Annotated in this window: 216 protein-coding genes, 2 pseudogenes and 1 riboswitch (1 of these 219 running past the window's edge); of the genes and pseudogenes, 141 read left to right on the forward strand and 77 right to left on the reverse strand. The window is 70.8% G+C overall.

All coding sequences use genetic code 11. The annotated features are described in order from the left end of the window. The first annotated feature begins 7 nt into the window (after nt 1–7). The 6 genes from mutM (at nt 8) to OG943_RS46710 (ending at nt 4924) form a co-directional block, all read left to right on the forward strand. Nucleotides 8–871, forward strand: coding sequence for a bifunctional DNA-formamidopyrimidine glycosylase/DNA-(apurinic or apyrimidinic site) lyase (mutM, locus tag OG943_RS46685; RefSeq protein WP_328607284.1), 864 nt, complete (start codon nt 8–10; stop codon nt 869–871). 53 nt (nt 872–924) lie between these two features. Continuing rightward, nucleotides 925–1362: a helix-turn-helix domain-containing protein gene (locus OG943_RS46690; RefSeq protein ID WP_177231612.1), complete on the forward strand. Its 438-nt coding sequence runs from the start codon at nt 925–927 to the stop codon at nt 1360–1362. A gap of 3 nt (nt 1363–1365) precedes the next feature. Beyond that, nucleotides 1366–1935: a hypothetical protein gene (locus OG943_RS46695; RefSeq protein ID WP_328607285.1), complete on the forward strand. Its 570-nt coding sequence runs from the start codon at nt 1366–1368 to the stop codon at nt 1933–1935. After that, a complete protein-coding gene (locus OG943_RS46700; RefSeq protein WP_328607286.1) occupies nt 1932–3125 on the forward strand; it encodes an MAB_1171c family putative transporter in 1194 nt (397 codons plus the stop codon). The genes OG943_RS46695 and OG943_RS46700 overlap by 4 nt, the downstream gene beginning before the upstream one ends. Nucleotides 3126–3228: 103 nt before the next feature. After that, nucleotides 3229–3552 (forward strand): PadR family transcriptional regulator, encoded by a 324-nt coding sequence (locus tag OG943_RS46705; RefSeq protein WP_328607287.1) that lies wholly within the window; start codon nt 3229–3231, stop codon nt 3550–3552. Nucleotides 3553–3634: 82 nt separating this feature from the next. Further along, on the forward strand, nt 3635–4924 hold the full coding sequence (locus tag OG943_RS46710) for a DUF1700 domain-containing protein (RefSeq protein ID WP_328607288.1): 1290 nt from the start codon (nt 3635–3637) through the stop codon (nt 4922–4924). Nucleotides 4925–5579: 655 nt separating this feature from the next. On the opposite strand, the gene OG943_RS46715 is transcribed toward OG943_RS46710, so the two are convergent. Then, nucleotides 5580–6101 (reverse strand): general stress protein, encoded by a 522-nt coding sequence (locus OG943_RS46715; RefSeq protein WP_328607289.1) that lies wholly within the window; start codon nt 6099–6101, stop codon nt 5580–5582. A 212-nt stretch (nt 6102–6313) separates the two neighbouring features. Here OG943_RS46715 and OG943_RS46720 point away from each other — a divergent pair, with 212 nt between their 5' ends. The 11 genes from OG943_RS46720 to OG943_RS46770 all read left to right on the forward strand — a co-directional run bounded on the left by OG943_RS46720 (nt 6314) and on the right by OG943_RS46770 (nt 19273). Next, entirely contained in the window at nt 6314–7678 is a 1365-nt protein-coding gene (locus tag OG943_RS46720; protein WP_328607290.1) for a glutamine synthetase family protein, read from the forward strand. Then, nucleotides 7659–8405: a gamma-glutamyl-gamma-aminobutyrate hydrolase family protein gene (locus OG943_RS46725; protein ID WP_328607291.1), complete on the forward strand. Its 747-nt coding sequence runs from the start codon at nt 7659–7661 to the stop codon at nt 8403–8405. The genes OG943_RS46720 and OG943_RS46725 overlap by 20 nt, the downstream gene beginning before the upstream one ends. After that, complete coding sequence (locus OG943_RS46730; RefSeq protein ID WP_328607292.1) at nt 8402–9763, forward strand: aldehyde dehydrogenase family protein; 1362 nt, start codon at nt 8402–8404, stop codon at nt 9761–9763. The genes OG943_RS46725 and OG943_RS46730 overlap by 4 nt, the downstream gene beginning before the upstream one ends. A gap of 25 nt (nt 9764–9788) precedes the next feature. Beyond that, entirely contained in the window at nt 9789–10556 is a 768-nt protein-coding gene (locus tag OG943_RS46735; RefSeq protein ID WP_328607293.1) for a 3-oxoacyl-ACP reductase, read from the forward strand. A 49-nt stretch (nt 10557–10605) separates the two neighbouring features. Beyond that, nucleotides 10606–10944, forward strand: coding sequence for a hypothetical protein (locus OG943_RS46740; protein WP_328607294.1), 339 nt, complete (start codon nt 10606–10608; stop codon nt 10942–10944). A 121-nt stretch (nt 10945–11065) separates the two neighbouring features. Then, a riboswitch (glycine riboswitch) is annotated at nt 11066–11158 on the forward strand. 140 nt (nt 11159–11298) lie between these two features. Beyond that, entirely contained in the window at nt 11299–14130 is a 2832-nt protein-coding gene (gene gcvP / locus OG943_RS46745) for an aminomethyl-transferring glycine dehydrogenase (protein ID WP_442874853.1), read from the forward strand. Between the two features lie 3 nt (nt 14131–14133). Beyond that, entirely contained in the window at nt 14134–15225 is a 1092-nt protein-coding gene (gcvT, locus tag OG943_RS46750; protein ID WP_328607296.1) for a glycine cleavage system aminomethyltransferase GcvT, read from the forward strand. Nucleotides 15226–15237: 12 nt separating this feature from the next. Beyond that, nucleotides 15238–15615, forward strand: a complete 378-nt coding sequence (gene gcvH / locus OG943_RS46755) for a glycine cleavage system protein GcvH (RefSeq protein WP_328607297.1) — start codon at nt 15238–15240, stop codon at nt 15613–15615. Continuing rightward, a complete protein-coding gene (glyA, locus tag OG943_RS46760) occupies nt 15615–16889 on the forward strand; it encodes a serine hydroxymethyltransferase (RefSeq protein WP_328607298.1) in 1275 nt (424 codons plus the stop codon). Before gcvH ends, glyA begins: the two co-directional genes overlap by 1 nt. Continuing rightward, nucleotides 16886–17887 (forward strand): lipoyl synthase, encoded by a 1002-nt coding sequence (gene lipA / locus OG943_RS46765; RefSeq protein ID WP_328607299.1) that lies wholly within the window; start codon nt 16886–16888, stop codon nt 17885–17887. Before glyA ends, lipA begins: the two co-directional genes overlap by 4 nt. A 12-nt stretch (nt 17888–17899) precedes the next feature. After that, a complete protein-coding gene (locus OG943_RS46770; RefSeq protein WP_328607300.1) occupies nt 17900–19273 on the forward strand; it encodes an L-serine ammonia-lyase in 1374 nt (457 codons plus the stop codon). Between the two features lie 21 nt (nt 19274–19294). Here the strand turns inward: OG943_RS46770 and OG943_RS46775 are convergent, their stop codons facing one another. Together OG943_RS46775 and OG943_RS46780 are read right to left on the reverse strand one after the other, a co-directional pair. Then, a complete protein-coding gene (locus OG943_RS46775) occupies nt 19295–19483 on the reverse strand; it encodes a hypothetical protein (protein ID WP_328607301.1) in 189 nt (62 codons plus the stop codon). 23 nt (nt 19484–19506) lie between these two features. After that, complete coding sequence (locus OG943_RS46780; protein WP_328607302.1) at nt 19507–20094, reverse strand: helix-turn-helix domain-containing protein; 588 nt, start codon at nt 20092–20094, stop codon at nt 19507–19509. Nucleotides 20095–20202: 108 nt separating this feature from the next. On the opposite strand from OG943_RS46780, the gene OG943_RS46785 reads away from it, so the two are divergent. Continuing rightward, entirely contained in the window at nt 20203–20925 is a 723-nt protein-coding gene (locus OG943_RS46785; protein WP_328607303.1) for a FadR/GntR family transcriptional regulator, read from the forward strand. A 91-nt stretch (nt 20926–21016) separates the two neighbouring features. Beyond that, the gene (locus OG943_RS46790) at nt 21017–22969 is read left to right on the forward strand and encodes a transglycosylase domain-containing protein (RefSeq protein WP_328612355.1); all 1953 of its coding nucleotides are present in this window, start codon (nt 21017–21019) and stop codon (nt 22967–22969) included. Between the two features lie 88 nt (nt 22970–23057). On the opposite strand, the gene OG943_RS46795 is transcribed toward OG943_RS46790, so the two are convergent. Beyond that, entirely contained in the window at nt 23058–23714 is a 657-nt protein-coding gene (locus tag OG943_RS46795) for an O-methyltransferase (RefSeq protein WP_328607304.1), read from the reverse strand. A 48-nt stretch (nt 23715–23762) separates the two neighbouring features. Next, nucleotides 23763–24590 carry an ABC transporter ATP-binding protein gene (locus OG943_RS46800; RefSeq protein WP_328607305.1) on the reverse strand — a complete coding sequence of 276 codons (828 nt, stop codon included), beginning with the start codon at nt 24588–24590 and terminating at the stop codon, nt 23763–23765. A 118-nt stretch (nt 24591–24708) separates the two neighbouring features. Between OG943_RS46800 and OG943_RS46805 the strand changes: the two genes are divergently transcribed. Beyond that, nucleotides 24709–26046: an aminotransferase-like domain-containing protein gene (locus OG943_RS46805; protein WP_328607306.1), complete on the forward strand. Its 1338-nt coding sequence runs from the start codon at nt 24709–24711 to the stop codon at nt 26044–26046. Nucleotides 26047–26087: 41 nt separating this feature from the next. Here the strand turns inward: OG943_RS46805 and OG943_RS46810 are convergent, their stop codons facing one another. Further along, the gene (locus tag OG943_RS46810; RefSeq protein ID WP_328607307.1) at nt 26088–27875 is read right to left on the reverse strand and encodes a hypothetical protein; all 1788 of its coding nucleotides are present in this window, start codon (nt 27873–27875) and stop codon (nt 26088–26090) included. 869 nt (nt 27876–28744) lie between these two features. Between OG943_RS46810 and OG943_RS46815 the strand changes: the two genes are divergently transcribed. The 5 genes from OG943_RS46815 to OG943_RS46835 all read left to right on the forward strand — a co-directional run bounded on the left by OG943_RS46815 (nt 28745) and on the right by OG943_RS46835 (nt 33961). Then, a complete protein-coding gene (locus OG943_RS46815; RefSeq protein ID WP_328607308.1) occupies nt 28745–29116 on the forward strand; it encodes a hypothetical protein in 372 nt (123 codons plus the stop codon). Beyond that, nucleotides 29113–30027 carry a hypothetical protein gene (locus tag OG943_RS46820; RefSeq protein WP_328607309.1) on the forward strand — a complete coding sequence of 305 codons (915 nt, stop codon included), beginning with the start codon at nt 29113–29115 and terminating at the stop codon, nt 30025–30027. Before OG943_RS46815 ends, OG943_RS46820 begins: the two co-directional genes overlap by 4 nt. A gap of 14 nt (nt 30028–30041) precedes the next feature. After that, on the forward strand, nt 30042–30536 hold the full coding sequence (locus OG943_RS46825) for a hypothetical protein (RefSeq protein WP_328607310.1): 495 nt from the start codon (nt 30042–30044) through the stop codon (nt 30534–30536). Continuing rightward, nucleotides 30533–31381 carry a hypothetical protein gene (locus OG943_RS46830; protein ID WP_328607311.1) on the forward strand — a complete coding sequence of 283 codons (849 nt, stop codon included), beginning with the start codon at nt 30533–30535 and terminating at the stop codon, nt 31379–31381. The genes OG943_RS46825 and OG943_RS46830 overlap by 4 nt, the downstream gene beginning before the upstream one ends. A gap of 288 nt (nt 31382–31669) precedes the next feature. Further along, nucleotides 31670–33961, forward strand: coding sequence for an NB-ARC domain-containing protein (locus tag OG943_RS46835; RefSeq protein WP_328607312.1), 2292 nt, complete (start codon nt 31670–31672; stop codon nt 33959–33961). Nucleotide 33962: 1 nt separating this feature from the next. Here OG943_RS46835 and OG943_RS46840 read toward each other — a convergent pair whose 3' ends face one another. Together OG943_RS46840 and OG943_RS46845 are read right to left on the reverse strand one after the other, a co-directional pair. Next, the gene (locus OG943_RS46840) at nt 33963–35921 is read right to left on the reverse strand and encodes an SDR family oxidoreductase (RefSeq protein ID WP_328607313.1); all 1959 of its coding nucleotides are present in this window, start codon (nt 35919–35921) and stop codon (nt 33963–33965) included. Nucleotides 35922–35984: 63 nt separating this feature from the next. Continuing rightward, entirely contained in the window at nt 35985–36188 is a 204-nt protein-coding gene (locus OG943_RS46845; protein WP_091623393.1) for a hypothetical protein, read from the reverse strand. A 228-nt stretch (nt 36189–36416) separates the two neighbouring features. Between OG943_RS46845 and OG943_RS46850 the strand changes: the two genes are divergently transcribed. The 3 genes from OG943_RS46850 to OG943_RS46860 are packed head-to-tail and all read left to right on the forward strand — an operon-like array spanning nt 36417 to nt 38754. Next, the gene (locus OG943_RS46850; protein WP_328607314.1) at nt 36417–36899 is read left to right on the forward strand and encodes a hypothetical protein; all 483 of its coding nucleotides are present in this window, start codon (nt 36417–36419) and stop codon (nt 36897–36899) included. A gap of 11 nt (nt 36900–36910) precedes the next feature. Further along, nucleotides 36911–37630 (forward strand): glycoside hydrolase domain-containing protein, encoded by a 720-nt coding sequence (locus OG943_RS46855; RefSeq protein WP_328607315.1) that lies wholly within the window; start codon nt 36911–36913, stop codon nt 37628–37630. Then, nucleotides 37528–38754, forward strand: coding sequence for an NAD(P)/FAD-dependent oxidoreductase (locus OG943_RS46860; RefSeq protein ID WP_328607316.1), 1227 nt, complete (start codon nt 37528–37530; stop codon nt 38752–38754). The genes OG943_RS46855 and OG943_RS46860 overlap by 103 nt, the downstream gene beginning before the upstream one ends. 39 nt (nt 38755–38793) lie before the next feature. Here the strand turns inward: OG943_RS46860 and OG943_RS46865 are convergent, their stop codons facing one another. Then, nucleotides 38794–39834, reverse strand: a complete 1041-nt coding sequence (locus tag OG943_RS46865) for a DUF2235 domain-containing protein (RefSeq protein ID WP_328607317.1) — start codon at nt 39832–39834, stop codon at nt 38794–38796. Between the two features lie 53 nt (nt 39835–39887). Next, a complete protein-coding gene (locus OG943_RS46870; RefSeq protein WP_328607318.1) occupies nt 39888–41153 on the reverse strand; it encodes a Bcr/CflA family multidrug efflux MFS transporter in 1266 nt (421 codons plus the stop codon). 284 nt (nt 41154–41437) lie between these two features. On the opposite strand from OG943_RS46870, the gene OG943_RS46875 reads away from it, so the two are divergent. Genes OG943_RS46875 through OG943_RS46900 form a run of 6 tightly spaced genes read left to right on the forward strand, consistent with a single transcriptional unit; the run spans nt 41438 to nt 47961 of the window. Next, the gene (locus tag OG943_RS46875; protein WP_328607319.1) at nt 41438–42298 is read left to right on the forward strand and encodes a fumarylacetoacetate hydrolase family protein; all 861 of its coding nucleotides are present in this window, start codon (nt 41438–41440) and stop codon (nt 42296–42298) included. A gap of 1 nt (nt 42299) precedes the next feature. Continuing rightward, nucleotides 42300–43604, forward strand: a complete 1305-nt coding sequence (locus OG943_RS46880) for an enolase C-terminal domain-like protein (protein WP_328607320.1) — start codon at nt 42300–42302, stop codon at nt 43602–43604. Then, on the forward strand, nt 43597–44355 hold the full coding sequence (locus tag OG943_RS46885; protein ID WP_328607321.1) for an SDR family NAD(P)-dependent oxidoreductase: 759 nt from the start codon (nt 43597–43599) through the stop codon (nt 44353–44355). The genes OG943_RS46880 and OG943_RS46885 overlap by 8 nt, the downstream gene beginning before the upstream one ends. A 30-nt stretch (nt 44356–44385) precedes the next feature. Beyond that, nucleotides 44386–45432 (forward strand): sugar ABC transporter substrate-binding protein, encoded by a 1047-nt coding sequence (locus OG943_RS46890; protein WP_442874668.1) that lies wholly within the window; start codon nt 44386–44388, stop codon nt 45430–45432. After that, complete coding sequence (locus tag OG943_RS46895) at nt 45429–46952, forward strand: sugar ABC transporter ATP-binding protein (protein WP_328607322.1); 1524 nt, start codon at nt 45429–45431, stop codon at nt 46950–46952. Before OG943_RS46890 ends, OG943_RS46895 begins: the two co-directional genes overlap by 4 nt. Beyond that, on the forward strand, nt 46945–47961 hold the full coding sequence (locus OG943_RS46900; protein ID WP_328607323.1) for an ABC transporter permease: 1017 nt from the start codon (nt 46945–46947) through the stop codon (nt 47959–47961). The genes OG943_RS46895 and OG943_RS46900 overlap by 8 nt, the downstream gene beginning before the upstream one ends. A 93-nt stretch (nt 47962–48054) precedes the next feature. Here the strand turns inward: OG943_RS46900 and OG943_RS46905 are convergent, their stop codons facing one another. After that, entirely contained in the window at nt 48055–48795 is a 741-nt protein-coding gene (locus OG943_RS46905) for a FadR/GntR family transcriptional regulator (RefSeq protein ID WP_328607324.1), read from the reverse strand. 80 nt (nt 48796–48875) lie between these two features. Between OG943_RS46905 and OG943_RS46910 the strand changes: the two genes are divergently transcribed. Genes OG943_RS46910 through OG943_RS46920 form a run of 3 tightly spaced genes read left to right on the forward strand, consistent with a single transcriptional unit; the run spans nt 48876 to nt 51135 of the window. Then, nucleotides 48876–49277 carry an L-rhamnose mutarotase gene (locus OG943_RS46910; RefSeq protein ID WP_328607325.1) on the forward strand — a complete coding sequence of 134 codons (402 nt, stop codon included), beginning with the start codon at nt 48876–48878 and terminating at the stop codon, nt 49275–49277. A gap of 47 nt (nt 49278–49324) precedes the next feature. Next, nucleotides 49325–50308: an aldo/keto reductase gene (locus tag OG943_RS46915; RefSeq protein ID WP_328607326.1), complete on the forward strand. Its 984-nt coding sequence runs from the start codon at nt 49325–49327 to the stop codon at nt 50306–50308. Continuing rightward, nucleotides 50305–51135: an amidohydrolase family protein gene (locus OG943_RS46920; RefSeq protein WP_328607327.1), complete on the forward strand. Its 831-nt coding sequence runs from the start codon at nt 50305–50307 to the stop codon at nt 51133–51135. The genes OG943_RS46915 and OG943_RS46920 overlap by 4 nt, the downstream gene beginning before the upstream one ends. Before the next feature lie 35 nt (nt 51136–51170). Here OG943_RS46920 and shbA read toward each other — a convergent pair whose 3' ends face one another. Both shbA and OG943_RS46930 read right to left on the reverse strand, forming a co-directional pair. Beyond that, on the reverse strand, nt 51171–51824 hold the full coding sequence (gene shbA / locus OG943_RS46925) for an RNA polymerase sigma factor ShbA (protein ID WP_442874669.1): 654 nt from the start codon (nt 51822–51824) through the stop codon (nt 51171–51173). A 388-nt stretch (nt 51825–52212) separates the two neighbouring features. Further along, nucleotides 52213–52686, reverse strand: coding sequence for a GtrA family protein (locus tag OG943_RS46930; protein WP_328607328.1), 474 nt, complete (start codon nt 52684–52686; stop codon nt 52213–52215). Between OG943_RS46930 and OG943_RS46935 the strand changes: the two genes are divergently transcribed. Together OG943_RS46935 and OG943_RS46940 are read left to right on the forward strand one after the other, a co-directional pair. After that, nucleotides 52685–52972 carry a hypothetical protein gene (locus OG943_RS46935; RefSeq protein WP_328607329.1) on the forward strand — a complete coding sequence of 96 codons (288 nt, stop codon included), beginning with the start codon at nt 52685–52687 and terminating at the stop codon, nt 52970–52972. The genes OG943_RS46930 and OG943_RS46935 overlap by 2 nt on opposite strands. 151 nt (nt 52973–53123) lie before the next feature. Beyond that, nucleotides 53124–53420 (forward strand): iron-sulfur cluster biosynthesis protein, encoded by a 297-nt coding sequence (locus OG943_RS46940; RefSeq protein ID WP_328607330.1) that lies wholly within the window; start codon nt 53124–53126, stop codon nt 53418–53420. Between the two features lie 123 nt (nt 53421–53543). Here the strand turns inward: OG943_RS46940 and OG943_RS46945 are convergent, their stop codons facing one another. The 4 genes from OG943_RS46945 to OG943_RS46960 all read right to left on the reverse strand — a co-directional run bounded on the left by OG943_RS46945 (nt 53544) and on the right by OG943_RS46960 (nt 58786). Then, nucleotides 53544–54401, reverse strand: coding sequence for an alpha/beta fold hydrolase (locus tag OG943_RS46945; protein ID WP_328607331.1), 858 nt, complete (start codon nt 54399–54401; stop codon nt 53544–53546). A 175-nt stretch (nt 54402–54576) separates the two neighbouring features. Continuing rightward, a complete protein-coding gene (locus OG943_RS46950) occupies nt 54577–55704 on the reverse strand; it encodes a glycerate kinase (protein ID WP_328607332.1) in 1128 nt (375 codons plus the stop codon). Next, a complete protein-coding gene (locus tag OG943_RS46955; protein WP_328607333.1) occupies nt 55701–56657 on the reverse strand; it encodes a 2-hydroxyacid dehydrogenase in 957 nt (318 codons plus the stop codon). The genes OG943_RS46950 and OG943_RS46955 overlap by 4 nt, the downstream gene beginning before the upstream one ends. Nucleotides 56658–56680: 23 nt before the next feature. Beyond that, a complete protein-coding gene (locus OG943_RS46960) occupies nt 56681–58786 on the reverse strand; it encodes an alpha-galactosidase (protein WP_328607334.1) in 2106 nt (701 codons plus the stop codon). Nucleotides 58787–58862: 76 nt separating this feature from the next. Between OG943_RS46960 and OG943_RS46965 the strand changes: the two genes are divergently transcribed. The 22 genes from OG943_RS46965 (at nt 58863) to OG943_RS47070 (ending at nt 82284) form a co-directional block, all read left to right on the forward strand. After that, nucleotides 58863–60062: an ROK family protein gene (locus OG943_RS46965; RefSeq protein ID WP_328607335.1), complete on the forward strand. Its 1200-nt coding sequence runs from the start codon at nt 58863–58865 to the stop codon at nt 60060–60062. A gap of 11 nt (nt 60063–60073) precedes the next feature. Then, nucleotides 60074–61360 (forward strand): ABC transporter substrate-binding protein, encoded by a 1287-nt coding sequence (locus tag OG943_RS46970; protein ID WP_328607336.1) that lies wholly within the window; start codon nt 60074–60076, stop codon nt 61358–61360. A 1-nt stretch (nt 61361) separates the two neighbouring features. Then, nucleotides 61362–62336 carry a carbohydrate ABC transporter permease gene (locus tag OG943_RS46975; protein WP_328607337.1) on the forward strand — a complete coding sequence of 325 codons (975 nt, stop codon included), beginning with the start codon at nt 61362–61364 and terminating at the stop codon, nt 62334–62336. A gap of 1 nt (nt 62337) precedes the next feature. Continuing rightward, entirely contained in the window at nt 62338–63219 is an 882-nt protein-coding gene (locus tag OG943_RS46980) for a carbohydrate ABC transporter permease (RefSeq protein ID WP_328607338.1), read from the forward strand. 194 nt (nt 63220–63413) lie between these two features. Next, entirely contained in the window at nt 63414–64223 is an 810-nt protein-coding gene (locus OG943_RS46985) for a CoA transferase subunit A (RefSeq protein WP_328607339.1), read from the forward strand. Then, nucleotides 64220–64975, forward strand: a complete 756-nt coding sequence (locus OG943_RS46990) for a CoA-transferase subunit beta (protein ID WP_328607340.1) — start codon at nt 64220–64222, stop codon at nt 64973–64975. Before OG943_RS46985 ends, OG943_RS46990 begins: the two co-directional genes overlap by 4 nt. Further along, nucleotides 64972–66153, forward strand: a complete 1182-nt coding sequence (locus OG943_RS46995; protein WP_328607341.1) for a thiolase family protein — start codon at nt 64972–64974, stop codon at nt 66151–66153. The genes OG943_RS46990 and OG943_RS46995 overlap by 4 nt, the downstream gene beginning before the upstream one ends. 18 nt (nt 66154–66171) lie before the next feature. Continuing rightward, on the forward strand, nt 66172–66906 hold the full coding sequence (gene pcaH / locus OG943_RS47000) for a protocatechuate 3,4-dioxygenase subunit beta (RefSeq protein ID WP_328607342.1): 735 nt from the start codon (nt 66172–66174) through the stop codon (nt 66904–66906). After that, complete coding sequence (pcaG, locus tag OG943_RS47005) at nt 66906–67460, forward strand: protocatechuate 3,4-dioxygenase subunit alpha (RefSeq protein WP_328607343.1); 555 nt, start codon at nt 66906–66908, stop codon at nt 67458–67460. Before pcaH ends, pcaG begins: the two co-directional genes overlap by 1 nt. Before the next feature lie 23 nt (nt 67461–67483). After that, nucleotides 67484–68263, forward strand: coding sequence for a 3-oxoadipate enol-lactonase (pcaD, locus tag OG943_RS47010; RefSeq protein WP_328607344.1), 780 nt, complete (start codon nt 67484–67486; stop codon nt 68261–68263). After that, nucleotides 68260–68664, forward strand: coding sequence for a 4-carboxymuconolactone decarboxylase (pcaC, locus tag OG943_RS47015; RefSeq protein ID WP_328607345.1), 405 nt, complete (start codon nt 68260–68262; stop codon nt 68662–68664). The genes pcaD and pcaC overlap by 4 nt, the downstream gene beginning before the upstream one ends. Nucleotides 68665–68674: 10 nt before the next feature. After that, nucleotides 68675–69481: an IclR family transcriptional regulator domain-containing protein gene (locus OG943_RS47020; RefSeq protein ID WP_328607346.1), complete on the forward strand. Its 807-nt coding sequence runs from the start codon at nt 68675–68677 to the stop codon at nt 69479–69481. A gap of 296 nt (nt 69482–69777) precedes the next feature. Then, complete coding sequence (locus tag OG943_RS47025; protein WP_328607347.1) at nt 69778–70389, forward strand: nucleotidyltransferase family protein; 612 nt, start codon at nt 69778–69780, stop codon at nt 70387–70389. Between the two features lie 266 nt (nt 70390–70655). Further along, the gene (locus OG943_RS47030; protein WP_328607348.1) at nt 70656–71567 is read left to right on the forward strand and encodes an AAA family ATPase; all 912 of its coding nucleotides are present in this window, start codon (nt 70656–70658) and stop codon (nt 71565–71567) included. A gap of 377 nt (nt 71568–71944) precedes the next feature. Beyond that, nucleotides 71945–73060, forward strand: coding sequence for a vWA domain-containing protein (locus OG943_RS47035; protein WP_328607349.1), 1116 nt, complete (start codon nt 71945–71947; stop codon nt 73058–73060). Next, on the forward strand, nt 73053–74165 hold the full coding sequence (locus OG943_RS47040; protein WP_328607350.1) for an XdhC/CoxI family protein: 1113 nt from the start codon (nt 73053–73055) through the stop codon (nt 74163–74165). The genes OG943_RS47035 and OG943_RS47040 overlap by 8 nt, the downstream gene beginning before the upstream one ends. A 368-nt stretch (nt 74166–74533) precedes the next feature. After that, the gene (locus tag OG943_RS47045) at nt 74534–75052 is read left to right on the forward strand and encodes a (2Fe-2S)-binding protein (RefSeq protein ID WP_328607351.1); all 519 of its coding nucleotides are present in this window, start codon (nt 74534–74536) and stop codon (nt 75050–75052) included. Continuing rightward, entirely contained in the window at nt 75049–77487 is a 2439-nt protein-coding gene (locus OG943_RS47050) for a xanthine dehydrogenase family protein molybdopterin-binding subunit (RefSeq protein ID WP_328607352.1), read from the forward strand. Before OG943_RS47045 ends, OG943_RS47050 begins: the two co-directional genes overlap by 4 nt. Next, nucleotides 77484–78338, forward strand: a complete 855-nt coding sequence (locus OG943_RS47055) for an FAD binding domain-containing protein (RefSeq protein WP_328607353.1) — start codon at nt 77484–77486, stop codon at nt 78336–78338. The genes OG943_RS47050 and OG943_RS47055 overlap by 4 nt, the downstream gene beginning before the upstream one ends. Nucleotides 78339–78637: 299 nt before the next feature. Beyond that, nucleotides 78638–79522 (forward strand): SRPBCC family protein, encoded by an 885-nt coding sequence (locus tag OG943_RS47060; protein ID WP_328607354.1) that lies wholly within the window; start codon nt 78638–78640, stop codon nt 79520–79522. 444 nt (nt 79523–79966) lie between these two features. Continuing rightward, the gene (locus OG943_RS47065; RefSeq protein WP_328612358.1) at nt 79967–81181 is read left to right on the forward strand and encodes a GGDEF domain-containing protein; all 1215 of its coding nucleotides are present in this window, start codon (nt 79967–79969) and stop codon (nt 81179–81181) included. A gap of 44 nt (nt 81182–81225) precedes the next feature. Then, on the forward strand, nt 81226–82284 hold the full coding sequence (locus OG943_RS47070; protein WP_328607355.1) for an NAD(P)-binding domain-containing protein: 1059 nt from the start codon (nt 81226–81228) through the stop codon (nt 82282–82284). Here the strand turns inward: OG943_RS47070 and OG943_RS47075 are convergent. Beyond that, nucleotides 82281–83499, reverse strand: a pseudogene (locus OG943_RS47075) (MFS transporter). The gene OG943_RS47070 and the pseudogene OG943_RS47075 overlap by 4 nt on opposite strands. Before the next feature lie 13 nt (nt 83500–83512). Between OG943_RS47075 and OG943_RS47080 the strand changes: the two are divergent. Next, nucleotides 83513–83677 carry a hypothetical protein gene (locus OG943_RS47080; RefSeq protein ID WP_328612376.1) on the forward strand — a complete coding sequence of 55 codons (165 nt, stop codon included), beginning with the start codon at nt 83513–83515 and terminating at the stop codon, nt 83675–83677. On the opposite strand, the gene OG943_RS47085 is transcribed toward OG943_RS47080, so the two are convergent. Further along, nucleotides 83657–84253 (reverse strand): cysteine hydrolase family protein, encoded by a 597-nt coding sequence (locus OG943_RS47085; RefSeq protein WP_328607356.1) that lies wholly within the window; start codon nt 84251–84253, stop codon nt 83657–83659. The two genes, OG943_RS47080 and OG943_RS47085, sit on opposite strands and share 21 nt — an antisense overlap. A gap of 97 nt (nt 84254–84350) precedes the next feature. On the opposite strand from OG943_RS47085, the gene OG943_RS47090 reads away from it, so the two are divergent. Both OG943_RS47090 and OG943_RS47095 read left to right on the forward strand, forming a co-directional pair. Then, nucleotides 84351–84788, forward strand: coding sequence for a MarR family winged helix-turn-helix transcriptional regulator (locus OG943_RS47090; RefSeq protein ID WP_328607357.1), 438 nt, complete (start codon nt 84351–84353; stop codon nt 84786–84788). Between the two features lie 252 nt (nt 84789–85040). Then, a complete protein-coding gene (locus OG943_RS47095; protein ID WP_328607358.1) occupies nt 85041–85889 on the forward strand; it encodes an alpha/beta fold hydrolase in 849 nt (282 codons plus the stop codon). 31 nt (nt 85890–85920) lie between these two features. Here the strand turns inward: OG943_RS47095 and iolD are convergent, their stop codons facing one another. The 8 genes from iolD to OG943_RS47135 are packed head-to-tail and all read right to left on the reverse strand — an operon-like array spanning nt 85921 to nt 94381. Continuing rightward, the gene (gene iolD, locus OG943_RS47100) at nt 85921–87798 is read right to left on the reverse strand and encodes a 3D-(3,5/4)-trihydroxycyclohexane-1,2-dione acylhydrolase (decyclizing) (protein ID WP_328607359.1); all 1878 of its coding nucleotides are present in this window, start codon (nt 87796–87798) and stop codon (nt 85921–85923) included. Then, nucleotides 87795–88685, reverse strand: coding sequence for a 5-deoxy-glucuronate isomerase (gene iolB, locus OG943_RS47105; RefSeq protein ID WP_328607360.1), 891 nt, complete (start codon nt 88683–88685; stop codon nt 87795–87797). The genes iolD and iolB overlap by 4 nt, the downstream gene beginning before the upstream one ends. Next, entirely contained in the window at nt 88682–89578 is an 897-nt protein-coding gene (locus OG943_RS47110) for a Cgl0159 family (beta/alpha)8-fold protein (RefSeq protein WP_328607361.1), read from the reverse strand. The genes iolB and OG943_RS47110 overlap by 4 nt, the downstream gene beginning before the upstream one ends. Then, a complete protein-coding gene (gene iolC, locus OG943_RS47115; protein WP_442874854.1) occupies nt 89575–90558 on the reverse strand; it encodes a 5-dehydro-2-deoxygluconokinase in 984 nt (327 codons plus the stop codon). The genes OG943_RS47110 and iolC overlap by 4 nt, the downstream gene beginning before the upstream one ends. Nucleotides 90559–90589: 31 nt before the next feature. Next, complete coding sequence (locus OG943_RS47120; RefSeq protein WP_328607362.1) at nt 90590–91375, reverse strand: ATP-binding cassette domain-containing protein; 786 nt, start codon at nt 91373–91375, stop codon at nt 90590–90592. Next, nucleotides 91372–92406 (reverse strand): ABC transporter permease, encoded by a 1035-nt coding sequence (locus OG943_RS47125; protein WP_328607363.1) that lies wholly within the window; start codon nt 92404–92406, stop codon nt 91372–91374. The genes OG943_RS47120 and OG943_RS47125 overlap by 4 nt, the downstream gene beginning before the upstream one ends. Then, nucleotides 92403–93458, reverse strand: coding sequence for a substrate-binding domain-containing protein (locus tag OG943_RS47130; protein WP_442874670.1), 1056 nt, complete (start codon nt 93456–93458; stop codon nt 92403–92405). Before OG943_RS47130 ends, OG943_RS47125 begins: the two co-directional genes overlap by 4 nt. Nucleotides 93459–93493: 35 nt before the next feature. Next, entirely contained in the window at nt 93494–94381 is an 888-nt protein-coding gene (locus tag OG943_RS47135; RefSeq protein WP_328607364.1) for a sugar phosphate isomerase/epimerase family protein, read from the reverse strand. A gap of 149 nt (nt 94382–94530) precedes the next feature. On the opposite strand from OG943_RS47135, the gene OG943_RS47140 reads away from it, so the two are divergent. The 6 genes from OG943_RS47140 (at nt 94531) to OG943_RS47165 (ending at nt 99442) form a co-directional block, all read left to right on the forward strand. Further along, the gene (locus OG943_RS47140; protein ID WP_328607365.1) at nt 94531–95541 is read left to right on the forward strand and encodes a LacI family DNA-binding transcriptional regulator; all 1011 of its coding nucleotides are present in this window, start codon (nt 94531–94533) and stop codon (nt 95539–95541) included. Next, the gene (locus OG943_RS47145; RefSeq protein ID WP_328607366.1) at nt 95538–97031 is read left to right on the forward strand and encodes a CoA-acylating methylmalonate-semialdehyde dehydrogenase; all 1494 of its coding nucleotides are present in this window, start codon (nt 95538–95540) and stop codon (nt 97029–97031) included. Before OG943_RS47140 ends, OG943_RS47145 begins: the two co-directional genes overlap by 4 nt. A 40-nt stretch (nt 97032–97071) precedes the next feature. Then, the gene (locus tag OG943_RS47150; protein WP_328607367.1) at nt 97072–98073 is read left to right on the forward strand and encodes a Gfo/Idh/MocA family protein; all 1002 of its coding nucleotides are present in this window, start codon (nt 97072–97074) and stop codon (nt 98071–98073) included. Between the two features lie 87 nt (nt 98074–98160). Next, nucleotides 98161–98532, forward strand: coding sequence for a hypothetical protein (locus OG943_RS47155; protein WP_328607368.1), 372 nt, complete (start codon nt 98161–98163; stop codon nt 98530–98532). Between the two features lie 29 nt (nt 98533–98561). After that, nucleotides 98562–98798: a hypothetical protein gene (locus OG943_RS47160; RefSeq protein ID WP_328607369.1), complete on the forward strand. Its 237-nt coding sequence runs from the start codon at nt 98562–98564 to the stop codon at nt 98796–98798. 140 nt (nt 98799–98938) lie between these two features. After that, nucleotides 98939–99442, forward strand: a complete 504-nt coding sequence (locus OG943_RS47165; protein WP_328607370.1) for a GNAT family N-acetyltransferase — start codon at nt 98939–98941, stop codon at nt 99440–99442. A gap of 169 nt (nt 99443–99611) precedes the next feature. Here the strand turns inward: OG943_RS47165 and asnB are convergent, their stop codons facing one another. Beyond that, nucleotides 99612–101453, reverse strand: a complete 1842-nt coding sequence (gene asnB / locus OG943_RS47170) for an asparagine synthase (glutamine-hydrolyzing) (protein WP_328607371.1) — start codon at nt 101451–101453, stop codon at nt 99612–99614. A gap of 422 nt (nt 101454–101875) precedes the next feature. On the opposite strand from asnB, the gene kdpF reads away from it, so the two are divergent. The 6 genes from kdpF to OG943_RS47200 all read left to right on the forward strand — a co-directional run bounded on the left by kdpF (nt 101876) and on the right by OG943_RS47200 (nt 109837). After that, nucleotides 101876–101977, forward strand: a complete 102-nt coding sequence (gene kdpF / locus OG943_RS47175) for a K(+)-transporting ATPase subunit F (RefSeq protein ID WP_328607372.1) — start codon at nt 101876–101878, stop codon at nt 101975–101977. 39 nt (nt 101978–102016) lie between these two features. After that, nucleotides 102017–103678, forward strand: a complete 1662-nt coding sequence (gene kdpA / locus OG943_RS47180; RefSeq protein WP_328607373.1) for a potassium-transporting ATPase subunit KdpA — start codon at nt 102017–102019, stop codon at nt 103676–103678. Beyond that, nucleotides 103675–105768: a potassium-transporting ATPase subunit KdpB gene (gene kdpB / locus OG943_RS47185; protein ID WP_328607374.1), complete on the forward strand. Its 2094-nt coding sequence runs from the start codon at nt 103675–103677 to the stop codon at nt 105766–105768. The genes kdpA and kdpB overlap by 4 nt, the downstream gene beginning before the upstream one ends. A 5-nt stretch (nt 105769–105773) precedes the next feature. Further along, complete coding sequence (locus OG943_RS47190; protein ID WP_328607375.1) at nt 105774–106385, forward strand: potassium-transporting ATPase subunit C; 612 nt, start codon at nt 105774–105776, stop codon at nt 106383–106385. Nucleotides 106386–106389: 4 nt separating this feature from the next. After that, nucleotides 106390–108990: a sensor histidine kinase KdpD gene (locus OG943_RS47195; RefSeq protein WP_328607376.1), complete on the forward strand. Its 2601-nt coding sequence runs from the start codon at nt 106390–106392 to the stop codon at nt 108988–108990. A 148-nt stretch (nt 108991–109138) separates the two neighbouring features. Continuing rightward, nucleotides 109139–109837 carry a response regulator gene (locus OG943_RS47200; protein ID WP_091623547.1) on the forward strand — a complete coding sequence of 233 codons (699 nt, stop codon included), beginning with the start codon at nt 109139–109141 and terminating at the stop codon, nt 109835–109837. An 80-nt stretch (nt 109838–109917) separates the two neighbouring features. Here OG943_RS47200 and OG943_RS47205 read toward each other — a convergent pair whose 3' ends face one another. Beyond that, nucleotides 109918–110562 (reverse strand): hypothetical protein, encoded by a 645-nt coding sequence (locus tag OG943_RS47205; RefSeq protein WP_328607377.1) that lies wholly within the window; start codon nt 110560–110562, stop codon nt 109918–109920. 207 nt (nt 110563–110769) lie between these two features. Between OG943_RS47205 and OG943_RS47210 the strand changes: the two genes are divergently transcribed. The 3 genes from OG943_RS47210 (at nt 110770) to OG943_RS47220 (ending at nt 115867) form a co-directional block, all read left to right on the forward strand. Next, nucleotides 110770–111060 (forward strand): acylphosphatase, encoded by a 291-nt coding sequence (locus OG943_RS47210; protein ID WP_328607378.1) that lies wholly within the window; start codon nt 110770–110772, stop codon nt 111058–111060. A gap of 176 nt (nt 111061–111236) precedes the next feature. Further along, entirely contained in the window at nt 111237–114839 is a 3603-nt protein-coding gene (gene smc, locus OG943_RS47215; RefSeq protein WP_328607379.1) for a chromosome segregation protein SMC, read from the forward strand. Between the two features lie 314 nt (nt 114840–115153). Then, entirely contained in the window at nt 115154–115867 is a 714-nt protein-coding gene (locus OG943_RS47220; protein WP_328607380.1) for an ESX secretion-associated protein EspG, read from the forward strand. Nucleotides 115868–115916: 49 nt separating this feature from the next. On the opposite strand, the gene OG943_RS47225 is transcribed toward OG943_RS47220, so the two are convergent. Genes OG943_RS47225 through OG943_RS47235 form a run of 3 tightly spaced genes read right to left on the reverse strand, consistent with a single transcriptional unit; the run spans nt 115917 to nt 118217 of the window. After that, nucleotides 115917–117152 (reverse strand): hypothetical protein, encoded by a 1236-nt coding sequence (locus OG943_RS47225; RefSeq protein WP_328607381.1) that lies wholly within the window; start codon nt 117150–117152, stop codon nt 115917–115919. Nucleotide 117153: 1 nt separating this feature from the next. Continuing rightward, a complete protein-coding gene (locus tag OG943_RS47230) occupies nt 117154–117780 on the reverse strand; it encodes a DUF3558 domain-containing protein (protein WP_328607382.1) in 627 nt (208 codons plus the stop codon). Then, nucleotides 117777–118217, reverse strand: a complete 441-nt coding sequence (locus tag OG943_RS47235) for a hypothetical protein (RefSeq protein ID WP_328607383.1) — start codon at nt 118215–118217, stop codon at nt 117777–117779. Before OG943_RS47235 ends, OG943_RS47230 begins: the two co-directional genes overlap by 4 nt. Nucleotides 118218–118754: 537 nt before the next feature. Between OG943_RS47235 and OG943_RS47240 the strand changes: the two genes are divergently transcribed. Both OG943_RS47240 and OG943_RS47245 read left to right on the forward strand, forming a co-directional pair. After that, nucleotides 118755–119294 carry a hypothetical protein gene (locus OG943_RS47240; RefSeq protein WP_328607384.1) on the forward strand — a complete coding sequence of 180 codons (540 nt, stop codon included), beginning with the start codon at nt 118755–118757 and terminating at the stop codon, nt 119292–119294. A 182-nt stretch (nt 119295–119476) separates the two neighbouring features. Continuing rightward, nucleotides 119477–119818: a beta/gamma crystallin domain-containing protein gene (locus tag OG943_RS47245; protein ID WP_328607385.1), complete on the forward strand. Its 342-nt coding sequence runs from the start codon at nt 119477–119479 to the stop codon at nt 119816–119818. Nucleotides 119819–119868: 50 nt separating this feature from the next. On the opposite strand, the gene OG943_RS47250 is transcribed toward OG943_RS47245, so the two are convergent. Beyond that, nucleotides 119869–121437, reverse strand: coding sequence for a sodium:solute symporter (locus OG943_RS47250; RefSeq protein WP_328607386.1), 1569 nt, complete (start codon nt 121435–121437; stop codon nt 119869–119871). Nucleotides 121438–121446: 9 nt separating this feature from the next. Further along, the gene (locus OG943_RS47255) at nt 121447–122685 is read right to left on the reverse strand and encodes an anhydro-N-acetylmuramic acid kinase (protein WP_328607387.1); all 1239 of its coding nucleotides are present in this window, start codon (nt 122683–122685) and stop codon (nt 121447–121449) included. A gap of 151 nt (nt 122686–122836) precedes the next feature. Here OG943_RS47255 and ftsY point away from each other — a divergent pair, with 151 nt between their 5' ends. Together ftsY and OG943_RS47265 are read left to right on the forward strand one after the other, a co-directional pair. Further along, nucleotides 122837–124150, forward strand: coding sequence for a signal recognition particle-docking protein FtsY (gene ftsY, locus OG943_RS47260; protein WP_328607388.1), 1314 nt, complete (start codon nt 122837–122839; stop codon nt 124148–124150). A gap of 153 nt (nt 124151–124303) precedes the next feature. Beyond that, complete coding sequence (locus OG943_RS47265; RefSeq protein ID WP_442874855.1) at nt 124304–124816, forward strand: GNAT family N-acetyltransferase; 513 nt, start codon at nt 124304–124306, stop codon at nt 124814–124816. Nucleotides 124817–124827: 11 nt separating this feature from the next. On the opposite strand, the gene OG943_RS47270 is transcribed toward OG943_RS47265, so the two are convergent. Then, nucleotides 124828–125592 (reverse strand): IclR family transcriptional regulator, encoded by a 765-nt coding sequence (locus OG943_RS47270; protein ID WP_328607390.1) that lies wholly within the window; start codon nt 125590–125592, stop codon nt 124828–124830. A gap of 117 nt (nt 125593–125709) precedes the next feature. Here OG943_RS47270 and aceB point away from each other — a divergent pair, with 117 nt between their 5' ends. Genes aceB through htpG form a run of 3 tightly spaced genes read left to right on the forward strand, consistent with a single transcriptional unit; the run spans nt 125710 to nt 130453 of the window. Continuing rightward, nucleotides 125710–127284, forward strand: a complete 1575-nt coding sequence (gene aceB / locus OG943_RS47275) for a malate synthase A (RefSeq protein WP_328607391.1) — start codon at nt 125710–125712, stop codon at nt 127282–127284. A gap of 13 nt (nt 127285–127297) precedes the next feature. Continuing rightward, nucleotides 127298–128497 carry a DUF6986 family protein gene (locus tag OG943_RS47280; RefSeq protein WP_328607392.1) on the forward strand — a complete coding sequence of 400 codons (1200 nt, stop codon included), beginning with the start codon at nt 127298–127300 and terminating at the stop codon, nt 128495–128497. A 51-nt stretch (nt 128498–128548) separates the two neighbouring features. Beyond that, complete coding sequence (gene htpG / locus OG943_RS47285; protein ID WP_328607393.1) at nt 128549–130453, forward strand: molecular chaperone HtpG; 1905 nt, start codon at nt 128549–128551, stop codon at nt 130451–130453. 43 nt (nt 130454–130496) lie between these two features. On the opposite strand, the gene OG943_RS47290 is transcribed toward htpG, so the two are convergent. Then, nucleotides 130497–131897, reverse strand: coding sequence for a helix-turn-helix domain-containing protein (locus tag OG943_RS47290; protein WP_328607394.1), 1401 nt, complete (start codon nt 131895–131897; stop codon nt 130497–130499). 124 nt (nt 131898–132021) lie between these two features. Between OG943_RS47290 and OG943_RS47295 the strand changes: the two genes are divergently transcribed. The 5 genes from OG943_RS47295 to OG943_RS47315 are packed head-to-tail and all read left to right on the forward strand — an operon-like array spanning nt 132022 to nt 138667. Beyond that, nucleotides 132022–132891: an FAD binding domain-containing protein gene (locus tag OG943_RS47295; protein WP_328607395.1), complete on the forward strand. Its 870-nt coding sequence runs from the start codon at nt 132022–132024 to the stop codon at nt 132889–132891. After that, complete coding sequence (locus OG943_RS47300) at nt 132882–133370, forward strand: (2Fe-2S)-binding protein (protein WP_328607396.1); 489 nt, start codon at nt 132882–132884, stop codon at nt 133368–133370. Before OG943_RS47295 ends, OG943_RS47300 begins: the two co-directional genes overlap by 10 nt. Continuing rightward, nucleotides 133367–134713: an 8-oxoguanine deaminase gene (locus tag OG943_RS47305; protein ID WP_328607397.1), complete on the forward strand. Its 1347-nt coding sequence runs from the start codon at nt 133367–133369 to the stop codon at nt 134711–134713. The genes OG943_RS47300 and OG943_RS47305 overlap by 4 nt, the downstream gene beginning before the upstream one ends. Beyond that, a complete protein-coding gene (pucD, locus tag OG943_RS47310) occupies nt 134710–136977 on the forward strand; it encodes a xanthine dehydrogenase subunit D (RefSeq protein WP_328607398.1) in 2268 nt (755 codons plus the stop codon). The genes OG943_RS47305 and pucD overlap by 4 nt, the downstream gene beginning before the upstream one ends. 31 nt (nt 136978–137008) lie before the next feature. Then, nucleotides 137009–138667 carry an NAD-dependent malic enzyme gene (locus tag OG943_RS47315; protein ID WP_328607399.1) on the forward strand — a complete coding sequence of 553 codons (1659 nt, stop codon included), beginning with the start codon at nt 137009–137011 and terminating at the stop codon, nt 138665–138667. A gap of 15 nt (nt 138668–138682) precedes the next feature. Here the strand turns inward: OG943_RS47315 and OG943_RS47320 are convergent, their stop codons facing one another. The 6 genes from OG943_RS47320 to OG943_RS47345 form a co-directional block, all read right to left on the reverse strand. Further along, nucleotides 138683–139264: a TetR/AcrR family transcriptional regulator gene (locus OG943_RS47320; RefSeq protein ID WP_328607400.1), complete on the reverse strand. Its 582-nt coding sequence runs from the start codon at nt 139262–139264 to the stop codon at nt 138683–138685. Next, on the reverse strand, nt 139261–140622 hold the full coding sequence (locus OG943_RS47325) for a nucleobase:cation symporter-2 family protein (protein ID WP_328607401.1): 1362 nt from the start codon (nt 140620–140622) through the stop codon (nt 139261–139263). The genes OG943_RS47320 and OG943_RS47325 overlap by 4 nt, the downstream gene beginning before the upstream one ends. A 121-nt stretch (nt 140623–140743) precedes the next feature. Further along, a complete protein-coding gene (gene pucL, locus OG943_RS47330) occupies nt 140744–141640 on the reverse strand; it encodes a factor-independent urate hydroxylase (protein WP_328607402.1) in 897 nt (298 codons plus the stop codon). Nucleotide 141641: 1 nt separating this feature from the next. Next, nucleotides 141642–141959 carry a hydroxyisourate hydrolase gene (uraH, locus tag OG943_RS47335; RefSeq protein WP_328607403.1) on the reverse strand — a complete coding sequence of 106 codons (318 nt, stop codon included), beginning with the start codon at nt 141957–141959 and terminating at the stop codon, nt 141642–141644. Then, the gene (gene uraD / locus OG943_RS47340; RefSeq protein WP_328607404.1) at nt 141956–142441 is read right to left on the reverse strand and encodes a 2-oxo-4-hydroxy-4-carboxy-5-ureidoimidazoline decarboxylase; all 486 of its coding nucleotides are present in this window, start codon (nt 142439–142441) and stop codon (nt 141956–141958) included. The genes uraH and uraD overlap by 4 nt, the downstream gene beginning before the upstream one ends. 86 nt (nt 142442–142527) lie before the next feature. After that, nucleotides 142528–143004, reverse strand: coding sequence for a helix-turn-helix domain-containing protein (locus tag OG943_RS47345; protein WP_328607405.1), 477 nt, complete (start codon nt 143002–143004; stop codon nt 142528–142530). 134 nt (nt 143005–143138) lie between these two features. Here OG943_RS47345 and allB point away from each other — a divergent pair, with 134 nt between their 5' ends. Both allB and alc read left to right on the forward strand, forming a co-directional pair. Then, nucleotides 143139–144497, forward strand: coding sequence for an allantoinase AllB (allB, locus tag OG943_RS47350; RefSeq protein WP_328607406.1), 1359 nt, complete (start codon nt 143139–143141; stop codon nt 144495–144497). A 1-nt stretch (nt 144498) separates the two neighbouring features. Further along, nucleotides 144499–145518 carry an allantoicase gene (alc, locus tag OG943_RS47355; RefSeq protein ID WP_328607407.1) on the forward strand — a complete coding sequence of 340 codons (1020 nt, stop codon included), beginning with the start codon at nt 144499–144501 and terminating at the stop codon, nt 145516–145518. 46 nt (nt 145519–145564) lie between these two features. On the opposite strand, the gene OG943_RS47360 is transcribed toward alc, so the two are convergent. From OG943_RS47360 to OG943_RS47370, 3 genes are all read right to left on the reverse strand, one after another. After that, complete coding sequence (locus OG943_RS47360; RefSeq protein WP_328607408.1) at nt 145565–145741, reverse strand: hypothetical protein; 177 nt, start codon at nt 145739–145741, stop codon at nt 145565–145567. A gap of 133 nt (nt 145742–145874) precedes the next feature. Further along, nucleotides 145875–146366: a CoA-binding protein gene (locus tag OG943_RS47365; protein ID WP_328607409.1), complete on the reverse strand. Its 492-nt coding sequence runs from the start codon at nt 146364–146366 to the stop codon at nt 145875–145877. Next, nucleotides 146363–147649 (reverse strand): O-acetylhomoserine aminocarboxypropyltransferase/cysteine synthase family protein, encoded by a 1287-nt coding sequence (locus OG943_RS47370; protein WP_328607410.1) that lies wholly within the window; start codon nt 147647–147649, stop codon nt 146363–146365. The genes OG943_RS47365 and OG943_RS47370 overlap by 4 nt, the downstream gene beginning before the upstream one ends. Before the next feature lie 80 nt (nt 147650–147729). Here OG943_RS47370 and OG943_RS47375 point away from each other — a divergent pair, with 80 nt between their 5' ends. Then, on the forward strand, nt 147730–148203 hold the full coding sequence (locus OG943_RS47375) for an SRPBCC family protein (protein ID WP_328607411.1): 474 nt from the start codon (nt 147730–147732) through the stop codon (nt 148201–148203). Between the two features lie 19 nt (nt 148204–148222). Here OG943_RS47375 and OG943_RS47380 read toward each other — a convergent pair whose 3' ends face one another. Both OG943_RS47380 and OG943_RS47385 read right to left on the reverse strand, forming a co-directional pair. Then, nucleotides 148223–148816: a (2Fe-2S)-binding protein gene (locus tag OG943_RS47380; protein ID WP_328607412.1), complete on the reverse strand. Its 594-nt coding sequence runs from the start codon at nt 148814–148816 to the stop codon at nt 148223–148225. Beyond that, nucleotides 148813–149667, reverse strand: a complete 855-nt coding sequence (locus OG943_RS47385; RefSeq protein WP_328607413.1) for a putative RNA methyltransferase — start codon at nt 149665–149667, stop codon at nt 148813–148815. The genes OG943_RS47380 and OG943_RS47385 overlap by 4 nt, the downstream gene beginning before the upstream one ends. A gap of 173 nt (nt 149668–149840) precedes the next feature. Between OG943_RS47385 and OG943_RS47390 the strand changes: the two genes are divergently transcribed. The 3 genes from OG943_RS47390 to OG943_RS47400 are packed head-to-tail and all read left to right on the forward strand — an operon-like array spanning nt 149841 to nt 153887. Then, nucleotides 149841–151226: an ammonium transporter gene (locus tag OG943_RS47390; protein WP_328607414.1), complete on the forward strand. Its 1386-nt coding sequence runs from the start codon at nt 149841–149843 to the stop codon at nt 151224–151226. Next, a complete protein-coding gene (locus OG943_RS47395) occupies nt 151223–151561 on the forward strand; it encodes a P-II family nitrogen regulator (protein WP_328607415.1) in 339 nt (112 codons plus the stop codon). The genes OG943_RS47390 and OG943_RS47395 overlap by 4 nt, the downstream gene beginning before the upstream one ends. A 10-nt stretch (nt 151562–151571) precedes the next feature. Next, nucleotides 151572–153887, forward strand: a complete 2316-nt coding sequence (locus OG943_RS47400) for a [protein-PII] uridylyltransferase (protein WP_328607416.1) — start codon at nt 151572–151574, stop codon at nt 153885–153887. 116 nt (nt 153888–154003) lie between these two features. On the opposite strand, the gene OG943_RS47405 is transcribed toward OG943_RS47400, so the two are convergent. The 3 genes from OG943_RS47405 to OG943_RS47415 are packed head-to-tail and all read right to left on the reverse strand — an operon-like array spanning nt 154004 to nt 155944. Next, nucleotides 154004–154948: a WXG100 family type VII secretion target gene (locus OG943_RS47405; RefSeq protein WP_328607417.1), complete on the reverse strand. Its 945-nt coding sequence runs from the start codon at nt 154946–154948 to the stop codon at nt 154004–154006. Further along, nucleotides 154948–155319, reverse strand: coding sequence for a type VII secretion target (locus OG943_RS47410; RefSeq protein WP_328607418.1), 372 nt, complete (start codon nt 155317–155319; stop codon nt 154948–154950). Before OG943_RS47410 ends, OG943_RS47405 begins: the two co-directional genes overlap by 1 nt. Continuing rightward, nucleotides 155312–155944 carry a YbaB/EbfC family nucleoid-associated protein gene (locus OG943_RS47415; protein WP_328607419.1) on the reverse strand — a complete coding sequence of 211 codons (633 nt, stop codon included), beginning with the start codon at nt 155942–155944 and terminating at the stop codon, nt 155312–155314. The genes OG943_RS47410 and OG943_RS47415 overlap by 8 nt, the downstream gene beginning before the upstream one ends. A 94-nt stretch (nt 155945–156038) precedes the next feature. Between OG943_RS47415 and OG943_RS47420 the strand changes: the two genes are divergently transcribed. Further along, nucleotides 156039–156962, forward strand: a complete 924-nt coding sequence (locus tag OG943_RS47420; protein ID WP_328607420.1) for an ArsR/SmtB family transcription factor — start codon at nt 156039–156041, stop codon at nt 156960–156962. 668 nt (nt 156963–157630) lie between these two features. On the opposite strand, the gene OG943_RS47425 is transcribed toward OG943_RS47420, so the two are convergent. The 5 genes from OG943_RS47425 to OG943_RS47445 all read right to left on the reverse strand — a co-directional run bounded on the left by OG943_RS47425 (nt 157631) and on the right by OG943_RS47445 (nt 160854). Further along, entirely contained in the window at nt 157631–158839 is a 1209-nt protein-coding gene (locus OG943_RS47425) for a pentapeptide repeat-containing protein (protein ID WP_328607421.1), read from the reverse strand. Nucleotides 158840–158972: 133 nt separating this feature from the next. Further along, nucleotides 158973–159233, reverse strand: a complete 261-nt coding sequence (locus OG943_RS47430; RefSeq protein ID WP_328607422.1) for a helix-turn-helix transcriptional regulator — start codon at nt 159231–159233, stop codon at nt 158973–158975. Nucleotides 159234–159681: 448 nt separating this feature from the next. Continuing rightward, entirely contained in the window at nt 159682–159822 is a 141-nt protein-coding gene (locus OG943_RS47435; protein ID WP_328607423.1) for a hypothetical protein, read from the reverse strand. Between the two features lie 511 nt (nt 159823–160333). Then, entirely contained in the window at nt 160334–160564 is a 231-nt protein-coding gene (locus tag OG943_RS47440) for a hypothetical protein (RefSeq protein WP_328607424.1), read from the reverse strand. Then, on the reverse strand, nt 160564–160854 hold the full coding sequence (locus OG943_RS47445; RefSeq protein ID WP_328607425.1) for a hypothetical protein: 291 nt from the start codon (nt 160852–160854) through the stop codon (nt 160564–160566). Before OG943_RS47445 ends, OG943_RS47440 begins: the two co-directional genes overlap by 1 nt. Before the next feature lie 112 nt (nt 160855–160966). On the opposite strand from OG943_RS47445, the gene OG943_RS47450 reads away from it, so the two are divergent. Beyond that, the gene (locus OG943_RS47450) at nt 160967–162163 is read left to right on the forward strand and encodes a helix-turn-helix domain-containing protein (RefSeq protein WP_328607426.1); all 1197 of its coding nucleotides are present in this window, start codon (nt 160967–160969) and stop codon (nt 162161–162163) included. 20 nt (nt 162164–162183) lie between these two features. Here the strand turns inward: OG943_RS47450 and OG943_RS47455 are convergent, their stop codons facing one another. Beyond that, nucleotides 162184–162672 carry a hypothetical protein gene (locus tag OG943_RS47455; RefSeq protein WP_328607427.1) on the reverse strand — a complete coding sequence of 163 codons (489 nt, stop codon included), beginning with the start codon at nt 162670–162672 and terminating at the stop codon, nt 162184–162186. 435 nt (nt 162673–163107) lie between these two features. Here OG943_RS47455 and OG943_RS47460 point away from each other — a divergent pair, with 435 nt between their 5' ends. Both OG943_RS47460 and ku read left to right on the forward strand, forming a co-directional pair. Beyond that, nucleotides 163108–163488: a hypothetical protein gene (locus OG943_RS47460; RefSeq protein ID WP_328607428.1), complete on the forward strand. Its 381-nt coding sequence runs from the start codon at nt 163108–163110 to the stop codon at nt 163486–163488. A 52-nt stretch (nt 163489–163540) separates the two neighbouring features. Further along, nucleotides 163541–164404, forward strand: a complete 864-nt coding sequence (gene ku / locus OG943_RS47465; protein WP_328607429.1) for a non-homologous end joining protein Ku — start codon at nt 163541–163543, stop codon at nt 164402–164404. A gap of 455 nt (nt 164405–164859) precedes the next feature. Here the strand turns inward: ku and OG943_RS47470 are convergent, their stop codons facing one another. Beyond that, nucleotides 164860–165312: a MarR family winged helix-turn-helix transcriptional regulator gene (locus OG943_RS47470; RefSeq protein WP_328607430.1), complete on the reverse strand. Its 453-nt coding sequence runs from the start codon at nt 165310–165312 to the stop codon at nt 164860–164862. A 9-nt stretch (nt 165313–165321) separates the two neighbouring features. Beyond that, the gene (locus OG943_RS47475; RefSeq protein ID WP_328607431.1) at nt 165322–167115 is read right to left on the reverse strand and encodes an ABC transporter ATP-binding protein; all 1794 of its coding nucleotides are present in this window, start codon (nt 167113–167115) and stop codon (nt 165322–165324) included. A gap of 219 nt (nt 167116–167334) precedes the next feature. Here OG943_RS47475 and ffh point away from each other — a divergent pair, with 219 nt between their 5' ends. The 18 genes from ffh (at nt 167335) to OG943_RS47565 (ending at nt 183203) form a co-directional block, all read left to right on the forward strand. Continuing rightward, the gene (gene ffh / locus OG943_RS47480) at nt 167335–168891 is read left to right on the forward strand and encodes a signal recognition particle protein (protein ID WP_328607432.1); all 1557 of its coding nucleotides are present in this window, start codon (nt 167335–167337) and stop codon (nt 168889–168891) included. A gap of 1 nt (nt 168892) precedes the next feature. Beyond that, complete coding sequence (locus OG943_RS47485; protein WP_328607433.1) at nt 168893–169966, forward strand: amidohydrolase family protein; 1074 nt, start codon at nt 168893–168895, stop codon at nt 169964–169966. 56 nt (nt 169967–170022) lie between these two features. Beyond that, nucleotides 170023–170745 (forward strand): CPBP family intramembrane glutamic endopeptidase, encoded by a 723-nt coding sequence (locus OG943_RS47490; RefSeq protein ID WP_328607434.1) that lies wholly within the window; start codon nt 170023–170025, stop codon nt 170743–170745. Nucleotides 170746–170833: 88 nt separating this feature from the next. After that, nucleotides 170834–171628, forward strand: a complete 795-nt coding sequence (locus tag OG943_RS47495; RefSeq protein ID WP_328607435.1) for a CPBP family intramembrane glutamic endopeptidase — start codon at nt 170834–170836, stop codon at nt 171626–171628. Between the two features lie 182 nt (nt 171629–171810). Beyond that, nucleotides 171811–172254, forward strand: coding sequence for a 30S ribosomal protein S16 (rpsP, locus tag OG943_RS47500; RefSeq protein ID WP_091623675.1), 444 nt, complete (start codon nt 171811–171813; stop codon nt 172252–172254). Continuing rightward, entirely contained in the window at nt 172251–172490 is a 240-nt protein-coding gene (locus OG943_RS47505; protein WP_003103110.1) for an RNA-binding protein, read from the forward strand. Before rpsP ends, OG943_RS47505 begins: the two co-directional genes overlap by 4 nt. Before the next feature lie 14 nt (nt 172491–172504). Beyond that, nucleotides 172505–173020 (forward strand): ribosome maturation factor RimM, encoded by a 516-nt coding sequence (gene rimM / locus OG943_RS47510; protein WP_328607436.1) that lies wholly within the window; start codon nt 172505–172507, stop codon nt 173018–173020. 1 nt (nt 173021) lies between these two features. Then, nucleotides 173022–173744, forward strand: a complete 723-nt coding sequence (locus OG943_RS47515; protein WP_328607437.1) for a hypothetical protein — start codon at nt 173022–173024, stop codon at nt 173742–173744. 4 nt (nt 173745–173748) lie between these two features. After that, entirely contained in the window at nt 173749–174495 is a 747-nt protein-coding gene (trmD, locus tag OG943_RS47520; RefSeq protein ID WP_328607438.1) for a tRNA (guanosine(37)-N1)-methyltransferase TrmD, read from the forward strand. A 170-nt stretch (nt 174496–174665) separates the two neighbouring features. After that, on the forward strand, nt 174666–175034 hold the full coding sequence (gene rplS / locus OG943_RS47525) for a 50S ribosomal protein L19 (protein WP_328607439.1): 369 nt from the start codon (nt 174666–174668) through the stop codon (nt 175032–175034). 31 nt (nt 175035–175065) lie between these two features. Next, nucleotides 175066–176001, forward strand: a complete 936-nt coding sequence (gene lepB, locus OG943_RS47530; RefSeq protein ID WP_328607440.1) for a signal peptidase I — start codon at nt 175066–175068, stop codon at nt 175999–176001. A gap of 42 nt (nt 176002–176043) precedes the next feature. After that, nucleotides 176044–176877 carry a ribonuclease HII gene (locus OG943_RS47535; RefSeq protein WP_328607441.1) on the forward strand — a complete coding sequence of 278 codons (834 nt, stop codon included), beginning with the start codon at nt 176044–176046 and terminating at the stop codon, nt 176875–176877. Next, nucleotides 176874–177197 carry a DUF2469 domain-containing protein gene (locus OG943_RS47540; protein ID WP_003096226.1) on the forward strand — a complete coding sequence of 108 codons (324 nt, stop codon included), beginning with the start codon at nt 176874–176876 and terminating at the stop codon, nt 177195–177197. The genes OG943_RS47535 and OG943_RS47540 overlap by 4 nt, the downstream gene beginning before the upstream one ends. 246 nt (nt 177198–177443) lie before the next feature. Then, a complete protein-coding gene (locus tag OG943_RS47545; protein ID WP_328607442.1) occupies nt 177444–177824 on the forward strand; it encodes a YraN family protein in 381 nt (126 codons plus the stop codon). Then, nucleotides 177824–179335: a YifB family Mg chelatase-like AAA ATPase gene (locus OG943_RS47550; protein ID WP_328607443.1), complete on the forward strand. Its 1512-nt coding sequence runs from the start codon at nt 177824–177826 to the stop codon at nt 179333–179335. The genes OG943_RS47545 and OG943_RS47550 overlap by 1 nt, the downstream gene beginning before the upstream one ends. Nucleotides 179336–179977: 642 nt before the next feature. Continuing rightward, nucleotides 179978–181165, forward strand: coding sequence for a DNA-processing protein DprA (dprA, locus tag OG943_RS47555; RefSeq protein ID WP_328607444.1), 1188 nt, complete (start codon nt 179978–179980; stop codon nt 181163–181165). 60 nt (nt 181166–181225) lie between these two features. Next, nucleotides 181226–182245 carry a tyrosine recombinase XerC gene (locus OG943_RS47560; protein ID WP_442874671.1) on the forward strand — a complete coding sequence of 340 codons (1020 nt, stop codon included), beginning with the start codon at nt 181226–181228 and terminating at the stop codon, nt 182243–182245. Between the two features lie 109 nt (nt 182246–182354). After that, entirely contained in the window at nt 182355–183203 is an 849-nt protein-coding gene (locus OG943_RS47565; protein ID WP_328607445.1) for a FliA/WhiG family RNA polymerase sigma factor, read from the forward strand. Between the two features lie 361 nt (nt 183204–183564). On the opposite strand, the gene OG943_RS47570 is transcribed toward OG943_RS47565, so the two are convergent. Further along, entirely contained in the window at nt 183565–184095 is a 531-nt protein-coding gene (locus tag OG943_RS47570) for a murein hydrolase activator EnvC family protein (RefSeq protein ID WP_328607446.1), read from the reverse strand. A 1194-nt stretch (nt 184096–185289) separates the two neighbouring features. Between OG943_RS47570 and rpsB the strand changes: the two genes are divergently transcribed. The 5 genes from rpsB (at nt 185290) to OG943_RS47595 (ending at nt 189538) form a co-directional block, all read left to right on the forward strand. Then, nucleotides 185290–186225 carry a 30S ribosomal protein S2 gene (gene rpsB / locus OG943_RS47575; protein ID WP_328607447.1) on the forward strand — a complete coding sequence of 312 codons (936 nt, stop codon included), beginning with the start codon at nt 185290–185292 and terminating at the stop codon, nt 186223–186225. Between the two features lie 91 nt (nt 186226–186316). After that, nucleotides 186317–187132, forward strand: coding sequence for a translation elongation factor Ts (gene tsf, locus OG943_RS47580; protein WP_328607448.1), 816 nt, complete (start codon nt 186317–186319; stop codon nt 187130–187132). 139 nt (nt 187133–187271) lie between these two features. Next, a complete protein-coding gene (pyrH, locus tag OG943_RS47585) occupies nt 187272–188015 on the forward strand; it encodes a UMP kinase (RefSeq protein WP_328607449.1) in 744 nt (247 codons plus the stop codon). Nucleotides 188016–188066: 51 nt separating this feature from the next. Next, nucleotides 188067–188624 (forward strand): ribosome recycling factor, encoded by a 558-nt coding sequence (gene frr / locus OG943_RS47590; protein WP_091629530.1) that lies wholly within the window; start codon nt 188067–188069, stop codon nt 188622–188624. Further along, a complete protein-coding gene (locus tag OG943_RS47595; RefSeq protein WP_328607450.1) occupies nt 188624–189538 on the forward strand; it encodes a phosphatidate cytidylyltransferase in 915 nt (304 codons plus the stop codon). Before frr ends, OG943_RS47595 begins: the two co-directional genes overlap by 1 nt. A gap of 52 nt (nt 189539–189590) precedes the next feature. Here OG943_RS47595 and OG943_RS47600 read toward each other — a convergent pair whose 3' ends face one another. Continuing rightward, on the reverse strand, nt 189591–190433 hold the full coding sequence (locus OG943_RS47600; RefSeq protein WP_328607451.1) for a VOC family protein: 843 nt from the start codon (nt 190431–190433) through the stop codon (nt 189591–189593). Nucleotides 190434–190550: 117 nt separating this feature from the next. Between OG943_RS47600 and OG943_RS47605 the strand changes: the two genes are divergently transcribed. Continuing rightward, nucleotides 190551–191387: a class I SAM-dependent methyltransferase gene (locus OG943_RS47605; RefSeq protein ID WP_328607452.1), complete on the forward strand. Its 837-nt coding sequence runs from the start codon at nt 190551–190553 to the stop codon at nt 191385–191387. Here the strand turns inward: OG943_RS47605 and OG943_RS47610 are convergent. The 11 genes from OG943_RS47610 to OG943_RS47660 form a co-directional block, all read right to left on the reverse strand. After that, nucleotides 191303–191971: a PadR family transcriptional regulator gene (locus tag OG943_RS47610; protein ID WP_328607453.1), complete on the reverse strand. Its 669-nt coding sequence runs from the start codon at nt 191969–191971 to the stop codon at nt 191303–191305. The two genes, OG943_RS47605 and OG943_RS47610, sit on opposite strands and share 85 nt — an antisense overlap. A gap of 159 nt (nt 191972–192130) precedes the next feature. Next, nucleotides 192131–192934, reverse strand: a complete 804-nt coding sequence (locus tag OG943_RS47615; RefSeq protein ID WP_328607454.1) for a glycoside hydrolase family 16 protein — start codon at nt 192932–192934, stop codon at nt 192131–192133. Between the two features lie 38 nt (nt 192935–192972). Next, nucleotides 192973–193164 carry a hypothetical protein gene (locus OG943_RS47620; RefSeq protein WP_328607455.1) on the reverse strand — a complete coding sequence of 64 codons (192 nt, stop codon included), beginning with the start codon at nt 193162–193164 and terminating at the stop codon, nt 192973–192975. Beyond that, nucleotides 193161–193709 (reverse strand): acyltransferase, encoded by a 549-nt coding sequence (locus OG943_RS47625; protein ID WP_328607456.1) that lies wholly within the window; start codon nt 193707–193709, stop codon nt 193161–193163. Before OG943_RS47625 ends, OG943_RS47620 begins: the two co-directional genes overlap by 4 nt. Continuing rightward, nucleotides 193706–194764, reverse strand: coding sequence for a polysaccharide pyruvyl transferase family protein (locus tag OG943_RS47630; protein ID WP_328607457.1), 1059 nt, complete (start codon nt 194762–194764; stop codon nt 193706–193708). The genes OG943_RS47625 and OG943_RS47630 overlap by 4 nt, the downstream gene beginning before the upstream one ends. Further along, nucleotides 194761–196467, reverse strand: a complete 1707-nt coding sequence (locus OG943_RS47635; RefSeq protein WP_328607458.1) for a hypothetical protein — start codon at nt 196465–196467, stop codon at nt 194761–194763. The genes OG943_RS47630 and OG943_RS47635 overlap by 4 nt, the downstream gene beginning before the upstream one ends. Continuing rightward, nucleotides 196464–197717, reverse strand: coding sequence for a hypothetical protein (locus OG943_RS47640; protein WP_328607459.1), 1254 nt, complete (start codon nt 197715–197717; stop codon nt 196464–196466). Before OG943_RS47640 ends, OG943_RS47635 begins: the two co-directional genes overlap by 4 nt. Continuing rightward, nucleotides 197714–198067, reverse strand: a complete 354-nt coding sequence (locus tag OG943_RS47645; protein ID WP_328607460.1) for a hypothetical protein — start codon at nt 198065–198067, stop codon at nt 197714–197716. The genes OG943_RS47640 and OG943_RS47645 overlap by 4 nt, the downstream gene beginning before the upstream one ends. Continuing rightward, nucleotides 198064–200085, reverse strand: coding sequence for a glycosyltransferase family 2 protein (locus tag OG943_RS47650; RefSeq protein WP_328607461.1), 2022 nt, complete (start codon nt 200083–200085; stop codon nt 198064–198066). Before OG943_RS47650 ends, OG943_RS47645 begins: the two co-directional genes overlap by 4 nt. Further along, nucleotides 200082–200861: a glycosyltransferase family 2 protein gene (locus tag OG943_RS47655; RefSeq protein ID WP_328607462.1), complete on the reverse strand. Its 780-nt coding sequence runs from the start codon at nt 200859–200861 to the stop codon at nt 200082–200084. The genes OG943_RS47650 and OG943_RS47655 overlap by 4 nt, the downstream gene beginning before the upstream one ends. A gap of 883 nt (nt 200862–201744) precedes the next feature. Then, nucleotides 201745–203289, reverse strand: a complete 1545-nt coding sequence (locus OG943_RS47660) for an MFS transporter (protein WP_328607463.1) — start codon at nt 203287–203289, stop codon at nt 201745–201747. 145 nt (nt 203290–203434) lie between these two features. Between OG943_RS47660 and OG943_RS47665 the strand changes: the two genes are divergently transcribed. The 4 genes from OG943_RS47665 (at nt 203435) to OG943_RS47680 (ending at nt 206786) form a co-directional block, all read left to right on the forward strand. Beyond that, nucleotides 203435–203794: a winged helix-turn-helix transcriptional regulator gene (locus OG943_RS47665; protein WP_328607464.1), complete on the forward strand. Its 360-nt coding sequence runs from the start codon at nt 203435–203437 to the stop codon at nt 203792–203794. Between the two features lie 124 nt (nt 203795–203918). Further along, nucleotides 203919–205025: a 23S rRNA (adenine(2503)-C(2))-methyltransferase RlmN gene (gene rlmN / locus OG943_RS47670; protein WP_328607465.1), complete on the forward strand. Its 1107-nt coding sequence runs from the start codon at nt 203919–203921 to the stop codon at nt 205023–205025. Between the two features lie 29 nt (nt 205026–205054). Continuing rightward, nucleotides 205055–205327 (forward strand): hypothetical protein, encoded by a 273-nt coding sequence (locus tag OG943_RS47675; RefSeq protein WP_328607466.1) that lies wholly within the window; start codon nt 205055–205057, stop codon nt 205325–205327. 673 nt (nt 205328–206000) lie between these two features. Further along, nucleotides 206001–206786 (forward strand): hypothetical protein, encoded by a 786-nt coding sequence (locus OG943_RS47680; RefSeq protein WP_328607467.1) that lies wholly within the window; start codon nt 206001–206003, stop codon nt 206784–206786. 212 nt (nt 206787–206998) lie between these two features. Here OG943_RS47680 and OG943_RS47685 read toward each other — a convergent pair whose 3' ends face one another. Then, nucleotides 206999–207808, reverse strand: a complete 810-nt coding sequence (locus OG943_RS47685; RefSeq protein WP_328607468.1) for an SHOCT domain-containing protein — start codon at nt 207806–207808, stop codon at nt 206999–207001. Nucleotides 207809–208419: 611 nt separating this feature from the next. Here OG943_RS47685 and OG943_RS47690 point away from each other — a divergent pair. The 5 genes from OG943_RS47690 (at nt 208420) to OG943_RS47710 (ending at nt 213225) form a co-directional block, all read left to right on the forward strand. Beyond that, the gene (locus OG943_RS47690) at nt 208420–208644 is read left to right on the forward strand and encodes a hypothetical protein (RefSeq protein WP_328607469.1); all 225 of its coding nucleotides are present in this window, start codon (nt 208420–208422) and stop codon (nt 208642–208644) included. Nucleotides 208645–208664: 20 nt separating this feature from the next. Continuing rightward, on the forward strand, nt 208665–210551 hold the full coding sequence (locus tag OG943_RS47695; RefSeq protein ID WP_328607470.1) for a RiPP maturation radical SAM C-methyltransferase: 1887 nt from the start codon (nt 208665–208667) through the stop codon (nt 210549–210551). 11 nt (nt 210552–210562) lie between these two features. Continuing rightward, a complete protein-coding gene (locus tag OG943_RS47700; protein ID WP_328607471.1) occupies nt 210563–211195 on the forward strand; it encodes a DUF5825 family protein in 633 nt (210 codons plus the stop codon). Then, nucleotides 211192–212445: an MFS transporter gene (locus tag OG943_RS47705; RefSeq protein ID WP_328607472.1), complete on the forward strand. Its 1254-nt coding sequence runs from the start codon at nt 211192–211194 to the stop codon at nt 212443–212445. Before OG943_RS47700 ends, OG943_RS47705 begins: the two co-directional genes overlap by 4 nt. Before the next feature lie 165 nt (nt 212446–212610). Beyond that, a complete protein-coding gene (locus OG943_RS47710; RefSeq protein ID WP_328607473.1) occupies nt 212611–213225 on the forward strand; it encodes a TetR family transcriptional regulator in 615 nt (204 codons plus the stop codon). 22 nt (nt 213226–213247) lie between these two features. On the opposite strand, the gene OG943_RS47715 is transcribed toward OG943_RS47710, so the two are convergent. Beyond that, complete coding sequence (locus OG943_RS47715) at nt 213248–213835, reverse strand: TetR/AcrR family transcriptional regulator (protein WP_328607474.1); 588 nt, start codon at nt 213833–213835, stop codon at nt 213248–213250. A gap of 90 nt (nt 213836–213925) precedes the next feature. On the opposite strand from OG943_RS47715, the gene OG943_RS47720 reads away from it, so the two are divergent. Beyond that, nucleotides 213926–214387 (forward strand): hypothetical protein, encoded by a 462-nt coding sequence (locus OG943_RS47720; RefSeq protein ID WP_328607475.1) that lies wholly within the window; start codon nt 213926–213928, stop codon nt 214385–214387. 56 nt (nt 214388–214443) lie between these two features. Further along, nucleotides 214444–215148, forward strand: coding sequence for a CPBP family intramembrane glutamic endopeptidase (locus tag OG943_RS47725; RefSeq protein WP_328607476.1), 705 nt, complete (start codon nt 214444–214446; stop codon nt 215146–215148). Between the two features lie 8 nt (nt 215149–215156). Here OG943_RS47725 and OG943_RS47730 read toward each other — a convergent pair whose 3' ends face one another. After that, complete coding sequence (locus tag OG943_RS47730) at nt 215157–215828, reverse strand: VOC family protein (RefSeq protein ID WP_328607477.1); 672 nt, start codon at nt 215826–215828, stop codon at nt 215157–215159. Nucleotides 215829–215945: 117 nt separating this feature from the next. Here OG943_RS47730 and OG943_RS47735 point away from each other — a divergent pair. Both OG943_RS47735 and OG943_RS47740 read left to right on the forward strand, forming a co-directional pair. Beyond that, nucleotides 215946–216204: pseudogene (locus OG943_RS47735) on the forward strand (LLM class flavin-dependent oxidoreductase); the annotation flags it as partial. Nucleotides 216205–216499: 295 nt separating this feature from the next. Then, nucleotides 216500–217543, forward strand: coding sequence for a cupin domain-containing protein (locus OG943_RS47740; protein WP_328607478.1), 1044 nt, complete (start codon nt 216500–216502; stop codon nt 217541–217543). 10 nt (nt 217544–217553) lie between these two features. On the opposite strand, the gene OG943_RS47745 is transcribed toward OG943_RS47740, so the two are convergent. The 3 genes from OG943_RS47745 to OG943_RS47755 are packed head-to-tail and all read right to left on the reverse strand — an operon-like array spanning nt 217554 to nt 220614. Then, nucleotides 217554–218771: a glycosyltransferase gene (locus tag OG943_RS47745; protein WP_328607479.1), complete on the reverse strand. Its 1218-nt coding sequence runs from the start codon at nt 218769–218771 to the stop codon at nt 217554–217556. Next, the gene (locus tag OG943_RS47750) at nt 218768–219601 is read right to left on the reverse strand and encodes an SDR family NAD(P)-dependent oxidoreductase (RefSeq protein WP_328607480.1); all 834 of its coding nucleotides are present in this window, start codon (nt 219599–219601) and stop codon (nt 218768–218770) included. The genes OG943_RS47745 and OG943_RS47750 overlap by 4 nt, the downstream gene beginning before the upstream one ends. Further along, nucleotides 219598–220614 (reverse strand): alpha/beta hydrolase, encoded by a 1017-nt coding sequence (locus tag OG943_RS47755; RefSeq protein ID WP_328607481.1) that lies wholly within the window; start codon nt 220612–220614, stop codon nt 219598–219600. The genes OG943_RS47750 and OG943_RS47755 overlap by 4 nt, the downstream gene beginning before the upstream one ends. 668 nt (nt 220615–221282) lie before the next feature. Here OG943_RS47755 and OG943_RS47760 point away from each other — a divergent pair. The 3 genes in view from OG943_RS47760 to OG943_RS47770 are tightly spaced (at most 29 nt apart) and all read left to right on the forward strand, a layout consistent with a single transcriptional unit that may run on beyond the window. Further along, the gene (locus OG943_RS47760) at nt 221283–221729 is read left to right on the forward strand and encodes a hypothetical protein (RefSeq protein ID WP_328607482.1); all 447 of its coding nucleotides are present in this window, start codon (nt 221283–221285) and stop codon (nt 221727–221729) included. 26 nt (nt 221730–221755) lie between these two features. After that, nucleotides 221756–223501, forward strand: coding sequence for a fatty acyl-AMP ligase (locus OG943_RS47765; RefSeq protein ID WP_328607483.1), 1746 nt, complete (start codon nt 221756–221758; stop codon nt 223499–223501). Between the two features lie 29 nt (nt 223502–223530). Continuing rightward, nucleotides 223531–227878, forward strand: partial view of a type I polyketide synthase gene (locus OG943_RS47770; protein WP_328607484.1) — the 5' portion only. 89 nt of this gene lie beyond the right edge of the window; 4348 of the gene's 4437 nt are visible here — the first part of the coding sequence; its start codon is at nt 223531–223533; its stop codon lies beyond the right edge, outside the window.

A 227878-nucleotide genomic window follows, 5' to 3' on the forward strand; every position in this document is an offset into this window, starting at 1 on the left:
TGGAACCATGCCCGAACTACCCGAGGTGGAGGTCGTCCGCGCCGGCCTCCAAGCCCACGTCGCCGGCCGCACCGTGAGCAAGGTCGAAGTCCTGCACCCGCGCGCCATCCGGCGGCACGTGCTGGGGGCCGAGGACTTCACCGGCCGGCTCGCCGGGGTGCGGATCGACGCTGCCCGCCGTCGCGGGAAATACCTGTGGCTGGAGCTTTCCGGCGGCGAGGCGGTGCTCGCGCACCTCGGCATGAGCGGCCAGATGCTGGTGCAGCCCGAGGGCGCGCCGGACGAGAAGCACCTGCGCGTGCGCGTCCGGTTCGCCGACGACGGGCCGGAGCTGAGGTTCGTCGACCAGCGCACGTTCGGCGGCCTGGCGCTCGACGAGCTGGTGACGTCCGACGGCGAGCGGCTGCCCGGCACCATCGCGCACATCGCGCGTGACCCGATGGACCCGAGGTTCGACGCGGAGGCGGCCGCCCGGGCGCTGCGCTCGCGGCGCACGGAGGTCAAGCGCGCGCTGCTGGACCAGACCCTGGTGTCCGGCGTCGGCAACATCTACGCCGATGAGGCGCTGTGGCGCTCGAAGCTGCACTGGGCCCGGCCGGCCGAGAAGCTCACCGCCGCGCAGGGCCGCACGCTGGTCGCGGCGGCCACCGAGGTGATGGACTCCTCGCTGCAGGCCGGTGGCACGTCGTTCGATGCGTTGTACGTCAACGTGAACGGGCAATCGGGCTACTTCGCGCGCTCCCTCGACGCGTACGGCCAGGAAGGGCTGCCGTGTAGCCGTTGCGGGACGGCGATCCGGCGGGAGCCGTTCATGAACCGGTCGTCCTACTCCTGCCCGCGCTGCCAGCCGCGGCCACGCAGCTCGCGTTGATGCATCCCTGAATGGCATCAACTAGGATGAAAAGCAGCTGAAGGGGGCGTTGCATGGTGGCCACGGAGTCCGGCAAGACTTCACTTTCCGGCAAGATCGACCAGCTGTTCCACGTGGTGCGCCGGCCCGACCGTGAGCAGTACAGCCACGAGGAGGTCGCCCGCGCCTGCCGCGAGGCGACGGGGGAGAGCTTCTCCACCACGTACCTCTGGCAGCTGCGCACGGGGCGTCGCGACAACCCCACGAAGCGTCATCTCGAGGCTCTCGCTCAGTTCTTCGGTGTTCCTCCGGCATACTTCTTCGACGACGAGCAGAGTGTGAAGATCGCCGAGGAGCTGGCCCTCCTGGGCGCGCTGCGCGACGCCGGGGTCCGTGACGTGGCCCTGCGCGCGGTCACCCTCTCGTCCGATGGGCTCGACACGATCAGCGACATGATCGACGCGATCGCGCGGAGGGAGGCCGGCCGCGGCGGTGCGCAGAAGGAGGGCTGAGCCGTGCCGGACCGGCAGCGTGAACAGCTGTGGCGACGGTGCCGCCGGCTGGCCGCGACCGCGGCGCTGCCCGAGCCGTTCGACTCGGAGCGCTTCGTGGCGGGCATCGCCGCCGACCGGGGCCGGCCCATCGAGCTGATGCCGGTGAACACCCCGTCCGGCGGGCCCTGCGGCCTGCTGATGAGCACCGAGCGCGCCGACTACATCCTCTATCCGACGAACACCACGGCGCTGCACCGCCGGCACATCCTGCTGCACGAGGTCGGGCACCTGCTGTGCGGCCACGTCGGCTCCGACGCGGGCGCGGACGGCGCGGCCATCGACTCCGCCGCGAGCCGTCAGCTGATGCCCAGCCTCTCGGCCGAGCTCGTCCGCCGGGTCCTCGGCCGGACCACGTACACGGCCGTCGAGGAGCAGGAGGCCGAGCTGGTCGCGTCGCTCATCGCGCAGCGCGTGGCCCGCGGCTCGGGCACCCGGCCGGCGGTCGATGCCGACGAAAGCAGCGGCTTCGCCGGCGGGATGGCCCGGATGGACAACCTGTTCGGCGGCAAGCCGCGCCGCCGGAACCCGTGAGCGAGACGCTCGCGTACCTGGCCTGCGTGCTGGGGTTCGCCGGCTTCAGCGCCAAGCTGCTGGAGGCGGGACGCGACCAGCCGGTGAAGCGGCTCTGGTACCTGTCCGGCTTCGGCATCTGCATCGCGCTGGGCATCACCGTGGGCACGGCCGCGCTGGACGCGATGATGGGGCAAGCGCCGTGGTACGCGCAGTTCGCGACGTTCGCCGGTGACGCGTTCAAGATCGGCGCCATCGGTTTCGTGGTGGCGTTCGCGCGGTCGATGCGCCTGGGCGACGGCGCGAAGCTCGGCTGGCACGCGGTGGTGACGTGGCTGGCGCTGCTGGCGGAGGCCGTGCTGTTCGTCCTCGCCTCGCCGGTCCGGTCCGGCGAGTACACGGTGGCGACTGCGGCCGGGCGGCCGTACTACTTCCTGTACGAGCTGGTGTTCATCGTCTACGGCGTGCCGAGCCTGATCCTTTTGGCCGTGGTCTTCGCGCGCTTCGCCGCGCGCGCCAGGGGCGGGCCGCTACGGCTGGGGCTGTGGCTGATCGTCGCGGGTGTGGTCGCGGCGGTGGCGTGGACGCTGTGGGACCTCGACGATCTCCGGATGGTCGCGCAGACCGGCCGGGTCGACGCGACGGACGACCTGCCGTCGGCGGCGCTGGGCGCGACGTGTGTGGTGCTGGCGGTGGCGGGCGCGACGCTGTCGGCGTGGGGGCCATCGCTCGCCGCGCCGGTGCGCTGGCTGCGCGCGTACCGGGGCTACCGCCGGATCGAGCCACTGTGGACAGTCCTGCGCGACGCCGTGCCGGGCATCGCCCTCGACCCGGCCCGTGGGCTCGGCGGGGTGGAGTTCGCGTTGTACCGCCGCGTGATCGAGATCCGCGACGGGCACCTCGCGCTGCGCCCGTACTTCGACCCGGACCTGCCGGCGCGGGTGGAGGCGCTCGCGCGCCGCGCGGGGGTGCCGGACGGGGACGTGGTGGCGACCACCGAAGCGGCGGCGCTGGCCGCGGCCCTCGTCGCGAGCGAAGCGGGCCACCGTTACCAGCCCGACGACGCCGACGGCCCGGCCGGCGAGCCCGTCGACGCGGACGTCCTGGCCGAGGCGGCGTGGCTGGTGCGGGTCGCCCGGGCGTGGCGGCACTCGGCTGTGGTGCACCAGATCCGCGGCGAGGCGCAGCGGGAGCTGGGCGTTTCGGCCTGAGCCTTAGCACCGTCCACGGATTCGATGGACCGAACAGCCCTCCGCCGTGCGCACTACTGTGCTATGCGTGGTACCGTTCCAAACGTAAGACTGGAGGGTGCCCGTGGAGATCAGTCAGCTACTCAAGGGAGTGCTGGATCTGGCTGTACTGGCGGTGCTGCGCGACGACGACGGGTACGGCTATGACGTGCTTCGAAGACTTCGCGTGGCCGGCCTGGAGGAAGTGGGGGACGCGTCGGTATACGGGACGTTGCGGCGGCTGTACAAGGCCGGGCTGCTGACGTCGTACGTGGTGCCGAGCGAGGAAGGCCCGCACCGCAAGTACTACAGCTTGAACGAGCCGGGGCGGTCGCGGCTCGCCGAGTCGGGGAAGACGTGGCAGAGCTTCGCGTCGACCATGAACGATCTGTTGGGGGAGGCGGCATGAGCGCGGAAAGTCCTTACACGGCAACGCGAATCCGTGCCGCCGCCGGCTGGGGGCCGGTGGCCCGCGTGACACAGGAGGCAGCATGAGTACGGAGAAGCCCACCGCCGTGCGGGTGTACCTGGCGAGGGTCCGCACCGCACTCGCCGACCTGCCCGCGGGGGAGGTCGAAGAGATCCTGGAGGACGTCCGGCCGCACCTGGCCGAGATCGAGGCGGAGCTGGGGCAGTCCGCGCGGGTCGAGGCGCTGATCGAGCGGCTGGGCACGCCGGAGAGCTACGCCGCCGAACTCCGGTCGTCCGGTGGTTACCCGCTGCCGCCCGCGGACGGGGCCGGCGAGACGGCGACCGCCGTGCTCAAGACCGCCAAGGGGCAGAGCCTGTTCGGGGCTCGATTCGCCTTGTGGGGCATGGTGTTCTGTGCCGCGGGGCTGGCGCTGTTCGCGTTCGGCGCGGGAGTGTCGGTCAACGCGGGCGCGCTGATGGGCCTGCTGCTCCTGGCGCCGGTGTTCGCGCTGAGCCTGTGGTTCCTCCACCGCCGGGGCATCGCGGCGGTGCTCGCGCTGCCCGAGGCGGTCCGGGTCCGCGACACGATCCGCAAGTTCCGCGAGGACCGCAAGGGCGACCGGACGCTCGCCTACCTCGGCACGCTCAAGCCCGCCTGGTGGGTGGCCTGCGCGGCGGTGCTGGTGGCGTTCGGGCTGTTCCTGATGCTGAGGCACTCGTACGCGCTGCTGTTGCTGCCGTTCCTGATCGCGGCCGCGGTCGCGGTGGTGTGGGCCGGCCCGCGCGCGCCCGGCGACCGGCGGCTGCTGTGGATCGTGGTGCCGGTGTCGGCGTTCGTGGTCGGCGGCGGGCTGGGCGGGGTCGGCGCGATGATCGACCGGGTCGGTCATTACTCGTACAACTCGGGTACACCGTCGTACGTCACGTCGTACGCCTCCGACGACCAGTACGGCAACCAGCAGCTGCGCTACGGCAACGAAGAGCTGAAGAACGTCTACGCGTTCGACGCCGACGGCAAGCCGCTCACCGACGTCTACCTCTACGACGAGCAGGGCCGCCCGATCACCATCACCCGCTACGGCTGCGAGCAGGACACGGGCACGGAGGCCAAGCGCGGCGTGGACAACCGCTTCCCGCGGCCGCAGCTGGTGCAGGGCACGCAGGACGCCAACGGCAACCTCGACGGCTACAACGGCTACCGCGGCTACTGCCACGAGGTAACCGGCGTCCCGTTCGCGGCGGCGATCCCGAAGCCGGTCCCCGCGCCGGCGACCGCTCCGACGGGCAAGCCGTCCGGCCCGCCGGAAAGCCCTAAGCCGAGCGGTTCGGCCCCGGTTACGCCGACGAGTCCTGCTCCGCCCACGCGGTAGGGATGGGCTGGCCCTGCTTGCGGGGTTGGGGTGCAGGGACTTGCTCCACTCACGAGGTAGCGCGGCGGGGGTCGCGCTGCCGGAGGGGTAGAGCAGCGCAGGGGCGGGGGAGCGGAGGTCGGGGCCGCTCCCCCGTTTCTATATCCCGGGGGCTTGGGTGCGTCCGGTCAGCGCCTGACGCAGTCGCCGAGTCCGAGGGGTTCCCATCCGGGCGGGCACGGCGGTGTGCCGTATTCGACCGAGAGGTACACGGTCAGTCCCACGAGTAAGGCCAACGCGGGAATGCCGTACCGGCGCCACCACCGCCACAGGCATGGGCGCTGGCCGCAGAGCGGCATCTCGCCTTCCCAGAAGACCGACCTGTGCGAGCAGGTCGGCTCGAACCAGCGGGTGCGCGGGCGGCGGGCGTTGTCCTCGGGTGGGCTGCCGTGGGTTTGACGGTGGGCCGGGCTCATCAGCGGTGGCAGGACGATCGCCAGTCCAGGCCGTGCACGTTGTCCGCCTTCCCGGTGAAGCGGCGCGCGATGATGGGCGCCGTGGCGGCAGCGTCAGCGTTGGCATCGGGAGACGAAAGTCGCCCGACCAGGGCGCGGCAGAAAAAAGCCCGGGCGCCCAGGTCTCGAGGACCCGGACGCCCGGACTGGGGGGACGAACGTCAGTGAAGCAGACCCGAGCGAGCTGACAGGTCCGCGAGCAAGGCGCGGCCCTTCTCGGCGTTACGGGGCTGCGACAGCACGTCGTAGCGCTGCGCGACCAGCTGGCTCTGCGAGGTGAAACCGCGCTTGTTGCGGTTCGCCGCGTAGCCCAGTGCGCCGAACAGCAGGTTGAAGCCGACGCCGGCGACCAGGCCCAGCAGGATCGGGATCAGGCCCGCGCCCGGGTTCATCAGGCTCAGCACCAGGCCGAGGAACAGGCCGAACACCGCACCGGACATGGCCGCGCTGCTGAGCAGCTTGCCCCAGGTCATCCGGCCCGCGATGCGCTCGACGAGCATCGGCTGGACGCCCACGATCGTCACGTCGGTGACCGGGAAGTCCGTGCTCGCGAGGTGGTCGACCGCGCGCTGTGCCTGCTCGTAGGACTCGTAGGAGCCGATCGGCCAGCCCGTCGGCATGGTCGGGAGCTGCGGCCGTGCCTGAGCCCGGCCCGCCGTGGTCTGCGTGAATGCTTCAGTCATCCCTCTCACCTCTCTTGACCCGTACAACGCACGCGACGGCGAGTTTGGTCCCATTCCACCACGATTCACAGATTCTTCTCAGCCGGGCAACCCGGACATACACGACGTCCGGGCAATGGATCTGAAAAATACCTTTGATTGGATTGACCTCACCGGGTCGGCCCGGTAGGAAGAACCCGCAAAGGATCGGATCCAAACCTTTGGACGGTGCGATGGTAAGCAGGCGCGGCTTCCTCACCCTCGAGGCGCTCCGGGCGCAGGTCGAGGCGGGCACGATCGACACCGTGCTGGTGGCCATCACCGACATGCAGGGCCGGCTCCAGGGCAAGCGCTGCTCGGCCGAGTACTTCCTCGAAGAGGTGGTCGGCCACGCCACCGAGGCGTGCAACTACCTGCTCGCGGTGGACGTCGACATGAACACCGTCGACGGGTACGCGATCTCGTCGTGGGAGAGCGGCTACGGCGACTTCGTGCTCCGGCCCGACTTCGCCACGCTGCGCCGGGTGCCGTGGCAAGAGGGCACGGCGATGGTGCTCGCCGACGTCGAGCGCGTCCAGGGCGGCCCGGTCGCCGTCTCGCCGCGGCAGGTCCTGCGCCGCCAGCTCGACCGGCTCGCCGAGCGGGGGCTGGCCGCGTTCGTGGGCACCGAGCTGGAGTTCATCGTCTTCGACGACAGCTACGAGGCCGCGTGGGACAAGCGTTACCACGACCTCAAGCCCGCCAATCAGTACAACGTGGACTACTCGATGCTCGGCACCGCGCGCCTCGAGCCGCTGCTGCGCCGCATCCGCAACGACATGGCGGGCGCCGGGCTGTACCCGGAGTCGGCGAAGGGCGAGTGCAACCTCGGCCAGCAGGAGATCGCGTTCCGCTTCGCCGACGCGCTCACCACGTGCGACAACCACAGCGTCTACAAGAACGGCGCCAAGGAGATCGCCGCGCTGGAGGGCAAGAGCCTCACCTTCATGGCGAAGTACAACGAGCGCGAGGGCAACTCCTGCCACATCCACATCAGCCTGCGCTCGACCGAGGGCAACGCCGTGCTGGCGGGCGGCGGCGACCACGGCTTCGCGCCCCTGATGGAGCACTTCCTCGCCGGGCAGCTGGCCGCGCTGCGCGAGCTGACCTACTTCCTCGCCCCGAACATCAACTCCTACAAGCGGTTCGTGCCCGGCAGCTTCGCGCCGACGGCCGTCGCGTGGGGCACCGACAACCGCACGTGCGCGCTGCGCGTGGTGGGTCACGGCGAGTCGCTGCGGGTGGAGAACCGGGTACCGGGCGGGGACGTGAACCCGTACCTGGCAGTGGCCGCGCTGATCGCCGCCGGGCTGCACGGCATCGAGAACGAGCTGCCGCTGGAGCCGGAGTTCACCGGCAACGCCTACTCCTCGGCCAAGCCGACCGTGCCGACCACGCTGGGCGAGGCCGCCGGCCTGCTCGCGACCAGCGAGATCGCGCGCGCCGCGTTCGGCGACGACGTGGTGGAGCACTACCTGAACGCCGCCAGGATCGAACGGGAGGCGTTCGAGAAGGCCGTCACCGACTGGGAGCGGGTCCGTGGTTTCGAACGGCTCTGACGGCGCCGGCGCCCCGGTCATCGGCCTCACCTCGTACCTGGAGCGGGCGAAGTTCCTGGCCTGGGACACCGAGGCCGCGCTGCTGCACCAGGTGTACCTCGACTGCGTGGTGGCCGCGGGCGGCATTCCCGTGCTGCTGCCGCCGGTGAGCGACGCGTACGACCGGCTGGTATCCACTGTGGACGGTCTGGTGCTCACCGGCGGCGCCGACGTGGACCCGGCCCGGTACGGCCAGGCTCCACACGAGAAGACGTACACCCGGCCGGGCCGCGACGCCTTCGAGTTCGGCCTGCTCGCGGCCGCGCGCCGCGCGCACGTGCCGGTGCTCGGGGTGTGCCGCGGCCTGCAGGTGATCAGCGTCGCGCTCGGCGGGACGCTGGCCCAGCACCTGCCGGAGACCCTCGGGGACACGGCGCACCAGCCCGCGCCCGCGGTCTTCGGCCCCGGCACCGTCTCGCTCACCGAAGGCAGCCGTACGGCCGCGATCCTCGGGCCGGAGACGAAAACGCTGTGTTACCACCACCAGGCGATCGACCGGCTCGGTGACGGGCTGATCGCGACCGGGCACTCGGCCGACGGCACCATCGAGGCCGCCGAGTCGCCGGGCGAAGACTTCCTGCTCGGGGTCCAATGGCACCCGGAACAGGACACCGGCGACGTCCGGCTGTTCAAGGCACTGGTCGAGGCAGCAGCAGTAGCAGCAGCAGAAGAAGAGGAGAACGAATGAGCACGTTCGACGTGATCAACCCCGCCACCGAGCAGGTGGTGCGGTCGGTCGCGCTGACGAGCGCCGAGGAGACCGACGCGGCGATCGCCAGGGCCCAGGCGGCCTTCCCGGCCTGGCGTGACGTCGCCCCCGGGGACCGGGCGCGGCTGCTGCGGCGGTTCGCCGACGCCGTCGAGGGCGACATCGAGAACCTCGCGCAGCTTGAGGTCACCAACTCCGGGCACACCATCGGCAACGCGCGGTGGGAGGCGGGCAACGTCCGCGACGTGCTGAACTACTACTCGGCCACGCCGGAACGCCTGATCGGGCAGCAGATCCCGGTGCCGGGCGGGGTGAACGTCACCTTCCACGAGCCGCTGGGCGTGGTCGGCGTGATCGTGCCGTGGAACTTCCCGATGCCGATCGCGGGCTGGGGTTTCGCGCCCGCGCTCGCCGCGGGCAACACCGTGGTGCTCAAGCCCGCCGAGCTGACCCCGCTGACGGCGATGCGGCTGGCCGAGCTGGCCCGCGAGGCCGGTATCCCCGAGGACGTCTTCCAGGTGCTGCCCGGCAAGGGCTCCGTGGTGGGACAGCGATTCGTCGAGCACCCGGGCGTGCGCAAGGTCGTGTTCACCGGCTCCACCGAGGTCGGCAAGCAGATCATGGCGGGCTGCTCGGCGCAGGTGAAACGGGTGACGCTGGAGCTGGGCGGGAAGAACGCGAACGTCGTGTTCGCCGACGCCGACCTGGAGAAGGCCGCCGCGACCGCGCCGTACGGGGTGTTCGACAACGCCGGCCAGGACTGCTGCGCCCGCTCCCTGATCCTCGTCCAGGCGACCGTGTACGACCGGTTCATGGAGCTGCTCGAACCCGCGGTGCGCGGCGTGGTCGTCGGCGATCCGGGCGACGAGAAGACCGAGATGGGCCCGCTGATCTCGGCCGGGCACCACGCGAAGGTCTCCTCCTACGTCACCGGCAGCACCCCGGTCGCCTTCCGCGGCAGCGCGCCGGACGGGCCGGGGTTCTGGTTCGCGCCGACCGTCGTCACCCCGCAGGACCTGGCCGACCCGCTGGCCGCGGACGAGATCTTCGGCCCGGTGGTCGCCGTGGTCCCGTTCACCGACGAGGCCGACGCCGTCCGGATGGCGAACCACACCGAGTACGGCCTGTCCGGCTCGATCTGGACCCGCGACGTCGGGCGCGCGTTCCGCGTCGCGCGCGGGGTCGAGGCCGGGAACCTGTCGGTGAACTCGCACTCGTCGGTGCGGTACTGGACGCCGTTCGGCGGGTTCAAGCAGTCCGGCCTCGGCCGTGAGCTGGGCCCGGACGCCGCGGCCGCGTTCACCGAGACCAAGAACGTTTTCCTGAACACGCTTTAGCTAGCACAGAGGAGTAGAGCAAGAGATGGTGCAGCGTTTCGAAGGCCGCGTCGCGGTGATCACCGGCGGCGCGAGCGGCATCGGCCTCGCCTCGGCCCGGCGGCTGGCGAGCGAGGGCGCGAAGATCGTGATCGGCGACCTCACGCCGGAGCAGGGCAAGGCGGCGGCGGACGAGGTCGGCGGCCTGTTCGTGCCGACCGACGTCACCGACGCCGAGCAGGTCGAGGCCCTGTTCGCCACGACCGTCGAGCAGTTCGGCTCGGTCGACGTCGCGTTCAACAACGCCGGCATCTCGCCGCCGGAGGACGACTCGATCCTCACCACCGGCATCGAGGCCTGGGAGCGGGTCCAGCGGGTCAACCTGACCTCGGTGTACCTGTGCTGCAAGGCCGCGCTGCCCCATATGCGGCGCCAGGGCAAGGGGTCGATCATCAACACCGCGTCGTTCGTCGCCGTGATGGGCGCCGCGACCTCGCAGATCTCCTACACCGCCTCCAAGGGCGGGGTGCTCGCGATGAGCCGTGAGCTGGGAGTCCAGTTCGCGCGGGAGAACATCCGCGTCAACGCGCTGTGCCCCGGCCCGGTGAACACCCCGCTGCTCAAGGAGCTGTTCGCGAAGGACCCGGAGCGCGCGGCCCGTCGCCTGGTGCACGTGCCCGTCGGCCGGTTCGCCGAGCCCGAGGAGATCGCGGCCGCCGTGGCCTTCCTGGCCAGCGACGACGCCAGCTTCATCACCGCTTCGCAGTTCCTGGTGGACGGCGGGATCTCGGGCGCCTACGTCACGCCGCTGTAATACCTGAAACCGGCGCATGGGGGCCGGTCCCGGTGAGATGCTGACCGCCATGAACCTTCGGCAGAGCCTGGACCGGCTACCGTCCGGCAACCTCACGCAGCGCGTCTTCGGCGAGCCGTTCGAGCTGCCGGACGGTGCCGTGGTCATCCCGGTCGTCCGGATCGCCGGCGTGCGCGGCGATGTGCCCAAGCCGGTCGGGGTGTTCGTGATCCACGACGGCAAGACCTCGTGGGAGCCCGCCGTCGACGCGAACCGGATAGCGCTGATGGGTACGGTGGTCGGCTTGGCCGCGGCGGTCATCTCGACCCTCGCGGTGCTTCGCCGTCCGCCGTGGCCCGACTTGTCGGTCGAAGGGCTGGCCGAGTTGGCCAAGCGTGAGAAGGGGTAGGCCCGCCGTCATGGCTCGGGGTGTGTCGTAGGCCGGGAGAGGTAGACTCGCGCGTAAAGCGGCAGGTACGGTGGCCGCACCGCAGCACCCAGCAGCGCAGACAACTGAAAATCGGGCCGTTCGAGCCGGAGCGGGAGAGCCCCATGTACGCGGTGGGGCACCGAAGGAGCAAACTCCCCGGAATCTCTCAGGTACCCACTACCGCTTCGCGCGAGGCCACTCTGGAAAGCAGGCGCACCCGCGCCTCACCCAAGGTGAAAGCCGTGCTGCGCACGGTGAAACTCTCAGGTGCCCATGACAGAGGGGGAGTTCCCAGTGCACCGCTGCGCCCGGTGCCCGTCCCGAGGAGCTCCCATCACCTCCACCCCCTTCGACGCCCGCCACATCGGCCCCGCCGAGGCCGAGCGGGCCAAGATGCTCGCCGAAACCGGGCACGGAAGCCTGGACGCCCTCGTCGAGGCGGCGGTGCCGTCGGCCATCCGCGCCACCCGTGACCTGGACCTGCCCGCGGCCGCCACCGAGGAAGAGGCCACCGCGGAGCTGCGCGCGCTGGCGGCGCTCAACCGCCCGATGACGCAGATGATCGGCCTCGGCTACTCCGACACCGTCACCCCGGGCGTGATCCGCCGCAACGTGCTGGAGAACCCGGCCTGGTACACCGCGTACACGCCGTACCAGCCGGAGATCTCGCAGGGACGGCTCGAAGCGCTGCTGAACTTCCAGACCATGGTCGCCGACCTCACCGGCCTGGCCACCGCGAACGCGTCGCTGCTGGACGAGTCGACCGCCGTCGCCGAGGCCATGACGTTGATGCGCCGGGCTTCGAAGGCCAAGTCGAACGTCGTCGTGCTCGACGCCGAGTGCCTGCCGCAGACGATCGCGGTGGTGCGCACGCGCGCCGCGGCGCTGGGCATCGACGTGCAGGTGCGCGACCTGCTGACCGGGCTGCCGGAGGAGTTCTTCGGGGTCGTCGTGCAGTACCCGGGCGCGTCCGGTGTGCTGCGGGGACGCGGTTTCTACCACGCCGTTTCCGAGGCCGCGAAGGCCGCGGGCGCGTTGTACACAGTGGCCGCGGACCTGCTGGCGCTCACCCTCATCACGTCGCCGGGCGAGTTCGGCGCCGACGTCGCGGCCGGCTCGACGCAGCGGTTCGGCGTGCCGCTCGGCTACGGCGGCCCGCACGCCGGGTACATGGCCGTCCGCGCCGGGCTGGAGCGCTCGCTGCCCGGCCGCCTCGTGGGCGTCTCGGTGGACGCCGACGGAAACTCCGCGTACCGGCTCGCGCTGCAGACGCGTGAGCAGCACATCCGTCGTGAGAAGGCGACGTCCAACATCTGTACCGCGCAGGTGCTGCCGGCGGTGCTCGCCGCGATGTACGCGGTTTACCACGGCCCGGACGGCTTGCAGGCCATCGCGAACCGCGTGCACGGACTGGCCGCCGGCTTCGCGGACGCGCTGCGCGCCGGCGGGGTCGAGGTCGTGCACGAATCGTTCTTCGACACGGTCGTGGCGCACGTCCCGGGCCGCGCCGCGGAGGTCCACGCCGCCGCGCGCGAGGCCGGGATCAACCTCGGCCACGTCGACGCCGACCACGTGCGCGTCGCCTGCGATGAGCTGACTCGCCCGGACACACTCGCGAAGGTGCTCCGCGCGTTCGGCGTGGACAGCGAGTGGGCCGCGGCCACCGCGCTGCCGAACGGCATCGTGCGCGAGAGCGGCTTCATGGGCCACGAGGTGTTCAGCACCCACCGCTCCGAGACGGCGATGCTGCGTTACCTGCGCCGGCTGTCCGATCAGGACTACGCGCTCGACCGCGGCATGATCCCGCTCGGCTCGTGCACGATGAAGCTCAACGCCACCGCGGAGATGGAGCCGATCAGCTGGCCCGAGTTCGCGGGCATCCACCCGTTCGCGCCCGCCGAGGACGCCGGGGGCTACCACGTGCTCGTCGAGCAGCTTTCGACCTGGCTCGCCGAGGTGACCGGCTACGACAAGGTGTCGCTGCAGCCGAACGCGGGCAGCCAGGGTGAGCTGGCGGGCCTGCTCGCCATCCGCGGTTACCACCACGCGAACGGCCAGCCCGAGCGCGAGGTCTGCCTGATCCCGTCGTCCGCGCACGGCACGAACGCCGCTTCGGCGGTGCTCGCGGGCATGCGCGTGGTCGTGGTCAAGTGCACCGACGAGGGCAACGTGGACCTGACCGACCTGCAGGCCAAGGTGGACGCCCACCGCGAAACGCTCGCGGCGATCATGGTCACCTACCCGTCCACGCACGGCGTTTACGAGCACGGCATCGAGCGGCTCGCGAAGATCGTGCACGACGGCGGCGGCCAGGTCTACGTCGACGGCGCCAACCTGAACGCGTTGCTGGGCCTGGCGAAGCCGGGTGAGTTCGGCGGCGACGTCTCGCACCTGAACCTGCACAAGACGTTCTGCATCCCGCACGGCGGCGGCGGCCCCGGCGTCGGCCCGGTCGCGGTGCGCGCGCACCTCGCGCCGTACCTGCCGAACCACCCGCTGCTGGACCAGGCGGGCCCGGCCACCGGCGTCGGCCCGATCAGCGGCGCGCCCTACGGCTCGGCGTCGATCCTGCCGATCTCCTGGGCCTACGTCCGGATGATGGGCGGCCCCGGCCTGACCACGGCCACCAAGGTCGCGGTGCTCGCCGCGAACTACGTCGCCTCGCGCCTCTCGCCGCACTTCCCGGTGCTCTACACCGGACAGGACGGCCTGGTCGCGCACGAGTGCATCCTCGACCTGCGCGGCATCACCAAGGAGACCGGCGTGACGGTCGACGACGTCGCGAAGCGGCTCATCGACTACGGCTTCCACGCGCCGACCATGTCGTTCCCGGTCGCCGGCACGCTGATGGTCGAGCCCACCGAGAGCGAGGACCTCGGCGAGATCGACCGGTTCTGCGCGGCGATGATCGCCATCCGCGGCGAGATCGACCAGGTCGCCGCCGGCCGGTGGACCGCCGAGACCAGCCCGCTGCGCGGCGCCCCGCACACCGCGGAGGCGCTGGTCGGCGAGTGGGACGCGGACTACGACCGCGAGCTGGCGGTGTACCCGGCCGGGGTGTCGCGCAAGAACAAGTACTGGCCGCCGGTCCGCCGCATCGACGGCGCGCGCGGCGACCGCAACCTCGTCTGCTCCTGCCCGCCCCTCAACGCTTACGAAGGCTGAGCCGTGTCGAAAGAGACTTCCCTGCACGGGGTCCACAAGGGACTCGGTGCCCTGTTCACCGACTTCGCGGGCTGGTCGATGCCCGTGCGTTACAGCAGCGAACTGGCCGAGCACAAGGCCGTCCGTGAGGCGGCGGGCCTGTTCGACCTGTCGCACATGGCCGAGATCCACGTCCGCGGCAAGCAGGCCGCGGACGTGCTCGACTTCGCGCTGGTCGGAAACCTGTCCGGGGTCAAGCCGGGCCGGGCGCGGTACACGATGATCTGCGACGCCGACGGTGGTGTGCTGGACGACCTGGTCGTCTACCGGCTGGCGGACGAGGAGTACCTGGTGGTCGCCAACGCCGGCAACGCCGACGTGGTCGCGGCGGCGCTGGCCGAGCGCGTGGCCGGGTTCGACGCCGTGGTGGACAACCGTTCCGAGGACACCGCGCTGCTCGCCGTCCAGGGCCCGAAGGCCGTGGAGATCCTCGGCGCGGTGACGGACGCGGACCTGGGCGCGCTGAAGTACTACGCCAGCGTCCCGGCCGTGGTGAAGGGGCACAACGTGCTCCTGGCCCGCACCGGCTACACCGGCGAGGACGGCTTCGAGCTGTACGTGCCGGCCGCCGAGGCGCCGTCGGTGTGGCGGATCCTGACCGAGGCGGGGGAGCCGCACGGGCTGGTCCCGGCCGGGCTGGCCTGCCGCGACACCCTGCGTCTCGAAGCCGGAATGCCGTTGTACGGCAACGAACTCAGCCTCCAGCTGAGCCCGTTCGAGGCCGGCCTCGGCCGCGTGGTGAAGTTCGAGAAGCCGGGTGACTTCGTCGGCCGCGCCGCGTTGGAGGAGCTGGCCAAGGCGGACGTGCCGCGCGTGCGTGTCGGACTGCGTGGTGCCGGGCGGCGCGCGCCTCGCCACGGTTACCGTTTGCTGGACGGTGACACCGAGATTGGCGAGGTGACCAGTGGCGCGCTGTCGCCGACGCTGGGGTACCCGATCGCCATGGCGTACGTCGATCGGGCGTACACCGAGCCTGGCACGAAGCTTTCCGTCGACATCAGGGGCAGGATCGAGCCCGTCGAGGTCGTAGCCCTGCCCTTCTACTCCCGAGCCTGAGAGCGAAGAACCGTGAGCATCCCCCAGAACCTGTCCTACACCAAGGAACACGAGTGGCTGTCGGTCGTCGACGGCGTGGCCACCGTGGGCATCACCGCCTTCGCGGCGGAGTCGCTCGGCGACATCGTGTTCGTGCAGCTGCCGGCCGCGGGCGCCACGATCACCGCGGGCGAGGTGTTCGGCGAGGTCGAGTCGACCAAGTCGGTCAGTGAGCTGTACTCGCCGGTGAGCGGCGAGGTCGTCGAGGTGAACGAGACCACATCGGACACCCCCGAGGTGATCAACTCCGACCCTTACACCGAAGGATGGCTCCTGAAGGTCCGGCTGACCGGGGACACGCCCGAGCTGCTCGACGCCGCCGCCTACGCCGCGCTCACCCAGGAGAACTGATGACGACGTTCGACGCCCCCCTGTCCGTCGTGGACCCGGAGGTCGCCGCTGCCGTGGCGGCCGAGCTGGACCGCCAGCAATCCACGCTGGAGATGATCGCGTCCGAGAACTTCGCGCCGGTGGGCGTGCTCGAGGCGCAGGGCTCGGTGCTGACCAACAAGTACGCCGAGGGTTACCCCGGCCGTCGGTACTACGGCGGCTGCGAGCACGTCGACGTCGTCGAGCAGCTGGCGATCGACCGGGCCAAGGCGCTGTTCGGCGCCGAGCACGCGAACGTGCAGCCGCACTCGGGCGCGCAGGCCAACGCGGCGGCGATGGTCTCCGTGCTGAAGCCGGGGGACACGATCCTCGGCCTCGACCTCGCGCACGGCGGGCACCTCACGCATGGGATGAAGATCAACTTCTCCGGCAAGCTTTACAACGTGGTCGCCTACCACGTCGACAAGGAGACGGGGATCGTCGACCTCGCCGAGATCGAGCGGCTGGCGGTCGAGCACAAGCCGAAGCTGATCATCGCCGGCTGGTCGGCCTACCCGCGTCAGCTGGACTTCGCCGAGTTCCGCCGGATCGCCGACCTGGTCGACGCGCGCCTGATGGTGGACATGGCGCACTTCGCCGGCCTGGTGGCCGCGGGGCTGCACCCGTCGCCGGTGCCGCACGCCGACATCGTCACCACCACCACGCACAAGACCCTCGGCGGCCCGCGCGGCGGCCTGATCCTGTGCCGCGAGGAGCTGGCGAAGAAGATCAACTCGGCGGTGTTCCCCGGCCAGCAGGGCGGGCCGCTGGAGCACGTGATCGCGGCGAAGGCCGTGGCACTGAAGATCGCGGCGACCGACGAGTTCCGCGAGCGGCAGGAGCGGACCCTGACGGGTTCGCGGATCCTGGCCGACCGGCTTTCGCGCTCGGACTGCGCCGAGGCGGGCGTGCGCGTGCTCACCGGCGGCACCGACGTGCACCTGGTGCTGGTCGACCTGGTCAACTCCGAGCTGAACGGCCAGGAGGCCGAGGACCGGCTGCACTCCGTGGGCATCACGGTCAACCGCAACGCGGTGCCGTTCGACCCGCGCCCGCCGATGATCACCTCCGGCCTGCGCATCGGCACCCCGGCGCTGGCCACCCGCGGCTTCGACGCCGACGACTTCACCGAGGTCGCCGACGTCATCGCCCAGGCGCTCAAACCCGACTTCGACGAATCCGTGCGGCAAACGCTGAGCGGCCGCGTCGAGCTGCTGGCCAAGAAGCACCCGCTGTACGCGGACCTGGCCCGATGAGCGCGGCGCCCGAGGGGCGGAAGTTGTTGCGGTTGGAGGTCCGTAACAGTGAGACGCCGATTGAGAAGAAGCCGTCGTGGATCAAGACGCGGGTGCGGATGGGGCCTGAGTTCACCGAGCTGAAGGGTTTGGTGCGCCGGGAGGGTCTGCACACGGTTTGTGAGGAGGCGGGTTGTCCCAACATTTACGAGTGCTGGGAGGACCGGGAGGCCACGTTCTTGATCGGTGGTGACCAGTGCACTCGCCGGTGTGACTTCTGTCAGATCGACACCGGCAAACCTGCCGACCTGGACCGCACCGAGCCCCGCAAGGTCGCCGAATCCGTCCAGGCCATGGGCTTGCGCTACTCGACGATCACCGGCGTCGCCCGTGACGACCTCGACGACGGTGGCGCCTGGCTGTACGCGGAGACTGTCCGTCAGATCCACGAGTTGAACCCGGGTACGGGTGTCGAGTTGTTGATCCCGGACTTCAATGCCGACCCGGAGCAGCTGGCCGAGGTGTTCGGTTCGCGTCCGGAGGTGTTGGCGCACAACGTGGAGACGGTGCCGCGGATCTTCAAGCGGATCCGTCCCGGTTTCCGTTACGCACGATCGTTGGAGGTCATCACCCGTGCCCGTGAGGCGGGTTTGGTGACGAAGTCGAACTTGATCCTCGGCATGGGTGAGACCCCTGACGAGGTGGGTGCGGCGATGCAGGACCTGGTCGACGCGGGTTGCGAGATCCTGACGATCACCCAGTACCTGCGTCCTTCCCCGCGGCATCATCCGGTGGACCGGTGGGTGAAGCCGGAGGAGTTCGTGGAGCACTCGAAGGCGGCGGAGTCGATGGGTTTCGCGGGTGTGATGGCGGGCCCGCTGGTCCGTTCCTCGTACCGTGCGGGCCGGTTGTATGCGCAGACGAAGGCCCATCGCGGCGAAGACCTCCCGGACAACCTCTCCCACCTCGCAGAGCAGGGTCCGGCCGCACAAGAGGCCAGCTCCCTGCTCACCAGATAAGGGGCACGATCAATGGCGATCAGCGTCTTCGACCTGTTTTCCGTCGGCATCGGGCCGTCCAGCTCGCACACCGTCGGCCCGATGCGCGCCGCCCGGACCTTTGTGGACGGTCTCGCCGAGGACGGCACCCTGGGCAGCGTGGCCCGGGTGCAGGCGGAGCTGTTCGGCTCGCTCGGCGCGACCGGCTTCGGCCACGGCAGTGACAAGGCCGTGCTGCTCGGGCTGTCCGGTGAACGGCCGGAGGAGATCAACACCGACACGGTGCCGGCGAAGGTCGCCGCGATCCGCGAGTCCGGCCGGCTGTCCGTGCGCGGCGAGCACGAGGTCGTGTTCGTCGAGGACACCGACCTGACCATGCACCGGCGCAAGTCGCTGCCGGCGCACCCCAACGGGATGGTGTTCCGCGCCTTCGACGCCGAGGGCGGGCTGCTGCGCGAGCGCACGTACTACTCGGTCGGCGGCGGGTTCGTCCGCGACGAGTCCTACGAGACGGACGCGGTGTTCATCGAGGACTCGACCCCGGTGCCGTTCCCCTTCCGCACGGGCGCGGACCTGCTGAAGCACTGCGCCGACACGGGTCTGCCGGCCAGCGAGATCATGATGCGCAACGAGCTGTCGTGGCGTTCTCGCGAAGAGGTGCGGTCCGGGCTGCTGGCGATCTGGGCCGTGATGGTCGAGTGCGTGGACAACGGCATCGCCCACGAGGGTGTGCTGCCCGGCGGGCTGAAGGTGCCCCGGCGCGCGAAAGCGTTGCACGACAAGCTGATCGCCGAAGACGGTGTGGGCGACCCGCTGTACGCGATGGACTGGGTGAGCCTCTACGCGCTGGCCGTCAACGAGGAGAACGCCGCCGGCGGCCGCGTGGTGACCGCGCCGACGAACGGCGCCGCCGGCATCATCCCCGCCGTGCTGCACTACTACCAGCGCTTCATCCGCGGCTCGTCCGACGACGGCATCGTGACGTTCCTGCTCACCGCGGGCGCGATCGGCTCGATCCTCAAGCAGACCGGGTCGATCTCGGGTGCCGAGGTCGGCTGCCAGGGTGAGGTCGGCTCGGCCTCGGCCATGGCGGCGGCCGCGCTGACCGAGGTGCTGGGCGGCTCGCCGGCGCAGGTGGAGAACGCCGCCGAGATCGGCGTCGAGCACCACCTGGGCCTGACCTGCGACCCGGTCGGCGGCCTGGTGCAGATCCCGTGCATCGAGCGCAACGCGGTCGGCGCGTCCAAGGCGATCCACGCCGCCCGCATGGCCATGCGCGGCGACGGCAGCCACGTGGTCACCCTGGACAAGGCGATCAAGACGATGCGCGAGACCGGCGCGGACATGAGCGTGAAGTACAAGGAGACGGCGCGCGGCGGCCTGGCCGTCAACGTGATCGAGTGCTGATTTCCTTGCGCTGAAAGGGTTTCAGCGGGCCGGGCTGGGGGCGGTGAGCCGCAGCCCGGTCTCCACCAGGAACCAGCCGAAGCGCTCCTTCGGAGTGCGGGTGCGTGGTTTGTGTTCCTGTGGTGAGCGAACGCGGCGTCTCGCGGCCGCGGCCCGGAGGTCGGCTTGCCGGGAGTGGATGAACTGCTCGGTGAAGATATGATGGGTCATGGCGGTTTCCCCCGTTTTTCCTGTCACTGTTCGGTTTCCGGACGGGCGGTGCGCGGGAACGCCGCCCAGTGCGCGATCACGGAGTCGTCGCCGGGCCGCGCGTCGCGGCGGTACTTCTCGATCAGCGCGGACGCCTCCCGGCTCATCTCCTGTGCCTCGTCGGGGGTGAGGGAGAGCCGGACGTTGTTGAACATCGCCTTGTCGGCCCAGGTGCCGCCCCGCTGGGGCAGCTCGGCGATGAACTGGACCTCCTCCCGGTAGCGCTGCTCGATGACCTGGTGCAGGTAGGTCGTGACCGGTCCGGCCAGCTCCGGGTCGTGGAGGAAGTCCGCCGAGTTCAACTGGGTCGAGTTCTGGGCCGGCTTCCACCAGCGCTCCCGCTTGGAGCCGCGTTCGGTGTCCTCCACGACCAGGCCCGCGTCGGCGAGCTGGCGCAGGTGCCACGACGTGGTCCCGGAACTCTCCCCGACGCGTTTGCCGAGGCCGGTCGCCGTGGCCGGGCCGTCCTCCTCCAGCAGGTCGAGCAGCCGGATCCGCAGCGGGTGGGCCAGCGCGCGCAGCGACTTCGCGTCGAGGACGCGGTTCTTGCGGCCGGGGCTCTCCGAGGTCATGCCAACGACGATAGACCACAGAGGACCCTTTGCAAAGAGATCTCTGCGAAGGGTCCTCTGCGGTTGATGGTACGGAGCCCCGCCGGGTGTCCGGCCTAGACTCGGGGCGTGGAGGCGACGTCGGTGGTGAGCGCGGGTGAGGCCCTGTTCCGGCCCGTGCGCGCCGGCAATGCCTTCGAGGAGACCGTCGAACGCCTGCTGCAGGCGATCCGGCTCGGGGTGGTCGGGGCGGGGGAGCGGCTGCCGTCCGAGCGGGAGCTGGCCGAGCGGCTCGGCGTCAGCCGGGTGACGCTGCGGGAGGCGATCCGCGCGCTCGCTGACGCCGGGTACGTCGAGTCGAGGCGCGGGCGGTACGGCGGCACGTTTGTCAACCAGAGCCTGCCGGAGCCCGTCGAGGGCAGCCCCGGGGAGGTCGACGCCGCGGCGCTGGAGGACGCGCTCTGCCTGCGTCACGTGCTGGAGACCGGGGCCGCCGAGGCCGCCGCCGCGCGCACGCTCAGCCCGGCCGACCGCCGTCACCTCACCGGCACGCTCGGCGAGGCCGCGACCGCCGGCTTGGCCGACTACCGGCGCAAGGACTCCCGGCTGCACCTCGCGATCGCCGAGGTCACCGCGTCCGGCTCGCTCACCACCGCGATGGCCGACGCCCGGACGCGCGTGAACCAGCTGCTCGACCGGATCCCGCTGCTCGAGCCCAACCTGGAGCACTCGAACGCCCAGCACGCGGCGATCGTCGACGCGATACTGGCGGGCGACCCGGTGGCCGCGCGACGGGCGATGGCCGAGCACATCGAGGGCACCGCGTCGTTGCTGCGCGCCTTCCTCGCGTGAATTTTTCACCGGACCCGCAGAACCTTTTCCCCCGTCCAGACGTCGTCCATTCGTGGAAGCCGAGACGGATGGTGCTACCGACAGTGGTCCGATCGATCCAGCGGATGACCCCCGCGCGCCACGTCGTCGTAAATGGCGCAAGATCCGCCGGATCACCTACTGCGTCTTCGGTGTCGCCGTCGGCGTGCCGCTGATCGCGTTCTGGGTCGCCTACCTGCTGCTGGACGTCCGCAGCCCGCAGGATGTGCTCTCCTCACTGAACAAAACGGTGGTGCTGAAGTACGCCGACGGCACCGAACTGCTCAAGGTTCCACCGGCCGAAGGCGATCGCTTGTTCGTGCCGTATGCGAAGGTGCCCTCGAAGCTGCGCGACGCGATCATCGCGACCGAGGACCCGACGTTCTGGGACAACGCCGGCTTCGACCCCACCGGCATCGGCCGCGCGTTCCTCACCGGCGTCGGCGGCGGCTCCGGCATCACGCAGCAGTACATCAAGAAGTCCACCGGCGACGACGACGCGACGATCGGGCGCAAGCTCGAGGAGCTGGTGCTCGCCACGAAGATCACGCAGCAGCAGAGCAAAGAGCAGATCTTCGAGAGCTACGTCAACATCATCTCGTTCGGCCGCGGCACGTTCGGCCCGGCGGCGGCGATGAACGCGTACTTCGGCCGGAACCTCGACGACAGCATGACCTGGAGCGAGGCCGCCTTCCTGGCCGGGATGATCCAGTCGCCCTCGGTGCACGACCCCGCGGTGTCCGGCGACGCGCACGCGGCGAAGCGCTGGGACTACGTGCGCGACAAGGTCGTGGAGCGCGGTTACGTCAAGGGCGCGGACGCCGCGGCGATGACGTACCCGGGCGCGGAGATCCAGGCGCCCTCGGAGACGCGTGCCAGCCGGCTGAGCTACGACGAGTACCACGTCAAACAGCAGGTGCTCGCCGAGCTGGAGCAGGACGGGTTCCCGCTTTCCCGGCTGCAGCTGGGAAACCTGACCGTGCAGACCACGCTGGACCGCGGGGCGCAGGCCGCCGCGCGCACGGCGCTGGCCGACCGGCTGAAGGGCGAGCCCAAGGAGTTCCGCGGCGGCCTGGTGTCCGTCGACCCGTCGACCGGCGCGGTGCGCGCGTACGACGGGGGCAACGACGGCGTCCGCGACAACGCCGGCACGGCGCACGCGCCGGGCTCCGCGTTCTACCCGTTCACCCTCGCCGCCGGGCTGCGTAAGGGGATCTCGCCCGACGCCCCGGTGGCGTCGCCGGGCCGGGTCCGCTTCCTCGGGGAGGACTTCATCTATCCCGACCGCTGTGGCAAACCCTGCACCCTGCGCAGCGCCATGGCCTCGGGCGCGGACACCCCGTTCATCGGGCTGGCCGGCAAGGTCGGGCCGGACGCGCTGAGCTCGACGGCGCGGGACGCCGGCATCCCGGAGACCATCGACGGCGCGCCGACGATGCGGGAAAAGGACGGCTACCTGATCGGCTCGGGCATCGCCGTCGGCCGGTATCCGTTGCGGCCACTGGACTTGGCCGGCGCGTACGCGAGCTTCGCCGACGGCGGCCTGCGCACCACGCCGCACCTGGTGGAGAAGGTCCTCGACGAGGACGGCGCCGTCGTGTGGCAGCACGACGACACGGCCAAGCCCGCCTTCGACGCCGACCCGGACGCGAGCAAGCGCATCGCCGACGGGGTGACCGGCGTGCTGCAGACGGCCCTGCCCGACGGCCGCCCCGCCGCGCTGCGCACGGGCGAGTTCCAGCACGGCAACACCGCCGACAACCAGGACGGCTGGGCGATCGGCTACACCCCGCAGCTCGCCACGGCGGTGTGGATCGGCTCCGACGACGACCGCCGCCTGTTCGACGCCGAGGGCGCCAAGCTGGTCGGCGCGACCGTGCCCGCCGACATCTGGCGGGCCTTCATGACGCAGACGCACAAGTCGCTGCCGGTCCGCTGGGACGCCTCGTCCCTGCCGCCGGTGTGGACCAAACCCGGCCTGCCTATCCCACCTGGCATGCCCGTCCAGCAGGGCCCTGGCTCGTGAGGTCCCTGAAGGCCACCTTGAGGGACGTATGGTCCCTCAAGGTGGCCTTCAGGGACCTTCTCGCTCGGTCGGACGCTCGGCCGCGGGGTCAGCGGACGCGGGCGAGCACGAACCCGTCGTAACCCTTGTCGCCGACGGTCTGCACGGCCGTGGCGTCGATGCGGTCGTCGCCCGTCATCGCCTCGAGCATCCGCCGCACGCCCTGCACGGAGGGGTCGGAGCTGGCTTCGTCGACCACGGCGCCGTGGCGGACGACGTTGTCGACGACGATCGTCGTGCCGGGCCGGGAGAGTTCGAGCGCGGCGGCGAGGTACCCGGGCAGGTTGACCTTGTCGGCGTCGATGAAGACGAAGTCGAACGGCCCGGTCAGCCCGGGCAGCGTCTCCAGCGCGGGGCCGACGCGGATGTCCACCACGTCCTCGCCGAAGCCCGCGCGGTCGAGGTTCGCGCGCGCGACCTTGGCGTGCTTCGGCTCGTATTCACAGGTCACGAGTTTGCCGCCGGCCGGAAGCGCGCGGGCGAGCCAGATCGTGCTGTACCCGCCGAGCGTGCCGATCTCCAGGATCGACCGCGCGCCGGCCGTCACGGCCAGCAGGTGCAGCAGCTTGCCCTGGTTGGGCGCGACGGCGATGGCCGGCAGCCCGGCCGCCGTCGAGTCGGCCAGTGCGGCGTCGAGCACGGGGTCGGCGGGGATCAGCGCGTCGGACAGGTAAGCGTCGACTTCGGTCCAGAGTTCGCGGTTCATGGCACCTCCGTCGCCAATCTAGGGCAATAAGGCGGCGCGGGGAGAACGTCATTCGCCGCGGCGCGTCGCCTTCGGGATCACCAGCGGGGTGCCGGTCTCCGGGCAGGGCATCACGCGGCAGGGGAGTTCGAAGATCTTCTCGACGTTCTCCTCGGTGACGACCTCGGCCGGGGCGCCGGTCGCCAGCACCTGCCCGTCGCGCATCGCGATCATGTGCGTGGCGTAGCGGGCGGCGTGGTTGAGGTCGTGCAGCACGGCCACGAGCGTGCGGCCCTGCTCGGCGTGCAGCTGCGCGCACAGGTCGAGGATGTCCATCTGGTGCGCGATGTCCAGGTACGTCGTGGGCTCGTCGAGCAGCAGCAGGTCGGTCTGCTGCGCCAGCGCCATCGCCATCCAGACGCGCTGGCGCTGGCCGCCGGACAGCTCGTCCACCAGCCGCTCGGCCAGGTCGTCGACCCCGGTGGCGCGCATGGACTCCGCGACCACGGCGGCGTCGTCGCGGGACCACTGGCGCAGCAGGCGCTGGTGCGGGTACCGGCCGCGCGCGACGAGGTCGGCCACCGTGATGCCGTCCGGCGCGACGGAGCTCTGCGGCAGCAGCCCCAGCCTGCGCGCGACCTCCTTCGCGCCGTAGCTGGAGATCACCTCGCCGTCGAGGTACACCGAGCCCTGGCGCGGTTTGAGCATGCGCGCCAGCGCCCGCAGGAGGGTGGTCTTGCCGCAGGCGTTCGGGCCGACGATGACCGTGAACGACTTGTCGGGGATGACCACGCCGAGCTGCTCGGCGACGGTGCGCCCGTCGTAGGCGAGGGTCAGTGCCTCGGCGTGCAGGCGCGACTCGGTCCGGGGCGGCGCTTCGGCGATCGTCTGTTCCACAAAGGCTAGGCTAACCTAGTGACCCTCATTCGGGGAGTTCCGTGGGTCGCATTCGCCGAACGTGACCACCCGGTGCCATCATGCGATCGGCAAACCCCTGGTGTGAGCGAAGGTGGCGATGGACGACTACCGGGTCGTCGCGGACGAGCTCGCCGCCGAAATCGAGGCCGGGCGCCTGCGTCCCGGCGACCGTCTGCCGCCGCAGCGCCGCTTCGCGCGTGACCGCGGGATCGCCGGCTCCACCGCCGCCCGGGTGTACAGCGAGCTGATCCGCCGAGGGCTCGCCATCGGCGAAGTCGGCAGGGGGACTTTCGTGCGCGCCGCGCGTCCGGCGCCCGAGCCCGCGCTGGCCGAGCCGGGTGACGCGCGCGTGGACCTGGAGCTCAACTTCGCCGTGCTGCCAAGCCAGTCCGCGAAGCTCGCGTACGCGCTGGAGCCGCTGCTCCGCGCCGACGTCTTCACGGACTCGCTGTACCCGGTGGGCGCGGCGGGCACGAAGGCCGTCCGCGAAGCCGCCGCCGGACTGCTCGCTCGCGGCGGCTGGACGCCCGACCCGGGCACGGTGCTGATCACCGGCAACGGCCGTCAAGGCATCGCGGCGGCCGTCTCGGCGTTCGTGCCGATGGGGGAGCGGCTGGCTGTCGAGGCGCTGACGTATCCCGTGGTCAAGGCGATGGCGACGCGGCTGGGCGTTGAGCTGGTGCCGATCGAGACCGACGCCGACGGCCTGGTCCCCGCCGCGCTCGCGGCCGCCCACGCGGCGGCGCCGGTGCGCGCGCTCTACGTCCAGCCGACGCTGCACAACCCGCTCGGCCCGACCATGCCCGCGGCCCGGCGCGCCGAGCTGGCGGACACCGTGCGGAGGCTGGACCTGCCCGTGGTCGAGGACGGCATCTACACGTTCCTGCGCCCGGACACCGCGCCGCTCGCCGCGCTGGCGCCGGAGCGGACGGTGTTCGTCGACAGCTTGTCCAAGCGCGTCGCTCCCGGGCTCACGGCGGGTTTCCTGGTGACGCCCGCGCAGTGGACTTCGCGGCTGGCCGCGGCCGTGCGCTCGGGCGGCTGGGCGGCGTCGCGCTTCGCCATGGAGGCGGCGACGCGCTGGATCGCCAGCGGCGTGTTGGCGGAGGTCGAAGACGCGAAGCGCGCCGACGCAGCGAAGCGCGCGAAGATCGTGGACGACCGGCTCGCCGGCTTCCGCGTGCTCGGCGACCCGGCCGCTTACCACCGTTGGTGGGAGCTGCCGGAACAGTGGCGCGCGGAGACGTTCGTGGCGGCGGCCGCGCGGCGGGGCATCGCGCTCTCGCCCGCGGCCGCGTTCGCCGTGCTGCCGGGACACGCGCCGAACGCCGTGCGCATCGCCGTTTCCGCGCCACCGGAGGAAACCCTGGCCGCGGCGCTCGACGCGCTGGCCGGGCTGGCGGCCGGGTCACCGGAGGACACCCTCGTTGATTAGGGCTCGTGAGTGTTTATGACGGTTCTAACCGTCATAAACACTCACGAGCCTTGGCGCGGGGCCCACTTGCCGACGAAGCTGCCGCACACCACCGGTTGCCCGGTGAGCTTCGCGCGGATCGTGTTCTCCAGCCCCAGGTAGTCGACGTTCGGGGTGTCCGCCGGCACCGACGAGGGCACCGGGCCGCCGTCGGCGAGGGTCTGGTTCGGCACCGTCTCGAAGATCACCAGGTAGTCGCCCTCGTGGTTGAGGCGGTCGGCCGTGGCGAGCATGCGCTCGGGCGCGTCGCCGACGATCTCCGGCGGCAGCGGCCACTCCAGCGGGAACGGGTTGCGCAGGCCGAAAGCGGGGTAGGCGAACGGGTTGTCCGGCAGCACGGCGGTGCGGCCGGCCGGGTAGTGGTTCAGGCAGTCCCGGATCTGGGTGACGTAGGCGAACGTGGCGGGGTTCGTGCGGATGCCCCGCATGGCCGGGCTGACCGAGCCCAGGTCGGCGGTGAGCTTGTCGTGCGAGAGGTCGCGGTAGGCCGCCTCGTCGTGGTACGCGACGACCACCCAGCCGCACAGCGCGACGGTGGCGAGGCCGGCCGTTGTCGTCACCCATGGGCGGGCGAACCGGCGCCGCACCAGCGCGCGTTCCGGCAGGATCCCGGCGACCAGGAGCAACGCGGTGAGCGCGAGGGTGCCGGTGAGCAGCGTCGGGGTGTCGTTGCCCCAGGAAAGGCTGGTCATGAAGCCGGTCGCGAGCACCAGCAGCCCCGCCCACGGCAGCCGCTTGCGCACGGTCGCGTTCACCACCACGGCCATCGCGAGGATCCACCACAGCACGTCTGCCCAGCGCGACGAGCCCGTGAACCGGCCGTCGGCCACGGTCCAGACCACCGCGGCCGCGCCGCCCAGCGCCAGCAGCCACGAAGCCGCGCGCCCGGCCACGCCGAGCCGGTCGCCGGTGAGGCGCACCAGCACGAGGACGATGGCGATCGCGGCGAAGAACGTCAGCTCGCGCACCGGCGGGAGCATCAGCGTCCCGGGGTCGTCCAGCCACAGGCCGAGCAGGCGTTCGCCGTACGCGGGGACGGCGCCGGTCAGCTGGGTGACCATCTCGCCGAAGCCGCCGCCGGCCGTCACCCAGGCGACGTAGCCGAGGCCGAACGCGCCGAGCGCCAGGACGTCGGGGATCAGGCGGCGCTTGCGGTCCGGGTAACTGAGGGTCCAGGCCAGGCCGATCAGGGCGGCGGGCACGAAGCTCTGCTTCATGAACACGGCCGAGCCGAGCAGCAAGAGCCCGCCCAGCCGGGGCAGTGTTTTCCCGCTGCGCAGGCCGGCGTCCAGTGCCCACGCGCCGCACGCGGTGAGCGTGATGCCGTCGACGGTGTGCCAAGCCATGAGCGGGAAACCGTTGAGGTTGACCAGCGCGGTGGCGGCGACCAGCGCCGTGCGCCCGGCTCCCCACGTGAGCACCGGCCGCCGCATGACGAGCACGGCGAACGCGATCGTGGCGAGGATGATCTCGACCATCGCGAAGAAGCTGGAGGCGAAGAACAACGGTCCCGGGAGCGCGAAGTCGATCACGTGGAGGACGGCCGACCCGAGCGGCCGCGCGGAGATGATGTCGGCGTGCGGCACTTCGCCCTGCAGCACCCGCCAGGCCTGCGCCAGGATGAACCCCTGGTCGGTCGGGTGGAACCCGAACCGTCCGACGCGCAGCTCCGTCGCGAGCGCGAGCCCCGCCACCCACGTGGCGTGCACGGCCCACCGCACCACCGCCCGCCTCCGCCGCGCCGGAACCCCTCCGGCGACCGACGGCAGCGCCGGACTGGCGACGTCCACGCTGGCCTCTTCCTTCCCTTTCCGCACTGCCTTCCCGCCCTGCCGGGCTGGACAGCGATGGTAGCGGCCGCGCCCCACCTCACCGGCCGCGCCTTGTTCGCACCCACGGTAGTTGCCCAGAGATCCCATGCACCCGTTCCTCTCGGGGACTGGTTGATTTTGTGGTTGAGAACCATGGGCCTGGGTACGCGATCCTTTGCTGTGCGGTAGATACCGAATCGACCTGAAATCAAGCAGTTCGTGCAGGCCTGTCGCCTCTCCCGGTCGATCTACTTCAGGTCTTTTGTATGCCTGGGCGCGCGACCAGTCGCGGAGACACGCGGCGGAGTCGCGCCGTCCCGATGCTGGAGGTTCTGCCGTTTGTGGGACACAGGGTCGCGGGTTGGCTACGATCAGTTCGTTAGTGGAGTTACGGGCCGTGGGGGTTATAGGGGGAGGACGCAGTGGGGAACGACCGGCAACCGGCAGACAGCGGAGGAAGCCGGCCTCCATCGCACGAACCGCCGGATCGGGCTGGGTACCTCACGCCGGAAGAGCAGGCGCAGCGGAAAGCCCAGGACGACCGCTACAACGAGGCCATGAATTCTACTGGCACCAAGATCTATCAGCAACGTCAGCAGGAGGACTCCGCAGCCAACGCCGCTGCTGAACGACGCCGACCACGGCCGGTACTTGTTCTCTTTCACCGAAAAACCCGGCTGCGAACGCTGCATCCACGTCGCACACGACCTTGCTGACACGATGATCAGCAAAACCAACGACCTCCTGGGACAGCTGCCTTGGGGCTGATGGGCGTAGGCCGCCGAGCGCGGAGCTGATCAAGCGGTATCCGCCAGAATGGGAACGGATCAGGATCGAGGGGTGGGAACGTGGTTCATCAAGGTAAAGAGTTCGGCGTTGACCTGTACGAACTGGAGAAAGTGGCGAAGGTCGATTTCCCGGTAGTCTCGGCTGACTACGGTGATGCGATTGGTAGCTGCGACCGCGTCCGAGGTGACATAGCCCAAGCGATGCAGCGCCCGGAGCAGTTCGGTGGCGACGGGCTCGGCCCGGTGTACCAAGCCTATCTCGATCTCCACGATGCCGTGACAGGATTCCTCAAGGAAACTAAAAACAACCTGGATGACACAGCTACGGCGCTGGACAAGGCAGCCCGATATTACGCGGGGACCGATCACGCGGCGAGTGACGAGCTGAACCGCCGGGCGCGCCTTGACTCGGAACTGAACGGCAAGATATGACCTTCGATCAGCTCATGCAGCATGCGAAGGACATTACGGACAAGGCTGTTGATTTGACAGCGATGGAGCTGGCGCAGAAAAACGCGACGAAGTCCGGGGCGAACCCCGATCGTAACGCGATCAGGCAGTCCTACGTATTCATCGAGTCAATGTTCGAGCCGTTCTCGCGGTTGCCCGATCCGGCAAGGTATGATCCGCTGATCGCTGATCTGAACGCCGCCATGGGGAAACTGACCACCGGGTCCGTCCGCACTACTGAACTCAGCAACGACGTGAGCTTGGCGAACCCGCATCTGGACAAAATGACGACTGATGGCGGTTATCTGCAAGGCTGGACCGGCGACGCAGCAATGGAATTCAAAGCCAACTTCATCGACACCTTCAAAACGGTCTCCGGAAATCAGTTTACCGTGTTGTCCACCCTCAAAGGTGTCCTCCAGGCCCACCGGGAGATGTGGCTCAGGGCGCGCGATGACATCGACAAGATCGCAGAAAACACGAAGAACGCACTCGACAACGCCGGTGGTTGCGGTAAAAATCAGTGGAGTTTCGGCTTCTCGGTGCTCTCTGCGGTCGTTGCGGTCGGTGGGGTGGTTGTTGCTGTCGCGACTGGTGGTGTTGTGCCACTTGTGGCGATCGGAGCAGCCGCGTCTGTGGGCAGTGCGGGCGTGGCCAGTCTAACGGCATCAGGGGACTCGGCTGACACGATCATCAACTCGATGAAGCAGGCGGTCGACGACCTCACCAGACACATTCAGGAGGTCGAGACGCAGGAAATCGCGCAGAAGGTGCGGGCGCTGACTGATGCCGTGCACGGGAACAAAGACAAACTTGTCAGCGCCCGGCCGAGCCTGGCCGGGATGAACGACCGCGATCTCACCGGCGACGGCGGCTTGGGCAAGTCGGACTAGGACCAGGAGGTGGGGTGACCGTGGTGGACCTGGCTGAGAGGCTGGACGGTATCCGGGTACGTGTGCGTGCGCCGGGGACGGAGATCGAGGCGGAGCTGCGTCAGCGTACCGGTATCACGTTGTCGTTCGGCGAAAGTGTCTATGAATTCATCGATGAATTGGCACTGGAGAGAGCACTCGCCGGCATAGCGCGACTGCTGTGGGCTGGATGGCAGCGGCGGTATCGGGCGGCGATAGAGGAGACAAACCTCAACATCGATGCCGATGACATGCGGGATTGGAATTTCTTCACCGACCGGGCCAAAGTTGAGGCTGCCGGCGAGTCGAGCGACGAGCGGATCACCATCACCGCGGTAGGCATGGAGGACTTCTCGGTTCACATCGAACCCGGCACCGTGCGCGAGATTTCTGAAGATCAGTTCAGTGCGGGCGCCGCCGAAGCGGCCACGAAGCTGATCCAGGACTTCCAGGTCAAGGTGGATGAGCTGAAGAAGCGGTACTACGAATGACGAAACGTAAACTGCTGCTGCTGGTAATTGTTGTCGTGGTGCTCGCGGCCGCCGGGATCACGGCGGTGGTGCTGTCCACCGGAAGTGATGATTCGGCGTCAAAGCCGTGCGATATCCCGGATTCGGTTCGAGAGCAACCGGCGTCGGCGAAGACCGCGCCGGGTGGTGGCGGGATCGAAGTCGCGGAGAAAGGGGTTTCATCGTCGGGTTTGGCGAGCATGGGGGCTGTGCTGCACAACACCAGCGACCTTGTCGCCTATCGGACCAGGGTGACGCTCAAAGTGGTCGTCTCCGTCGACGGCCTACCGCCGGGACCCATCCAGGGCCCGTCGATGACCATGGAGATCCCGGTGATGCTGCCAGGCCAACGAGTAGGCGTTGGCCGGCCACTCATCAACGTCAGTGCGACGAACAAGGTGACCTCAGCCGACGTCGACCTGCAAACAACCACCTGGTTGCCCAACGGTGCCCTCGGTGGATTCGCTCCTACGGCGGACACCTACGATTCCACCAGCCGAGTCCACTCGTCTCCGCCGGCCGATGCTGTCCGATACACGGAAAAATCGACCAATTGTCGAGCACTGTCCAGTCGCCGCACCGCCGTGGTCTTCCGCGACGCGACCGGAAAGATCGTCGGCGGCGACCTCGTCCCACCCGACGGCAAGGGCAATCCGGCCGGCAGTACACAACAGCCTCCAGCGAGCCCATCATGCTCAACAGGCGAGCGCAGTACATGGATCGTGCCGTTGCAGAATATCCCGCAGAACGCGGATGACAAGCGAACCGAACTGTACTCGTACTGCGATCTCAATGCCCCGAAACCCGATGTGAACGATGTGTACTGACGGTTCACCGCATTTTCCGGCTTCAGCGCAAAGTTTCAGGCAGGTCCTGCGGGTTGCTGATCATCCATCGGGGTGGTGATCCAACAAGGTTCGCGTGAGGTGCTGTGCGGACAGTCGACTGTGGCTAGTCTCCTGTTAACGCTCGACAAGCGCACCTCGGCGTGGGGCGCGGGCGGGCCACCTCCATCGGGGTGGCCGGCACCGATGTCCTGATTGTCGAGTGTGCATGTGTTGTCTGGGGAGTGGGGCTACATGGCCGGGTGGTTTCAGCGGCGGCGGGCGAATCTCATGGCTGTCGCCGCGGTGGTGATCACCGTGATCGTGGGCTTGCTGACCAATCAGTTGACGTCCCATTGGGGATGGGGGCTGGGGATCGGGCTCCTCGTGTCGACGGGGCTTCTCGGACTAGTGGCTTGGGGTGACAGGTCGGTCCAGCAGAACCGCACCAGTGCCGCGACCACAAGCAGGAAAAGCGGCACTCCCGGTCCAGGGGATGTCCGCAACAGCATGAGCGGTTCCGCAAGAGACGTCGTGCAGATCGGCCGTGCCGATGCTGTCTACCTCAACGAGCGTCGATCGAAGGATGCACCGCCGGCCCGGATGCTGCCACGGGCAACCGAGAATTTCACCAACCAGGTCGTCGCGCTGGGCAAGGCGTCCGACGGGGTCGTACACGACGGTGATCGCGACGGCCCGAAGATAGTGGTGATCCAGGGTCCCCCGGGGATCGGGACAACCCAGGCGGCGCTGGTGCTCGCGCATCGACGCAAAACCGACTATCCGGATGGGCAGTTCTACGCGGATCTAGGCAGCCGGACCGGGGAACCTGGTGCACTGCACACCATCCTCGGTGACTTCCTGATCAGACGGGGCTTCGCCAAAGATGATCTGCCGGACAGCACGGAAGCGCGCGCAGGGTGGTTTCGCAGCAGCACCGAGGATCATGCGGTTCTGGTGGTGATCGACGGCGCAGTCTCGGCCGAGCAGGTCCAGATGCTGCTGCCAGGTCCCGGCAGGTCCATGGTCGTGGTGACCGAGCGGGCACCGTTGAGCGATCTGAGCGTCACCGAGGCGGTGACGTTCGTCGAACTGCATCCGCTGGAGGACGACGCGGCCGAGTTGCTGTTGACCCGCATCATCGGCTCGGCTCGGGCGGAGGCCGAACCTGACGCGGTACGTGAGGTCGTTCGCCGCTGCGCGGGGCTGCCCGTCGCTTTGGGCGCGGCCGGATCGTTGGTGCGACGGTTCGGGGAGCGGCCCATCGCCCGCCTGGTGGAGGCGTTACGCGATGAGCAGCGTCGGTTGTCGGTGCTGTCACCGGGGACGGGGATCTCGGTCGCGGCGGTGTTCAACGCCGCGTACCGACGCCTGAAGCCGGTGGAACGACGTGTATACGGCTTGTTGGGCCTGGAACCGAGTACCGGTCAAGTCAGCCTCGACCTGCTCAAGCACCTAACCGGTCTCCCTGTGGACGAGGTGCGGGCCGCGATGGACGAACTGATCGCCAGTAAGCTCGCCGAGGAACCTTTCGCCGACCGATACCTGGTGCGGGAGTGGATCAGGAAACACACACCCACCACTCTCGAGACGCCGGAGCGCGAGCTGCTTTCGACGAAAAGCTTCCAGTTCCATCGTGAGGTCCTCCTTGCCGCGGAGGATGTCGTGGCAGGCCGGCGGGGCTGGCGGCAGCTGTTCTTCCCGGAAGTGACAGTCCGGCCGGACCATCTCGCCGCGGACAGGGATGCGGCCTGGCGGTGGTTGGAGGCTGAACGGGCCAACTTGCTGGCCTGCATCGAGTTCGCCGCGAAGAAGAAGTGGCACAACGAGGTGCTGCTGATGAATCTGCTGCTGTTTCCGCTGTACGAGAAGGGTAAACACGACAACGACCTCCTTCTCGCGAGCGATTTCGGCATCGACGCCGCGGTCGCTACCGGCAATCAAGGGGTGCACAGTGTCATCCGCAGCCAACGTGGTTACGCCTACCGGGACCGCTGGGAGCTGGACAAAGCTGCGGCAGAGTTCACCGAGGCCGTCGATCTTGCTCGCCTGGTGAACCTCGACATCGCCGAAGGCACCGCGCTGGAAGGCGGGGGGCTCACCTTGTTCGACCAGGGTGACACGCCGGGCGCGCAGGACGCGTTGCGACGTAACCATGTCATCGCTACGGCCAGCGGTGATGATCGCCGTCTCGCGATCGCGGACATGCTCCTGGCGCGAGTCGAACATCCTGAGCGGGCGTTCCCGTTGCTCGACGAAGCTGCAAGGCTGTTCGCGGGCATGCAACAGGACGAATCTGTCAATCTCGCGAAGGTAGCAACCTGTCGAGGCATGAAGCTCATCGAAGCAGGGCGGTACGGCGATGCCGCCGAGCCGTTGAACTACGCGCTGCTGGTGATGGAAGAGCGCAACCGGTGGTTCGATCGTGCCGTCGCCCTGGAAGCACTCGGCGACCTCGCCCGTGCCCAAGGCGCCCCAGACCGTGCCCGGGAGTCGTATCGGGAAGCCCTGAGGATCTACGAGACTCGGCGGTTCGATGTCCAGGCCGACCACCTGCGGCGCAAGCTGGACGACCAGGACTAGGTCAGGCCCGCCGACGCCAGAGCAGCCGCGTCAGTGTCCGGGCCACCGACACCACCGCCGGGTCACGCGGGAGGTGCTTGGCCTCCGGCGCGGATTCCGGCATGACCCGGTACGCCAGGTGGACCACGAAACGCGTCAGGTTCGGGGCGGCCAGCGCGGCCAGTTCGGCGGCGCGGCCCTCCGGCAGGCTCAGGACCTGCGGCCGTTCTTCCAGCGCCTTGACCACCAGGGCCGCCGCGCGCTCGGGGGAACTGGAGGGCAGGCCGCGGTAGCCGGAAGGGGCGATCATGGGCGTGCGGACCAGGGGCATGCGGACGGAGCTGAAGGTGATGCCGTCCGTCAGCGTCTCGCGGCCGGCCGTCAGCCCGAACTCCTCCAGCGCCGCTTTCGAAGCCAGGTAAGCCGAAAACCGCGGGGTGTCGGTCTGCAGGCCCATCGTGGTCACGTTCACCACGTGCCCGAAGCCGCGTTCCGCCATCGACGGCAGCAGGCCCAGGGTCAGCCGCACCGGGCCGAAGTAGTTGACGGCCATCGTGCGCTCGTAGTCGTGGAACCGTTCCGTCGACAGCTGCACCGAGCGGCGGATCGAGCGGCCCGCGTTGTTCACCAGCATGTCGACGGCGCCGTGGTCGGCGAGGACGGCCTTCACCAGCGCGTCGACAGCGTCACCGTCGGTCAGGTCGCACGGGTACGCCGCGGCCTGACCGCCCGCGGCCGTGATCTCCGTGCGCACCTCTTCCAGCTCGTCCGCGCGCCGCGCCACGAGAAGGACTTTCGCGCCCCGACGCGCGACGGCGAGCGCCGAAGAGCGGCCGATGCCCGACGACGCCCCGGTGATCAGCACGACGCGTCCCTTAAGCCCCGGCTTCCGCGCGCGGTCGGGGTCGAGGTGCGCGCGCCAGTAGCGGTACAACGGCCCGGCGTAGTCCCGTAGCTCGGCCAGCGTGATGCCGCTGCCGTACAGCTCCGAAGTCGTCCGCGCGGTGTCGAACTCGACAGCCATGCTCAGGTGCGGCAGGACTTCCAGCGGGACGCCCAGCTCGCTCAGCACGGCGGCGCGAGTGGCGCGCCCGCCCGGGATCAGGTCGACGCCCGAGGCCAGTCGCGAAGCCACCGCGCGCAGCGGGCCCGACGGCAGGGTCGCCGCGATCCGCGGCCCGCCCGCCGCCCGCGCGAACGCGTTGTAGACCTCGCCCAGCTTCTGCGGCCGCGGCGACGCGAGGTGGTACGTGCTCCCCGAGGGCGCTTCGCGGTGCATCAGGTACTCCATCGCCTCGACGACGTAGTCCACCGGCACCAGGTTCGTCGCGCCCAGCTCAGGCGCGGGCATCGGCAGCCGCCGCGGCAGCGCGGCGAGGCGTGAGATGGCGGGGAGGAAGTAGTACGGGCCGTCGATCTTGTCCATCTCGCCGGTGCTCGAATCGCCGACCACGGCGCTGGGCCGGTAGACGCGGAACGGCACGTCGCCCTGCGCGCGGACCAGCTTCTCGGCCTCGAACTTCGTTGCGTGGTAAGGCGAGCTGAACGTCTGGCCGAGGTCGAAGTCGGCTTCGGTGAAGCGTCCGGCGTGGTTGCCGGCCACGGCGATCGACGACACGTGGTGCAGCAGTCCCGCTCGCGCGGCGGCGGCGAAGGCGAGCACGTTGCGGGTGCCGTCGACGTTCGCGGCGCGGTTGGCCTCGTCGCTCGCGGTCAGGTCGTAGACGGCGCCGAGGTGCACCACGTGGTCGATGCCGCCGAACGCCTCCGGGTCGAGGCCCAGCAACGGCTCGGTGAGGTCGCCGACCGCGGGCGCCAGCTTCTCGGCGCCCGCCCAGCTGTGCGCCAGTTCCGCCAGGCGGTCGCGGGAGGTGTTCCGGACGAGGACGTGCACGGTGGTGGTGTCCTGCCGCCGCAGCAGCCGGGCGACCAGGCGCTTCCCCAGGAAGCCCGTCGCGCCCGTCACGAAGTAGGTCGTCATGGCCGCACCTTCTGTTCGGAGTCTGCGACGACTCTACCTACTCGCGAGTAGGAACGGTAGTTGTCACTCGGGATGCTGCGCGACGACCACCACGGCGTCCCGCAGGGCGGCCCGCAGGCGGCCGACGTCCAGCGGTCCCAGCACCGCCGCCTCCCCCGGTGGTGCCACGAGCACGATCTTGTCGTCGCTGCTCACGAACACCGTCACGTCCCTCCGCCTGCCCGCCAGATCCCGACAGCCGACCGACCACTCGTCCCGACCCGACACGGTCCTCGCCCTCCGATTCACCTCGTGGTGGCGCTTCGTGCGGAGGTGTGACCAGGGCCTCCGGCGCTGCTTACGCCGGTTCACCCGAATTGCCTACTGGCGGGTTTTCCGGGACAGCGGCGGGACAGAAAAAGCCACACATCCGATGTCTGGGTTGACCATCCCGGACGGGCTCCCGTTAGGTGTGGGTGCACCACCGCCGACTGGCGCTCCTGGAGGAAAACGGTTATGGACGCTCCTGACGGCTCCGGAACTTCCCTTTCCCGGCGCGGTTTCCTGGCCGCTACGGGCGGGGTGCTCGCGGCGGCGGCCCTGCCCGCCACGGCGTCGCCAGCTTCGGCGGCGCCGGTCGTCGCGGGAGCGGCACCGGTGGACCTGATCGACCCATTCATCGGAGCGGTGACCACTTCCGCCGACACAGCGTGCGGAAAGACGTATCCCGGCGCCGTGCTGCCGTTCGGGATGGTGCAGCTGAGCCCGGACACCGTCTCCGGCGGCGACAACGGCAGCGGCTACTCGGCCGAGATGACCACGATCGAGGGATTCAGCTTCCTGCACATGTCGGGCGTCGGCTGTTACGGCGACCTCGGCAACCTGCAGGTGCTGCCGCAGACCGGCCCGCTCGTGCTGGGCCGGGACGCGGCGAAGAGCCCGTACCGCAAGGAAACTGAGGCCGTGCACGCTGGCTCACACGCCGTTTATTGGTTGTAGTTTTTGACCCGGTGGAGCTGGACCGGTACCGCGTCCGCGCGGAGCTGACCGCGGCGACGCGGGCGGGCCGGCTGCGCTTCACCTTCCACGACGCGGGCACCGGCCGGCTGAAGGTCGACCTCACGCGCCGGATCGGCGGCGACGGCTCGCACTCCATCGCGCAGTCCGTGCGCCAGGTCGACGCCACCACCGTCGAAGGCTGGATGCGCTGCGACCACGCGGGCGGCGGCTGGATCTGCGGCGCGCAGATGTCGGCCTGGTACTTGCTCGCGGCGGCGGGCTTCTACCCCGTGTCACCGGCGAGCGGCGTGTACGTCCTGGGCAGTCCGGTGTTCGACCGCGTCCGCTTCACCACCGGCCGCGGCACGACGTTCACCGTGCGGGCCGACGGGAACTCCGAGGAGAACGTGTACGTGCGTTCGGCGCGGCTGAACGGCCGTCCGCTGCGACGGGCGTGGCTGACCCACGAGGAGGTCGTCCGCGGCGGCGAGCTGCGGCTGACGATGGGCTCGACGCCGGACACCTCGTGGGGCGCCGACCCGCGGCTGACCTCGTCCGACGGGATGTGGCGGGCGGGCATCGGGAGTAGCGTCCGGGCGGCAGGTCGCGGTCGGCGTTGGAGGTCGTGGTGTCGGAAGCCCGGAAGATCGTCATCATCGGAGCGGGGCTGGCCGGTGCGTCGGCCGCCACTGCCTTGCGGGAGCGGGGCTACGGGGGTGACGTGCTGCTGATGGGCACCGACCCGCACCGGCCGTACGAGCTGCCGCCGCTGTCGAAGGGCGTGCTGCTCGGCAACAGCGACGAACCGGACTGGGTCCACGACGAGGGCTACTACGCCGAGCACGACATCCGGCTCGCCTCGGGCGTCACGGCGACGCGGCTGGAGCTGGGCGCGCGGCTCGTGCTCGACGACGCCGGCGGCGAGCACCTGTACGACCGGCTCGTGCTGGCCACCGGCTCACGGCCGCGCCCGCTGCCCGTGCCCGGCGGTGACCTCCCGGGCCTGTACACACTGAGGACGCTGGACGACTCGCTGCGGCTGCGTTCGGCGTTCGCGGACGCCGAACGGGTGGTGGTGGTCGGCGCGGGCTGGATCGGCACCGAGGCCGCGGCGGCCGCGCGCCACCACGGCGCCGACGTCACGGTGGTGGCGCCGGAACGGCTGCCGCTCGGGCACGTGCTCGGGGACGAGGTCGCGGGCGTTTTCCGTGACCTGCACACGGAACACGGCGTGCACTGGCGGCTGGGCGAGCAGGTCGCGGAGGTCCTCGGCGATCCGGGCGGCGTGCGCGGCGTGCGGCTCGCGAGCGGCGACGAGCTCGCCGCGGACGTCGTGCTGGTGTCCGTCGGCGCGGCGCCGCGAGTGGAGCTGGCCCACGCGGCCGGCCTGGAACTTTCTGACGACGGCGGTGTCAGCGTCGACGCGGGCCTGCGCACGGCCGCCCCGGACGTCTACGCCATCGGCGACATCGCGGCGCACTTCCACCCGCGCTACGGCCGCCGCGTCCGCGTCGAGCACTGGGCGACGGCGCGCACACAGGGCGCCCACGTGGCGCCGAACCTGCTCGGCGAGAACGAGCCGTACCTGGACCTGCCGTATTTCTTCACCGATCAGTACGACCTGGGCTGCGAGTACCGCGGCCTGGCCGACCTGGACACCGACCGCCTCGTGGTGCGCGGCGACCTCGCGGGCCGCGAGTTCACCGCGTTCTGGGTCGCTCCTACCGGCGAGGTCAGCGCCGCGATGAACGTCAACATGTGGGACGACGGCGACGCGCTGCAGGCCCTCGTCGACAGTCGCGCGAAGGTCAGCGCCGAAGACCTGAAGTCGGGAGACCTCGCCAAGCTGGCCTGATCCCCGCAACAGCCTGATCCCATTGCCCCGCAACGAACCTCACTCGTCGACAGGCTGCACCCGGCCCCCGCCAGCCAGATAGGCGCGCAGGTTCGGCGGGTCGTAACCCAGCACTTCCTTGCGTTCGACGACGCTGGAGGCGACGGACTCGTGCGCCGGGTCCGTCGCGCCGATCGCCCGGGTCACCGGGGGCATCAGGCGGTAGAAACCCTTGCGGGACTGGTACATCGGTCCCAGCGGGTCGGGGATGACGGCCGGGTCGCGGGTCAGGGTGAGGCCGCACGAGCGGGCCCGGTCGGCCATCCAGCGCATCGGCACGTCGGACAGGCCGTGGACCGTCTTGCCGCCCCCGCCGACGTCGGAGTGGTAGCCCGCGAACCAGACCTGCTCCACGCGCTGCTTGCTCCCCGTGGCCAGCGGCTGCCAGATCGACGGCACGAACGGCTTGCGGTGCTCGTCGATCGACAGGGCCTGGAACGCCGCGTTCACCTGCGAGCTGAGCGTCGTGTCGTGGAACTCGAAGCGGCGGTTGAACAAGTCGGCCGGCCACAGCCCGCTGAGCGGGATGCCCAGCGAGCCCACGGTGTCCCACACGCCGATGAAATGGATCCGCGGCTCGCACGAGTACGTGCGGCGGAACAGCGTCGCCTCGGTTTCGCGCGGGTGGCTTTCGTCGCGGCGGTCGCGGTACAGCGAGTACGCGCGTGGCACGAGGTCCACGTGCTCCGGCCGCAGGAGCCCGGAGTTGCGGATGAGCCCGGCGATGCTGCGCACTGTGTACGCGCCCCGGCTGAAGCCGACGAAGAAGATCTCGTCGCCATCCTCGTACGTCCGCACGAGGAACCGGTACGCCTCGCAGACATCGTCCGACAGCCCGAGCCCGAACGCGCCGCCCAGCAGCTTCCAGCGGGTCGTGCCGATCCCGGACTGGTAGTAGACGCGCTGGGGGATGCCGTCCTCGCCGGTCGGGGCCACGGACAGGGCGAGCCGCGTGACGTTGCTCGGCGCGGCCACCGCCCCGTCGGCCAGGTCGGCCGTGTCCCACGTGCCGTCGCAGCAGATCACGATCCGCTTGGGCATCCGCACCTCACTCCCGGGAAAAGGTCCCGGCTATCAAGGCACGAACGGCCCCGTCATTTCAACGGTTTGGCCAAACTCGCCGCGAGCCGCGGCGCCGGACGGGTCAGGGTGAGGAACGCCAGCAGCGCGAGCACGCCGAAACCGGCCATCGTCGCGCCCATCGGCACCGCCGTGCCCGGCCCGCCGAGGCCGACCAGCGGCGTCGCGACCCCGCCGATCACGAACTGCAGCACCCCGAGCAGCGCCGACGCGGCACCGGCCGACCGCGCGTGCTCGGCCAGCGCGAGCGAGCTCGCGTTCGGCATCACCAGGCCGATGCTGGAAACGACCACCAGCAGCGGGATCACCAGGCCGATCAGGCCCAGCCCGGCCGTCACCGCGACCAGCACGCCGAGGCCGCCGACCGCCGCCACGATCAGTCCCGCGGCCAGCAGCGTCCGCTCGGAGTACCGGCCCACCAGGCGCCCGTTGAGCTGGCCGGCGAGCACGATGCCGACGCCGTTGAGGCCGAACACCAGGCTGAACTGCTGCGGGCTGAGGCCGTACACCCCCTGCAGCGCGAACGAGGAGCCCGAGATATAGGCGAACAGCCCGGCGAACATCAGCCCGGACGCCAGCGCGTAGCCGAGGAAGGAACGGTCCGCGAGCAATCCCGCGTACGTGCGCAGCACCCCGCCCAGCCGCGCGGGCGTGCGGTTCTCGACGGCCAGCGGCTCCGGCATCGCGACCGCGACGACCACCAGCAGCAGCACGCCGAACCCGGTCAGCACCCAGAACACCCCGCGCCACGTGGTGAAGTTCAGCAGCTGCCCGCCGAGCACCGGCGCGATGATCGGGGCGAGGCCGTTGACCAGCATCAGCATGGAGAAGAACTTCGTCATCGCCTTGCCGGAGAACAGGTCGCGCACGGTCGCGCGGGAGATCACCAGCCCGGCGGCGGCGCCCAGCGCCTGCACCGCGCGGGCGACGATCAGCAAAGTGATGTCCGGGCTGACGGCAGCCGCCACCGAACCCACGACGTACAGCGCCAGCCCGATCAGCAGCGGCACGCGCCGGCCGTACGCGTCCGACAGCGGCCCGGCCACTACCTGGCCGACGGCGAGCCCGACGATGAACGCGGTCAGCGTGAGCTGGACCGTCGAATCACTCGCGCCGAGGTCAACGGCCAGGCGGGGCAGCGCAGGCAGGTACATGTCGATGGACAGCGGCCCGAACGCGGAGAGCCCGCCGAGGATCAAGAGGAAGCGAAGGGTCCCTTCGCGCCTCGGGGTTTTCTGCTCGGCTCTGGTGGTGCGCCCGGTCTCGGCGGTAGTACTCATGCGTGGTCCCCATCCCCAAGTCGGAGGCACGCGCGCGGCGCGTGACCTTCCCTCAAACTCACGGGCGGCTGTCCGCTATTCCGGTTGTGGCCTGGACCACCCCGGATGCCCGGATCCGGGCTGCGCGCCCCGGCTGGTGGGAGCACGATCGTCACGGAGCGGCGGACAACTCCCACCTGGGTGATCCGATCAATTTTCGGCCAAATCCGCCTACCCTCTGGATCCGCGAGGCCGTGTGCGCTATACATCGGATGTCTTGATGGAGTGGTGAGAGGGGAACGTCCGTGCAGTTAGTGCGTCTCGGAGCAGCGGGAGATGAGCGTCCGTTCGTCCGTGCCGGTGACGGTGCGCTGTACGACCTCTCCGGACTGACCGCCGACATCAACGGCGCCTGGCTCGCGGGCGACGGACCGGCCCGCGCGGCCGCGGCGCTCGACGCCGGTGAGCTGCCCGCCGCGGGGCCCGAGGCGGCCGGACTGCGGGTCGGCCCGCCGATCGCCGCGCCCGGCAAGATCGTCTGCATCGGCATGAACTACCGGCGCCACGCCGAGGAAACCGGCGCGACCGTGCCGTCCGAGCCGGTGCTGTTCATGAAGGCCCCCGACGTGATCGTCGGGCCGGACGACGACGTGCTCATCCCGCGCAAGTCCACCAGCACCGACTGGGAGGTGGAACTCGGCGTCGTGATCGGCAAGCAGGCGCGTTACCTCGACAGTGTCGACGACGCGCTGGCCCACGTCGCCGGATACGTGCTGTCGAACGACGTCTCCGAGCGCGAGTTCCAGATCCACCGCGGCGGCCAGTGGGACAAGGGCAAGAACTGCGAGACGTTCAACCCGCTCGGCCCCGTGCTGGTGACCGCCGACGAGGTGGCCGACCCGCAGGCCCTCGGCCTGCGCACCTGGGTCAACGGCAAGAAGGTCCAGGATTCGAAGACCGCCGACATGGTCTTCTCCGTGGCCGAGATCGTGCACTACCTCAGCCAGTTCATGGTGCTGCGCCCCGGCGACCTGATCAACACCGGCACCCCCGAGGGCGTCGCGCTCGGGCAGCCCGAGCCCAAGCCGTACCTGCGCGACGGCGACGTCGTCGAGCTGGAGATCGACGGCCTCGGCCGCCAGCGCCAGACGCTGAGGCAGGCCTGAGATGGCCACGATCGTCGGCATGGAGGTACTCGACGTCCGGTTCCCGACCTCCCGGGAGCTGGACGGCTCGGACGCGATGAACCCCGACCCCGACTACTCGGCCGCGTACGTCGTGCTGCACACCGACGGCGGGCCGGACGGCTACGGGCTCGCGTTCACCATCGGCCGCGGCAACGACGTGCAGGCCGCCGCGATCCGCGCGCTCGCCCCGCATGTGATCGGCCGAGCCGTGCCGGAAGACGCGCAGGGACTCGGCGACCTCTCCCGCGACCTGATCGGCGATTCGCAGTTCCGCTGGCTGGGCCCGGAAAAGGGCGTCGCGCACATGGCGATCGGCGCCGTGGTCAACGCGGCGTGGGACCTCGCCGCGCGCCGCGCCGACCTGCCGCTGTGGAAGTTCGCCGCGAGCATGACGCCCGAAGAGCTGGTTTCGCTCGTCGACTTCCGCTACCTGTCCGACGCGTTGACCGAACAAGAAGCGCTCGAGATCCTGCGCGCCGCCGAGCCCGGCCGGGCCGAGCGGATCGCGAAGCTGGAGGCCGAGGGCTACCGCGCGTACAGCACGTCGCCCGGTTGGCTCGGCTACTCCGACGCGAAGCTGGTGCGGCTGGCCGAGCAGGCCGTGGCGGACGGCTTCGAGATGATCAAGCTGAAGGTCGGTGGCGACGTCGCCGACGACGTCCGGCGGCTGAAGCTGGCCCGCGAGACGGTGGGCCCGGACATCCGCGTCGCCGTCGACGCCAACCAGCGCTGGGACGTCGACACGGCCATCGCGTGGATGACCGAGCTGGCGCCGTTCGACCCGTACTGGATCGAGGAGCCGACCTCGCCCGACGACGTGCTCGGGCACGCCGCCATCGCGAAGGCGCTCGCGCCGATCAAGGTCGCCACCGGCGAGCACGTGCAGAACCGCGTGATGTTCAAGCAGCTGCTGCAGGCCGGCGGCCTCTCGGTGCTCCAGCTCGACGCCGCACGGGTCGGCGGGGTCAACGAGAACCTCGCGATCCTGTTGCTGGCGGCCAAGTTCGGCGTGCCGGTGTGCCCGCACGCCGGTGGTGTCGGGCTCTGCGAGCTGGTGCGGCACCTGTCGATGTTCGACTTCGTGGCCGTGTCCGGCGCCGACGAGGACCGCACCATCGAGTGGGTGGACCACCTGCACGAGCACTTCACCGACCCGGCCGTCGTGCGCGACGGCCGCTACCTCGCCCCGACCGCCCCCGGGTTCTCCGCGCGCATGCACGACGCGACGCTGCGCCGCTTCCGGTTCCCGGACGGTCCAGAGTGGACGGAGACGCCCAGTGAGTGAATTCGAGGGCCTGGTGGCCGCGGTCACCGGAGGTGCCTCGGGGATCGGCCTCGCCACGGCGCAGCTGCTCGCCGCGAAAGGCGCCCGCGTGGCCGTGCTCGACCTCAAGCCCGACGACGTGCCCGAGCCGCTCACCGGCTTCCGCTGCGACGTCGCCTCCGACGCCGAGGTGACGTCCGCGATCGACGCCGTGGCCGAGCGTTTCGGCCGGCTCGACGTGCTGGTGAACAACGCCGGCATCGGCGCGCAGGGCGACGTCACGGCCAACAGCGACGACGAGTGGCACCGCGTGTTCGACGTGAACGTGGTGGGCATGGTCCGCCTGACGCGCGCGGCGCTGCCGCACCTGAAGGCCTCGCCCTCGGCGGTCGTCGTGAACACCTGCTCCATCGCCGCGTGGGCCGGTCTGCCTTCGCGGGCGCTGTACTCGGCGACGAAGGGCGCGGTGCTGTCGCTGACCCTGGCGATGGCGACGGACCACCTGCCGGACCGGGTCCGGGTGAACTGCGTGTGCCCCGGCACCGCGGACACCCCCTGGGTCGGCCGGCTGCTGGACACCGCGTCGGACCCGGCGGCCGAGCGCAGCGCACTCGCCGCGCGTCAGCCGATGGGCCGGCTCGTGACCGCCGGCGAGGTGGCGAACGCGATCGCCTACCTCGCCAGCCCGCTTTCCAGCTCCACCACCGGCACCGCGCTCGCGGTGGACGGCGGCATGTACGGCCTGCGCCCGCGCGGACCCGTGCAGAACTGATCTGCCCACGCTGTCATCAAGGAGGATGCGGTGCGTACGAAGGTGATCCGGCTGGCTGCCGCGGTGGCTGCCTGTGGTTTGGTGCTCGGAGCGTGCGGGTCCACCAAGGACAAACCGGCCGCGCCCGCCGGTGGCGGCGGCGACACGGGCGGCAAGATCGGCGCGACACTGCCGTTGCTGACCTCGCCGTTCTGGCAGGCCTACAACAACTATGTGCCGCAGATGGCGAAACAGCAGGGCCTCGACGTGCTGCCGACGGTGAACGCCGACAGCGACCCGGCCAAGCTGATCACCGACATCGGCACACTGCTCAACCAGGGCGTCAAGGGCCTGATGGTGACGCCGCTCGACTCGGCCGCGATCGTGGCCGGGCTCAAGCAGGCCGAGAACAAGAACGTGCCGGTGGTGGCGGTCGACGTCGCGCCCGAGGGCGGCAAGGTCGCCATGGTGGTGCGCGCGGACAACAAGGCCTACGGCACCAAGGCGTGCGACGAGATCGGCAAGCGCGTCAAGAGCGGCAAGGTCGTGCAGGTGATGGGCGACCTCGCCTCGGTCAACGGCCGTGACCGCTCGGCGGCGTTCCGCGACTGCATGAAGCAGAAGTACCCGGGCGTGCAGGTGCTGGAGATCGCGGCCGAGTGGAAGGCGGACAAGGCGTCTTCCGGCCTCGACAGCCTGCTCACCGCGAACCCGGACATCAAGGGCGTCTACATGCAGGCGGGCGGGGTCTACCTCGCGCCGACCGAGCAGGCGCTCAAGCGCAAGAACCTGTTCTTCCCGGTCGGCGACCCGCGGCACGTGGTGCTGGTCAGCAACGACGGCATCCCGCAGGAGCTGACCGCGATCCGCAACGGCGAGCTCGACGCCACCGTTTCGCAGCCGGCCGACTCCTACGCCAAGTACGGCCTGTACTGGCTGAAGAAGGCGATGGCGGGCGAGACCTTCAAGCCCGGCCCGACCGACCACGACAGCACGATCGTCGAGGTCAGCCCCGGCATCCTGGAGGACCAGCTGCCGGCCCCGGTCGTCACCAAGGACAACGTGGACGACAAGGCGCTGTGGGGCAACAACCTGTGAGCGCGCCCGCTTCGGAGCCGGCCGCGCCGGTAGTGCACGCCGAGGGCGTCGGGAAGCGTTACGGGCCCACCGTGGCGTTGCAGGACGTCAGCCTCACCGTGCACCCCGGCGAGTCCCACGCGCTGGTCGGGCGCAACGGGGCGGGCAAGTCCACGCTCGTTTCGATCCTCACCGGACTGTCCAGGACGGACACCGGCAGCGTCTCGTTCGGCGGCGAGCCGGCGCCCCCACTGTCCAAACAGGACGACTGGAAGGCGCGCGTGGCGTGCGTCTACCAGCACGCCATGGTGGTGCCGCAGCTGACCGTGGCCGAGAACCTGTTCCTCAACCGGCAGGCCAGGGGCGGGTTCGCCATCGGCTGGTCGAAGCTGCGCCGTCAGGCGCGGGAGCTGCTCGACTCGTGGGGGGTCGGCGTGGACGTCGACACCCCCACGGGCGAGCTGTCCGTGGAGGACCGGCAGTTCGTCGAGATCGCGCGGGCGCTGAGCTACGGCGCCCGCTTCATCGTGCTCGACGAGCCGACCGCGCAGCTGGACAGCCAGGCGATCGAGCGGCTGTTCGAGCGCATGCGGCAGATGCAGCGCAGCGGCGTGACGTTCCTGTTCATCTCCCACCACCTGCACGAGGTGTACGAGGTGTGCCAGGCCGTCACGGTGCTGCGCGACGCGAAGCACGTGCTGACCGCGCCGGTCACCGAGGTCACCCGGCCGCAGCTGGTCGACGCCATGACCGGCGACCAGGGCGGCCTGTCCGTCCGCGACGCGGCGACGCGCGACCCGCTCGCCGTGGACGCCGCCGAGGTGCTCACGGTGGAATCGCTGTCCGGTGACGGTTTCCACGACGTCTCGCTCCACCTGCACCGCGGCGAGGTCGTCGGACTGGCCGGCAGCAACGCGAGCGGCAAGCACCAGGTGGCCGAGACCGTCTACGGGCTTCGCGTGCCTTCCGCCGGCACGGTCGCGGTGGACGGCCGGAAGCTGCCGCCCGGTGACATCCCGGCCGCACTGCACGCCGGGATCGGTTGTGTGCCAAGGGATCGCCACCACGAGGGGCTGGTGCTGGAGCACTCCATCATGGACAACACCACGCTGTCCGTGCTGGACCGGCTGGGCCGGGCGGGGTTCGCCTCGCCGCGGGCCCGCCACGCGCTCGGCGCCCGCGCGCTGGGCGACTACGACATCGTGGCGGCCGGGCCGGAGCAGCCGGTTTCGGACCTGTCCGGCGGCAACCAGCAGAAGGTCGTCCTGGCCCGCGCGCTCGCGGGCGACCCGCGGGTGGTCGTGCTGATCAACCCGACTGCGGGTGTGGACGTGAAGTCGAAGGAGGCCCTGCTCGCGGTCGTCGACCGGGTGCGGGCCGAAGGAAAAGCGGTGCTGATCGTCAGCGACGAGCTGGACGACCTGCGCCTGGCGGACCGGGTGCTGGTGCTGCGCGCCGGCGCCGTCGTCGCCGAACACCCGGCCGGCTGGTCCGATGGAGACCTGGTGGCCGACATCGAAGGAGTCGGGATCCATGACTGACCTGATGAGCGATCCCCAGACGGCGCTGCCCCCGCCGCCGGCGAAACGCCGGAAGGCGCTGTGGCTGCGCGAGCTGGCGCTGCTGCCCGCGCTGGTGGTCGTGTTCGTCATCGGCGGGCTGATCAGCGACACGTTCCTCACGTTCGACAACGTGATCAGCATCCTCTCGGCCGCCGCGGCGCTGTCGCTGGTGGTGCTGGGCGAGTCGCTGGTGCTGCTGACCGGCAAGTTCGACCTCTCGCTCGAATCCACCATGGGCATCGCGCCGGCGATCGGCGCGATGCTGGTGATCCCGGCAGCGTCGGCCGGCTTCGGCACGGAGTGGCCCGCCGCGCTCGGCCTGCTCGCGATCCCGGTGGTCGGCGCGCTGATCGGCTTCATCAACGGGTTCCTGATCGTGAAGCTCAAGCTCAACGCGTTCATCGTCACGCTGGCGATGCTCACGGTGCTGCGCGGCACGCAGATCGGCTCCACCAACGGCAAGACGCTGTTCGACCAGCTCGACCCGTTCACGGCGCTGGCCACCACGACGTTCGGCGGGCTGCCGATGTCGGTCTGGCTGGCCGCGCTGCTGTTCCTGCTGTTCGGGCTCGGCCTGCGCTACCACCGCGTCGGGCGCTCGCTGTACGCCATCGGCGGCAACCGCGAGGCCGCGCGCGCCGCGGGCATCCGGGTGGACCGGATCTCGTGGGCGGTGTTCATCGTGGCCGGCGTGCTGGCCGCGATCGGCGGGCTCGCCTACACCGGCTACGTCGGGGCGCTCGGCGCCGACCAGGGTGACGGCCTGATCCTGCAGGTCTTCGCCGCGGCGGTGATCGGCGGCGTCTCGCTCGACGGCGGCAAGGGCACGCTGGTCGGCGCGCTCACCGGCGTCCTGCTGCTGCAGTCGGTGGACAGCCTGCTGCGCATCGCCCAGGTCCCCGCGGAGTGGCTCAAGGCGATCTACGGCGGCATCATCCTGGTCGCGCTGATCATCAGCCGCTACGCCGGCGGCAAGCCGCAGACCTGACCGGCCGTGATCATCCGACCTTCGCCTCGCGCCCTGAAGGCCACCATGAGGGCATCCAGGTCCCTCATGGTGGCCTTCAGGGACAACGGGCGGTCAGGAGGCCGCGGCGGCGGGCTCTTCGGGCTCGGGCTCGGCCGCGTTGTTCTCGGCGGTGTCGCTGGGGGCGAGCGTGCTGCGCAGCCACTGCTCGACCCCCGCGATGTGCACCGTCGCCCAGGACCGCGCCAGCTCCGGCTCGCGCGCGGCGATGGCCTCGTAGATCGCGGAGTGCTGCTCGCGCGTGCGCGCGACGGCGCCCTCCTGCGTCAGCCCGCGCCAGATCCGCGCCCGCGCAGTGGGGCCGGACAGGCTGTCGAGCAGCGAGCACAGCACCGGGTTGCCGGAGCCGTCGGCGATCTTGCGGTGGAACTGGAGGTCGTTGGCGACCAGCGCCTCCACCGTCGGCGAGTCGGCCAGCTCGTCCAGCAGCGCGCCCAGCTCGGCGATGTCCTCCTCGCCCATGTGCAGCGCGGCCAGCGCCGTGGCCGCGGGCTCGAGGATCCGGCGCACGGCGAGGAAGTCGAGCACGGTGTCGTCGCGGTGGAAGTCGACCACGAACGTCATCGCGTCGAGCAACAGGTTCGGCTCCAGGCTGGTCACGTACGTGCCGTCGCCCTGGCGCACGTCGAGCACTCTGATCAGGCACAACGCCTTCACAGCCTCGCGCAGGGAGCTGCGCGAGAGCCCCAGCCGCTGGGCGAGCTCCGCCTCTTTGGGCAGCCGGTCGCCCGGCGCGAGCTCCCCCGAGATGATCATGTCCTTGATCTTGTCGATCGCGACATCGGTGACGGGCATCCAGACCGCCCTCCCTGCAGAGACCTCGGATGTTTCGGTGTGCTGAGCACAGCGTGCCACGTAACTCCCCAGGAGGATCGATGACCCACTCCTCGCCCCCGCACAGCGCCCCCAAAAGAGTGGCCCTGCACACGCGCTTGAAGCCGGGCAGAGAAGCCGAGTACGAGTCGGTGCACGCCGTCATCCCGGACGATCTCGACGCCGCGCTGCGCCGCGCCGGGGTGCGCACGTGGCGGATCTGGCGCGACGGGCTCGACCTGTTCCACTTCGTCGAGGTGGACGATTTCGACGCCATGCGCGCCGCTCTCGCCGACGATCCGGCCGACATCACCTGGCAGGCCCGGATCAACCTGCTGCTGGACGCGGCCGACGGCGGCGCCGACACTTCGTCGGGGCTGCACCAGGTCTGGGAACTGCCGGTTACTGGGCCGTTCGTTGCTAATCCGACGGCAGCCACGGCGGAAACAGGTTCCTCCGAGTAGGTCGGCTGCGGACCGTGTCCGCCTACTTTCGGTCGGATTAGCAAGGAGTGAACGTGAAGCTCTCCCCACTGGGGCTCGGCTGCGCGCAGCTGGGCAACCTCTACCACGCCATCACCGACGAGACGGCCGCCGCGACCGTGAACCGGGCCTGGGCCGAAGGCATCCGCTACTTCGACACCGCGCCGCACTACGGGCTCGGGCTCTCGGAACGGCGGCTCGGCGCGGCGCTCGCGTCGTACCCGCGTGACGAGTACGTGCTGTCCACCAAGGTCGGCCGGGTGCTGGAGCCGACTGCCGCCGCGCCCGGCGAGCGTGACGACCAGGGCTTCGACGTGCCCGCCACCTACCGCCGCCGCTGGGACTTCAGCCGCGACGGGATCCTGCGCTCGATCGAGGACAGCCTGACCCGGCTCGGCCTCGACCGCGTCGACATCGCCTACGTGCACGACCCGGACGAGCATTTCGACGAGGCCGTCGACGGCGCCTTCCCGGCGTTGCTGGAACTGCGGGAGCAGGGCGTGGTCCGGGCGATCGGCGCGGGCATGAACCAGGCGCCGATGCTGGCCGAGTTCGTCCGCCGCTTCGACCTCGACCACGTGCTGATGGCCGGCCGCTACACGCTGCTGAACCAGCCGGCGCTCGACGAGCTGCTGCCGCTGTGCCTCGACCGCGGGATCGGCGTGGTGGCGGGCGGCGTGTTCAACGGCGGCATCCTCGCCACCGCGGAGCCCGGGGAGATCTACGACTACACGACGGCGCCCGCGGAGCTGGTCGAGAAAGCGCGCCGGATCGCGGAGGTCTGCGCGCGCCACGGCGTCGAGCTGCCGCAGGCCGCGCTCGCCCTGCCCGCCGCGCACCCCGCCGTGGTCTCGGTGGTGGTCGGCGCGCACGGTCCCGAGCAGGTCGCGCTCAACGTCCGGCGGGCGTCCGCGCCGGTTCCGGCCGTACTGTGGACCGACCTCGCCGACGCCGGCCTGCTGCGGCCCGAAGCCGTCGCCGGCCACCCCGTCACCTCCGGAGGACCGCAGTGATCGACGCGCACCACCACCTCTGGGACCCGGCGCGGCGCGACTACCCGTGGCTGGCGGGCGCGGCGCTGGACCCGATCCGCCATCCGTACACAGTGGACGATCTTCGTACGGTGACGCGCGCCGCGGGCGTGCACGCGACGGTGCTCGTCCAGACCCTGTCGGACCAGGGGGAGACCGAGGAGTTCCTCGCCACCGCGGCGGCGGAGCCGGTGATCGCGGGGGTCGTCGGCTGGGTGGACCTCACCGCGCCCGACGTCGCCGACCAGCTGGCGCGCTTGGCCTCGCTGGGCCCACTCGTCGGCATCCGGCACCAGGTCGAGAACGAGGCGGACCCGGACTGGCTGCTGCGCGAGGACGTGCTGCGCGGGCTCGCGGCGGTCGGCGCCGCCGGGCTGGTCTACGACCTGCTCGTGGCGCCGGCACAGGTGGCCGCCGCGGTGAAGGTGGCGGAGCGGCTGCCGGAGCTGAAGCTGGTGCTGGACCACGCCGCGAAGCCGCCGATCGCGGCGGGGGAGTGGCAGCCGTGGGCCGACGGGATCGCGGCGCTCGGCGAGCGGGAGAACGCGCACTGCAAGCTGTCCGGGCTCGTCACCGAGGCGGACTGGGCGCAGTGGCAGGTCGGGCACCTGCGCCGGTACGCGGACCACGTGTTCGGGTCCTTCGGCGCGCGGCGGGTGATGTTCGGGTCCGACTGGCCGGTGTGCGAACTGGCGGCGGCCTACGAGGTGGTGCTCGACGCGGCGGTGTCGCTCACGGGATCGCTGACGGACCCGGAGCGGCTGGAAGTCTTCGAGCACACGGCGAAACGGGTCTACGCACTGTCCTGAACGGGGGCCGCCCGGGTCGCGGGCGGCCACCACCGTCAGAGGTCTTGGCCCTGGGCCATCTCGCGCAGCTTGCTCAGCGCGCGGTGCTGGGTGACGCGGACGTTGCCGGGGGAGATGCCGAGGGTCTCGGCGGTTTCGGCGGCGCTGAGGCCGACGATGATCCGCAGCGTGAGGATTTCCTGCTGGACCGGCGCGAGCCGGGTGACCAGCTCGCTGAGGCGGGCGCCGAGGTCGAGGTTCAGCGCGTGGGACTCGGGCTCGTTGCCGACCAGCGGCCGTTCGGGCAGCTCGGGTACGGGGTCGGAGCGGTCGCGGGCGACGGCGCGGTAGGCGTCGGCGACCTTGTTGGCCGCGATCGCGTGCACCAGGTAGAGGAAGGAGCCGCCGCGGTCCTGGTAGTCGGGCAGGGCCTTGAGCACGGCCATGCAGACGTCCTGGGCCACGTCGTCGGCGGAGAGGTAGGACAGGTCGCGCCCGCCCATTCGCGCCCGGCAGTACCGGGCGACGGTGGGACGGAGCACGTGCAGCAGGTCGTCGATCGCGCGCTGGTCGCCGCGGCCCGCGGCGCGGACCATCGGGTCGAGGTCTTCTTTCGAGAGCCGTCCGCTGGCTCGCGGTAGCGTCTCGGGGCTCGTATAACCCGGTACATCAGGCTCCGCGGTGCGAGCCATCTTCGGCGGTGCTGTCATGGTCGTCTCCCCGGCGACCTCACGACCACCGAGGCCGGAAGGTCAACACTCCGTGATGTTGTGATTGCGGCTTACTCCGTATGGTGAAAGGAAGCCACGCCCGTTGCGACGCTCTGTAACCCTAGGCGGCAGCGGGGGCGACAGTCCAGATTTCAACTACGAATACCCCGTTAGCAGGAGTGGTCTTGATGTAAACGAGACCAGGCCCACGCGCGGTGGTTGTTTTGCGCCGTGAAATGTGCGGATCCAGGGGGTGTTGTGTCACTGCGCGTGAGGTCGGTGTAGCACAACAGAGCGTGGCCGCCGCTGATCTAGGCCAAATGGGGAACCGCTGACCGGCCCAGGGGAGGTCTGCGCTCCGGGGCGTCGGCGTTCGGTCCCGCGGTGTTCAGTCCTGCTGGGCGGTGGCCGGCTCGCGGCGGGCGAAGACCCACCAGCGGAGCAGGGCGAACCGGGCGATGCCGCCGACGAAGCTGGCGGCCAGCAGGGTGCCGGTCTCTTCCCAGGCCGTCGGGTCGCTCACCAGCGAGTCGACGAGGGCCAGCACGATCGAGCCGTACCCGGCGTAGAAGGCGAACGTCAGCAGGTCCTGCAGGTGCCGTTTGCCGGCGTTGCTCTGACGGCCAGCGAAGGTGACGCGGCGGTGGAACTCGGTGTTGCCGACCGTGGTCAGCGCGATCGCGGCCAGATTCGCCCACTGGGAGCCGAATTCGGGGCGCAGCACCAGGAAGAGGACGGCCTGCAGCCCGGTCGTGATGCCGCCGGCGAGGAGGTACCACGCCGCGTGCCCGCCGAGTTCGTGGTGGCGGTGCGGGGCGCCTTCGACAATGTGGTGCCCGGGCGTCCACCTGGTGGTGGTCATGATGAAAACGCTACCTCCGTTTCACAAACTTGTGAACCTGATGAACCTGATGAAGATTTGTGATCCCGGCGACAGCCCTACGCACGAGCAGCACCTCGCCGAGGAGCAGCCCGACGTCCAGCTTTCGCCGGTGCCGGCCCGGCCCGTCGCCGCGACCCCGGCGGAAGAGCTGGACGGCTCGATCGAAGACGCGCCCGCCGATGTCGCGGGCGGTGCCGTCGCCGACGCGATCCGTGACACTCGCTTGACCCGCGAGACCTTTGGCTTGACCCGCGAGACCCCTTGACCGGAGCCCTGGTTTTCAAACGTCTTTGTGACCCGGTCAACGCGGATTTCCGGGCTGCTGCGCCGGATGGCCGCTCACGCTGCGCCGCCGGACGGCCGCCTTTAGCGTGATATTCCATCGCATCCGACCGCGACGAAGGGAAGGCCGAAAGATGCTGACCGTGACCGAAGCCGCCGCCGAGGCGATCACCGCGCTGACGGCACAACAGGGCGCCGAAGAGAGCGGGCTGCGGTTCGCCCTCCAGAGCATGGAGAACGAAGGCGCGCAGCTGGCCCTCTCCGTGGCCCCCGCGCCCGAAGACGGCGACCGCGTGGTGGGCACCGACAACGGTGCCAAGGTGTTCCTGGAACCCCAGGCCGCCGCGCTCCTGGACGACAAGGTCCTGGACGTGCAGCAGGACGAGACGGGCGACGTCGCGTTCGCGGTGCTGCCGCAGCAGTCCCTTTAGCGGACTACTGGGGGATATTTCCCGGGATGGTTGTCCACAGCTCTGTTCGGCAGCACTGTTCGGCAGCACTGTTCAGTTGTGGACAACGCCTCCGGTCGTTCCAGCGTCGTCCTGAGCGGATCCTTACGCCCTCGTTGAGCAGACCTTCGCCGCCTCGGCGATCACTTCGGCGAGCGCGGCGGGCTGGGACAGGAAGGGCGAGTGCGAGGACTCGAGTTCGGTCACGACGGTCGGGGAAGCCGAAACGGCGTCGATCTCCTTGATCAGACGGTGTTGCACCGCCAGTGGGATGGCGTTGTCCCGGGTGCAGGTCACGTATGAGTGCGGGATGCTGCCGTAGCGCTCCGCGGTGACGGTCAGCTGCTCGGCCGGGACCCCGATCGGGCCGTCCGGGCTGAGCAGGGCGATCGCGGCGTCCGCGGTGCGGTCGTCGACGTCGGCGTAGAAGGCGTTCTTGATCTCGTCGCGCCGGGCCGGGTCGCCGAAGTCGATGCGGACCGCGCCGACCACCGCCGGGTCGGCGACGATCAGCTTGGCCAGTTTGTCGCTGTCGTTCTCCGGGCACGTGGCGTAGTAGCCGCCCGGCCCGCCGCCCGCCGGCACGATCGCGGCCACGTAGACCAGCCCGGCCACGAGTTCCGGGGCGAGCTCCGCCATCGCCGTCGCGATCACCCCGCCGTTGCTGTGCGCGACCACGAGACACGGCCGGCCGCCGCCGATCGTGCGTACCTGGTCGGCGAGGAGAGCTGCCGCGGACGAGGCGGTGACGTCCGCGACCGGTGACGGTTCGGTGGCGAACGCCGCCGCGTCGAACGGCCGCGCCGTGCTGGCGCGCGGTGCGGGACCGCGCAGCCCGTGCCCTTCGCAATCGACCGCGACCGACTGGATCCCCCGGCCGGCCAGGTGCTCGGCCACCAGGCTCCAGCACCAGCTGCCGTGCCAGAAACCGTGCACCAGCACGACGGGCGGGGAGTCGCTCATTCTTTTCCTCACGCAGCTGGTCCGGCGCCGGGCACCTGTTCACCGGCAGGTTATCGCCGGTGCGGCCGACCTTCGCCAGATCAGGGACAAACGGGCAGACCCCGCCCCGGCATCAGCGCATCGGCATCAAACAGAGCGGCACCAGCACATCGCTACCAGCACAGCTGCTGGAGATTCAGCGGCGGCCGGCCCACTCGCGGACCAGCTCGCCGGCGCGGGCGCGCAACAGCTCGGCCGCGTGCGAGCGGGCGTGGTCGAGCGACGGCGCGTGGTCGATGAGGGCGCTGCTGCCCACCACGCCCAGCCCGGACAGCCGGTCGGCGTCCAGCTGGATGCGCCCGGCCAGCACCATCAGCGGCACGGCCGCGCGGCGGGCCCTGGCCGCGATCCCCGCGGGGGCCTTGCCGGCCAGGCTCTGCTCGTCCAGCGAGCCCTCGCCGGTGATCACCAGGTCCGCGCCGATCAGCGCGGTGTCCACGCCGGTCAGCTCGGCGATCAGGTCGAAGCCCGACTCCACGGACCCGCCCAGCCCCGCGATGGCGCCCGCCGCGATGCCACCGCCGGCGCCCGCGCCCGGCAGGTTCGAGACGTCGGGCGCGCCCGCGTTCGCCAGTGCTTCCGCCCAGCGTCCGAGCGCGGCGTCCAGCGCGGCGACCTCACCAGGTCCGGCGCCCTTCTGCGGCCCGAACACCGCCGCGGCCCCGTCCGGGCCGAGCAGCGGGTTCGTCACGTCCGTGGCGACGGACACCGGCACCGTCCCCAGCCGTTCGAGCGCCGGGCCCAGCTCCGCCTTCGCGACGCGGGAAAGCGTCCCGCCGCCCAGCCCGATGGGGGAGTCGAACGCGTCCAGGACCCCCGCGCCGAGCGCCGCCAGCATGCCCGCGCCGCCGTCGGTGCTCGCGGTGCCGCCGACGGTCAGCACGAGCCGTCGGGCACCGTGCACCAGCGCGTCGGCCAGCAGTTCGCCGACGCCCCAGGTGTGCGCGGCGAGCGCGGTTTCCGGCGTCGGCGTCACGAATTCGATGCCGCACGCGCGCGCCGACTCGACGTACGCCGTGCCGTCGAGCACGACGTAACGAGCGTCGACAGGCTCCTCCAACGGCCCCCGCACGGACAGCCGCACGATCCGGCCGCCCGCGTTCTCCAGCACCTCGAGCGTGCCCTCGCCGCCGTCGGCGACCGGGCAGGCGGCGATGTCGGCGTCCGGCAACGCGTCGCGCACACCCAGCGCGATGGCGTCGGCCGCCTCGACCGCGGTCAGGCTGCCCTTGAACTTGTCCGGCGCGATGACAACACGGGTCAAGGCCGTACCTCCGTCAGCGGGTCGTCCCCGGCGAGCACCGAGGTCACGTTCCGCGCGGCCAGCACGGCCATCGCGGTCCTGGTCTCCACGGTCGCCGACCCCAGGTGCGGGGTCAGCACCACGTCCTCACGGCCGGGCAGCCGCGGCTCGACGTCCGGCTCGGCCTCGAACACGTCGAGCGCCGCGCCCGCGATCTCGCCCGCTTCCAGCGCGTCGGCCAGCGCGGACTCGTCGACGACCGGGCCGCGCGTGGTGTTCACCAGGTAGGCGCCGGGTTTCATCGCGCGCAGCGCGCGGGCGTCGATCAGGTGGCGCGTCTCCGGCGTCAGCGGGCAGTGCAGCGAGACGAAGTCCGACCGTCGCAGCAGCTCGTCGAACGACACGAACTCGCCGTCGAAGTCCGGCTTCGCCGACCGTCCCGAGTAGACGGTCCGCAGTCCGAACGCCGCCGCCCGCTGCGCCACCGCGCGGCCGATCTGCCCGAGCCCGACGATGCCGAGCGTCTTGCCCTGCAGCCCCGAGCCGAGCAGGAAACCGAGGTGGAACGACCACGGCGTGCGCGCGCGGACCAGCCGCTCGCCTTCACCGAGCCGCCGCGTGACGGCCAGCAGCAGGCCGAACGCCAGGTCCGCCGTCGCGTCGGTGAGCACACCCGGGGTGTTGGTGACGGTGACGCCGCGGGCGGCCAGCGCGGCCACGTCGACGTTGTCATAACCCACCGCGACGTTCGCGACGACCTTCAGCCCCGGCCCCGCGGCTTCGGCCACTGACCCGTCGATCCGGTCGTGCAGCATCGAAACCACCGCCGAAGCGCCCGCCACGAACTCCCGCAGCTCTTCGGGCGTCAGCGGCCGGTCGGCGTCGGACAGCTTCACGTCGCCCGCTTCGGCGAGCACCTTAAGCGCCTCGTCCGGGATCCAGCGGGTGACGGCGATGGTCGGGCGAGCGGGCATGGGGGCAGCCTAGTGGGCGGTCCTCACCGGGAGCGAGGTTCGCGGCGCAGCCGGATCAGCCGGCTCGCGTAGCCGCTGCCGGTGAAGCCCAGGCCCAGGCCGTGGTTCAGCAGTACCGCGCCGTCGTGGACCTCGCCGGTATCCACATCGCGGAACCGCGCGTCCGGGTCGAGCCCGGTGAGCACCGGCGTGACGACCGGGCGCCCGTAATCGTGCGGCCGGCGCAGGAACAGCACCACGACGTCGTCACCCAGCACGTACTGCACGCCGATGAGCGGCGACGCCGCCGGATCCGCCAGCCGGTACGCGTCACCGTGCTGCACGACGGGCCGGATCTCCTTGTACAGAGCCACGAACTCGGTCGCCGTCTGCAGTTCGCCGGCGCTCCACCGGGTCAGGTCACCGCCGAGGCCGAGCACCCCGGCCATCGCGACGTGGAACCGGAACTCCAGCGGCGCCTCCCGTCCGGTGAGCGGGTTCGGGCTGTCGGTCACCCAGGCCGCCATCGTGCCCGCGGGCAGCAGCTGGCTGTAGCCGTGCTGGATGGTGACGCGGTCGGCGGCGTCGGTGTTGTCCGACGCCCAGACCTCGTCGGTGCGCGCGAGGATGCCCAGGTCCGCCCGCCCGCCGCCGCCCGAACAGGCCTGGATCCGCAACGCCGGATGCTCGGCGCGCAGCCGGTCGAGCACGTTGTAGACGGCGCGGACGTGGTCCACCCACAGCCGTCCCGGATCGTCGTCGCCGGGCCGTCCGGCCTCGGTGAACGCGCGGTTCATGTCCCACTTCAGGTAGTCGACGCCGTGCTCGCCGACCAGCCGGTGCAGCCACTGGTAGGCCCACTCGGCCACCTCCGGCCGGCCGAAGTCGAGCACCAGCTGGTTGCGCAGCGTCGTGCGTTCGCGGTGCGCCATGTTCAGCACCCAGTCCGGGTGCTCGCGGTAGAGGTCGCTGTCCGGGTTGACCATCTCGGGCTCGACCCACAGGCCGAACCCCAGGCCCAAGCGGTGCACCTCGGCCGCGAGCGGGCCGAGCCCGTCCGGGAAGCGCTGCCGGTTCACCGTCCAGTCGCCGAGTCCCGCGCTGTCGCCGGTGCGCGCGCCGAACCAGCCGTCGTCCATCACGAACAGCTCCGCGCCGACCTCCGCGGCGACCGCGGCGAGCTTCAGCTGGCCCGCTTCGTCGACGTCCCAGCCCGTCGCCTCCCAGGAGTTGTAGACGATCGGGCGCAGCTCGCCGGCCTGCGGCTGGACGTGCGCGCGGACGTAGGAGTGCCAGCGGCGGCTGGTCCCGCCGAAGCCGTCGGCGGCGTAGAGCCCGGCGAACACCGGCGTTTCCCAGGTCTCGCCCGGGTTCAGCCGCCACTGCACGCCTTCGTGGCCGAAGCCGCCGGTCCACGTGACGCGCCCGGTGTGCGAGCGCTCGACGGTGATCCGCCAGCTGCCGCTCCACGCGAGCGCGGTGCTCCAGACCTCGCCGCTCGCTTCCGTGGCGGTGCCGTCGTCGAGCATCAGCCACGGGCTCGCCTGGTGACTGGAAACCCCGCGTCGGCTGGTCAGCGTGGTCTCCCCGACGGGTAGGTTTTCCCGCAGCAGCCCCGATTCCGCGCTCCACGAGCCGGTCGTGTGCGAGAGCCGGGCCCCGGCGCGGTGCGGCATCGTCCACGCCGCCGAGTCCGTGCGCAGCAAGGTGATCGGATCGTCGTTTCCGGTGTGGCGCAAGCGAAGCCGGCGTTCGATGACGTCCTCGTGCCCGCGGTACCGCAGCTCGGCTTCCAGCGGGTAGTGCCGGTCGCGCAGCCGGACGGCCAGCTCGCCGTCCTCGACGTCGTGACCCGCGTACGTCCACTCCAGCGCCTGCGTGCCGTCGGCGAAGCGCACGCTCAGGCCCGCGACGCCGAAGAACGCGCCGCCGTCCGCGGGCAGCTCCAGCCGCTCGTCGCCGGGCTCGTCGAAACTCGAGTCCGTCGGGCTGGGCCGCGGCGGGATCCCGGCGGCCTGCTCCAGCGTCAGCGGCGGGCCCCAGTGCACGTGCCTCGGCCGGTCGGCCTCGTCGAGGCGGAACGCGTACGCGCTGTTCGGGGTGCGGAGCAGCCACAGCCGGTGACCGGCATCGAATTCCACGGACGACATGCCGGTGAGCGTAGGGATGATCAGCTGAAAAATAAATTCTTGACGAAGTTAATTTATCCCCCGTACGGTTCCGCGCATGCCACGCAGTGCACCGGCAAGGGCGCCGATCACGAGTCCCGCCGCGGCCACCGTCTTCACCACGGTGCTGACGCAGGGCCCGGTCAGCCGGGTCGACGTCGCCCGCCGCACGGGTCTCTCCTCGGCCGCGGTCACCAAGGCCGCGCGGCCGTTCATCGAGGCCGGCTACCTGGAGGAGCTGGCCTCGGCCGGCCGCACGGCGCCAGGCGCGGGCCGTCCCGCCAGCCCGCTGGCCATCCGCCCGGACCGCGAGTACTTCATCGGCGTCAAGATCACCGGCGACGACCTGATCGGCGTGGTCACCGACCTGCGGGCGCAGATCCGCGTCGCCCGGCACCACGCGCTGACCGGCCACGACGTGCCGCACGTCGTCCGCGCGCTCACCGACCTGGTCGACGAGCTGCTCGCCAGCCGCGCGCCGGACGGCGCCACGAACTTCCGCGACCGGGCCTACTGCCTCGGCGTCGCCGTCTCCGGCGACGTCGACCGCGACTCGGGCCTGGTCCGCTACTCACCCTTCCTGGGCTGGCACGACGTGCCGCTGGCCGAGCTGCTCGAGGACGCCACCGGCCTCGCCACCACGCTGGAGAACGACGTCAAGGCGCTCACCGTGGCCGAGCAGTGGTTCGGCGAAGGCGTCGGCGCCTCGTCGTTCGCGCTCGTCACCGTCGGCACCGGGATCGGCAGCGCGCTGGTCCTCGACGGCCGGCTCGTCGGCGGCGCGCACGGGGTGGCCGGCGAGATCGGGCACGTGCCGGTCTCCGCCATGGGACCGGACAGCCCGCCGTGCCATTGCGGCGGCACGGGCTGTGTGGAAGCGATCGCCTCCACCGAGGCGATCGTCGCGAGCGCGCGCCGGGCCGCCGGCGACCCGGCGCTGACCATGGACGAGGCCGTCGCGCGGGCGCGGGCCGGGGACGAGCCGTTGCGCCGCGTCTTCGCCACTGCGGGCCACGCCATCGGCCTCGGCCTCGGCGCGCTGGCCAACCTTTTCGGCCCCGAGCGGATCGTCGTCTCGGGGGAGGGCGTGGCCGCTTACGACCTGTTCGAGGACCAGATCCGCCGCACGTTCGCGGAGCAGGCCTTCGGCAGTGCCGCGCGGTGCGGCCTGGTCATCCGGCCACTGCCGTTCGAGGAATGGGCACGGGGCGCCGCCGCTGTCGCCGTTCAGAGTCTTTTCGTGTCCGACCGCTTGTGAGGAGAAGTGACATGGCCCCATCCCCATCACTGTCCCGCCGGAACTTTCTCGTCGGCTCGGTGCTGTTCGCCGGGGGAGCCGCTCTGGCGGCCTGCACCTCCGACCCGCTGAACAAGAACGCCGGTGCCGCGGGCGGGGCCAAGGTCACCCTCAACCAGTGGTACCACGCGTACGGCGAATCGGGCACGCAGCAGGCGGTGCAGCGCTACGCGCAGGAGTTCACCAAGGCCAACCCGGACATCGCGATCAAGGTCAGCTGGATCGCCGGTGACTACGAGACCAAGCTCAACTCCGCCATGCTCACCGCGGACGCGCCCGACCTGTTCGAGATCGGCGACTTCCGCTACCAGAACGTGAAGAACGGGCTCCTCGCGCCGCTCGACGACATCGTCGACCCGGTGAAGGGCGACTTCTCGAAGGCCGCGCTGGACACCGCGACCGTCGAGGGAAAGATCTACGGCGTCAAGACGATCGACGACGTGATGATGCTGTACTACCGCAAGAGCGTGCTTCAGGCCGCGGGGGTGCAGCCGCCCCGGACGTTCGCCGAGCTGCTCGACGTGACGAGGAAGCTGACCCAGGGCAACCAGAAGGGGCTCTACGTCGGCACGGACGGCGTCGGCGAGGCCGCCACGCTGCTGCTGTGGTCCTCCGGCGCCGACTTCTTCGACAGCACCGGCAAAAAGGTCACCTTCGCCAGCCCCGCGGGCGTCGCCGCGATCGCCGGGCTCAAGCAGCTGCACGACACCGGCGGCCTGCTGCAGGGCTATCCGACGGACTGGTCCGACCCGGGTGCCTTCTCCGACAAGGCGACCGCGATGCAGTGGGGCGGCCTGTGGTCGTTGCCGGACATCAAGAAGGCGGTCGGGGACGACTTCGGCGTGGTCCCGTGGCCGAAGTTCGGCGACGCCGGCCGCCAGGTCGCGCGCGTCGGCGGCTGGTACCAGCTGGTCAACGCGAAGAGCAAGAACGTCGACGCCGCCAAGAAGTTCGTGAACTGGCTGTGGATCCAGCAGGCCGACCTGCAGAAGGACTGGTCCGTCAAGTACGGCTTCCACATCCCTGCGCGCAAGGAGGTCGCGGCCCAGACCACGGAGTTCTCCAGCGGCCCGGCCAAGGACGCCGTCACGATCTCCCAGCAGAACGGCCTGTCCTACGCGGGCCTGTGGAACAAGGCGTCCGCGACGCTGTTCCTGCAGGCCGCCACGAAGATCGCCAACGGCCAGGCCGACCCCGCCGCCGAACTCGGCGACGCGCAGCAGAAGGCTCAGGCCGAAGTCGACAAGCAGCTGGCCTGACATGGCCGTCTCGTCTCCGCCGGCGACGGTGCCGCCCCGGCCCCGCGCGTCGGCGGCACCGGTGAAACGGCGTCGCCGCAAGGTGGACTGGCGCGCGGTCGGCGCGTTCACGGTGCTCACGGCGCCGGTGGTGATCGGGCTCGGCGTGTTCAAGTACGTGGCGATCGCGTGGAGCTTCCTGCTGTCGTTCAACGACGCGCGCGGCACGATCTCGATCGGCCACTGGATCGGCTTCGACAACTACGCGTTCCTGCTCGGCGACTCCGCCTTCCGCGACTCGCTGGTGGTCATCGCGCTGTTCACGGTGTTCATCGTGCCGGTCACGTTCGTCGCGTCGCTCGGGCTGGCGATGCTCGTCAACGGCATCCGCCGCGGCCGGGCGTTCTTCCGCACGGTGTTCCTGATCCCGGGCGCGGTGTCGTACGTGGTCGCCGCGCTGGTGTGGAAGATGGCGCTGTTCAACGGCCTCCCGTCGGGCGTCGCGAACGTGATCGGCGGGCTGTTCGGCGCGGACCCGGTGCCGTGGCTGTCGGAGACGAGCCCGCCGGTGTACTGGATCGCGGTGGTGACGCTGCGGCTGTGGCTGCAGGTCGGGCTGTACATGATCCTGTTCCTCGCGGGGCTGCAGGCGATTTCGCCGTCGCTGTACGAGGCGGGTGAGCTGGACGGCACCACGAAGTGGCAGGCCTTCCGCTACATCACGCTGCCGCAGCTGCGGAACACGTCCGTGGCCGTGCTGCTGCTCATCCTGATCGGCGCGTTCCAGGCGTTCGACGAGTTCTACAACCTGTTCGGCACCGGGCTTTCGGGCACGGCGACGGCACCGGTGAAGCCGCCGCTGGTGTACCTCTACGACTCGGCACTGGGCGACCAGAACTACGGCGTCGGCTCCGCGGGCGCGTTCCTGCTGACCGTGATCATCGTGGTGATCACGTTGCTGCAAGGGAAGTTCGTGGGCTTCGGGAAGAAGGACTGACATGGCCGTGCTCACCCCCGAAGCGCCCCCGGCTCCCGCCCGGCCCGTTCGTCCCGGCCGGCGGGGCTGGGGCCGGGCGCCGAAGTACGCGCTGGCCGGCCTGCTGGTGCTGGTCTTCCTGATGCCGTTCTACATCATGGTGCGCAACGCGCTGATGACCCGCCCGCAGGTGTCGTCGCCGGACTGGTCGTGGCTGCCGGACCCGCTGTCCTGGGTCAACTTCCACGACCTGTTCGCGGACCCGTCCGTGCCGATGGGCCACGCGCTGCTGAACTCGCTGGTGATCGCCGTGATCACCGCCCCGGTCGGCACGATGTTCGGCTCGATGGCGGGCTACGCGCTGGCGCGGATCGACGTGCCCGGCCGCCGCGCGGTGTTCACGTACGTGCTGGTGACGCTGATGATCCCGCAGTCGGTGACGTTCGTGCCGACGTTCGTCGTGGTCGGCGCCATGGGCGGGGTGAACACGACCTGGGGCATCATCGCGCCGAACCTGTTCAGCGCGTTCACGGTGATCCTGTTCCGCAACTTCTACCTGCGCTTCCCGGCGGAGATCGAGGAGGCGGGCCGGCTGGACGGCCTGGGTTACCTCGGCGTCTACCGCAGGCTGGTGCTGCCCAACTCGGGCAGCATGCTCGCTTCGCTGGGCGCGCTGATGTTCATCGAGAGCTGGAACTCGTTCCTGTGGCCGCTGGTGATCGGGCAGGACCCGTCGTCGTGGACGGCCCAGATCGCGCTGTCCACCTTCCTCACCGCCCAGACGATCAACCTGCCCGCCCTGTTCGCCGGCGCGCTGGTGACGATCGCGCCGTTGGTCGCGATGTTCCTGGTGGCGCAACGGTTCATCGTCCGCGGGATCGCGGCCAGCGGCCTGAAGGAGTAGCCCCCGGCCGGTGACGGCCACCGCTTCTGTTCCACTGTTCCGAGGCTTCTGTTTCACGCGGCTCCCTCCTGCTCTCCACTCGATCGGACACTCGCCTGTCCCGGTCTTGTCGTGCTATGTTCTCATCAAGAACGGATGTGCGCAATGCGAACAACATTGCGAACGTTCGGCCACGGCAAGGATGAGGGGACTCGATGGCAAGGGTGCTGTCGCTCGGCGAGGCGGTCGCCGAGCTGGTGCACGACGGGGACACCGTCGCGCTCGAGGGCTTCACGCACCTCATCCCGGTCGCGGCCGGGCACGAGATCATCCGGCAGGGCCGCCGGGGGCTGACCCTCGTGCGGATGACCCCGGACATCGTCTACGACCAGCTGATCGGCGCCGGCTGCGCGAGCAAGCTGATCTTCTCCTGGGGCGGCAACCCCGGAGTCGGCTCGCTGCACCGGTTCCGCGATGCCGTGCAGCACTCCTGGCCGGTGCCGCTGGAGATCGAGGAGCACAGCCACGCGGGCATGGCCAACCGTTACGTCGCGGGCGCGTCCGGGCTGCCGTTCGCCGTGCTGCGCGGGTACACCGGCACCGACCTGGCCGCGCAGACGGACACGATCAAGCCGATCACCTGCCCGTTCACCGGTGAGCAGCTGACCGCTGTGCCCGCGCTGAACCCGGACGTCACGATCGTCCACGCGCAGCGCGCCGACCGAGCCGGAAACGTCCAGCTGTGGGGGATCGCGGGCGTCCAGAAGGAGGCGGTGCTGGCGGCGAAGCGCTCGCTGGTCACCGTCGAGGAGGTCGTCGACGAGCTGGCGCCCCGGCCGGGCGCGGTGGTGCTGCCCACCTGGGCCGTCACCGCCGTCGCCGAGGTGCCCGGCGGCGCGAAGCCCTCGTACGCCGCGGGCTACTACGAGCGGGACAACGCCGCTTACCAGGCCTGGGACGAGATCGGCCGTGACCGCGAGGAGTTCACGAAGTGGCTGAGCGACCTGAGGGGGGTCAAGGCGTGAGTGACTACACCGCCGACGAGATGATGAGCGTCGCCGCCGCGCGGGCGCTCGGCGAGGGCATGTCGTGCTTCGTGGGCATCGGCCTGCCCAGCACCGCGGCCAACCTCGCGCGCCGCACGCACGCGCCGAACCTCACGCTGATCTACGAGTCCGGCTGCCTCGGCGCCAAGCCCTCGCGGCTGCCGCTGTCGATCGGTGACGGCGAGCTGGCCGACACGGCCGACGCGGTGGTAAGCGTGCCCGAGGTGTTCAACTACTGGCTGCAGCCGGGCCGGATCGACGTCGGCTTCCTCAGCGCCGCGCAGCTGGACAAGTTCGGCAACATCAACACCACGGTGATCGGCTCCGACTACCACGACCCGAAGGTCCGCCTGCCCGGCGCGGGCGGCGCGCCGGAGATCGCGGCGTCCTGCCGGGAGGTGTTCGTGGTGCTGCGGCAGAACCCCCGCGCGTTCGTGGAGAAGGTCGACTTCGTGACGTCCTTCGGGCACGGCAGCGGCAAAGGCGACCGCGAGCGGCTCGGCCTGCGCGGCGCGGGCCCCACCCTGGTCGTCACCGACCTGGGCCTGTTGCGGCCCGATCCGGAGACCGCCGAGCTGACCCTCACCGAGCTGCACCCGGGGGTGCGGCTCGAGCAGGCCGTCTCCTCGACCGGGTGGACACTGAAGGTGGCCGCGGACCTCAAGACCACCCCCGCGCCCACCGAGCACGAACTGACCCTGCTCCGCGAACTGAAGAAGGCCGGCGAATGAGCGACGCATACGTACTCGACGCGATCCGCACCCCCTTCGGGCGCTACGGCGGCGCCCTGTCCGGAGTGCGTCCCGACGACCTCGCCGCGGGCGTGCTGCGCGCGCTGGGCGAGCGCAACGGGCTCGACCCGTCCACTGTGGACGAAGTGGTGCTCGGCGACGCCAACGGCGCCGGCGAGGACAACCGCAACGTGGCCCGCATGGCCGCCCTGCTCGCGGGCTGGCCGACGTCGGTCCCCGGCGCCACGGTGAACCGGCTGTGCGGCTCCGGGGTCGAGGCGACCATGCAGGCGAGCCGGGCGATCCAGGTCGGTGACGCGTCGCTGGTCGTCGCGGGCGGGGTCGAGTCGATGAGCCGCTCGCCGCTGGTGATGCCCAAGCCGGACAAGGCTTTCCCGGCCGGCAACCAGACGTTGTACAACACCGCGCTCGGCTGGCGGATGGTCAACCCGGCGATGCCGTCGCAGTGGACCGTCTCCCTCGGCGAGTCCACCGAGCTGCTCGCCGAGCGCTACGGCATCAGCCGCGAGGAGCAGGACGCCTTCGCCGCGCGCAGCCACGCGAACGCGGTGCGCGCGTGGGACGAGGGCTTCTACGACGACCACGTGGTGCCTGTGGCCGGGGTCGAGCTGACCCGGGACGAGGGCATCCGGCCCGATTCCACCGTGGCGAAGCTCGCGAAGCTGAAGACGGTGTTCCGTAAGGAAAACGGCACCGTCACGGCGGGCAACGCGTCGCCGCTCAACGACGGCGCGTCGGCGTTGCTGCTCGGTGACGAGGCCACGGCTGAGCGGCTCGGCCGGGCGCCACTGGCACGGATCGCCGGGCGTGGGGCCGCGGGCGTCGACCCGGACGTGTTCGGCATCGGCCCGGTGCGGGCCGCCGAGATCGCTTTGGCCCGAGCCGGCATCGACTGGGGCGACCTCGCCGCGGTGGAGCTGAACGAGGCGTTCGCCGCGCAGTCGCTGGCCTGCCTCAAGGAGTGGTCAAAGCTCGACCCGGAGATCGTGAACGTCAACGGCGGCGCCATCGCGATCGGTCACCCGCTCGGCGCGTCGGGCGGCCGGATCATCGGCACGCTCGCGCACCAGCTCCGCCGCACCGGCGGCCGGTGGGGCCTGGCCGCGATCTGCATCGGCGTGGGCCAGGGCCTCGCCGTAGTCCTCGAGCGCCAGTAGACCGACCAGGGAGGAAACGTGGCCACACCGACCGGGCTCCGCCTGCCGCGCTACCGGCAGGACCCCGAGGACACGCACGCGCCGATGGACTTCGCGGGCTACCGCTCCACCAAGCTGCGCCACCCGAAGCAGCCGCTGGTGCTGCTGCCGCAGATGCTCACCGAGGTGACCGGCCCGCTGCTCGGCCCCGGCCGTCTCGGCGAGCACGACAACGACCTCACCCGCCAGCACTCCGGCGAGCCGCAGGGACAGCGGATCATCGTCACCGGCCGGCTGCTCGACGGCGGCGGCCGGCCGATCCGCGACTCGCTCGTCGAGATCTGGCAGGCCAACGCGGGCGGGCGCTACCGGCACACCGGCGACCGCTGGCCGTCACCGCTCGACCCGAACTTCGACGGGCTCGGCCGCGCGCTGACCGACGGCGACGGGCGGTACGAGTTCACCACCATCAAACCGGGCGCGTACCCGTGGAAGAACCACGACAACGCGTGGCGGCCCGCGCACATCCACTTCTCGGTGTTCGGCGCCGCGTTCACGCAGCGGCTGGTCACCCAGATGTACTTCCCGGACGACCCGCTGTTCGGCCAGGACCCGATCTTCAACTCCATCCCGGACGAGAAGGCCCGGCAGCGCATGATCTCGCGCTTCGACCTCGAGCGCACCGAGGAGCAGTGGGCGCTGGCCTTCCAGTTCGACATCGTGGTCCGCGGGCGCGAGCAGTCGGTGTTCGAGGACGAGGAGGACGAGGACTAATGGGCCGGTTGGGGACCACACCGTCGCAGACCGTCGGGCCGTACCTGACGATCGGGCTGCCGTGGGAGGACGGGCCGTTGGTCGTGCCGGAGGGCACGGCAGGCGCGGTGTGGATCCGCGGCACCGTGTTCGACGGTGAGGGCGCACCGGTGCCGGACGCGCTGATCGAGACCTGGCAGGCCGATCCGGAAGGCCGGTTCGACCATCCGGACGACCCGCGCGGTCGCGGCGGGTCCGGGTTCCGCGGCTTCGGCCGCTGCCCGACCGACGAGCACGGCGAGTACCGGATCTTCACGCTGCTGCCGGGAATCCTGCCGTCCGGGCACGGTGGTGACCAGGCGCGGCACATCGACGTCTCGGTGTTCGCGCGCGGCATGCTGAACCGTGTGGTCACGCGTATCTACTTCGAGGACCAGGACAACTCGGGCGACGCGGTGCTGGCGAGCGTGCCGGCGGAGCGGCGTGCCACGCTGGTCGCGGCCAAGACCGAAGCCGGCTACCGGTTCGACGTGCGGCTGCAGGGCGAAGGCGAGACAGTCTTTTTCGCGGTTTGAGTGTCCACAATGGAGGTTATGACGTGTCTGCGGTCCGGGTGCACCGGGTGCTCGAAGGCCCCGTCGACGGTCCGGTGGTGGTGTTCGGCAACTCCGTCGGCAGCGACTACCGGGTGTGGGCGCCGCAGGTGGCTCCCCTTGTGGCGCGGGGATTCCGGGTGGTCCGGTACGACACACGCGGCCACGGTGCGTCGCCGGTACCGCCGGGGCCGTACGAACTGGACGACCTGGGCGCGGACCTGCTGGCGTTGCTGGACGACGTCGGCGCGGAGCGCGCGCACGTGGTCGGCCTCTCGCTCGGCGGGATGACCGGCATGTGGGCGGGTATCCACGCGCCGGAGCGGGTCGCGAGCCTGACGTTGTGCTGCACGTCGGCGAAGCTGGGGCCGCCCGAGATGTGGGTGGACCGGGCGGCGAAGGTCCGTGCGGAGGGCACCGGCTCCATCGCCGAGGCGGCCGTCGGGCGGTGGCTCACGCCCGCGTACGCGCAGGCGCACCCGGACGAAGCCGAGTTCCTGCGCGGCATGATCGCGGCCACCCCGAGCGAGGGTTACGCGGCCTGCTGCGGCGTCATCGAGCGGATGGACCTGCTCGCCGGGCTGCCGAAGATCAGCGCGCCGACGCTGGTCGTCTCCGGGGCCGAAGACCCCGCGACCCCGCCGGAGCCGCACGGCCGGCTCATCGCCGAGGGGGTGCCGGGCGCGCGGTTCGAGGTGGTCGCGTCGGCGGCGCACCTGGGCAGTTACGAGCAGCCTGCGGAGTTCACCCGGCTGATCCTGGAGCACATCACGGAGGCCAAGTGACCGGCGAGCGTTACGAGGCGGGCATGAAGGTGCGCCGCGAAGTGCTGGGCGACGAGCACGTCGACTGGGCCGTCGCGCGCACCACGGAGTTCAGCCGCCCGTTCCAGGAGTACATCACCGAGGCCGCGTGGGGCTCGGCGTGGACGCGCGAAGGCCTGGACCGGCGCACGCGCAGCTGCATCACGCTGGCGGCGCTCACCGCGCTGCACTGCCACGACGAGCTGGCGATGCACGTCCGCGCGGCCGTCCGCAACGGACTGACCGCGGACGAGATCGGCGAGGTGCTGCTGCACACCGGCGTTTACGCGGGTGTGCCGGCGGCGAACACGGCCATCGCGATCGCCCAGCGCACCCTGGCCGAACTGGGTGAGCCGACGGCCCAGCCACCGGCCGGCGGATAGGGTTCCCGCCATGGACGAGGGCGAACCGGCCGAGCGCGGCGCACACCACGTGCAGTCGCTGGAGCGCGGGCTGGCGGTGATCAGGGCCTTCAGCGCGGAGGCGCCGCACCCCACGCTCAGCGAGGTCGCGCGGGTCACGGGCCTGACCCGGGCAGCCGCGCGGCGGTTCCTGCTCACCCTCGTCGACCTCGGCTACGTCCGCACGGACGGCAAGTACTTCACGCTCACCGCGCGGGTGCTGGAGCTGGGTTACGCGTACCTGTCGAGCATGTCGTTGTCGGAAGTGGCGCAGCCGCACCTGGAGCGGCTTTCGGCGGAGGTGCGGGAGTCCAGTTCGGTGTCGGTGCTGGAAGTCCCGGACATCGTGTACATCGCGCGCGTCGCGGTGTCGCGGATCATGACCGTGAGCATCAACGTGGGCACGCGTTTCCCGGCGTACGCCACATCGATGGGGCACGTGCTGCTCGCGGACATGAGCCGGGCGGAGCTGGAGGCCTACTTCATCGTCGCGGACCTAGACCGTCTGACCGACCACACCCTGACCGACCGCGGCCTGCTGAAGGCCGAGCTGGCGCGCGTCTCCGAGCAGGGCTGGGCGATGGTGGACCAGGAACTGGAGGAGGGCCTCCGCTCAGTAGCCGCCCCCATCCACGGCGGCGACGGCCGGGTCGTAGCCGCGGTGAACCTGTCCACCCACGCCAGCCGCACCACAGCGGAGGCCGTCCGCACCGAACTGGTCCCCCCACTACTGGCAACGGCGGCAGCCATTTCGAACGACCTCGCCGCCGCGAGCCCGACCAAGGCCGCCCGTGGCTGACGGTGCCGCCGCCGCGCCTGCGCCCGGGCCTGGGCCGCGGGTCGCTGGGGTCGCCGCGCCGGGGCCGCGAGTCGCTGGAGTCGCTGCGGCTGAGCCGCAAGTCGCCGGGTCCGCCACAGCAGGGCCGCTAGTCCCTGGTGTCACCGGGCCTGGGCCGCGAGTCGCTGGAGTCGCTGCGTCTGAACCGCGAGTCACCGGGCTCGGCGCGCCTGGGCCGCGAGTCCCTCGTGCCACCGTGTCCGGGTCGCGGGTCATCGGGGCCGCCGGGGCCTGGGCCGCAAGTCGCTGGGGCCACTGTGGCTGAACCGCAAATCGCCGGGCTCGGCGTGCCGGGGCCGCGAGTCGCCGGTCTGCTGCTGGCGGCGGGGGCCGGACGGCGGTTCGGTGGGCCGAAGGCGCTGGCCGAGCTGGACGGTGAGCCGTTGGTCCGCCGGGCGCTGCGCACGCTTATCGAGGCGGGGTGTGGGCCGGTTCGGGTGGTCGTCGGTGCGGCGGCCGGGGAAGTCCGGGCGTTGCTGCCTGATCCCGAGCTCGCCGTCTACGCCGAGGGCTGGGAGAGCGGCATGGGCGCCTCGCTGCGGGCTGGCCTCACCGCGCTCGCCGACGTCGACGGGCCCGAAGCCGCCCTGGTGCACCTGGTCGACCTCCCGTGGGTGGGCGCCGACGTGATCGCGCGGGTGGCCGCCGGCGCGACCGAGGACGTTGTCGCGCGCGCCGCCTACGACGGGGTCCCCGGCCACCCGGTCCTGCTGGGCCGCCGGTGGTGGGCCGAGATCGCCGGTTCCGCCAGCGGGGACCGCGGCGCCCGCGACTGGCTGGCCACCCGCGCCGACCTGCGCCTCGTCGAGTGCGCCGACCTGGGCAGCGGCCGGGATGTCGACCATCGCGCCGACCTGGGCGACGGCTAGGAGATCGACCATCGCTCCGACTTGAGCGGCGGCCCGCCCGTCGACCCCCGCCGAGGCCCGCAGAGAGCCGACCACCGTCGAGGCCACGGAAAGCTGACTGCCGTCGAGGCCCGCGGAGAGCTGACCGCCGTCGAGACCCACCCGGCCACCTACCCATCTACCCACCCAGCCACCCCCGGCCACCCGACCGACCACCCACCCACCCACCCGGCCGACCGGCCGACCGACCGACCACCCACCCACCCACCCGACCGACCGACCGACCGATGATCAGCGCATCCAAGCCCCAGCGCCCTACCATCGGCACTGTGACGGAGTCCCCGGAAGACCTCGCGGTGGCGCTCGACGCCGTCGGCTACCTCGCCGACGAGGGGCTGGCGACGGCTGGGTTCCTGGCGATGCGGCTGCACCGGCCGTTGTTCTGCGAGGGCGAGCCGGGCACCGGCAAGACGTCGCTGGCGTTGGCGCTGGCGAGCGCGCTCGACCTGCCGCTGGTGCGCCTGCAGTGCCATGAAGGCATCGACGCCGCGCAGGCGTTGTATGAGTGGGACTTTCCGCGCCAGCTGCTGCACCTGCGCGCGCTGGAAGCCGCCGAAGGGGGCCGGCTCGATGCCGAGACGGCCGAGCGCTCGCTCTACACCGAGCGGTTCCTGCTGGCCCGGCCCCTGCTGCGGGCCCTGACCGCCGCCCCGTGCGTCCTGCTGATCGACGAGATCGACCGCGCCGACGACGAGTTCGAGGCCTTCCTCCTCCAGCTCCTCGACGAGTACACCGTCACGATCCCGGAGTACGGCGAGATCCGCGCCGAGGTGCCGCCCCTGGTCGTCCTGACGTCCAACCGCACTCGCGAGGTGCACGACGCCCTCAAGCGCCGCTGCCTCTACCACTGGCTGGAGCACCCGGACCTGCCCCGCGAGGTGCGGATCCTGCGCCGTCGGATCCCCGGCGTCAGCGAGGCCATGGCCCAGCAGGTCGCCGAGGCGGTGCACCGGCTCCGGGCGATGGAGTTGTTGAAACCACCGGGAACGGCGGAATCGCTCGACTGGGCGAGGGCCCTGCTCGCCTTGGGGCGCGACGAGCTGGACGCGGCGACGGCGGCGCGCACGCTCGGCGCCGTCCTGAAGTACAGCGAAGACCTCGACCGCGTCCGCGCGAAGCTGGACGCTTTGTTCGCCTGACCGAGCCACGCGCATCCTCGCAAAACCGTTGCGCGCCAAGGACTTTCCGGCGCCACCGGGAGTCCGGAGTTAATTGCGTTGACCCACCGAGCACGGCCGGTCATGCTTGGTCCTGTCACAGTGAGAAATCCGCTCGAGAGGAGGAAGACCGTGTCCACGAACCCCGATCGCCGGGAGCGCGCGGTCTTCCCGGCTGACCGCTGATCTGACCGCGTTTCCCCTTACGATCACCAGGTTCTTTTTCCCGCAGGCTCGACGCGCCCACCCCCCGCTACCTTGGGTCGGTCGCTGCGTTGAGCCGCGGTCCGCGCCGTCGTCCCGGGGGAGGGGGCGGCGGCGCGGACCGTTTCAGCCCGGATCCGGCGCACAATGGGCAGATGGACACCGAAACCGCCGACCCGCTCGTGGGTTTCACCGGGTTCGCGGCGGCCCTGCGCGAAGCCGGGGTGGCCTGCGACGCACGGCGGGTGCAGGCGTACCTCGCGGCCGTCGCCGAGGTGGACATCGCCGCGCCGACCCAGCTGTACTGGGCCGGGCGGCTGACACTGTGCTCCGATCCCGACGACCTGCCGCGTTACGAGGAGGCCTTCGCCCGCTGGTTCGAGGTGGAGCCGACGCCGCGGGGCCGGGCCGCGAACCAGGCGGAGAGACGCGCGCGTATCGCGCCCCTCATCGCGTCGAGCGGCGGCGAAACCGAGGGTGGCGAGAGCGCCGACAGCCTGCGCGTCGCCGCCAGCGACCACGAGGTTCTGCGCCACCGCGACCTCGCCGAGCTGACCACGGCCGAGCGCGAGCACCTGCGCGAACTGCTCGCCACTCTGCATCCCGTGCTGCCGCAACGGAAATCGGCCCGGCGCACGCCGGCGCACCACGGGCGGCTCGATCCGTCACGCACGTTGCGCGCGATGCTCGCCGCCGGCGGTGAGCCTGTCCGGCTGGTCCGCGGCCGCCGGGGAACACGGGCGCGCCGGGTGGTGTTACTCATCGACGTGTCCGGTTCGATGAGCCCCTACGCCGACGCGTTGCTGCGCTTCGCGCACGTGCTCACGCGCGCGAACCCGGCCGGCGTCGAGGTGTTCACGCTCGGCACGCGGATGACGCGCGTGTCCCGGCAGCTGCGTCAGCGCGACCCGGAACGAGCCATGCTCGCGGCGGGCACGGCGGTGCCGGACTTCGCCGGCGGCACCCGCCTCGGCGAGACGCTGCGCGTGTTCCTCGACCGCTGGGGCCAGCGCGGATTCGCCCGCCGCGCCGTGGTCACGGTGTTCTCCGACGGGTGGGAGCGCGGCGACCCGAGCCTGCTCGGGGACCAGCTCGCGAGGCTGCGCCGGCTCGCGCACGCCGTATTCTGGGTGAATCCGCACGCGGGGCGGGAGGGGTACGCTCCGGTCCAGTCCGGCATCGTGGCCGCCTTGCCCCACATCGACCGGTTACTGGCCGGGCACAGCCTGGCGACCTTGGAACGACTGCTCGGGGAGATAGCCGATGCGTGACGTACTGGACGACGTGTACCGCCGCTGGTCGGCGGGGGAGACGGTCGGGCTCGGCACGGTGGTGGCCACGTTCTCGTCCGCGCCGCGTGAGCCCGGTGCGGCGATGGTGGTGGCCGCCGACGGGACGGTGGCGGGCAGCGTGTCCGGCGGCTGCGTCGAGGGTGCGGTGTACGAGCTGGCCCAGGAGGTCGTCGCCGAGCGGAAGCCGGTGCTGCAGCGTTACGGCGTGAGCGACAACGACGCGTTCGCGGTGGGCCTGACCTGCGGCGGGATCATCGACATCTACGTGGAGCACGTGGACCGCGACTCGATGCCGGAGCTGCCCGAGGTCGTGGCGTCGGTGCGATCCGGGGAGCCGGTCGCCGTCGTCACGGTCATCGAGCACGAGCGCCACGGCCTGGTGGGCGAGCGCATGATCGTGTGGCCGGACCGCGTGGCCGGCACGCTCGGCTCGTCGCGCATGGACGACGCCGTGGCCGACGACGCGCGCGGCCTGCTCGCCACCGGCCGCACCGCGACCCTGCACTACGGCCCGGACGGCCAGCGCCGCGGCGAGGGCATGGCCGTGTTCGTCAACTCGTTCGAGCCGCCGCCCCGCCTGCTCGTCTTCGGCGCGATCGACTTCGCCGCGGCGATGGCGCGCATGGGCGCCTACCTGGGCTACCAGGTCACGGTGTGCGACGCGCGGCCGGTGTTCGCCACGAGCAGCCGTTTCCCGGACGCGCACGAGGTTGTCGTCGACTGGCCGCACCGCTACCTCAAGACGGAGGCCGAGGCCGGGCGCATCGACGCCCGCACGGCCATCACGGTCCTCACGCACGACCCCAAGTTCGACGTGCCGCTGCTGGAGGTCGCGCTGGGCCTGGACGTCGGTTACGTCGGCGCCATGGGCTCCCGCAAGACCCACGACGACCGCTTCGCGCGCCTTCGCGAAGCGGGCATCAGCGAGGTGTCGCTGGAGCGCCTGTCCTCGCCGATCGGCCTCGACCTCGGCGCCCGGACCCCGGAGGAGACTGCGGTTTCCATCGCGGCGGAGATCATCGCGCTGCGCTGGAGCGGCACCGGACGCCGTCTGGCCGCCTTGTCGGGACGCATCCACAACTGAGCCGCCACCACTGATCCTCACCTGCAACTGATCACGCCGTCAAGGCCTCCTTACCCGCGTCCAACGCGGTGAAGGAGTCCTTAACGGCGTGCCCATCTCGGGAAGGTCTGTCCACCCGGGAGGGAACCGGGTTTTTTTGCCGCTGGGCGGAAAAATCATCCGGACGCTAAGTCCGCACCTACGGCGGCCCGTCCGGATTTCCCGTGCAGATGCGGAACTGTCCCGCGAACGGGCGACCTCGGGGCTTGTTCGCGGGCGAAGGGAGTAGCAAGGTCGGCTGTGAGGCCGATCACGTCGCGCCTTGGCCGTTCCCGAACCGGCCCGCCGCCCGGCCGGGCCAGGCGGGCATCCGCTCTTGGAGGCCTTTGATGCGCATCACCGTCACCGTCGACGGCACCGAGTACACCGATGACGTGGAGCCGCGCACCCTGCTCGTGCACCACCTGCGGGAGCGGGTCGGGAAAGTGGGCACCGTCGTCGGCTGCGACACCAGCAACTGCGGCGCCTGCACCGTCCACCTCGACGGGCACAGCGTGAAGTCCTGCTCCGTGCTCGCCGTCCAGGCCGACGGGCGCGAGGTCACCACCGTCGAAGGGCTGTCCCGCGACGGCCGGCTCCACCCCGTGCAGCAGGCGTTCCACGACAACCACGCGCTGCAGTGCGGGTTCTGCACCCCCGGCATGATCATGCAGTCCATCGACCTGCTGGCCGACAATCCCGATCCGGACGAGAAAGCCGTGCGCGAAGGACTCGAGGGCAACCTCTGCCGCTGCACCGGCTACCAGAACATCGTGCGCGCCGTGCAAGACGCCGCGCGGCAGATGGCCCCGGGCGCCGGGCCCGAGGCCGAGCGGATCGACCAGGTCGGCGTGGGTGGTGAAGGATGACCGCCACGATCGAGCCCGAGATCGGAAAGTCCCGTCTCCGCAAGGAAGACGAGCGGCTGATCACCGGCCGCACCCGCTGGACGGACAACATCGTGCTGCCCGGGATGCTCCACCTCGCCGTGCTCCGGAGTCCGCTGGCGCACGCGAAGATCGTCTCCATCGACACGGCCGCGGCCAAGGGCGAGCCGGGTGTCATCGCCGTTTACACCGGCCGCGACCTCGACCCCGAGAGCGCCATCGGCATGCCTTGCGCGTGGCCGATCACGCCGGACATGAAGGCCCCGCGCCGTCCCGTGCTCGCCGCCGACCAGGTGAACTTCGCCGGTGAGGGCGTCGCCGTGGTTGTCGCGCGCACCTCGGCGGAGGCGCACGACGCGCTCGAGAAGATCGATGTCGAGTACGACGAACTGCCCGTGATCCTCGATATGGAGGCCGCGCTCGCCGAGGGTTCGCCGCTCGTGCACGAGGAGCTGGGCACCAACAAGAACGCGCTCTGGGTCTTCGACTCCGCCGAGGCCGGCACCGGCACGGGCGTGGAGGAAGCGCTGGCCTCGTCCGAGATCGTGCTCAAGCGCCGGTTCCGCCAGCAGCGGCTGGTGCCGGCGTTCATGGAGCCACGCGCGTGTGTGGTCGACCCGACCACCGCGCAGATCACCATGTGGGCCGCCACGCAGGTGCCGCACATCCTGCGGGTGATGTCGGCCCTGACGCTGGGCATCCCGGAGCACAAGCTGCGCGTGATCGCCCCCGACGTCGGCGGCGGCTTCGGCGGCAAGATCGGTGTGCTGCCCGAGGAGATGATGACGCTGATCATCGCCCGGAAGCTCGGGAAACCGGTGAAGTGGAACGAATCCCGGTCCGAGACGATGGTCGCCGCGCACCACGGCCGGGACCAGATCCAGGACATCACCATCGCCGCGAACGCCGACGGCACCGTCACCGGGCTGAAGGTCGAGCTGCTCGCCGGCCTCGGCGCGTACAACGGCCTGGTCGGGCCGGGGGTGCCGATCCTCGGCGCGTTCATGTTCAACGCCATCTACAAGATCCCGGCGTACCACTTCGCCTGCACCAACGTGTTCACCACGACCACGCTCACCGACGCCTACCGCGGCGCCGGGCGGCCGGAGGCGACGTTCGCGATCGAGCGGATCATGGACGAACTCGCCGACGAGCTGGGCCTGGACCCGCTGGAGCTGCGCGAGAAGAACTGGATCAAGCACGAGGAATTCCCTTACACCACGGTGGCGGGCCTGACCTACGACTCGGGCAACTACGAGGCCGCCACGGCCAAAGCCAAGGAACTGTTCGATTACGACGGACTGCGCCGCGAGCAGGCTTCGCGGCGCGAAACGAACGACCCGGTCCAGCTGGGCATCGGCATCTCGACGTTCACCGAAATGTGCGGCCTGGCGCCGTCGAGGGTGCTCGGCGCGCTGGACTACGCGGCGGGAGGCTGGGAGTACGCGTCGATGCGGGTGCTGCCCACCGGCAAGATCGAGGTGACCACCGGCGCTTCGGCGCACGGCCAGGGGCACGAGACGGCGTGGAGCCAGATCGTCGCCGACCAGCTGGGCGTGCCGTTCGAGGACGTCGAGGTGCTGCACGGCGACACGCAGTCCTCGCACAAGGGCATGGACACCTACGGCTCGCGTTCGCTGGTGGTCGGCGGCATCGCCGTGGTCAAGGCCGCGGAGAAGGTGGTCGCCAAGGCCAAGCCGATCGCCGCGCACATGCTGGAATGCTCGGAGGACGACCTCGAGTTCGCCGGCGGCAAGTTCACCGTGAAGGGCACGGGCTCGTCGACGACCATCCAGGACGTCGCGTTCTCCGTGTTCTCCGCGCACGACCTGCCCGACGGGGTCGAGCCCTCGCTGGACTCCGACGCCACGTTCGACCCGGAGAACTTCTCCTACCCGCACGGCACGCACCTGTGCGCGGCCGAGGTGGACACCGAGACCGGCCGGGTCAAGCTGCGCTCGTACGTCTGCGTGGACGACGTCGGCGTGGTGGTGAACCCGCTGATCGTGGAGGGGCAGGTGCACGGCGGGCTCGCGCAGGGCATCGCGCAGGCGTTGTTCGAGGAGGCCGTGCACGACGAGAGCGGCACGCTCACCACCGGCACCTTCGCCGACTACCTGCTGCCCTCGGCCGCCGACCTGCCGTCGTTCACCACCGCCCGCACCGAAACGCCGTCGACCACGAACCCGTTGGGCGCCAAGGGAGTCGGCGAGGCCGGCACGATCGCCTCGACGCCGGCGGTGGTGAACGCCGTGATCGACGCGGTGCGCCACCTCGGCGTCGACGAGATCGAGATGCCCCTGACCCCGATGCGCGTGTGGCACGCGATCCAGCACGGGACGACCGACGCCGGCGGCACCGGCAATCAGGCCGGCGGCGGCCTCGGTTCGATCGACGCCTCCGGAGGTGCCCAGTGATCCCCGCCCCGTTCGAGTACGTGGCTCCGTCCACAGTGGATGAAGCGGTGCGGGCGCTCGCGGACGCGGGCGAGGACGCCAAGGTGCTGGCCGGCGGGCAGAGCCTGCTGCCGGTGCTGCGGATGCGGCTGGCCTCGCCGACCACGCTCGTCGACCTCGGGAAGGTGGCGGAGCTGCGCGGCGTCCGCGAGGACGGCGACGCGCTCGCGATCGGCGCGATGACCACGCACTACGACGTGCAGCGAGACGCGCTGGTCGCCGAGCACGCCGCGCTGATCAAGGCGGCCACCGACACCGTCGCCGATCCGCAGGTACGCCACCGCGGCACCTTCGGCGGCGCCATCGCGCACGCCGACCCGGCGGGGGACCTGCTCGCACCGGTGCTCGCGCTGGACTGCGAGCTGGTGCTCGCGGGCCCGGGCGGGCGGCGGACCGTCGGCGCGGCGGAGTTCTTCCAGGACTACTTCACCACCGCGCTCGCGCCGGACGAGCTGCTCGTGGCGGTCCGCGTGCCGAAGCACACCGGCTGGCGGGCGCACTACGAGAAGTTCAACCGGGTGGCGCAGGCGTGGTCGATGGTCGCGGTCGCGGCCACCGTCCGCACCGAGGGCGGGGTGATCGAGGAGGCCAGGGTCGCGCTGACGAACATGGGCTCGACCCCGGTGCGCGCGAGTGGCGTCGAGCGGGCCCTGCTCGGCGCCGCCGCCACCGCCGACACCATCCGAGCCGCGGCGGCCCACGCCGCGGACGGCACCAACCCGGCCGCGGACGGCAACTCCGACGTCGAGTACCGGCAGCACCTCGCCCGGGTGCTGACGGGACGGGCGCTGACTGCCGCGGTGGGTGGTTGAGCGGTGGGTGGTTGAGGGGCGGGTGGTGAGCGTGGTGCTGGGGTGGTGGCTGAAGGGCCGGGCTCTGGCTGCCGCTGGTGGCGGCTGAGGGCCGGGTGCCGGCCGTGGTGGTTGATGCGCCGGTGTTGGCCGTGGCCGTGGGCGGGTGATTGATGGGTCGGGTTGTTGACCGTCGCTGGTGACGGCTGACGTATCCGCCCTGGTGAGGGCGTTTGGCGCGGTCTCGTTCCCCTTCTGGTGGTGGTGCCGGTGCGTAAGGTGGCTTCATTGGCCAGTTGATCCAGAGAGGAGGTCGGCCCGTGCGGCTCGACCACGAATTCACCGTCCCGGCCTCGATCGGGGAGGTCTGGCAGGCGGTCATCGACCCGGAGCGCGTCGCGCCGTGTCTGCCGGGGGCGGCCCTCACCAAGGTCGAGGGTGACTCGTTCACGGGCACGGTGAAGGTCAAGCTGGGGCCGATCTCCTTGCTGTACAAGGGAAGTGGCGAGTTCCTGGAGAAGGACGAGGCGGCTCGCAAGGTGGTCATCAAGGCCTCCGGCAAGGACGCCCGCGGCGGCGGCACCGCGGCCGCGTCGGTGACCCTCACCCTGACCGAGACCGACGGCGGCACCCACGGCGCCGTCGCCAGCGACCTGGCCATCACGGGCCGCCCGGCCCAGTTCGGCCGCGGCCTGATCTCCGAGGTGAGCGGCAAAATCCTGGACACCTTCGCTGCCAACCTGGCGAGTTCGCTGGGTACTGCGGATACCCCGGCGGCTGCCGCTGCCGCAGCGGACGGGAAAACCCCGGCGGATGCGAAAGCCCCGGTCGACCCGGCGGAGGCGGCCAAAGCCTCGGCGAGCCCGGCGGCTGCGGCTGAAGCGGCCGTCGCCGCGGCGGCCGGTGACGCGGCCGAGCGCGCGGCCGCGGAAATCGCCGAGAAGGCCGCCAGGGAGCACCCGGACCAGCCCACTCCCGCGGCGACTACGCCCGCGAAGCCGTCGACCTCGGCGCCGGTCACCCCGGCCGGGCCCAAGCCCCACCTCCGCAGCGTCCCGGCCGGTGGCGCGACCGGCGAGGCGGAGGCCATCGACCTCATGGACTACGCGGGCCGGTCGGTCGCCAAGCGCCTCATCCCCGTCGCCGTGGTCGCCGCGGTCCTGATCGGCGCCATCGCACTCATCCGGGCCCTGCGCCGCCGCTGACCTGTTCACGGCGGACCGGCACCGGTCCACGTACGGCTGACCTGCACTGTCCGGGCACGGCAGTCTGCCCGCGCGCCCGCGGGGGGCCACTGCGCAGGATCCGCCACTACCTCCGCCGACAGCCCAGCAAGCGGCACCCCCAAGCCCAGTTGCCCACAGGGTGACAAGCCTGTGGACAACCCGCTCCCCGTCCCCACCCGCCTGCGCCACGAAATGCCCCGAACGTCACCCGAACAGGCCGGATTTGCCCCTCGGCTCTACCGCGAGCAGGGTCAGCCGGGCAGATTGACCCCGAAATCGCCCGGGTCGGCGGCGCGGCGCGGGGGCGACGGATACTCTGGGCAACCTCGCCGGCCGACTTTTCGCAGTGGGGGCGTCACGATGCAGGGAGCCGTCTCCCGGGGCACGCTTTCGGCGTGGCCCGGCTGGCCGTCCCGCTGGACTATGTGGTCCGTCGCCCGGAAACGCTGGATCGTGTACGCGGTCGGGTGCGAGCTGGTGACCACAGTGGCCGTCATCGGCGGGCTGGCGGGCGAGTTCGGCGGCCCGGTGCAGCCAGTCGCGTTCGCGGTGCTCGTCGGGCTCGGCATCGCGCAGGCGGAGATGGCGCGGCGGATCGAGCGGGCGCGCCGGTGGATGAGCGGCCAGACGCACATCAACGTCACGTCCGTCTGGTACCTCGCCGGCGCCTTCCTGCTGCCGCCCGCGTGGGTCGCGTTGCTCGCGCTCGTGCTGTACCTGCATCTGTGGCTGCGCGTCTGGCGAGGGGTGCGTACGAGGCCCGCGCATCGCTTCGCGGCCAGTACGGCGTGGGCCATGCTCTCCTGCTTCGCGGCTTCTGCCGTGCTTACGGTCGACGGCCTCGACCAGGCAGGCCTCGAAACCTGGCGCGGCGTGTTCGCGCTGGTGCTGGCGGCGGCCGTGTTCGAGCTGGTGAACGTCGCGCTCGTCGCCCTCGGGATTTACCTCTATACGGCGAGCCGCGCGGCCGCGGACCTGATCGGCACCTGGGAGGACAACGCCTTCGAGCTCGCCACCCTGTGCCTCGGCGGGCTGGCCGCGCTCGCGCTCGTCGCGCAGCCGGTGCTGGTCGTCTTCGTCGTCGCGCCTTTGTTGCTGCTGCACCGTTATCTGCTGCTCAAACAACAGCTGCAGGTCGCCGCCGTGACCGACGAGAAGACCGGCCTGCTGAACACCGCCGGCTGGCACGATCTCGCGACGCGCGAGTACGCCCGCGCGCGCCGCCGCGGCCCGGGCAGCGAGTTCGCCGTGCTGATGATCGACCTCGACCACTTCAAGCGCATCAACGACACCTACGGCCACCTGACCGGTGACGAGGTGCTGGCCGCCGTCGCGGTGGCGATCGAGGATTCGGTGCGCACCAGCGACACCGTCGGCCGGTTCGGCGGCGAGGAGTTCGTGGTGCTGCTTCCGGCCACCGGCGCCACCCACGTGCTGGGCATCGCCGAATGCGTCCGCGTCGCGGTGGGGGAGCTGACCGTGATCGTCTCCGGTTCCACCCGGGTCGACGGGCTGTCCGTCTCCGTCGGAGTCGCGTGTTACCCGGCGGCCGGCGGCACGCTCGACCAGGTGCTGCGCTCCGCCGACGCCGCGCTCTACCGGGCCAAGGACGCCGGGCGCAACCGCGTCGCCGTGTGAGTCAGGGCTCGAAATACCGGCCCGCCGACGTTGTTGAACGTTGTATGAGTGCGGATCACGAGCCGGACGTGGTGGTCATCGGGGCCGGTCAGGCCGGCCTTTCGGCCGCCTACCACCTGCGTCGCGCGGGTTTCGCCGACGATTCGGGCTTTGTCGTGCTGGACCACGGGAAACGCCCAGGCGGCGCCTGGCAGTACCGCTGGCCGTCGCTGGTACTGGGCAAGGTGCACGGCATCTACGACCTGCCCGGCATGGCGTTCGGCACGCCGGACGTGACGCGGCCGGCCAGCGAGGTCGTGTCCGAGTACTTCGGCCGGTTCGAAAAGACGTTCTCCCTGCCCGTACGCCGGCCCGTTGACGTCACGGCCGTCCGCCGCGAGGGCGACCGGCTGCTCGTCGAGAGCCCGGCCGAAACGTGGGCCGCGCGCGCCGTGGTGAGCGCGACGGGCACGTGGGACCGGCCGTTCTGGCCGCACTACCCGGGCCAGGAGACGTTCGCCGGACGGCAGCTGCACACCGCCGACTACACCGGCGCGGAGCCGTTCCGCGGCCGCCGCGTGGTGGTCGTCGGCGGAGGCGCGTCGGCCGTGCAGCTGCTGATGGAGATCGGCCCGGTCGCCCGCTCGACGACGTGGGTCACGCGCCGTCCGCCGGTGTGGCACGAGGAGCCGTTCGGTGAGGACTGGGGCCGTGACGCCGTCACGAAGGTCGAGCAGCGCGTGCGCGCGGGCCTGCCGCCGGAGAGCGTGGTCAGCGTGACCGACCTGGCGGTGACGCCCGAGGTGCGCGCCGCCCGCGAGGCCGGTTTCCTCAACCGGCGCCCCATGTTCGAGCGGCTGGTGCCCGACGGCGTCGTCTGGGCGGACGGCACCTTCGAGCCCGCCGACCTGATCCTCTGGGCGACCGGCTTCCGCGCCGCCCTCGACCACCTCGCGCCGCTGCACCTGCGCACGCCGGGCGGCGGCATCCGGATGGACGGCACCCGCGTGGTCGACGAGCCGCGCCTGCACCTGGTCGGCTACGGGCCGTCGGCCAGCACCGTCGGCGCCAACCGCGCGGGCCGCGCCGCTGTGCACGAGATCCGGCGGCTGCTCGGGCGTTAGGCGCCGGCCCGTGCTTTCGGGGTTTTGAGGGTGCGGTCGAAGAGCGTCAGCGCCAGGACCACGATGCTGACGACGGCCAGCGTTCCGGCGATCAGGTGCAGCCCGGAATCGGTGACGTTGTGGCGGAAGACGATGCCGGTGACGGTGGACGAGGCGATGGACCCGAGGTAGCTGAAGGTCCGGAACAGCCCGGCGGCGGTGCCGACCTGGTCGGCGGGCGCCTGCGTGTAGAGGGCGGTCTGGTTGCTGACGGTCGTCGCGCCCAGCGTGATCGCGAACAGCAGCGTGACGCCGACGATGACCACCACCGGAGTCGCCGAGGTGAACAGCAGGACGGCGGCCGAGGCCAGGATCATGCTGACCGCGCCGATGATGAGCGGGCCGCGGACGAGGTTGCGGGCCGAGATCGGCTGCGACACGATCGCGGCGACGATGCCCATCGGCAGCAGCACGAGCCCGGCTTCCTGGGGCGGCAGGCCGTGGGCAGCCTCCAGCCACTGGGTGAGGCCGTAGAGCACGGTGTAGAACGCCAACAGCGTGAGCGCGCCGCGCAGGTACGTGCGGGTCAGCGCGAGATTCGACACGAGCAGCCGCATGTCGATGAACGGCGTGGCCGCCCGCAGTTCCCACCCCACCAGCAGGGCGCCCAGCCCGGCGGCGATCCCGAGGGGAATCCAGTTCGGCTCGGGCAGCGACAGCAGGAACACCAGCAGAGCGCTCATCGTGCCGCCGAACAGCACGATGCCGCTGACGTCGACGCGGCCGGCCAGCTCCCGCAGTGGACGGCGCTCCAGCGGTTCGTCCCGGGGAACCCACAGCACCGCCAGGATCAGGGCGATCACGGTGACGGGGAGGTTGACCAGAAAGGCCGAGCGCCAGCCGAACGCGGCGACCAGCACCCCGCCGATGGGCGGGCCGACCGCCACCGTGACCGTGCCGGCGATGGATGAGCACCATCGCCGCCGGGTACCCGGCCGAAGTGCCGATTCCGATCAGGACCCGCGCGACGGTCAGCGTCGCCATGCCGTGGGCGGCCCCGCCGACGATGCCGCCCACGAGCACCAGCACGATGCCGACGAGGAACACCCGGCGCGGGCCGAGCTGTTCGGCGAGCTTGCCCGCGGTGGGCTGGGCGACCGAGCTCGCCAGGTAGAGCGCCGACACCAGGACCGCGGTCGCCCCGACGGACACGCCCATCGCCAGCGCGATCGGCACCAGCGCGGTCGCGATGAGCGAGCTGTTGATCGGGTTGAGCGCCGAGCTGATGTACAGCGGCGTGACGAACCGCCACGAGAACGCCCCGCGTTTCCGGTCGTCACCGGCCTCGCCCGCGACGGCCGGCCCGGTGGTGTCGGACGAGGTCATCGGCCGGTCAGTCTTCGCGGACCAGTGACTTCAGGTCGGACGTCGTGATCACGTCCGCCTGGTGCGAAAGGACCTTCTCGAGGACGACCCGGTGGACCTCCGGGTCCGGGTCGGCGGTGGCGTCGGCGAGCACGAAGATGCGGTAGTCCTGGTCGGAGGCGTCGCGGACCGTGGACAACACCACTCCGGCGGTCGAGATGCCGCCCACCACGAGGGTGTCGATCGACTCGTCGCCGAGGAGGGCGTGCAGATCGGTGGTGCTGAAGGCGCCGAAGCGGGTCTTGCGGACGACGATGTCGCCGTCACGCACTTCCAGCGCGGGATCGATGTCCAGCGCCGGGTCGCCGTCGGCGAACAGGCGGCCCTGCTTGACGGCACTGAACGCCTTGTGGTGAGCCGGGATCGCGTCGTAGTCCTCCGGCGCGAACGCCACTCGCACGAACACTGCCTTGACGCCGTGCTCGCGCGCCCAGTCCAGCGCGGTCATGGCGTTCTCCAGCACGGCGCCCGGCTGGGGGAGGTGCCCCAGGATTTCGGGCTGGAAGTCCATCAGCAACAGCGCGGTCCGCCGCGCGACGATGGCCGGGTCAGGGGTTGTGGTCACGGAAGTCTTGCTCCTTCACAGGGAAACTGAACAGGTTGCCTGTCTAAATATACAGGCTTCCTGCCGATGGTGGAGTGCCGGGATAGAGTGCGGACCCATGACGGCGCCACTGCCCCGCGACATCGCTCGCGAGCTTCCGCACGCGATGATCCGGCTGCGGGCGCGGCTGCGGGCCGAGTCCGCGCCCGCCGACCGGCGCTGGACGTGGTCGCAGGTCACCACGCTCAGCCGGATCGGCGACGAAGGGCCCACGACGGTCAGCGCCCTCGCCGCCGCGGAACACGTCCGTCCTCAGTCGATGGCCGAGACGGTCGCCGCGCTCCTCCGGGAGGGTCTGATCGCCCGCGGGCCGGACCCCACGGACGGGCGCAAGACGCTCATCTCGATGACCGCGGCGGGCCGCAAGCTCCTCTCGGCCATTCCCGCGATCCGTGAAGCCTGGCTCGAAGAGGTCATCGAGCAGCACCTCTCGCCCGTCGAACGCCGGACACTGGCGAAAGCGGCGGAGATCATGGAGCGCCTCGCGGACTGCTGATCCGCGCCTGAACGCCGACGGTGGTGTTGATGACGACTTCGCCGCTTTCACGATGATCGACGCCTTCGACTCGGGTGGCATCGGATACGTCGGATACTCGGGATCCGGCCGCACTTCGTACAACTTCTGCAACGGCTCGAGCGCTTCGGCGGCGCTGGGTCGTTCCCCTGTCGCTGGGTGGCTCGACCGCGCCCGGTCGCCCTGCTATCCTCTCCGAGGTAACACTTTACGGCATAAAGAGATAGGTGGGGCATGGTCGAAACCACAGCGAACGCCAAGTTGGAAGACGGCAGTGTGCTCGAGATCGAGGTCCACGGCGAGGGCCCGGCGGTGCTGCTCCCGGTGAACCCGCGGCCGATCGAAGGCGAGCAGGCCGAGTCGATGCGGCAGTGGGGTGCCGACCCGGCGCTCGGCCGGTCGCTGATCAGCGGGCTGGCCGGGTTCCGCGTTGTCGCCTTTGACTACGAGGGGCACGTCATGGCGCATCCACGGCCGGACAGCCTGACGCCGGCCGCCGTCGCCGCTGATTTCCTCGCCGTCGCGGACACGGTGGGGGCGCGGCGGTTCGCGTATTACGGCTATTCGTGGCTCGCGCTGGCCGGGCTGCAGCTGGCCCTGCGCACCGACCGTCTTGACGGGCTGGCCATGGGCGGCTTCCCGCCGCTCGACGGGCCATACGCCGAAATGCTGGCGGTCACGCGGGCCACCCACGAGATGGCCGTCGCCGGGCCAGCCGAGACGCCGACCGCTGGGTCCTCCGAGAGCCAGCCGGGCGACTGGGATTCCGTCGAGGTCACTATGTCGACGGGACAGACGCGGCAGTTCGTCACGCTGTACGAGGCCCTGCAGGACTTCGACGACCACGCGGCCCGGCTGGCCTGCCCTCGACTGTGCTTCGCGGGCTCAGCCGACCGGATCGAGTACGGCGAACGCTGGGGCGGCGTCACGGTCGACATCGCGGGACCCTTCGAGACCCGCCGCGCCGAGCTGGCCGAGCGTGGCTGGACCGTCGAAGTCCTCGACGGGCTCGACCACATGACCGCCATGCAGGCCACCGCGGTCCTGCCGGTGCTGCGGCCCTGGCTGACCGGCCTCCGATGAGTCAGCCGGTGATGATTCAGCCGGCCAGCCGCTACTGACGCAGGTAGCGCACCTGCCCGGGCTTCGCGGCGTCGAAGTCCGGGCGGCCGGCGAGGTGCTCCGGAACGCCGACCTCCCACCACGCCCCGGCTTCCGTCCAAGCTGAAGGCTGGGTCCGCACCACGACAACCGCGGGACGGCTCTCCGCGACGGCGGCGGCGCGGGCCTTCGCGTACGCGCCACGGACGTCGTCCAGCGACGTCGCGGTGAAGACCGCGCAGCCCAGCGACTCGGCGTGACGCGCGAAGTCCACGCGTGGCGGCGAAGCGTGCGAAGTGCGGCAGTCGGCGTAGAAGTTGTTGAACGGCTTCCCGCCCTGCCCCTGCTGAAGCCGCGCGATGACCGCGTAGCCGTCGTTGTCGCAGACGACCGCGACGAGCGGGTGACCCGCGAAGGCGGCCGAGAACAGGTCCGAGTTCAGCATCAGGTACGAGCCGTCGCCGAGGAGCGTGGTCACCAGGCCTTCGGTGTGCGCGATGGCCGCGCCCCACGCCCCGGACAGCTCGTAACCCATGCAGGAGAAGCCGTACTCGACGTCCATGCTCACTTCGCCGGAGCCGCGCCAGCCGCCGATCAGCTCACCAGGCAGGCCGCCCGACGCGGTCATCACGTAGTCGTGCGGTTCCGACAGGTCGTTCACCACTCCGACGACCTGCGCGTACGACGGCACCGGAGCCGGGGCCGACCGCAGCGAGTCGATGTGGGCATCCCAGCGTGCGCGCTCCTCCGCGGCCCGCGCCGTCCACTGTGGATCGACGCGCCAGCTCTCCAGCTGCGCCCCGAGGTCGGCCAGCCCCGCGTCCGCGTCGCCCACCACGGCGAGCGCGCCGTGCTTGACGGCGTCGAACCGGGCCGCGTTCAAAGTGACCAGCCGGACGTCGGGGGAGAACACCGTCCACGACGCCGTGGTGAAGTCCTGCAGCCGCGTCCCGACCGCCAGCACCACGTCGGCCGCGCCGGCCAGCACGTTCGCCGACGTCGAGCCGGTGATGCCCAGCGGCCCGGCGTGCAGCTCGTGCGTGTGCGGCACCAGCGTCCGGCCCGCCGTGGTCTCCGTGACGGGAATCCCGTGCCGCTGCGCGAATTCCAGCGCGCGGCGCCCGGCGCCCGAATACCGGACGCCGCCGCCCAGCACCAGCAGCGGGCGGCGGGCCGAGCGCAACGCGGCGGCCGCCTCGGTCAGCGACCGGCGGTCCGGGCGCGGGCGCGGCAGCCGGTGCGTGACCGGCTCGAACAGCGCCTCGGGGAAGTCGTAGGTCTCGGCCTGGACGTCCTGCGGCAGCGCCAGCGTGACCGGCCCGGCGTCCGCCGGATCGGTGAGCACCCGCGCGACCTGCGGCAACGTCGCCAGCAGCTGCTCGGGCCGGGTGATCCGGTCGAAGTAGCGGCTGACCGCGCGGAAGGCGTCGTTGACCGTCGCCGTGCCGTCGTGGAAGGGCTCCACCTGCTGCAGCACCGGATCGGGCGCGCGGCTGACGAACGTGTCGCCCGGCAGCAGCAGCACCGGCAGCCGGTTCGCGTGCGCGACCCCCGCCGCGGTCACCATGTTCAGCGCGCCCGGCCCGATCGACGAGGTCACCACGCCGACCTGCCGCCGCTGCGTCGCCTTCGCGTAGCCGACGGCCGCGAGCGCCATGCCCTGCTCGGTGTGCCCACGCCAGACCGGCAACGCCGGCATGCTCTTTCCCGTGGCGGGGTCAGTCCACACCGCGGCACGGTGCTCTTCGAGCGCGGTGCCGAGGCCGAGCACGTTGCCGTGCCCGAAGATCGCGAACACCCCGGGGAACAGCGGGACCTCGCGCCCGTCCAGGGTTTCCGAGCGCTGCGCGAGCAGCCAGCGCACCAGCGCCTGTGCCGTGGTCAGCTTCATAAGACGCGCCCCTCGTGACTGGTGGCCGGGCACCGCGGGTCCAGCTCCTGCGAAGCCCAGGTGTCGCGGACCCAGCCGTGCGCCGGGTCGTCGCAGAACGCCATGGACCGCTCCTCGGCCGGGCCGGCCAGCACGTTCAGGTAATACATCGGGTAACCCGGCGCCGAGACGCACGGGCCGTGGTAGCCGCGCGGGATCAGGAAGACGTCGCCGTCGCGCACCGCCACGTCCTCGTCCAGCTCACCATCCGCCGTGTACGTGCGGTGCAGGCCGAAGCCCTCGCGCGAAGGCGTGACGCCGTCACGCCCGGCGATGCGGAAGTAATAGACCTCTTCGTTGACGACCTCGCAGTCCGAGGCCTCGTCGTGTTTGTGCGGCGGGTACGAGGACCAGTTGCCGCCCGGGGTGATCAGCTCGCACGCGTTCAGCTTGTCCGCGTGGTCCCACACCCCCGGCACGCCGAAGTTGGTCACCTGGCGGGTCGCCTGGCCGGCGCCGCGCACCTCGACCGGCACCTCCTCGGCCGGGCCGTACTTCGGCTCCAGGCGGCGGGTGCACCGCGCCATCGGCAGCGCGACCTCGGCACCGGTGGTGGAAGTCAGCATGACCTCGGCGTCGCGGGGCACGTAGAGGAAGTCCGTGACGCGGGTGAACACCGAATCGCGGCCGTCCAGCTCGAACTCCTCGCCGTCGACGACGACCGAGAGCGAGCCGGACAGCGGGAGCACAAACGCCTCGAACTCACCGGTCTCCACCACCCGCGGGAGCCGGGTGCCGACCTTGAGCACCTGCAACCCGGTGTAGGCCCAGCCGGCCGATTCCGGGGTCAGCCGGACCGGGTCGGCGCCGTCGGACAGTGTCCCGAGTGGACGGTGCAGCTCGCTCACTTCGCGGCCTCCAAGGTCTTCGCGGCGGCTTCCACCGCGGCGCCGACGTCACCGTCGGGCGGGTACAGCAGGCTCCGGCCCACGACGAGCCCGCGCACCACCTCGTGGCGCAGCGTGCGGCCCCACGACACCAGGTCGGCGGCGGGGTCGCCGGTCGGCACGCCGCCCAGCACCACCACCGGCAGCGTCGTGGCGCCGAGCACGGCGGCGTCCTCGGTGGACGGCAGCTTCAGCCAGGTGTGCGCGGACGTGACACCGATGCCGGACGCCACGGTGACGGCCCGCGACAGCGAAGTCGCGTCCTTCTGCAGCACCAGCCGCCCGTCTTCGCGGGTGTAGGGCAGCGGCTCGACCATCGCCATCAGGCCGTACGCCGCCAGCTCGGTGACGGCGTCCGCGCAGGCCTGCAGGGTCGGCACGGTGCCCGCGTCGGAGTCGACCAGGCGCAGCAGCATCTTGCCGCCGTCGAGCCGGGCGTCGACGAGCGCGGTCGCGTGGTAGCCGGTGAACCGGTCGTCGATCTCCCAGTCGGCGCCCGCCAGGCCGCCGCGGTTCATCGAGCCGATCACGACCTTGTCGTGCAACGCGTCGAGCAGCAGCAGCTCTTCGACGACGTCGGGGGTGCCGAGCAGCCCGTCCACGGCCGGGTTCGCCAGCGCCACCAGCAGCCGCTCCAGCAGCGAGCGGCGGTCGGCCATCGCCAGCGGGTCGCCGCCGACGCCGAGCGCGCCTCGCGCCGGGTGGTCGGCTGCCACGAGGAACAGCGTTCCCTTGTCCGACAACAGGTTCTCGCGCCGTCGCCGTGAGGCGTACGCCCGGCGCACGGCACCGGGGTCGGTCGCTCGCGTGCGCAGCAGCCGGCTCCAGCGCTCGTCGGTCAGCAGGGCTGTCACAGCATCTCCTCGATTTCGCCGGCGGTCGGCATGGCGTCGGCGCAGGCCAGCCGCGACGCGACGATGGCGCCCGCCGCGTTCGCGTACTCCGCGATGCGCACCGGGTCCCAGCCGGACAGCAGCCCGTGCACCAGCGCGCCGCCGAAGCCGTCGCCGGCCCCGAGCCCGCAGACCACCTCGACCCGCCGCGGCGGCACGGTCCAGCGGCCTTCGGGGGTGGCGACCAGCACGCCGTCGGCCCCCTTCTTGATCAGCGCGAGCCGCACGCCCTGCGCCAGCATCCGGTCGGCCGCCTCGTCGGGGTCGGCCGTGCCCACCGCGACCTCGGCCTCGGCGCGGTTGCCGACCGCGACCGTGGCGTGGCCGAGCATCCAGCCGATCTCTTCCCGCGCCGTGGCCGCGTCCGGCCAGAACATCGGCCGGTAGTCGAGGTCCACCACGGTGTGTTCGCGCCGCCCGCGGACCTCCAGCATTTTCCGCTGGGTGGCCCGCGCGGGCTCGGTCGAGACGCCGGTGCCGGTCACCCACAGCAGCGGCACCTCGCGCACGACGTCCCACGGCACGTCCGCCTCGGTCAGCGTGAGGTCGGGCGCGATGGGGGAGCGGTAGAACAGCAGCGGCGGGTCGGCGGGCGGGTTCAGCTCGCAGAACACCACCGGTGTCTGCAGATCCGGCGAGGTGCCGACGTGATCGGGCGTGACGCCGAACCCCGTCAGCGCCTGCCGGACGTAGTCGCCGAAACCGTCCGGGCCGACTTTCGTCAGCACGCCGGTGCGGCGGCCGAGCCGTGCGGCGGCGACCGCGACGTTGGTCGCGGTCCCGCCGAGCGACTTGGCGAAGGTGGCCACCTCGGCCAGCGGCACGCCGCTCTGCTCGGGGTAGAGGTCCACCCCGACCCGGCCGACGGTCAGTGCTTCGATCGTCGTGTCTTTGGTCGTCGTCTCGTCGATCGTCGCCGCTTTGATCGTCGCCTCTTTAATTGTCACAGCCACCTCCGCGTGGGTACGTGTGTCAAGGCGTCTCCACGGCCCGCAGCTCGTGTTCGAGTGCTTCCAGTTCCGCGCCGCCCGCCATCTGCCGGGTCAGCTCGCCGATGTCGATCTCGGACTTCTCGTACGTGCCGAGCGGCGCGCCCCGCTTCAGCAGCAGGAACCGGTCCGCGACCGGGTACGCGTGGTGCGGGTTGTGCGTGATCAGCACGACGCCGAGCCCGCGGTCACGGGCCTGTGCGACGTACTTGAGCACCACCCCGGCCTGCTTCACACCGAGCGCGGCGGTCGGCTCGTCGAGGATCAGCACCTTGGCGCCGAAGTGGACCGCCCGCGCGATGGCGACGCACTGACGCTCGCCGCCGGAGAGCGTGCCCACCGGCTGTTCGACGTCACGCAGGTCGATGCCCATGTCGGCCAGCGCCTTCTTGGTCGTCTCCCGGCCCTTCTTCCGGTCCAGCGCGCGGAACGGGCCGAAGCCGACCGTGGGCTCGGAGCCGAGGAAGAAGTTGCGCCACACGCTCATCAGCGGCACCACGGCGAGGTCCTGGTAGACCGTGGCGATGCCGCGGTCCAGCGCCTCGCGCGGCGAGGCGAACCGCACCGGGACGCCCTCGACCAGGAACTCGCCGCGGTCGTGGGTGTGCACCCCGGCCAGGATCTTGATCAGCGTGGACTTCCCGGCGCCGTTGTCGCCGAGCACGCAGGTGACCTCGCCCGCGTTGACCACTGTGGACACATCGTGCAGCGCCACGACGCTGCCGTACATCTTGCCGATGTCCTTGACTTCGATCAGCGGGGCGTTCATCGCCGGACCCTTTCCGCGCGTCGCCGGAAGGCGTTGTTGACCAGGACCGCGGCCAGCAGCATGATGCCGAGGAACAGCATGAACCAGTCGCTGTCCCAGCCGGCGAACACGATGCCCTGGCGCGCCATGCCGAAGATCAGGGCGCCGATCGCCGCGCCGACGGCCGAGCCGAAGCCGCCGGTGAGCAGGCAGCCGCCGATCACCGCCGCGATGATGTACTGGAACTCCAGCCCGATGCCCTGGTTCGCCTGCACGGTCGCGAACCGCAGGATGTTGATCGAGCCGACCAGCCACGCCGCGAGCGCCGTGCCCATGAACAGCAGGATCTTCGTGCGCACCACCGGCACGCCGACCGCGCGGGAGCTGGGCGCGGAGCCGCCGACCGCGAAGATCCAGTTGCCGAAGCGGGTCCGCACCAGCAGCCACGAGGCCACCGCGGCGACGCCGATCCACCACACGATGGAGATCTGGAACGGCGTGCCCCCGATGTTCACCGTGGAGGCGAACACGAACCCGGCCGAGGCGTAGCCGTCGGTCGAGCGCATGCCGGACACCTGCACGGTGCCGGTCACCAGCCGCGTGACGCCCAGGTTCAGGCCCTGCAGCGCGAGGAACGTGCCGAGCGTGACGATGAAGCTCGGCAAGCCGGTTTTCATCACCAGCCAGCCGTTGAACGCGCCGACCGCCAGCGCGAACACCAGCGAGACCAGTAGCGCGAGCCAGACGTTCCAGCCCGCCGCGGTCGAGAGGATCGCGGTGACCAGCGAGGTCGACGCCGTCATCACGCCCGCGGACAGGTCGAACTCACCGCCGACCATCAGCAGCGAGACGGCGACGGCCATGATGCCGAGCGTCGCCGCGTCGTCGAGCCAGGTCGCGGCGCCGCTGGCACTGAAGAACTTGTCCGTGACGATGGTGAAGAACAGGAAGACGACAACGGCGCCGAGCAGCGCGCCGATCTCCGGCCGGACCACCAGCCGGTCCCGCAGCCGCGGCTTCACGAACCGCTCGTCGAGCGTGGTGGTGGTCATCGGGTGCCCCTTTGCACGTACTGGCCGACCTTGTCCACTGTGGATTTGTCGACCAGGTCGGGTCCGGTGAGCACCGGCTTGCCGCCGCCGACGACGTTCGCGTTGTCCCGGTAGAGCTTGAGGAACATCACCGGCAGGTAGCCCTGCTCGTACTGCTGCTGGTCGACGGCGAAGAGCACGTCGCCGGCCTTGATCGCGGACACCACGTCGGAGTTCAGGTCGAACGTGCCGACCTGCGCCTTCGAGCCCGCGGTCTTGATCGCGCTCACCGCGCGGGCCGCGACCTGCGAGTTCAGCGTGAGCACCGCGTCGATCGACGAGTCGGTCTGCACCGCGCCGCGGATGCGCGACTCGGCGTCGGTCGGGTTGGTGATGTCCACCTGCAGTGTCTGGACGGCGCCGCCGAACCCGGTCTTCGCGCCGTCGCAGCGCTGCGCCTGGCCGACGTTGCCGGCCTCGTGGATCACGCAGAGCAGCTTCTTCTTGCCGAGGTCCTTGAACTTCTTCCCGGCCTCCTCGCCGGCGATCGACTCGTTCTGGCCCACGTGGGTCAGCGCGCCGAACGCGGCGCTCTTGTCCTCGCCGGAGTTGATGGTGATCACCGGGATGCCCGCGTGCACCGCGGCCTCGATCGAGGGCTGCAGCGCCTCCGGGTTCGCCATCGACACCACCAGACCGCCGATTCCCTGGGCGACGGCATTGTCGATCAGCTTGGCCTGGGCCCCCGGGTCGCCGTCGGAGTTGTACTCGACCTGGACGCCCAGGTCCTTGCCGGCCTGCTCGGCGCCGTTCTTCACCACGTTCCAGAACGCGTCGCCCGCCGTGCCGTGCGTGATCACCGCGACCTTGAGCGGGCCCTTGTCCACCGGCGCGGACGGCGGGGCGGTGGTCTTCACCTCGGCCGCCGGCCCGGTGCACGCCGACAGCAGCAGCAACCCGGCCACGGCCACCAGCCCGGCCCTGACCCGGCCGGTACTGACCCGGCCGATCCCGGCCCGGCCGGCCCTGATCCCGCGCGGCCGCAGCTTGCCGCGCTTCAAGCGATGGGACATCGTCGTCTCTCCTCGCTTCTTCCTTCGATATCGCCTCAGCCGAACCGGCTGACGATTGCGCCGAGGTGGGCGAGGCTGGCGGCCACGTCCCGTTTCGGCAGGTCCACCGGGCTGCGCTCGTCCAGCGCGGTGTCCTGCTCGAGGACGTACCAGCCGTCGTAGCCCGCTTCGTGCACGAAGCGAACCATGGCTTCGATGTCCACGTCACCCTTTCCGAGCGGGACGTACAGGCCTTGGCCCACGGCCTCGGCGTACGGCAGCTCCCCGGCGCGGACGGCCTCGGCCAGGTCGCCGCGCACGTCCTTCAAATGCAGGTGCCCGACGCGGTCGGGGTACTTCTTCGCCAGCTCCACCGGGTCGGTGCCGCCGATCAGCAGGTGGCCGGTGTCCAGACACAGTGGCAGGTCGGAGTCGGCGAGGAACCGCTCGACCTCGGCTTGAGTCTCGGCGTGGGTGCCGACGTGCGGGTGCAGCACGGTCTTCAGCCCGTGCGCCGCCGCCACGTCGCGGATCTTCGCGGCGGTGCCGATCAAAGTGGACCATTCGGCCTCGCTGAGCGCGGGCCGTTCGTCGTAGCCCTCGAGCCCGGTCGCGGCCGCGAGCACCAGCACCTCGGCCCCGCACGCGGCGAACAGCGCGGCGGAGTCCTCGGCCTCGGCGAGCGCGGCTTCGGGATTTTCGTGCAGCACCACGGCGAGGAAGCCGCCGATGAGACGGAGGCCGTGACCGCCCAGCAGTTCCTTCAGTGCCGCGGGGTCGCGCGGCAGGTACCCGGGCGGGCCCAGCTCGGTGGCGGTGAGGCCCAGCTCGGCCATCTCGCCCAGCACGGTCGGCGCGTCGAGCATCCGGCCCCAGCCGGGCACTTCGCACACCCCCCAGGAGATCGGCGCGGCGGCGACGCGGATGGTCGGCTTCGCTGTCATGGATCCCTCTCCGTCTGTCCACCCGTTGGCCACCGCGGCCGGCCGGCGTTGGAGCGCTCTATTGATTAGAGCGCTCTAATCATGTAACGTCCGACACAGCAAAGTCAAGGCCGGATCTCGGGTCCGGCCCAGTGCCGGGAGGCCCGCGAATGGTGAAGCCCACCATGGAGGACGTCGCCGCGCGTGCGGGCGTCTCCCGCGCGCTGGTGTCCCTTGTAATGCGCAATTCGCCGAAGGTTTCGTCGATCCGCCGTCAGGCCGTGCTCACCGCGGCCGACGAGCTGGGCTACTCGCCGCACGTGATGGCCCGCTCGCTGGCCAGCCGTACGTCCACTGTGCTCGGCGTGATGGTGAACGATCTGCGCAACGCGTTTTTCGCCGACGTGGTGGAGGGGCTCGACGCGGCCGCGCAGGCGGCCGGGTTCGATCTCATCCTCAACACCGGCGGGCGGATCCCCTCGCGGGAGAGCGCGGCGTTGCGCAGCCTGCTTTCCTTCCGCCCGGCCGGGCTCGTGCTGCTCTCGCCGGTGGTGCCGACGGCCGCGATCGAGGCGGCCGCGCTCCAGTGCCCGACAGTGCTCGTGTCCCGGACCTCGCGGGTGGCCGGTGTCGACACGGTCAACGACGACGGCGAGGCCGGCTCCACGCTGGCCGTCGACCACCTCGTGGGCCTCGGTCATCGCCGCATCGCGCACCTCGACGGCGGGATGGCGGCCGGTGCCGCCGCGCGCCGGCGCGGGTTCCTGGCCGCGATGCGCGCGCACGGGCTGGACCCGGTCGTGGTGCGCAGCGAGCACACCGACACCGCGGGGGAGAAGGCCGTGCGGGAGCTGCTGACCACCTACGACCGGGCGGACCTGCCGACCGGGCTGGTGGCGGGCAACGACTTCAACGCCGTCGGCGCGATCTCGGCGCTGGAAGAGAACGGCCTGCGGGTGCCGGACGACGTTTCCGTGGTCGGCTACGACAACACGTCGCTGGCCAGCCTCCGGCACGTCTCACTGACCACTGTGGACCAGCCGCGCACCGAAATGGGCCGGTTGGCGCTCGAAGCCCTGCTGGAGCGGGTGCGCGGCGAACGCGCCAAGCCGGTCCGGCACCTGCTGAACCCCTCCCTGGTGGTCCGCTCGACCACCGCGAGAGAACGGAAGAGCCCGTGACCGAACCCGTCCAGCACTGGATCGACGGCGCCCGCACCCCGGGCGTCTCGAGCCGCCGCGGCGACGTCTTCCAGCCCGCCACCGGCGAGGTGGCCCGTCAGGTGGTGCTCGCCGGACAGTCCGATGTGGACGCCGCGGTCGCGTCGGCCGTGAAGGCCTCGCGGGACTGGGCCGACAGCTCACTGTCCGCGCGCACCCGGATCCTGTTCGCGTTCCGCCAGCTCGTGGACGAGCACCGGGACGAGCTGGCGGAGCTGATCACCGCCGAGCACGGCAAGGTGCTGGCCGACGCCGCCGGCGAGGTCCAGCGCGGCCTCGAGGTGGTGGAGTTCGCGTGCGGCATCGCGCAGGTGCTGAAGGGCGAGCGCTCCGAGCAGGTCTCCCGCGGCATCGACGCGTATTCGCTGCGGCAGCCGCTCGGCGTGGTCGCCGGCATCACGCCGTTCAACTTCCCGGTGATGGTGCCGATGTGGATGTTCCCGGTCGCCATCGCGTGCGGGAACACGTTTGTGCTCAAGCCGTCCGACCGCGACCCGTCGGCCTCGGTGCGGCTCGCGGAGCTGTTCGCCGAGGCGGGCCTGCCGCCGGGTGTGCTCAACGTGGTCCAGGGCGACGCCGAGGCGGTGAACGCGCTGCTCGCGCACCCGGACGTCGCGGGCGTCTCGTTTGTCGGCTCCACCCCGATCGCGCGGCACGTCTATGAGACGGCGACGGCCGCGGGCAAGCGCGTGCAGGCGCTCGGCGGCGCGAAGAACCACATGGTCGTACTGCCCGACGCCGATCTCGACGGCGCAGCCGACGCCGCCGTGTCCGCCGGCTACGGCAGCGCGGGCGAGCGCTGCATGGCCATCTCCGTGGTCGTCGCGGTGGGCGACACCGGTGACGCGCTGGTCGAGGCCATCGCCGAGCGGACCCGTCAGCTGAAGACCGGCCCGGGCACCGACGAGGCCTCGCAGATGGGCCCGGTTGTCACCGCGGCCGCGCGGGACCGCGTCGTGTCCTATGTGGACGCCGGTCAGGAAGCAGGCGCGAAGCTGGTCGTCGACGGCCGTGGTTGCGCGCCCGAGGGCCACGACGGCGGTTTCTGGGTCGGCCCCACGTTGTTCGACCACGTGACGCCCGAGATGAGCGTGTACACCGACGAGATCTTCGGCCCGGTGCTCGCCGTGGTGCGGGCGGACTCGTTCGAAGCCGCGCTGGAACTGGTCAACGCCAACCCGTACGGCAACGGCACCGCCATCTTCACCGCCGACGGGCTGGCGGCGCGCGAGTTCGAGCGCCGCGTGACCGTCGGCATGGTCGGCATCAACGTGCCCATCCCGGTCCCGATGGCCTACTACTCCTTCGGCGGCTGGAAGGACTCGCTCTTCGGCGACACCCACGTGCACGGGGCCGAGGGCGTCCGCTTCTACACCCGGGCCAAGGCCGTGACGTCGCGCTGGCCACGCCAGGCCCACGGCGTCGACCTGGGTTTCCCGACCCACGGCTAGCTCGTTCCCTCACACACGCACCAGCAGGAGGAGTTCAACGATGAGGTTGGGACTGGCGGGGACCGGCCGGATCGGCACCGCGCACGCCGAGACGCTCAAGGGCTTCGAAGACGTCTCCTCGGTGATCGTCGCCGACGTCGACACCGCGCGGGCGCAGGCCACGGCGGCGAAGCTCGGCGTCGAGGCCGCGAGCGACATCGAGGCGCTGTTCGGGGCCGGGCTCGACGCCCTGGTGGTCACCGCGGCCACGGACGCGCATCCGGCGCTGATCCTCAGGGCCGTGGACGCGGGCATCCCGGTCTTCTGCGAAAAGCCGGTGGCCGCGGACATCCCGGGCACGCTCGCCGTGATCGACCGGATCGAGGGCTCGGACGTGCCCGTGCAGATCGGTTTCCAGCGCCGTTTCGACGCCGGTTACCAGGCGGCGCGCGCGGCAGTGGCGGGCGGCGAACTCGGCTGGCTGCACACGGTGCGGGCCACGACGTTCGACCCGGCGCCGCCGCCCGCGGAGTACGTGGGCCATTCCGGCGGGCTGTTCCGCGACTGCGGTGTGCACGACTTCGACATCATCCGCTGGGTCACCGGCCGCGAGGTCGAAGAGGTCTACGCGCTGGGCGCCAACCGCGGCGAGGCCTTCTTCGCCGAGGCGGGCGACGTCGACACCGCGGCCGTCATCCTGACGTTGGACGACGGCACCCTCGCCACTGTCTCGCTCACCCGCTACAACGGCGCGGGTTACGACGTGCGCTTCGAGGCCCTCGGCTCGACCGCGAACGTGGTGGTGGGGCTGGACGATCGTGCTCCGTTGCGCTCGGTCGAGCCCGGCGTCGTGCCGCTGCCCGGGCCGCCGTATCCCGGCTTCATGGAGCGGTTCCGTCCCGCGTACGTCGCGGAGCTGAAGGTGTTCCTGGACGTCGCCGCCGGCCGCGTGTCGAACCCGGCCGGCGCGCGGGACGCGCTGGAAGCGTTTTACATCGCCGAAGCCTGCGAGCTCTCCCGCCGCGAGCGCCGGCCGGTGGGGGTGGCCGAAGTCCGCCGCTAGATCGCTGCCGGTAGCGGACAAACCCGGGAGGGCTCCCGGCGACGGCGGGCTAACGTGCCTGCGAGCCGTCACGGAGGGGAGCAGGTCGTGGTCGGATGGCAGGTAAGGACCGCGCAGGCCGTCATGTTCGCGCAAGCCTTGGCCTCGTTGGGGATCTGGGTCGTGCAACTGCTGACGATCAGCGTGCGCCTCGACCACGGCCAGGACGTCGCGCCGACGGTATGGCTCGTGATCGTGGTCAATCCCCTGATCGCGATCCTGGTCGCCCTCGCCGCGGCCTTACTGGTCCGGCGTCCGTGGGCCCGCGGTCTCGCGGTGGTCATGGAGGTGGTGGGCGCCGTGAGCGCGCTGATCAGCGTGCTCACCGGGTACTACCAAGCCGTGATCGCGATCCTGCTGGCCATCGGCGTGATCGTGCTGGTGGTCTCCGGCCCGCGGCGTCCGGTCCACGCCGCGTGAGAAAGTCCGTGCCGATGAGGAGTCCTGCCGTGACCCGGTTTCGCCTGTTCGCCCTCGCGGGTGCCGTCGTCCTGCTCACGGCCGGCTGCGCGGGCCCGCCCCCGGAGGTCTGCGACGAGTACATGTGCTCCGGCCCCGCCTATTGGCCGAGCACCGCCACCCAGATCGAGAACGGCTTCGTGGCCGTCCTGAGCGCGATCGGCGTCGTCCCGATCGTCCCCCGCAGTGCGAACGGCCCGGCCCGGCGGACGACAACCCTGAAGTAGCCGCGGACAACTTGAGCCGGCCGGATCCGCGTGCCGTCGCGGTCGTCGCCGCACGTCCGGCTGCTGCGCGCCGCCCATCCCGTGGTGGTAAGCGGTATTACCAGGTCGCAATCCCGGGAACGTCGTGCCAAGCTTCCCGGGTGACCGGACTTTCTGACTTCGAGATCGTCCTGACCCCGCTCGACGAGCCGTCCCTGGCCCGGCTGCTCGAGGCCGCGGTCGCCGACGCCGACCCGCACGAGGTGATGCCCCCGGTCGACGGGCCGCCGGGCTGGACCCCCGAGCGGCGTGAGGCGTTCCTGGCCTTCCACCGGCGGCGCTCGCTTGACCCGGACACGGCGATCGAGACCACCTGGCTGATCGAGGTCGACGGCCGGGCCGCGGGCGCCGCGCGCCTGCAGCCGGTGCACGGCGGGTCGGCCGTCGAGGTGGAGGCGGGCGTGTGGCTCGGCCGCTCGGCCCGTGGCCGCGGCATCGGCAAGCGCGTGGCCGAAGTACTCCTGGAGGCGGCCCGCGACGGCGGCGCCGCCCGGTTCATCGCCTCGACCACAGTGGACAACGCCGCCGCGCGCCGCCTGCTCAGCGGCACCGGCGCGGACCTCGACGTGCGCGGCGAGGAAGTAGACGCCCGCCTGGAGTTGTGACCAGGCCGGGAGAAGCAGGACGGCCCGCCCTCACGAGGAAGGAGGGCGGGCCGTTCTCTTGCCACGAACCAGTCGGCAGCGGCCCGACCTTTGTGCCCTGAAGGCCACCATGAGGGCACCAAGGTCCCTCATGGTGGCCTTCAGGGCACGTCGCAACAGCCGGGACTGCTCAGCCGATCTGCAGCTCCGGTGAGTACAGGTCCAGCCAGTGGTACAGGTCGAGCGTCCGGTCCAGCCCGGAGCGGTCGGTCATCGACATCGTCGCCGGGTCCACTTGGGACACCCGGTGCACCCACTCGCGGTCGATCAGGTCGAACACCGGGCTGTTGGGCTCCGCCAGTGCTTCCTTGACCTGCTGCTGCAGCGCGGCGGCGTAGCCCGGGTCCTGTGTGGACGGATACGGGCTCTTCACGCGGTCGCGCACGGACTCCGGCAGCACGTGCTTGGTGGCGTGGCGCAGCAGGCTCTTCTCGCGGCCGTCGAAGGTCTTGAGCGACCACGGTGTGTTGTAGACGTACTCGACGAGCCGGTGGTCGCAGAACGGCACGCGCACCTCCAGCCCCACGGCCATCGACGCGCGGTCCTTGCGGTCGAGCAGGGCCCGGACGAACCGGGTCAGGTGGAGGTTGCAGATCGTGCGCATCCGGGCCTCGAGCCCGGATTCGCCGTCGGGGTGCTCGACGTTCGCGACCGCGGTGCGGTACTGGTCGGCCACGTAGTCTTCGACGTTCAGCTTGGCGATGACCTCGCTGGTCAGGATCGACGCCCGGCCCTCGGTCGCGCTGGTGCGGAAGGCCAGCCACGGGAAGGTGTCCGCGTTCACCGCCGCCGGGTCGTGGAACCAGCGGTAGCCGCCGAACACCTCGTCGGCCGACTCGCCGGACAGCGCCACCGTCGACTCGCCGCGGATCGCCTTGAACAGCAGGTACAGCGAGGTGTCCATGTCGCCCATCCCGGCCGGGATGTCCCGGGCGGTGATCACCTTGCGGCGCACGGCCGGGTCGCTGAGCTCGGCGGGGTTGAGCATGACGTCCTGGTGCGCCGAGCCGACCAGGTCCGCGACGTCGCGGATGAACGGCGAGTCCGGGGTGTCGCGCACCTCGTCCGGCTTGAAGTTCTCTTCCTGGCCGTAGAAGTCGACGGAGAACGTCCGCAGCTGCTCGCCCTGCTCGGCCAGCCGCGCGGCGGCGAGCCCGGTGACGGCGCTGGAGTCGAGGCCGCCGGAGAGCAGCACACACCGCGGCACGTCGGCGACCAGCTGGCGGTGGACGATGTCGGTCATCAGCTCGCGCACGCGGGCGACCGTGGTCTCCTGGTCGTCGGTGTGCGGCTTGGCGTCGAGCTTCCAGTACGTGCGGGTGCGGATGCCCTCGCGGGAGACGGTGACGATCGTGCCCGGCTCGACCTCGCTCATGCCCTGCCACAGCGACCAGCCCGGGCGCTTGGTGAACGTGAACAGCTCGCGCAGGCCGTCGGCGTCGACCACCCGCTTGGCCAGCGGGTTGGCCAGGATCGCCTTCGGCTCGGAGCCGAACAGCACGCCGTCGCGGGTCGGGTAGTAGTAGAACGGCTTGATCCCCATCCGGTCGCGGATCATCACCAGCTTTTCGTCGCGCTCGTCCCAGATCGCGAACGCGTACATGCCGTTGAGGTGGTCCACCACCGCGTCGCCCCACTGCAGGTAGCCGTGGAGGACGACTTCGGTGTCGCTGTCGGTCTCCCAGGTGTGCCCGAGCTTCGTGAGCTCTTCGCGGAGTTCGGTGAAGTTGTACGCCTCGCCGCTGTAGACCATCGCGATCTCGCCGCGCGGGGTCCGCACGCTCATGGGCTGCCGCCCGCCCGGCAGGTCGATGATGGCGAGCCGGCGGTGGCCGAGGATGACGTTGCGGCGCACCCAGGTGCCCCGGTCGTCCGGACCGCGGCAGGCCATGGTCTCGGTCATCGCGTCGGCGACTTCCTGTTGTCGTGTCAGATCAGCGTTGTAGGAAACCCAGCCGGCGATTCCGCACATCTGGTTGCCTCCAAAAAGTTGCTTAGCTCGTACAACTATCGGAAACACAGGTGTAACACGACTGGAACATCTTGTCTGCCCGAATTGCACGCTCTGTCGCCGTTCCACTACCTTCTGTGGCGTGCGTCACTGAGTGACTACGGGTAGTCATCAGCACGGTTTCCTCGAATGGCCGAGGGGTTCGCGGTGGTGGGGGTCACCTGGCGTCAAGAACGCGTAAACGGCCGTAGGGACGGCGTCAAGGAGCCGTCAGCCCCAGCCCGTCTGCCTGGGCCGGGACCGCAGAGTGACGGCACGTCCGCCGGTCACCCGACTCGGGTGACCTGTCTTGAGAGGTGCCTAGTGGCCGACTTGCTGTACGCCGTCTTGCTGATCGGCGTGTTCGTGGTGCTGGCGTTGACGCTGCGCGGGTTGGAGAAGCTGTGAGCGGCGCCTCGGCTGCGGCCAACATCGTCGGCGGTCTGCTGGCGCTGGGCCTGATCATCTACCTGTTCATCGCGCTCGTGAGGCCGGAGAAGTTCTGATGCGTCCCGACATGCTTTTTCCCGTGGAGGGACCGAAAAATGAGTGACACGACGGCCGGCCTGATCCAGGTCGGCCTCCTGCTGGTCGCGCTGGCGGTGGTCTACAAACCATTCGGCGACTACATGGCCCGGGTCTTCTCGGCCGAGAAGCACAGCCGGTTCGAGAAGGGCTTCTACAAGGTGGTCCGGGTCGACCCGGGCTCCGAGCAGCGCTGGCCGACCTACGCCGCCGGCGTCCTCGGCTTCTCACTGGTCTCGATCATCCTGCTGTACCTGTTCCAGCGCCTGCAGCCGTTGCTGCCGTGGAACTTCGGGCGCGGCTCGGTGTCGCCGGCGGTCGCGTTCAACACCGCGGTGAGCTTCGTGACCAACACGAACTGGCAGTCCTACGTCCCCGAGACGACCATGGGCCACTTCGTGCAGATGGCCGGGCTGACGGTGCAGAACTTCCTCTCCGCGGGTGTCGGCCTGGCCGTCGCGATCGCGGTGACGCGCGGGTTCATCCGCTCGCGCACCGACCGGCTCGGCAACTTCTGGGTGGACCTGACCCGTGGCACCATCCGGGTCCTGCTGCCGATGTCGTTCTTCTTCGCGATCGTGCTGATGGCGCTCGGCGTGGTGCAGAGCCTGCACTCCGGCGTCGCCGTGACGAACCCCGACGGCAGCAGCAGCACCATCGCGCTGGCCCCGGCGGCGAGCCAGGAGGCGATCAAGGAACTCGGCACCAACGGCGGCGGCATCCTCAACGCCAACTCCGCGCACCCGTTCGAGAACCCCAACGCGTGGTCGAACCTGGTGGAGCTGTTCCTGATCCTGGTCATCCCGGTCAGCCTGACCCGCACGTTCGGCAAGCTGGTGGGCAACAAGAAGCAGGGTTACGTGCTGCTGTCGGTGATGGGCCTGCTGTGGGCCGCGATGCTGGCGGTCACCTGGCTCTCCGAGACGCTGACCAACAGCCCCGCCGCGCTGGCCGCGGGCGGGAACATGGAAGGCAAGGAACAGCGCTTCGGCCTGAGCCTGACCTCGATCTTCGCTGATACCACAACCGGAACGTCCACGGGCGCGGTCAACGGCGCCCACGACAGCCTGTCCGGGCTCGGCGGCGGTGCGCCACTGCTGAACATGCTGTTCGGTGAGATCTCGCCGGGCGGCGTCGGCACCGGGCTGTACGGCATCCTCGTGATGGCGATCATCGCGATGTTCCTGGCCGGCCTGATGGTCGGGCGCACGCCGGAGTACCTGGGCAAGAAGCTCGGCAAGCGCGAGGTCACCTGCGCGGCGATCTCGATGCTGGCGATGCCCACCGTGGTGCTGATCGGCTCGGGGATCGCGCTGATGATGCCGGACACCTTGGGTGCGCTGGGAAACAGCGGCGCGCACGGGCTGTCCGAGATCCTCTACGGCTACGCGTCCACCGGTAACAACAACGGCAGCGCGTTCGGCGGGCTGACCGCGACGAGCAACTGGTTCCAGTCCTCGTTCGCGGTGGCGATGCTGCTCGGCCGGCTCGTCCCGATCATCGCGGTGCTGTGCCTGGCCGGCTCGCTGGCCTCGCAGAAGAAGGTCCCGGAGACCGCCGGCACGCTGCCCACCACCGGGCCGCTCTTCGGCACGATGCTCACCGGCACCATCGTGCTCGTTGCGGCTCTCACCTTCATCCCCGCGCTTGCGCTCGGGCCCATCGCGGAGGCGTTGGCATGACAGTCACGGAAGAACGGACCCCAGTGGAGGGTCAGCAGCACCACGCGGAGAACGCGGGCCGCGTCGGTGCGGGGGTGTTCAGCCCGCGGCAGCTCTGGACGTCGCTGCCGGACGCGCTGCGCAAGCTGAACCCGAAGCACCAGCTGAAGAACCCGGTCATGTTCGTGGTGTGGGTCGGCTCGGCGCTGACCACCGTCTTCGCGATCACCGACCCGAGTGTGTTCACCATCCTGATCGCGATCTGGCTCTGGTTCACCGTGCTGTTCGCGAACCTGGCCGAGGCCGTCGCCGAAGGGCGTGGCAAGGCGCAGGCCGAGTCGCTGCGGAAGTCCAAGAAGGAGACGGTCGCGCGGCGGCTGACCGAGGACGGCTCCGAGGAGCGCGTGCCGGGCGTGGACCTGCGGATCGGCGACCTCGTGGTGGTCGAGGCCGGGGAGATCATCCCGGGCGACGGCGACGTCGTCGAGGGCATCGCGACCGTCGACGAGTCGGCCATCACCGGCGAGTCGGCCCCGGTCATCCGCGAGTCGGGCGGCGACCGCTCGGCCGTCACGGGCGGCACCACGGTGCTGTCCGACCGGGTCGTCGTGAAGATCACCACCAAGCCGGGTGAGTCCTTTGTGGACCGCATGATCGCGTTGGTGGAGGGTGCTTCGCGGCAGAAGACGCCGAACGAGATCGCGCTGACGATCCTGCTCGCCACGCTCACGATCATCTTCCTGCTCGCCGTGGTGGCGCTGCAGCCGATGGCGTCGTACTCGGGCAGCGAGCAGTCGGTGGTCGTGCTGACCGCGCTGCTGGTCTGCCTCATCCCGACGACGATCGGCGCGCTGCTGAGCGCGATCGGCATCGCGGGCATGGACCGGCTGGTGCAGCGCAACGTGCTCGCCACGTCAGGCCGCGCGGTGGAGGCCGCGGGCGACGTCTCGACCCTGCTGCTCGACAAGACCGGCACCATCACCTTCGGCAACCGCAAGGCCACCGAGCTGATCCCGGTCGGCGAGTCCAGCAAGGACGACCTCGCCCGCGCGGCCCGGCTCTCCAGCCTCGCCGACGGCACGCCCGAGGGCCGCAGCATCGTCGAGCTGATCACCCGCGACCACGGCCTGCCGGGTCAGGCGGACGAGGACGAGAAGCTCGCCGAGTTCGTGCCGTTCACGGCGCAGACCCGGATGAGCGGCATCGACGTCGGCGGGCGCCAGGTCCGCAAGGGCGCCACCGCGTCCGTGCGCCAGTGGGTGCGCGAGCGCGGCGGCGACATGCCGGACGAGACCGAGCGCGTGGTCGACGCCATCAGCCAGCAGGGCGGGACCCCGCTGGTGGTCGCCGAGACCGACGGCGGACGGGCGTTCGTACGCGGCGTGATCCGGCTGTCCGACGTGGTCAAGCCGGGCATGAAGGAACGCTTCGTCGAGCTGCGCACGATGGGCATCAAGACGGTGATGATCACCGGCGACAACCCGCTCACCGCCAAGGCCATCGCCGAGGACGCGGGCGTCGACGACTACCTCGCCGAGGCCAAGCCCGAAGACAAGATGGCGCTGATCAAGAAGGAGCAGGAGGGCGGCCGGCTGGTCGCGATGACCGGTGACGGCACGAACGACGCGCCCGCGCTGGCCCAGTCGGACGTCGGCGTCGCGATGAACACCGGCACGTCGGCCGCGAAGGAGGCCGGCAACATGGTCGACCTCGACTCCGACCCGACGAAGCTGATCGAGATCGTGGAGATCGGCAAGCAGCTGCTGATCACCCGCGGCGCGCTGACGACGTTCAGCGTGGCCAACGACCTGGCGAAGTACTTCGCCATCCTGCCGGCGATGTTCACCGGCATCTTCGCCCAGCTGGGCGCGCTGAACATCATGCACCTGGCCACGCCGAAGTCGGCGATCCTGAGCGCGGTCATCTTCAACGCGCTGATCATCGTCGCGCTGATCCCGCTGGCCCTGCGCGGCGTGCGGTACCGGCCTTCGTCGGCGTCCGCGCTGCTGCGGCGCAACCTGCTGATCTACGGCCTCGGCGGGATCGTCAGCCCGTTCCTCGGGATCTGGGTGATCGACCTGCTCGTGCGGCTCATTCCGGGAATCGGGTGAAGAACGTGAACACCATGGTGAAACAGACGTTGGCGGGCCTGCGGGTCCTCATCGCGATGACAGTGCTGCTCGGGCTGATCTACCCGCTCGCGGTGTGGGCGGTCGGGCGGATCCCCGGACTCGAGTCGAACGCCGAGGGCTCGATCGTCACGCAGAACGGCCAGGCCGTGGGCTCGTCGCTGATCGGGGTCGACCCGGTCGCGGCGGACCCGGCGCACGACCCCTGGTTCCACAACCGGCCCTCGGCGGGCTCGAAGGACGCGCTCGGCCCCGGCGACCCGTCGACCTCCGGCTCGTCCAACAAGGGCCCGTACAACGAGGACCTGGTGAAGACCATCACCGAGCGGAAGGACGCCATCGCGAAACGGGAGGGCGTCAGCCCCGCCCAGGTGCCGGCCGACGCGGTCACCGCTTCGGCGTCCGGCCTGGACCCGTCGATCAGCGTGGCCTACGCGGACCTGCAGATCGCCCGCGTCGCCCGGAACACCGGACTGGCCGAGGACAAGGTCCGGCAGCTGGTCGAGGCGAACACCTCGGGCGCCGGGATCGGCGTGCCCGGTGTGAACGTGCTCAAGCTCAACTTGGCCGTGCATTCGGCCGCACCTGGAGCACACTGACAGCGTGAGCACAGAAACCGGGCCGGAGAAAGAAAGGCCCTCGAAGCCGCGCCGGGGAGAGTTGCGTATCTACCTCGGCGCGGCGCCGGGCGTCGGCAAGACCTTCGCCATGCTGGGCGAGGCGAGGCGGCGGGCCGAGCGCGGCACGGACGTGGTCGTCGGGCTCGTCGAGACGCACGGCCGCAAGAAGACCGCGGACCTGCTCGACGGGCTCGAGGTCGTGCCCCGGCGCACCGTGACCCACCGCGGGCACGAGTTCGCCGAGATGGACCTCGAGGCGATCCTGGCGCGCAAGCCCGAGGTCGTGGTGGTCGACGAACTGGCGCACACCAACGTGCCGGGCGCGCGCCACGAGAAGCGCTGGCAGGACGTCGACGAGCTGCTCTCGATGGGCGTCGACGTGCTGTCCACGGTCAACGTGCAGCACCTGCAGAGCCTGAACGACGTGGTCGAGCGCATCACCGGCGTCGCGCAGCAGGAGACGGTGCCGGACGAGGTGGTGCGCCGGGCCGAGCAGCTGGAGCTGGTCGACATCACCCCCGAGGCGCTGCGACGGCGGCTCGCGCACGGCAACGTCTACCCGGCCGAGCGGATCGACGCCGCGCTCGGCAACTACTTCCGCCCCGGCAACCTCACCGCGCTGCGCGAGCTGGCGCTGCTGTGGGTCGCCGACCAGGTGGACGTCGCGCTGCAGCGTTACCGCGCCGAGCAGAAGATCACCGACACCTGGGAGGCCCGCGAGCGCGTGGTCGTCTCGGTCACCGGCGGCCCGGAGAGCGAGACGCTGATCCGGCGCGCGAGCCGGATCGCCACGCGCGCGGGCGCGGAGCTGCAGATCGTGCACGTGCTCAGCGGCGACGGCCTGTCCGGGCGGTCCTCGTTCAAGACCGGCCCGGGTGCCATGGCCCGCTCCCGCACGCTCGCGGACGAGGTCGGCGCCACCTTCCACACGGTCGTCGGCGACGACGTGCCGACCGCGCTGCTCGACTTCGCCCGCGGCGTCAACGCGACGCAGCTGGTGATCGGCACCTCGCGGCGCTCGCGGGTGGCGCGGCTGTTCGACGAGGGCATCGGCGCCGCGGTGGTCCAGCAGTCCGGCTCGATCGACGTGCACATAGTCACCCACTCCTACGCGGGCGGGCGGCTGCGCGCGCGGTTCGGCAACAGCCCGCTGGCCCCGTCCCGGCTGGTCGTCGGCTGGGTGCTCAGCATCCTGCTGCCGCTGGTCGCGACCGGGCTCGGCGTGCTGCTGCGCGACGCGGTGGAGTTCTCCACCGACGTGATCCTCTACGTGCTCGCGACAGTGATCGTCGCGCTCGTCGGCGGGCTCGGCCCGGCACTGCTCGCGGCCGTGTTCGGGGCCGGACTGCTGAACTTCTTCTTCACGCCCCCGCTGTACACGCTGAACGTGCACAGCCCGCAGAACGTGGTCACGCTCGTCGCGATGATCGTGGTCGCCGTGCTGGTGGCACTGGTCGTCGCGTCGGCGGCGCGGCGGGGGAGCCAGGCGGCGCGGGCGCGGACGGAGGCGTCGCTGCTCGCGTCCTACGCCCGGACTGTGCTGACCCACGCCGATCCGATCGAGAAGCTGCTGGCGAAGGTGCGGGAGAACTTCGGCCTGACTTCGGTGACGCTGCTGGAGAAGCGGGACGGCGACTGGAAGAAGGTCGCCGCGGCGGGCCAGCACCCGTGCGCCGACCCGGACGAGGCCGATGTGGACATCGCCGTGACCGCCGACGTCCACCTGACGTTGCGTGGCCGGGCGCTGCCGGCGTCGGACCGGCGGGTGCTGGAGGCCGTGGCCGGGCAGGCGCTGCTCGCGCTGCGCCAGCAGCGGATGGCGGCCGCGGCGGCCGCCGCCGAGCGCAAGGCCGAGGCGACGGAGCTGCGCACCACGCTGCTCTCGGCCGTCGGGCACGACCTGCGCACGCCGTTGACCTCCATCAAGGCCGCCATCGGCAGCCTGCGCGCGCCGGACCTTTCACTGTCCGATGAGGACACCGGCGAGCTGATGGAGGCCATCGAGGAGTCGGCCGACCGGCTGGCCGGGCTGATCGACAACCTGCTGGACTCCTCGCGCCTGGCCACCGGCGCCGTGCGGCCGCACCTGCGCCCGGTGGGCTACGACGAGGTGCTCGCGCACGCACTGTCCAACGTGGACAACTCGCGCGGGGTGAAGGTCGCGGTGGACGCGCGGCTGCCGTCGGTGCTCGCCGACCCCGGCCTGCTGGAGCGGGTGATCGCGAACGTGCTCGACAACGCGCTGCGCCACGGCGGGACTCCGGTCTCGGCCCGGGCGAGCGCGCACTCGGACCACGTGGAGCTGCGGATCGTCGACCACGGGCGCGGGCTGCGGAAGGGCACGGCGGACTCGGCGTTCGCGCCGTTCCAACGGCTCGGCGGCGACCGGGACTCGGCGCCCGGCGTGGGGCTCGGGCTGTCCGTCGCCAAGGGCTTCACCGAGGCGATGGGCGGCGCCATCCGCGCCGAGGACACCCCCGGCGGCGGGCTGACCGTGGTGATCTCGCTGCCCGCCTACACCGGGCAGCATCCGGACAAGGACCTGCTCTTGATCGACCAGGCCGTGGAACAGGAGGCGCTGTGAGCACACCATCGCGTCAGCTCGCTCGCTGTGCCGACCGGGTGCGGGTGTCCCGCAATAGCACAGGAGGCGCTGTGAGCACACCATCGCGTCAGCTCGCTCGCTGTGCCGACCGGGTGCGGGTGTCCCGCAATAGCACAGGAGGCTGGTCTTGAGTCCCGATAGAGCGGCCACCGTGCTGGTGGTGGACGACGAGCCGCAGATCGTGCGGGCGCTGCGGATCAACCTGACCGCCCGTGGTTACAAGGTGATCACCGCGCACGACGGCACGGCGGCGCTCAAGGCCGTCGCGGAGACGAAGCCGGACGTCGTGGTGCTGGACCTCGGCTTGCCGGACCTCGACGGCACCGAGGTGATCGCGGGGCTGCGCGGCTGGACGACGGTGCCGATCATCGTGCTGTCCGCGCGCGGTGACTCGGCCGACAAGGTGCAGGCGCTCGACGCGGGCGCGGACGACTACGTGACCAAGCCCTTCGGCATGGACGAGCTGCTGGCCCGGCTGCGCGCCGCGGTGCGCCGCTCGGCCGTCGCCGGTTCGGACGGCGCGGAGGCGGTGGTGGACACCGGCTCGTTCACCATCGACCTGGCGGCGAAAAAGGTCCGCCGCGACGGCCGCGAGGTCCACCTGACCAAGACCGAGTGGGGCGTGCTGGAGCTGCTGGTCCGCAACCGCGGCCGGCTGGTGGCGCAGAAGCAGTTGCTGCACGAGGTGTGGGGCCCGTCGTACGAGACGGAGTCGCACTACCTGCGCGTGTATCTGGCCCAGCTGCGGCGGAAGCTGGAGCCCGAGCCTTCGCGGCCGCGGCATCTGCTGACCGAGCCCGGCATGGGCTACCGGTTCGAGGTCTGACGTCCAACGCCGTCAAGGCCTCCTTACCTACGCTCAAGGTAGGTAAGGAGGCCTTGACGGCGTTTCAGTGTTTCAGTGTTTCAGCGCCCGGAGTTCGAGGGCGCGGTGTCCGAAGTGGACGAGTTGCCGGTGGTTCGGCTGGTGCTGCTCGGCGGCTCGCCGCTGGTGCTGCCACCGCCGCCGTTGCTGCTGCTCGGCGGGTCCGACGACGGGGGAGACGTCGGCGGCTTCGACGAGTCCGAAGTCGGCGGCGGGGTGACGGTGTGTGAGGACGGCGGCGGGTCGCTCCGCCCGGTCGTCGTCTCCACCGGTCCGCCTCCACCCGGCGGCGGGTTGTTGCCAGGGCCGGGATTGGCCGGCGGGGTGACGACCGAGGTGGTCGGGACGCCGTCGGCGCCGACGGACACCACCGTGGTCGGGGCGGACGGCGCGGTGGAGCCGTCCGGGCTGGACGGTCCGGTCGCCGGGGCGCCCGGGACCGCGTTGCCCGTCACCACCTGCGAGCTGCCCGGCAGGGTGCCCTGGCCGCCGCCGGGGACGTTCGTGCTGTCGGCCGCCGTGCTGCCCGGGCCCGCCAGTTCGGCGACCGCGGCGAACGCCGTGGCGACGACCAGGCCGCTCACGCCGAGGATGGCGTAACCGGCGCGGCTCATGATGCCGCTCGCGCCCTTCGGCGGGGCGACGGAGATTCGGGTGCTCGGATCCGGCCCGTCGGGACGGGACATGCAGGCTCCTTACGGGATGTGACGCTGGAAGTCGTGAAGCACTTCGATCCGGGCGTTCCACCTGGTCCGTACGCAGTGGACTCCCTGGACTGCAGTGGCCCTGGACGCTGACCTCGGCGGGGAGGTTATCACCGGCCATGCCCCATTCGCGCAGCTATCGACCGGAGGCGGTCACTGTCCGCAGCCGAGCGCCTCCGGCAGAATGGGATGGTGAGTGAAAAAGAAACACCCGTCCGGCTGGCGGCCTGGGTGCACGGACAGGTCCAGGGCGTCGGTTTCCGCTGGTGGACTCGGAGCCGCGCGCTGGAACTCGGCCTGATCGGCTTCGCCAGGAACCTGCCGGACGGTCGTGTTGAGGTGGTAGCGGAGGGTATACGAGACCACTGTGAGCGGCTGTTGGCCGCACTTCGATCGGGGAAATCACCCGGAAGCGTGGATCACGTGGTCGAACGCTGGGCGGCGGCCAAGGGCGGCCTCACGGGTTTCACCGAGCGCTGACCCGCGCCGGGCGCCGGCGGGCTGGTTGTGACGCGTGGGGACAGAGGGGTTGCCGTGGTGTCACGTTCTGTGCTAGGCGCGCCCGGGCCCGGCGGCCTCCCACGGTGACGGCGGGTGCCCAGGTAGCCTGGACCGATTGAAGAGCCAGTACCCGAGGCCAGAGGGGTCCGCACCACGTGCACCTGAAAAGCTTGACGCTGAAGGGCTTCAAGTCCTTCGCCTCGGCGACCACGCTGCGCTTCGAGCCCGGGATCACCTGTGTGGTCGGGCCGAACGGCTCGGGCAAGTCCAACGTTCTGGACGCGCTGCGCTGGGTCATGGGCACCCAGGGCGCGAAGGACCTGCGCGGCGGCAAGATGGAAGACGTCATCTTCGCCGGCACCACGGGCCGGGCCCCGCTGGGGCGGGCCGAGGTCACGCTCACCATCGACAACGCCGACGGCGCGCTGCCCATCGAGTACGGCGAGGTCTCCATCACCCGCCGGATGTTCCGCGACGGCGCGAGCGAGTACGAGATCAACGGCGACCGCTGCCGGCTGATGGACGTCCAGGAGCTGCTGTCGGACTCCGGCATCGGCCGGGAGATGCACGTCATCGTCGGGCAGGGGCAGCTGGCGGCGATTCTCGAGTCGAAGCCCGAGGAGCGCCGCGCGTTCATCGAAGAGGCCGCGGGCGTGCTGAAACACCGCAAGCGCAAGGAACAGACCCTGCGCAAGCTCGCGAACATGCAGGGCAACCTCGACCGGCTCGGCGACCTCACCACGGAGCTGCGCCGCCAGCTCAAGCCGCTGGGCAAGCAGGCCGAGATCGCGCGCAAGGCGCAGTGGGTCCAGTCGGAGCTGCGGGACTCGCGGCTGCGCCTGTTCGCCGACGACCTGGTCACCCAGCGCGGCTCCATCGCCAGGGAAGAGGCCGACGAGCGCACCGCCCGCCAGCGCCGCGCCGAGGTGGAGCAGACGCTGGAGGTCGCCGCCGCCGAGGAGACCGAGCTGGAGGCCTCGCTCGCCGAGGACGCGCCGAAGCTGCAGAGCGCCCAGGAGACCTGGTACAAGCTTTCCGCGCTGGCCGAGCGCCTGCGCGGCACCGTGCGGCTGGCCGTGGAACGTCAGCGGCACCTGTCCTCCGACGTCGCCGCGCCCACCGGCGGCCGTGACCCGGAGGAGCTGCTGGCCGAGGCCGAGCAGGTGGCCGAGCGGGAGCAGGAGCTCAACGAGGCCGTCATGGAGGCCCGTGAGCTGCTGGCCGAAACCGTGCTGCGGCGCGAAGACCTCGAACAGCGGGTGCAGGCCGCCGAGCGCGCGCACTGGGCCGCCGTCCGCGCGATCGCCGACCGGCGCGAGGGCATGGCCAAGCTGACCGGCCAGGTCGAGGCGCTGCGCAGTAAGAACGGCGCGACCGCCGACGAGATCGACCGCCTGACCGTCTCCCTCGAAGAGTCCGCCGAGCGCGCCGAGATCGCGGTCGAGGAGCTGGAAGAGGCGCAGGCCGAGGGCGGGGTCGAGGAGTCCGACGACGCCGACCTGATGCAGCGGCACGACCGCGCGGTCGAGGCCAACAACGCCGCCAAGGCCCGCGTCGAGGAGCTGGTGAAGGCCGAGCGTGGCTCCGAGCGCGAGATCGCTTCGGAGCGGGCGCGGGTCGAGGCGCTGTCGATGGGCCTCAAGCGCAAGGACGGCGCGGGCGCGCTGCTGGGCGCGTCCCACGAGCTGCCCGGCCTGCTGGGCTCGGTCGCCGCGCTGCTGACGGTCGAGCCGGGGCATGAGGTGGCGCTGGCCGCCGCGCTCGGGCCGGTGGCCGACGCCGTCGCCGTGGCGGGCGGGGAACAGGCGCTGCACGCGCTGAAGTACTTGAAGGACACCGATTCCGGCCGCGCGGGCATCGTGCTCGGCGGCTACGCGTCCATAGTGGACACAAGTTCCTGGCCGGCGCTGCCGTACGGCGCGCGCTGGGCCCGCGAGGTGGTCAACGCGCCGGAACAGCTGCGCCCCGCCGTCGAGCACGCGCTCGACAAGCTGGCGCTGGTGAACGGGCTGGAGGCGGCGCGGCAGCTCGTCGCGAGTTACCCGGACGTGCGCGCGGTGACGGCCGAGGGCGACGTCTTCGGCGCCAGCTGGGTGGCCGGCGGGTCCGCGGCGCGCGAGAGCGTGATCGAGGTCCAGGCCGCGGTCGACGAGGCGGGGGAGCGGCTGCGCACGGCCGAGCGCGCGCTGGAGCGGTTCACCGCCGAGCTGGAGGGCGCCCGCGCCGAGCAGCAGGCCCGTCGTGAAGAGGTCGGCCAGGCCAAGGACGCCCTCGGCGACGCGAAGGTCCGCAAGGCACGCTCGTCGGAGCGGCTCAACCGGATGCAGCAGGCCGTGCGGTCCGCGCAGGCCGAGGTCGAGCGGTTCACCGGCCAGCGCGCGAAGGTCGAGCAGAGCCGCGAGCAGGCGCTGGCCCAGCTGGCCGAGCTGGAGGAGCGGCTCACCGCCGTCGCCGAGCAGCCGGTGGAGGACGACCCGGACACCGCCGAGCGCGATGAGGCCGTGGCGCAGCTGACCGTGGTCCGGCAGGAGGAGATGGAGGCGCGGCTCGCGCAGCGCACCTCCGAGGAGCGGGCGCGCAGCATCGCCGGACGCTCCGAATCGCTCCGCCGTGCCGCGCACGCCGAGCAGCAGGCCCGTGAGCGGCTGGCGAAGGCGCGCGAGGCCCGTGAGCGCGGCGCCGAGATCGCGAACGCCGTGGTCGACGCCGGTGAGCTGGCGTTGGAGCGGATCGAGCACTCCGTGCAGCGCGCGGCCGCCGAGCGCGACGAGGCCCAGGCCCAGCGGCAGACGCGCGAAACGGCGTTGACCGCCGTCCGCGGCAAGGTCCGCGAGCTGTCCGGCGAACTGGAGAAGCTGACCGACGCCGTGCACCGCGACGAGGTGCTGCGCGCCGAGCAGCGGCTCCGGCTGGAGACGCTCGAGACCAAGATCGCCGAGGACTTCGGCATCGGCCTGGAGGACCTGGTCACCGAGTACGGCCCGGACGTGCCGGTGCCGCCGAGCGCCGGCGAGATGGCCGAGTACGAAGCGGCGAAGGAGCGCGGCGAGGACGTCACGCCGCCGCCCCCGATGCCGTACGACCGCGACACGCAGGCCCGCCGCGCCAAGCGCGCGGAGAAGGACCTGACGCTGCTGGGCAAGGTCAACCCGCTGGCGCTGGAGGAGTTCGCGGCGCTGGAGGAGCGGTACAAGTTCCTGTCCACCCAGCTGGAAGACCTCAAGGACACCCGCAAGGACCTCGAGGCGGTGATCCGGCAGGTGGACGAGAAGATCCTGGAGGTCTTCGCCGCGGCCTACGCCGACGTCGCCCGCGAGTTCGAGACGGTGTTCAGCGTGCTGTTCCCCGGCGGCGAGGGCCGGATGGTGCTCACCCAGCCGAACGACCTGCTGGCCACGGGCGTCGACGTCGAGGCGCGGCCGCCGGGCAAGAAGGTCAAGCGGCTCTCGCTGCTCTCCGGTGGCGAGAAGTCGCTGGTGGCGGTGGGCATGCTGGTCGCGATCTTCCGCGCCCGCCCGTCACCCTTCTACGTGATGGACGAGGTCGAGGCGGCACTGGACGACACCAACATGCGCCGGCTGATCGGGTTGCTGGAGCAGCTGCGGGACTCTTCGCAGCTGATCATCATCACCCACCAGAAGCCGACCATGGAGATCGCCGACGCGCTCTACGGCGTGAGCATGCAGGGCGACGGCATCACCAAGGTGATCTCGCAGCGGCTGCGGGCCGCCGACGAGGAGCGGGTCCCGGCTTCCTGAGCAGAGCAACAAAGGAGGGCTTCCCACGGCATAGCCGGGAGGCCCTCCTTTGTTGTCCGGAAACGAGTTTGACGCAGCAGCGAGAAGAAAATCGTAAATAGCTAGGACATAGATGACTATAGCGTTTGCGTCTTGCTTCGGGTGTATTCGGCCGAAGCGTTCTCCCGTTGGCTCCAAGATCGGTTACTGTTGCCTGTCACCAATTGCAGACACTGGCATCGAGGGGGACTCGTGCGGGCGAATCAGGTAGGCAGGACTCGGCAGGTTCCACAACTGCGCGCCGGAATGCGGCGACTGCTCGTTTACATCGGCGAATGACCGTCCTCGCAGAGCCGGTCGTGTTGCCGGCCGCGGTGTTCAGTACCGCGTGGACCATGCTCGATCTGGGCGACCCGCATCCGATTTTTGGCGTTGGCCGGTTCTGGTCTGACGAATCCGCGCGCTGGGAGCAGCACGTCGCGGCTATGGCTTTCCTCGCTCGAACCGGGCTGGCCGCGGAGGAGGCCCTGGCGCCGCGCTGGCGGGCCACGTTGCAGGTGCTCGGCCATGCCGAACAGGAATGTTTCGGCTGGAGCGAACTGCAGAACGGCAACCGCGGCGCGGCGATAGCGGTGCGGCAGGGGCAAGATGCCGTGTTGGCCAAGGTATACGACGGCTTGGTCGAGCTGCACCCGATCCCGGCCACGCGGCTGGCCACCGCCCTTCACGACACGCTGCCGCCGCTGCCCGCCGCTGCGATTCGGCCGGTCGCTGTCGAGCCGCGTTCGGAAACGGCGGATCCGTTCGAAGACGGCACAGATCGCGAGTATTTGTCCGCTGTGCTGAGGAACCGGCAGCTCGGCGTGCATCAGCTGTACTCGGCCGTACGCACCGGCCGGGACCGCCGGGTCGGCGGTCCGATCACTGTCGTAGACCTGGAGATCGGCCGCGTGCTGACCTACCGCCGCGAAAACGACCGCACCGAACTGATTCCCGGTGGTCCGCCTGCGGTCGTGAAAGTCCTGAATGACATCTGCGATGCGCTCTGACGACCGTGGTCGCCCCAGTACTCGGTACCGGGGCGACCACGGCAGGTGCTCAGGTGCCGAGCGTCGGGGGAACGGGCCGGAAGCCGGTTTCCGGATCGATGGCGGTTTTCTCGTCGGCGAACAGGTCAACGTCGAGCACGTACTTGCGTTCGTGCTCAGCGTCTTCCTCGCCCTTCTTGCCGCCGCGGCCCATGCCACCGCCCATTCCGGGTGAGCCGTTGCGGGCGCTCGCGGCACCGCCCGCGCCGGGGCCGCGAGCGCCCGCAGCGCCCGGTTCGTTGCCGCCGATGCCGGAGCGTGCTCCTGCGCCGTTCTGACCACCGGAGCCCGATCCGCCGGAACCTGATCCGCCCGGGCCGAAGCCACCTGCCGACCCGCCAGGGCCGAACCCGCTGACCGGATCGAACCCTCCGGATCCGCCCGGCCCGAAGGTGCCCGAACCGCCGGACCCGAACCCGCCTGCGTTGCCAGGACCGGATCCGCCCGAGCCGCCGGGGAGATTCGGTGGCTGGTAAGAGGAAGTGGTGGTGTTGTCCGGCCCGGACGCGACGGGCACGTTCTGCGGCCGATAGCCGGGCCGGGGCCCGTTCGGCGAGGAGGTCGGCGAGTTCGGTCCACCGGGGCCTTGGGTGCGGGGCGGGCCTGAGTAACCGCCGCTCGGCTCGGACGGCCCGTGCGAAGTCGGCTTGACCGGTGGCTTGGCGGGCGGCTGCTCGGCCAAGGAGACGTCGCCGCCGTCGTATTTCCCGATGACGCCGTAGTCAGCCCTGAGCTGGCCGGAGTTGCTTTGGCTTTCGGTGGCGAAGGCGTTGTAGGTGTCGAGGTTCTTCTGCGCCGCGTCGATGTAGGCGGACGACTTCACGAGCATGTCGACGTTGGTGAAGCCGACGGTCTGGCCAGGTGCGAGGGACGGCTTCGGCGGCATCGCGGCGATCTGGTTGCGCAGGTTCTCGTGCATCGCGAGGCCGGCGGCGTGGGTGTCTTCGTTGCCCAGGAATGTCTGATGCGCGTCGATCATCGAGTCGCGCATCTTCTGCATCCGCGAGCGCGCGAGGTCGGCACCCTCGCCCTGCCAGGACGACTCCATGTTGCTCATCAGTGAGGTCATCTGCTGGCTGAGCGCCTCTTGTTTGGTGGCGAGGCCGTGAGAGAGGTCGACGCCGTCTTGCCAGCCGGACGAGTCGGACTGCTGAAGTTGCTGGACGATCTGGTCGATCGGCACCTGGGGCGGCTGGCTCGCCTGCCATTGCTGTGCCGTCAGCTTCGCCGCTTCCAGCCAGTCCATGTCAGCGCCCCGCTTTCTGCTTCAGTGTGGTGGCTACGTCGCCGGCGATCTCCGCGGCGATCTTGCAGGCGTCGGATGTGCTGTTGGCCGCGACTGTCAGGCTGACCTCGAATCGGAGATTGTCTGCGACTCCGACCGCGACGTTGCAGAACGATGAGACAGGTCCTGGTTTGTCGGAGTAGCCGACGGCAGGGAACCCTTGAATGGGTGGCAGCACGTCGAACCGCTTCATGGACTGCTGGGTCTGGCTGTAGACCGGGCTCAAGCCATCTTCATGCTGGCTCATGAAGGAAATCACCAACAGCGCGCCGACCTGCGGGGCAGACCAGTGGCATGCGCGAGCGAACTTCGACAGGTCGCCGCGCGTGCCTGTGATACCTGGGCCTACATCGACCTTCAGCTGTTCCGGTGTCAGTGCGTCGCATGGGTCGCCGGCGAGTGTGCTGTCAGGCAGCGGGTTGTCGACTTTTGGTGCACCGCCGTAAGGGGGCGCGGGTTCGCTCTGCGAGGTGGAACTGCTGGGTGCGGGCGCAGGAGAGCCGGCGGTGGTGGTCGAGCAGGCGCTCAGCAGCAACGCAGAGACGGTGGCCAAAAGGAGCCATGTGTGGGAAGCGGTCGGGGTTTTCATGCGCCCATACCTTCGAATCGGCCGCGCTGTTCGCTGTCGTTGTTCACGGTGATATGCAGTGCCTTTGAGATGCGGTCGATGAGTTCGTTGACATAGCCGAGTTGCAGGTCGATGTGGCCACCGCCGTAGGAGAAGGCGCCAAGCTTGCTGCCATCGCCAACACGGGCGTGGTGCATGGCCGCGGTCGCCGGGTCTTGTGATGGAGCCTTCATCGCGCAGAGCGTGGTGACTGTGTAGTGCATCTCGTTCAGCGAGTCCCGTACCTGGATGAGTCCGGCGAGGGTCTTCTTGGCCTCGTCCGGGCTCATTGAGAACCCGGGCTGGCTGGACCCGGACGTGCCTGTGCCCATGACGGTGAAGGCGACGTCTTCCCACATGGCTGCCCCCTCGGCAACGCTCAAAAATTGCGGCTTCGACGCATCACCGTATCCGATCACTCACTCGTTGTGGGCAGGTTGTGGCAATTCCTGAAAACAAGACATAAATGCTTAGGATGCTATTTCTATAGACATAAAAGCTATTCGATAAAACTGCCGCTCACCGCACAAGGGCCGCCCCGAAGGGCGGCGCTTGTGCGGTGGAGTGGTGGCAGCGTCAGACGACAGCCTTCTGCGGCTCCTCGGCTTCGGCTGCGTGCGTAGGGGCGAGTGGGACGAGGGGCGAACATGACTACCGCGTCGGGCTGCCGGGCCTTCTTGATCCCCACCCGTCACCCTTCTCCGTGACGGACGAGGTCGAGGCGGCGCTCGACGACACCGCCACGCCCGGGCTGCTGGACTCCTGGCAGCGGCTGCGTGCCACCGAGGAGCAGCTGGTTCCGCCTTCCTGATCCGGTTCGCCCCGGCGGGGGATTCGTGCCCGAAGGGGCAAGATGCGCGGTCCATCCGCCGCACTGATCAACTGACCGGTGCGGCAGGCGTCTTCCTGGACGTTCGAAGAACTTGGTGGCGGTAAGTCCAGGAGGGGAACAGAAAATGCGCAAGTTGGTGGCCCGTACGGTGATTTCCGGTTCGTTGCTCGGCGTCGCTCTGACGATCGCCGCGTGCGACGGCGGCGCGCAGGCAGCGCAGCCGTTCGCGACGTCGGCCGCGCCGACCGCCACGTCTTCGGCCCCGGCCCCGTCGACCACGGCTTCCGCCGTGCCCACACAGCCGCAGGCCCGCGCACCCAAGCCCACGCCGTCGGGACGGCAGGCCGAGGGCGCCTCCGCGGACAAGCAGAAGGCCGCGTTGCCGAAGCGGGGCGAGCTCGGCAAGACGGTCGACTGCGGCAAGATCGACGGCCCCACCGGGAAGATCGACGTGGTGGCCGAGGCGATGCCCGCCGGGACGGTCGGCTGCACCGAGGCGATCGACGTGCTCTCCGACTACCTGGCCCAGGCGCCCACCAAGTCCCAGGGAACCGCGCACGTCCTGGACGTCGACGGCTGGCAGTGCGCCTACGACGGCGGCGCCGTCGGAAGCGGCCTGATCGGCTGCGGCGGCAAGGGTCTTTCGTTCCACGGACAGCCCTGAAAGGCCCTGCCGGGAATCAGTTGTTCCGCCCTCGGAACGGGTAAGAACGGGTACGAATCGGTCGGATCGGCTGTCCGCGCCGGGCCCGGAGCTGGTTATGTCGGCGGTGCCCGGTCGCGTGAGTTCCCCGCCGCGGCCGGGCGCACTCGCGACGTTCTCAGAAGAAAGGTCCTTCAGCGAACATGTCTTCACTCGTCAAGAGAATGGCCATCGGTGCCACCGCGGCCCTCGCGCTGGCCGTCACGGTTCCGGCCGGCTCGGCCTTCGCCGCCGGTCAGCTCGCCTGCGACGGCCGGACCGATTTCCTCCGGCTGTCCCTCGCGGGCGGAAACCCTTGGGACGGCAGTGACACCGCGTGCTTCGCCAATCCCGGCGCGGTGGGCGTCGACCTTTCCGGGGTCACCCGGATCGACTCCGGCAACAACGTGGTGACCGTCTACTGGGACGGCGGCCGGACCGATCTGGGGAAGTGGGAGGCGCGCGATCTGAACTTCGTGCACGCCCGGCAGGTCGTCATCTACTGATTCCCGCGAAACGGCCCGGCGTCCGCAGAGACGCCGGGCCGTTTTCGGGGTCAGCTGGCCGAATCCGCGGGCTCGGCCGCCACTTCCGCGACCTTCGGGTCCTCGCCCCGGTGCCGCAGCGCGAGCAGCCCGCCGACGATCATCGAGATCAGCACGCCGACGAAGGTGTACCAGTAGGTGGCGAGCGGCACGAGCGTCTTCGTCGCCGCGCCGAACTGGATGTGCACCGCCGTCGTGGTCTTGTCGAACTTGACGAACAGGATCAGGAACGCCATGCCGACCACCGAGCAGGCGAACGCGACCACCGCGTCGGACTGCCGCGCCTTCTTGACCACCAGGCCGAGGAAAAACGCGCCGAGCAGCGCGCCGTAGGTGTAGCCGACGATGCCGAGGCCCTGCTGGATCACCGGGTCCTTCGAGTTGGTGAACAGCGAGGCGAAGATCGCGAACACCACGGCCCAGATGAGTGTCCACATGCGACCGTGGCGTAGCAGCTTCGAGTCCTCCACCGTGCGCTTGGTGAAGCGCTGGTAGAGGTCGGCGATGGTCGAGGTGGACAGCGCGTTCAGCGCCGAGGCCAGCGCGCCCATGGTGGACGCGAGGATGCCCGCGATCAGCAGCCCGGCCAGCCCCACCGGCAGGTCGTTGACGATGAAGTTGGAGAACACGTCGTCGCCGGACATCTTCCCGGCCGCGACGGCGGTGGCGGTCGCGCCCGTCTTCCCGCCCGTGTACACCCACAGCATCGCGCCCACCACCAGGAACAGCGCGAACTGGATGAACACCACGATCGACGAGCCGATCAGCGCGCGCTGCCCGTCGCGCAGGCTCTTGGTCGACAGCAGCCGCCCGACGATCAGCTGGTCCGCGCCGTGCGACGCCATCGACAGGAAGGCGCCGCCGACCACGGCGCCGATGAACGCGTAGGGGCTGGTGATGATGTTCGACGCGAAGTCGGTGAGCTGGAAGCGGCCCTGGCCCGAGGCGATCGAGGTCCAGCCGTCCGGCAGCTTCGTGGACAGGAAGATGACCGCGCCGATCGCGCCGAGGATGTAGAGCGACCACTGGATCACGTCGACCCAGATCACCGACTTGATGCCGCCGACGAACGCGTAGATCAGGGTCAGCGCGGTCAGCAGCACCACGATGTGCCAGTAGGCGGTGTGGATGCCGTAGTGGTCGAGGATCGCCTTGATCGGGATGGCCCCCGCGAACAGCCGCAGGCCCTCGGCCAGCAGCCGGGTCACCACGAACGTCACCGACGCCGTGCCCTGCAGCCCGCGCCCGAAGCGGCGGCCCAGGAACTCGTACGCGCTGACGTAGTTGCCCCGGAAGTAGCGGGGCAGCAGCACGAACGCCGCGACGAGGCGGCCCAGGATGTAGCCGAAGGCCACCTCCAGGAACAGGAACGCGCTGCCGAAGACCAGGCCGGGCGTGGAGATGACGGTGAGCGTGGACGTCTCGGTGGCCACCACCGAGAGCGTCACCGCCCACCAGGGCATGCTGCGCTCACCGACGAAGTAGTCGTTCGCGGACTTCTGTCTGCGCCCGACCAGCACGCCGATGATCGGCATCGCCGCCAGGTACACGATGACGATCACCAGATCGACTGGGTTCATGGACTTCTCCTACCGTCGTGCGCCAACTTCCGCGACCCGTAACCGGGTCACAGTGCCCCCCAGTGGGGCCGGAAGGTTCAAGGGGCCGGCGCCGGGCGTCAGCGCGCCGAGCAGCCGCGGCCCGCGCGCGCCGGTGGCGGACGGCAGCGTGGCCGGGACGCCGCACCAGCTCAGCCAGCCGAGCAGCGTGGTCAGGTACGCCTCCTTGCCCGCGCCGGGCAGGCCGAGGTCGTCGCTGGTCCGCAGCGCGACGCCGGGCAGCCGCCGTGCCAGCGCCGCCATCACCGCGGGGTTCGCGATCCCGCCGCCGGACGCGACGACCGTGGCGGCGCCGTGCCGGCGGCACTCCGCGGCCACGGTGACGGCCGTCAGCTCGGTGAGGGTGGCGAGCAGGTCTTCGGCGGACAGCGGCGGCAGACCGTCGAGCGCGGTGTCGAGGTAACCGCTGTGGAAGTGCTCCTTGCCGGTGGATTTCGGTGGTGCGGCGGCGAAGTACGGGTCGGCGAGCAGCCGGTCGAGCAGGTCCGGGCGCACGGTGCCGGCGAGGGCGAGGGCGCCGTCGAAGTCCGCGTGCTGCGCCCCGGCGGTGACGCGGGCTGCGGCCAGATCGAGCAGCGCGTTGGCCGGGCCGGTGTCGTAGGCGAGCACGGCGGTGCCGGCAGTGTCGGCTGTGCCGGTCTTGCTGCCGACGACGGTGATGTTCGCGATCCCGCCGAGGTTCAGCGCGGCCACCGGGCGCCCGGTCTCTTCGGCGAGGCCGCGCAGCCACAGCGCGTCGAGCGTGCTCGCCAGGGGAGCGCCCTGCCCGCCCGCGGTGATGTCGCGGATGCGCAGGTCGGCGATCACCGGCACGCCCGTCCGCTCCGCGATCCACGCGGGCTGGCCCAGCTGCAGCGTGCCGAGGGCGACGCCGCCGGAAACCCAGTGGTAGACGGTCTGGCCGAGCGAGGCGATGACGTCCACCGGCCCGTAGCGCTCGATGCCCAGGCGGGCGGCTTCGGCGAAGGCCTGCCCGACCAGCGTGTCGAGGACGGTCAGCTGCTCGGCGCTGCTGGGCCGGGGCGGCAGGGCGCCGAGCAGGCCGTCGCGCAGCTCCTCGGCGTAGGGCACGTCGAGTTCGCCGAGCGGGGTGAGGACCACGGTGTCCCCGTCGGCACGCAGGTCCGCCACGGCGACGTCGATGCCGTCGACCGAGGTCCCGGACAGCAGCCCGAGAACCCGGAATCCGTGTCCGGTGTGCGTAGTCATCCGGAGTGGTTTAGCCAAGCCGTCCCGGAGGCGCAAGCCGGGCGGTGAAGTCTTGGCCGAATCGGAACTCGGCCCGTGACTAGTTGGCTTGATCGACCCGTCGCGCGTGGGGTACCCGGTGCGGCGGCGGGGCGGATGAAAGGATGGCGGCGTGTCTAGTACCTGGTTCTGGATCGTTGTCGTCGCCGTCGTCGTCCTGGTCGCCGTGCTGGTGTCCGGGCTGCTCATCGCCCGTCGGCGGCGGATCAGCCTGGACAAGGCCCGCGAGGTCGCGGCGAAGCCGAAGCGCGGCAGCTACACCGCGTCGGGCGGCATCGCGCTGGCCCCTGGCGGCGAAGCGGCAGTGTCCCCCGTAGAACCCGCCGAGCATCCCGTGGACGACCGGCCGGAGGTCGACGGGCAGCCCGCGGTGGGCGACGACGCCGCGGTGCCGCGCGACTCCGGCCAGCGCACGGTGCGCGACGTCAAGCTGCCCGAGCCGGACGTGTCCGACACCGACGAGGTCACGGCCGCCGCGGAGATCGAGGAGATCGACCCCGCCACCGGGCGGCTGGAGCGGCTGCGCGGGCGGCTGTCGAAGTCGCGCTCGGTGTTCGGGCAGAGCCTGCTGGGCCTGCTCGGCGCGGGTGACCTCGACGAGGACTCCTGGCAGGAGGTCGAGGACACGCTGCTGGTCGCCGACCTCGGCGCGGCCACGACCGACCAGATCGTGCAGCGCCTGCGCGACGAGCTGAGCCGCAAGGCCGTGCGCTCGTCCGCCGAGGCGCGCGCGGTGCTGCACGAGGTGCTGACCGCCGCCCTGTCGACCGACGGCCACCGCGCCGTCCGTGCCCTGCCGCACCAGGTGGACGGGCAGAAGCAGCCCGCCGTGGTGCTCGTCGCGGGGGTGAACGGCACCGGCAAGACCACCACCACCGGCAAGCTCGCGCGGGTGCTCGTGGCGCAGGGCAGCACGGTGGTGCTCGGCGCGGCGGACACCTTCCGCGCCGCCGCCGCCGAGCAGCTGCAGACCTGGGGCGAGCGCGTGGGCGCGACAGTCGTGCGCGGCAAGGAAGGCGCGGACCCGGCGGCGGTCGCGTTCGACGCCGTCAAGCGCGGCATCGAGGACGGCGTGGACGCGGTGCTGGTGGACACCGCCGGCCGGCTGCACACCAAGACCGGGCTGATGGACGAGCTCGGCAAGGTCAAGCGAGTCGTCGAGAAGCAGGCGAAGGTCGACGAGGTGCTGCTGGTCCTCGACGCCACCACCGGCCAGAACGGCCTCGCGCAGGCGCGGGTGTTCGCCGAGGTCGTCGACGTCACCGGCATCGTGCTGACCAAGCTCGACGGCACCGCGAAGGGCGGCATCGTCTTCCAGGTCCAGCGCGAGCTGGGCGTGCCGGTCAAGCTCGTCGGCCTCGGCGAGGGCCCGGACGACCTGGCCCCGTTCGAGCCGGGCGCCTTCGTGGACGCACTGCTGGGCTGACTGTCCGATGGGCACGGGTGCGGTCGTCTCGGTCGAGGGCGGCAACGCCAGGTACGACGTTCAGGTGGATACCAAGCCCGGCAACTGAAAACCCGGTGACAGGCCGGTCTCTCCGGGCGGACACTTCTGATCGTGCCGCCCGAGGAGACCGCCGTGATCATCGAAGGCCCGCGCGTCCGCCTGCGCCCGTTCACCGAGCCGGACCGCGATCGGGCGCGGGACATCCTCGCCACGCCCGAAGTGGCGCGATGGTGGGGCGAGGCCGAGGAAGAGGCCGACAGCCTGCTGGAGGTCGAAGAGGGCTTTTCCAGCTATGCCATCGAGTTCGAGGGCGAGACCGTCGGCCTGATCCAGAGTTCCGAGGAGCTGGACCCGGAGTTCCGGCACGCCGGCATCGACATCGCCGTCGACCCGCGGTGGCACGGCCGCGGCTTCGGCGCCGAGGCGATCCGCGTGCTCGCCGCGCACCTGTTCGCGCAGGGGCACCACCGGCTCACCATCGACCCGGCGGTGGCCAACACCCGGGCCGTGCACGTGTACGAGAAGCTCGGCTTCCGGCCGGTCGGCGTGATGCGGTCCTACGAGCGCGGCACCGACGGAATCTGGCACGACGGGCTGCTGATGGACATGCTCGCCGGCGAACTCGTGGGCGACGACGCCGGTTAGCGCCAGCGGGGTCAGGTGACCGGCAGCTGCTGCGAGAGCCGGTCGGCGATCTTCTGCACCACGGGCGCGATGTGCGCGACCGCGTCCGTGGTCAGCCGTCCCGAGGGGCCGGACACCGAGACCGCGGCGGGCACGGGCGCGCCGGGCACGGCCACCGCGATGCAGCGGACGCCCAGCTCCTGCTCGGCCTCGTCCAGCGCGTACCCCTGGCCCGCGATCCGGGTCAGCTCGGCGGCGAGCGCGGCCGGGTCGGTGAACGTGTGCTCGGTGTAGGCGGGCATGCCGGTGCGGTCGAGCAGCGCGGCGACGTCGTCGGCCGGCAGTTGCGCGAGCATCGCCTTGCCGACGCCGGTGCCGTGTGGCAGCAGCCGGCGGCCGACCTCGGTGAACATCCGCATCGAGTGCTTCGACGGCACCTGTGCCACGTACACCACTTCGTCGCGTTCCAGCACCGCGAGGTTGGCCGTCTCGCCGACCTCCTCCACCAGCTCGACCAGCAGCGGCCGCGCCCAGGCGCCGAACTGCATGCTCGCGTTCTCGCCGAGCCGGATCAGCCGCGCGCCGAGCGCGTAGCGGCGGTTGGTGTTCTGCCGCACGTAGCCGAGGTCGACCAGCGTCCGGATCAGCCGGTGGATCGTCGGCATCGGCAGCCCGGACAGCGTCGCGAGCTCCGAGAGGCTGGCCTCCCCGCCGGTGTCGGCGAGGTGTTCCAGCAGCTCGAAGGCGCGTTGCAGGGACTGGACGCCGCCGTCTCGTCCGCTTTTCTCAGCCGCCACCGTGGTCCTCCTCACAGGTCCGGGCTCTGCCGTTTGAGCTTCCGCTATGCAGAAACTATAGTCCGTCAGGTAAAAACCGTAGGGACGTTATCCAAAGCACGACTCGGGGTGTTTCGCATGTCTGAAGTCCAGGTCCTCGGCGGCTCTGTCGAGCGCGGCGACGAGATCCTGACGCCGGAAGCCCTCGCCTTCCTGGCGGGGCTGCACGACGCGTTCGCGGGCCGCCGGGACGAACTGCTCGTCGCCCGCGGCAAGCGCCGCGAGGAGGCCCGCACCACCGGCCGGCTCGACTTCCTGCCGGAGACCCAGGGGGTCCGCGACGGCGACTGGCAGGTCGCCGGGGCGCCGCCGGCGCTGCGTGACCGCCGGGTGGAGATCACCGGTCCCACCGACCGCAAGATGACCATCAACGCCCTCAACTCCGGCGCCAAGGTGTGGCTCGCCGACTTCGAGGACGCCAACACCCCGCACTGGGCGAACGTCGTCTCCGGCCAGGTCAACCTGCGCGACGCCATCCGCGGCGACATCACGCTGGAGAGCGGCGGCAAGAGCTACGCGCTGAAGGACGACGTCGAGCACGCCACCATCGTGGTCCGCCCGCGCGGCTGGCACCTCGACGAGCGCAACCTGACCTTCGGCGCGCGCTTGGGCGTCGGCGCGCTGGTCGACTTCGGCCTCTACTTCTTCCACAACGCCGCCGAGCTGCTCAAGCGCGGCAAGGGCCCGTACTTCTACCTGCCGAAGATGGAGAGCCACCTCGAAGCGCGGCTGTGGAACGACGTGTTCACCCACGCCGAGAAGGAGCTGGGCATCGAGCACGGCACGATCCGCGCGACCGTGCTGATCGAGACCATCCCGGCCGCGTTCGAGATGGAGGAGATCCTCTACGAGCTGCGCGAGCACGCGTCGGGCCTGAACGCGGGCCGCTGGGACTACCTGTTCAGCGTGATCAAGTACTTCCGCGACGCCGGCGAGAAGTTCGTGCTGCCGGACCGCAACTCGGTCACCATGACCGCGCCGTTCATGCGCGCCTACACCGAGCTGCTCGTGCGCACCTGCCACAAGCGCGGCGCGTTCGCGATCGGCGGCATGGCCGCGTTCATCCCGAGCAAGGACCCGGCCGTCAACGAGGGCGCGTTCAAGAAGGTCCACGACGACAAGGCGCGGGAGGCCGGCGACGGCTTCGACGGCTCGTGGGTCGCGCACCCGGGCATGGTTTCGCTGTGCCGCGAGGAGTTCGACCAGGTGCTCGGCGACAAGCCGAACCAGCTCGACCGCACCCGCGACGAGGTGAGCGTGACCGCCGACCAGCTGCTCGACGTCGCCTCGACGCCGGGCAGCGCCACCGCGGCCGGGCTGCGCGCGGCCGTCGAGGTCGGCATCCGCTACATCGCCTCGTGGCTGAGCGGCAACGGCGCGGCGGCCATCCACAACCTGATGGAGGACGCCGCCACCGCCGAGATCTCGCGTTCGCAGGTCTGGCAGTGGGTCAAGAACGGCACGGTGCTCGACACCGGCGACCGGGTCACCGCGGAGCTGGTGCGCGGCGTGCTGGCCGACGTCCGCGGCGAGCTGGCCTCGGACGTCAAGGAAGAGCTGCTGGCCCCGGCCGTCGAGCTGTTCGAGCAGGTCGCGCTGGCCGACGAGTTCCCGGACTTCCTCACGCTCCCGGCGTACGAGCGCATCAAGTAATGGGCTGTGTCCGTTGAACAACACTGGCCGGCTCTCCGAGGACGTTTACACCGCCGCCGACGCGCGTCTCGCGGATGCCGACGCGCGCGTCGCGGCCCTGTACCCCGGTGAGCCGCCGGGACGCCGGCCCGTGCACACCGTGTACGTGCCGGCGTCCCAGTACCGCACGCGCCTGGTCGCCGACTGGGGCAAGCGGGCGATGCGGGTGTTCATCGAGGAGGGCGACCGGCTCGGCCTCACGCCGGACGTCGCCGAACGCGTGCGCGCCAAGCTGTTCACGGAGCCGATCGAGGACCTGCGGATCGACTTCGAGGACGGCTACGGCCACCCGGGCGACGACGTGGAGGACGCCGCCGCGCTGGCCGCCGGGCAGACGCTCGCGACCACCGGCGGCACGCCGTTCGTCGGAATCCGGTTCAAGAGCTTCGAAGCCGCGACGCGACGGCGCGGCATCCGCACCCTCGACCTGTTCCTCTCCGGCCTGCTGGAGAACGGCCCGCTGCCCGGCGGCTTCGTGGTCACGCTGCCCAAGGTGACGGCAGTCGAGCAGGTCGAGGTGGCCGCGGATGTGCTGGCCCGGCTGGAATCCGCGTACGGCCTCGCCGAGGGCGCGCTGCGGTTCGAGGTGCAGATCGAGACCGCGCAGTCGATCCTCGCTCACGACGGCACGGTGTCGGTCGCGCGTATCATCCAGGCCGCGGCCGGGCGCTGTTCCGGCCTGCACTACGGCACCTACGACTACAGCGCGGGGCTGGGCATCGCCGCCGCGTACCAGAGCATGGAGCACCCGGCGGCGGACCTGGCCAAGCAGCTCATGCAGGTCGCGGCCGCGGGCACAGGCGTGCGGCTGTCCGACGGCTCCACCAACAAACTGCCGGTCGGCGACGCCCTGCCGACGGCCTGGGCCGAGCACCTGCGGCTCGTGCGGCGTTCGCTGGAGAACGGCTTCTACCAGGGCTGGGACCTGCACCCGCACCAGTTGCCGACCCGCTTCGCGGCGACGTACGCCTTCTACCGCGAAGGCTTCCCCGACGCGGCGAAGCGGCTTCGCGACTACGCCGACCAGACATCGGGCGGAGTGCTCGACGAGCCCGCGACGGCTGAGGCGCTCGCGAGGTACCTGCTTGGCGGCTTGCACTGCGGTGCGCTGGAGGAGTCCGAGCTGCCGTTCGACCGGACGGAGCTGGACCGCTACTCCCGGCGCCTGGCCTAAATCCGTTTGGGTAGAATTCCGGCGGTCTTTGTGCAGGGTGGGAAGGAAGACATGTCGGTCGAAACACTGGAGTTCCAGTCCGAGGCACGCCAGCTGCTGCAGTTGATGATCCATTCGATCTATTCGAACAAGGACATCTTCCTGCGGGAGCTGATCTCCAACGCCTCGGACGCGCTGGACAAGCTGCGCCTGGAGTCGTACCGGGACAAGGATCTGCAGGCGGACACCGACGACCTGCACGTCGAGATCGCGATCGACGCCGAAGCCCGCACGCTCACCGTGCGCGACAACGGGATCGGCATGAGCCGTGACGACGTCGTCGGCCTGATCGGCACCATCGCGAAGTCCGGCACCGCGGAGTTCCTGCGCAGGCTCAAGGAGTCGCAGGAGGCAGCCGGCTCGCAGGACCTGATCGGCCAGTTCGGCGTCGGCTTCTACTCGAGCTTCATGGTCGCGGACAAGGTCACGCTGGTGAGCCGCCGCGCGGGCACGGACGAGGGCGTCCGCTGGGAGTCCGAGGGCGAGGGCACTTACACGATCGAGCCGGTCGAGGACGCGCCGCAGGGCACCGCCGTCACGCTGCACCTGAAGCCGGCCGACGACGAGGACAACCTCTTCGACTACACGTCGCCGTGGAAGGTCCGCGAGATCGTCAAGCGGTACTCGGACTTCATCACCTGGCCGGTCCGGATGGTGAAGCAGAACCCGCTGGAGCCCGACAGCGCTGAAGCCGAAGCCGACGCTGAGAAGGTGCCCGAGCAGGAGACGGTCAACTCGCGCAAGGCGCTGTGGGCGCGGCCGTCGTCGGAGGTCTCCGAGGACGAGTACCACGAGTTCTACAAGCACATCAGCCACGACTGGAACAACCCGCTCGAGACCGTCCGGATGCAGGCGGAGGGCACGTTCGAGTACCAGGCGCTGCTGTTCATCCCGGCTCAGGCGCCGGTGGACCTGTTCATGCGCGACAGCAAGCGCGGCGTGCAGCTGTACGTCAAGCGCGTGTTCATCATGGACGACTGCGAAGCGCTGATGCCGAACTACCTGCGCTTCGTGAAGGGTGTCGTCGACGCGCAGGACCTGTCGCTGAACGTCTCGCGCGAGATCCTGCAGCAGGACCGGCAGATCCGGATGATCCGGCGGCGGCTGGAGAAGAAGGTGCTCTCCACGGTCAAGTCGATGATGGCCGAGGACGCCGAGAAGTACGCGACGTTCTGGCGGGAGTTCGGCCGCGCTGTCAAGGAGGGCCTGCTCGACGACCCGGAGAACCGCGAGTCGATCCTGGAGATCTCCTCGTTCGCCTCCACCGAGGACGCCGAGAAGCCGACCTCGCTGCGTGCGTACGTGGCGCGGATGAAGGACGGCCAGGAGCACATCTACTACATCACCGGCGAGTCGCGCACGACGATCGAGAACTCGCCGCACCTGGAAGCGTTCCGCGCCAAGGGTTACGAGGTGCTGATCCTGACCGACCCGGTCGACGAGATGTGGGTCGACTCGGTGCCGGGCTTCGACGGGAAGCCGCTGCAGTCCGTGGCCAAGGGCGAGGTGGAGCTGGACCCGGCTTCGGAGGAGCAGCAGACGGAGTACACCGACCTGCTGTCCTGGATGACGACCACGCTGGCGGACACCGTCAAGGAGGTCCGGCTCTCGTCGCGGCTGACCACGTCGCCCTCGTGCATCGTCGGCGACACGAACGACGTCTCGCCGACGCTCGAGAAGATGTACCGCGCGATGGGCCAGGAAATGCCGCAGATCAAGCGGATCCTGGAGCTGAACCCGGAGCACCCGCTGGTCACCGGCCTGCGCGAGGCCCGCACGGCGAACCCGGACGACGCGTCGCTGGCCGAGACCGCGGAGCTGCTGTACGGCATGGCGCTGCTCGCCGAGGGCGGCGAGCTGGCCGACCCGGGCCGGTTCCTGAAGCTGGTGGCCGACCGGGCCGCGAAGGCCCTCTAGGAGACTCGTGAGTGTTTATGACGGTTAGAACCGTCATAAACACTCACGAGCCTTTCCCCGCAGCCAGCGCGAGGTAAACGTCCACCTGCGCGACGAAATCGCCCAGGTCCATGCCCAGCAGCTCGGCCGCCCGGCCGATCCGGTAGCGCAGGGTGTTGACGTGGATGTGCAGCGCCTTCGCCGCCTTGGTCGGCGAGCCCGAGCACTCCAGGAACACCCGCACGGTGCGCACGAGGTCGGAGTGCTGCTCGGCGTCGTAGTCCAGCAGCGGGCCGAGCAGCCGCCGGCGCAGTGCCGCCCGCAGGTCGCCGGAGACGCCGGCCAGCAGCAGCTGGTGCACGCCGACGTCGGCGGCCGGGACCACAGCCACGGGCCCTTCGCGGTTCGCCGCCACCGAAAGCGCGTGGCGCGCGACTTCCAGCGCCCCCTTGGCTTCCGCCGTGGGCACGGAGTCGCTGAACCCGGCGAGCAGCCGCCGCGCCGTGAGCAGGGGTTCCACTGTGGACAGAGCGACTGTCGTCTCGGCAGCCCAGTCCTCGGGCCATGACCCGTCTTCGGCGACGAGGGCGTGGGCCTCACCGGGTGCGGAGTCCGTGATGGTGAACGTCGTGTCCGCGAGCAATTCCGTGAGGACGTCGCCGGCCTCCGCGCTGCCGTCCGTCCGCAGGGCGACGGCCCGGACATAACCGGTTTCCGGCAATTTCTCCGGAAGGCGGGACCGGGCACGAGCCCGCGCCAGGCCGACCAGACCGGCCAGCTCCTCCGCCAGCTCGGTCTGCGACGCGCTCAACGGCCCGTCGACGGCGAGCAGCCACGGCACGGCGTTACGGCCGTCGACCGGCAGCACGGTCAGCCCGGCGGCGGCCGTCGGGCGGCCGTGCGCGGCGGCGAACCGGCGGACCGGCTCCGCGGGCGAGCCGGGCAGCGCCGCCGTCCCCGCGACCACCCGGGGCACGGCCGAGAGCACCCAGCACGCGGCGCCCAGCTCGGCGGCCGCGCGTTCCAGCAGCACCGGCAGCGGTGCGTCCTCGGCGGCGGCGGTCAGCAAACGTTTGCGCGCGCCGTCCGCGGCGGCCGCCAGCGCCAGCACCACCCGCTCGGTGACCACGGCGAACGACAGGTCGGGCGGCACTTCCAGCAGCGGGATCCGGTGCCGCGCGCAGGCTTCGACGACGTCGTCCGGGATGCCGCCCGAATCGGCGCCCGAGGCAGCCAGCGCGGCGGCCCCGGCGCTCGCCAGGGCGGCCACGAATGCCTCCGCGTCGCCCGGCGCGCGCCACCAGAGCAGCCCGGACAGCACCAGCTCGCCCGCCGACAGGTACCGGCCGGGGTCGGGCAGCTCGGTCACGTAGATCCGGGTCACGGGCCGGTCGAGCAGGGCGGCCGGGGTGCTCGGGTGCGGGCGCAGCCCGGGCAGGCCGAGCAGCGTTTTGACGGTGGTCATCAGGCTTGTAGGAAAGCACAAACGGGTGGTGTTCCGCTGCGTCGGCTTTCATACCGGGGCACCGTTGCCGCCCGGTGCGTTTCGGCGTGTACTGGGCTGTCTATCCGAGAAGAGGAGCCCGCGCGTGGACTTCCTGCGTCCCGAGAGCCTCGCCGAGGCGCTGGCTGTCAAGGCCGAGCGCCCCGACGCGGTGCCCATCGCCGGTGGCACCGACGTGATGGTCGAGCTGAACTTCGACCACCGCCGCCCGGCCGCGCTGCTCGACCTGAACCAGGTGAGCGAGCTGGCGCAGTGGTCGGCAAACCAGGGAGAGGTCCGGCTCGGCGCGGGCGTGCCGTACGCCCGCGTGATCGCCGAACTGGGCGAATCCCTGCCCGCGCTGGCCATGGCGTCGCGCACGGTCGGCTCGCCGCAGATCCGCAACCGCGGCACGGTGGGCGGCAACCTCGGCGCCGCCTCGCCCGCCGGCGACACCCACCCGGTGCTGCTCGCGCTCGGCGGCCGCGTGGAGGTCGCGTCGGTCCGAGGCCCGCGGTTCATTCCGGCCGACGAGTTCTACCTCGGCGTGAAGCGCAACGCGCTGGAGCCCGACGAGCTGATCACCGCCGTCCACCTGCCCGCCTCGGCCGGGCCGCAGCAGTTCGCGAAGGTCGGCACGCGCAACGCGATGGTGATCGCCGTCTGCTCGTTCGCCCTGTCGCTGCGGCCGGAGAAGGCCGAGGTCGGCGCCGCCGTCGGCTCGTCCGCGCCCACACCGCGGCGGGCCCGCGAGGCCGAGGAGTTCCTGGCCGCCGAGCTGCCATGGGGCTCGCCGGACCCGCTGGCCGACTCGCTCAAGCGCCGGTTCGGCGAGCTGGTGGCCGGGGCCGCGGCGCCGATCGACGACGTCCGCGGGAGCGCGGAGTACCGCAAGCACGCCCTGTCCGTCCTCGCCCGGCGGACGCTGACCTGGGCCTGGGACGAACATCGGGGGAGTGGCCGCGAATGCGCGTGAACGTGACCGTGAACGGCGAGGGCCGCCAGGCCGACGACGTCTGGGAGGGCGAGAGCCTGCTGTACGTGCTGCGCGAGCGGCTGGGCCTGCCCGGCTCGAAGAATGCTTGTGAGCAGGGCGAATGCGGTTCCTGCACGGTGTATCTCGACGACGTGCCGGTGTGCTCGTGCCTGGTGGCGGCCGGCCAGGTGGAGGGGCGCGCGGTGCGTACCGTCGAGGGACTCGCGGACGGCGACCGGCTCGACCCGGTGCAGCAGTCCTTTGTGGACGCCGGGGCCGTGCAGTGCGGCTTCTGCACCCCGGGACTGGTCGTCGCGGCGCACGACCTGCTGAACCGCGTCGCCCGGCCCAGCGACGAGGAGATCCGCGAGGCGCTGGCCGGGAACCTCTGCCGCTGCACGGGGTACGAGAAGATCCTGGACGCCGTCCGCTCGGCGGCCCTGACCAAGGACGCCGCAATCAAGGATGGTGTCGCGTGAAGACGCTGATTTCGAACGCCGCGATCGCCACCGTCAGCGGCCCGGAGTACGCCAGCGGGTATGTGCTGATCGACGGCGACCGCATCGCCGCCGTGGGCGAGGGCAGCTACTCCGGCTCCAGTGATGTGGACGAGCGCGTGGACGCGTCCGGCTGCCTGGTCACGCCGGGCCTGGTCAACACCCACCACCACCTCTACCAGTGGGCGACCCGCGGGATGGCGGCCGACCACACGCTGTTCCAGTGGCTCGTGGCGCTGTACCCGGTGTGGGGCCGGCTCGACGCGGGGATCACGCACGCCGCGGGCACGGCGGGAATGGCGCGGCTCGCGCTGACCGGCTGCACGACCGTCGCCGATCACCACTACGTCTTCCCCCGCGAGGGCGGTGACCAGGTCGAAGCGCTCGTCGCGGCCCGGCAGCGCATCGGCGTGCGGCTGCACCTGGTGCGCGGATCGATGGACCGCGGCGAGTCCGACGGCGGGCTGCCGCCGGACAATCTGGTCGAGACGACCGAGGCCGCGCTGCTCGGCACCGAAGCCGCGATCGACCGTTTCCACGACCCCGCGCCCGGCGCGCACCTGCGCATCGCCGCCGGGCCGTGCTCGCCGTTCTCCGTCACCGAGCGGCTGATGTCCGGCGCGGCCGAGCTGGGCCGTCGCAAGGGCGTCCGGCTGCACACGCACCTGGCCGAGACCCTGGACGAGGAGCAGCAGTGCCTCGCCGAGGTCGGCTGTACCCCGGCCGAGTACGCGGACAAGCTCGGCTGGCTGGCCGGCGACGTCTGGCTCGCGCACACCATCCACCTTTCCGCCGACGCGATCCGCCGTTTCGGCGCCACGGGCACCGGCTCGGCGCACTGCCCGACGTCCAACGGCCGGATCGGCGCGGGCATCGCCCCGGTGCGTGACCTGCTCGACGCGGGCGTGCCGGTGGGCCTCGGCGTCGACGGCGCGGCGTCCAACGAATCCGGCGGACTCGGCGAGGAGCTGCACCAGTCGTTGCTGCAGGCGCGCCAACGGGGCGGCCCGAAGGCGCTGACCACACGTGAGGCGTTGTGGCTGGGCACGATGGGCGGTGCGCGGTGCCTCGGCCGAGAGGCGGACCTGGGTTCGCTGGAGGTGGGCAAGCTCGCCGACCTGGCCGTGTGGGACCTGTCGGGGCTGAACTACGCGGGTATCACCGATCCGGTTGCCGCACTGGTGCTGGGCACGACGCCGCCGTTGTCCCGGCTGTTCGTCGGCGGCAAGGCCGTGGTGGAGGACGGCACGCTGCGCGAGGAGGACGAGTCCGCGATCGCGCGTGACCTGGCGGGCGCGAGCGCGCGGCTGCGGGAGGACCGATGACCACCACCACAACCCAGGTCACCGGCACCTCGAACGGCGTCGGCGCGAACGCCCAGCGCCCGGACGGCACGGTCAAGGTACGGGGCGAGTTCGCCTACTCCTCCGACCTCTGGCACGAGGACATGCTGTGGGGCACGACGCTGCGCAGCCCGCACCCGTACGCCCGGATCACCGGCATCGAAATCGGGGAAGCCCTTGCGGTGCCAGGGGTTTACGCCGTGCTCACGCACGAGGACGTGCCCGGCCTCAACCGTTACGGCCTGGAGCACACCGATCAGCCGGTGCTGGCCGGCGACGTGGTCCGCTACCAGGGTGAGCCGGTGGCCCTGGTCGCCGCTGACCACCCGGAGACCGCGCTCCGGGCGATGAAGCGCATCAAGGTGAGCTACGACGTGCTGGAGCCGGTGACGGATTCCGAAGCGGCTGTCGCCGGTGTCGGCGCTTCGCTGCACCCCGGCGGCAACGTTGTCCGGCATGTGCGGATCCGGCGTGGTTCCGCCGAGGCGGCGGCCGACGTCATGGTGTCCGGAGTGTACGAGGTCGGCATGCAGGACCAGGCGTTCCTCGGCCCGGAATCGGGGCTCGCGGTGCCGGACACCGAGGGCGGCGTGGACCTGTACGTCGCGACGCAGTGGCTGCACGTGGACCAGCAGCAGATCGTCGCCGCGCTCGGGCTGACGACGGAGAAGGTGCGGCTGACGCTCGGCGGTGTCGGCGGGGCGTTCGGCGGGCGCGAGGATCTGTCGATGCAGGTGCACGCGTGCCTGCTCGCGCTGCACACCGACAAGCCGGTGAAGATGGTGTACAACCGCGAGGAATCCTTCTACGGCCACGTGCACCGTCACCCCGCGAAGATGTACTACGAGCACGGCGCCACTTCGGACGGCCGTCTGGTGTACGTCCGCGCGCGGCTCTTCCTCGACGGCGGCGCGTACGCGTCTTCGACCGGCGCGGTGGTGGCGAACGCCGCGACGCTCGGGGTTGGTCCGTACACAGTGGACAACGTCGCCGTCGATTGCTGGGGCACCTACACGAACAACCCGCCGTGCGGTGCGATGCGTGGCTTCGGCGCGGTGCAGGCGGCGTTCGCGTACGAGTCGCAGATGGACAAGCTGGCCGTCGCGTGTGGACTGGACCCGGTGGACCTCCGCATCCGCAACGCGATGAGCGAGGGCTCGGTGATGCCCACCGGCCAGGTGGTGGACTCGGCGGCGCCCGTCGCGGAGCTGCTGGAACGCCTGCGCGCGCGTCCGCTTCCGCCTGAACGCGACTTCGACCTGCGGCACATGCCCGGCGGCGTCTCGAACACCACGCACGGCGAGGGCGTGGTGCGCGGGGTCGGCTACGCGGTGGGGATCAAGAACGTCTGCTTCTCCGAGGGCTTCGACGACTACTCGACGGCGCGCGTCCGGCTGCAGCTCGTCGGCGGCGAGCCCGCGGCCACCGTGCACACGGCGGCGTGTGAGGTCGGGCAGGGGCTCGTCACGATCATGCAGCAGATCGTGCGCACGGAGCTGGGCGTCGAGCAGGTCACCGTGCTGCCGATGGACACCTCGATCGGCAACGGCGGCTCGACCTCGGCATCCCGCCAGACCTACGTGACGGGCGGCGCCGTGCAGGCGGCTTGCTCCGCGGTGCGCGCCCGGCTGGTGGAGAGCCAGGCTTTGCCCGCGGGCACGCGCGTGGTGGGAGGCAAACTGGTGGACGCGTTCGGCTCGGTGGTCGGTGACCTGGCTTCGGTGCTGGAGTCGACGTCTTTTGATGAAACGACGGAATGGCGTCACCGGCCGACGTACCCGCTGGACCCGGAGACCGGCCAGGGTGTGGCGCACGTGCAGTACGGCTTCGCCGCGCACCGGGCGGTGGTGGACGTGGACGTGGAGCTGGGCCTGGTGAAGGTGGTCGCGCTGGACTGCGCGCAGGATGTCGGCAAGGCGCTGAACCCGCAGGCCGTGGTGGGCCAGATCCAGGGCGGCTCCGCGCAGGGGCTCGGGCTGGCCGTGATGGAGGAGATCCAGGTCGTCGACGGCAAGGTGCGCAACCCGTCCTTCACCGACTACCTGATCCCGACTGTGCTCGACATGCCGCCGATGGCGATCGACGTGCTGGAACGCCCGGACCCGAACGCCCCGTACGGCCTGCGCGGCGTCGGCGAGCCCCCGACCATCTCGTCCACCCCGGCCATCGCCGCCGCCATCCGCGCCGCGACGGGGCTGGCGCTGGAACGCGTGCCGGTGCGGCCGGAGCACATCACCGGCACGTAACCGGATTCTGTGGCAGGGTCTTGAACGGTCGGTGTCCGATGTGGAGCAGACGGGGAAAGCCATGGCGCACAAGGGACGAGCGAGGCTCTTCGACGCGTTGACGACGAAGGGGACGGCCTTCACCCACGAGGAGCGGCGCGAGCTGGGCCTGCTGGGGCTGCTGCCGATCGCCCAGAAGTCCATCGGCGAACAGGTCGAGCACACCTACAACGAGTTCTCCACCCGCCGTGACGACCTCGACAAGCACATCTACCTGCGCGCCCTGCAGGACCGCAACGAAACGCTGTTCTACCGCCTGCTCAGCGAGCACATCGAAGAGATGATGCCGATCGTCTACACGCCCACGGTCGGGGAGGCGTGCCAGCGGTTCAGCGAGATCTACCGGCGCCCGCGCGGCCTGTTCGTCGCCTACCCGGACCGGGCGGAGCTGCGGGAGGTGCTGCGCAACCGGCCGGACGAGGAGGTCGACGTCATCGTCGTCACCGACGGGCAGCGCATCCTCGGCCTCGGCGACCAGGGCATCGGCGGCATGGGCATCCCGATCGGCAAGCTGTCGCTGTACACGCTGATCGGCGGCATCGACCCCGCGCGCACGCTGCCGATCGTGCTCGACGTCGGCACGGACAACGTCGAACGGCGCGAGGACCCGCAGTACCTCGGCTGGCGGCACCGGCGCATCGGGGACGACGAGTACTACGCGTTCATCGAGGAGTTCGTCGCCGCCGTGCGCGAGGAGCTGCCCGACGTGCTGCTGCAGTGGGAGGACTTCGCCACCACACACGCGTTGCCGATCCTCGACCGCTACCGCGACCGGCTGCTCACCTTCAACGACGACATCCAGGGCACCGCCGCCGTCGCGCTCGGCGCGCTGCACGGCGCGGCCCAGACCGCCGGGCGGCCGCTGTCGGAGCAGCAGGTGGTGATGCTCGGCGCCGGCTCGGCCGGCATCGGCGTGCTGGAGATGATCCGGCAGGAGATGGTGTCGCAGGGCCTGTCCGACGCCGAGGCGGCCGCGCGGATCTGGGTGGTGGACTTGGGCGGACTGCTCACCGACGACCGCACCGATCTGTCCGACGGCCAGCGCCGTTTCGCCCAGCCCGCGGGCCGGGTGAAGGACTGGGCCGGGGTGCAGCTGGCGGACGTCGTGCACCAGGTCGACGTCGGCGTGCTGCTGGGCCTGTCGACGGCGGCGGGCGCGTTCACCGAGGAGATCGTCCGCGAGCTGGCCGGCAAGACCGACCGGCCGATCATCTTCCCGCTGTCCAACCCGACCAGCCGGGCCGAGGCGCACCCGCACGAGCTGGACGAGTGGACCGACGGCCGCGCGCTCGTCGCCACCGGCTCGCCCTTCGCCCCGGTCGAGCGCGCCGGGAAGAAGCGGCGGGTCGCGCAGTGCAACAACGTCTACATCTTCCCGGCGATCGGCCTGGCCGTCACGGCCGCGCGCGCCACCCGCGTGACGGACGAGATGATGCGCGTCGCAGCCAAGACCCTCGGCGAGGCCTCCCCGGCCCTGTCCGACCCCGACGAGCCCCTGCTCCCGGCGTGGGAGGACGTCCCGGAGATCGCCACACGCATCGCCACCGCGGTCGCCATCCAGGCGGTGAAGGACGGCGTCGCCCCGAAGCGCTCGGACGACGAGCTGGCCCAGCTGGTGCGTGAGGCTCGGTGGGAGCCGGAATACCGCTAGTCCAGCCCAGTACCGCTAACCCAGCTCCGCCAGCAGCCGCCGGGCGACGTCGACCACTGCGGTGCCCGCGACGGCCATCGGTTCCGTCGAGCGCATCGAGCGGGCCAGCACGAAGGCGCCCTCCAGGCTGGTGATCAGGGTGATCGTCAGCGTGCGGGCGGACGCGGGTGGCAGGCCGAACTTTTCGAGCCGCTCGGTGCCCGCGTCGATCCACGCGGTGAAGACGTCGGCCGTCGCCTGGCGGAGGGTTTCGTTGGTGGTGGCCACTTCCAGTGCGACGGTCGCGATCGGGCAGCCCTCGACGTAGTCCGTCTCCAGCAATGAGGTGACGCCGGCGGCGAAGAACGTTTCGATGCAGTCGATCAGGTCCGTCGTCTCCGGCGTGATGAAGAGGTCGAACAGCGCGATGTACTGCATCCCCGAGCTGCGCACGACCTCCTCGCCGAGCTGCTCCTTCCCGCCGGGGAAGAAGTGGTACAACGAGCCGAACGGCGCGCCCGCCGTCTCGACGATCTGCTTCACCCCGGTGCCCGCGTAGCCGCCCTGCCGGAACAGCTCGGCCCCGGCGGCCAGGATGCGGTCCTTCGTCCCTGTCACGAAACCGAGGATAACTCTTTCGCGCTAGAGCGTTCTATCAAGCGCTCGCCGAACGCCAGGTTGAGCACCATGGCGGTCAGGCAGCCCGCGCTGATGCCCGAGTTCAGCACCACCTGCAGCGCGGCCGGGAAGTCCGAATAGAAGCCCGGCAGCGCGATCGGGATCAGGCCGATGCCCAGCGACGCGGCGACGATCGCGACGTTGGCCGGGTGCTCGAACGAGGCCTTGGCCAGCGTGCGCACCCCGCTCACCGCGACGCTGCCGAACAGCACCAGCCCCGCCCCGCCGAGCACGGGCTGCGGCACCAGCGCGATGATCCCGCCGGTCACCGGCAGCACACCGAGCACCACCAGCACCACGCCGCTGGCCGCGACGACGTACCGGCTGACCATGCGCGTCAGCGAGACCAGCCCGATGTTCTGCGCGAACGCCGTGCACGCGAAGCCGCCGAAGATCGTGCTCACGGCGGTGGCCAGCCCGTCCGCGCGGAGGCCGTCGGCGAGTGTCCGGCTGGTGGTCGGCCGCCCGACGATTTCGCCCAGCGCCAGCAGGTCCGCGGTGCTTTCGGCCATCACCACGAGCATCACGATGGCCATCGACACGATCGCCGCCACGTCGAACACCGGCGCCCCGAAGTGGAACGGCGTGACGATGCCGAACACCGGCGCCTGCGCCAGTGTCGATGTGTCGACATCGCCCAGTGGCCACGCCACGAGCGTCCCGGCGACCAGCCCGAGCAGCAGTGCGATCCGGCTCCAGAAACCGGACAGGTACCGGGTGAACACCATCACCGCCACCAGCGTGACGCCCGCCAGCAGCAGCCCGGACGGCCGCGCCGACGGCCGCCCCGACGAGATCCACTGCACGGCCACGGGCAGCAGCGAGACGCCGATCAGCGTGATCACCGTGCCGGTCACCACGGGTGGGAAGAACCGCGTCAGCTTCGAGAAGAACGGGGCCGCCAGCACCACGAAGACGCCGCCGACGAGCGTCGCGCCGTAGACCACGCTCAGCGCGCCGCCGGACTTGTGCTGCTCGGCGATGGCGAGGATCGGCGCGACGGAGCCGAACGTGACGCCGTTGACCAGCGGCAGCCGCGCGCCGAAGCGCCAGAGGCCGAGGGTCTGCAGCAGCGTGGCCAGCCCCGCGGTGAACAGCGAGGCGCTGATCAGCAGGCTCAGCTGCCCGGGCGTGAGCCCGACGGCGGCGCCGATCACGAGCGGTGGGGCCACCACGCCGGCGTACATGGCCGCGACGTGCTGGATGCCGCCGAGCACGAGCTGCGGCAACGGCGGCCGCGCATCGACGGGGTGACGTGAGGGGTGATCCGGGCTTTCGGGCGTGCAGGTGCCTGACATGCGCTCTCCCGGTGGGGGCAGGGGGTTGGCGTTACTGATCCGGCCCAAAGTAGGCGGATACGGTCCGCAGCCAACCTGCTCGTGGCGACTCTTTCCGCCGTGGCTGCAGTCGGATCAGTAACTAATGGCGCAGCACGGCTTCGGTCCAAGCCGGGCCGGGCTCTTCGGCTTCGTCGCGGACCACGGTGCCTTCGATGAGGCCGTATGGGCGGTCGGCGGCGTAGAAGACCTCGCCTGAGTTTTCGAGGCCGAACGGGCTCAGGTCGACGAGGAAATGGTGTTTGTTCGGCAGGGAAAGCCGGACCTCGGCGACCTCCGGCCGCGCGAGCAGCACGGCTTCGCCCATCGTGTACAGGGTCTGCTGCAACGACAGGCTGTGCTTCGTGGCGAACGCCTCCAGCAGCGTCCGCCGGATCTCCTGGTGGCTCTTGGCCCAATCGATCTCGGTACTGCCCTGGTAACGCCACCGCGCGGTGACGGCGGTGGCGAGGATCCGGTCGTCGGTCTCCGCCAGTGTGGTGTACTCGTCGCGGGGGAAGCCGTGGAACTCCGAGCCGGTGGACTTCAGCACGGTCAGACCGTCCACACCGGACACCACCCAGGCGCGGCCGTCCTGGACGGTGACGGTGGTGGTGCGGCTTTCGCCGCCGGAGCGGCTGAACGCGTGGTCGTGCGGCGCGCCGCCGACCGGGATGCGCTCCCAGCCGTGCTCGGCGATCGTGATGCGCGCGCTGGTGATCTTCTCCTGGGTGCCCACGAAGTGCCGGCCCAGCCGTAGCGCGAAGTCCTCGATCTCGCCGACGTCCTGCTGCTTGGCGAACGCGTACACGGTGTTCTTCTGCGTGTCGGTGGCCAGCACCGCGCTGTTGTCGCCGGTCAGGTGCGTCGCTTCGAGCTCACCGCGCAGGGCGCTGGACACGGTGAGGTCGCGCAGGTGGTGCACGGCGCCCTCGCGGCGCACGGTGACCAGCCGGACCTCGGCCTTGCCGTACTGGTTGGGGCCCAAGGAGATTCCCACGTCAGCTCCCGCGATAGGTCGAGTAGGCGAACGGGCTCAGCAGCACCGGCACGTGGTGGTGCGCGGTGCCGTCGGCGATCCGGAAGGCGAGGGTGACGTCGGGGAAAAACGCGTCCGGCCCGAGGTACGCGCCGGTGTCGAAGACCAGCCGGTAGACGCCGGGAGCCAGGGTTTCCGGGCCGAGGTCGCGGATCCGGCCGTCTTCGTCCGTGACGCCCTCGGCGATCGGTTCGCCGTCGCCGGTTTCGAACCGCACCGGGATGCCCGCGGCGGGCCGTCCGGCGGCGGTGTCGAGGACGTGCGTGGTCACGAGACTCATGCGGTCACCGCTTTCGCCAGGCGCAGCTGGGCGATCTTGGCCAGCTCGGCGCCGGCGACGTCCAGCTCGGTCTCGGGGTCGTTGTCCAGCCGGGAACGCAGGTTCGCGAGCAGTTCCGCGCCGCTGCGGCCGGAGGCGCAGACCAGGAAGACGTGGCCGAACCGGCGTTCGTACTCGGCGTTCGCGGCGGCGAACTCGTCCGCATTGTCCACACCGGACTGTTCGCCCCGGGACCAGGCGGCGTCCGCGCCGGTGCTCTTGGGCTTTTCGCCGATCCGCGGGTGGGCGGCGATCGCGTCGCGGACCTCGTCACGGCGCAGCGGCGTGGCGCTCTCGGCGGCCTTGAGCAGCGCGTCGAACTGCGGGTACGGGCGGCCGGCGAGCACGGCGTCGACCCAGCGCGGCACGGCCAGGCAGGCCGTCAGCGCCGGGCGGACCTCGGCGGCTTCGGCGGTGTTGAACTCGGCGAGTGCGAGTGGCACAGGATCTCCTCGCGGCGGGGGAGTTGGTGTTCGGCCGACGGTACGGCGCGGCCGCCCGGTCGTCAACATTTTGTTGAACGTGCTGGTCAGTCGGCTTCGCGGTTGAGGTAGTTGTAGACCGTGAAGCGGGTGACGCCCAGTGCCTCGGCCACCGCGGACACCGATTTCCGCAGGCTGAAGGCCCCGCGTTCACGCAGCAGCCGGACCGCCCGCTGCTTGTCCGGGCGCTCCAGGTCGCCGAGCTTCGCGCCCAGCTCGCGCTCGACGTCGGCGATCAGCCGGGACAGCGCGCTGTTCAGCTCGACGGGCGGCGGGGGCTCGCGCTCGTCCTTGCGGCGCAGCTGCAGCGTCACGCGGGTGGCGCCGCCCTCCAGTGCGGCTTTCGCGATCGACGGGAGCGCCTTGATGAGCTGGTCGGCGTCACCGCGGGCGAGGGTGCCGAGCGGGCCGAAATCGGTGTCCAGCCCGGCTTCCCTGGCCGCGTCCCGGGCGCGCAGGGCGTGCTCCGGCGGGGCGCCCTCACCCTGGAACGGTTCGCTGGTGAACTCCGCTTCTAGCTCCACTCGCTGACCGTAACGTGGACAGCGTGACGTTGACGAGGGACGAACGGCGTGGTTAATCTCGGTTGGCGAAACAGTCTTTCCGTAGCGTGAAACTTCCCGCCGGATTCCGGTAGGGGTAAGGAGTGTGCCCGCAGATGGACCTCGTGGTGCGCGCCGCACGGGCGGTGACGGCGGTCGACAAAGGACCGGCGGCTCAAGGGCAAGCGGCTGAAGGGCCCGTGACGATCGGCGTGTCCGGCGGCCGGATCGTCGCCGTGGAATCGGGACTGGTGGACCTGGCCGGTGATCTCGTCATCGAGCTGGGGGAGGACGAGGTTCTGCTGCCGGGCCTGGTGGACACCCACGTCCACGTGAACGACCCCGGCCGAGCCGAGTGGGAGGGCTTCGAGACGGCGACGCGCGCGGCTGCCGCCGGTGGCGTCACGACCATCGTGGACATGCCGCTCAACAGCCTGCCGCCGACCGTGGACGCGGCCGCGCTGGAGGTCAAGCGCAAGGCGGCCGGCGGGCGGGTGCACGTCGACGTCGGGTTCTGGGGCGGCGCGATCCCCGGCAACACCGGCGATCTGCGTGAGCTGCACGACGCGGGGGTATTCGGCTTCAAGTGCTTCCTGCTGCACTCCGGCGTCGACGAGTTCCCGCCGCTCGACGCCGCCGGGCTGGAGTCGGCGTTGCGCGAGCTGGCCGCGTTCGACGCGCTGATGATCGTGCACGCCGAGGACTCGGACGCGATCGAGTCGGCGCCCGAGCCGCACGGCGGGAAGTACCGCGACTTCCTCGGCTCCCGGCCGCGCGGCGCGGAGAACCTGGCCATCACGCACGTGATCGAGGCGGCACGCAGGACCGGCGCCCGCGCGCACGTGCTGCATCTGTCCTCTTCGGACGCACTGCCGCTGATCGCGGCCGCGCGGGCGGAAGGCCTGCCGCTGTCCGTGGAGACCTGCCCGCACTACCTGAGCTTCACCGCCGAGGAGATCCGAGACGGCGCCACGCAGTTCAAGTGCTGCCCGCCGATCCGTGAGGCGGCGAACCGCGAGCTGCTGTGGCAGGGGCTCGCCGACGGGGTGATCGACACGATCGTCAGCGACCACTCGCCGTGCACGCCGGAGCTGAAACGCTTCGACACCGGTGACTTCGGCCTCGCCTGGGGCGGGATTTCCAGCCTGCAGCTGGGCTTGCCGGCGATCTGGACGCAGGCGCGCCAGCGGGGCTTCTCGCTCGCCGACGTCGTCCGGTGGATGGCGGAGCGGCCCGCGGCGCAGGTCGGGATGACCCGCAAGGGCCACCTCGCGGTCGGCTACGACGCGGACTTCTGCGTGTTCGCGCCGGACGAGGCGTTTGTCGTGGACGTCGCGAAGCTCAAGCACCGCAACCCGGTGAGCGCCTACGACCAGCGCCCGCTCGCCGGCGTCGTGCGGAGCACCTGGCTGCGCGGTTCGCGGGTGACCGGCGACGAACCGCGTGGCGCACTGCTGACGAGGGGGAACTGCTGAAATGGAGGAGAACGTGTCGGACGACCGTCCTGAGTGGACCGCCCAGCCGGACCTGGCCTCGCGCCGGTTCGGCGGCACGGTGATGTGGGCGAGTGACGAGTTGTTCGCCGAGAAGGAGAACCTCGTCAACCCGTGGCCGCCCGCGCACCGCACCGAGACCTTCGGCCCGAAGGGACAGGTCTACGACGGCTGGGAGACCCGGCGGCACCGCGAACCGGGCGACGACCAGGCGATCCTGCGGCTCGGCCTGGGCGGGGTGGTGTCCGGCGTCGTGGTGGACACGGCGTTCTTCAAGGGCAACTATCCGCCGTTCGTCTCGGTGGAGGCGACGGCGGTGCCGGGCTACCCGAGCGCGGCGGAGCTGGCCGGGGCGGACTGGGAGGTGCTCGTCGACCGGGCACCCGCGCTGGGGCACACGGAGAACTTCTACAAGGTGTCGTCCTCGCGGCGGTACACGCACGTCCGCCTGACGCAGCATCCGGACGGCGGCGTCGCGCGGCTGCGTGTGCACGGCTCGCCGGTGCCGGACCCGGCGCTGCTGGACCCGCGTTCGCTGGACCTGGCGGCGCTGGAGAACGGCGCGGTCGTGACCGGCTGCAGCAACATGTTCTATTCGTCGCCGAACAACATGCTCTCGCCCGGACTGGCCGCCCACCAGGCGGAGGGCTGGGAGACGTCCCGCCGCCGCGACGACGGCAACGACTGGGCCACCGTCCGCCTGGCCGGCGCCGGGATCGTCCGCTTCGTGGAGCTGGACACCAGCAACCTCAAGGGCAACGCGCCGGGCTGGGCGTCGGTGAGCGGCCGTCTGGACGAGGGGGAGTGGGTGCCGCTGCTGCCGCGCACCCGCCTGCAGCCGGACACCCGCCACCGATTCGCGCTGGAGGACGGCCCGCAGGTCACGGAGGTCCGCGTCGACATCTACCCGGACGGCGGACTGGCGCGCCTGCGGCTGTTCGGCGAGCTGACCAAGCGTGGCCGGGAAGCGGTGACCACGCGTTTCCAGGAGACCGCGGGCTGATCGCCGCTGTCGGCGTGGCCGGTCCCGGCCACGCCGGCGGCGCGGCTCACCGCCGCGCGCTGGGCCGGTTCAGGTAGGCCGAGAACGAAGACAGCAGGCAGGCCACCCCGACGATCGCGGTGACCCACCACGGTCCGCCGATCACCAGGTTCCACACGAACGCCGCCGCCATCAGCACGGCGGCGATGATGTTCCTGATCTGCAGCCCGGAGGGTTTAGCCATAGCGCCAGCCTCTCACGGCCCAGGTCAGCGCCCCAATGTGGCATTGGTTGCGTTGGACGCACCCAATGTGGCGTTCGGTGCGTCAGACGCACCGAACGCCACATTGGGGCGCATCGGGCCGGGAGTGGCGGCGTTACGGGGCCGACTGGCGCCGTGAGCTGATCACGCCCGTGTTGAAGCCCGCGAGGTGCAGCCCGCCGGCGAACCGGGCGTGCTCGATCTTCACGCAGCGGTTCATCACGACGTCCAGGCCCGCCGCGCGGGCGCGGTCGGCGACCGGCTCGTGCCAGAGGCCCAGCTGGAGCCACAGGGTGCGGGCGCCGGCGTCGATCGCCTCTTCGGCCACCGACGGCAGGTCGTCGTGTTTGCGGAACACGCTGACCAGGTCGATCCCGCCCGGCACGTCCTTCAGCGACGGGTACACGGGGCGCCCCAGCAGCGTGTCGAGGCGCGGGTTGACGAAGTTGACCTCGTACCGCGTGGACGACAGCAGGTACGTGGCCACGAAGTAGCTCGGGCGCGCCGGGTTAGCGGACGCGCCCACGACCGTCACCGAGCGCGTCCGGCCCAGGATGCGCCGCCGCTCCACGGCGCTGACCTCATGCGTGCCGACCTCGTACGTCATGCCTTCACCGCCTGGTCGAGCGCCTGGTCCAGGTCCCACAGGATGTCCTCGACGTCCTCCAGCCCCACCGAAAGCCGGATCAGGTCCGGGCCGACGCCGGCCGCCGCGAGCTGGTCGTCCGAGAGCTGCGCGTGCGTGGTGGACGCCGGGTGGATGACCAGCGAGCGCGCGTCACCGACGTTCGCCAGGTGCGACAGCAGCTCCACCGATTCCACGAACTTCTCGCCCGCCGCGCGGCCGCCGTTCACCCCGAAGGAGAACACCGCGCCCGGGCCCGCGGGCAGGTACTTCGCGGCCAGCTCGTGCTGCGGGTGGTCCGGCAGCCCGGCGTACCCGACCCACGCCACCCGTGGGTCGGCGTTCAGATACTCCGCGACGGCGCGCGCGTTCGCCACGTGCGAGTCCATCCGCTGCGGCAGCGTCTCGACACCCTGAAGCAGCAGGAACGCGGAGTGCGGCGACAGCACCGCGCCGATGTCTCGCAGCTGCTCCGCGCGAAGCCGCGTACAGAAGGCGTACTCGCCGAAGTTCTCCCAATACTTGAGGCCGCCGTAGCTGTCGACGGTCTCGGTCATCCGCGGAAACTTGCCGTTGCCCCAATTGAAAGTGCCCGCCTCGACGACCACACCGCCGAGCGTGGTGCCGTGCCCGCCGAGGAACTTCGTCGCGGAGTGGAGCACGATGTCCGCGCCGTGCTCGATCGGGCGGCAGAGGTATGGCGTGGCCAGCGTCGCGTCGACCACCAGCGGGATGCCGTGCGAGTGGGCGAGGTCCGCCAGCGCCGCGAGGTCGGCGATTTCGCCGCTCGGGTTGCCGACCACCTCGGTGTAGATCAGGCGGGTCTTGTCCGTGACGGCCGCGGCGTAGTCCTCGATGCCGCCGCGCACGAAGGTCGTCTCGACGCCGAACCGCGCGAGCGTGCCGGTGAGCTGGGTGACGGTGCCGCCGTACAGCCCGCTGGCCGACACGATGTGGTCGCCCGCCTCGGCGAGCGCGGTGAACGTCAGGAACTCCGCGGCCTGCCCGCTGGCCGTCGCGACGCCGCCGATCGCGCCCTCGAGACTGGCGATCCGCTCCTCGAACGCCGCCACGGTCGGATTCCCGATGCGGCTGTAGACGTTCCCGTACTTCTGCAGCGCGAACAGGTTGGCGGCGTCGGCCGCGTCCTCGAACACGAAGCTGGTCGTCTGGTAGATCGGCACGGCGCGGGCGCCGGTCGCGGGGTCGGGCGTGCCGCCCGCGTGCAGGGCGCGGGTGCGGAAGCCCCAGGTGCGTTCACTCATCGGCGGTCACGCTACCCACGCCGCCGGGGCGGGGCCATCCGTCCCGGCCGGTGGTCGCCCGGCCTCCGTAGGATCACGGGATGAGCCGCTGGGTCGCGTCCGTGGAGCGCCGTATCGCCGCTCCCGCGGAGCAGCTGTACGCGTTGGTGTCCGATCCCGTGCGGCACAAGGACTTCGACGGTTCGGGGTCGGTCGTCGGGGTGACGGAGACCAGCGCGCCGCACGATTCGCTCGGCGTCGGCGACCAGTTCGGCATGGACATGGACCTGCGGGGCAAGTACGTCATGACCAGCACCGTCATCGAGGCGGAGCCCGGACGGCGTTTCGCCTGGCAGAGCCGCCCGCACCGGGACTCGGCCCGCTGGCGGATGATCTTCGGCGGCCGGATCTGGCGTTACGAATTCGAGCCGGACGGCGAGACCACCCTCGTCCGGGAGAGCTGGGACCTGAGCGAGGAGCCGCTGCGCGCGATCGTATTCGGGGCCCGAGGCGCGACGCGCAAGGTCATGGACAAGTCCCTGGAGCGGATCGCGGCGATCTGCGAGCCGCACTAGCCGGACTAAGAGGCGAGCCCTACCCGAGCGCCGCGCGAAGGCGGGCTTCGCGCTCTTCAGGCTTCTGACGCGGACAGCTGACGCACTTCGCGTTGCCCACTTCGTAGATCAGGCAGCACGACACGCGCTTCACGGCGGGCGTCCGTCCGACAGTCACGTAGCGGGGGCGCGGCATGCCCAGCCCGATGGACGCCACAACCTCCTCCGCGCGTTCCGGCGCCGACGCCCACAGCAGCCGGTTGGCGATCGAGTCCGTGGCGATGGCGCCCAGCGCGCGCGGGTTGGCGGAGGTGACCGAAGCGATTGTCGCGATGGCTGTGCCCAGGGAACCCGCGAAGGCGTCGCCCAGCGGACCCGACAACGGTCGTAGCGAGCGGGCCCCGAGGAACCGGCTGTCCGTCGCCAGGTCCAGTTCCACGGCGTCCAGCGACGGGTCCAATACCACCCCTCCAGCAGCAAGGGACTCCAATGTCGGCGCCACCAGCACCGACGACAGCGAGTACCACCAGATCGTGCCGAGCACGTCGGCCGGCGCGCGGCCGTACAGCTTCGCCGCGCCGTCGACGCGGGCGCGCACCCACGAAGCGTCAGCCAGCAGCGAAGCGGAGGTCACGTGTCCTTCCTACGCCACACGCTGACCCCGACGGCGAGCGTCACGTCGCGGCCCCAGGCGGCGAGCAGGCGGGAACGGCGGTCGTCGCGGTCGAGGTGGAAGCCGGCCGGGCCCATGGCGACGACGTCGTGCACCTGCCGGGCCGTGAACGGCGCCGTGTGCACCACGTCGACCCGGCTGACGCGCGAGAAGTGGTCCCCGAGCGCCGTTTCCAGGCGCTCTTCCTTCCGCTCGTCCACCGACAGCACCAGGTCGCCCAGCTCGGCCAGGTGCCCGGGCAGCGGCGCGGCCACCACGAGCAGCCCGCCGGGTTCGAGCACGCGGTGGAACTCGGCGGCGTTGCGCGGGGAGAAGACGTCGAGGACCACCGACGCGACGCCGTCGCCCACCGGCCACGGCTCCCACAGGTTCCACACCGCCGCGCCGAGCCGCGGGTGCGCCCGCGCGGCCCGGCGCAGGGCGATGGCCGAGACGTCCAGCGCGAGCCCGGCCGCTTCGGGCGCCGCGTCGAGCACCCGCGAGAGGTAATGACCGGGTCCGGCGCCGGCGTCGACGACGAGTCCGGTGGTCCCCGAAACCACCCGGCGAAGCTCGTCCTCCAGCGGTGCGTAGGCGCCGGAAGAAAGGAACGAGGCGCGCGCCTCGACCATCGGCGCCGTGTCGGCCGTGCCGGCCGGAATGCGCGCGTGCAGCAGGTTCACGTAACCCTGTCTGGCTAGATCAAAAGAGTGGCCGGATTCGCAACGCAGCGTGCGGTCCGTTAGCCCGACCGGGCGGCCGCACACCGAACACCGCAGTGCGCGCACGACCCGGGGTGGCAGTGGGTCATTTCCGGGCCGGGTCGCGGTCATGGGGCTATTCGACCACGACGTTTCGCAACCGGACACTTCAGCCCAGGAAGCCGGAAACCTGCCCGTAACAAGTCCGACCCGACAGTTCACGCATGCGAAACCTCAGCTGCCGCCTCGTGAAACACCGGAGTCCAAAACTTCCCGGGCAGTTACCCAGGGCACGGGAGGACGATGTGCTGAACGCAGGAGACACCGCGTGGGTATTGGCCGGCGCCGCGCTGGTCATGCTCATGACACCGGGATTGGCGTTCTTCTACGGCGGGATGGTCCGCGCGAAGAGCGTCTTGAACATGCTGATGATGAACTTCATCGCGCTGGCCGTCGTGGGGGTGTTGTGGGTCCTCTTCGGCTTCTCCCTGTCGTTCGGCAACGACGCTTTCGGCGGCCTGGTCGGCAACTTCGACTTCGCGGGCCTGACCGACGCCGTCGGCAAGCTGGCGGGGCTGGCCAGTAGCGGCCCGCCCGAGGTCCCATGGCCGGGCCCGGACGCGCTGCCGGTGCTGGCGTTCGCCATGTTCCAATTGATGTTCGCGATCATCACGCCCGCGCTGATCTCCGGCGCGATCGCCGACCGCGCGAAGTTCTGGGGCTGGACCCTGTTCGTGGTGATCTGGGTCGTCGTCGTGTACTTCCCGGTGGCGCACTGGGTGTTCTCGTTCGACGGCTTCATGGGCCCGAACGCGGCCGGCGGCTGGATCGCCAACAAGCTCAAGGCCCTCGACTTCGCCGGTGGCACCGCGGTCCACATCAACGCCGGCGCGGCGGGACTGGCGCTGGCGATCGTGCTCGGCAAGCGCAAGGGCTGGCCGAAGGACACCGGGCGCCCGCACAACGTGCCGTTCGTGCTGCTCGGCGCCAGCCTGCTGTGGTTCGGCTGGTACGGCTTCAACGCCGGCTCCGCGCTGGCCGCGAACGACCTCGCCGCGGTCGCGTTCACCAACACCACCGTCGCCACCGCCGCCGCCGTGCTCGGCTGGCTCGTGGTGGAGCAGCTCAAGTTCGGCAAGCCGACCACGCTCGGCGCCGCCTCGGGCGCCGTCGCGGGCCTGGTGGCCGTCACCCCGGCGTGTGGTTTCGTGAGCCCGCTCGGGGCCATCGCGATCGGCCTGATCGCCGGTGTGCTGTGCGCGCTGGCCGTCTCGCTCAAGTACCGCTTCGGCTTCGACGACTCGCTGGACGTGGTGGGCGTTCACCTGGTCGGCGGCCTGGTCGGCACGATCCTGATCGGCTTCTTCGCGACCACCAGCGTCAACTCCGCCGGGGCCGACGGCTTGTTCTACGGAGGCGGTTTCACTCAGCTGGGCCGCCAGGCCATCGCCGCGCTGGCGGTGCTCGCGTACTCGTTCATCCTTACCCTGATCATCGGCTTCATCATCAAGAAGGCCGGCGGCTTCCGGGTCAGCACGGAGGACGAGGTCAGTGGCATCGACGAGGCGCAGCACGCGGAAAGCGCCTACGACTTCAGCGGGATGGGCGGCGGCTTCGGCGCCGGATCGGGCATCCCGACGAAGACCGCCACGGGTAACGCGGCCACGAAACTCGAGGAGACGAAGGCATGAAGCTGATCACCGCGATCGTCAAGCCGTTCACGCTCGACGACGTTCGCGCTTCGCTGGAGCAGCTGGGTGTGCTCGGCATGACCGTCACCGAGGTCCAGGGCTTCGGCCGGCAGAAGGGCCACACCGAGGTCTACCGCGGCGCGGAGTACTCGGTGGACTTCGTGGCCAAGATCAAGATCGAGGTCGTCACCGACGACGGGGGTGTGGAGAAGGTCCTCGACGCGATCACCACCGCCGCGCACACCGGCAAGATCGGTGACGGCAAGGTGTGGGTGACGCCGGTCGAGACCGTGATCCGGGTACGGACCGGCGAGCGCGGCACGGACGCGCTATAGGCGCGAGGAAATGTCGCACGGGGGTGAGCTGGCCCAGGCCACCGAGCGGTTGCTCGAGGGCAGGCACGGCCGGCTGGGGGCGTCCGCACTGCGGGCGGCCCTGGTCGACCTTTACGAATTCTGGCTCGGGAAGGGGGCCTCGGCGGCCGGCGTCGACACCGCACAACCTGGTGTCGCGCTGGTCGCCGTAGGCGGTCTCGGGCGCCGGGAACTGGTGCCGTTCTCCGATCTCGACCTTGTGCTCGTGCACAACGGGAACTCGCGCGTCGGTGAGATAGCCGACGCGCTGTGGTACCCGCTGTGGGACGCGAGGGTCGGGTTGGACCATTCGGTGCGGACTCCCGGAGAAGCGCTGAAAGTGGCTTCGGAGGATCTGCGCACGGCGCTCGGCCTGCTCGACGCCCGGTACCTCGCCGGTGACGCCGAGCTGGCCGAGCGGCTGGCGTCCGCGGCGCGCGACCAGTGGCGGCGGACGGCCCGCAAGCGGCTCGACGAGCTGTCCGAGTCCGTCCGCGGGCGGTGGCGGCGCAGCGGCGAGATCGCGCAGTCGGCGGAGCCCGACCTGAAACACGGGCGGGGCGGACTGCGGGACTTCGCCGTGCTGGAGGCCCTCGCGGCCGCGCAGCTGACGGCCCGTCCGGGCGAAGAGCTGCTGGAGGCCAAGGAACTGCTGCTCGACGTCCGCACCGAGCTGCGGCGGGAACTGCGGCGGGAGCGGGACATCCTCAGTGCTCCGGAGGCCCAGCTGGTCGCGTCCGAGCTCGGGTTCGGCGACCGTTTCCTGTTGGCGCGCAAGCTCTCCGGGGCCGGGCGGACGATCGCGTACGCGGTCGACGTCGCCCTCCGGTCCACTGTGGAGCCGCCGAAGGCCCGGTTCGGCCGGCGTCCCTCGCGGACGCCGCTGGCCGAGGGTGTGGTGCTGCACGGCGCGGAGGTCTCGCTCGCGCGGGACGCCGTGCCGGCCAAGGACCCGGCGCTGCTGCTGCGGGTCGCGGCCGCCTCGGCGCGGACCAGGAACCCGATCGCGCACGGCACCTTGCGCGCGCTGGCGGAATCGGCGCCCGAGCTGCGGGCGCCGTGGCCGCCGGACGCGCTGAACGCGCTGGTGGAGCTGCTGGGCGCGGGGGAGGGACTGGTCGACGCCGTCGAGGCGCTGGACCGGACCGGCCTGTGGGCGCGGCTGTTCCCGGAGTGGGGCTCGGTGCGCGACCTGCCGCCGCGCTCGCCGGTGCACCAGTGGACGGTGGACCGGCACCTGGTGCAGGCGTGCGTCGAAGCGTCGAAGCTGACCACCACGGTGGCACGGCCGGACCTGCTGCTGATCGGCGCGCTGCTGCACGACATCGGCAAGGGCCGCGACGCCGACCACTCCGAGCTGGGCGCCAAGATCTCCGCCCAGGTCACGAAGCGGCTCGGCTTGCCGGAGGCCGACGTCGCGACGGTCTCGGCCATGGTGCGTCACCACCTGCTGCTGCCACACACCGCGACGCGGCGCGACATCGGCGACCCGGCGACGGTGTCGCGCGTGGTGAAGACGCTGGACAACGACGTCGTGCTGCTGGACCTGCTGCACGCGCTGACGCAGGCGGACTCACTCGCCACCGGCCCCGGCGTGTGGACGGACTGGAAGGCCCGGCTGCTCGCCGAGCTGGTGTCCGGCTGCGAGGAAGTCTTGCGCGGCAAGGGTTTCTCGGCTCCCGAGCCGATGGACACCGAACAGCGCGAGCTGGTGGCCGCGGCCGTCCGCTCGGGCACGGGCGAGGTCCGGATCACGGCGCACGGCAAGGTCGTCACGGTGGTGCTGGCCGTGCCGTCACGGGCGGAGCTGCTGGCCCCCGCTGCGGGAGTGCTGGCGCTGAACTCGCTCGAGGTGCACGCGGCGATCCTGCGCGGGCACGACGGTGGCCGCGCGGGTGTCTTCACGGCGTCGCCGAAGTTCGGCTCGCTGCCGGACCCGGCGCTGTTGCGCGAGCAGTTCGCCCGCGCGGTGGCGGGCACACTGCCGTTGACGCAACGCCTGGCGGCGAAGGAACGCGACTACTCGACGCCGTCGGCCCCGATGGTGGCGCCGAAGGTGCTGTGGTTCGACGACGAGACGAGCGGCTCGGACACCGTGGTGCTCGAACTGCGCGCGGCGGACCGCATCGGCCTGCTTTTCCGCGTGGCGGGCGCCCTCCGCCGCTGCGAGGCCGAAGTCCGCTGGGCGAAGGTCGCCACCCTCGGCGGCGCCGTGGTGGACTCCTTCGCCGTGACCCCGCGCACGGGCCGCATCGACGCCGCCTGGCGGGCCAAGGTGGAGGAAGCGGTGCTCGGCGCTTCCTCCTGATGCCCTGAAGGCCACCTTCAGGGCATCTCACGCCCTGAAGGTGGCCTTCAGGGCGGTCAGACGCTGTTAAGGACTCCTTACCGGCGCCAGACGCGGGTAAGGAGTCCTTAACAGCGTCACGTGGCCGGCGCGCCGTCCTGGGTGCCGAGGTCCCAGAGGTCCTTGCCCACCTTGGCCAGCTCGGTGACGGCGGTGAGGATGTCCGCGGCGATGGAGGTGGCCTCCTTGAGCCCCTCCAGCACCTTGGTCAGCAGTTTCATGATGATCGTCGAGACGCGGATGACGTCGGAGGGACCCTCGATGCCCAGCTCCACCAGCGCCGCCTCCGGGCCTTCCGCCAGGCAGTTCACCGCGATCTCCACCAGCAGCGCGACGAGCGCCGAGATGAGGTCCCGGACGGTGTCGTGCACGACCTGCACGCAGTCGCTGACGACGCCGAGGAGCATGCCCCACGCTTCGCAGAGCACGGCCGTGGTCCCGAGCGCGCCGGCGAGCTTGCCCGCCCGGTCTGTGCGGTAGGCGTCGGCGGCGGGCCCGGTCCAGAACTTGGCCGTCGCGCCCGACTGCTGCTGCAGGTCCTTGCTCACGCCCGCCAGCTCTTTGCTCATGTTCGACCAGGTGGTGCCGACGGCGGCCACCGTCCCCGGATTCCCGAGCAGCTCGTCCATGACCAGGCGCAGCGGCTTGACGTGGTCGAGGATCCAGGCCGTGAGCGGCGCGGCGATCAGGTTGCCGACCAGGCCGCCGATGTTCCCGGTCGCGATGTCGGTGCCGGCCTGGAAGCCGACGCTGAACCCGTCCAGCGCCGCCGCCGCGCCGTCGAACACGGCGCTGAACGAATCGTTGCCCTTGATGTCGGCGAGGAAGTTCTCCCCGTTGCCGAGCACCGGGATGCCGGACAGCCAGTGCTGGTTGTCTTCGGTGGCGCCGGGTCCCGGCATGAACGGGTTCACCTTGTACCCGGCGACGTCCACGCCGCTCGCGTTCGGGTCGGCGCTCACCGGCGCGTAGTCGGACGCGTGGAAGTGGGCGCCGTCGTCGACCAGCTTGTTGTCGCTCATCACGGCGCTCCTTGCGGGCCGCCGGGCCCGGTCGGCTGGGGCACGGCCTGTTCGAGGAGGGTGCCGAGGTCCGCCACCCGTTTCCGGTTCTCCTCGTCGCCCTGGCGGTACTGGTCCGCCGCCGTGCCCAAGGCGCTTGCGGTGTGCCGGACGCCGCCGGTGATCTGGCCCAGCTGGCCGAGGAAGTTCTCCACCAGCGGCCGGACGGCGATGGGGAACGGCTGGCACACCACCCCGTACGCGTTGTCCCAGCCGCCGGGGGTCACCTCGTGCCCGGCGGCGACCACCTGGTCGCAGCGTGCGGCGAGGGCGTCCACCTGCTGGCCGTGCTGGGCCACCTGGCCGGGGTCGACCGTGAAACCGTCAGCCACGGCGGTGCTCCCGTCGGTCCGGGTTCTGGAAGACGCCGCGGTCGGCGAAGTCGTCGTCGGGCTCCTCCGGTTCGGGGGCCCGCACGGGCCGGGGCGTGCGCACCGGGGCCGGCGGTGGTGCGGTCGCAGCTGCCTGGACCGGCGCCGTCGCCTTCGTGTGGATCGGTGCCGCCGCCTTCGTGTGGATCGGTGCCGCCGCCTCGGCGTGGAGCTGCCCGATCGGCACCTCCTGCGGGCCGGTGACGGGCTCGGCCGCGGGCGGCGGGAAGCGCCCGGCGAGCCCGTGCGCGAAGCGTTCGCCCAGCGGATTACCCCGGAACTGCTCTTCGGCCGTCTTCGCGAGGGCGGCTTGCGCGTGCCGCAGGCAGGTCATGATCTCGCCGGCCAGCTGGTGCGGACCGAGCCGCCCGACCGCCGGGGACAGCTCGAGCGCGGTGGGCACCCCGCTCGAGTCGACGGTCACGGTGATGCCGCCGTCCTTGCTCACCGCCCGCCCGGTGAGCCCGGTCAGCGCCGACTTCACCTCGCCGGCCTGCTGCCCTTCCTGCTTCGAACGCTCGATCAGCGTGCGCAGCCCATCCTGCGCGCCGGTGATCAGCCGAGTCAGATCGTCTATTTGGTCCATGAGGCCCCCTCTGGTCTCCCCGAGGTGGGATTATCGGAATACGGGCGGAATGCGGCAATGAGCTTTCAAGCCAGGCCGAAACCGGAGGTTGGGGATGAAACGGACTGGCGGCGTGTTGCGTATCCACTTCACCGCCGCCGACCTGCTCGCCACCCGGATCCGGGCCGAGCCGGACCCGATGTGGGAATCGGTGCTCAGCGCCTGCCGTCCGGGCCTGGCCAGGGGCGGGCTGCTCGGCGACCTGATTCCGCTGCGGGGGAATTTTCCCGATTTCCTCACCCCGGCGACTTCGTCGGGGGAAATGGCGGAGGGACTGGAAACGATTCGTGCGCTCCCGCGCCGGAGCCTTTCCCATGATCTCGACCCACGGCGGCTTCGGCGTCCGGCCACGGCCTACACCCGGGCGCTGGCGAGCGGCGACCGGACGGCGATGGAACTGCTGACCGCCGCGCTGGTCCGGCAGTTCCGGGTGGCGGTGGAGCCGGTCCTGCCGGTGATCCGCCAGTCGCTGGCCGCCGACCAGCAGACGCGCCTGCGCCGGTTCGCGAGTGGCGGACTGGGCGGCCTGCTGGAAGGCCTGGCCCCGGTGCTGCGGTGGCGGGCGCCGTACCTCGAGGCCGACTACCCGGTGTGCCACGAGATCGACCTGGACGGGCGGGGACTCGAGCTGATCCCGTCCTACTTCTGCGACCGCACGCCGGTGACCTTCATCGATCCCGGGCTGCCGCCGGTGCTGGTGTTCCCGGTGCGGCCGGCGCGCGGGTCCCCGCCGGCGGCCGAGGCCGAGGTGCGGCGCCTGGCCCCGGTGTTCGGCCGGACCCGGGCGCTGATCCTGGTGACGCTGCGGCTGCCGCATTCGACGACGGAGCTGGCCGAGGCGATGGGGATGTCGGCCGCCACCGCCAGCCAGCAGGCGACGGTGCTGCGTGAGGCCGGGTTCGTGGTCAGCCGGCGCACCGGCCAGTCGATGGTCCACCTGCTCTCGCCGCTGGGCCGGGTGGTCGTCGACGGCAGCTGAATCCGCCCCGCTGTCACACCTTCGGGGTGTCGGATGGCGCCAGACCTGGGGAAACGCAGTTGGGGCTTGTGGAAGCGGAGAGGTGAATTTAGGAGTGTTGGCGCAGCTCAGCCCGCATTTGTTCGTCTTCGGTCGTAACGGTTCGGAGCGGCTGGTTGCGGCGCTTCGTCCCACGCTTCATCCCACGTTGTCCCACGGCCTTGGGCGGCTGTCGCTCGCCGAGCGCAGCGAACATACGGGCGTCTGCGTCCGGGCCCTCCTGCACATAACCGGACAACTCGTCAAGGTCCGCGTGGCCCATGACCCGGGCCGACAAGGGAAGTGCCGGCCCACCGAGCCGGGAACTTCAGGAGGTATGCCGTGCTAGACCTGCCGCTTGACGCCGTTCGCTGCGTCCACCTCGTCACAGGGGAGGTGCGTGGCTGGACCACCTACGACCGGGCGAGCACGACACACTCACCGACTGGGACATCATGTCCGACGGCCACAACCCGGCGGGGAGGCTCAACGCGAAGGTGCTGCCCGGTCCTGATGGACGAGTCGACGGCATCCCGATCTACGAGACCGCAGGGCAGGCGGAGCTGCGAAAGACGCGCCCGCGGCCCGGGACGACGAAGCTCCTATCGCCTATGTGATGCAGGCTGCAGGGGCTTCGTCGTTTTCCTGCCTCATTCGGAGTTGGCGCCGCTGCCGGGGTGCACGTCGCTGGGCGAGGCGAGATACGGTGCCACCTCATCTGGAGCCCCCTCGGTGAACATCGTCCCGTGGAAGCTGGCGGTTCTGGTGAACGTCGCCTCGCCAAACCAGGCGTTGTTGGTGAACGTCGCCTCGTCGAAGTCGGCGATCCCGGTGAACGTCGCCGAGTCGAAGGTGGCGGGCCCGGTGAACCTCGTCCCGCGGAAGACGGCGTTCTCGGTGAACGTCGCCCTGTAGAACATGGCGTTCTCGGTGAACGTCGCCCTGTAGAAGGTGGCGTTCTCGGTGAACGTCGCCCCGCGGAACATGGCGTTCTCGATGAACGTCGCCCCGGCGAACGAGGCGGTTCCGATGAACGTTGTCACGTTGAAGAGGACCTCTTCGACATGGCAGCGGCTGAGGTCGAAGTTGATGAGGGTGGCGCCGGTGAGGTCGAGCCTGATGCCGGTCCAGAAGGTATCGGCCGGACGGTCCTCGTCGCCGGGGCGTAGGTGACGGGTGAGGAGTCGCTGAGCGGTGAGCCGCACTTCGCGTTCCTGCCGGGCTTCGCTATCGACCTCGCGCCGCGTCGGCGCCGTTGGCGCATTGTCGTGTGGCAACGACGCCCTGGCGGCTCGTGTTGGAGTGGAGGTGAGTAACGGGCGCTTGACCCCGAGTCGGCGGGCGCCTGATTCACCGGGTGGTGTGTAGGGGGCTCGCAGGTAGGCGCATACCACGTCGACGATGGTCTGTCGCTGGTCCGGGTTGTCCTGGGCGACTCGCTCCAGTGCGTACAGCCCGCCGTGTCGGACCGCGGCTTTGTCCGACCCGAGTTGCTCCACCGCCTTGACGTACAGCTCGGTGAGGCGGCGCTCGGTGGCGTCGTGTTTGGCGGCTTCGTTCGCTTCGCGTTGCTGGTTGAGAGTGATCTCGGCGGTGCGTTGGCGGCGGGCGGTCAGCCAGAGGGCGGCGGCTCCGCCCGTGCCGAGGACGATGGTTCCCGCCGTTTTGATCGCGTCGAGCTGAGCCGGGTGCTGACCGTTCCCGAACACGATGAGCAGCACGGTCGCGAGACTCGCCCCGATCACGATCAGCACCACCGCGGCCCAGACGATCGCGCGGTTCGACAACTCCGGATACCTGCTCGGGGGCGTCTCGTCGGGGGCAGGCCGCTCACCTGGGCCGGTTGGCTGCATCGTCATACCTTCACCGTCGATCGACACCACTACCCCGCTGCACCAGCGAATGCGAGGTAAACGACAGCGAAGCATCCCAGCGCCGGTCCCCGGCGCGGCAGGCTGGGTGCTTCGTCGTCTCTGGGATCGGCGGGCGCGGCTACGTCTTGGACAGCTCGTGCCGGCCAAGGTCGGTGAGCGCGTACCAGTGTTGCGGCTGGGCGTCGTCCGATTCGTCGGCGGGTGAGGGGTCGTAGCCGTCGGTGATCCAGCCTCGTTGCTTGAGCAGCACGAGCAGCGGGTAGAGGCGCGCGTTGTGCAGCCCGGCAGCTTCCCGCAGATCCCACGTGTAGAAGCGGGTATCGGCGTCCTTGGCGAGGAGCGCCGTCTTCAGCTTGCGCATGTCCCGTCTCGACTGCATGGCCTCGATGCTAAGCCACCTCGTCGTCTTCGGGGGGCTCCGGCGGCCACCGGAACAGGTTCGATCGGTGGGAGCCACCGGGTCGGGTCGGCCCGGTCGGCTGCCTCGGCGGGTGGCTTCCTGCCGAGCCGCCGGCGGCGATGTTGCCCTCTTGGCCTCCGGTGAGGCAGCTACGGCGGTCACGGCGCGGTGGTCGCGGTGTTGTGGCCACGTGTTCCTCCTAGCGCCTCGGTGGATTCGGTGGGTCCGGCTGGATGGGGCGCGGTTGCGGGCCGGGGTTCTTGTGCCCTGGCCCGGGGGATCCGTCCTTGCCGGGGCCTGGCCTTGTCGGTCCGGGTCCTGCGGGGTTGCGTGGCATCGGCCGTCCTGTGCTCGAAAACGCGACAGAAGGTGGAACCTCGGCCGCCGCGCGCTGTCGGGGGGCGTGCAGCAGCGCGGCGGCCGAGGGTCAGGGGTGCGGTGTCTCGTCACCGTTCGCAGGGCAGGCGGGGCCGGGCTCGTCGTCCATGCGGTGGGCGAGCATGGTGGTCATGAACCGGGCGATCAGCGCGGTGATCTGGGCGACGAACAGGGCGCAGGGGTCGCACACCACTTGCCACCCGTTGGGCAGTGCGACGGCATCCGGGGTGGCGGTGAAACACACCTGGCACTGCGGCTTCACTCGTCGCCGCCACAGATCGGCTCGTCGATAAGGGAGCCGTCACGCACTTCGACTTCGTAGTTCCCGAGGTTCGGTTCGGCGTCGTCGTTGGGGGCCTCGCGGGGCATGGTTTTTCCTTCCTTGTGTGATGTGCGTTGGTGTTCCGGGCGTCGCTAGCGCGGCGGCAGCGTGCGCGCGGAGCGTGACCCCGGGGCAGAACAGCGCCCGCCGGACCTGACCTTTGTGGACGCTGGGGCGTAGAAGAGTGCGCCGCAGTGGCAGCGGCTTGCCGTCGGCGGTACCTCCGCGTGGCACGCGGCGCAGGTGAACCGCACCCGGACCCGCGGCTGGGGTGGTGCTGGGCGCGCGAAGCCCGGGGCGTGGCCCAGCCAGTCAAGGAACAGACGCAACGGGTTGACGCCCCACTGGTCCTCGGCGTGATGGCGGCGCAGGTTGCCGTTCACGTGGGGTCCTCGTGGCCGGTGGCACCCCCCACCGGCCGCAGGGTCACTCCCGCAGCGAGCAGGAGTCGGCGGACCCGGCTCGGGTTGACCCGGTAGGCGTAGGCGATCTTGATCTCCGACCAGCCCCGCCCGACGTACAGCGCGGGCCATACCTCCCGGCGGTCGCCGGGCGGGGGGACGGGTCGCTCGGTCAGCCGCTCGGCCCGGCTGACACCAACCCGGCCCATCAATGCCGTCCCGCCCGTCGCGCAACCGGCCGAGGCTGGAGACTGGGGTGGTTCGGGGGCACCGGTATGCCGTGCTCGCGCATGTAGATGGCCTCGCAGTCGAAGCACGTCTTCGGGGCGCCGTCGTCTCGTCGTCGCTCCAGCGGCTCGAACGCCGCCGTGCCGGTCGCGCCGCACAGCATCCTGATTCCCTGGCCCGGCTTCGGGATCGCGGTGAACCGGCCGCGGTGCCACACCCCGTCAATCACGGGGTGAATCGCCTGCGGATCGATGTAGATCAGGGCGGTCACCGTGCACGCTCCCCACTGCTTCGGTGGCTGACAGTTACCGAAGAAAGGCTAGGAGTGATTGGTAGGGTGAAGGGACACCAAAGGGACACCGGTCGACGGCAGGAGATACCGAATGCACGTCACCGATCTCCCCGGCCGCAGCGTCGGCGACCGGCTCAAGGCAGCCCGCAAGATCAAGGGCGTGAGCCAGCTGCAGCTCGCGCAGCGCACCAGCTTCTCCCACTCGTTGGTCAAGAAGGTGGAGCAGGGCTCCAAACCGCCGAGTGCGGCGTTTGTGGCTGGCGCGGCCCGCGCGCTCGGGATCAAGGTGGCCACGCTGTACGGCACCCGGGAGCAAGAGGTGCTGGACGAGCCGAGTCAGCAATCGGCGGGTATCGCAGAGCTGCGTAGCGCGCTTGACGCCTACGACGACCCGCAGCCGGAGGGGGACGCGCTCACTCTGGCGGTCGTCGAGGCTCGGCTGGACGCCATGTCGAACAAGGTGCAGTTCTTGCGCAACACCGACGTGCTGTCGGAACTGCCGAACCTCCTTCACCACCTCTACGTCCTCGCCGACGATTCCGGCCATGCCGGTGAGCTGGCCCGTGCCACGCTGCACGACGCCTACCGAATGTCCGCGACCGTGGCCGGCCGATTCCGGCAAGGGGACCTCGCCGCGATCGCGTCGGAACGGCATATCCAGCTGGCGCCGCGTACGGGGGATCCGTTGCGCGTGGCCATCAGCGACAACCACCGCAGCACCCGCTACCTACAGCACGGCGACTACCGCGCGGGCCTGCGGCTGCTCGACCGCGCCCGGCAGCACATCGGCACCGGCGCGAAGGACCGAGCCGTGGCGATCCAGCTTGATCTGCGATCCGCCATCCTGGCCGCCCGCGCCGGTGACACGGCCGGGGCCGATGGCTACCTGTCCGAGGCACGAGCTTTCGTCGATGAGTTTCAGCCCCCGGCCGTGCCGTACTACGGGATCGACGCCAGTTTGACGAACATCGTCGTGCACTGGTGCGCGACACCAGTCGAGAACTACAACGGCACCGAGGCTGTCCGGCGCGCGTCGACCGTGACCGTGACCGATCCCCGACGCCCGGAACGCGTCGGACACCACCACATCGACATGGCCCGCGCCTGGATGCTGCACGGCGACCGCGGCCGGACCATGGACGAGCTGAACGCGGCGCGCCAGGTCGCGCCGAACGTCACCCGGCACCACCCGTCCGTCGCTGAGACCGTGCTGGCGCTGGCGGCGGCAGAGCGCCGCACCACCGACTCACTGGCGGGGTTCGCGCAGTGGGCGGGCCTCCAGCTCTGACCGCGCGCACTCCGGAGCGCTCATTGTGCCCACCGTCGGAGTTCCCGCGCCGCGGCCAGCTCGTACGGGGTACAGCCGTAGCCGCGCCTCCCCAGATACGCACGGAAGGACGGCCACCCGGTCAAGACGGCCGCGCAGTCCGCGATGGGCTCCAGCTCATAGCCATACGCCCGGCTGGCCGCTGCCCCCGAGCCGTACTTCCGGCCCTGCCAGATGTGCGCCAACTCGTGCGCGACCAAGGCAGGAAGCTCACGGCACGGGATACCCGACGAGTACGAAGTCTTCAGCCCAACGACATACGCCGTCGCGAAAGGCTTCAGGGCCTTAATCTCCTCTGGGGCAACGATCGCAAACGATGCGTGATGCTCGCCGAGCTGCCGCATGGTCGCCGTGATCACGGCTGGACGGTCGCACGCCGGCGTCGCGGCCGGCTTCGACGCGGGGTTGGCCGGCGCTACGGACGCCGAGAGCACGACGACCACAGCCAGATTTCCCCCCACGCGGATCACGGGTCCACGATATCGCTCACCGTCCTGGACTCGGCCTGCTTTCTGTATCCCGGGTGCCAGGTGAGAGGGCCCGCGATGCCGTCCAGGGCGACCATGAACGCCCGAATACACGCCGGACACAGGTCCGACGGAGTGATCCAGCCGTCCGCCAAGTACGCGAGGCACGTCGACCACCTCGAGCCCGGCTTCTCACAGCTGGGGGCGCTGCCGGGTTCGACGACGCTGGGCACGATGGGGGCTGTTGGTAGCTTCGGGGTGTGCATGGGACCTCTCGAAGTAGTGCTCCGATCCCACGTATCTCCCACGCACGTCTCTAGGGTCCTGGTAAACCTGGGTGCATCCGTCACACCTTCGGGGTGTCGTGACAACGACGGCCGACGCCGGTGGCAATATGGCGCGGGTCCGGAGCGGCTGCGCGGAAAGCGGGGGTGGGCGGTGCCGGGTCCCGAGCGGAATCTCCCGAGGCTTTCACTGCCGCCGACGGTCGTCGCGGCGCATCTGCGGACGTGCGCGGAAGAGCTGGCCGGCTCGTTGCGCAGTGACGGGCAGACGGCGACGCTCGCGGAGATCTCCGAGGTCGTCACCCAGCTGGTCGCCGGGCAGCACGCGCTCGCGCACGCGCTGGCCGGGCTCGCCGGCCGGGTGGACGCCCGCAGCGGCGCGCTGGCGGCGGCACCGTCGGTGGACGTCGAAGTGGTCACCGAAGTACTCCAGGCGGCGGCGTGCGCCGTGGGCTGTTCGGCGGAGGCGCTCGCCGAGGCCGAGCCGTCGTTCGAATGTGTGAGCGAATCCGCGGGGCCTGACACCCGTTTGTAGCTGTCGCTGTGACGACCCGGTTCCTTAGCCTTGGAGCTGCGGAGGTGTCGCGATGCGCGCGGTGTGGAAGGGCACGATCGGGTTCGGGGACTACGCCATTCCGGTGAAGGCGTACAGCGCTGCGGGGGAGCACTCCGTCCCGCTGCACCAAGTACACGAGCCGGACGGCGGTCGCGTCCGGGTGCGGCGTGTGTGCGAGGTCGACGGCGCGGACGTGCCGGACGCGGAGATCGTCAAGGGCTACCCGGTGCCGGGCGGCGACGTCGTGGTGCTCACCGAAGACGACCTCGCGCGGCTGCCCTCGCCCCCGGCCGACACGATCGACGTCCACGGTTTCGTGCCGGCCGAGGACATCGACCCGGCGTGCTTCGCGAAGAGCTACTACCTGGAGCCCGAGCCCGCGGGGACGAAGCCGTACGTACTGCTGGCTTCGGCGCTGCTCGAGACGCAGCGCATGGCCGTCGTGAAAGTCGCGCTGCGGCGCCGCGAAACGCTCGGCGCACTGCGCGTGCGAGACCAGACGATCGTGCTGCAGACCCTGCTCTGGCCCGATGAGGTGCGCCGCCCCGACTTTGCGTTCCTGCACGAAGACGTCGACCTCCGGCGCGGAGAGCTGCGCCGCGCCGTGAACCTGGTTGAAGAACTGGGCGCCGACCTTGCCTCTTACACCGACGAGCACCGCGAAGCGCTGGAAGCGTTGATCCGCGCCAAGGCCGAGGGCGGCGACGTCGAACGGCCCACCGGGCGCGAGCAGGACGAGGGCGTCACCCGACTGCTGATGGCGTTGCAGCAGAGGACGGTCGACTCGGACCCGACCCCGGTCGACACGGCGCGCGCGGCCGCGGCGATGGCCTCACGGGCCAGGGCGGCGGCGCGGAAGGCCGGGTCGAAGCGGGGATTGAGTAGTTCTACGTAGCCCGGGTTGGGGGTCTTCACACTGCCCCCGCGCCGCCGTCTGGGGCAGGCTTCACCCCAACACACGGCGGAAGCTCACTCGCCCGGTACTGGGGGTCCGGCGAGCGGGGGCGAGGAGTGCCCGCCGGTGTGCACGCGGCGGAAGGCTCCCGGGGAGGTGAGTCCTTCCGCCAAGGTTCCGGGGCCGGCCGTTGGGGAGCGGCCGCGTCCCGGAACCCCTGGGGGCCACGCGGGGTCCTGGGACCGGCCCGGGGAGGGGCCGCGTTCCCGGGGCCCCGTTTCCCTTTTCCGCCAACGGTTTCCCGGCGGGTTGAGTAGTTTCCCTCACCCGGTTCGGGTGACTTCACGCTGCCGCCGGCCCCGGTGTCCCGGGCAGACTGCGGAATGCGGCGGGCACGGCCCGTCCAGGGTTCCGGGGCCGGTCGAGGGCGCCGGCCCCGGAACCGCCGGACGGCCTCAGGCCTCGGCGACGCGGACGAGCAGCTCCGAAGCCAGCCGCAGCAGCTGCTGTTCCGTGGGGCTCAGCGTGCGGTCCATCGCGGACGCCAGCCACTGCTCCCGTTGCACCGAGTACTCACGCAGCACGGCCCGCCCGGCCGCGGTGATGTCCAGCAGCGAGCGCCGGCCGTCCGACGGGTCCGGGGCCCGCGTGATCAGCTCGCGCGAAGTCAGCGATGCCAGCACCCGCGTCAGCGACTGCGGGTGGATCCGTTCGGCCTCCGCCAGCTCGCCCGGCGTGTGGGTCCCCCCGCGGTAGAGCCGCGACAGCACCGCCAGCACCGTCGGGCCGGGCGCCGGCGCGTCGGCCTCGGCGCGCATCCGCCAGTTGAGCCGGCCGACCCCCTCGCGGACCACGCGCGCCAGCGTCGCCAGTTCGTCGGCGCGGGCGGGCGCATCGAGTTCGGTCATACCGCCACATTAGGCGGTTTCCCCGCGCACCAGCCGCGCGTACCGGCCGTCGAGGGCCAGCAGGTCCGGGTGCGTGCCGCGTTCGACGATCCGGCCCGCGTCCAGCACCACGATCTGGTCGGCATGCTCCACAGTGGACAGCCGGTGCGCGATGGTGAGCGTGGTGCGCCCGGCGGCGAGCCGGTCCAGCTCCGCCTGCACGGAGCGTTCCGTGCGGTTGTCCAGCGCGCTCGTCGCCTCGTCGAGGATCAGCACGGGCGGGTTGCGCAGCAGGATCCGCGCGATCGCCATCCGCTGCTTCTCCCCGCCGGAGAACCGGTAACCGCGCTGGCCGACGACGGTGTCGTAGCCCTCCGGCAGCGCCGCGAGCGTGTCGTGGATGTGCGCGGCCTTCGCGGCGCGCTCCAGCTCGTCGTCGGTGGCGTCCGGCTTCGCGAAGCGCAGGTTCTCCCGCACCGTCGCGTGGAACAGGTAGGTCTCCTGCGAAACCAGCCCGACGCCCGCGGCCAGCGACGCCAGCGTGACGTCGCGGACGTCGGCGCCGTCCACGCACACGGTGCCCTCGGTCACCTCGTAGAGCCGCGCCACCAGGTACGCCAGCGTGGTCTTGCCCGAGCCGGTGGACCCGACCAGCGCCGTGGTCGTCCCGGCCGGCACGTCGAGGTCGATGTCGCGCAGGGTCCACGGCCCGGTGTCGTCGTAGCGGAACGACACTCCGCGCATGGCGACGCTGCCCCCGGCCACCCGCAGCTCCCGCGCGCCCGGCCGGTCGCCGATCTCCACCGGCAGGTCCAGCACCTCGAAGATCCGCCCGAACAGCGCCTTCGACGTCGCCACGTTCTGCCCCACCGACTGCATCGCCGTGGCCGGCGCGAGCAGCCGGTTGAGCATGCTGGTGAACGCGACCACGGTGCCGAGCGAGAACGGTGTCGCGCCGCCCGCCAGCGCCAGTCCGGCGATCCAGTAGACCAGCGCGGGGATGATCGTCAGGCTCATCGCCCGCGACGCCCGCTGCCAGCGCCCGGCCAGCGCGGCGCTGCGTTCCAGCGCCGCGATCTCCTTCGATTCGACGGCGAAGCGCTCACGCATGTCCCGCTCGTTGCCCATCGTCTTCGCCAGCAGCACGCCGGTGACCGACAGGGACTCCTCGACCAGCGTGGTCAGGCGCGCCATCCGCCAGGTCCGGCCGCGGGCCAGCGCCCGCCGCTTGGTGCCCAGCCGCAGCGTGAACAGCAGGAACAGCGGCACGACGACGAGCGAGAGCAGGGCGAGCTGCCAGTCCATCACCACCAGGGCCACGGCGATGGCGACGGTGGTGGTCCCGTTCTGGACCACGGACCCGGCCGTCGTGGTGATCACGTTGTCGACGCCGCCGATGTCGTTGAAGACCCGCGACAGCACTTCGCCGGTCTTCGTCCGGGTGAAGAAGCCGAGCGACATCCGCTGCAGCCGCTCGTAAACGGACACGCGCAGCTCGTTCATCACCCGCTGCCCGATCGTGTTGGACAGGCCGGTGGTCGCCACGCCGAGCGCGCCGCTGCCCAGCGACGCGGCGATCATGCCGATCGCCAGCAGGCTGATCAGCAGCGTGTCCCGGTGCGGCAGCCCGTCGTCGAGGATCGCGCGCAGCAGGAACGGCGAGACCACGCCGAGCCCCGCCTGGACCACCAGGAGGACGAACAGCGCCGCCATCGGCCCGCGGTGCGGCCGGAACAGCGCGGCGATGCGGCCGAACGGCACGTTCTCGTCGGTGTCGGCGGTCGGTTCGGCGAGTGTCGGGCGCCGCGCCGTCGAGGAAGTCATACGCAGATGTTTAACGATCCGCGCAGTCAAGTCGAGCGGTTTTCTTGCCTTGGCTCAAGGTTGGCGATCAGACTATTACGCATGTGCGTAGTAACCTTCCAGGGAAGGTTCGCGTACCCGCGAGGCCGATCGGCCACAGCGGCTACCCTCGGAGGTTGCCGGGGCCCGCCGCGGGCGAGCCCGGTACGCCACGACGACCCAGCTGGAGCGTGCACACCCGTGTTCGACACCCTCTCCGATCGGCTCACCTCTGCCCTGCAGACGCTCTCGCGCAAGGGCAGGCTGTCCGACGCCGACATCGACGCCACCGCGCGCGAGATCCGCATCGCGCTGCTGGAGGCGGACGTCGCGCTGCCGGTGGTCAAGGAGTTCATCAACCGGATCAAGGAGCGGGCCAAGGGCGCCGAGGTCTCGCAGGCGCTGAACCCCGCCCAGCAGGTGATCAAGATCGTCAACGAGGAGCTCGTGGGCATCCTCGGCGGCGAGACCCGCCGGCTGAACCTGGCCAAGAACCCGCCGTCGGTGATCATGCTCGCCGGCCTCCAGGGCGCCGGCAAGACCACGCTCGCCGGCAAGCTGGCGATGTGGCTGAAGAAGCAGGGCCACGCGCCGATGCTGGTCGCCTGCGACCTCCAGCGCCCGAACGCCGTCACGCAGCTGCAGGTGGTCGGCGAGCGCGCCGGCGTCACCACGTTCGCGCCGGAGCCGGGGAACGGCGTCGGCGACCCGGTGGACGTGGCCCGCCGCGCCATCGAAGAGGCCAAGCACGCCCAGCACGACATCGTGGTGGTCGACACCGCCGGACGGCTGGGCGTCGACGAAGAGCTGATGAAGCAGGCCGCCGACATCCGGGACGCGGTCTCGCCCGACGAGATCCTGTTCGTCGTCGACGCGATGATCGGCCAGGACGCGGTGACCACCGCCGAGGCGTTCCGCGACGGCGTCGGCTTCACCGGCGTGGTGCTGACCAAGCTCGACGGCGACGCCCGCGGTGGTGCCGCGCTGAGCGTCCGCGAGGTCACCGGCCAGCCGATCCTGTTCGCGTCGAACGGGGAAAAGCTCGAGGACTTCGACACGTTCCACCCTGACCGGATGGCCTCGCGCATCCTCGGCATGGGTGACGTGATGACCCTGATCGAGCAGGCCGAGCAGCACTTCGACCAGGAGCAGGCGGAGAAGGCCGCGGAGAAGCTGTCCAGCGGGCAGCTGACCCTGGAGGACTTCCTCGAGCAGATGCTGGCGGTCCGCAAGATGGGCCCGATCGGCAACCTGCTCGGCATGCTGCCCGGCGCCGGCCAGATGAAGGACCAGCTCGCCCAGGTCGACGACAAGCACCTGGACAAGCTGCAGGCGATCATCCGCGGTATGACCCCGGCCGAGCGCGACGACCCGAAGATGATCAACGGGTCCCGCCGGCTGCGCATCGCGAACGGCTCGGGCGTCACCGTCCGCGACGTGAACGACCTGGTCAACCGGTTCTTCGAGGCGCGCAAGATGATGGCGCAGATGGCCGGGCGCTTCGGCTTCGGCGGCGGCGGTGGCGGCAGCAAGACCCGCAAGGGCAAGAAGGGGAAGAAGGGCAAGGGGCGCGGCCCCACGCAGCCCAAGGTCCGCGGCGGTTTGCCCGGTGGCATGCCGATGCTGCCCCCGGGCGGGATGCCGATGCCGCCCCAGGGCGGTGGCATGCCGGACCTGTCGCAGCTCGGCGGGATGAACGACGTCCCGGGCTTCGACCCGACGAAGTTCAAGCTGCCGAAGAACCCCAAGAACAACTGAAGTGGGCGCGCTGCACCTGCGTGGCACCGTCCTGCCCGACGGCGAGCCGCGTGACCTGTGGATCGACGGCGGCCGGATCTCGTTCACACCGGTGCCCGGCGCCGAGACGCTGGTGGGGGAGGGCTTCCTCCTCCCCGGCCTGGTCGACGCGCACTGCCACCCCGGCCTCGGCCCGCGCGGCCCGGTCGGGGTCGACGAGGCCGCCGAGCAGGCGGTGACCGACCGCGACGCGGGCACGCTGCTGATCCGCGACTGCGGGCTGCCGCTCGACGTCCGGCCGCTGCAGGCCCGCGCGGACCTGCCCACGATCATCCGCTGTGGACGGCACCTCGCGCTGCCGAAGCGGTACGTGCCGGGTTTCGCCATCGAGCTGGACGACCCGGCGCTGCTTCCCGAGGCCGTCGCCGAACAGGCCCGAGACGGTGACGGCTGGGTGAAGCTGGTCGGCGACTGGATCGACCGCGGCGCGGGCGACCTCGCCCCGCTGTGGCCGGACGACGTGCTGGCCGAGGCCATCGGGATCGCGCACGGGCTGGGCGCGCGCGTCACCGCGCACGTTTTCGGCGAGGCCGCGCTGCCGGGCCTGATCGCCGCCGGGATCGACTGCCTGGAGCACGGCACGGCGCTGAACCCGGACCAGCTCGCGGAGCTGGCGCGGCGCGACGTCGCGCTGGTGCCCACGCTGGTCAACATCGAGAACTTCCCCGGCATCGCCGACCAGGCCACGAAGTACCCGCTCTACGCGGCGCACATGCGGGCCCTGCACGCGGGCGTCGGCGAGATGGTGTCCACGGCCGTCGAGGCGGGCGTGCGCGTGTTCGCCGGGACCGACGCCGGCGGCATGGTGGCCCACGGCCGGATCGCCGACGAGGTCGAGGCCCTGCACCACGCCGGCATGTCCCGCGAGCAGGCCCTCGCGAGCGCCTCCTGGGCGGCCCGCGAGTGGCTCGGCCACCCCGGCATCGCCGACGGTGCCCCGGCCGACCTGATCGTCTACCCGGCCGACCCGCGCGTGGACCTGTCCGTCTTGCGACACCCGGCCCACATCGTGCTCGGCGGCACGATCTTCGGCTGACCTGCGGGCCGACCCCGCTGTTTTCCTTGCCACCGCAGGGCTTTAGCGTTGAACCTGTGGCTCACGACGACGGTGGCAGGCGGGTGCTGGGCGCCCACTGGGGCTTCGTGGCGTTTTTCGCCGGGGTCGCGGGCTACCACCTCGTCACGCTGATCACCACGGTCGCGCTGAACCGCCAGACCGGCGAACTCGACCCGCTGGAGCTGCCGGCCGGCCCGCTGCTCCTGCTGGCGTTCCTGCCGAACCTGATGCTGGGCCTCGGCCCCGTCCTCGGCTCCCGGCGCTACGGCGAGGGCATCGGCCGGGACTTCGGCCTGGTGCCCACCTGGCGCGACGTGCGGATCGGCCTGGCCTTCGGCGCGCTCGCGCTGGTGGTCGGCTACGTGCTGAACCTCGCCGAGATCGCCGTCTACGGCGCCGACGAGGTCTCCGACAGCCCGCTCACCGACCTCGCCGACAACGCCGACGGCAGCCCGGCGTGGCTCGTCCCGGCCGCGCTGATCGTGGTGGTCGCCGCGCCGCTGACCGAAGAGCTGCTGGTCCGCGGCACGCTGTGGAACGCGCTGGCCGCGTACCGCATCCCGTCCTGGGTGGTGCTCGTGCTGACCGCGCTGGTGTTCGCGCAGCTGCACGGCGAGGCGACGCGCACGATCGCGCTGTTCGGCCAGGGCCTGGTGCTGGGGCTGGCGCGGCACTATTCCGGCCGCGTCGGGGCGAGTGTGATCGCCCACGCCGCCAACAACCTGCCGCCCGCCGTGCTGCTGTTCGCCGGGCATTGATCATTGCCCGTGATCGAACGCGTACTGTGCGAAGTCTTCCCGGCGGCTAGGCTCGGACGGTGAGCCGAGCGATCACCGGAGGGCCGGCGTGACGACTTCCCAGCCACGGGAACCACTTCCGGGCACGCCGGACGCGGCGGAGGAACTGGTGAGCGTGCCGCGCGAGTTCCCGCCGCACCGCTGGGGGTTCGGCGCCTTCCTGCTCGTCGAGGTCGTGCTGCTGGCCTCGGCCGCGTTCGTCAGCGTGCTCGTCGGCGACCCCGCGCCCGGTCAGCCGCTGCCCATCCGGACGGTCCTGCTCGGCACGATGCTGCCGACGATGATCGCCGCCGGCGTCGCCGTGCTGGTCACCTGCCTGCGGGGCAACGGGCCGGTGATCGACCTGCGGCTGAAGTGGCGCTGGTCGGACGTGAAGGCCGGCCTCAAGTTCGGCCTGCTCGGGCTGGTGCTCACGTCGCTGGGCGCGTACGTCTGGACCGAGGCGGTGGGCAACGCCGACGCGACGTCCGCGATCAGCGCGCTGATCGACGACCGGAAGATGTCGGTGTCCGCGGCCGTGGTGATGTTCGTCTACCTGTGGCTGGCCGGCCCGATCTGCGAGGAGATCATCTACCGCGGGCTGCTCTGGGGCGCGGTCGAGCGGCTGCAGTGGCGCAGCGAGCGCTGGGGCCGGGTCGCCGCCTTCCTGCTGTCCACGGCGGTGTTCGCGGCCAGCCACCTCGAGCCGCTGAGGACCACGCTCCTGCTGGTCATCGCCGTGCCGATCGGCCTCGCGCGGTTCGCGACCGGACGGCTCGCGGGCAGCGTCGTGGCCCACTCGGTGAACAACTTCCTGCCCGCCGTCGCGATCCTGCTCGGCGCGCTCGGGGTGTCCTCGTTCTGACCCGGTTTTCCCGGCCTGTGTGCGGGCCCGTCACGGCCGTCTGGCAGAATGTTCGCTTGCCTGCTTCCGTCGGACCCTCTCACCGCACGGGAGCTCCAGATTCGGATGCCCGCGGCCGTGTCCCCACTCGGCTGTCGTGCGCCCACACTCGCACCAGAGAGAACTGAGGAGTACCCACACCCGTGGCCGTCAAGATCAAGCTGCAGCGCCTCGGCAAGATCCGTGCGCCGTACTACCGCATCATCGTCGCCGACGCGCGCACCCGCCGGGACGGCAAGGCCATCGAGACGATCGGCAAGTACCACCCGAAGGAAGAGCCGAGCTTCATCGAGGTCGACACCGAGCGGGCGCAGTACTGGCTGGGCGTCGGCGCGCTGCCGACCGAGCCGGTCCAGCGCATCCTCGAGGTCACCGGCGACTGGCAGAAGTTCAAGGGCCTGCCGGGCGCCGAGGGCACCCTGAAGGTGGCCGAGCCGAAGCCGTCCAAGCAGGACCTGTTCAACGCGGCGCTGGCCGCGGCCGGCGAGGAGCCCTCCACCGAGGCCACCACGCCGAAGAAGAAGTCCGCCCCGAAGAAGGCCGAGGCCGAGAAGGCGGAAGCCGCTGAGGGCGAGAAGTCCGAGTGAGTTTTCTCGCTGACTCCCTCGAGCACCTGGTGCGCGGGATCGTCGACAACCCGGACGAGGTCCGGGTCGAGCTGCTGACCACGCGCCGTGGCCGGACGCTCGAGGTGCACGTGCACCCCGACGACCTCGGCAAGGTGATCGGTCGGGGCGGTCGTACCGCGACCGCCCTGCGCACCGTCATGGGCGGCATCGGCGGTCGCGGCGTCCGGGTGGACGTCGTCGACACCGATCGCTGACCCGGCCGTATCGGATGGACGTCGTAGTCGGCCGGATCGCCAAGGCGCACGGGATCCGCGGAGAGCTCGCGGTGGACGTGCGCACGGACTCGCCGAAAGAGCGGTTCAAGGTCGGTTCGGCGATCACGACGAAGCTGCGCGACGGCAGCAAGAGGGAACTCACCATCGCAGCCGCCCGCGAACACAGCGGGCGGCTGCTGGTGCGTTTCGACGAGGTGCTGACCCGCGACGTCGCCGAGACCCTGCGCGGCGCGCTGCTGCTGGTCGACACCGCCAGCCTGCCGCCGACCGGTGACCCGGACGAGTTCCACGACCACGAGCTGGCCGGCCTGCGCGCCGAGCTGCTCGACGGCACCGTGGTCGGCAAAGTGATCGAGGTCGTGCACTCGCCCGCGGGCGAGCTGCTGGAACTGGACGTGGACGGCCGTGAGGTCCTGGTCCCGTTCGTACATGCCATCGTGCCGACGGTGGACGTCGCGGGCGGGCGGGTGGTCCTCGACCCACCGGAAGGCCTCCTGGACGAGGACTGAGTTGACTCTTTCCCTTCGCGCCCGCGCCGCGGTGCTGTGCGCTGTGGTGCTCGCCTGCGCCGGTTTGACCGCGCCCGCCGCCGAAGCGGCCGCGCCGGTCTACGGCGATTTCTCCCTGATGTTCAGCCGCAGCGCGGGCCAGTACGCGCCGCCCGGCGAGCAGGCGTTCCAGTGGGCCTGGTCGCCGCAGTCGGCCACCGAGTCGCAGATCTCCTGGGGCGACCCGAAAACCTGGCCGCCGTCGTCCGCGGAGCACTTCCTGCGCGACGGCGACTGGGTGCTGCTCGACGGCTGGGGCGGCAACGGCACGTACTACACCCAGCGCGTGACCAGCGAACAGCTCTGCCACGGCACGGCCTGCACCCCGCTGCCGTCGGACGGCGGACGGCAGCACTACGTCCAGTGGACCGTGCCGTCGGAGAACTACCAGCTGGTCGCGAACGGGACCATCACGGAACAGAGCAGCGGCAAGACCTTCCAGTTCCGGCACGCGCAGACCTGGGGCGCGCCCGCGCCGTGCAGCTCGGCCCGGTTCGGCGCGCAGACCTGCGTCACGCAGAGCGAGTCGTGGTCGGACAACAACGGCCTGCCCGCCGGCTCGCCGATCCGCGAGACGCTGCGCCGGGACATCAAGATCGCGAAGGGCCTCGGCATGGCCTTCGCGATCGACCAGCAGGTGCCCTCGCCCTGGCACGCCGAGGCCACCGAGTACTGGAACTGGTGAGCCGGTGCGCATCGACGTGGTCACGATCTTCCCGGAGTATCTCGATCCGTTGCGCGCCGCCCTGCTCGGCCGTGCGATCGACCGCGGCCTGATCGAAGTCGGTGTGCACGACCTGCGCGACTGGACCCATGACGTCCACCGCGCCGTCGACGACGCCCCGTACGGCGGCGGCCCCGGCATGGTGATGAAGCCGCAGATCTGGGGCCCCGCGCTCGACGAGGTCTGCGGCGAGGGCAGCCGGCTCGTGGTGCCGACGCCGGCCGGGCGGCCGTTCACGCAGGAGCTGGCGCACGCGTACGCCGAGGAGAAGCACCTGGTCTTCGCCTGCGGCCGGTATGAGGGCATCGACCAGCGGGTGGTCGACGACGCGGCGCGGCGGATGCCCGTCGACGAGGTGTCGATCGGCGACTATGTGCTGGTCGGCGGCGAGGCCGCGGTGCTGGTGATGGTGGAGGCCGTGGTCCGGCTGCTGCCGGGTGTGCTCGGCAACGTGCGGTCGGCGGCCGAGGACTCCTTCTCCGACGGACTGCTCGAAGGCCCCAGCTACACCCGCCCGGAAGTGTGGCGCGAGCTGGCCGTGCCGGACGTGCTGCGCTCGGGAAACCACGCGCTGATCGACCGGTGGCGACGCGACCAGGCGCTCGATCGGACGGCCCGGCGCCGCCCGGATCTCCTCGCCCGGTTGCCGGAGGGTAGCCTGGACAGTCGTGATCACGAGGTTCTCGACGGGCTCGACGAGAACCCCGGCTAGACCCCGTGCGAAGTGAGCACCCGCGCCTCTGCCATACTTGAGCGGTTGGCGTGAGTGGACCGCCTCGTTCACGAGCCCGCCATCAGCCCCTGGTGAGACGTAGCAGCAGTGCTGCGCGCCCGGGGAGACGTAGTACTCAAGCCATACGAAATGACGAGGACGGACCACCGATGAACACCCTGGACGCGCTGGATGCGCAGTCACTGCGTTCCGACATCCCGGCCTTCCGCGCGGGCGACACGCTCAAGGTTCACGTCCGCGTCATCGAGGGCAACCGCGAGCGCAACCAGGTCTTCCAGGGCGTCGTGATCCGTCGCCAGGGTGGCGGGATCCGCGAGACCTTCACGGTCCGCAAGGTCTCGTTCGGCGTCGGCGTCGAGCGCACCTTCCCGGTGCACTCGCCGAACCTGGCCGAGATCGAGGTCTTCAAGCGCGGCGACGTGCGGCGCGCGAAGCTCTACTACCTGCGCGACCTGCGCGGCAAGAAGGCCAAGATCAAGGAGCGCCGCGAGAACCGCGAGACCACCTCTGCCCGCTGAGCGGCAGAGCGGTTACCGGTAGCCTGGCGACGTGGTCGAACCCGTGCCCCAGAATGCCGCTGAGGATGACCCCGACCGCTCGGACGAGGACCAGCCTGGGCTGTCCCGTTCCGAGGAGGGTCGGGGCTCCCACCGGCGAGGCAAGTCCTCGAAGAAGCGGTCGTTCTGGAAGGAGCTGCCGATCCTGATCGTGATCGCCCTGGTGCTCACGATCCTGATCCAGGCGTTCCTGGCCAAGGTCTACATGATCCCCTCGGGGTCCATGGAGACCACGCTGCACGGCTGCACCGGCTGCACCGGTGACCGCATCCTGGTCGACCGCGTCACGTACGACTTCACCGACCCGTCACCGGGCGACGTGGTCGTGTTCAAGGGCCCGCCCGCGTGGACCGAGAACGAGGTCATGCCGCAGGAGTCGGGCAACATCGTGGTCCGCGCGCTGCGTGGGCTGGGCTCGCTGGTCGGCTTCGCGCCGCCGGACGAGCGCGACTTCGTCAAGCGCGTGATCGCCACCGGCGGCCAGACCGTCCAGTGCTGCGATCCGCAGAACCGCGTGATCGTGGACGGCAAGGCGCTCGACGAGCCCTACATCTCCTGGCAGAACCCGAACCACCGGCTGCAGGAGCCCTTCGCCCCGGTGAAGGTCCCCCAGGGCGCGCTGTGGGTGATGGGCGACAACCGCAACAACTCCGAGGACTCGCGTTACCAGGGCGGCGGCGGTCCCAACGGCGCGGTTCCGGTCGACGACGTGATCGGCAAGGCCCGGATCATCGTGCTCCCGCCGAGCCGTTGGGGTGGCATCACCGATCACAACCCGCAGGCGAACGCCCAGCCGGTCGCGCTCGGCGCCCCGGCCTGGCAGGAAGGCCTGCCGCTCGGTGTCGGCATTGCCGGAGCCGTCCCCACGCTCTTCCTCGGACGGCGTGTGAAGGCGGGCATCCGCAAGGCGGCCGGCCGGAGAACCTAGTGCACTCCGCCCGAGCAGAGTCGTCAGACGGGTAGCGCAGCCGTGACCGTTCCCGTTCCCCGTCCCCCGGCCGAACCCTTCCGGCCGCCGCGCGCTGTCGTGCGCGGCGATCTGTTGTGGGGCCTGCAGGGCGCTCTCGACCGTCGTGGCCTCGGGCCCGTCGCCGGAGTGGACGAAGCCGGCGCCGGCGCGTGTGCCGGGCCGCTGGTGGTCGCCTCGTGTGTGCTGCGCCCCGGCGACGGCGCCCGGCTGCCCGAGCTCACCGACTCGAAGCTGCTCACGGCGAAGGCCCGCGACCGCGTTTACGACCAGGTCCTCAAGCGCGCGATCGACTACGCGGTGATCGTCATCCCCTCCGAACAGGTCGATCTGCTCGGCATCCGGGTGATGAACCTGGAGGGGATGCGGCGCGCGGTCGCCGCGCTGCGCGACCATCCCGGGTATGTGCTCACCGACGGCTTCCCGGTCCCCGGCATCCCGGCCCCCAATGTGGCCGTCATCAAGGGCGACCGCTGCGTGGCCAGCATCGCGGCGGCGTCGGTGCTCGCGAAGGTGACCCGGGACCGGATCATGAAGGGGCTGCACGGCGAGCTGCCGCACTACGGCTTCGACGTGCACAAGGGCTACAGCACGGCCGACCACCTGGCGGCGCTGGACGAGCACGGGCCCAGCCCGGCGCACCGCTGGTCCTACACGAATGTGGCCACCGCGGCCGCCCGGCACGGCCTCGCCCCACCGCATCCGGTCGTGCTCACCTACGCTGCCTTGGAGAACCCGAGCGTGCCGGTCCGTGCCCTGGCCGGCTCGGTGGGTAAGAATGAACGCTCCGCCGCCGGAGCAGCAAGACGAACGCGAGGAGGGGCGCGGATTTCATGAGCGCAGAGGATCTCGAGAAGTACGAGACCGAGATGGAGCTCTCGCTGTACCGCGAGTACCGCGACATCGTCGGCCAGTTCTCGTACGTGGTGGAGACCGAGCGTCGGTTCTACCTGGCCAACGCCGTCGACGTGCAGGTGCGTGACGGTGGTGGCGAGGTGTACTTCGAGGTCCGCATGTCGGACGCGTGGGTCTGGGACATGTACCGCCCCGCCCGGTTCGTCAAGCACGTCCGGGTCATCACGTTCAAGGACGTCAACGTGGAGGAACTCGACAAGCCGGACCTCCGGCTGCCCGAGGACGGCCCGTTCTCGGGCTGATCCCTCCCACGCGCTGAAGGCCACCCGGGCCCGGTCCGGGTGGCCTTCAGCGCGTTCCGGCGGTTTTCGCCGCTGAGCACAGGGGGCTGACAGTTCCGGTCTCCGGTGCCGGTGGTCCCGCGGGGTTTTCCACATCTGCCCGGTTGTCCACAGGTCGGCTTTCCGGCTCTGGCGATGGGCCCGATCACTCTGCGAACGTGGTTTCACACGTTCCGTGATGGTCGCGGGGCGGGTGAGGGGGCCACGATGAAGGACAGTCTTCAGCGGCGCGCGCTGTGGCGTCGCGAGTTCGGCCGCTGGGGTGAGGACCTGGCGGCCCGGCACCTGCAGGAGGCGGGGCTCGTCCTGCTGAGCCGGAACTGGAGCTGCCGCGAAGGCGAGCTCGACCTGGTTCTGGCCGAGGGCGACCGGGTGGTGTTCTGCGAGGTGAAGACGCGCTCCGGCGACGAATACGGCACACCGGCCGAGTCCGTCACGCCGGAGAAGGCCGACCGCGTGCGCAAGGCGGCGGAGCAGTGGCTGCGGGCGTTCCAGGTCGGCTGGTGCCGCACGCGGTACGACGTGGTCACGGTCTTCGCGCCGGTCGGCGGGCAGCCGACGGTGCGGCACATCGCGGGGGCGTTCTGATGCCGCTGGCGAAGGCGTGGTCGGTGGCCCTGCTCGGGATCGACGGGCGGGTCGTGGAGATCGAGGCGGACCTGGGCGGCGGGCTGAGCCGCGTGACGCTCGTCGGCCTGCCGGACGCCGGCCTGCGCGAGGCGAAGGACCGCGTGCGCTCGGCGGTGCGGAACTCGGGCCAGCCGTGGCCCGACGGCAAGGTGACGCTGGGCCTGTCGCCGGCGAATCTGCCCAAGGTGGGCTCGGGGTACGACCTCGGCATCGCGGCGGCGGTGCTGGCGGCCACCGGCGCCGTGCCGGCCACAAAGCTGCTGCGCACGATCCTGCTGGGCGAGCTGGCGCTGGACGGCCGGATCCGGCCCGTCCGCGGCGTCCTGCCCGGCCTGCTGGCCGCGCGGGCCGCGGGTTACGAGCGCGCGCTCGTCCCGTCGGAGTCGCTGGGGGAGGCGGCGCTGGTCGACGACCTGGAGATCGCGGGGGTCTCGCGCCTGGCCGACCTGGTGGCGTGGCTGAAGGACGAGGGCGAGCTGGAGCCGAGGCCCGAACCGGCGGCCCCGGACCCGCCCGCGGTGCCGGACCTGGTCGACGTCGTCGGCCAGCCGGAGGCGCGGTGGGCGCTGGAGGTCGCGGCCGCGGGCGGTCACCACCTGCTCCTGACGGGCCCGCCCGGGGTCGGGAAGACCATGCTCGCGAAGCGGCTGCCGGGCCTGCTCCCGCCGCTCTCACCGGAGGAAGCGCTCCAGGTCACGGCGGTCCACTCGGTCGACGGCACGTTGTCGAAGTCGGCTCCGCTGGTCACCGTCCCGCCCTTCGTCGCCCCGCACCACTCGATCACCGTCGCGGCCCTCATCGGCGGCGGCAGCGGCCTCGCCGCGCCCGGCGCGATCAGCCGGGCCCACCGGGGTGTCCTCTTCCTGGACGAGGTCTGCGAATTCGGCGCCGAACGGCTCGACTCGCTGCGCACCGTCGTCGAGGAGGGAGAGGTCCGCATCGCGCGGGTGAAGGGCGCGGTGCGTTACCCCGCGCGCTTCCAGCTCGTGATGGCGACGAACCCGTGCCCCTGCGCCCAGCCGCGCGACATCGACTGCACCTGCTCGCCGATGGCCCGCCGCCGTTACTTCGCACGCCTCTCGGGCCCACTGCTGGACCGCGTCGACCTTCGCGTCCGCCTACGCCCGCTGACCGCGATGTCCGCCCACCTGACCGCGGACCCGGAACCGTCGTCCACGGTCCGCGCCCGCGTCCAGTCGGCCCGCGACCGCGCCGCCCACCGCTGGCAGGCCCACGGCTGGCGCTCGAACTCGGAGGTCCCGGGCCCGTCGTTGCGCCGTGAGTTCCTGCTGCCCGCGCCCACCACGGTCCTCCTGGACAAGGCCCTGACGAAGGGCCTCCTGACCGCCCGCGGCGCCGACCGTTGCCTCCGCATCGCCTGGACCCTCGCCGACCTCGCCGGCACCGCCCACCCCACCCCCGACCACGTCGCCGCCGCCCTCGACTTCCGCGAACGGACAGCCGCATGACCGGCCTCGCCCCCACACTCGGGTGCTTTGCGTTGCCGGTGGATAGCCGCGTGACCGGCCCGGTCCACCGCGCCCGGCGCCCTGCGCTGCCGACTGATAGCCGCGGGGCCGACCCCGTCCACCGCCCTCGCGCGCCTTGCGCTGCCGACGGCAGCCGCTGCATGGCTGGTCCTGTCAACTGCCCTCGCGCGCCCTGCGCTGCTGACGGGCAGCCGTGTGACCGGCCCGCCCACCGTGCTCGGTGCCCTGTGCTGCCGGCCGCCTCGGCCGCTGCTCCTGCTTCTACCGGCGTTCGTCTTGCCACTGCGCCAGCGCCGGAATAGCCCGCCTTCCACCCGTCTCGGCGTCCGCTCGCACACCGGCATAGCCGCCCGGCCAAAGCGCCCCAGCGTCGCTGCCGCCCTCCCGCCTTCCCTGAATGGAGTTCCCCATGGCCCGCCCCACCAGCACTCGACACACCAGCCAGCGGCCTGCCGACTCACACCCGACCCGGCACCTGCACCTGGTCCCGCCACCGCCCACCGGCCGGGAACCCGACCCCGCCCAAGTTCGTGCCCGCCTCGGCCCCGTCCGTGCGCTGGCCCCCGCTCCGCCGCACCCTCTCGGCGTTCAACCCGCCGCAGAACCCAGAGGGAGCGCCGCATGAGCGTCGCGCCCCGGACGACCGGCCAGGCCACCTCCCGAGAGGCCGAACGCCTCGCCCGCGCGTACCTGCTGCGCGTCGCCGAGCCGCCCTCGCCGGCGCTGGTCGCGTTCGTGAAGGCACACGGCCCCGTCGAGGCCGCGGAGCGCGTCCGCACCGGCGACTGCCCGGAGAAGGTGCGCAAGGAGACCGCGGCCCGCAAGGACCTCGAACTCGTCGAGCAGGACTTCGCGGAAGCCGCCAAGATCGGCGCCCGCCTGGTGATCCCCGGGGACGACGAGTGGCCGGCCTGGCCCTTGGTGTCGCTCGATCTCGCCAGTCGCAACGGGGTGGCGGACGTCGCCGAGCCGCTGGCGTTGTGGGTGCGGGGCTCGGCGTCGCTCGGCTTGGCGGCGGACCGCGCCGTCGCCGTTGTGGGCGCGCGGATGTGTTCGGACTACGGCCAGCACAACGCGGGAGAACTCGGTTACGGGCTGGCTGCGAGAAAAGTGCCGCTCTTCTCCGGCGCCGCAGTCGGCATCGACGCGGCCGCTCATCGCGGAGCACTCGCGGGCGGCGGCGTGACCGTCGCGGTGCTGGGCTGCGCCCTGGACATCGGCTACCCGGCAGGACACGAGGGCCTGCTGAAGAAAATGGCCGACCAGGGCGGCGCGGTCATCAGCGAGTACCCACCCGGCACGCCGCCCGCGCGGCACCGGTTCCTCGTCCGCAACCGGCTGATCGCGGGCCTCACCGACGGCACCGTGGTCGTCGAGGCCGGCCGCCGCAGCGGCGCGCGCAACACCGCGACCACGGCGGGCGCGCTCGGCAAAGTCGTGATGGCCATGCCCGGCTCGGTGCACTCACGCACGTCGGCCGGCTGCCACGACCTGATCCGCGACTGCAAGGCCACGCTCGTCGCGAACGCCGACGACGTGCTGGACACCGTCGGCCGCTTCGGCCCGCCACCGAAGGACCACCAGGAACCGCGTCCGACCGACGGGCTCGGCAAAGAGGCGATGCGCGTTTACGAGGCGCTGGTTCCCCGTGCCGGCCGTTCGGCGGAGGAGGTCGCCGCGGAGTCCGGGATCCTGGTTCCGCGGGTCAGAGCGGTGCTGCCGGAGCTGGAGCTCGACGGGTTCGCCGTGCGCGGGGAGACCGGATGGCGCCGGATCGTCCGGTCGACGCCGCACGGGAACCCGTCGTGAACGGCCCGGCCCGCGTGGCGATGCTTGACCAATGGCGGGAGTTCGCGCAGCGTGATCGCCATGCCGTCAGGGAGCGTCCGCCGCGACGCAGCCGCGCGACCGGCCGGGCACCGGAAGGGCCCGCCGCGTCCGGACCTGCACGCGCTCCGGGACGCGTTGCCGGAAGCCGTGCGGGCAGTCGTCGCCGACTACGAGCGGCACCTGATGCTGGAGCGTGGCCTGTCGCCGCACACGGTGCGCGCGTACGTCGGCGATGTGGTGTCCCTGCTGGCATTCCTGACCGCGGGGGAGGACGACGGCTCGGAGCGCGGGTTCGCCGATCTCGACATCGGGCTGCTGCGGGCGTGGCTCGCCGGGCAACGCACGGGCGGGGCGGGGCGGACGACGCTGGCGCGCCGGGCCGCGTCGGCGCGCACGTTCACGGCTTGGGCCCATCGCCAAGGCGTGCTGAAGGCGGACCCGGGCGGGCGGCTCGCCGCGCCGCGGGCGCACCGGACGCTGCCGGGTGTGCTGCGGGAGGACCAGGCGGACGAGCTGATGCGGGCGTCGGAGGCCGGCGCCGCCCAGCGCGATCCGGTCGCCCTGCGTGACCGCGCGATCGTCGAACTGCTGTATGCGACCGGCATCCGGGTGTCGGAGCTGTGTGGGCTGGACGTCGGCGCGGTCGATTTCTCCCGGCGCGTCGTCTCCGTGATCGGCAAGGGGGACAAGGAACGGATGGTCCCGTTCGGCGTTCCGGCGGCCGGGGCGCTCACCACGTGGCTCGAAGCGGGACGCCCGGAACTGGTCTCGGAGCAGGCCGCGCACGCGCTCTTCCTGGGCGTTCGCGGCAAACGGCTTGATCCGCGGGCCGCACGGCGGGTGGTGCACGAGGCCGTCGCCGCGGTGCCCGGAGCAGTGGACATGGGGCCGCACGGACTGCGGCATTCGGCCGCAACCCATCTGCTGGAGGGAGGTGCCGACCTCAGGAGCGTTCAGGAACTGCTCGGTCACGCTACGCTTGCCACGACCCAGCTCTACACTCACGTGACCGTCGATCGGCTGAAGGCGATCCATGACCGAGCCCACCCACGGGCCTGACGAGGCCGGTGGCGACTCGGCCGGAAAAGCCGGGGCCGAACCGGCGGCGCACGCGCATCCGCACGAGCACGGAGACCATACTGACCCGCATGCCGAGAACGACCGTGCAATGAGTTCCACGCCTCCTGTCACGGAAGCCGGGGTGAGCACCCCCGGTGCCGAGGACGCCGTCACCGCCGACGGACGTCCTGGTTATGACGTCGACGCGGGGATCCAGGCGCTGTGGCAGCAGTTCGCCGACCAGCCGGACCAGTCTTCGCGCGACCGGCTCGTGCTGCACTACGCGCCGCTGGTCAAGTACGTCGCGGGCCGCGTCGGCACCGGCCTGCCGACGCACGTCGACGTGGGCGACCTCGTGCAGTCGGGCATCTTCGGCCTGGTCGACGCCATCGAAAAGTTCGAGCCGGCAAGAGGACTGCGCTTCGAGACGTACGCGATGCAGCGCATCCGCGGCGCCATCCTCGACGACCTGCGCGCCCAGGACTGGGTGCCGCGCGCCGTGCGCAGCAAGGCCAAGGAGACCGAGCGCGCCCTGGAGCGCCTCGGCGCGCGCCTGCACCGCGCCCCCACGGAGGCCGAGCTGGCCACCGAACTCGGCATCAGCCTGGACGACCTGCGTGACTTCTACGGACAGCTGCAGCTCACCAGCGTCGTGGCCCTCGAAGACCTCGTCTCGGCCGGCAAGGACAGCGGCTCGCTGGTCGACACCCTCCCCGACGACGGCGCTGTCGACCCGGTCGCCGTCCTCGTCGACCAGGACAACCGCAGGCAGCTCGCGGAGGCCATCGCCCAGCTGACCGAGCGGGACAAGATCGTGGTCAGCCTCTACTACTTCGAAAGCCTCACGCTCGCCGAGATCGGCAAGGTCCTGGGCGTCACGGAGTCGCGGGTCAGCCAGCTCCATACCCGCGCGGTGATGCGGCTGCGGGCCAAGCTCGTCGAGCAGCCGGCCACCTAGCAGCTCGCCACCAAACACCGCGGCCAAGCAGCTCGCCACCTAGCTGGCACCTGCAAGCAGGCCGCCACCAGGCAGCCCGCTACCTAGCTGCCGCCCGCAAGCAGCCCGCCACCAAGCAGCCCGCCACCAAGCTGCCGCCTGCCAGCCGCCCAGCTTTGCGTCTGGCGCGCCGGTGCGCCGGGTTCCGCGGACAGCTGCCGGTGTGGCGGACGGCTGCAGGCTCGGCGGACATCTGCCGGAGCAGGGGCTGCCTGTCGATGCGGCGGACGGCTGCCGGTGGCTGGGCGGCTGCCGGTGGTCGGACGGATGCCGGTCTTACGGGTGGTTGCCGGAGCAGCGAACGTCTGGGTGTGGTCTGCGGTCATGGCCCGCCTCCCCACGGTTTGAGCCGGACCCGGCCGGGTGCGCCGGTCAGGGCGAGCGGGTCGACGTACTCCGTGCCCCGGCGGGCGCCCCAATGCAGGCAGGCGGGGGCGGAACAGCCTGGGTGACCTGGCATGACGGTGCCCAGCGGCTGTCCGCGGTAGACCTGTTCGCCGGTGGTGACAGTCGGGGTGACGGGCTGGTAGGTCGTGCGGAGGCCGCCGTCATGGTCCAGTGACACCACCCCGTGGCCGGCGACCTGGCCCGCGAACACGACGACGCCCACGTCCGCGGCGAGGACCTCCTGGCCAGGCGCCGCCGCCAGGTCGACCCCTCGATGCCCCGGGCCATACGGCGACTCGGGCGCCTCGAAGTACCGCATAACCTGCGGCCGCGGCGACAAGGGCCAGGCCAGCCGCCCCGCCTGCGCGACGGCTGCCTGCACGGGCACCCCCGCGACAGCATCGCGTGTTCCGGTCGCTTTGCCCTCGCGTGTTCCGGTCACCTCGCCCTCATACGGGCTGGCCATTTCGCCTTCGTTCGGGCCGGTTCCCTTGTCCTCGTGCGGCGACGTAACGCGCTCGCCGACGTCCTGCGTGTCGAGCAGGTGTCCGCTGATCTTCTGTGTGCTGGCGGCTCGGGCTGGGGCTGCTACCAGACCGGGTAGCGGGAGCACCAGCACCACTGCAACCAGCAATGCCAACCGCGCTCGGCGAGTGAGTGGCCGGTTCGGAGACCCCGACAGGAACTCATGGGGGAGCCTGCCCGGTCGCCAATCCTGTCGGGGCAGGCTCCATGGCGGTGCCCATTCTTGTGACTGGCGCAGGAGAAGGCCCGGCTGCAGAGGAAGCGGCCAGCGTAGGAGCGAGGCTTGCAGGCAGCATCGGAACCAGGTGAGTGAGCGTCGCAGCAGCCAGATCGTCGGCTTGCTCATCAAGCTGCGCGGTGAACGGCTCCGTGACCGGTGCCGGGGGTGCGCCACAGGCCGGTTCGGGGTCCGGCGCGATCGGTCGGCCGGTCGGTCCGCGAGCCGGTGCGAGGGGGGTTGGTGCGAGGGTGAGTAACTGCGCGGGCGACGACCGAGCCAGCTCAAGTAACCGCGTGCGTGCCAGCCCAGCCGCCACCGCGCAGGGGACGAAGCGCGGTGGCGGCCGCGACGGCAGCGGCCAGGACGTTCGCCGCCGAGGTGGCTAACAGCGAGACCGCCGTCGGTGCAACAGCCGCCGCTGGCGCAGTCCTCGTCGGGGCAGCCGCCATGGGGGCGGTCACCCCGGCGAAGGCAGGGGCCGGCCGGGTGGGCCGGTGGGGAACAGAGGGTCCTCGTCACGGGTTCCATCGTTCGGGAAGCCGGCGGCGGGAGACGGTTGTCGCGGGGGGTTGTGCACAGGCTGGGGCAGTTGTGGACAACTCGGGCGGGGTCGAGCGCTGCCGGTGGGGGCGCCCCTGGTGGCAGGGGGTAGAATTCTTCCCGCAGTCCATTCGAATGGGCTGACTTCGCGTGCACGTGCGCGCATCCCCGGCCGGTTCCGTCTTGTACGGAGGCCCGGACGGAGGGTCGCACGGTGCCCGGCGGTCCCCGGGGGTTCCTCACCGAACCCGCGGGGTCCGGGCTCCGGCACGGCACCAGGGCGAGCGGCCACCCGGTCGCGAGCGACAAACCGATCAGCGCGTCGGCGGCGGAAACCGCAGGCGGGCGTGAGACAGAAAAGGTGTGATTCCGGCAATGGCCGTCGTCACCATGAAGCAGCTGCTTGACAGCGGCGTGCACTTCGGGCACCAGACCCGTCGGTGGAACCCGAAGATGAAGCGCTACATCTTCACCGAGCGCAATGGCATCTACATCATCGACCTGCAGCAGACGCTGACGTACATCGACCGTGCGTTCGAGTTCATCAAGGAAACCGTCGCGCACGGCGGCACGATCATGTTCGTCGGCACCAAGAAGCAGGCTCAGGAAGCCATCGCCAGCGAGGCCGCGCGCGTGGGCATGCCCTACGTGAACCAGCGCTGGCTCGGCGGCATGCTGACCAACTTCCAGACCGTGCACAAGCGCCTCCTGCGCCTCAAGGAGCTCGAGGCCCAGGAGCAGACCGGTGGCTTCACCGGCCTCACCAAGCGCGAGATCCTGACGCTGACCCGCGAGAAGGACAAGCTCGAGAAGACCCTCGGCGGTATCCGGGACATGTCCAAGGTGCCGAGCATCGTGTGGATCGTCGACACGAAGAAGGAGCACATCGCCGTCGGCGAGGCTCGCAAGCTGAACATCCCGGTCGTCGCGATCCTGGACACGAACTGTGACCCGGACGAGGTCGACTACCCGATCCCGGGCAACGACGACGCGATCCGCTCCGCCGCGCTGCTGACCAAGGTCGTGGCCGAGGCCGCCGCCGCCGGTCTGATGGCCCGCTCCAGCCGCAACGGTGCGTCCGCCGACGCGAAGCCGGAGCCGGGCGTCGCCACCGACGAGCCGCTGGCCGAGTGGGAGAAGGAGCTGCTCGCCGGCTCGGAGACCGCGTCCGCCGACGCGACCGAGGCCGTTGCGGCGACCGAGGCTGCCACGGCGACCGAGGCCGCCCCCGCCGCCGAGACCGCGGAGACCGTCACCGAGCAGCCGGCCGCGGAGCAGCCCGCCGCCGAGCAGGCGACCGCCTCCTCCTGATGCAGCAAGGTGCCCGTGCGGCCGGCCCTCCCGGCCGGCCGCACGGGCGCTGATCACCTCACACGTACCTGAAACGGACGGATTCAACACGATGGCGAACTACACCGCCGCTGACGTGAAGCGCCTGCGCGAGATGACCGGCGCCGGCATGATGGACTGCAAGAGGGCTCTCGAGGAGAATGAAGGCGACTTCGAGAAGGCCGTCGAGTTCCTGCGCATCAAGGGCGCCAAGGACGTCGGCAAGCGCGCCGAGCGCGCCACGGCCGAGGGCCTCGTCGCCGGCGACGGTGGCGTGCTGATCGAGCTGGACTCCGAGACCGACTTCGTCGCGAAGAACGCCGACTTCCAGGAGCTCGCCGCGAAGATCGTCGAGGTCGCGAAGAGCCTGAAGACCAGCGACGTCGAGGCGCTCAAGGCCGCCGAGCTGGACGGCAAGACCGTCATCGAGGTCGTGCAGGAGCTGTCGGCCCGCATCGGCGAGAAGCTCGAACTCCGCCGCGTGGTCGCCTTCGAAGGCCAGACCACCTCGTACCTGCACCGTCGTGGCTCGGACCTGCCGCCCGCCGTCGGCGTGCTGGTCGAGTTCACCGGTGACGACGCCGACGCCGCCCGCGGTGCCGCCATGCAGGTCGCCGCGCTGCGCGCGAAGTACCTGAGCCGCGACGAGGTGCCGGCCGAGACGATCGAGAACGAGCGCCGCATCGCCGAGCAGACCGCCCGCGAAGAGGGCAAGCCGGAGCAGGCCCTCACCAAGATCGTCGAGGGCAAGGTCAACGCCTACTACAAGGACAACGTCCTGCTCGAGCAGCCTTCGGTCAAGGACAACAAGAAGACCGTCAAGGCCCTGCTCGACGCGGCCGGCGTGACCGTGACCCGGTTCGCCCGGTTCGAGGTCGGCCAGGCCTGAGTCAGGCACTGGGACTAGGTTCTGACCACTGTGCCCCGTCTCCGCGGTTCGGGGGCGGGGCACAGTCGGGTCCACGAGGGCACGCCCCCCACGCACTCCCTCCCGGGGAGGCGGCCATCGAACACAGGAGGCGACATACATGGGTGACCGCGTCGAGGGTGGCTACCGGCGGGTGCTGCTGAAACTGGGCGGCGAGATGTTCGGCGGCGGCTCGATCGGGGTCGATCCCGATGTCGTGCACTCGGTCGCCCAGCAGATCGCGGCGGTCGCGCGCACCGGCGTCCAGATCGCGGTGGTGATCGGCGGCGGTAACTATTTCCGCGGCGCGGAGCTGTCCCAGCGGGGGATGGACCGTGACCGCGCCGACTACATGGCGATGCTGGGCACCGTGATGAACTGCCTGGCGCTGCAGGACTTCCTGGAGAAGGAAGGCCTGCCCACGCGCGTGCAGACCGCCATCACGATGGGCCAGGTCGCCGAGCCGTACATCCCGCGCCGCGCCGAGCGGCACCTGGAGAAGGGCCGCGTGGTCATCTTCGGCGCCGGCGTCGGCATGCCGTACTTCTCGACCGACACGGCCGCCGCGCAGCGGGCGCTGGAGCTGGGCTGCGAGGTCGTGCTGATGGCGAAGGCCGTCGACGGCGTCTACACGGCCGACCCGAAGAGCGACCCGGACGCGAAGATGTTCCGCGAGATCACCCACCGCGAGGTGCTGGAGCGCGACCTCAAGGTCGCCGACGCGACGGCGTTCAGCCTCTGCATGGACAACAACATGCCCATCATCGTGTTCAATCTGCTCACCGAGGGGAACATCGCCCGCGCGGTGAGTGGTGAGAGGATCGGGACGCTGGTCAGCACCCCCGCTGACGGGGCGTCGGCGTAGACCTGCTGGGATCGCCCACAGGCTCCAACAATCACAACACCGGGAGTAGCCGTGATCGACGAGACCCTCCTCGACGCCGAGGAGAAGATGGAAAAAGCGGTGTCCGTCGCGAAGGACGACCTGGCGTCGGTGCGGACCGGCCGGGCGAACCCGTCGATGTTCTCCGGGATCGTCGTCGAGTACTACGGCGCGATGACCCCGCTGAACCAGCTGGCCGGTGTCAACGTGCCCGAGGCGCGCATGGTGCTCATCAAGCCGTACGACCAGACCCAGCTGGGCGCCATCGAGAAGGCCATCCGCGAGTCGGACCTCGGCGTGAACCCGAGCAACGACGGCAACGTGATCCGCATCGTCATCCCGCAGCTCACCGAGGAGCGGCGCAAGGAGATGGTGAAGGTCGCCAAGAGCAAGGGCGAGGACGCCCGGGTGTCGATCCGCGGTGTCCGCCGCAAGGCGAAGGAAGAGCTGGACCGGATCGCCAAGGACGGCGAAGCGGGTGAGGACGAGGTCGCGCGCGCCGAGAAGGAGCTGCAGAATCTCACCGACACCTATGCCCACCAGGTCGACGAGCTGGTGAAACACAAGGAAGCCGAGCTGCTCGAGGTCTGATGAGCCAGGTGAGCGAGGAACGAGAAGAGCGGGTGGAGCCCACCCCGCCGGAGCCGGTCGAAACGCCTGCTCCGGCCGAGCGGACGCAGCCGGAGCAGAAGGCCTCCAAGGCCGGCCGGAACCTGCCCGCGGCCATCGGCGTCGGCCTGCTGCTCGGCGCGGCGATCATCGTTTCCCTGCTCACCGTCCGGTTCCTCTTCATCGGGATCATCGCGATCGCGATCGGGGTCGGCACGTTCGAGTTCGCCGGAGTGCTGCGCCGCGTGGCGAACATCCGGGTCGCGATGATCCCCGTGATCGTGGGCGGCCAGGCGATGATCTGGCTGGCGTGGCCGTTCGGCCGCGAAGGCGCGCTCACGGCGTTTGTGCTGACGGTGCTGGCCTGCCTGATCTGGCGCCTGCCCGGCGGCGCGGACGGTTATCTGCGGGACATCGCGGCGTCGGTGTTCGCCAGCGCGTACCTGCCGCTGTTCGGCGCGTTCGCCGCGATGCTGGTGCCGCCGCACGACGGCGTCGGCCGCGTGCTGACGTTCCTCATCGCCGTGGTCGCCTCCGACACCGGCGGCTACATCGCCGGCGTGCTGGGCGGCAAGCACCCGATGGCGCCGACCATCAGCCCGAAAAAGTCCTGGGAGGGCTTCGGCGGGTCGATGATCGCCGGCATCGTCGCGGGTGTGCTGACGATCAGCCTGATGCTGCACGGCCAGGCCTGGCAGGGCGTGATCTTCGGCGCGGCCATCGTGCTCACCGCGACGCTCGGCGACCTGGTCGAGTCGCTGATCAAGCGCGACCTCGGCATCAAGGACATGGGCACGATGCTGCCCGGCCACGGCGGCATCATGGACCGGCTGGACTCGCTGCTGCCTTCGGCCGTCGTTTCCTGGCTGCTGCTTTCGGCCTTCGTGCCGTCTTAAGACTTGTGAGTGTTTATGACGGTTAGAACCGTCATAAACACTCACAAGCGGGTCAGTCGTCGTAGGGGTCGTCGACCTCGGCGCGGCCGACGTCCTGGAGCGTGCGCGAGTGGTCGATCACGGCGAACACCGCGCCGTCCGGGTCGGCGAGGATCGCGACGCGGCCGAACGGGGTGTCGTAGGGCTGGACGACCACGGAGCCGCCGAGCATCAGCGCCTGGCCCGCCGCCGCGTCCACGCCGCGCGCCGGGTCGACCTCGAAGTAGATCATCCAGTGCGGGGGAGTGTCGCGCGTGTACTCCGCGCCCATCACGTAGCGGTAGAGCACGGGCGTGTGGTCGATGAGGTACTCGGCATAGTCGACGCTCTCGCCGTCGCCGATCTGGTGACACGAGTAGGTGAAAAGCTTGGTGTAGAAGTGATCCGCGGCCACGCCGTCGTGGGTGTTGAGGTCCGCGCCGCTGAACGTGTTGGGCTCGTCGGTGGCGAACTCCCAGTCGCTGGGCGCCTCCCAGAACACCACGGGCGCGCCGCACGCGTCGATGGCGTGCAGGATGTTGCCGCGCCCCGGGATCGCCATCGGCCCGAGCGTCACCTTCCCGCCGAGGTGTTCCACCCATTCGGCCGCGCTGGCGGTGTGCGGCACCGAAATGTGCAGTGTCCACCCCGGTGCGCTGCGGCTTCCGCGTTGGTACAGGCCGCTGGTGAGCGACCCGCCCACCGAGGCGATCCAGTAGCGCCCGGTCGGCGCGGCGGGGTCGCGATGTACTTCGTACCGCCAGCCGAACAGGCCGGTGTAGAACTGCTGGGTCCGGGTTTCGTCGAGGCAGGAGACCTCGACCCAGCAGGGGAGGCCGGCCGGCACCGGAGATGGACGGGCCGAGTCGGACGACATGCTGCCTCCTCATGGACGAGGAAGAAAGTCTATGCGCTGTCGGTGATTTTTTCGCCGTGAGCAGTGAATCGTGAACATCACGGAACTGACGGTGCCCGATCGTCGTTGGAGTTCTTCGTGCGATGGTTCCCCGGTTCCCGCTCGGCGGACGTGCTGCCGAGCCCCAACATCTGGTACTACCAGCAGGCTTACGAGGTCGAGAACCGCGCGCAGGACGTCGAAGGCGAGATCTGGCGCGTGCTGCGCGAGGAGTGCGACTGGGCCGGTCGCGACGTCCTCGACCTCGGCTGCGGGGACGGGTTCCACCTGCCGTATTTCGCCCGCGACGCCCGCTCGGTGCTCGGCGTGGAACCGCACGCCCCGCTCGCGCGTGATGCGGCGAAGCGGGTGGCGGAGCTGCCGGGCACCGAGGTCCGCCAGGGCCGCGCGCAGCGGCTGCCGGCGGAGGACGCGAGTGTCGATGTGGTGCACGCGCGGACCGCGTACTTCTTCGGCCCGGGCTGTGAGCCGGGGCTGCGAGAGGCGGAGCGGGTGCTACGGCCGGGCGGGTCGATCCTGATCGTGGACCTCGACGTGACCAGCGAGCCGTACGGCGGGTGGATGCGCGCGGACCTGCCGCACTACGACCCGCCCGCGGTGGAGCGGTTCTTCGAGGCCGAGGGCTTCGGCTGCCGCCGGGTCACGACGCGCTGGCGGTTCGCCGGCGCGGCCGCGATGGAGTCAGTGCTGAAGATCGAGTTCAGCGCGAAGACCGCGGAACGGGCCATCGCCGAGGTGCACCGGCTCAACACCGGTGGCGGCGAGATGACGCTGCCGGTGGGCTATCGCGTGCACGCACGGGTCAAGCCCACCGGCCTCGTCGTGCCGGGTCACTCCGCGGGTCCGGCGCCGTCGGTGTCAGAACCGCCGTCGGAGCCGTCCGTGTCGTCGTCGACCTCGCCGAGGATCGTGTAGATCGAGCGACGGGCCTCGTTGAGCACGTCCACCACACGGGCCTGCTGGCCCGCGCTGCCCGCTCGCATCACCTGCACGACCGCGGCCGCCAGCGTGGCGCCCGCCTTGCGCAGGTCGACCTCGACCGGGTCGACGTCTTCGGCGAAGTGCTCCCACGGGGGAGTGCCGGTCTGCTGCTCCGCGGCGGCGCGGCCGGATTCGGTGAGCTCGAACAGCTTCTTGCCGTTCTCGTCCTTGCTCACGACCAGGTCCTCGTCGGCCAGCATCTGCAGCGTCGGGTAGATCGAGCCGGGGCTGGGCTTCCAGAAGCCGCCGCTGCGCTCGCCGATCTCGCGGATGATCTCGTACCCGTGCCGCGGCTGTTCCGCGAGCAGGGTGAGGATCGCCGCGCGGACGTCACCGCGCCGGCCTCGACGCGGGCCGTGGCCCCGTCGTCCACCCGGACCACCATGGCCACGGCGTCCGCCGCGGCCGCCCATGGCGAAGTCACCGAAGTCGCCGCGGCCCCAGGGACCGAAGGCCGGACGGCCGTGGTCACCGTGTTCGTCGTGCTGCCTACCAGGGAAGGGATGTTGTCGTCTCATGATGAGTGTTCCTTTCTCGAACTGTTGCGACACGTTCACGATATATCGTTAACTATCGTTCGGCAACCCTCTCGTAGTGACCCTGCTCACCCCGAACGCGAAGACGCCCGCCACCCGGGGTACGGGTGACGGGCGTCGTAAAGACCGTCCACAAAGGAGTCAGGCGTACATGCGGACCCAGTCGACGTGCACGGTGACGCGGTCGGGCGTGGACGCGTCCGGCGCCGGGATCCAGGCGGGCGCGCCGAACGGGCCGGGCTCCTGCTGCATGACCAGGTGCATCGGCGTCTTCGGGATGCCGGGCTTCTTGGCGCTGAAGCGCGTGTCGTACACGGTCTGGCCGTCGATGGAGTACTTGACGTAGGTGGGCTGCCAGTCGACCGCGTACACGTGCCATTGGGTGTAGTCGCCGGTGAGCTTGCCGCTGTCGCGCTGGCCGCCGGGCGGGTTGCCCCAGTGGACCGACGACAGCGCGGTGTTCTTCTGCGGCCGGGCGCTCTCGACGAGGTCCAGCTCGCCGTCCTGCGGCCAGCGGTTCGACTGCGGCCACAGCAGCATCGCGACGCCGTAACCCGTGCCGGGGTCGAACTTCGCCCGGACCATCCACAGCCCGTAGGTCCGGTCGCCGTCGCCGCGGCACCAGCACAGCGCGCCCGAGGTGTTGGCCTTGCCGCTGGGGTCCTTGCCGTGCCCGTTGATCCGCAGCTCGCCGTCGCCGACGCCGATCTCGCTGGGCTTCCACTGGGAGATGCCGTTCGACGACTTCGAGTCGTAAGCCGACCACTTCGTCGTGTCCAGCGTGGTGCCGTTGAACTCCTCCGAAGCGAGCAGCTGCCGTCCCCGCGCCGTGCCGTCCACCTCCGTTTCCAGGCCCTGCGCCGAGACGACGCCGATCTGGAACCCGAGCAGCAGGCAGACCGAGGCCGCCAGCACGGCTGTCGTGCGTGTCTTGCTCTTCGTCATGAGCACCCGTCCGTTCTCGTCGCGAAACCGGTCTTCCTCTACAACTGCGTCATCACTCTCGCCGCGAGCACCGCGACCAGCACGACGACCGCCGCGCCCGCCGCGAAGTCGAAACGCCGCAACACCGGCCGTTCGACGGTGCCGAATTCGGCGACCGCCGTGCGGCCCAGCACCAGCACGATCAGCAGCCCGAACGCCGCGGCCGCGGCCCAGTCCAGCCCGTGGATCATCGGGCACCCGCCTTCACACCCGAGCGGACCAGCCGGGCGGGCACCCCGGCGTAGACGCCCGGCTCCGCGCAGTCGGCGGTCACCACCGCGCCCGCCGCGAGGATGACGTCGTCGGCGATCGTCACGCCCGGCAGGATCGTCACCCTGGCCCCGGTCCAGACCCGGTCGCCGATCCGCACCGCTCGCCCGACCGGGCGGCGGGAGATGCCGGTGGGGGTGGACTCGTGGTGCGAGGTGACCACCATCGTCTGCATGCCGAGCTGGCAGTCGCGCCCGATCGACACCTCGCCGACGAGTTCGAAGAAGCAGCCGGTGTTGACGAACGTGCCGGTGCCGACCGTGAGGTTCCGCGGCTGCCCCGCGATTTCGAGGCCGGGGAAGACATTCGGCGTGCGCACGGCCATGCCGCAGGCGCGGTAGATCAGCCACCGCAGCGGCCGGGGCACGAGGTTGCTGCCGGCCACGACGTTCAGCAGCGTCCGCCGGGTCAGCAGCGCGAACTCGATCCGCAGCTCCCGCCCGACCCGCTTGGCCAGATCGTTCACCGGAGGCTCCCCGCGACTTCGGCGCCCGAGCGGATCCGCGTCAGCTCCGTGCGCAACCGGGCGCGGAGAACGTCCACCTCGCCCAGCAGCCGTGCCGACTCGGCCGGACGCCGCGCGGCCAGCTCGTCGACGTGCTCGCGCAGGATCCCCGTCGTGACCTCGTCGGTGCGGATGGACCGCTCCGCCGTCCCGATGGAGGCGAGGAAGTCCGCGCACTTCGGCTGGTACTCCAGCCCGACGACCGGCACGGCGGCGGCCGCGGCCAGCACCAGCGCGTGCAGCCGTTCGGCTACGAGCACGGTGCAGTCGCCGACCGCGGCGAAGTAGTCGGGCACGGTGTAGGCGGGGCGGATCTCAGTCCGCTCTTCGGCGACGTCGGCGAGGCGCAGCGCCTCTTCCGCGAACCGCTGGTCCTTCGGGTTGATCACCAGGAACCGCACGCTCCAGCCGTCGGCCACGACCCCGCGCACGAGGTCGGCGACGGCGCTGATCACCCGGCCGTGGTCGTGGCCCCACAGGTCGTCGCCGAAGCCCAGGTTGACGGCGAGGAGCTGGTCCCGGGGCGTGGCCGCCTCGGCCGGCTCGTGCAGCAGCGCCGGATCACCCACCACCTCCGCGTGGACCCCGACGGAGTCCAGCAGGGCGGCCGATCGCGGACCGCGCACGGTGACCCGGTCGAACCGGCGGCACAGCCCGGGCCAGCGGGCCAGCTCGCCCCCGGCGGAGAACGAGTTCTTGCCCTGGAATGCGGGATCCTCGACGCCGATGCCGATCAGGTGCCACGGGCGGCGCCGGGCCAGCAGCAGCCCGGTCGCCTCCAGCAGCAGCCGCCAGTTCCGCCGTCCGACGACCGTGCCGCCGCCGACGAGCACGGCCCGGTCGCCCGAGCCGCGCAGGCCGCCGCCGAGGACCCGCCGGGCGAACTCCTTCGGGTCGTGCGGGACGTGCCACGGCTCGACGGCGGGCAGTTGCGGCAGCAGCGCGTCGGCGATCGCGTCGTCACCGAGGTTTCCCTGGCCGGTCCAGCCGACGTAGAGCAAGCGCGGGTCGTTCATCGGGAACCTCCGGATTGGTGGACGAGCAGGACCGAGTCGCCGTCTCGCAGCTGCTCGCGGTACTCGCCGGACGAAACGAGCTGGGCGCGCACGGTTTCGGTCCACCCGGCGCGCAGGCCGAGCAGGGTCACGCCGTAGTTGTCCTGGGCCTGGTTGACGATCACGAAATCGGGGCCGATCCGGCCGACGCACGAACCCTCGTCGGCACTGGGCACACAGGTGCGTTCGAGCGAACCTTGTTTGACCTCACCGACTTGCGCCCAGTTCAGCGGCGCGTACGCGGTCAGCGAGGAGATGTGCTGGCCGGGCCGGGCGAGGCGGTAGGCCTCGGAAACGACCGTCTGGTCGGACTTCCGGAAGGCGACGTAACCGTCGTTGCCCCCGCGCGCGCCGACCAGGAGCACGGCCGCCGCGCCGAGGACGGCGACCAGCGCGACGGGGACGAGACGGCGTCCGCGCGTCGAGCGCAGCCACCGGTCGAGACCGGCGCCGGCCAGCGTGCACAGCAGCGGAAGCGAGTACAAGTACGACCGCAGCAGCATTTCCCCGCCGTAGGACTGCAGGGCGACGAGCCCGGCGGGCACCACCGCCACCACGGCCAGCACCACCGGACGGCGGCCCCGCGGCGTCCGCAGGCCCCACCAGCCGGCGGCGGCCAGCAAGCCGATCAGCCCGGTCAGCCCGAACCGGAAGCCGAGCACCGTCAGCCGTCCCGGATCGCCGCCGACGCGTTCCTGCACGTTCTGCTGCACGGAGCCGGACAGGTCGCCGATCCCGCCGGTCAGCACCTGCAGGTGGCCCACCCAGTAGTCGCTCGCGCCGACCACCAGCCAGGTCAGCGGGGCGAGGATCGCGATGGCGAGCAGCCACGGCACCTTCAGCCGCCGGGTCACGGTCAGCACCGCGAGGATCGCGGCGAGCGCGAAGGGCGTCACCTGGTGCGAGGGCGCGAGGGCGAGGATCAGCAGCACGAGCCCGCAGGACGCGAGGACGCGGCGCTTCGGGTCGGTGTCGTCGCACAGCCATCGGAACACCACCGCCAGCGCGCCCAGGTACAGCAGGAAAGCCAGTCCCTGCGGGGAAAAGTAGTCCTGCTCGACCCAGTTGACGCAGAGGAACGCCCACGCGGCCAGCCACGGCGCGCGGCCGCGGCCCAGCACCGCCGTGGCGACGGCATGCACCCCGACGGCGGCGAGCCCGGTCAGCACGGGCGGCGCCCACGCGAGCAACGCGGTCGTGCTGCTGATCCCGGCGAGCTTGGTCAGCCACGCGGCCGCGCCGAAGAAGGCGGGCCAGGAGAACCGCGCGTCGAAGTTGTGCAGCACGGTGCCGTGGGTGCCGATGTAGTCGGTCCACCCGGCGTGCAGCCAGGCGACCGGGAGCCGCGCGACGGGCTCGGTCAGCGGGGGCAGGCCGTACATGCCCAGCACGGCCAGCACCACGGCGGCGGCCAGCAGCCAGGTGCGCGGCCGGGCCGAGCGCACCTCCAGGACAAACGCCGCGGTCAGCACCACCAGCGCCACCAGTACGGCGGGCGGCAGCGCCCCGATCAGCCCGAACGACCCGAGCGCGCTGGGGTCGACCGGCTTCAGGAACAGCACCTGCAGCAGAACGGCGACTACACACAACGCCGGGGTGAGCCAGCCGCGCCGGCTCGCCACGGGCGCGGGTGCTTCGGCTGGCTTCGTCAGCACGAGGCTCATCGGCTCACCTCGCGCAGCCGCCGGACGAGCGAGGGCACGACCAGCGCGCCGACGAGGACCTGGGCCAGCACGAACCCGAGCGCCGGCCCCGGCAGGTGAACCCCGGCCGGGACCAGCAGCACACCGCCCACGACCAGCGCGGTGCAGGACAGCTGGATCCGCGCCGCGCCCATCCCGTCGCCGTCCATCAGCCGGATCGCCACGCCGAGCGCGACGACCGTCCGGGCCACCAGCCCGGCGAGCAGGATGCGCAACGCGCTACTCCCTTCCTCGGCGTAACCCGAGCCGAACAGCCCGAGCAGCAGCGGCGCCAGCGCGATGCCGGCGACCACTCCGGATCCCACGAGCAGCCCCAGCCGCTTGCCGACGGCGCGCAGGATCGCGGGGCGCGCCTCCGGGTCGCCGGAGCCGCGCAGGACCATCGAGTTCACGAACCCGTTGATCGCGTAGTCGGTCGCGGTGAGGCCGTTCCACACCACGAAGAACACCGCTCCGCTCGCGGGCCCGAAGCGGGCGGTCACGATCAGCGGCACGACGTTGTAGAGCACCGTCGTGCCGATCGTGGCCAGGTAGGTCGGGCCGAGGAACGAGACCACGGTGCGACGGTCCGGCAGGTCCGCCGGGACCGGCTCCGCGCGTTTCCGGCGGGCCAGCAAGGTGATCAGCACCCCCGCGACCGCGGCGCAGACGACGGTCGGCGCCGCCCAGGAGGTGAGCACGCCGAGCGCGCCCAGCGCCGCGCCGAGCACCGGCAGCACCGCGACCCGCACGAGCCCGAAGGCGCCGTTGAACAGCGGCACCCACCAGACCCGCCCGAGCGCCGCGAGCACGTAGTCCTGGAGCTGGAACAGCGCCCAGCACACGCTCGCCACCACGAACAGCAGCGCCAGCATCCCGGGCGCGGCCGCCCGGCCGACCGGCAGCAGCACGAAGACCACCCCGCCGACGGCCGCGGCCAGGCCCACCAGGAGGTAGCCGCGGCCGACCAGCCAGCCGGTCCGGCCGCCCGCGCCGGGCAGCCAGCGCAGCAGCCCGAGGCCGACGTTGAGCTGCGCGATTCCCGCGACGAGCACGAACCCGGAGACGAAGCTGGCCGCCCGGCCGACGGCCTCCTGCGGCAGCGTGCCCGCGGCCACCACCCAGCAGACCAGGCCGGCCACGCCGGTGATCACCGCGCTCAGCGACAACGCCATGCCCGCGCCGAGCGCGCGGCGTTCGCTGCCGGACCGCGCGGGTGCGGCCGTCGTCATGCGTGACCTCCCACCGTGCGCCGGGCCGTGACCAGGTGGAACCCGAGCAGCACCGCGCACACGACAAGCGCGAACACCGAAGCGAGCGCCGGGCGCCACGTGGTCAGGAGCATCAGCTGCGCGCCGAGCAGGTCGATCGCGACGCTGGCGGCGATGACCAGTGCCCAGGTGAGTGAAGACGAGCCCGGCCGGAAGAAGGCGATCACGGACCAGCCCGGGACGAAGAACAGGAACAGCAGCGTGACCACAACGCGCACCGGGCCCTGCAGGTCGAGCACGGCGAACGCCGCGGTCACCGCGGTCACGGCCAGCAGCGCGGCGGTGACGGCGGTGATGGCCCGGGCCGTCACCTGGTCCGCTCCCGCAGCAGCGCCAGCGGGCCGGACAGCGTGCCGCGCACCTGGGCGGTGACGAGGCGCCGGGGGAAACCGGGGGACGGTTCGCCTGAGGGCGCGTCGGAGGGACGACGGCCGAGCAGCACCGGAAGCCCGCGCGGCACCGCGGCCGCCAGCTCACGGAGGCCGCCGCGGCGTCGCGCGTGCAGCAGGTACATCGCGGCCAGGCCGGTGCCGTAACCGCGCAGCTGGCGCAGCAGCTCGGCTTCCGTCGCCCGGTGCTCGTGCCGCACCACGGCGTGCGGGGTGTAGACGATCCGCCCGCCCGACCGCACGAGCCGCAGGTACAGGTCGAGGTCTTCGCCGGAGTGCGTGCGCCGCCCCGGGCCGAGCCGTTCGTCGAACCCGCCCAGCGCCAGGAACGCTTCGCGGTGCCACGCCATGTTGTTGCCCGAGCCGAACCGGCCGGGGGAGAGCAGGTTCCGCGGGTCCTCGGTGAAGGCCAACCGCCGGTAGCCCTTGCCGAAGCCGCCGAACGCCTCGAACCACACCTGCGCCGGCGTGTCCAGGCACAGCGGCGCGACAAGACCGGTCACGCAGGACGTGCCGGGCTGGGCGAGTTCGGCGACCAGCTCGGCCGGCCAGCCCGGGTCGACCACCGTGTCGTCGTCGGTGAAGGCCAGCACTTCGCCGGTCGCCTCACGGGCGCCGAGGTTGCGGGCCCGGCTCGCGCTGGGCACCGGCTCGTGCAGGCAGCGCACGCGGTCGTCGGACGCGGCGAGCGCGACGAGTTCTTCCCTTGGCCCGTCGGGAATGTTGTCCACGATCAGCACTTCGAGGTCGGGGTAACCGGTGGCCAGCACACTCGCCACGCACCGGCGTACGTCCGAGGGCTTGCCCGCGGTGGCCAGCACTACGCTCACGCGCGGCTGAGCCGTCGGTCGCGGCGGCCGGTCTCGCGTCTGGTCCGCCAGCTTGGCGGCGAGCTCGCTGACCTCCTCGCTGCGGCGGGCGGCGCCGAGCACGACCCCGCCGGACCGGACGAGCACGTCCGCCTCGCCGTCCCAGGTCGCCTCGCCGTTCGCGATGTCCACTGTGTACGCCGGGATCGAGTCCGTCTCGGGGGCCGGCTTGCGGGCCAGACCACGCAGGTACCCGGCGCCGGCCGCCGCGGTCGCCACGAACACCCCGCTCGCGCCCGCGGGATTGCCCGCGCGCAGCTCGCGCAGCACCGCCTTCGGCAGCACCGAACGCAGGTACGAGCGCTCCGTCGACAACGCGTCCTGGGCGCCGACGAGCCGGGAGACGGCCGCTTTGGACAGTCCCTCGGCCCAGCTGCGCTGCCGGACGTAACGCCGTCGCGTGCGGTCCGCGGACACGCGGTGCCGGACGGTCGCGGCCGGCCGCAGGATCACCTTGGCGCCCGGAACCTGTTGCCGCAGCCGGATGCAGAGCTCGGTCTCCTCGCAGCCCAGCGGTAACGCCGCCGTCCGCCCGACGCTCTCGGCGAACCCGCCGAGGCGCTCCAGGTGGTCGCGGCGGAAGGACATCGCGCAGCCCATGATGTTGCGCACCTCGGCCGGCTCGACGGGCTGGCCGGTGTAGGCGCAGCCGACGATCCAGTACAGCTCCGCGGGCAGCCACGGCGGCGCCGAGCCGTCCGGCCACACCGGGACCGCCCGTCCGCCGACCGCGCCGACGTCGGGATCGTCGTACGGTGCCAGCATTTCCGCGAGCCAGCCCGGGTCGGCCGCCGCGTCGTCGTCCAGGAACGCGACGATTTCCCCTTTGGCCGCAAGGAATCCCGTGTTACGGGCGCCGGAGAGACCGGCCGTGCGCTCGTTGCCGATCACCCGGACCGAGTCGCTCGTGAACGCCTCGGTGGCCCGCTGCAGCAGCGCCGGGTTGTGGTCGGCCACGACGATCAGCTCGGCCGGGACCACCGTCTGCCCGGCCACCGACGTGACCGAGGCGACGAGGTCGTCCCACCGATTCTCGGTGTAGCAGCAGATCACCACGGAAACTTCGGTCATGACTCCACCACGGTGTCCGGACCGGGCAGCGCGCGCTCACGCTGCCGTCGCCCGGCCCGCCACGAACGGCTGTACTCCCGCAGGATCACGCGCAGCACCCGGATCCCGTCGCGGAAGGTGTCGAGATTGCTCGTGCCGAACATGCGGTCGCGCTCGAAGCTGGGCACTTCGCGGATCTTCAGCCCGGCCAGCGCGATGCGGCAGTTGATCAGCGTCTCGACCTCGAACCCGTCACCCCACTGCCGGCCCGATTCGCCGCCCAGCTCGGTCGGCGGCAGCCCGAAGGCCGGGATGATGTCCGACCAGAACGCGTTGTAGCCGTAGCAGAGGTCGGTGAACCTGGTGCGCAGCAACAGGTTCGTGAAGCCGTTCAGCACCGCGTTGCCGGCCTTGCGGAGCACGGTGATGTCGTCGCTGCCGCCGCCGGAGGTGAACCGGCTGCCCTTCGCGAAGTCCGCGCCGGCCACCAGGGTCTTGGCGAACAGCGGGATCTCCTCGGGCGCCGCGGAGCCGTCGGCGTCGAACATCACGACGACGTCGCCGGTCACCCTCGCGAACCCGCAGGCGAGCGCGTTTCCTTTGCCACCACGGGTTTGCGTGACCACCTCGATGTCGGGGAGGCACCGTTTCGCGACCTCGACCGAATCGTCCACCGAGTGGCCGTCCACCAGGATCACCTGGTGGACCTCCGGCAGGCTCGGCAGCACCACCTCCAGGTTCCTTGCCTCGTTGAGCACGGGTATGACCAGGGAAATGCGGGGATCGGGGGAGCGCATGGCCACCTTTCACAGGTGTCGGAGCCGCATCGCCGGTTCACGACGGCGGCACTGGCATCGGAAACGGTCGAAACGGGTGGCGGCGGTGGTCGAAACCTCCGGAAAACACGAGGAAACGCCTGGTGTGTACGGGTATGACCGGGTGCCGCGGCGATCGCGTCGCCGGACCGGTCGTCGGCCCGATCGGCTACACTGGCGGTCGGCTGGGTGAGCACACTTATGCGGCAAGGAGCGGGCACGGCGAATGACCGACGAGCACATCTGTGTGTGTGGGCACAGCGAAGCGGCTCATCGCCATTTCCGGTCCGGCAGTGATTGCGGCAGCTGTGGCGCGCAGCGCTGCTCCCGGTTCAGGCGGGACAAGCACGCGGAGTCCGTGACCCGAGGGGATTCCGTGCCGGAGCCGGAAAACGGCCGGCGGTGACCTGATCAGGCTTGGCGCGGTCTTCGAGCGCCTCTGCCGGCTCCCATGGATCCCTGATGGCTACGCGTGACCGGGGGGCGGGGGTCTGTGTGACACATAAACAGTCCGAACGGTTGTCGGGTGATCTTTTGTCAACTCTGCGTGAGGCCGAGAATCACAGGTCACCCGGACGTTGTCAATGACTCAAACCGCCATTACCCGACTATGGTCTAAACCTTCCGGCGAGGGGCTTGCCAGGGGCGGAGTAGATCATCCATACTTTGTTGTTGGCCACAACGAAAGGGCCTAACCTACTGGTCAGTCGCTAGTTCGCCCGGTTCCGCCGGGTGGGCGGGGGATGCGCCGGGGGTCGCGGCCGGACCCCGGGGAGCGACGCCGGAGGGCTATTCACGCCCCGCTCGTGTGCCCAGACTTAACCAGTCTTTATTGGGTTTTTAGCATGTTCGTCCACTGTCCGACTCACCGTGCGACGCACATACAGCCCGGGCGGCGCCGTAGCAACGTGAGAGTGGCGACCGACATGACCAGCAGAACCAGCGCGGCGCAGCCGACGGAGACCCGGATGCCGTGGTCGAAAGCCGAATCCGCAGTGGACAGCAGGGTGCCGGCCGCGTCGGGCGGCAGGTGGCCGGCGATCGCGCCGGTCGACGCGACGGAGTTGCGGACCTGGGTGAGCTGGTCGCCGGAGAGGAACGGGAACTCGGGTATGCGCAGCCGATAAGCGACGGCCAGCACGCTGCCGAGCACCGCGACGCCGATACCGGCCGACAACTCGAACGACGTTTCCTGGATGGCGGCCGCTTCACCGGCTCTCTCCGGCGGCACGGCGGAAGTGATGGTGTCCGCGCCGGAGGTCATGATCACACCCGCGCCGAAGCCGGACACGACCAGCACCAGGACCAGCACGGGATAGGCCGAGACGGCCGGGCTGAGCGCGAAGAAGCCGAGTGCCACCGCGAATGAGGCCAGCGCCGACGTCATGGCGGCCCGGTCGCCCAAGCGGCCGGCGAGCCAGGGCGCGAGCGTCGCGCCCAGTGCGTTGGCCGCGGCCAGCGGCACGATCGCGGCTCCCGCTTCCCCCGGTGAGAAGCCCCTCGTCTGCTGGAACCACTGCAGCAGCAGGAACAACAGGGCCACGTACGAGCCGAAGCAGCCGAACACGGCGAGGATCGCGACCGAGAACCGCCGGTTGCGGAACAGGCTGAGGTCCAGCAGCGGCTGGGCCAGCCGGTGCTGGCGGCGGATGAACCAGGCCAGCAGCGCGATCCCGGCGCCGCCGATGGCCAGCGCCGTCGGCGGCAGTCCTTCGGGCGACGCGACCTGCTTGAGCCCGTAGGCGAAGCCACCGAGCCCGACGACCGAGAGCGCGACGCTGGCCGGGTCCCAGCGGCGGGGGACCGGGTTGCGCGAGTCCGGGATGAAGACCGCGCCCGCGATCAGCACCACGGCGGCGATCGGCACGTTGACCAGGAACACCGAGCCCCAGGGGAAGTGCTCGACGAGCAGCCCGCCGATCACCGGGCCGAGCGTGGCGCCGACGCTGTGCGAGGCCGTCCACAGTCCGATCGCGAACCCGCGCTCGCGGTCGTCGGGGAAGACGTTGCGCAGGATGGCCACCGTGGCGGCCATGATGAGCGCGGTGCCGAGGCCGAGCACGGCGCGGGCCGCGATCAGCTGCAGCGTGCTGGCCGAGAACGCTGCCGCGAGCGACGCCAGGCCGAAGACCGCGAATCCGGCGAGCGCGACCCGCTTGCGCCCGACGCGGTCCGCGAGGGTGCCGCAGACGATCAGGAACGCGGCCACGGTGAGCGAGTAGACGTCGACGATCCAGAGCAGCCCGGGGCCGCTGGGGCCGAGGTCGCGCGCCAGGCTCGGGACCGCGACCTGCAGGACGGTCAGGTCGATCCCGGCGAGCAGCAGGCTCGTGCACAGGATCGCCAGTACCAGCCAGCGCCGTCGGGACGGGGGTTCGCGGTGCTGCTGACGTGATCGGCGGAGTGTCACATCCGGACACTTTCACCGGGCCGGACCGGGCTGGTCAAGAGTGGTTCCAGCTGTGGCTAAGGGACGTTATGTATACCGTGCGAGGTCACGGTGCGTGGTGTTTCGGCGCGGGCTTTCGGCGCAAAACGGGCGCTAGACTGGGATGATGGGCAAGATCCGGGTCCGCGAGCGCGTCGAGGAGATCGCCGGCTTCTGCGACGTGGAGGTCCCGCTGGTGGTCGTCGGCGGGAAATGGAAGCTCGTCATCCTGAAGCTTCTGCTCGACGGTCCGCTGCGGTTCGGCGAACTGCGCCGGGGGATGCCGGGGGTGACCCCGCGGATGCTCACGCGGCAGCTGCGGGAGCTGGAGGAGGACGGGATCCTCGACCGGGCCGTGTTCGCCGAGGTGCCGCCGCGGACCGAGTACTCGCTCACCCCGCTGGGCGAAAGCCTGAAGGTGGTTGTGCGGGAGCTCGCCGCCTGGGGGAGCTGGTACCGGGATCGGCAGTCGTCGAGCCCGCTGTAGCTGGGGCGGCTCTTTGGTGGGGGCTCGCTTACCGTGGTCGTCTCGGGGCAGGAAGTGACGACCCGCACACGGTCGAGTGGGTGCTGATCGCCGTGTGTGGTTGGCATGGGACACTAGATCTGCTATGACTGCCCTCCCCCTCGTCTTCGACGCGCCCAAGCGCGGCCTGCCGCCGCGCCACCTCGCCGACCTCTCGTCCGCCGAGCGCGCCGAGGCCGTGGCCGCGCTCGGTGAGAAACCGTTCCGCGCCAAGCAGTTGTCGAACCACTACTTCTCGCGCCTGACCGTCGACCCGGCGGAGATGACGGACATCCCGGCCGCGTCGCGCGAGCGCCTGGTCGCCGACCTGATGCCGACGCTGCTGACGGAGGTCCGGGCCCTGGCCGCGGACGACGGCACCACTCGCAAGACCCTCTGGCGCGCGCACGACGGCACGTTGCTGGAAAGCGTGCTCATGCGTTACCCGGACCGGGCCACGCTGTGCATCTCGAGCCAGGCTGGCTGCGGCATGGCCTGCCCGTTCTGCGCGACGGGGCAGGGCGGCCTCGACCGCAACCTCTCGACGGCGGAGATCGTGGACCAGGTCCGCTCCGCCGCCGCCGTAATGCGCGACGGCGCGATGCCCGGCGGCCCTGGCCGCTTGTCGAACATCGTCTTCATGGGCATGGGCGAGCCGCTGGCGAATTACAAGCGTGTGGTGGCGGCGGTGCGTCGTATTACGGATCCTTCTCCGGCTGGTTTGGGTATCGGCCAGCGTTCGGTGACGGTGTCGACGGTGGGTCTGGCGCCGGCGATTCGTAAGCTGGCGGACGAGAAGATGCAGGTGCGTCTGGCGGTTTCGCTGCATACGCCGGATGACGAGTTGCGGGACACGTTGGTGCCGGTGAACGAGCGGTGGTCGGTGGACGAGGTTCTGTCGGCGGCTCGTTACTACGCGGATACTTCTGGTCGTCGTGTGTCCATTGAGTATGCGTTGATCCGGGATATCAATGATCAGCCGTGGCGGGCGGAGTTGCTGGCTAAGCGGCTGCGTAAGCATTTGGGTCAGTTGGTGCATGTGAATGTGATCCCGTTGAATCCGACCCCGGGTTCTAAGTGGGATGCGTCGCCGAAGCCGGTGGAGCGTGAGTTCGTCCGTCTGGTGAACGCGGGCGGTGTCGCGTGCACGGTGCGGGACACCCGCGGCCAGGAGATCGCCGCGGCTTGTGGTCAGCTTGCCGCCGAAGGCTGAGTTTTCGTTTCTGTGATGGAGAAATTGTCATGATGTCTGCCCCCAGTCTGCTCGATCCGGCTGCCGACGAGCTGAAACTCGGCGTCCCCGGCCGCACTGCGACTGATGTCGCCCGCGCGGCCCAGACGCTGCTCGGCGAGCGTTTCGACTCGGTGAGCTTCATGTACGTCCTGATGCGCGCCTTCGAGGTCGACTTCTACGCCGCCCGTGACGCTTCGCGATGGCACGAGTTCCACGGCGGCCCGCGTGCGCTGTCGGACGCTGACCTGGAGACGTTGCTGGCCCCGTGGCTTGACCGCTGACCATTCTCGCTCCTACGGGGGTGAGTCGGCGGGGCAGCTCCGTTGCTCGGCAGCTCCCGGATGCCCGACTTCCGCTGTCGAGCTAGGACATCCGGGCGCGAACCTGCTGCGGTTCGATCCGTTGCCTGGGGGCTCGTGGTTGTGAGTGCTGGTCGGCCGATCCCTGGCTCGTGAGGCAGAACCGCTCGGCCGGTCCTCGATCTCTGCTGGCTTTGGCTGTCGCGAGGGCGCAGGTCCAGGTGGTGTCGTTTACAGGACCGCTGCGCTGCCAGTCGGCAGACTACAAACAGCGGGCGGTCCACCGAGAGAACATGATCCAAATTCGCCTTGTAGGCCGATCGTGGCGACGGTAGCCGAACGTCCGCTATTGCAGATGAGCGGGCGATTCACTACTTTTAGAAAGGCGGCCGGATATGCTGCGCGGTCTATGGCTTGTTGTGGCCCTCCCACGTCGTTGATATGCGTGGAGCAGCACTCAGGAAGCTTGCTGCGCGATGTACCTACGACTGGTGGCGACTTCGGTATACTCTTGGTCGGGATGACACAGCCACGCGTCCCAGTACCTCAGGAGCACAGCCGCGTCTTTACCGAGGTCGCACAGGGCAGCCGCATAATTTGGCACGTCCTCACGCACATTGGTGACCCGGCCGCCGGATCGAACTTCGCTCGTGTCGTGGATCTTTATCCCTACGAACGGGTGCCGGACAGAACCAAGGCCTACCTTGATGCGGCGTTCGAGCACCTTCTCCTCTGGGCGGATTACGTCGCGCCCTTCAAATTTCACCCCGATCAGGTCACGAACTTCGCGCTGCGCCCGACCTACACCCTTGCCCGCGCTGCACTCGAGAGCGCCGCTCAAGCGGTCTGGGTCTTGGCCACCCGTGACCCGATGGAGTGCGTGCGCCGCCACCTGTGCTTGATGCGATGGGACCTCGCAGAGCATGCGAAGTCCAAATCGGACCTGGTCGAGAAGCAGCGAATCCGTGAAACAGACGCCCAACTGGTCGCTCGCGTCGCCAACGTGTTCACCGAAGTCCAGATCCAGGCGCCCGGCGGTGGGTATCTTCAAGTGATGCAGGCAGCGTGCACGGAGGAGGGGGACCTACACCTCGAAGCCGTCGATGTCGAACGGATCTGGCGCACAATGAGCGGCGCCGCTCACGGGAAGTACTGGCCCACCCTCGACTTGCAGAGCATCTTTCCTGGGGAGGAGTACGAACAGGGCCAGTTCAGGACGCTCACACTGCCCGACCCCGCGAGCATGGTTGAAGCGATGCAGACCGCCCTCAAGATGGCACAGATCGGAGTTCTGCGCCACGCCGACTATTCCGGCGCGAACATCGGTGCGTTGCTCGCTCAGGCGCGCCTGTGGCTGGGCAGCCAGATGACGCTGCGCGACGACGCCGATCCTGCAGCGGTGGCCTGGTTCTCCCGACCAGACGATGCGCCACTGGAGTGAGCGGGGCGTCAGTTAGAAGCCTGCGCCCCGGTGCCCGGTTGGGCGCCGCCGGAGGCGCGGAGCACCAAGCTTGCCGGGACGCTAGGGCAATGACGGCTAGGAAGATCCGCTGATGCCGCTGAGTGCGCTCTCACGTCGCACACTCAGTGCTCGGCTGATCGTGGGCCGTTGACTGATGTTGAGCTTATCGGGGCGGCAGGGGGGTGCCTCGGCTAGATTCGGCGGAGAAGGTCGATCTTCTTCGTTTCGAACTCCTCTGAGCTGAGGACTCCTTGGTCGCGGAGTCCGGCCAGGCGCTCCAGTTGGGCGATGGCATCGTCAGGAGCCGCCGGCGGTGTCGCACCTGCCCCGTCAGCGGTCTGCTTCACACGCCAGAAGGCGCGAATAAGCGCATCTCCTTGTCCGTGAAGCATTGACTTGATCTCGGCTTTCGTGCCGGCAGCGTGTACTAGTAGCGTCTCGCCGCTCATCTTCTTGTGCAGGCTCATCGATGAGATGGCCGCGATGGGGAAGTCCTCTACTGTCTCGCTGCCGAGGCTCTTTTCGAGGAAGAAGAGCCTCGAGCTGGTCAATACGACCAGTCCCTGCTTACCGGTGTACTGGCCCTGGCCGAGTTCCTCGACCAGTTCGTCGGCACGCAACAGATACCGGACATGTCGGATCTCCTTGCGTCCGAACAACCGAGACGCTTTGCCGAGCCGGCCCACCGCCTCGTCGAGACCTTTGTCATCCAGCACATCAGCGCCGACGGCGTCGGCAAGTTCGTCCAGAAGATCGAAGTGCTTGCTTCCCGCCATGTCCACACGGCAGGTGGCCACGGTGCCGGCGGCGCCGGACGTGAGATCCACGGCCACCTCAGCCGCCCATCGGTTCTTCTTGATCGCTCGTTTGGCGGTCCCCTTGACGGAGCCGGGAGGACCCTCCGGAGCTAGATCGAGGGAGGTGAATGCCTGCCGGAAGCGACCGTCTGCTTCCTGAGCTGAGCAAGCGAGCTTCCACTCCACAACGCGGACGATCCCCACAGGAGCCTCCCGACCAGAAGTACGCCAGCACTCCGCCACGCTTCGGCAGATGCAATACCGGCAACAACTACATCGTCTCGAGAGTGCAATGTGTAACGCCGACGCGCTCAAGGTCGAGAGCCGTCACGACTGAACCGTGCTCAACGACGTCGCAGCGGCACCCCCATGCGAACGCACGCTCGTGCCGCGGAGCGCGTACGGGCGCCCGCAGTTGCCGAATGGCGGACGTCCTTCGGCGTGGTGAAGGTCTGCTGCGGGGCGCTGGTGTCCTGCCGGGCGATCGCTACCACGCGTCGTCGTCACCGGAGTTCTTCGGCGTAGTGGTGGAGTTCTTCACTGCCTGATCGCGGGTAGCGGAACGGCCCGTGCCCACCTCCGGAGGCCGTCCAGGTCTGCGGCGCGCACGGAAACCCTGGAAACGGCCTCCTTCGACCGTTACCTCCGCGATGCGAAGGCGTATGAAGTCGCCGGGTCTTCGGAAATCCTCAGTTGAGGAAACGCTTTACCGACGAGGCTTTCGGGAATTACCCTGTAGCTGTGGGGCGGCTGGCGGACGACCTCGTCGGTGCGTCCCCAAGTTTCGGAATTCGTATCGAAACGAGGGGGAAAAGATGAAATCCACACCCGCTGCCGCGCTCACGGTGACAAACCTCGCGGAATCCGACGATCGTTCCGATGTCGGCCGCAACGTCCGGATCACCGCCGCTCCGGCGTCCGCGCTCACCGTGACGCAGCTGGCCGAGCGTGACGAACACGGCGGCACCGGCCGCGGCGTGACCATGTACAACGAAGCCGGAAAGGCCGGCGCCGTTTCGACCGCCGCGGAACCGCGCTGACCGGCGGAACAGGCGTTTCGATGTCCCGCGGGCAGGTTCCCCGCACCTGCCTGGTGTCGATGCCGTGGCACTCGCTGCACCGCCCCTCCCTCGCACTCGGCGTACTGCGCGCGGCGTGCGCACGAGAGGGACTTCCGGTCCCGGTTTCCTATCATGGCAGTCTCGCCTTCGCCGACCTGATGCTGCGGGCCGGTCTGACCGTGGGCGACTACGCGGAACTGGCGGACACCGGATTCCACCATTCGCTCGGTGAATGGATCTTCGCGGGCGCGCTCAACGGACCCGATTTCGGCTATGCGGGGATGCGGGATCTGGCCCGTCGCGCCGGCCTGCCCTTCCGCATCGCCGCGGCGGTTCGTGAGCTCGCGGACGAATTCGTCGATCAGGCCGCCGACGCGATTCTCGCCTATGAACCGGAACTGGTGGGCTTCAGCGCGACCTTCAGCCAGACCATCGCCAGCCTCGCGGTGGCCCGGCGGATCAAGGACCGGCGACCCGGCGTGCAGATCCTGGTCGGCGGCTACTCGACCGACGGCCCGATGGGCGTGGCGCTGCACCGGGAGTACCCGTTCGTCGACTACGTCCTGCGCGGCGAGGCCGACGTGACTTTTCCGAAACTGCTTCTGGCCCTCGCCGAATGCCACGCGACCGGAACCCGCGACGGCCTCGACGACGTGCCCCAGCTGTGCTGGCGTGACGACAGCGGCGCCACCCGGGTCAGTCCGTGCCCATCCCGGCTGGTCTCGCCGGCGTCGATCACGACACCGGACTACGACGACTGGTTCGCCGCCGTTCCCGCCTCCGTCGCTGCCCGCGTCGAACCGGAGCTGGTCGTGGAGTCCTCCCGCGGCTGCTGGTGGGGCGCGAAACACCACTGCGTCTTCTGCGGCCTCAACGGTACCGCGATGGCTTACCGGGCCAAGCCCGCCGAGTCCTTTGTGGACGAGCTGCTCGGGCTGGTGCGCCGGCACCGGATCCTCGACGTCACCACGATCGACAACATCCTGCCGAACGAGTACTACCGGTCGGCGCTGCCGGGGCTGGCCGGCGCCGGCCACGACCTGCGCATCCACTACGAGATCAAGGCCAACGCGCAGATCGAGGACGTGGCCGCGCTGCGGGCGGCCGGGGTGTGGGACGTCCAGCCCGGCGTCGAGAGCCTGGTCGACGACGTACTGCACCGGATGCGCAAGGGCGTTCGCGGGGCACACAACGTGCGGATGCTGCGCGACGGTGCCTCGGCCGGGCTCAACATCACCTGGAACTGGCTGTACGGGTTTCCGGGCGAACGCGTGGCGGACTACGCCGCGGTCGTGGCCCAGCTGCCCGCCCTGGTGCACCTGCAACCGCCCAGTGGCGCGGCCCGGATCGCCCTGCAACGGTTTTCGCCGAACTTCGACGACCCGCGGCAGGGCTTCACCGAGCGTCGCCCGGCGGCGGGGTCGCGCCTCGTCCACGACATCGACGACCCGGAGCGGCTCGCCGAGCTCGTCTACTCCTTCGACACCCCGGACCAGGGACTCACGGCCGAGGAGGTCACGCCGCTGGTCGACGCGCTGGCCGCGTGGACCGCGGGCTATCCGGGGAGTGCGCTGATCGCCCGCACCATCGGCGACGTCGTGGTGATCCGAGACCGGCGCCACGGCTGGGCGCCGGCCGACCACGTGCTCGAGCACCCGCGTGAAATCGCGGCCTGGCGCGCACTGGAAACCGGCCGCGCCCCGCTCCGGGTACTCGCCGAGCAGAACCACGAATGGGACCCGGACGACTTCGGCCACTGGCTTCGCCGGCTCGGGGAGGCCGGCCTGGTCTTCACCGACGGCACTTTGTGGATCACCCTGGCCACCTCGCCCACCGTGGCGCGGAAAACCCACTTGCCGTTGTCGGTTCTCACGCCGTCCGCCTGAGAAGGAGCCGCATGCGTACCCTGTCCGCTTCGCACCCGGCGTGGCCCGAAACGGTCGAGCTCGACTTCGGCCGAATCGACGCCGATCCCGACGGCGCACTGCGTGTCGTGGCCGAACTGGCCGGGCGTGCGCAACGGCTGCGGCTGCCGGAGCCGTTCGCCTTCGGCGAGCAAGCGCACCGCGACGCGACGATGGTGCGCTTGCTCGCCGCCGCGGCGGCGGCGTTCGTTCCGGTGGACTGGACCTTGCGGAAGTCGTTGCCGGACACCATTCCCGAACGCGCTCTGTGTCATCTGCCGCCACCACGGGACGACGGGGAACCCGGTCGCCGCTGGCGTGAAGCCCACGACACGGGCATCTGCACCTACCGGTACGGCCCGGGGTTCGTCCTCATCCACGACACCCGCCCGGGCGGGCCGATCAACCGCGTCCACGTCGAAGCCGGCTGGGTCGACGCCTTCCGGACCCTGGCCGGCACGGACCGGCCGCCGGCCGAGGGGGCCGCGGCGGATCTCGTCGACCAGCTGGTGGCTCACCAGCTCGCCCTGCGGCTGGACGACCGGTACGCCGTCGTACTGCCCTACCACGCGGATCGGCGCCCGCCACCCGGCCTGGCGGTCCCGTCGGTGAAGCCGTGCCCATGACCGGCGCCTCGCGGGACGAGCCGACGTCGGTGGCCGGGCTGCGCGGGCATCGCGCGTTCCGGTTCCTGTGGACCGCGGACGCCGCCTCCCAGCTGGGTACCGCGGCCGCGACCGCGCTGGTGCCCCTGCTCGCCGCGACCACCCTCGGCGCCACTCCGCTGCAGATGGGACTGCTCACCGCGGCGGAGACCGTGGCGTTCCTGGTCATCGGCCTGCCCGCCGGTGCCTGGATCGACCGGACCCGCCGCCGCCGCGCGGTACTCGTCGGCGCCGACCTCGTCCGGGCCCTGCTGTTCTTCGGGCTTCCGATCGCGGGCTGGGCCGGTGTGCTGGACTTCGGGCAGCTGCTCGTCACGGCTGTTCTCGTCGGCGTCGCGACCGTGTTCTTCGACGCCGCCTACCAGGCGTACCTGCCGGTGGTGATCGGGCTGGAGAATCTGGAAACCGGCTACGCGCGCCTGCAGATCACCCTGTCGGTCGCCGCGGCCGCCGGGCCCGGCATCGGTGGCCTGCTCACTCGCGTGATCGGTGCCGCCTCCGGGCTGGTGCTGACCGGGGCGGGCTACCTGGCTTCGGCCGCGCTCCTGTCGCGCGTCCGGGCCGATGTGCCGCCGATCCCACCGCGGCCGAGGGAGGTGCGGCTCCGCACCGAGATCGCCGAGGGCCTCCACTACATCGTCCGCCACCGCCAGCTCCGCCCGCTGGCCGTCGCGAGTTCCGTCGCCGCGTTCTTCACCGCGGGCATCATGTCCATGGAAGTCCTGTTCTTCACCCACGACCTGCACCTGGACGCGGCGGGTGCGGGCGTGCTGCTGGCCCTGTCGGGCGTGGGCAGCGTCATCGGCGCCGCGACGACCGGCCGCTGGACCCGCCGCATCGGGGCGGCTCGCGCCAACTGGCTGGTGCCGGTGCTGACGTGGCCACCCCACCTGCTGCTCCCCCTCGCCCAGCCGGGCCCGATCGGCCTGGTCCTGGCCGGAACGGGAATCGTCATCCACGCCGCCGGCGGCACGACCTACAACGTGATCGTGATGACCCGCCGCCAGCACCTGACCCCGGACGCACTGCGCGGCCGCGTCCAGACGAGCATGCGCGTGCTCGTCTGGGGAACGATGCCACTCGGCGCACTGGCCGCGGGAACCCTCGCCGAGTCAGTGGGTACGCGCGCGACCCTGACCATCGCCGTCGCCGGAATCCTCATCGCGATCGTGCCGGCGGCCCGGTCCGCCCGCGACCACCCTGCCCCTTGACGTCCCTCGGGAAGGGTGTCGATTTCCAATCTGGTCTCGATGCCGCGTGGAGGATGTCCGGCTGGTGAACGCCGGCGGGGTGGCGTGCACGGTGCGGGACACGCGTGGTCAGGAGATCGCGGCTGTCGGCCCGCTGTGCCGCGGGCCGCGCTATAGGATCATGGCGTGGTTGGGAATGCCGACAAGCGACAACACATCCTGGACGTGGCGACGGGTCTCGCCGGGACGGACGGGCTCCGGGGGCTGAGCGTGCGATCCGTCGCCGCCGCGGCGGGGGTTGGCGCGACGACGCTGCGGACCTACTTTCCGTCGCAGGCGTTGCTCTATCGGGCCGTCGCGGAGCGGCTGGTCTCCCACGCGCTCGGCGATGAATGGATCCAGGACGCCGCCCTCGCTCCGGCGGACCGGTTGTACGCGAGTCTGCGGCAGTTCCTTCCCAGCCGGGCGAACCGGCAGTACACCCTCACCGAGTGGTTCGAGCTGCTGACCCTCGCGGTCGGCCCCGATGCCAACGCTGAAGTGCTCGAACTGGTGCAGTCCGGGAACGATGAGTCGATCGCGATCGTGGCCCGCTGGTTCACGCAGCTGGCCGCCGACGGGTGTGTGCTGCGGGAAACCCCCGAGGTGCTGGCGGACCGGTTCGGGATCGTCGTGAACGGGTTGCAGCTCGATCTCTTGCTCGACAAGGACGAAGCAGTACTCGACCGGGCGGAAGAAACCCTTCGCTGGTTCGTGAAGCAGGCCCTCGAAACGGATGCCGCCGTCGCGAAATCCGAGTGAGGGACTCACCCGGCGGACCAGGTCACAACGCGGGACGACGGTCGATCACCCGCTCGGCGAACCACCGGATCGTGTCCTTCGCGGCATCAAGATCGGCCGGCCCGGGGTTGAGCAGCGCCCGCAGGTACAGCCCGTTGACGAGCGTCAGCGCCGAAGTGGCGTGACCGGCGACCTCCTCGGGCCGAACCGCTCCCCGGTCGGCCAGGATCGTAAGCCATCGGCGCACGTGCTCGGCCGTTGACCGCTGCGCGCGCTCGACGATGACGCTCGCCCCGGGGACGGGATCCGCCCCGGCCGACATCCGATACAGCTCGAACCAGGCCTCGACGGTCGCCCTCCGGCCGTCCGGGGGCAAGAGCTGAGCCAGGCACTCGAACAGCCGATCGGCGGGGTCGCGCTGGTCGTCGGCGATCGAGAGGTCGTCGACGGGGCGGCGGGCGAGCTCCGCGGCGACCAGAAGATGCAGGTCAGCCTGGGCAGGAAAGTAATGACGGAGCGTCGTCGCTCCCACCCCCGCCTCGATCGCGACGCGGCGCACGGTCAGTGAACTGAGCCCTTGGGCCGCGGCCAGACGGAGCGCGGCCTCGATGATTTTCTCCCGCGTGACCATGCCTCTCAGCGTACCCGCACAGTGTGCGGTACAGTGTGCCGTACAGCGTGCGGGGCACAACCCGGACGAACCGGAAGAGGGAAGAAAACCATGATCGAGAACTTGCAGCACTTCGTCGGCTCGTGGCCGGGTGCCCTCCAGTGGCTCGGGATCGCGCTGATCGCGGTCGTCCCGTTCGTCGAGAGCTACATCGGCAGCGTCATCGGCATCGTGATCGGGGTCCACCCGGTCGTCGCGGCCATCTGCGCCATCATCGGCAACGCCGCGATCGTGGTCGCCATCGCCTTTGCCACCGACTCCGTGCGCAAGCGCGCCACGCGAGGCAAAGAGCGCACCACCACTCCGGGCCGGGCCCGTGCCAAGAAGCTGTTCGACCGCTTCGGCGTGCCCGGCGTGGCGCTGCTCGGCCACCCGACCCAGATCTCGACCGCCGCGCTCATCGCGCTCGGCGCTCCCCGCACCAAGGTGATCATCTGGGAACTGATCTCCGTTGTTCTCTGGGGCACGGTCGTCGCCGTCATCGCCGGGTTCGGCATCAGCGCGCTGGCCTGAACAAACCCGCTCTTTCAGGCAAAGCCCCAGATCCGAACGACCCGAGAGGAACTGCAGTGGAGCTGGACGCCAGGCCAACGGATTCGGTTGTCGCGGAAAAGCTGCGGCCCGGCTGGCCCGAGATCATCGTCGGCGCTGTTGTCTACACGCTGACCTTCTCCATCGGCCCGCCGGTCGTCAGCGCCATCACCCATGATTCGCCGGTCTCGAGCGGGATCGGGCTCGCCGTGCTCTCCGGGATCATGGGCCTGCTCGGCTTCTTCGCCGCTTTCGCCATCCGCCTCCGGTCCTGGCCTGCGTTCAGCGTCCGCGCCATTCCGGCCCGCTGGATCTTCATCGCGCTCGGCTTCGGACTGCTCGCGCTCGTCCTGAATCAGGCAGTCAACATCATTTACGGCGTGATCAGTGGCGGCACGGGCAGCGATGTCCAAGGCGACTACGAGTCCGCGACCAAGGCGGGCGGACTTGCCTTTGTCCTGTATCTGCTGGGCATCGCCGTCCTGACTCCCCTCGGCGAAGAGTTCCTGTTCCGGGGCGTACTCGCCACCGCGCTCACGAAATACGGCTCATGGGTGAGCGTCATCGGCAGCACCGTCGTCTTCGCCTTGGCCCACGGCATCAACCTGGCGCTCATTCCCGCGATCATCGTCGGCGCGATCAACGGCATTCTGCTGGTACGCACCAAATCGGTGTGGCCGGGCGTCATCGTGCACGCGGTCAACAACGGTCTGGGCGCCATTTTCGCCCTGCTGGCCGGTTGAGAGCTGGCTCAGAACGTGTCCTGTCCGACGGGGGCGCGCCGGATCACGATCTCCGTACCGTCGGCGGTGTGCACCGCGACGGCGTGCAGCCCCGGCTCACCGGATACGAAACGCAGCGGCAGCCGGTCGAAGGTCTCCGCCCCGATGTGCTCGCGGAACAGCGCCCGGTCGCCGGCCACCTCCAGCCAGGCCACGCCGGCGGCGGTCCGGTCGCCGGTCACCTCGCGGCGGGCGGGGTTCTTGGCCGGATCGTCCCGGTAGTACCAATTCGGCAGGCCTTGCCGCCGGGCCTGCCGCGCCACCGCGCCGGCCGGGGCACTGGTGATCACGCGTTGGGTGCCGTCGGGTTCCCGGCGCCCGGGGAGGACCTGGACGTGGCTGCCCAGCCGCGCCGCGACCTGGTCCAGTTCCTCACGGGTGTCCGCGCGCAGGCACCAGAACATCCAGCGATCCGTCCCGTCGGCGGTGGCCCGCCGGAACCACGACGCCGGGCCCTCGGCCGTCCCGGTGGCGTTCTCCACCTCCAGGTAGACGTCCCCGCCCAGCGGAAAGATCCAGTTGCGCAGACCGCCGGCGAACACCCCGCCTTCATAGCTGCCCAACCCGGTCTGTTCGGCCAGCCTGCGCACGCCGTCGTCGAAGTCCGGCACGCCGAGCGCCAGGTGGTCCAGATGAAACACGGCTGTGGCGCCTCCGGCTCAGGTGATCGTTTCGCCCGAGCCTAACGTCGGCCTGGTCCGGATTCCGGAGTGGATGCGCCCGGGTGAAGCTGGCGAGGCGTGAGGCGATCCGGGAGGATGCCGGCCGTGGCCGGGTGTCGGGTTTCGGTACTGGACACCGCGCCGATCGTGGCGGGTTCGACGGCGCGGGAGGCGTTGCGTAACACCGTCGATCTCGCCGTTCTGGCCGACGAACTGGGTTATCACCGGTACTGGATGCCCGAACACCACGGCCGGGGGCGTGCTGCTGCCGAACCACGCGCCGATCGTGGTGGCCGAACAGTTCGGCACGCTGGCCGCGTTCCATCCTGGACGGATCGACCTTGGGATCGGCCGGTGAAGGCGACTCCCGCGATCGGGAACACGCCGGAGTTCTGGCTGCTCGCCGGCCCGACCCGGCTGAAGGTGCTGAGCCGGATCCGCGGCCGGCGGATTTTCCTGCCGCGTCAGGCTCGACGACATCGGCGCCGACGAGCTGATGGTGACGACCCCGGTCCACGACCACGGCGACCGGCGACGTTCGTACGAACTGGTCAGGGAGGTCGTGGCCGGGGACCCGGGGTTGCGGAATCCGGCCAGGCGCCGATCATGAGGGTGTCCAGGTCCGCGACCCGATACGGAAGAAGCACGCGATGCCCCAGAGTTCCCGGCACGTCGCCTCGTTGACCCACGGCCAGGTCGTCCACGAAAGCGACCTCGGCTCGGTCACGAAGCTGACCGCGGACAATTTCCCGATCCTGAACCGGCTGTCGATCAAACGGCTGATCCTCGAGCCCGGCGCCATCCGCGAGCCGCACTGGCACGCCAACGCGAACGAGCTCAGTTACTGCCTGTCGGGCTCGGTGCTGGTCTCGATCCTCGACACCGGCAGCTCGTTCTCCTCGTTCGTCGTCACCGCCGGGCAGATGTTCCACGTCGGCTCCGGCTCCCTGCACCACATCGAGAACATCGGTGCCGAGCGGGCCGAGCTGATCATCGCGTTCCGCCACGAACGGCCGGAGGACTTCGCGCTCAGCAGCGCGTTCGGCGCGATGGCCGACAACGTGCTGGGCAACGCCTACGACCTGCCCGGGAGCGCGTTCGCCGGCTTCCCGCACCGGGTCGAGCCGTCCTACCTGGTCCGGCGGGAGGGCGAGCCCACGCTGCCGTCCACCGCCGGGTACGGCGACCCGCACAAGTTCGACGTCGAGGGCATGGCCCCGCCGGCCGCCTCCCCGGTCGGCTCGGCCCGCACCGCCCGCGTGCAGTTCTGGCCGATCCTCAAGGACATCTCGATGTACTCGCTGCGGATCGCCGAGGACGGGATGCGGGAGCCGCACTGGCACCCGATCACCGCGGAGATGGGCTACATCCACCGCGGCCGGGCCCGGATGACCGTCCTCGACCCGGACGGCACCCTCGACACCTACGAACTCGGGCCCGGCGACGTCTACTTCATCCCCCGCGCCTACCCGCACCACATCGAGGTGCTCGGCGAGGAGGAGATCCACTTCCTGATCTTCTTCGACCAGCCCACCCCCGGTGACATCGGCTATCGCGCGTCGGCGTCCGCGTACAGCGCCGAGGTGCTCGCCGCGACGTTCGGCGTCCCGCTCGGCGAGCTGCCGGCCTTCCCGTACACCCCGGCCGACCCGCTGATCGTGGGCCGGGCCAATCCCCGGGACCCGACCGGCTGATCCTCGGACCTCACGCGTTCAGCACCGCGCACGCCCGCGCCACCCCGTCCTCCGCGCGCAGCCGCGCCGACACGCGCTGGGCGCCGCGGCGGTAGGGGAGTTGCGTCAGGGAGGCGAGACGGGTCGCCAGCGCATCGGTGGTCAAGGCGCGTAAGGGAAGGGGACGGGGGCCCGCGCCGAGGCGGTGGACACGGTCGCCCCAGTAGGGCTGGTCCGAGAAGACCGGGCAGACCAGCGACGGGACGCCCGCGCGCAGGGCCGCCGCCGTGGTGCCCGCGCCGCCGTGGTGGACGACCGCCGCGGTGCGCGGAAACAGCCAGGCGTGCGGGACATCCCGGACCGTCAGCGTGTTGTCATCGGAGGCGACGGCGTCGGTGCCGAGCAGGCCGCGCAAGCCCGTCTGACGTAGGGCCGCACGGACCGCGGTGAACGTCTTCTCGGCTTCGGCGGGGCGCATGCTGCCGAAGCCGACGTACACCGGAGGCGGGCCTGCGGCGAGGAAGTCCCGCAGACGCGGCTCCGGGCGCCACCCGGCGGGTTCGTCCAGGAACCAGTAGCCGGTGACGTGCACGCGCGCCGGCCAGTCCGGTGGGCGCGGCACGACCGCGTCCGAGAAACCGCACAGCACCGGCGAATTCCGCCGGGGACCGCGTACGCCGGTGGCGGGAAGGTCCAAGGTCTCGACGCGCCATCTGTCCACTTCGGACCGGAGCAGCTGCCAGGCCAGGCCGTCGACCGCGCCGTAGCTGAGGCGGCGGGCCCACGGGCCCAGCCGTCCGGCCCAGGGGAGCAACGGGTGCGGGAACGCCCGCGTCGGCACGCTCGGCTGGTAGTGCAGTTCGGCGTGGGGGACGTCGAGGTGCTCGGAGAGGTGTGCGCCGAGGAAGCCGAGGGTCGGGGCGAGCACGAGGTCCGCGCCCGCCGCCCCGGCGTGGACCTCGGCGAGCAACTGGTCCAGCAACGGCCGCAGCACCTCGCGAAAACCGCGCAGGAACGTCAGTGGGCCGCCCGCCGTCCACGCCCGTCCGGTCGCCGAGCCGAGGATTTCGCCGGGATCGGCCGAAAGCGGCGCGAACGCCAGGCCGTGCTCTTCGACCAGCGGGCGGAAGCCGGGCGCGGCGAGTACCCGCACCCGGTCGCCGCCCGCGGCGAGGCCCCGGCCCAGCGCGACGCACGGCTGGACGTCGCCCCGTGAGCCGGGGGCGATGACGACGATCTGGCGGCTCATCGTTTCGCCGCGGTCAGCCGGTACCGCACCCGGAACGGCAGGTTCGCCAGCACCGCCGTGACCCGCGCGTCCTTGCCGACCAGGTAGCGCGGGGCGGGGCGGCGGGTGGTGAGGGCGCGGACCACGGCCTGCGCGGCCCGTCGCGGTGATACCCCGCCGCTGGCCGAACGCTCGGCGCTGCGGCCCGCCGATTCCAGTTGCGCCGCATAGCGTTCGAGGCCCGCAGCGGGCAGCGCCGCGCGCAGTTCCTCCACCGCCGCGCGCGCCCGCGGCCAGATCGCCGTGGCGACCGCGCCCGGCTCGACCAGGACAACGCGGATGCCCGCGGGCGCGAGTTCCGCCCGCAGGCTGTCGGTCAGGCCGACGAGGGCGAACTTCGACGCGTGGTACGGCCCGACGATCGGCCCAGCGATGCGGCCGCCGATCGAGCCCACCGTCACGACCCGGGCGGCTTCCGCGCGGCGCAACGCGGGCAGCATCGCCTGGGTGACCGCGAGCTGGCCGGTGACGTTCACGTCCAGCTGCTCCCGGAAGGACTCCAGCGGGATGTATTCCAGCGGCCCGGGGCGAGCGAGGCCGGCGTTGTTCACCAGGCCGTGCAGTGGCCCGCCCTCGGCGACCCGCGCGCCGGCCGCCGCGACCGACGCGGCGTCCCGCAGGTCCATCCGCAGCACAGTCACCGCTTCGCCGTAGGTGTCTTCCAGCTCTTGACCGGCCTCGTCGGTGCGCACGCTCGCCCACACGTGCGCCCCGCGGCGGATGAGCTCACCAACGCAGGCCCGGCCGATCCCGCTCGACGCGCCGGTGACCACATAGGACAGCCGGCTCACGACGCCGCCCCCGCGTCGAGCACCTGCAGCATCCGCGGCCACGTCTTGTGCAGCTGGTCCTGCCAGTACGCCCACTGGTGCGTGCCCGGCCCATAGAGGTCGGCCGTCACCGGGACGCCGAGGTCGCGCAGCCGGCCGACCATCGCGGTGGTCTGCCCGCCGCAGAGGAACTCGATCAGCATCGCGCCGGGCAGGACGTCGACCGGGAGCTTGCCGTCGAGCGGGCCCGGCAGCCCGTTGCCCGCCGAAAGGTACAGCTCGGTGCCGCGCAGGCGGTCCGCGTTGACCAGCGGGTCGTGGGCCTCCCACAGTGCCGATTGACGGCGCCGGTCGCCCCAGAGCGCTTCCGGGTCGAGGTGGGCCGACGAGACGATGGCGTCGGTCAGCAGCTCCCCGGTGGGCCCGGTGGGATTGAGGTTCCCGCTGTAGGCCGCGGCGTAACGGAACAGGCCGGGCCGTCGCGCCGCCAGCTCCACCGCGCCGTAGCCGCCGATGGAGATCCCGGCCCCGGCGCGGCGCCCGTCCCCGCGGTAGCCGCGGTCGATCAGCTGCGGCAGCTCGACCGCGGTGAACGTCTCCCACTGGTTGAGGGCGAGGTCCTTGCCGTAGTTCCACCAGTCGGTGAAGAAGCCCGCCGGGCCCGCGCCGGGCATGACGACCAGGACACCGGCGTCGTCGGCGAGACGGCGGACGTCGGTGTTGGCGCTCCAGCCGCGGTAGTCCTGCAGCCGGGTCTCCCCGGCCAGCAGGTAGATCGCCGGCCACTTCCGGTCCGGCTCTGTGGCGAAGCCGGCCGGCAGGATCAGCCGGACCATGGCGTAACCGCCGACGCCCGTCGAGCGCACGGTGAGGTCGAGCGTCCGCGGGTCGTCCCCGGCCGCGGTCACGGCGACGACGTGGGACCCGTCGTCCGCTCGCGCGCCGGGGACACCCGTGTCCGCGTGGGCGGGCGTCGCGACGACGGCCGAGAGCACGAGGGTCAATACCGGGAGCAGGCAGTGAGATATGCGCATGAGTATTTTTTCTCTTCCCGAAAAAAGGGTCCGGTGAGCCGACAGGCTAGGCGAACCGGGGCGGGGAGAGCAATTGTCCGGTCCACGATACGAGCGGACAATGTGAATGGAAGGCGAACAAACATACGATTGTTATCCCCCGTGCGGGTGAGTGGTCGCTTACCAAGGGTGATCACGGCTTCGGTGGGTGGTACTGAACCCGTCGCATACCAGCGGTATCTTGCAAAACCGCAGTTCACGCCGTGTGTCCGAGGGTTGTTTACGTTTTCTTGACCCCCTTCCGGTAACCGTTTTCCTGTCGTAGCCTTCCCCGGTGTCACCCGCCCCGGCCCCGGCCGGCGCGCCCCGGCACCGCGTCCCACCGCGGGGACCCCACCTCACCAGACCCCTTCCGGAAAGGGCGATAAATGCCTGCCCAGATTATCCGGCGACCCCGTTTTCCGCGTTCCGCGCCGCGAGTGCGAACGCTCGCCTTGATTGTCGTCGCAGTGGCGGCCGTCACCATTTCCGGTCCGGCCTCCGCCCCCACGGCGGCCGCGGTTTCCGGGCCGCCGCCGGTTCCCCCGGCTGCTTTACTGCCGCCCACAGCTATCCCCGGGGCGGCAGCGTCACGCGACGGCTTCGACCTCGCCACCGCACTGTCTACATCAGACCGTTCGGACAGCTCGGTGGACCAGCCCGCGTGCACCGACATGGTCCACGGGCGGTTGCTCGGCCCCGGCGATGCGACCGGCCAGGGCTTCCAGTCCGCCGTGCCCGGCGGAGAAGTCTCCGAACTCGTCGCCCGGACCGCCCGCCCGGCCGGGCTCACGGCCTGGGCCGAGCAGGCCCGGCGCTGCGCCAGCGTCACCGTGGACGACCCGGGCGGCACGGCGGTGTCGACGCTCACCGTCGCGCCGGACCCCGTGGTCCCCGGCGCGCAAACCCTGTCCTACCAGCAAGTCCTGACCCTGCCCGGACAACCGCCCGAGCTGCCCGGCCTGCGCCTGCGCACCGTCGCCATCACCGCCGACGACGTGCTGGTCGTGCTCCGCGACGCCGGGGCCACCGACCTCGACCTCACCTCCCTCGCCGTCGCCGCGTGGTCTCACGCGGGCCCGCGGCTGGGGCACTGAACCCGTTCGAGCGTAAGGAGAATCCCATGTACCTGGCCCCGGAGAACTTCCCGGCGGTGGGCGGCGCCACCCTGACCGAGTGCCTGCGGCACTGGGCCGCCGTCGCGGGCGACGAGCCCGCGCTGACCTTCGCCGACTACTCGGCCGACCGCGACGGACGGCAGCGGACCCTCACCTGGCAGCAGTTGCGGCAACGCGTCGACGCCGCGGCGAGCGCGTTGCCGGTCCGCCCCGGCGAACGGGTCGCCGTGCTCTGCCCGCAGGGCATCGACTACGTCGTCGGCTTCCTCGCCACGCTCACCGCGGGCGCGATCGCGGTGCCGCTGTTCGACCCCGGCCTCCCCGGGCACGCGGGCCGGCTGACCTCGGTGCTCGCCGACTGCGCGCCCTCGGCCGTGGTCACCACCTCCGCCGCGAAGGACGCCGTCAAGGAGTTCCTCGCCGGCCTGCCCGGCGGGCACGACCTCCCGGTGGTGGCCGCCGACCGCCCGGACGCGGAGCCGGCCCGTTCGTGGCCCGCGCCGTCGGCGGCCCCGGACGACGTCGCGTACCTGCAGTACACGTCCGGCTCAACCCGCTCCCCGGCCGGGGTGGTGCTGACCCACGCGAACGCGATCACGAACGTCACCCAGGCCGTGCAGGGGCTGGGCCTGGACCCGCGCGAGGCGACCATGGTCTCGTGGCTGCCGCTGTTCCACGACATGGGCCTGGTCTTCGGGCTGATCATGCCGCTGGCGCTGGGCCTGCGCTCGGTGCTGATGGACCCGCTCGCGTTCATCGAACGGCCGGTCCGCTGGCTGGAACTGCTCGGCGACCGGCCCGGCGCCTGGAGCGCCGCGCCGAACTTCGCCTTCCACTACTGCGAGAGCCGCGTGCGCGAGGCCGACCGGGCCCGCCTGCGCCTGGGCCGGGTCGCCGCGATCATCAACGGCGCCGAGCCGATCAACCCCGACGTGCTCGACCGGTTCCACACCGCGTTCGCCGGTGCCGGTTACGAGCCGTCGAAGACCCGGCCGTCCTACGGCTTGGCGGAGGCGACCGTGTTCGTGGCCACCGGCCCGGACACGGCCCCGCGCGTCGGGACGTTCGACCGGGAAGCGCTCGGGAACGGTTCCGCGGAGCCGGCCGGCGAAGGTGCCCGGCTGGTCGCCTGCGGGACTCCGACCGGCCAGCAGGTGGCGATCGCCGACCCGGACACCGCGGTCGCGCTCCCGGACGGCTCGGTCGGCGAGATCTGGGTCCACGGGCCGAACGTCGGCGGCGGGTACTGGGAGAAACCGTTGGAGAGCACCGAAACCTTCGGCGCCCGGCTGGACGGCGAGCGGGCCGGGCTCCCCGAGGGCCCGTGGCTGCGCACCGGCGACCTGGGTTTCCACCACGAAGGGGAGCTGTACATCGCCGGCCGGATCAAGGACTTGCTCATCGTGGACGGCCGCAACCACTACCCGCAGGACGTCGAGGCGACCGTCGCGTCGGCGGACCGCGGCATCCGGCCGGGCAGTGTCGCGGCGTTCGCCGTCGTCGGCGGCGAAACCGAGGCCGCGGTTGTCGTCGCCGAGCACCGTGGGCACGGCGAGCTGACCGGGCCGGGGGAGCGGGACCTCGTCGCGACGGTCCGGCGGCTCGTGTCCGGCGCGCACGGCCTGTCCCTGCGCGACGTCGTCCTCGTCCCGGCGGGCCGGGTCCCGCGCACGTCCAGCGGCAAGATCGCCCGCGGCGCCTGCCGTGACCGCTACCTCGACGGCGACTACGGAAAGGCCCTGGCGCGATGAGAAACGACGATGTTGTGAGAAACAGTGGGATGAGAAACCCGCCGCTCGACCCGGCCACGCTGCGCCGCTGGCTGCTGGACGCCGTCGCCGAGCACACCGGAGCGGACCCCGCCCGGATCGAGCCCGGCCGCCCGCTCGGCGACTACGGCCTGTCCTCCCGTCAGGCCGTCGGCATCGCCGCGGACCTCGAAGAGCTGCTCGGCACCCGGCTGCCCGCGACCCTGCTGTGGGAAAGCCCGACCATCGACCACCTCGCCCGCAGCCTGACCACCGGCGATACCACCGAGTCCGGTTCGACGCCCGCCTCGGTGCCTGCCTCTGTGTCTACCGCTGTGTCTGCTTCTGGGCCGGGCACCGACCGGCGCCGGACCGACCCGATCGCCGTCGTCGGCCTCGGCTGCCGCTGGCCCGGCGCGGACGGCCTCGACGAATACTGGGACCTGTTGCGGACCGGGCGGGATGCCGTCCGGACCGCGCCGCCGGGCCGGTGGAATGCCGACGCCGCACCGGTTCTCGGCGGTTTCCTCGACGACGTCGCCGGATTCGACGCCGAGCACTTCGGCATCACCCCGCGCGAAGCGTCCACAATGGACCCGCAGCAGCGGATGCTCCTGGAGGTCGCCTGGGCCGCGCTGGAGCACGCGGGGATCGCCCCGGCGTCATTGCGCGGCAGCCGCACCGGCGTGTTCACCGGCGTCGCCACCCACGACTACGGCCAACTCACCATGGCTCTTGGCGGGGTCGACTTGTGGACAGCCACCGGTGCGGCGGGCAGCATCTCCGCCAACCGGCTGTCCTATGTGTACGACCTGCGCGGGCCGAGCATGGCCATCGACACGGCCTGCTCCTCGTCGCTGGTCGCGGTGCACCACGCCGTGCGGGCGCTGCGCGACGGTGAAGCGGACCTGGCGCTGGCCGGCGGGGTCAACCTGATGCTGGTGCCCGGGCCGACCGCCGCGTTCGCCGCGGCCGGGCTGCTCGCCGGGGACGGCCGGTGCAAGACCTTCGCCGCCGGCGCCGACGGCATCGCCCGCGCCGAGGGCTGCGGCGTTGTGGTGCTCAAGCGGCTCGCCGACGCCGAGTACGACGGCGACCGCGTGCTCGCGGTGATCCGCTCCTCCGCGGTCAACTCCGACGGCCGGTCCCACGGCCTGGCCGCGCCCAATCCGCTGGCGCAGCAGGCGATGCTGCAGGACGCGTACCGCGGCTTTGATACGTCCACAGTGGACTACGTCGAGGCGCACGGCACCGGCACCCTGCTCGGTGACCCGATCGAGGCTCGCTCGCTCGGCGCCGTGCTGGGCGCGGGGCGTGAACCCGGCCGTCCGCTGCTGATCGGCTCGGTGAAGACGAACATCGCCCACGCCGAGGCCGCGGCCGGGATCGCCGGGCTGATCAAGGTGGTGCTCGCGATGACCCACGACGAGCTGCCGCCGCAGCTGCACTTCGCCGACCCCAGCCCGCACATCGCGTTCGACGAGCTGCGGCTGCGGGTGGTCACCGCGCCGACGCCGTGGCCTCGCTACGCCGGGCGCGCCACCGCCGGGGTGTCCGCGTTCGGGTTCGGCGGGACCAATGCGCACGTCGTCCTCGAACAGGCTGCCCCGGCGCCACCGGCCTCGGCGTCCGACGGCGTCCGGCTCGCGGTGCTGTCCGCCCGCACCCGCGACCGGCTCGCCGAACGGGCCGCGCAGCTGGCGGACTGGCTGGATTCCCCGGCCGGGCAAGGGAATTCCCTCGCCGACGTCACGCACACGTTGTCCCGGCGCGACAACGGCGCCCCGCACCGGGCCGCCTTCGTCGCCGGGGACACCGCCGAGCTGGCGTCGCTGATGCGTGGCGTCGGCGCCGACCCGCTGCCTGCGGGCGTGGCGACCGGAACGGCCCAGGCCGCCGAGGGGCCGGTGTTCGTGTTCTCCGGGCACGGCTCCCAATGGCCCGGGATGGGCCGCGGGCTGCTGGCCGCCGAGCCCGCTTTCGCCGCGCAGGTCGAGAAGCTCAGCGACCTGTTCACCGAGCACACCGGACGTTCGCTGCGGGCGCTGCTGACCACCCCGGAAACGTTGTCCCTGCCCGAAAACCAGGCGGCGATCTTTGGCACGCAGGTCGCGCTGGCCGCGTTGTGGGAGTCGCTCGGCGTCCGGCCCGCGGCCGTCATCGGGCATTCACTCGGCTCCGTGGCCGCCGCCGTGGTGAGCGGGGCGCTCGACGCCGACGAGGGCGTTCACCTGGTCGCCACGCGGGCCCGGCTGCTCGGCACCATCCGCCCGGGCGGCGCGATGGCCGCGGTGGAGCTGTCGCCGGCGGATCTGGCGGCATACCCGGGGGTCGAGCTGGCCGTCGACTCCGCGCCGCGGCAGCTGACCGTCGCCGGGGACGCCGACGTCCTGGACCGGCTGGTTTCGCAACTCGAGGCCGCCGGGCTTTCCGCGCGGCGGCTGGCGGTCGAGGTCGCCGGCCACTCGGCCGGGGTCGAGCCGATCCTGCCCGGGCTGCGGGACGCGCTGGCCGAGCTGGGCGGACGGCGCCCGGCCGTGCCGTGGTACGACACGGTGCTGGCCGACCCACGGGAGCGGCCGGACTTCGACGCCGGGTACTGGGCCGCGCACCTGCGGCGCCCGGTGCGGTTCCGGCAGGCGGTGACGGCCGCCGCCGCGGACGGGCACCGCGCGTTCGTCGAGGTGTCACCGCACCCGATCCTGCGGGGTTCGACGGCCCGGACCCTGGCGGCCGCGGGGATCGAGGACGCCGTCGTCACCGGCACCCTCCGCCGGGGCCAGGACGAGGTCCGCGCCCTGGGCGCCGCGGCGGCGGAACTGTACTGCGCGGGCACCCGGATCACCGCCGCCGACGCTCGCATCGGCGCCCGGCTGGTCGACGTGCCGCCGATGCCGTGGCGGCGGGAACGGCATTGGTACACGCCGGTGGAGCCGGTGACCGGGGCTGGTTCCGGGGCGGTGCGGGAGCCGGTGGCCGCGGAGTCGGCGGCGGTCGTTGACCGCGGGGCTGTGCGGGATCCGGTGGCGGTGGAGCCGGTGACCGTCGCTGATTCCGGGGTGGTGCTGGAGCCGAGCGTCGCCGCTGACCGTGAGGCTGCGCCGAAGCCGGTGCCCGCCGAGCCGGTGACCGGCGCCGTACCAAAGCCGGTGCCCGCCACCCCCACGAGCCAGGCCGGTACCTCGCGCACCGACCGGCTCACCGAGATCGTCGCCGCGATCATGGGCCTCTCGCCGACGCGCCTCGACGCCGACGTCCCGCTGGTCGACCTCGGCCTGGACTCGCTGATGGCGAACCGGATCCGCGAAGCCGTCCGGCGTGACCTGGGTGTCGAGCCCGACGTCACGGCCGTCCTCCGCGGCGCCACCCTCGCCGACCTCGGCCGCGCTCTCGAACCGCCGCGCGCGAACGGATCTCCCGAACGTGGCCGAGCCTGGGACGCCGCCGACCGCCTCGTGCTGAGACTGTGGGCCAGGCTCACCGGCACCGAGCCGGACGACACGCACGTCCGGCTGACCGGCACCGATCAGCCCGAGCAGCTGGCCGAGCTACTCGCCACCCAGCTGTCCGCCGAACTCGACACCCCGCTCGACCCCGCCGAGCTGCTGCGTCACGACTCGCTGGCGGCGATCGCCGACGTCGCCCGCGCCGTCCTCGACGCCCGGGAGGACCGTGGCCCGGTCCACGCGCTCGCGATCGGTGACGCCGGAACTGCGCCGCTGCTGCTGTTCCACCCCGGCGGCAGCACCTGCACCGTCTACCGGCCGCTGCTGGAACGGTTGCCCACCGGCCTGCCGTGCATCGGCTTCGAACGCGTCCCCGGGACCAGCATCGAAGACCGCGTCGAGCGGCTGCTCCCGCTGGTGCGCGCCACCCAGCCGCAGGGCCCGTACCGGCTGGCCGGGTGGTCGTTCGGCGGGGCGCTGGCTTACGGCGTCGCCGCGCGGCTTGCCGAAGAAGGCGCCGAAGTCGAACTCGTCGCGCTCATCGACACCATGCTGCCGCTGCCGGAGCCCGACCTCACGCCGCGGGTGTCGTCGGCCCGGCGGTTCCTGCGATTCACCGCCTACGTCGGGAGCACGTACGACCGGCCCGTCCGCCTCGGCCACGACGAACTCGCGCCGCTGCCCGAAACCGAGCAGATCGAGCTGGCCATGCGGCGGGTCGCCGAAGCCGGGCTGCTCAGTCCCGGCGTGCTCCGCCACCAGCGTCAGTCCTTTTTGGACACCTTGGCGGCGGAACGCGGCACACCGCGGCCGTACGACGGGCGGGTCGTGCTGTACCGGGCGACCGAGCCGTACGCCGCCGGGCTGGCGATGGAGCCGCGCTACTCGCGCCGCGACCCCGACGCAGGCTGGGCGGAGCTGTGCCCGCGCCTGG

Origin of the sequence: Amycolatopsis sp. NBC_00345 (assembly GCF_036116635.1) — a bacterium.
In the GTDB taxonomy this organism is placed as follows: Bacteria; Actinomycetota; Actinomycetes; order Mycobacteriales; family Pseudonocardiaceae; genus Amycolatopsis.

What these genes read in the sequence shown, in the direction of transcription:
- mutM (WP_328607284.1), top strand. Translation starts at nt 8, where the DNA reads ATGCCCGAACTACCCGAGGTGGAGGTCGTCCGCGCCGGCCTCCAAGCC.
- OG943_RS46690 (WP_177231612.1), top strand. Translation starts at nt 925, where the DNA reads ATGGTGGCCACGGAGTCCGGCAAGACTTCACTTTCCGGCAAGATCGAC.
- OG943_RS46710 (WP_328607288.1), top strand. Translation starts at nt 3,635, where the DNA reads ATGAGTACGGAGAAGCCCACCGCCGTGCGGGTGTACCTGGCGAGGGTC.
- OG943_RS46715 (WP_328607289.1), bottom strand. Translation starts at nt 6,101, where the DNA reads ATGACTGAAGCATTCACGCAGACCACGGCGGGCCGGGCTCAGGCACGG.
- OG943_RS46720 (WP_328607290.1), top strand. Translation starts at nt 6,314, where the DNA reads ATGGTAAGCAGGCGCGGCTTCCTCACCCTCGAGGCGCTCCGGGCGCAG.
- OG943_RS46730 (WP_328607292.1), top strand. Translation starts at nt 8,402, where the DNA reads ATGAGCACGTTCGACGTGATCAACCCCGCCACCGAGCAGGTGGTGCGG.
- OG943_RS46735 (WP_328607293.1), top strand. Translation starts at nt 9,789, where the DNA reads ATGGTGCAGCGTTTCGAAGGCCGCGTCGCGGTGATCACCGGCGGCGCG.
- OG943_RS46740 (WP_328607294.1), top strand. Translation starts at nt 10,606, where the DNA reads ATGAACCTTCGGCAGAGCCTGGACCGGCTACCGTCCGGCAACCTCACG.
- glyA (WP_328607298.1), top strand. Translation starts at nt 15,615, where the DNA reads ATGACGACGTTCGACGCCCCCCTGTCCGTCGTGGACCCGGAGGTCGCC.
- lipA (WP_328607299.1), top strand. Translation starts at nt 16,886, where the DNA reads ATGAGCGCGGCGCCCGAGGGGCGGAAGTTGTTGCGGTTGGAGGTCCGT.
- OG943_RS46770 (WP_328607300.1), top strand. Translation starts at nt 17,900, where the DNA reads ATGGCGATCAGCGTCTTCGACCTGTTTTCCGTCGGCATCGGGCCGTCC.
- OG943_RS46775 (WP_328607301.1), bottom strand. Translation starts at nt 19,483, where the DNA reads ATGACCCATCATATCTTCACCGAGCAGTTCATCCACTCCCGGCAAGCC.
- OG943_RS46780 (WP_328607302.1), bottom strand. Translation starts at nt 20,094, where the DNA reads ATGACCTCGGAGAGCCCCGGCCGCAAGAACCGCGTCCTCGACGCGAAG.
- OG943_RS46795 (WP_328607304.1), bottom strand. Translation starts at nt 23,714, where the DNA reads ATGAACCGCGAACTCTGGACCGAAGTCGACGCTTACCTGTCCGACGCG.
- OG943_RS46805 (WP_328607306.1), top strand. Translation starts at nt 24,709, where the DNA reads ATGGACGACTACCGGGTCGTCGCGGACGAGCTCGCCGCCGAAATCGAG.
- OG943_RS46820 (WP_328607309.1), top strand. Translation starts at nt 29,113, where the DNA reads ATGACCTTCGATCAGCTCATGCAGCATGCGAAGGACATTACGGACAAG.
- OG943_RS46830 (WP_328607311.1), top strand. Translation starts at nt 30,533, where the DNA reads ATGACGAAACGTAAACTGCTGCTGCTGGTAATTGTTGTCGTGGTGCTC.
- OG943_RS46835 (WP_328607312.1), top strand. Translation starts at nt 31,670, where the DNA reads ATGGCTGTCGCCGCGGTGGTGATCACCGTGATCGTGGGCTTGCTGACC.
- OG943_RS46840 (WP_328607313.1), bottom strand. Translation starts at nt 35,921, where the DNA reads ATGACGACCTACTTCGTGACGGGCGCGACGGGCTTCCTGGGGAAGCGC.
- OG943_RS46850 (WP_328607314.1), top strand. Translation starts at nt 36,417, where the DNA reads ATGGACGCTCCTGACGGCTCCGGAACTTCCCTTTCCCGGCGCGGTTTC.
- OG943_RS46865 (WP_328607317.1), bottom strand. Translation starts at nt 39,834, where the DNA reads ATGCCCAAGCGGATCGTGATCTGCTGCGACGGCACGTGGGACACGGCC.
- OG943_RS46870 (WP_328607318.1), bottom strand. Translation starts at nt 41,153, where the DNA reads ATGAGTACTACCGCCGAGACCGGGCGCACCACCAGAGCCGAGCAGAAA.
- OG943_RS46880 (WP_328607320.1), top strand. Translation starts at nt 42,300, where the DNA reads ATGGCCACGATCGTCGGCATGGAGGTACTCGACGTCCGGTTCCCGACC.
- OG943_RS46900 (WP_328607323.1), top strand. Translation starts at nt 46,945, where the DNA reads ATGACTGACCTGATGAGCGATCCCCAGACGGCGCTGCCCCCGCCGCCG.
- OG943_RS46905 (WP_328607324.1), bottom strand. Translation starts at nt 48,795, where the DNA reads ATGCCCGTCACCGATGTCGCGATCGACAAGATCAAGGACATGATCATC.
- OG943_RS46910 (WP_328607325.1), top strand. Translation starts at nt 48,876, where the DNA reads ATGACCCACTCCTCGCCCCCGCACAGCGCCCCCAAAAGAGTGGCCCTG.
- shbA (WP_442874669.1), bottom strand. Translation starts at nt 51,824, where the DNA reads ATGACAGCACCGCCGAAGATGGCTCGCACCGCGGAGCCTGATGTACCG.
- OG943_RS46935 (WP_328607329.1), top strand. Translation starts at nt 52,685, where the DNA reads ATGATGAAAACGCTACCTCCGTTTCACAAACTTGTGAACCTGATGAAC.
- OG943_RS46930 (WP_328607328.1), bottom strand. Translation starts at nt 52,686, where the DNA reads ATGACCACCACCAGGTGGACGCCCGGGCACCACATTGTCGAAGGCGCC.
- OG943_RS46940 (WP_328607330.1), top strand. Translation starts at nt 53,124, where the DNA reads ATGCTGACCGTGACCGAAGCCGCCGCCGAGGCGATCACCGCGCTGACG.
- OG943_RS46945 (WP_328607331.1), bottom strand. Translation starts at nt 54,401, where the DNA reads ATGAGCGACTCCCCGCCCGTCGTGCTGGTGCACGGTTTCTGGCACGGC.
- OG943_RS46955 (WP_328607333.1), bottom strand. Translation starts at nt 56,657, where the DNA reads ATGCCCGCTCGCCCGACCATCGCCGTCACCCGCTGGATCCCGGACGAG.
- OG943_RS46960 (WP_328607334.1), bottom strand. Translation starts at nt 58,786, where the DNA reads ATGTCGTCCGTGGAATTCGATGCCGGTCACCGGCTGTGGCTGCTCCGC.
- OG943_RS46965 (WP_328607335.1), top strand. Translation starts at nt 58,863, where the DNA reads ATGCCACGCAGTGCACCGGCAAGGGCGCCGATCACGAGTCCCGCCGCG.
- OG943_RS46970 (WP_328607336.1), top strand. Translation starts at nt 60,074, where the DNA reads ATGGCCCCATCCCCATCACTGTCCCGCCGGAACTTTCTCGTCGGCTCG.
- OG943_RS46975 (WP_328607337.1), top strand. Translation starts at nt 61,362, where the DNA reads ATGGCCGTCTCGTCTCCGCCGGCGACGGTGCCGCCCCGGCCCCGCGCG.
- OG943_RS46980 (WP_328607338.1), top strand. Translation starts at nt 62,338, where the DNA reads ATGGCCGTGCTCACCCCCGAAGCGCCCCCGGCTCCCGCCCGGCCCGTT.
- OG943_RS46985 (WP_328607339.1), top strand. Translation starts at nt 63,414, where the DNA reads ATGGCAAGGGTGCTGTCGCTCGGCGAGGCGGTCGCCGAGCTGGTGCAC.
- OG943_RS46995 (WP_328607341.1), top strand. Translation starts at nt 64,972, where the DNA reads ATGAGCGACGCATACGTACTCGACGCGATCCGCACCCCCTTCGGGCGC.
- pcaG (WP_328607343.1), top strand. Translation starts at nt 66,906, where the DNA reads ATGGGCCGGTTGGGGACCACACCGTCGCAGACCGTCGGGCCGTACCTG.
- OG943_RS47020 (WP_328607346.1), top strand. Translation starts at nt 68,675, where the DNA reads ATGGACGAGGGCGAACCGGCCGAGCGCGGCGCACACCACGTGCAGTCG.
- OG943_RS47030 (WP_328607348.1), top strand. Translation starts at nt 70,656, where the DNA reads ATGATCAGCGCATCCAAGCCCCAGCGCCCTACCATCGGCACTGTGACG.
- OG943_RS47035 (WP_328607349.1), top strand. Translation starts at nt 71,945, where the DNA reads ATGGACACCGAAACCGCCGACCCGCTCGTGGGTTTCACCGGGTTCGCG.
- OG943_RS47040 (WP_328607350.1), top strand. Translation starts at nt 73,053, where the DNA reads ATGCGTGACGTACTGGACGACGTGTACCGCCGCTGGTCGGCGGGGGAG.
- OG943_RS47045 (WP_328607351.1), top strand. Translation starts at nt 74,534, where the DNA reads ATGCGCATCACCGTCACCGTCGACGGCACCGAGTACACCGATGACGTG.
- OG943_RS47050 (WP_328607352.1), top strand. Translation starts at nt 75,049, where the DNA reads ATGACCGCCACGATCGAGCCCGAGATCGGAAAGTCCCGTCTCCGCAAG.
- OG943_RS47065 (WP_328612358.1), top strand. Translation starts at nt 79,967, where the DNA reads ATGTGGTCCGTCGCCCGGAAACGCTGGATCGTGTACGCGGTCGGGTGC.
- OG943_RS47070 (WP_328607355.1), top strand. Translation starts at nt 81,226, where the DNA reads ATGAGTGCGGATCACGAGCCGGACGTGGTGGTCATCGGGGCCGGTCAG.
- OG943_RS47080 (WP_328612376.1), top strand. Translation starts at nt 83,513, where the DNA reads ATGAGCGAGCTGTTGATCGGGTTGAGCGCCGAGCTGATGTACAGCGGC.
- OG943_RS47090 (WP_328607357.1), top strand. Translation starts at nt 84,351, where the DNA reads ATGACGGCGCCACTGCCCCGCGACATCGCTCGCGAGCTTCCGCACGCG.
- OG943_RS47095 (WP_328607358.1), top strand. Translation starts at nt 85,041, where the DNA reads ATGGTCGAAACCACAGCGAACGCCAAGTTGGAAGACGGCAGTGTGCTC.
- iolD (WP_328607359.1), bottom strand. Translation starts at nt 87,798, where the DNA reads ATGAAGCTGACCACGGCACAGGCGCTGGTGCGCTGGCTGCTCGCGCAG.
- OG943_RS47120 (WP_328607362.1), bottom strand. Translation starts at nt 91,375, where the DNA reads ATGAACGCCCCGCTGATCGAAGTCAAGGACATCGGCAAGATGTACGGC.
- OG943_RS47125 (WP_328607363.1), bottom strand. Translation starts at nt 92,406, where the DNA reads ATGACCACCACCACGCTCGACGAGCGGTTCGTGAAGCCGCGGCTGCGG.
- OG943_RS47130 (WP_442874670.1), bottom strand. Translation starts at nt 93,458, where the DNA reads ATGTCCCATCGCTTGAAGCGCGGCAAGCTGCGGCCGCGCGGGATCAGG.
- OG943_RS47135 (WP_328607364.1), bottom strand. Translation starts at nt 94,381, where the DNA reads ATGACAGCGAAGCCGACCATCCGCGTCGCCGCCGCGCCGATCTCCTGG.
- OG943_RS47140 (WP_328607365.1), top strand. Translation starts at nt 94,531, where the DNA reads ATGGTGAAGCCCACCATGGAGGACGTCGCCGCGCGTGCGGGCGTCTCC.
- OG943_RS47150 (WP_328607367.1), top strand. Translation starts at nt 97,072, where the DNA reads ATGAGGTTGGGACTGGCGGGGACCGGCCGGATCGGCACCGCGCACGCC.
- asnB (WP_328607371.1), bottom strand. Translation starts at nt 101,453, where the DNA reads ATGTGCGGAATCGCCGGCTGGGTTTCCTACAACGCTGATCTGACACGA.
- kdpA (WP_328607373.1), top strand. Translation starts at nt 102,017, where the DNA reads ATGAGTGACACGACGGCCGGCCTGATCCAGGTCGGCCTCCTGCTGGTC.
- kdpB (WP_328607374.1), top strand. Translation starts at nt 103,675, where the DNA reads ATGACAGTCACGGAAGAACGGACCCCAGTGGAGGGTCAGCAGCACCAC.
- OG943_RS47205 (WP_328607377.1), bottom strand. Translation starts at nt 110,562, where the DNA reads ATGTCCCGTCCCGACGGGCCGGATCCGAGCACCCGAATCTCCGTCGCC.
- OG943_RS47210 (WP_328607378.1), top strand. Translation starts at nt 110,770, where the DNA reads ATGGTGAGTGAAAAAGAAACACCCGTCCGGCTGGCGGCCTGGGTGCAC.
- OG943_RS47220 (WP_328607380.1), top strand. Translation starts at nt 115,154, where the DNA reads ATGACCGTCCTCGCAGAGCCGGTCGTGTTGCCGGCCGCGGTGTTCAGT.
- OG943_RS47225 (WP_328607381.1), bottom strand. Translation starts at nt 117,152, where the DNA reads ATGGACTGGCTGGAAGCGGCGAAGCTGACGGCACAGCAATGGCAGGCG.
- OG943_RS47230 (WP_328607382.1), bottom strand. Translation starts at nt 117,780, where the DNA reads ATGAAAACCCCGACCGCTTCCCACACATGGCTCCTTTTGGCCACCGTC.
- OG943_RS47240 (WP_328607384.1), top strand. Translation starts at nt 118,755, where the DNA reads ATGCGCAAGTTGGTGGCCCGTACGGTGATTTCCGGTTCGTTGCTCGGC.
- OG943_RS47245 (WP_328607385.1), top strand. Translation starts at nt 119,477, where the DNA reads ATGTCTTCACTCGTCAAGAGAATGGCCATCGGTGCCACCGCGGCCCTC.
- OG943_RS47250 (WP_328607386.1), bottom strand. Translation starts at nt 121,437, where the DNA reads ATGAACCCAGTCGATCTGGTGATCGTCATCGTGTACCTGGCGGCGATG.
- OG943_RS47255 (WP_328607387.1), bottom strand. Translation starts at nt 122,685, where the DNA reads ATGACTACGCACACCGGACACGGATTCCGGGTTCTCGGGCTGCTGTCC.
- aceB (WP_328607391.1), top strand. Translation starts at nt 125,710, where the DNA reads ATGTCTGAAGTCCAGGTCCTCGGCGGCTCTGTCGAGCGCGGCGACGAG.
- htpG (WP_328607393.1), top strand. Translation starts at nt 128,549, where the DNA reads ATGTCGGTCGAAACACTGGAGTTCCAGTCCGAGGCACGCCAGCTGCTG.
- OG943_RS47290 (WP_328607394.1), bottom strand. Translation starts at nt 131,897, where the DNA reads ATGACCACCGTCAAAACGCTGCTCGGCCTGCCCGGGCTGCGCCCGCAC.
- OG943_RS47300 (WP_328607396.1), top strand. Translation starts at nt 132,882, where the DNA reads ATGCGCGTGAACGTGACCGTGAACGGCGAGGGCCGCCAGGCCGACGAC.
- pucD (WP_328607398.1), top strand. Translation starts at nt 134,710, where the DNA reads ATGACCACCACCACAACCCAGGTCACCGGCACCTCGAACGGCGTCGGC.
- OG943_RS47325 (WP_328607401.1), bottom strand. Translation starts at nt 140,622, where the DNA reads ATGTCAGGCACCTGCACGCCCGAAAGCCCGGATCACCCCTCACGTCAC.
- uraH (WP_328607403.1), bottom strand. Translation starts at nt 141,959, where the DNA reads ATGAGTCTCGTGACCACGCACGTCCTCGACACCGCCGCCGGACGGCCC.
- allB (WP_328607406.1), top strand. Translation starts at nt 143,139, where the DNA reads ATGGACCTCGTGGTGCGCGCCGCACGGGCGGTGACGGCGGTCGACAAA.
- alc (WP_328607407.1), top strand. Translation starts at nt 144,499, where the DNA reads ATGGAGGAGAACGTGTCGGACGACCGTCCTGAGTGGACCGCCCAGCCG.
- OG943_RS47360 (WP_328607408.1), bottom strand. Translation starts at nt 145,741, where the DNA reads ATGGCTAAACCCTCCGGGCTGCAGATCAGGAACATCATCGCCGCCGTG.
- OG943_RS47365 (WP_328607409.1), bottom strand. Translation starts at nt 146,366, where the DNA reads ATGACGTACGAGGTCGGCACGCATGAGGTCAGCGCCGTGGAGCGGCGG.
- OG943_RS47370 (WP_328607410.1), bottom strand. Translation starts at nt 147,649, where the DNA reads ATGAGTGAACGCACCTGGGGCTTCCGCACCCGCGCCCTGCACGCGGGC.
- OG943_RS47375 (WP_328607411.1), top strand. Translation starts at nt 147,730, where the DNA reads ATGAGCCGCTGGGTCGCGTCCGTGGAGCGCCGTATCGCCGCTCCCGCG.
- OG943_RS47385 (WP_328607413.1), bottom strand. Translation starts at nt 149,667, where the DNA reads ATGACCGCGACCCGGCCCGGAAATGACCCACTGCCACCCCGGGTCGTG.
- OG943_RS47395 (WP_328607415.1), top strand. Translation starts at nt 151,223, where the DNA reads ATGAAGCTGATCACCGCGATCGTCAAGCCGTTCACGCTCGACGACGTT.
- OG943_RS47400 (WP_328607416.1), top strand. Translation starts at nt 151,572, where the DNA reads ATGTCGCACGGGGGTGAGCTGGCCCAGGCCACCGAGCGGTTGCTCGAG.
- OG943_RS47405 (WP_328607417.1), bottom strand. Translation starts at nt 154,948, where the DNA reads ATGAGCGACAACAAGCTGGTCGACGACGGCGCCCACTTCCACGCGTCC.
- OG943_RS47415 (WP_328607419.1), bottom strand. Translation starts at nt 155,944, where the DNA reads ATGGACCAAATAGACGATCTGACTCGGCTGATCACCGGCGCGCAGGAT.
- OG943_RS47420 (WP_328607420.1), top strand. Translation starts at nt 156,039, where the DNA reads ATGAAACGGACTGGCGGCGTGTTGCGTATCCACTTCACCGCCGCCGAC.
- OG943_RS47425 (WP_328607421.1), bottom strand. Translation starts at nt 158,839, where the DNA reads ATGACGATGCAGCCAACCGGCCCAGGTGAGCGGCCTGCCCCCGACGAG.
- OG943_RS47430 (WP_328607422.1), bottom strand. Translation starts at nt 159,233, where the DNA reads ATGCAGTCGAGACGGGACATGCGCAAGCTGAAGACGGCGCTCCTCGCC.
- OG943_RS47440 (WP_328607424.1), bottom strand. Translation starts at nt 160,564, where the DNA reads ATGGGCCGGGTTGGTGTCAGCCGGGCCGAGCGGCTGACCGAGCGACCC.
- OG943_RS47450 (WP_328607426.1), top strand. Translation starts at nt 160,967, where the DNA reads ATGCACGTCACCGATCTCCCCGGCCGCAGCGTCGGCGACCGGCTCAAG.
- ku (WP_328607429.1), top strand. Translation starts at nt 163,541, where the DNA reads ATGCGCGCGGTGTGGAAGGGCACGATCGGGTTCGGGGACTACGCCATT.
- OG943_RS47470 (WP_328607430.1), bottom strand. Translation starts at nt 165,312, where the DNA reads ATGACCGAACTCGATGCGCCCGCCCGCGCCGACGAACTGGCGACGCTG.
- OG943_RS47475 (WP_328607431.1), bottom strand. Translation starts at nt 167,115, where the DNA reads ATGACTTCCTCGACGGCGCGGCGCCCGACACTCGCCGAACCGACCGCC.
- rimM (WP_328607436.1), top strand. Translation starts at nt 172,505, where the DNA reads ATGGACGTCGTAGTCGGCCGGATCGCCAAGGCGCACGGGATCCGCGGA.
- rplS (WP_328607439.1), top strand. Translation starts at nt 174,666, where the DNA reads ATGAACACCCTGGACGCGCTGGATGCGCAGTCACTGCGTTCCGACATC.
- OG943_RS47540 (WP_003096226.1), top strand. Translation starts at nt 176,874, where the DNA reads ATGAGCGCAGAGGATCTCGAGAAGTACGAGACCGAGATGGAGCTCTCG.
- OG943_RS47545 (WP_328607442.1), top strand. Translation starts at nt 177,444, where the DNA reads ATGAAGGACAGTCTTCAGCGGCGCGCGCTGTGGCGTCGCGAGTTCGGC.
- OG943_RS47550 (WP_328607443.1), top strand. Translation starts at nt 177,824, where the DNA reads ATGCCGCTGGCGAAGGCGTGGTCGGTGGCCCTGCTCGGGATCGACGGG.
- dprA (WP_328607444.1), top strand. Translation starts at nt 179,978, where the DNA reads ATGAGCGTCGCGCCCCGGACGACCGGCCAGGCCACCTCCCGAGAGGCC.
- OG943_RS47560 (WP_442874671.1), top strand. Translation starts at nt 181,226, where the DNA reads ATGCCGTCAGGGAGCGTCCGCCGCGACGCAGCCGCGCGACCGGCCGGG.
- OG943_RS47565 (WP_328607445.1), top strand. Translation starts at nt 182,355, where the DNA reads ATGAGTTCCACGCCTCCTGTCACGGAAGCCGGGGTGAGCACCCCCGGT.
- OG943_RS47570 (WP_328607446.1), bottom strand. Translation starts at nt 184,095, where the DNA reads ATGGCCAGCCCGTATGAGGGCGAGGTGACCGGAACACGCGAGGGCAAA.
- rpsB (WP_328607447.1), top strand. Translation starts at nt 185,290, where the DNA reads ATGGCCGTCGTCACCATGAAGCAGCTGCTTGACAGCGGCGTGCACTTC.
- tsf (WP_328607448.1), top strand. Translation starts at nt 186,317, where the DNA reads ATGGCGAACTACACCGCCGCTGACGTGAAGCGCCTGCGCGAGATGACC.
- pyrH (WP_328607449.1), top strand. Translation starts at nt 187,272, where the DNA reads ATGGGTGACCGCGTCGAGGGTGGCTACCGGCGGGTGCTGCTGAAACTG.
- OG943_RS47595 (WP_328607450.1), top strand. Translation starts at nt 188,624, where the DNA reads ATGAGCCAGGTGAGCGAGGAACGAGAAGAGCGGGTGGAGCCCACCCCG.
- OG943_RS47600 (WP_328607451.1), bottom strand. Translation starts at nt 190,433, where the DNA reads ATGTCGTCCGACTCGGCCCGTCCATCTCCGGTGCCGGCCGGCCTCCCC.
- OG943_RS47610 (WP_328607453.1), bottom strand. Translation starts at nt 191,971, where the DNA reads ATGAGACGACAACATCCCTTCCCTGGTAGGCAGCACGACGAACACGGT.
- OG943_RS47615 (WP_328607454.1), bottom strand. Translation starts at nt 192,934, where the DNA reads ATGACGAAGAGCAAGACACGCACGACAGCCGTGCTGGCGGCCTCGGTC.
- OG943_RS47620 (WP_328607455.1), bottom strand. Translation starts at nt 193,164, where the DNA reads ATGATCCACGGGCTGGACTGGGCCGCGGCCGCGGCGTTCGGGCTGCTG.
- OG943_RS47630 (WP_328607457.1), bottom strand. Translation starts at nt 194,764, where the DNA reads ATGAACGACCCGCGCTTGCTCTACGTCGGCTGGACCGGCCAGGGAAAC.
- OG943_RS47635 (WP_328607458.1), bottom strand. Translation starts at nt 196,467, where the DNA reads ATGAGCCTCGTGCTGACGAAGCCAGCCGAAGCACCCGCGCCCGTGGCG.
- OG943_RS47640 (WP_328607459.1), bottom strand. Translation starts at nt 197,717, where the DNA reads ATGACGACGGCCGCACCCGCGCGGTCCGGCAGCGAACGCCGCGCGCTC.
- OG943_RS47650 (WP_328607461.1), bottom strand. Translation starts at nt 200,085, where the DNA reads ATGACCGAAGTTTCCGTGGTGATCTGCTGCTACACCGAGAATCGGTGG.
- OG943_RS47655 (WP_328607462.1), bottom strand. Translation starts at nt 200,861, where the DNA reads ATGCGCTCCCCCGATCCCCGCATTTCCCTGGTCATACCCGTGCTCAAC.
- OG943_RS47665 (WP_328607464.1), top strand. Translation starts at nt 203,435, where the DNA reads ATGGGCAAGATCCGGGTCCGCGAGCGCGTCGAGGAGATCGCCGGCTTC.
- rlmN (WP_328607465.1), top strand. Translation starts at nt 203,919, where the DNA reads ATGACTGCCCTCCCCCTCGTCTTCGACGCGCCCAAGCGCGGCCTGCCG.
- OG943_RS47675 (WP_328607466.1), top strand. Translation starts at nt 205,055, where the DNA reads ATGATGTCTGCCCCCAGTCTGCTCGATCCGGCTGCCGACGAGCTGAAA.
- OG943_RS47690 (WP_328607469.1), top strand. Translation starts at nt 208,420, where the DNA reads ATGAAATCCACACCCGCTGCCGCGCTCACGGTGACAAACCTCGCGGAA.
- OG943_RS47695 (WP_328607470.1), top strand. Translation starts at nt 208,665, where the DNA reads ATGTCCCGCGGGCAGGTTCCCCGCACCTGCCTGGTGTCGATGCCGTGG.
- OG943_RS47700 (WP_328607471.1), top strand. Translation starts at nt 210,563, where the DNA reads ATGCGTACCCTGTCCGCTTCGCACCCGGCGTGGCCCGAAACGGTCGAG.
- OG943_RS47705 (WP_328607472.1), top strand. Translation starts at nt 211,192, where the DNA reads ATGACCGGCGCCTCGCGGGACGAGCCGACGTCGGTGGCCGGGCTGCGC.
- OG943_RS47715 (WP_328607474.1), bottom strand. Translation starts at nt 213,835, where the DNA reads ATGGTCACGCGGGAGAAAATCATCGAGGCCGCGCTCCGTCTGGCCGCG.
- OG943_RS47720 (WP_328607475.1), top strand. Translation starts at nt 213,926, where the DNA reads ATGATCGAGAACTTGCAGCACTTCGTCGGCTCGTGGCCGGGTGCCCTC.
- OG943_RS47740 (WP_328607478.1), top strand. Translation starts at nt 216,500, where the DNA reads ATGCCCCAGAGTTCCCGGCACGTCGCCTCGTTGACCCACGGCCAGGTC.
- OG943_RS47745 (WP_328607479.1), bottom strand. Translation starts at nt 218,771, where the DNA reads ATGAGCCGCCAGATCGTCGTCATCGCCCCCGGCTCACGGGGCGACGTC.
- OG943_RS47755 (WP_328607481.1), bottom strand. Translation starts at nt 220,614, where the DNA reads ATGCGCATATCTCACTGCCTGCTCCCGGTATTGACCCTCGTGCTCTCG.
- OG943_RS47765 (WP_328607483.1), top strand. Translation starts at nt 221,756, where the DNA reads ATGTACCTGGCCCCGGAGAACTTCCCGGCGGTGGGCGGCGCCACCCTG.